General features: G+C 70.4%; 178 protein-coding genes, 2 pseudogenes and 1 riboswitch (1 of these 181 only partly in view). Of the genes and pseudogenes, 118 read left to right on the plus strand and 62 right to left on the minus strand.

Going from position 1 to position 230,686, the window contains the following annotated elements; all coding sequences use genetic code 11:
* The 5 genes from AMK10_RS14705 to AMK10_RS14725 form a co-directional block, all read left to right on the plus strand.
* On the plus strand, positions 1-258 hold the 3' portion of the coding sequence (locus tag AMK10_RS14705) for a flavodoxin family protein (RefSeq protein ID WP_073748228.1). It extends 195 nt beyond the left edge of the window; only the last 258 of its 453 coding nucleotides appear in the window; its start codon lies beyond the left edge, outside the window; it ends in the stop codon at positions 256-258.
* A 119-nt stretch (positions 259-377) separates the two neighbouring features.
* Positions 378-1,025 carry a TetR/AcrR family transcriptional regulator gene (locus AMK10_RS14710; protein ID WP_073748229.1) on the plus strand — a complete coding sequence of 216 codons (648 nt, stop codon included), beginning with the start codon at positions 378-380 and terminating at the stop codon, positions 1,023-1,025.
* Positions 1,026-1,118: 93 nt separating this feature from the next.
* On the plus strand, positions 1,119-2,339 hold the full coding sequence (locus AMK10_RS14715; RefSeq protein ID WP_073748230.1) for an NAD(P)/FAD-dependent oxidoreductase: 1,221 nt from the start codon (positions 1,119-1,121) through the stop codon (positions 2,337-2,339).
* Positions 2,340-2,464: 125 nt separating this feature from the next.
* Positions 2,465-3,688 carry a cytochrome P450 gene (locus tag AMK10_RS14720; RefSeq protein WP_073748231.1) on the plus strand — a complete coding sequence of 408 codons (1,224 nt, stop codon included), beginning with the start codon at positions 2,465-2,467 and terminating at the stop codon, positions 3,686-3,688.
* Between the two features lie 76 nt (positions 3,689-3,764).
* Positions 3,765-3,956, plus strand: a complete 192-nt coding sequence (locus AMK10_RS14725) for a ferredoxin (protein ID WP_073748232.1) — start codon at positions 3,765-3,767, stop codon at positions 3,954-3,956.
* Positions 3,957-3,993: 37 nt separating this feature from the next.
* Here AMK10_RS14725 and AMK10_RS38500 read toward each other — a convergent pair whose 3' ends face one another.
* On the minus strand, positions 3,994-4,119 hold the full coding sequence (locus tag AMK10_RS38500) for a hypothetical protein (RefSeq protein ID WP_274535337.1): 126 nt from the start codon (positions 4,117-4,119) through the stop codon (positions 3,994-3,996).
* 128 nt (positions 4,120-4,247) lie between these two features.
* Between AMK10_RS38500 and AMK10_RS14730 the strand changes: the two genes are divergently transcribed.
* Positions 4,248-4,916, plus strand: a complete 669-nt coding sequence (locus AMK10_RS14730; protein ID WP_073748233.1) for a TetR/AcrR family transcriptional regulator — start codon at positions 4,248-4,250, stop codon at positions 4,914-4,916.
* A gap of 120 nt (positions 4,917-5,036) precedes the next feature.
* Here the strand turns inward: AMK10_RS14730 and AMK10_RS14735 are convergent, their stop codons facing one another.
* Positions 5,037-5,267, minus strand: coding sequence for a hypothetical protein (locus AMK10_RS14735; protein ID WP_073748234.1), 231 nt, complete (start codon positions 5,265-5,267; stop codon positions 5,037-5,039).
* A gap of 358 nt (positions 5,268-5,625) precedes the next feature.
* Positions 5,626-5,813: riboswitch (cyclic di-AMP (ydaO/yuaA leader) on the plus strand.
* 2 nt (positions 5,814-5,815) lie between these two features.
* Between AMK10_RS14735 and AMK10_RS14740 the strand changes: the two genes are divergently transcribed.
* On the plus strand, positions 5,816-6,673 hold the full coding sequence (locus AMK10_RS14740) for a transglycosylase SLT domain-containing protein (RefSeq protein WP_073748235.1): 858 nt from the start codon (positions 5,816-5,818) through the stop codon (positions 6,671-6,673).
* A gap of 270 nt (positions 6,674-6,943) precedes the next feature.
* A complete protein-coding gene (locus AMK10_RS14745; RefSeq protein ID WP_073748236.1) occupies positions 6,944-7,525 on the plus strand; it encodes a hypothetical protein in 582 nt (193 codons plus the stop codon).
* A 66-nt stretch (positions 7,526-7,591) separates the two neighbouring features.
* Here the strand turns inward: AMK10_RS14745 and AMK10_RS14750 are convergent, their stop codons facing one another.
* Entirely contained in the window at positions 7,592-8,485 is an 894-nt protein-coding gene (locus tag AMK10_RS14750) for an SIS domain-containing protein (protein ID WP_073748237.1), read from the minus strand.
* A 405-nt stretch (positions 8,486-8,890) separates the two neighbouring features.
* Between AMK10_RS14750 and AMK10_RS14755 the strand changes: the two genes are divergently transcribed.
* The 17 genes from AMK10_RS14755 to AMK10_RS14835 all read left to right on the plus strand — a co-directional run bounded on the left by AMK10_RS14755 (position 8,891) and on the right by AMK10_RS14835 (position 27,359).
* Complete coding sequence (locus AMK10_RS14755; protein ID WP_073748238.1) at positions 8,891-9,883, plus strand: MBL fold metallo-hydrolase; 993 nt, start codon at positions 8,891-8,893, stop codon at positions 9,881-9,883.
* Between the two features lie 96 nt (positions 9,884-9,979).
* Entirely contained in the window at positions 9,980-11,506 is a 1,527-nt protein-coding gene (locus AMK10_RS14760; RefSeq protein WP_241839541.1) for an ATP-binding protein, read from the plus strand.
* Positions 11,503-11,925 carry a roadblock/LC7 domain-containing protein gene (locus tag AMK10_RS14765; RefSeq protein ID WP_073748240.1) on the plus strand — a complete coding sequence of 141 codons (423 nt, stop codon included), beginning with the start codon at positions 11,503-11,505 and terminating at the stop codon, positions 11,923-11,925. Before AMK10_RS14760 ends, AMK10_RS14765 begins: the two co-directional genes overlap by 4 nt.
* Complete coding sequence (locus AMK10_RS14770; RefSeq protein ID WP_073748241.1) at positions 11,922-12,275, plus strand: DUF742 domain-containing protein; 354 nt, start codon at positions 11,922-11,924, stop codon at positions 12,273-12,275. Before AMK10_RS14765 ends, AMK10_RS14770 begins: the two co-directional genes overlap by 4 nt.
* The gene (locus tag AMK10_RS14775) at positions 12,253-12,867 is read left to right on the plus strand and encodes a GTP-binding protein (protein ID WP_073748242.1); all 615 of its coding nucleotides are present in this window, start codon (positions 12,253-12,255) and stop codon (positions 12,865-12,867) included. Before AMK10_RS14770 ends, AMK10_RS14775 begins: the two co-directional genes overlap by 23 nt.
* Positions 12,864-14,171, plus strand: coding sequence for a cytochrome P450 (locus AMK10_RS14780; RefSeq protein ID WP_241839542.1), 1,308 nt, complete (start codon positions 12,864-12,866; stop codon positions 14,169-14,171). The genes AMK10_RS14775 and AMK10_RS14780 overlap by 4 nt, the downstream gene beginning before the upstream one ends.
* A gap of 75 nt (positions 14,172-14,246) precedes the next feature.
* Entirely contained in the window at positions 14,247-14,654 is a 408-nt protein-coding gene (locus AMK10_RS14785; protein ID WP_073748243.1) for a cell division protein SepF, read from the plus strand.
* A 7-nt stretch (positions 14,655-14,661) separates the two neighbouring features.
* Entirely contained in the window at positions 14,662-15,894 is a 1,233-nt protein-coding gene (locus tag AMK10_RS14790; protein ID WP_073748244.1) for an AAA family ATPase, read from the plus strand.
* Positions 15,891-16,250, plus strand: coding sequence for a nucleotide pyrophosphohydrolase (locus AMK10_RS14795; RefSeq protein WP_073748245.1), 360 nt, complete (start codon positions 15,891-15,893; stop codon positions 16,248-16,250). Before AMK10_RS14790 ends, AMK10_RS14795 begins: the two co-directional genes overlap by 4 nt.
* Before the next feature lie 135 nt (positions 16,251-16,385).
* Positions 16,386-16,910: a DUF6099 family protein gene (locus tag AMK10_RS14800; RefSeq protein WP_073748246.1), complete on the plus strand. Its 525-nt coding sequence runs from the start codon at positions 16,386-16,388 to the stop codon at positions 16,908-16,910.
* A gap of 72 nt (positions 16,911-16,982) precedes the next feature.
* Positions 16,983-17,906 (plus strand): LLM class F420-dependent oxidoreductase, encoded by a 924-nt coding sequence (locus AMK10_RS14805; RefSeq protein ID WP_073748247.1) that lies wholly within the window; start codon positions 16,983-16,985, stop codon positions 17,904-17,906.
* Positions 17,907-18,138: 232 nt separating this feature from the next.
* A complete protein-coding gene (gene mmuM / locus AMK10_RS14810) occupies positions 18,139-19,050 on the plus strand; it encodes a homocysteine S-methyltransferase (RefSeq protein ID WP_382566663.1) in 912 nt (303 codons plus the stop codon).
* Positions 19,051-19,093: 43 nt separating this feature from the next.
* Positions 19,094-20,602 carry a 3' terminal RNA ribose 2'-O-methyltransferase Hen1 gene (locus AMK10_RS14815; RefSeq protein ID WP_073748249.1) on the plus strand — a complete coding sequence of 503 codons (1,509 nt, stop codon included), beginning with the start codon at positions 19,094-19,096 and terminating at the stop codon, positions 20,600-20,602.
* Positions 20,599-23,148: a polynucleotide kinase-phosphatase gene (locus tag AMK10_RS14820; RefSeq protein WP_073748250.1), complete on the plus strand. Its 2,550-nt coding sequence runs from the start codon at positions 20,599-20,601 to the stop codon at positions 23,146-23,148. The genes AMK10_RS14815 and AMK10_RS14820 overlap by 4 nt, the downstream gene beginning before the upstream one ends.
* Before the next feature lie 77 nt (positions 23,149-23,225).
* Complete coding sequence (locus AMK10_RS14825) at positions 23,226-24,458, plus strand: arginine deiminase (RefSeq protein WP_073748251.1); 1,233 nt, start codon at positions 23,226-23,228, stop codon at positions 24,456-24,458.
* 166 nt (positions 24,459-24,624) lie between these two features.
* The gene (gene argF / locus AMK10_RS14830) at positions 24,625-25,641 is read left to right on the plus strand and encodes an ornithine carbamoyltransferase (protein WP_073748252.1); all 1,017 of its coding nucleotides are present in this window, start codon (positions 24,625-24,627) and stop codon (positions 25,639-25,641) included.
* Between the two features lie 230 nt (positions 25,642-25,871).
* Positions 25,872-27,359, plus strand: a complete 1,488-nt coding sequence (locus AMK10_RS14835) for an amino acid permease (RefSeq protein ID WP_073748253.1) — start codon at positions 25,872-25,874, stop codon at positions 27,357-27,359.
* Here the strand turns inward: AMK10_RS14835 and AMK10_RS14840 are convergent.
* A complete protein-coding gene (locus AMK10_RS14840) occupies positions 27,307-27,765 on the minus strand; it encodes an ATP-binding protein (RefSeq protein WP_073748254.1) in 459 nt (152 codons plus the stop codon). The genes AMK10_RS14835 and AMK10_RS14840 overlap by 53 nt on opposite strands.
* Before the next feature lie 296 nt (positions 27,766-28,061).
* Here AMK10_RS14840 and AMK10_RS14845 point away from each other — a divergent pair, with 296 nt between their 5' ends.
* Together AMK10_RS14845 and AMK10_RS14850 are read left to right on the plus strand one after the other, a co-directional pair.
* Positions 28,062-28,889, plus strand: a complete 828-nt coding sequence (locus AMK10_RS14845; protein ID WP_073748255.1) for an enoyl-CoA hydratase family protein — start codon at positions 28,062-28,064, stop codon at positions 28,887-28,889.
* 22 nt (positions 28,890-28,911) lie between these two features.
* Positions 28,912-31,251, plus strand: coding sequence for a bifunctional salicylyl-CoA 5-hydroxylase/oxidoreductase (locus AMK10_RS14850; RefSeq protein WP_079180788.1), 2,340 nt, complete (start codon positions 28,912-28,914; stop codon positions 31,249-31,251).
* On the opposite strand, the gene AMK10_RS14855 is transcribed toward AMK10_RS14850, so the two are convergent.
* The 4 genes from AMK10_RS14855 to AMK10_RS14870 are packed head-to-tail and all read right to left on the minus strand — an operon-like array spanning position 31,238 to position 35,010.
* Positions 31,238-31,696, minus strand: a complete 459-nt coding sequence (locus AMK10_RS14855) for a hypothetical protein (protein ID WP_073748256.1) — start codon at positions 31,694-31,696, stop codon at positions 31,238-31,240. The two genes, AMK10_RS14850 and AMK10_RS14855, sit on opposite strands and share 14 nt — an antisense overlap.
* Positions 31,693-32,514, minus strand: a complete 822-nt coding sequence (locus AMK10_RS14860) for a GNAT family N-acetyltransferase (RefSeq protein WP_073748257.1) — start codon at positions 32,512-32,514, stop codon at positions 31,693-31,695. The genes AMK10_RS14855 and AMK10_RS14860 overlap by 4 nt, the downstream gene beginning before the upstream one ends.
* Positions 32,515-32,567: 53 nt before the next feature.
* Entirely contained in the window at positions 32,568-33,386 is an 819-nt protein-coding gene (locus tag AMK10_RS14865) for a PaaX family transcriptional regulator (protein WP_073748258.1), read from the minus strand.
* 4 nt (positions 33,387-33,390) lie between these two features.
* The gene (locus tag AMK10_RS14870) at positions 33,391-35,010 is read right to left on the minus strand and encodes an AMP-binding protein (RefSeq protein ID WP_073748259.1); all 1,620 of its coding nucleotides are present in this window, start codon (positions 35,008-35,010) and stop codon (positions 33,391-33,393) included.
* Positions 35,011-35,145: 135 nt separating this feature from the next.
* Between AMK10_RS14870 and AMK10_RS14875 the strand changes: the two genes are divergently transcribed.
* On the plus strand, positions 35,146-36,279 hold the full coding sequence (locus tag AMK10_RS14875; RefSeq protein ID WP_073748260.1) for an acyl-CoA dehydrogenase family protein: 1,134 nt from the start codon (positions 35,146-35,148) through the stop codon (positions 36,277-36,279).
* A complete protein-coding gene (locus AMK10_RS14880) occupies positions 36,276-36,677 on the plus strand; it encodes a RidA family protein (protein ID WP_073748261.1) in 402 nt (133 codons plus the stop codon). Before AMK10_RS14875 ends, AMK10_RS14880 begins: the two co-directional genes overlap by 4 nt.
* Positions 36,678-36,795: 118 nt before the next feature.
* Here the strand turns inward: AMK10_RS14880 and AMK10_RS14885 are convergent, their stop codons facing one another.
* From AMK10_RS14885 to AMK10_RS14905, 5 genes are read right to left on the minus strand one after another with little or no spacing between them, the layout of a single operon-like run.
* Positions 36,796-37,929 (minus strand): FAD-dependent monooxygenase, encoded by a 1,134-nt coding sequence (locus AMK10_RS14885; protein WP_073748262.1) that lies wholly within the window; start codon positions 37,927-37,929, stop codon positions 36,796-36,798.
* Between the two features lie 51 nt (positions 37,930-37,980).
* Positions 37,981-38,550, minus strand: coding sequence for a GTP-binding protein (locus AMK10_RS14890; protein WP_073748263.1), 570 nt, complete (start codon positions 38,548-38,550; stop codon positions 37,981-37,983).
* A gap of 6 nt (positions 38,551-38,556) precedes the next feature.
* Positions 38,557-38,913 (minus strand): DUF742 domain-containing protein, encoded by a 357-nt coding sequence (locus tag AMK10_RS14895; protein ID WP_073749269.1) that lies wholly within the window; start codon positions 38,911-38,913, stop codon positions 38,557-38,559.
* A gap of 47 nt (positions 38,914-38,960) precedes the next feature.
* Positions 38,961-39,398: a roadblock/LC7 domain-containing protein gene (locus tag AMK10_RS14900; RefSeq protein WP_073748264.1), complete on the minus strand. Its 438-nt coding sequence runs from the start codon at positions 39,396-39,398 to the stop codon at positions 38,961-38,963.
* Entirely contained in the window at positions 39,395-42,283 is a 2,889-nt protein-coding gene (locus tag AMK10_RS14905) for a sensor histidine kinase (RefSeq protein ID WP_073748265.1), read from the minus strand. The genes AMK10_RS14900 and AMK10_RS14905 overlap by 4 nt, the downstream gene beginning before the upstream one ends.
* 799 nt (positions 42,284-43,082) lie before the next feature.
* On the opposite strand from AMK10_RS14905, the gene AMK10_RS14915 reads away from it, so the two are divergent.
* The 7 genes from AMK10_RS14915 to AMK10_RS14945 all read left to right on the plus strand — a co-directional run bounded on the left by AMK10_RS14915 (position 43,083) and on the right by AMK10_RS14945 (position 50,418).
* Positions 43,083-45,998 carry a Na+/H+ antiporter subunit A gene (locus tag AMK10_RS14915; protein WP_073748267.1) on the plus strand — a complete coding sequence of 972 codons (2,916 nt, stop codon included), beginning with the start codon at positions 43,083-43,085 and terminating at the stop codon, positions 45,996-45,998.
* Positions 45,995-46,591, plus strand: coding sequence for a Na(+)/H(+) antiporter subunit C (locus AMK10_RS14920; protein ID WP_073748268.1), 597 nt, complete (start codon positions 45,995-45,997; stop codon positions 46,589-46,591). The genes AMK10_RS14915 and AMK10_RS14920 overlap by 4 nt, the downstream gene beginning before the upstream one ends.
* Positions 46,588-48,237 carry a Na+/H+ antiporter subunit D gene (locus tag AMK10_RS14925; protein ID WP_073748269.1) on the plus strand — a complete coding sequence of 550 codons (1,650 nt, stop codon included), beginning with the start codon at positions 46,588-46,590 and terminating at the stop codon, positions 48,235-48,237. Before AMK10_RS14920 ends, AMK10_RS14925 begins: the two co-directional genes overlap by 4 nt.
* A complete protein-coding gene (locus AMK10_RS14930) occupies positions 48,234-48,866 on the plus strand; it encodes a Na+/H+ antiporter subunit E (protein WP_073748270.1) in 633 nt (210 codons plus the stop codon). Before AMK10_RS14925 ends, AMK10_RS14930 begins: the two co-directional genes overlap by 4 nt.
* Positions 48,863-49,186: a monovalent cation/H+ antiporter complex subunit F gene (locus AMK10_RS14935; RefSeq protein WP_073748271.1), complete on the plus strand. Its 324-nt coding sequence runs from the start codon at positions 48,863-48,865 to the stop codon at positions 49,184-49,186. Before AMK10_RS14930 ends, AMK10_RS14935 begins: the two co-directional genes overlap by 4 nt.
* Positions 49,183-49,575, plus strand: a complete 393-nt coding sequence (mnhG, locus tag AMK10_RS14940) for a monovalent cation/H(+) antiporter subunit G (protein WP_073748272.1) — start codon at positions 49,183-49,185, stop codon at positions 49,573-49,575. The genes AMK10_RS14935 and mnhG overlap by 4 nt, the downstream gene beginning before the upstream one ends.
* A gap of 111 nt (positions 49,576-49,686) precedes the next feature.
* The gene (locus tag AMK10_RS14945; protein WP_073748273.1) at positions 49,687-50,418 is read left to right on the plus strand and encodes a CDP-alcohol phosphatidyltransferase family protein; all 732 of its coding nucleotides are present in this window, start codon (positions 49,687-49,689) and stop codon (positions 50,416-50,418) included.
* Here the strand turns inward: AMK10_RS14945 and AMK10_RS14950 are convergent.
* The gene (locus AMK10_RS14950; protein ID WP_073748274.1) at positions 50,387-50,836 is read right to left on the minus strand and encodes an adenylyltransferase/cytidyltransferase family protein; all 450 of its coding nucleotides are present in this window, start codon (positions 50,834-50,836) and stop codon (positions 50,387-50,389) included. The genes AMK10_RS14945 and AMK10_RS14950 overlap by 32 nt on opposite strands.
* Positions 50,837-51,002: 166 nt before the next feature.
* Here AMK10_RS14950 and AMK10_RS14955 point away from each other — a divergent pair.
* From AMK10_RS14955 to AMK10_RS14965, 3 genes and pseudogenes are all read left to right on the plus strand, one after another.
* Positions 51,003-52,199: pseudogene (locus AMK10_RS14955) on the plus strand (glycosyltransferase); the annotation flags it as partial.
* 110 nt (positions 52,200-52,309) lie between these two features.
* A complete protein-coding gene (locus tag AMK10_RS14960; protein ID WP_073748275.1) occupies positions 52,310-54,001 on the plus strand; it encodes a lipopolysaccharide biosynthesis protein in 1,692 nt (563 codons plus the stop codon).
* A complete protein-coding gene (locus tag AMK10_RS14965; RefSeq protein WP_073748276.1) occupies positions 53,998-55,242 on the plus strand; it encodes a hypothetical protein in 1,245 nt (414 codons plus the stop codon). Before AMK10_RS14960 ends, AMK10_RS14965 begins: the two co-directional genes overlap by 4 nt.
* Here the strand turns inward: AMK10_RS14965 and AMK10_RS14970 are convergent.
* Positions 55,211-56,725, minus strand: a complete 1,515-nt coding sequence (locus AMK10_RS14970) for a hypothetical protein (RefSeq protein WP_073748277.1) — start codon at positions 56,723-56,725, stop codon at positions 55,211-55,213. The two genes, AMK10_RS14965 and AMK10_RS14970, sit on opposite strands and share 32 nt — an antisense overlap.
* A gap of 133 nt (positions 56,726-56,858) precedes the next feature.
* On the opposite strand from AMK10_RS14970, the gene AMK10_RS14975 reads away from it, so the two are divergent.
* Positions 56,859-58,049: a glycosyltransferase gene (locus AMK10_RS14975; protein WP_073748278.1), complete on the plus strand. Its 1,191-nt coding sequence runs from the start codon at positions 56,859-56,861 to the stop codon at positions 58,047-58,049.
* Here the strand turns inward: AMK10_RS14975 and AMK10_RS14980 are convergent.
* Genes AMK10_RS14980 through gmd form a run of 5 tightly spaced genes read right to left on the minus strand, consistent with a single transcriptional unit; the run spans position 58,021 to position 65,585 of the window.
* Positions 58,021-58,848: a glycosyltransferase family 2 protein gene (locus tag AMK10_RS14980; protein ID WP_073748279.1), complete on the minus strand. Its 828-nt coding sequence runs from the start codon at positions 58,846-58,848 to the stop codon at positions 58,021-58,023. The genes AMK10_RS14975 and AMK10_RS14980 overlap by 29 nt on opposite strands.
* Positions 58,845-59,546 (minus strand): hypothetical protein, encoded by a 702-nt coding sequence (locus tag AMK10_RS14985; protein WP_073748280.1) that lies wholly within the window; start codon positions 59,544-59,546, stop codon positions 58,845-58,847. The genes AMK10_RS14980 and AMK10_RS14985 overlap by 4 nt, the downstream gene beginning before the upstream one ends.
* Positions 59,543-61,798, minus strand: a complete 2,256-nt coding sequence (locus tag AMK10_RS14990) for a LamG domain-containing protein (protein WP_073748281.1) — start codon at positions 61,796-61,798, stop codon at positions 59,543-59,545. The genes AMK10_RS14985 and AMK10_RS14990 overlap by 4 nt, the downstream gene beginning before the upstream one ends.
* On the minus strand, positions 61,795-64,575 hold the full coding sequence (locus AMK10_RS14995) for a LamG-like jellyroll fold domain-containing protein (protein ID WP_079180699.1): 2,781 nt from the start codon (positions 64,573-64,575) through the stop codon (positions 61,795-61,797). Before AMK10_RS14995 ends, AMK10_RS14990 begins: the two co-directional genes overlap by 4 nt.
* The gene (gmd, locus tag AMK10_RS15000) at positions 64,572-65,585 is read right to left on the minus strand and encodes a GDP-mannose 4,6-dehydratase (protein WP_073748283.1); all 1,014 of its coding nucleotides are present in this window, start codon (positions 65,583-65,585) and stop codon (positions 64,572-64,574) included. Before gmd ends, AMK10_RS14995 begins: the two co-directional genes overlap by 4 nt.
* A gap of 114 nt (positions 65,586-65,699) precedes the next feature.
* On the opposite strand from gmd, the gene AMK10_RS15005 reads away from it, so the two are divergent.
* Complete coding sequence (locus tag AMK10_RS15005) at positions 65,700-66,683, plus strand: GDP-L-fucose synthase family protein (RefSeq protein WP_073748284.1); 984 nt, start codon at positions 65,700-65,702, stop codon at positions 66,681-66,683.
* A gap of 60 nt (positions 66,684-66,743) precedes the next feature.
* On the opposite strand, the gene AMK10_RS15010 is transcribed toward AMK10_RS15005, so the two are convergent.
* Entirely contained in the window at positions 66,744-68,288 is a 1,545-nt protein-coding gene (locus AMK10_RS15010; RefSeq protein ID WP_073748285.1) for a sugar transferase, read from the minus strand.
* Positions 68,289-68,490: 202 nt separating this feature from the next.
* Here AMK10_RS15010 and AMK10_RS15015 point away from each other — a divergent pair, with 202 nt between their 5' ends.
* The gene (locus AMK10_RS15015) at positions 68,491-68,868 is read left to right on the plus strand and encodes an ankyrin repeat domain-containing protein (RefSeq protein WP_073748286.1); all 378 of its coding nucleotides are present in this window, start codon (positions 68,491-68,493) and stop codon (positions 68,866-68,868) included.
* A 121-nt stretch (positions 68,869-68,989) separates the two neighbouring features.
* Here AMK10_RS15015 and AMK10_RS15020 read toward each other — a convergent pair whose 3' ends face one another.
* Complete coding sequence (locus AMK10_RS15020) at positions 68,990-70,462, minus strand: catalase (RefSeq protein WP_073748287.1); 1,473 nt, start codon at positions 70,460-70,462, stop codon at positions 68,990-68,992.
* Entirely contained in the window at positions 70,455-70,931 is a 477-nt protein-coding gene (locus tag AMK10_RS15025; protein ID WP_073748288.1) for a Fur family transcriptional regulator, read from the minus strand. Before AMK10_RS15025 ends, AMK10_RS15020 begins: the two co-directional genes overlap by 8 nt.
* Positions 70,932-71,128: 197 nt before the next feature.
* Between AMK10_RS15025 and AMK10_RS15030 the strand changes: the two genes are divergently transcribed.
* From AMK10_RS15030 to AMK10_RS15070, 9 genes are all read left to right on the plus strand, one after another.
* Positions 71,129-72,613, plus strand: a complete 1,485-nt coding sequence (locus AMK10_RS15030) for an AlkA N-terminal domain-containing protein (RefSeq protein ID WP_073748289.1) — start codon at positions 71,129-71,131, stop codon at positions 72,611-72,613.
* 34 nt (positions 72,614-72,647) lie between these two features.
* Positions 72,648-73,157, plus strand: coding sequence for a methylated-DNA--[protein]-cysteine S-methyltransferase (locus tag AMK10_RS15035; RefSeq protein ID WP_073748290.1), 510 nt, complete (start codon positions 72,648-72,650; stop codon positions 73,155-73,157).
* 1 nt (position 73,158) lies between these two features.
* A complete protein-coding gene (locus AMK10_RS15040) occupies positions 73,159-73,815 on the plus strand; it encodes an alpha-ketoglutarate-dependent dioxygenase AlkB family protein (protein ID WP_073748291.1) in 657 nt (218 codons plus the stop codon).
* 130 nt (positions 73,816-73,945) lie between these two features.
* A complete protein-coding gene (locus tag AMK10_RS15045; RefSeq protein WP_073748292.1) occupies positions 73,946-74,449 on the plus strand; it encodes a hypothetical protein in 504 nt (167 codons plus the stop codon).
* A complete protein-coding gene (locus tag AMK10_RS15050; RefSeq protein ID WP_073748293.1) occupies positions 74,449-75,840 on the plus strand; it encodes a hypothetical protein in 1,392 nt (463 codons plus the stop codon). Before AMK10_RS15045 ends, AMK10_RS15050 begins: the two co-directional genes overlap by 1 nt.
* A gap of 59 nt (positions 75,841-75,899) precedes the next feature.
* Positions 75,900-77,267 (plus strand): vWA domain-containing protein, encoded by a 1,368-nt coding sequence (locus AMK10_RS15055; protein ID WP_241839599.1) that lies wholly within the window; start codon positions 75,900-75,902, stop codon positions 77,265-77,267.
* Positions 77,268-77,320: 53 nt separating this feature from the next.
* The gene (locus AMK10_RS15060) at positions 77,321-78,433 is read left to right on the plus strand and encodes an ATP-binding protein (RefSeq protein WP_033302095.1); all 1,113 of its coding nucleotides are present in this window, start codon (positions 77,321-77,323) and stop codon (positions 78,431-78,433) included.
* Complete coding sequence (locus AMK10_RS15065) at positions 78,430-81,225, plus strand: DUF5682 family protein (protein WP_073748295.1); 2,796 nt, start codon at positions 78,430-78,432, stop codon at positions 81,223-81,225. Before AMK10_RS15060 ends, AMK10_RS15065 begins: the two co-directional genes overlap by 4 nt.
* A gap of 276 nt (positions 81,226-81,501) precedes the next feature.
* Positions 81,502-82,122 carry a DUF6058 family natural product biosynthesis protein gene (locus tag AMK10_RS15070; protein WP_073749271.1) on the plus strand — a complete coding sequence of 207 codons (621 nt, stop codon included), beginning with the start codon at positions 81,502-81,504 and terminating at the stop codon, positions 82,120-82,122.
* Here the strand turns inward: AMK10_RS15070 and AMK10_RS15075 are convergent.
* A complete protein-coding gene (locus AMK10_RS15075) occupies positions 82,097-83,473 on the minus strand; it encodes an acetamidase/formamidase family protein (RefSeq protein ID WP_241839545.1) in 1,377 nt (458 codons plus the stop codon). The genes AMK10_RS15070 and AMK10_RS15075 overlap by 26 nt on opposite strands.
* Before the next feature lie 379 nt (positions 83,474-83,852).
* Between AMK10_RS15075 and AMK10_RS15080 the strand changes: the two genes are divergently transcribed.
* From AMK10_RS15080 to AMK10_RS15090, 3 genes are all read left to right on the plus strand, one after another.
* The gene (locus tag AMK10_RS15080; protein WP_073748296.1) at positions 83,853-84,506 is read left to right on the plus strand and encodes a class I SAM-dependent DNA methyltransferase; all 654 of its coding nucleotides are present in this window, start codon (positions 83,853-83,855) and stop codon (positions 84,504-84,506) included.
* Between the two features lie 121 nt (positions 84,507-84,627).
* A complete protein-coding gene (locus AMK10_RS15085) occupies positions 84,628-85,224 on the plus strand; it encodes a hypothetical protein (RefSeq protein WP_073748297.1) in 597 nt (198 codons plus the stop codon).
* A 213-nt stretch (positions 85,225-85,437) separates the two neighbouring features.
* The gene (locus AMK10_RS15090) at positions 85,438-86,040 is read left to right on the plus strand and encodes a DinB family protein (RefSeq protein ID WP_073748298.1); all 603 of its coding nucleotides are present in this window, start codon (positions 85,438-85,440) and stop codon (positions 86,038-86,040) included.
* A gap of 287 nt (positions 86,041-86,327) precedes the next feature.
* Here the strand turns inward: AMK10_RS15090 and AMK10_RS15095 are convergent, their stop codons facing one another.
* Positions 86,328-87,125, minus strand: a complete 798-nt coding sequence (locus tag AMK10_RS15095) for an inositol monophosphatase family protein (RefSeq protein WP_073748299.1) — start codon at positions 87,123-87,125, stop codon at positions 86,328-86,330.
* A 206-nt stretch (positions 87,126-87,331) separates the two neighbouring features.
* Here AMK10_RS15095 and AMK10_RS15100 point away from each other — a divergent pair, with 206 nt between their 5' ends.
* From AMK10_RS15100 to AMK10_RS15140, 7 genes and pseudogenes are all read left to right on the plus strand, one after another.
* Positions 87,332-88,060: a hypothetical protein gene (locus tag AMK10_RS15100; protein WP_338014639.1), complete on the plus strand. Its 729-nt coding sequence runs from the start codon at positions 87,332-87,334 to the stop codon at positions 88,058-88,060.
* A 65-nt stretch (positions 88,061-88,125) separates the two neighbouring features.
* On the plus strand, positions 88,126-89,076 hold the full coding sequence (locus AMK10_RS15105) for an RNA-binding protein (protein ID WP_073748300.1): 951 nt from the start codon (positions 88,126-88,128) through the stop codon (positions 89,074-89,076).
* A gap of 187 nt (positions 89,077-89,263) precedes the next feature.
* Positions 89,264-90,223, plus strand: coding sequence for a hypothetical protein (locus AMK10_RS15110; protein ID WP_241839546.1), 960 nt, complete (start codon positions 89,264-89,266; stop codon positions 90,221-90,223).
* Between the two features lie 12 nt (positions 90,224-90,235).
* Positions 90,236-92,281 carry a hypothetical protein gene (locus tag AMK10_RS15115; RefSeq protein ID WP_073748302.1) on the plus strand — a complete coding sequence of 682 codons (2,046 nt, stop codon included), beginning with the start codon at positions 90,236-90,238 and terminating at the stop codon, positions 92,279-92,281.
* Positions 92,278-93,264, plus strand: coding sequence for an AAA family ATPase (locus AMK10_RS15120; RefSeq protein ID WP_073748303.1), 987 nt, complete (start codon positions 92,278-92,280; stop codon positions 93,262-93,264). The genes AMK10_RS15115 and AMK10_RS15120 overlap by 4 nt, the downstream gene beginning before the upstream one ends.
* Positions 93,257-97,801, plus strand: coding sequence for a TIR-like protein FxsC (locus AMK10_RS15135; protein WP_241839547.1), 4,545 nt, complete (start codon positions 93,257-93,259; stop codon positions 97,799-97,801). Before AMK10_RS15120 ends, AMK10_RS15135 begins: the two co-directional genes overlap by 8 nt.
* A gap of 120 nt (positions 97,802-97,921) precedes the next feature.
* Positions 97,922-98,197: pseudogene (locus tag AMK10_RS15140) on the plus strand (GNAT family N-acetyltransferase); the annotation flags it as partial.
* Positions 98,198-98,225: 28 nt separating this feature from the next.
* On the opposite strand, the gene AMK10_RS15145 reads toward AMK10_RS15140, so the two are convergent.
* Positions 98,226-98,609, minus strand: a complete 384-nt coding sequence (locus tag AMK10_RS15145) for a VOC family protein (RefSeq protein WP_073748307.1) — start codon at positions 98,607-98,609, stop codon at positions 98,226-98,228.
* A gap of 179 nt (positions 98,610-98,788) precedes the next feature.
* Between AMK10_RS15145 and AMK10_RS15150 the strand changes: the two genes are divergently transcribed.
* The 3 genes from AMK10_RS15150 to AMK10_RS15160 all read left to right on the plus strand — a co-directional run bounded on the left by AMK10_RS15150 (position 98,789) and on the right by AMK10_RS15160 (position 101,669).
* Positions 98,789-99,133 (plus strand): SCO0607 family lipoprotein, encoded by a 345-nt coding sequence (locus AMK10_RS15150; RefSeq protein ID WP_382565210.1) that lies wholly within the window; start codon positions 98,789-98,791, stop codon positions 99,131-99,133.
* Between the two features lie 178 nt (positions 99,134-99,311).
* Complete coding sequence (locus AMK10_RS15155; protein WP_073748308.1) at positions 99,312-99,590, plus strand: DUF6959 family protein; 279 nt, start codon at positions 99,312-99,314, stop codon at positions 99,588-99,590.
* Between the two features lie 258 nt (positions 99,591-99,848).
* On the plus strand, positions 99,849-101,669 hold the full coding sequence (locus AMK10_RS15160) for a condensation domain-containing protein (protein WP_073748309.1): 1,821 nt from the start codon (positions 99,849-99,851) through the stop codon (positions 101,667-101,669).
* Positions 101,670-101,802: 133 nt separating this feature from the next.
* Here AMK10_RS15160 and AMK10_RS15165 read toward each other — a convergent pair whose 3' ends face one another.
* Positions 101,803-102,072, minus strand: coding sequence for a phosphopantetheine-binding protein (locus tag AMK10_RS15165; RefSeq protein WP_073748310.1), 270 nt, complete (start codon positions 102,070-102,072; stop codon positions 101,803-101,805).
* Entirely contained in the window at positions 102,069-102,350 is a 282-nt protein-coding gene (locus tag AMK10_RS15170; RefSeq protein WP_073748311.1) for a phosphopantetheine-binding protein, read from the minus strand. The genes AMK10_RS15165 and AMK10_RS15170 overlap by 4 nt, the downstream gene beginning before the upstream one ends.
* 261 nt (positions 102,351-102,611) lie before the next feature.
* Here AMK10_RS15170 and AMK10_RS15175 point away from each other — a divergent pair, with 261 nt between their 5' ends.
* From AMK10_RS15175 to AMK10_RS15185, 3 genes are all read left to right on the plus strand, one after another.
* Complete coding sequence (locus tag AMK10_RS15175) at positions 102,612-105,092, plus strand: type I polyketide synthase (RefSeq protein WP_079180702.1); 2,481 nt, start codon at positions 102,612-102,614, stop codon at positions 105,090-105,092.
* Positions 105,092-109,429 (plus strand): non-ribosomal peptide synthetase, encoded by a 4,338-nt coding sequence (locus AMK10_RS15180; RefSeq protein ID WP_073748313.1) that lies wholly within the window; start codon positions 105,092-105,094, stop codon positions 109,427-109,429. Before AMK10_RS15175 ends, AMK10_RS15180 begins: the two co-directional genes overlap by 1 nt.
* Positions 109,430-109,944: 515 nt before the next feature.
* Positions 109,945-110,658, plus strand: a complete 714-nt coding sequence (locus tag AMK10_RS15185) for an LmbU family transcriptional regulator (RefSeq protein WP_241839548.1) — start codon at positions 109,945-109,947, stop codon at positions 110,656-110,658.
* Between the two features lie 158 nt (positions 110,659-110,816).
* Here the strand turns inward: AMK10_RS15185 and AMK10_RS15190 are convergent, their stop codons facing one another.
* Positions 110,817-111,548, minus strand: coding sequence for a hypothetical protein (locus AMK10_RS15190; protein WP_079180704.1), 732 nt, complete (start codon positions 111,546-111,548; stop codon positions 110,817-110,819).
* A 523-nt stretch (positions 111,549-112,071) separates the two neighbouring features.
* Between AMK10_RS15190 and AMK10_RS15195 the strand changes: the two genes are divergently transcribed.
* From AMK10_RS15195 to AMK10_RS15230, 7 genes are all read left to right on the plus strand, one after another.
* The gene (locus tag AMK10_RS15195; protein WP_073748314.1) at positions 112,072-113,427 is read left to right on the plus strand and encodes a class I adenylate-forming enzyme family protein; all 1,356 of its coding nucleotides are present in this window, start codon (positions 112,072-112,074) and stop codon (positions 113,425-113,427) included.
* Entirely contained in the window at positions 113,424-114,170 is a 747-nt protein-coding gene (locus AMK10_RS15200; RefSeq protein ID WP_241839549.1) for an SDR family NAD(P)-dependent oxidoreductase, read from the plus strand. The genes AMK10_RS15195 and AMK10_RS15200 overlap by 4 nt, the downstream gene beginning before the upstream one ends.
* 49 nt (positions 114,171-114,219) lie before the next feature.
* On the plus strand, positions 114,220-114,495 hold the full coding sequence (locus AMK10_RS15205) for an acyl carrier protein (RefSeq protein ID WP_073748315.1): 276 nt from the start codon (positions 114,220-114,222) through the stop codon (positions 114,493-114,495).
* The gene (locus tag AMK10_RS15210; RefSeq protein ID WP_073748316.1) at positions 114,492-119,849 is read left to right on the plus strand and encodes a type I polyketide synthase; all 5,358 of its coding nucleotides are present in this window, start codon (positions 114,492-114,494) and stop codon (positions 119,847-119,849) included. The genes AMK10_RS15205 and AMK10_RS15210 overlap by 4 nt, the downstream gene beginning before the upstream one ends.
* The gene (locus AMK10_RS15215; RefSeq protein ID WP_158070873.1) at positions 119,846-121,696 is read left to right on the plus strand and encodes a condensation domain-containing protein; all 1,851 of its coding nucleotides are present in this window, start codon (positions 119,846-119,848) and stop codon (positions 121,694-121,696) included. The genes AMK10_RS15210 and AMK10_RS15215 overlap by 4 nt, the downstream gene beginning before the upstream one ends.
* Positions 121,689-125,753, plus strand: a complete 4,065-nt coding sequence (locus AMK10_RS15225) for an SDR family oxidoreductase (protein WP_073748317.1) — start codon at positions 121,689-121,691, stop codon at positions 125,751-125,753. The genes AMK10_RS15215 and AMK10_RS15225 overlap by 8 nt, the downstream gene beginning before the upstream one ends.
* Before the next feature lie 244 nt (positions 125,754-125,997).
* Positions 125,998-129,318: an aminotransferase class III-fold pyridoxal phosphate-dependent enzyme gene (locus tag AMK10_RS15230; RefSeq protein WP_241839550.1), complete on the plus strand. Its 3,321-nt coding sequence runs from the start codon at positions 125,998-126,000 to the stop codon at positions 129,316-129,318.
* A gap of 91 nt (positions 129,319-129,409) precedes the next feature.
* Here AMK10_RS15230 and AMK10_RS15235 read toward each other — a convergent pair whose 3' ends face one another.
* The 3 genes from AMK10_RS15235 to AMK10_RS15245 form a co-directional block, all read right to left on the minus strand.
* A complete protein-coding gene (locus AMK10_RS15235; protein WP_073748318.1) occupies positions 129,410-131,236 on the minus strand; it encodes an ATP-binding cassette domain-containing protein in 1,827 nt (608 codons plus the stop codon).
* On the minus strand, positions 131,233-133,065 hold the full coding sequence (locus tag AMK10_RS15240) for an ABC transporter ATP-binding protein (RefSeq protein WP_107428430.1): 1,833 nt from the start codon (positions 133,063-133,065) through the stop codon (positions 131,233-131,235). Before AMK10_RS15240 ends, AMK10_RS15235 begins: the two co-directional genes overlap by 4 nt.
* Before the next feature lie 537 nt (positions 133,066-133,602).
* The gene (locus tag AMK10_RS15245; protein ID WP_073748320.1) at positions 133,603-134,244 is read right to left on the minus strand and encodes an AAA family ATPase; all 642 of its coding nucleotides are present in this window, start codon (positions 134,242-134,244) and stop codon (positions 133,603-133,605) included.
* Between the two features lie 502 nt (positions 134,245-134,746).
* On the opposite strand from AMK10_RS15245, the gene AMK10_RS15250 reads away from it, so the two are divergent.
* From AMK10_RS15250 to AMK10_RS15290, 7 genes are all read left to right on the plus strand, one after another.
* Positions 134,747-136,306 carry an FG-GAP repeat domain-containing protein gene (locus AMK10_RS15250; protein ID WP_382565222.1) on the plus strand — a complete coding sequence of 520 codons (1,560 nt, stop codon included), beginning with the start codon at positions 134,747-134,749 and terminating at the stop codon, positions 136,304-136,306.
* A 349-nt stretch (positions 136,307-136,655) separates the two neighbouring features.
* The gene (locus AMK10_RS15255; protein WP_241839551.1) at positions 136,656-138,167 is read left to right on the plus strand and encodes a VCBS repeat-containing protein; all 1,512 of its coding nucleotides are present in this window, start codon (positions 136,656-136,658) and stop codon (positions 138,165-138,167) included.
* A gap of 23 nt (positions 138,168-138,190) precedes the next feature.
* On the plus strand, positions 138,191-141,838 hold the full coding sequence (locus tag AMK10_RS15260) for a LamG domain-containing protein (RefSeq protein ID WP_073748321.1): 3,648 nt from the start codon (positions 138,191-138,193) through the stop codon (positions 141,836-141,838).
* Between the two features lie 86 nt (positions 141,839-141,924).
* Entirely contained in the window at positions 141,925-148,881 is a 6,957-nt protein-coding gene (locus AMK10_RS15265) for a polymorphic toxin-type HINT domain-containing protein (RefSeq protein WP_158070874.1), read from the plus strand.
* Positions 148,878-149,180 carry a hypothetical protein gene (locus AMK10_RS15275; protein WP_073748322.1) on the plus strand — a complete coding sequence of 101 codons (303 nt, stop codon included), beginning with the start codon at positions 148,878-148,880 and terminating at the stop codon, positions 149,178-149,180. The genes AMK10_RS15265 and AMK10_RS15275 overlap by 4 nt, the downstream gene beginning before the upstream one ends.
* 299 nt (positions 149,181-149,479) lie before the next feature.
* Positions 149,480-149,890, plus strand: coding sequence for a transposase (locus tag AMK10_RS36570; RefSeq protein ID WP_198959707.1), 411 nt, complete (start codon positions 149,480-149,482; stop codon positions 149,888-149,890).
* An 11-nt stretch (positions 149,891-149,901) separates the two neighbouring features.
* Entirely contained in the window at positions 149,902-150,453 is a 552-nt protein-coding gene (locus AMK10_RS15290; RefSeq protein WP_073748323.1) for a hypothetical protein, read from the plus strand.
* Positions 150,454-150,760: 307 nt separating this feature from the next.
* Here AMK10_RS15290 and AMK10_RS15295 read toward each other — a convergent pair whose 3' ends face one another.
* Positions 150,761-151,975, minus strand: a complete 1,215-nt coding sequence (locus tag AMK10_RS15295) for a pyridoxal phosphate-dependent aminotransferase (protein WP_079180708.1) — start codon at positions 151,973-151,975, stop codon at positions 150,761-150,763.
* A 211-nt stretch (positions 151,976-152,186) separates the two neighbouring features.
* On the opposite strand from AMK10_RS15295, the gene AMK10_RS15300 reads away from it, so the two are divergent.
* The gene (locus tag AMK10_RS15300) at positions 152,187-152,552 is read left to right on the plus strand and encodes an ArsR/SmtB family transcription factor (RefSeq protein ID WP_073748324.1); all 366 of its coding nucleotides are present in this window, start codon (positions 152,187-152,189) and stop codon (positions 152,550-152,552) included.
* 105 nt (positions 152,553-152,657) lie between these two features.
* Here the strand turns inward: AMK10_RS15300 and AMK10_RS15305 are convergent, their stop codons facing one another.
* Complete coding sequence (locus AMK10_RS15305; RefSeq protein ID WP_107428431.1) at positions 152,658-153,734, minus strand: permease; 1,077 nt, start codon at positions 153,732-153,734, stop codon at positions 152,658-152,660.
* Positions 153,735-153,825: 91 nt separating this feature from the next.
* Here AMK10_RS15305 and AMK10_RS15310 point away from each other — a divergent pair, with 91 nt between their 5' ends.
* From AMK10_RS15310 to AMK10_RS15320, 3 genes are all read left to right on the plus strand, one after another.
* Positions 153,826-154,194 (plus strand): ArsR/SmtB family transcription factor, encoded by a 369-nt coding sequence (locus AMK10_RS15310; RefSeq protein ID WP_073748326.1) that lies wholly within the window; start codon positions 153,826-153,828, stop codon positions 154,192-154,194.
* A gap of 250 nt (positions 154,195-154,444) precedes the next feature.
* Entirely contained in the window at positions 154,445-154,771 is a 327-nt protein-coding gene (locus AMK10_RS15315; RefSeq protein ID WP_073748327.1) for a hypothetical protein, read from the plus strand.
* 189 nt (positions 154,772-154,960) lie between these two features.
* On the plus strand, positions 154,961-156,430 hold the full coding sequence (locus AMK10_RS15320; RefSeq protein WP_073748328.1) for a GNAT family N-acetyltransferase: 1,470 nt from the start codon (positions 154,961-154,963) through the stop codon (positions 156,428-156,430).
* Between the two features lie 84 nt (positions 156,431-156,514).
* Here AMK10_RS15320 and AMK10_RS15325 read toward each other — a convergent pair whose 3' ends face one another.
* Positions 156,515-157,309 (minus strand): helix-turn-helix transcriptional regulator, encoded by a 795-nt coding sequence (locus tag AMK10_RS15325; RefSeq protein WP_338014641.1) that lies wholly within the window; start codon positions 157,307-157,309, stop codon positions 156,515-156,517.
* A gap of 744 nt (positions 157,310-158,053) precedes the next feature.
* Here AMK10_RS15325 and AMK10_RS15330 point away from each other — a divergent pair.
* The 5 genes from AMK10_RS15330 to AMK10_RS15350 are packed head-to-tail and all read left to right on the plus strand — an operon-like array spanning position 158,054 to position 162,279.
* Positions 158,054-158,386 (plus strand): hypothetical protein, encoded by a 333-nt coding sequence (locus AMK10_RS15330; RefSeq protein WP_143194955.1) that lies wholly within the window; start codon positions 158,054-158,056, stop codon positions 158,384-158,386.
* Entirely contained in the window at positions 158,383-159,693 is a 1,311-nt protein-coding gene (gene aroA, locus AMK10_RS15335) for a 3-phosphoshikimate 1-carboxyvinyltransferase (protein ID WP_073748331.1), read from the plus strand. Before AMK10_RS15330 ends, aroA begins: the two co-directional genes overlap by 4 nt.
* On the plus strand, positions 159,690-161,201 hold the full coding sequence (gene gpmI, locus AMK10_RS15340) for a 2,3-bisphosphoglycerate-independent phosphoglycerate mutase (protein WP_073748332.1): 1,512 nt from the start codon (positions 159,690-159,692) through the stop codon (positions 161,199-161,201). Before aroA ends, gpmI begins: the two co-directional genes overlap by 4 nt.
* Positions 161,198-161,548, plus strand: coding sequence for a hypothetical protein (locus AMK10_RS15345; RefSeq protein ID WP_073748333.1), 351 nt, complete (start codon positions 161,198-161,200; stop codon positions 161,546-161,548). The genes gpmI and AMK10_RS15345 overlap by 4 nt, the downstream gene beginning before the upstream one ends.
* Positions 161,545-162,279 carry a glutamine amidotransferase-related protein gene (locus tag AMK10_RS15350; protein WP_073748334.1) on the plus strand — a complete coding sequence of 245 codons (735 nt, stop codon included), beginning with the start codon at positions 161,545-161,547 and terminating at the stop codon, positions 162,277-162,279. Before AMK10_RS15345 ends, AMK10_RS15350 begins: the two co-directional genes overlap by 4 nt.
* A gap of 248 nt (positions 162,280-162,527) precedes the next feature.
* Here the strand turns inward: AMK10_RS15350 and AMK10_RS36575 are convergent, their stop codons facing one another.
* The 8 genes from AMK10_RS36575 to AMK10_RS15390 all read right to left on the minus strand — a co-directional run bounded on the left by AMK10_RS36575 (position 162,528) and on the right by AMK10_RS15390 (position 169,722).
* Positions 162,528-163,097, minus strand: coding sequence for a helix-turn-helix transcriptional regulator (locus tag AMK10_RS36575; RefSeq protein ID WP_073748335.1), 570 nt, complete (start codon positions 163,095-163,097; stop codon positions 162,528-162,530).
* Positions 163,098-163,703: 606 nt separating this feature from the next.
* Positions 163,704-164,393 (minus strand): ATP-binding cassette domain-containing protein, encoded by a 690-nt coding sequence (locus AMK10_RS15360; RefSeq protein WP_073748336.1) that lies wholly within the window; start codon positions 164,391-164,393, stop codon positions 163,704-163,706.
* Positions 164,381-166,096 carry a phosphate ABC transporter permease subunit PstC gene (gene pstC / locus AMK10_RS15365; RefSeq protein WP_079180710.1) on the minus strand — a complete coding sequence of 572 codons (1,716 nt, stop codon included), beginning with the start codon at positions 166,094-166,096 and terminating at the stop codon, positions 164,381-164,383. Before pstC ends, AMK10_RS15360 begins: the two co-directional genes overlap by 13 nt.
* A 119-nt stretch (positions 166,097-166,215) precedes the next feature.
* A complete protein-coding gene (locus AMK10_RS15370; RefSeq protein ID WP_073749282.1) occupies positions 166,216-167,118 on the minus strand; it encodes a phosphate ABC transporter substrate-binding protein in 903 nt (300 codons plus the stop codon).
* A gap of 390 nt (positions 167,119-167,508) precedes the next feature.
* Positions 167,509-167,886 (minus strand): ArsR/SmtB family transcription factor, encoded by a 378-nt coding sequence (locus AMK10_RS15375; protein ID WP_198959708.1) that lies wholly within the window; start codon positions 167,884-167,886, stop codon positions 167,509-167,511.
* Positions 167,887-168,011: 125 nt separating this feature from the next.
* A complete protein-coding gene (gene trxA, locus AMK10_RS15380) occupies positions 168,012-168,338 on the minus strand; it encodes a thioredoxin (protein WP_073748338.1) in 327 nt (108 codons plus the stop codon).
* A 14-nt stretch (positions 168,339-168,352) separates the two neighbouring features.
* Positions 168,353-169,312: a thioredoxin-disulfide reductase gene (gene trxB / locus AMK10_RS15385; RefSeq protein ID WP_073748339.1), complete on the minus strand. Its 960-nt coding sequence runs from the start codon at positions 169,310-169,312 to the stop codon at positions 168,353-168,355.
* The gene (locus AMK10_RS15390) at positions 169,309-169,722 is read right to left on the minus strand and encodes an arsenate reductase ArsC (RefSeq protein WP_073748340.1); all 414 of its coding nucleotides are present in this window, start codon (positions 169,720-169,722) and stop codon (positions 169,309-169,311) included. Before AMK10_RS15390 ends, trxB begins: the two co-directional genes overlap by 4 nt.
* Before the next feature lie 90 nt (positions 169,723-169,812).
* Between AMK10_RS15390 and AMK10_RS15395 the strand changes: the two genes are divergently transcribed.
* The 4 genes from AMK10_RS15395 to AMK10_RS15410 all read left to right on the plus strand — a co-directional run bounded on the left by AMK10_RS15395 (position 169,813) and on the right by AMK10_RS15410 (position 174,906).
* A complete protein-coding gene (locus tag AMK10_RS15395; protein ID WP_073748341.1) occupies positions 169,813-170,121 on the plus strand; it encodes an ArsR/SmtB family transcription factor in 309 nt (102 codons plus the stop codon).
* The gene (gene arsB, locus AMK10_RS15400; protein ID WP_073748342.1) at positions 170,118-171,197 is read left to right on the plus strand and encodes an ACR3 family arsenite efflux transporter; all 1,080 of its coding nucleotides are present in this window, start codon (positions 170,118-170,120) and stop codon (positions 171,195-171,197) included. Before AMK10_RS15395 ends, arsB begins: the two co-directional genes overlap by 4 nt.
* Positions 171,194-172,255: an ArsO family NAD(P)H-dependent flavin-containing monooxygenase gene (locus AMK10_RS15405; protein WP_073748343.1), complete on the plus strand. Its 1,062-nt coding sequence runs from the start codon at positions 171,194-171,196 to the stop codon at positions 172,253-172,255. The genes arsB and AMK10_RS15405 overlap by 4 nt, the downstream gene beginning before the upstream one ends.
* Positions 172,256-172,380: 125 nt before the next feature.
* On the plus strand, positions 172,381-174,906 hold the full coding sequence (locus AMK10_RS15410; RefSeq protein ID WP_073748344.1) for a molybdopterin-containing oxidoreductase family protein: 2,526 nt from the start codon (positions 172,381-172,383) through the stop codon (positions 174,904-174,906).
* An 84-nt stretch (positions 174,907-174,990) separates the two neighbouring features.
* Here the strand turns inward: AMK10_RS15410 and AMK10_RS15415 are convergent, their stop codons facing one another.
* Complete coding sequence (locus AMK10_RS15415) at positions 174,991-176,040, minus strand: flavin-containing monooxygenase (RefSeq protein ID WP_073748345.1); 1,050 nt, start codon at positions 176,038-176,040, stop codon at positions 174,991-174,993.
* A gap of 65 nt (positions 176,041-176,105) precedes the next feature.
* Between AMK10_RS15415 and AMK10_RS15420 the strand changes: the two genes are divergently transcribed.
* The gene (locus AMK10_RS15420) at positions 176,106-176,426 is read left to right on the plus strand and encodes an ArsR/SmtB family transcription factor (protein WP_073748346.1); all 321 of its coding nucleotides are present in this window, start codon (positions 176,106-176,108) and stop codon (positions 176,424-176,426) included.
* On the opposite strand, the gene AMK10_RS15425 is transcribed toward AMK10_RS15420, so the two are convergent.
* Complete coding sequence (locus tag AMK10_RS15425) at positions 176,387-176,809, minus strand: ArsR/SmtB family transcription factor (RefSeq protein ID WP_073748347.1); 423 nt, start codon at positions 176,807-176,809, stop codon at positions 176,387-176,389. The two genes, AMK10_RS15420 and AMK10_RS15425, sit on opposite strands and share 40 nt — an antisense overlap.
* A gap of 74 nt (positions 176,810-176,883) precedes the next feature.
* Between AMK10_RS15425 and AMK10_RS37690 the strand changes: the two genes are divergently transcribed.
* Genes AMK10_RS37690 through AMK10_RS15435 form a run of 3 tightly spaced genes read left to right on the plus strand, consistent with a single transcriptional unit; the run spans position 176,884 to position 179,691 of the window.
* On the plus strand, positions 176,884-177,054 hold the full coding sequence (locus AMK10_RS37690; protein ID WP_198959709.1) for a hypothetical protein: 171 nt from the start codon (positions 176,884-176,886) through the stop codon (positions 177,052-177,054).
* A gap of 28 nt (positions 177,055-177,082) precedes the next feature.
* Complete coding sequence (locus tag AMK10_RS15430) at positions 177,083-178,480, plus strand: NAD(P)-binding domain-containing protein (RefSeq protein WP_073748348.1); 1,398 nt, start codon at positions 177,083-177,085, stop codon at positions 178,478-178,480.
* The gene (locus tag AMK10_RS15435) at positions 178,477-179,691 is read left to right on the plus strand and encodes an MFS transporter (protein ID WP_073748349.1); all 1,215 of its coding nucleotides are present in this window, start codon (positions 178,477-178,479) and stop codon (positions 179,689-179,691) included. Before AMK10_RS15430 ends, AMK10_RS15435 begins: the two co-directional genes overlap by 4 nt.
* A gap of 536 nt (positions 179,692-180,227) precedes the next feature.
* Here the strand turns inward: AMK10_RS15435 and AMK10_RS15445 are convergent.
* Both AMK10_RS15445 and AMK10_RS15450 read right to left on the minus strand, forming a co-directional pair.
* Positions 180,228-181,757, minus strand: a complete 1,530-nt coding sequence (locus tag AMK10_RS15445; RefSeq protein WP_073748351.1) for a helix-turn-helix domain-containing protein — start codon at positions 181,755-181,757, stop codon at positions 180,228-180,230.
* A 152-nt stretch (positions 181,758-181,909) separates the two neighbouring features.
* The gene (locus AMK10_RS15450) at positions 181,910-182,107 is read right to left on the minus strand and encodes a DUF4236 domain-containing protein (RefSeq protein ID WP_073748352.1); all 198 of its coding nucleotides are present in this window, start codon (positions 182,105-182,107) and stop codon (positions 181,910-181,912) included.
* Between the two features lie 354 nt (positions 182,108-182,461).
* On the opposite strand from AMK10_RS15450, the gene AMK10_RS15455 reads away from it, so the two are divergent.
* The 3 genes from AMK10_RS15455 (at position 182,462) to acnA (ending at position 190,720) form a co-directional block, all read left to right on the plus strand.
* Positions 182,462-183,433: a helix-turn-helix domain-containing protein gene (locus AMK10_RS15455; RefSeq protein ID WP_073748353.1), complete on the plus strand. Its 972-nt coding sequence runs from the start codon at positions 182,462-182,464 to the stop codon at positions 183,431-183,433.
* 241 nt (positions 183,434-183,674) lie between these two features.
* Positions 183,675-187,544, plus strand: coding sequence for a S8 family serine peptidase (locus AMK10_RS15460; RefSeq protein ID WP_107428432.1), 3,870 nt, complete (start codon positions 183,675-183,677; stop codon positions 187,542-187,544).
* 455 nt (positions 187,545-187,999) lie between these two features.
* Positions 188,000-190,720, plus strand: a complete 2,721-nt coding sequence (gene acnA, locus AMK10_RS15465) for an aconitate hydratase AcnA (RefSeq protein ID WP_073748355.1) — start codon at positions 188,000-188,002, stop codon at positions 190,718-190,720.
* Between the two features lie 85 nt (positions 190,721-190,805).
* Here the strand turns inward: acnA and AMK10_RS15470 are convergent, their stop codons facing one another.
* Positions 190,806-191,732: an RNA polymerase sigma-70 factor gene (locus AMK10_RS15470; protein ID WP_073748356.1), complete on the minus strand. Its 927-nt coding sequence runs from the start codon at positions 191,730-191,732 to the stop codon at positions 190,806-190,808.
* 197 nt (positions 191,733-191,929) lie between these two features.
* On the opposite strand from AMK10_RS15470, the gene AMK10_RS15475 reads away from it, so the two are divergent.
* On the plus strand, positions 191,930-192,415 hold the full coding sequence (locus AMK10_RS15475) for a carboxymuconolactone decarboxylase family protein (protein WP_073749283.1): 486 nt from the start codon (positions 191,930-191,932) through the stop codon (positions 192,413-192,415).
* Positions 192,416-192,514: 99 nt separating this feature from the next.
* A complete protein-coding gene (locus AMK10_RS15480) occupies positions 192,515-193,744 on the plus strand; it encodes an ROK family protein (RefSeq protein WP_073748357.1) in 1,230 nt (409 codons plus the stop codon).
* A gap of 40 nt (positions 193,745-193,784) precedes the next feature.
* On the opposite strand, the gene AMK10_RS15485 is transcribed toward AMK10_RS15480, so the two are convergent.
* The 6 genes from AMK10_RS15485 to xylA form a co-directional block, all read right to left on the minus strand.
* On the minus strand, positions 193,785-194,417 hold the full coding sequence (locus AMK10_RS15485; RefSeq protein ID WP_241839554.1) for a hypothetical protein: 633 nt from the start codon (positions 194,415-194,417) through the stop codon (positions 193,785-193,787).
* Between the two features lie 153 nt (positions 194,418-194,570).
* Positions 194,571-195,950 carry a GH1 family beta-glucosidase gene (locus AMK10_RS15490; protein ID WP_073748358.1) on the minus strand — a complete coding sequence of 460 codons (1,380 nt, stop codon included), beginning with the start codon at positions 195,948-195,950 and terminating at the stop codon, positions 194,571-194,573.
* Between the two features lie 8 nt (positions 195,951-195,958).
* Complete coding sequence (locus AMK10_RS15495) at positions 195,959-196,813, minus strand: carbohydrate ABC transporter permease (protein WP_073749285.1); 855 nt, start codon at positions 196,811-196,813, stop codon at positions 195,959-195,961.
* Positions 196,814-196,818: 5 nt separating this feature from the next.
* A complete protein-coding gene (locus tag AMK10_RS15500; RefSeq protein WP_073748359.1) occupies positions 196,819-197,790 on the minus strand; it encodes a carbohydrate ABC transporter permease in 972 nt (323 codons plus the stop codon).
* 11 nt (positions 197,791-197,801) lie between these two features.
* Positions 197,802-199,064, minus strand: a complete 1,263-nt coding sequence (locus tag AMK10_RS15505) for an ABC transporter substrate-binding protein (RefSeq protein ID WP_073749286.1) — start codon at positions 199,062-199,064, stop codon at positions 197,802-197,804.
* Between the two features lie 153 nt (positions 199,065-199,217).
* The gene (xylA, locus tag AMK10_RS15510; RefSeq protein ID WP_073748360.1) at positions 199,218-200,387 is read right to left on the minus strand and encodes a xylose isomerase; all 1,170 of its coding nucleotides are present in this window, start codon (positions 200,385-200,387) and stop codon (positions 199,218-199,220) included.
* Between the two features lie 326 nt (positions 200,388-200,713).
* Here xylA and yicI point away from each other — a divergent pair, with 326 nt between their 5' ends.
* The 3 genes from yicI to AMK10_RS15525 all read left to right on the plus strand — a co-directional run bounded on the left by yicI (position 200,714) and on the right by AMK10_RS15525 (position 204,592).
* Positions 200,714-202,948: an alpha-xylosidase gene (yicI, locus tag AMK10_RS15515; RefSeq protein ID WP_073748361.1), complete on the plus strand. Its 2,235-nt coding sequence runs from the start codon at positions 200,714-200,716 to the stop codon at positions 202,946-202,948.
* Between the two features lie 216 nt (positions 202,949-203,164).
* Positions 203,165-203,824 carry a DUF4189 domain-containing protein gene (locus AMK10_RS36580; protein WP_079180712.1) on the plus strand — a complete coding sequence of 220 codons (660 nt, stop codon included), beginning with the start codon at positions 203,165-203,167 and terminating at the stop codon, positions 203,822-203,824.
* A gap of 141 nt (positions 203,825-203,965) precedes the next feature.
* A complete protein-coding gene (locus AMK10_RS15525; protein WP_073748362.1) occupies positions 203,966-204,592 on the plus strand; it encodes a histidine phosphatase family protein in 627 nt (208 codons plus the stop codon).
* A gap of 82 nt (positions 204,593-204,674) precedes the next feature.
* On the opposite strand, the gene AMK10_RS15530 is transcribed toward AMK10_RS15525, so the two are convergent.
* Positions 204,675-206,354 carry a protein kinase domain-containing protein gene (locus AMK10_RS15530; RefSeq protein WP_073748363.1) on the minus strand — a complete coding sequence of 560 codons (1,680 nt, stop codon included), beginning with the start codon at positions 206,352-206,354 and terminating at the stop codon, positions 204,675-204,677.
* A 242-nt stretch (positions 206,355-206,596) separates the two neighbouring features.
* On the opposite strand from AMK10_RS15530, the gene AMK10_RS15535 reads away from it, so the two are divergent.
* Positions 206,597-207,532 (plus strand): TetR family transcriptional regulator C-terminal domain-containing protein, encoded by a 936-nt coding sequence (locus AMK10_RS15535; protein ID WP_143194956.1) that lies wholly within the window; start codon positions 206,597-206,599, stop codon positions 207,530-207,532.
* 14 nt (positions 207,533-207,546) lie between these two features.
* Positions 207,547-207,768: a hypothetical protein gene (locus AMK10_RS15540; protein WP_073748365.1), complete on the plus strand. Its 222-nt coding sequence runs from the start codon at positions 207,547-207,549 to the stop codon at positions 207,766-207,768.
* 12 nt (positions 207,769-207,780) lie between these two features.
* Here the strand turns inward: AMK10_RS15540 and AMK10_RS15545 are convergent, their stop codons facing one another.
* Both AMK10_RS15545 and AMK10_RS15550 read right to left on the minus strand, forming a co-directional pair.
* Positions 207,781-207,987 carry a DUF397 domain-containing protein gene (locus AMK10_RS15545; RefSeq protein WP_073748366.1) on the minus strand — a complete coding sequence of 69 codons (207 nt, stop codon included), beginning with the start codon at positions 207,985-207,987 and terminating at the stop codon, positions 207,781-207,783.
* Complete coding sequence (locus AMK10_RS15550) at positions 207,971-208,816, minus strand: helix-turn-helix domain-containing protein (protein WP_073748367.1); 846 nt, start codon at positions 208,814-208,816, stop codon at positions 207,971-207,973. Before AMK10_RS15550 ends, AMK10_RS15545 begins: the two co-directional genes overlap by 17 nt.
* Positions 208,817-209,020: 204 nt before the next feature.
* Here AMK10_RS15550 and AMK10_RS15555 point away from each other — a divergent pair, with 204 nt between their 5' ends.
* A complete protein-coding gene (locus AMK10_RS15555; RefSeq protein ID WP_073748368.1) occupies positions 209,021-210,100 on the plus strand; it encodes a lytic polysaccharide monooxygenase auxiliary activity family 9 protein in 1,080 nt (359 codons plus the stop codon).
* Between the two features lie 82 nt (positions 210,101-210,182).
* Here AMK10_RS15555 and lepB read toward each other — a convergent pair whose 3' ends face one another.
* The 5 genes from lepB to AMK10_RS15580 all read right to left on the minus strand — a co-directional run bounded on the left by lepB (position 210,183) and on the right by AMK10_RS15580 (position 217,995).
* Complete coding sequence (gene lepB / locus AMK10_RS15560) at positions 210,183-210,848, minus strand: signal peptidase I (protein ID WP_073748369.1); 666 nt, start codon at positions 210,846-210,848, stop codon at positions 210,183-210,185.
* Positions 210,849-210,963: 115 nt separating this feature from the next.
* Entirely contained in the window at positions 210,964-211,614 is a 651-nt protein-coding gene (locus tag AMK10_RS15565) for a class F sortase (RefSeq protein ID WP_073748370.1), read from the minus strand.
* 52 nt (positions 211,615-211,666) lie between these two features.
* Positions 211,667-212,371, minus strand: coding sequence for a hypothetical protein (locus AMK10_RS15570; RefSeq protein ID WP_073748371.1), 705 nt, complete (start codon positions 212,369-212,371; stop codon positions 211,667-211,669).
* Between the two features lie 239 nt (positions 212,372-212,610).
* Positions 212,611-214,071 carry a hypothetical protein gene (locus AMK10_RS15575; RefSeq protein ID WP_073749288.1) on the minus strand — a complete coding sequence of 487 codons (1,461 nt, stop codon included), beginning with the start codon at positions 214,069-214,071 and terminating at the stop codon, positions 212,611-212,613.
* A gap of 75 nt (positions 214,072-214,146) precedes the next feature.
* A complete protein-coding gene (locus tag AMK10_RS15580; RefSeq protein WP_073748372.1) occupies positions 214,147-217,995 on the minus strand; it encodes a GH92 family glycosyl hydrolase in 3,849 nt (1,282 codons plus the stop codon).
* A gap of 495 nt (positions 217,996-218,490) precedes the next feature.
* Here AMK10_RS15580 and ngcE point away from each other — a divergent pair, with 495 nt between their 5' ends.
* The 9 genes from ngcE to AMK10_RS15625 all read left to right on the plus strand — a co-directional run bounded on the left by ngcE (position 218,491) and on the right by AMK10_RS15625 (position 230,637).
* A complete protein-coding gene (ngcE, locus tag AMK10_RS15585) occupies positions 218,491-219,939 on the plus strand; it encodes an N-acetylglucosamine/diacetylchitobiose ABC transporter substrate-binding protein (protein ID WP_073748373.1) in 1,449 nt (482 codons plus the stop codon).
* Between the two features lie 50 nt (positions 219,940-219,989).
* Positions 219,990-220,913 carry a carbohydrate ABC transporter permease gene (locus AMK10_RS15590; protein ID WP_073748374.1) on the plus strand — a complete coding sequence of 308 codons (924 nt, stop codon included), beginning with the start codon at positions 219,990-219,992 and terminating at the stop codon, positions 220,911-220,913.
* A gap of 97 nt (positions 220,914-221,010) precedes the next feature.
* Positions 221,011-221,928 (plus strand): carbohydrate ABC transporter permease, encoded by a 918-nt coding sequence (locus AMK10_RS15595; RefSeq protein ID WP_073748375.1) that lies wholly within the window; start codon positions 221,011-221,013, stop codon positions 221,926-221,928.
* A 278-nt stretch (positions 221,929-222,206) separates the two neighbouring features.
* Positions 222,207-223,406, plus strand: coding sequence for an ROK family transcriptional regulator (locus AMK10_RS15600; RefSeq protein WP_073748376.1), 1,200 nt, complete (start codon positions 222,207-222,209; stop codon positions 223,404-223,406).
* A 119-nt stretch (positions 223,407-223,525) separates the two neighbouring features.
* A complete protein-coding gene (locus AMK10_RS15605; RefSeq protein ID WP_073748377.1) occupies positions 223,526-224,635 on the plus strand; it encodes a sugar ABC transporter substrate-binding protein in 1,110 nt (369 codons plus the stop codon).
* Positions 224,636-224,838: 203 nt separating this feature from the next.
* Complete coding sequence (locus AMK10_RS15610) at positions 224,839-225,627, plus strand: ATP-binding cassette domain-containing protein (RefSeq protein ID WP_073748378.1); 789 nt, start codon at positions 224,839-224,841, stop codon at positions 225,625-225,627.
* Positions 225,624-226,901, plus strand: a complete 1,278-nt coding sequence (locus tag AMK10_RS15615) for a sugar ABC transporter permease (protein ID WP_073748379.1) — start codon at positions 225,624-225,626, stop codon at positions 226,899-226,901. The genes AMK10_RS15610 and AMK10_RS15615 overlap by 4 nt, the downstream gene beginning before the upstream one ends.
* A 172-nt stretch (positions 226,902-227,073) precedes the next feature.
* Positions 227,074-228,987: a 1-deoxy-D-xylulose-5-phosphate synthase gene (gene dxs / locus AMK10_RS15620; RefSeq protein ID WP_073748380.1), complete on the plus strand. Its 1,914-nt coding sequence runs from the start codon at positions 227,074-227,076 to the stop codon at positions 228,985-228,987.
* 147 nt (positions 228,988-229,134) lie between these two features.
* Positions 229,135-230,637: an amino acid permease gene (locus AMK10_RS15625; RefSeq protein ID WP_073748381.1), complete on the plus strand. Its 1,503-nt coding sequence runs from the start codon at positions 229,135-229,137 to the stop codon at positions 230,635-230,637.
* Positions 230,638-230,686: the final 49 nt, after the last annotated feature.

Consider the following 230,686-nt stretch of genomic DNA (forward strand, 5'->3'; position numbering starts at 1 on the left):
ATGTCCGGCGCCCTCAAGCACTTCTTCGACCAGGTCTACTACCCGTGCCTGGACGAGACGCGGGGACGGCCGTTCGGCTACTACGTCCACGGCGGCAACGACGTCACCGGCGCCGTACGGGGCATCGAGTCCATCACGACGGGGCTCGGATGGCGCCGTACGGCCGACGCCGTGACCGTCACGGGAGAACCGGCCAAGTCCGACACCGAGGCGTGCTGGGAGCTGGGCGCGACGGTCGCCGCCGGGCTGATGGAGTGACGACGCGCCGTGTGCGGGGCGTGTGACCATTCCGGCCATCTTTAAATCAGTCGATTGACTGAAGCCGTTCCACGGGATTGCCTGGGTGCCCCGGGACGCCCTCGACCCAGGAGACGGCGATGGAACGGACGGCGCGGGCCGACCAGGTCAGCGAGACCAGGGAACGCATCCTGCACGCGGCGGAGAGACTGTTCGCGGAACGCGGTGTCTACGCCGTGTCCAACCGCCGGGTCAGCGAGGCCGCCCAGCAGGGCAACAACACAGCGGTGGGCTACCACTTCGGGACCAAGGCCGACCTCGTGCGGGCGATCGCCCGCAAGCACAGCCACCGGATCGAGGAGGCCCGCGCACGTCTGCTGGCGGAGATCGGCGACAGCACGGACACGGGGGACTGGGTCGCCTGCCTGGTGCGGCCCACCACCGAACACCTGGCCGCCCCAGGCGGTCCCACCTGGTTCGCGCGGTTCTGCGCCCAGGTCATCACCGATCCCGCGCTGCGGGACATCCTGGCCGAGGAGTCGCTGGCGTCCCCGGCCACACGGCGGACCCTCGAAGGGCTGAACCGGTGTCTGCCCGACCTGCCGGCCGACATCCACGCCGAGCGGGGCGCCATGGCGCGCAATCTGATCCTCCACACCTGCGCCGAGCGTGAACGCGACCTGGCGGAGAACATCCCTGCGGCCCGCGCCAGTTGGCACGACACCGCGACCGGACTGATCGACGCGATCGTCGGGCTGTGGACCGCCCCCGTCACCCCACGCAGCTGACCGCACCCGTCCCCACGCAACTGGCCGCACTCCATCCCCCACCCGCGCTCCGGCGGCCCCAACCGGCCGGCCGGGCCGGAGAGCCGAGGCTCCATGTCCCCCCACATCGCCGCCGACCAGGGATCGCGCCACCCCTCCCACGTCCTCGTGGTCGGCGCCTCCGCCGCCGGACTGACCACCGCGGAGACACTGCGCCGCAAGGGATACGCAGGCAGGCTCACGCTGCTGGGAGGCGAGCGGCACCTGCCCTACGACCGCCCGCCCCTGTCCAAGCAGGTGCTCGACGGCACCAGAGCCCCCGACACGGCCCGGCTCCGCGCGCCGGACGCCCTGACGGCCCTGGACGCCGAGATCCTCCTCGGGGATCCCGCGACCGGCCTCGACGCGGAGACCCGTACCGTGCGCACCGCCTCGGGCCGGGAACTGCGCGCCGACGCCGTCATCATCGCCACCGGGGTGCGGCCGAGGACCCTGCCCGTACCTCCAGGCACCGAGGGCGTCCACGGCTTGAGAACCCTCGACGACGCCCTCGCCCTGCGCGCCGGGCTTCTGGCGTCCCGCAGGCTCGTGGTGGCCGGCGAAGGCGTGCTCGGCTCCGAGATCGCCGCCACCGCACGCACCATGGGCCTGGACGTCACCCTGGCCGGACCTCGGCCGGCGCCCATGCTGGCCCAGTTCGGACCGGTGATCGCGGACCGGCTGGCGGCCCTGCACACCGGACACGGGGTGCGCCTGCGGCTCGGCCACGCGGTCACCGGACTCACCGGGGCCCGGGGCCGGGTGACCGGAGTGCGCCTGGACACCGATGAGGTGCTGCCCGCCGATCTGGTCGTGGTCGCCATCGGCGCGGAACCGGCCACCGGCTGGCTGGCCGGCAGCGGGCTGCGCGTCGACAACGGTGTGGTCTGCGACTCCCGTTGCCGGGCGGCGGAGGGGATCTACGCCGTGGGGGACGTCGCACGCTGGCACCACGAACTCCTCGACGCCTCCATGCGCCTGGAGAACCGTACGAACGCCACCGAACAGGCCATGGCCGTCGCGGACACGATCCTCGGCGCCGACCGGCCCTATGTGCCGGTGCCGTACTTCTGGACCGACCAGTTCGACGCCCGGATCCAGACCCACGGAAGCTTCCCGCCGGACGCGCACGTAGCCGTCGTCGACGGCGACCTCGCGAGCGGGCGGTTCGTCGCCCGCTGCGAACAGGGCGGCAGGGTCACCGGCGTCATCGGCTGGAACATGCCCAGACAGGCCCGTCTGCGCCGCCCGGAGATCGGCGGCCCCGCCCCGGCGCTCGCACCCGCCGCCCCCTGACGGCTGCCGCACGACGACGGCCGGGACACCTCAGCCGTCCCCACCCCACGGAAGGAGGTACCTCGGCCGTCCCCGCACCACGGAACGACGCACCTCAGCCATCCGCACGACGAAGTGAGGAAGCGATGACCAGCACCGTACGTCCGGAAGGGGCGCCCGCCCCCGCTCTCCCGGAGTTCCCGATGCCCAGGGCCACGGGCTGCCCGTTCGACCCGCCGCCCGCGCTCAAGGCCGAGCAGGAGCGGGGCCCGCTCAGGAAGGTCCGCCTGTGGGACGGGACGACCCCCTGGCTGGCGACCCGTTACGCCGATCAGCGCGCCCTCCTCTCCGACCCGAGGGTCAGTGCCGACGTCACCCGGCCCGGCTACCCCAGTCCCGCACCGGTGAGGGGGTCGAGCTTCAGCTTCATCCTGATGGACGACCCCGAACACGCCCGGCAGCGGCGCATGGTGACGGCGCCCTTCACGATCAAGCGGGTCGAGGCGATGCGTCCGGCCGTCCAGCGGATCGTGGACGGGCTGATCGACACGATGCTGTCCGGGCCTCCGCGGACCGATCTCGTCCAGTCCTTCGCCCTGCCCGTTCCCTCGCTCGTGATCTGCGAGCTGCTCGGAGTGCCGTACACCGACCACGACTTCTTCCAGGAGAACAGCAGGACCATCATCAGCCGCAGCGCGACACCCGAGGAGCGCGGCGCCGCCCACGCCAAGCTGATCGGCTACCTCGACGAGCTGGTCGGCCACAAGACCACCACTCCCGCAGACGACCTGCTGTCCAAGCTCGGGACGCGGGTCGAGGCGGGCGAGCTGTCCCGGCGGGAGGCGGCCGAGATGGGCGTACTCCTGCTGCTCGCCGGGCACGAGACCACCGCGAACATGATCGCTCTGGGCACCCTCGCCCTGCTCGAACACCCCGGCCAGCTCGCCCTGCTGCGCGACACCGAGGACCCGAGGACGGTCGCGGGCGCGGTGGAGGAACTGCTGCGGTATCTCAACATCACCCACGGGGGCCGCCGCCGTGTCGCGCTGGAGGACATCGAGTGCGCGGGCGAGGTCATCAGGGCGGGCGACGGGATCATCGTGCCCAACGACATCGGCAACCGCGACCCCGAGGTCTTCACCGACCCCGACCGGCTCGACCTCCGGCGTGACGCCCGGCGCCATGTCGCCTTCGGCTTCGGCGTGCACCAGTGCCTCGGCCAGCCCCTGGCCCGTATGGAACTCCAGGTCGTCAACAGCACCCTCTACCGGCGCATCCCCACCCTGCGCCTCGACGCTGACCCGAAGGAGCTGCCGTTCAAGCACGACGGCTCCGTCTACGGGGTCCACGAGCTTCCCGTGGCCTGGTGAGAACCCTGCCGCACCCGCGAACACCCCGCACCACGACACCGACGACACCCGCGACACCCACGACGAAGGAGCGCTCATGAAGGTGACCCTCGACCAGGACAAGTGCGTGGCCTCCGGCCAGTGCGTCGTCGCCGCCGACCACGTGTTCGACCAGGACGACGACGGCATCGCCGTCCTCCTCGACCCGGCGCCCTCTCCCGCCCGGGCCGACGACGTCCACCAGGCCGCCGCGGTCTGCCCGGCCCTCGCGATCCGGATCGAGGACTGACGGGACGGCACCCACCTGGGCCGAGGGCCGAGGGCCGCTACGGGACGAGCAGCAGCTTGCCCGTGGTGGCCCGGGACCAGGGCGTCTCTTCCGGATCGTGCCGGGCTCGCGACGCCCGGCACGCACGCTCGCCGCGTTGTCGTCGGTCGTCGATGCCGCGCATGGACTCCCTCCTCCGCCCGGCGATCGCACGCACCGGACGCCGCTTGTCTCTCCCGGCCCGTGTGGACGGGTCCCACGGTCGCGCGCATAAAATGGACCCGCGAGTCCATATGTGAGGGAGGCTCCGGCATGGCGACCGGGAAGAGCGCGGCACCACGGCTCACGGCCAAGGGGGCGGAGACCCGGCGCCGCATCGTCGAGGGGGCCGCGGCGGAGATCCGCGCCAGGGGCGCCGCCGCCACCACGCTGGACGACATCCGCGCACGCACCTCGACGAGCAAGAGCCAGATCTTCCACTACTTCGCCGGGGGCAAGGAGGAGCTGCTGCTCGCGGTGGCCGCCCGGGAGGCCGAACTCGTCCTGGAGGACCAGGAACCGCACCTCGGGGACCTCGGCACCTGGCAGGCGTGGCAGGACTGGCGCGACGCGGTCGTCCGGCGCTACGAGCAGCAGGGCGTCAACTGCCCGCTGGGTGTCCTGATCACCGAACTGGGCCGCACGACCCCCGCCGCGCAGGCCCTCACCGGCCGGCTGCTCGACCAGTGGCAGGCGGCCCTGCGCGCCGGCGTCCAGCTGATGCAGGAACGGGACGAGATCGACCGCCGCCTGGACGCCGACCGCACGGCTGCCGCGCTCATCGCCGCCGTGCAGGGCGGGGTGACGATCCTGATGTCCACCGGCAGGATCACCCACCTCGAAGCGGCGCTCGACCTCTCGCTGGGCCTGCTGAGGGCTCCGGCGACCCCGGCCTTCCCTGCCGCCCCGGACGCTCCTGCCGCCTCGGAGGGCCGGGCGTAGGAGGCGCGCCCCGGGCGGGCGCCACCCCGCGGGCCCCGGCCGGGGTGGCTGCTCAGGCCCTGCGCGGAGCCGACGTACCGCCCGCGCAAGCCGGCCCGCCCGGGAGATGCGCCGTTCCCGTCAGTGCGGCCGCCAGCTGAGCTTGCCGCCGCCCACCCAGCGCACCGAGGCCGGATCGTCGAGGTCATGGACCGGGATCCCCGCCGCCGAGGCGGCGATCAGCACATCTGTCATGGCGGTCGCCCGGCCGACCACCTCCCCGTCGATCTCGACGATGCGGAAGGGCGGGTCGCCGGGCTGGACGGGCAGGACGGTGATCCGTGGGTACGAGGCGTGAGGGTTCTCGGTCATACGTGGATCGATTCCACGCAGTGTCAGATGGTATGCCCGATGATGACCGCTCTGGGGTATCTGCCCGATTTGGATCGCTTTCTTGGAATTGATCCCGTAATCCATAAAAGGCCATTTCGTGTGACCTGGGGACCTTCAAGGGGGAGCAAAACGCCCTAATCGGACTCCGTGACCAGCGTCACCTGACGAGCCGCGGACGCCCGGGCGGAGCGACCGGTTCCCTTCTGCGCCAACAAGAGTTGTCCGCGCCGTGTGCGATGGATTACATGAATTCCTGTGAATCGATCTTGCCGGTGAATTGTGATCACGAGATCGGGCTTGTTCGTTTCCCTATTTCTCGCCTACGGTCACCATCACTCCGGATGGAACGCCTAATCCTGCCGCCGTCCGGGAACCCGACCACTTCTCGTACGGCAGGAGCGGGGGACCCAAGTAAGCGCCGATCCGGTATCCGGAGCGGCTCGGGGTGAAGTCGCATTCACATGCGGCCGGGCATCTCCAGCCCGAACCCGACAGCTCACTTCGTAGGCGACGGAGAGGAATTCAGCATGCCCGAAAACGGTAAGCACCGTCGTTCCAGGACCAGTTCGCTGACTCGCGGCGTCATCGCCGTGACCACGGGTGGAGCCGCTCTGGCCCTTCCCGTGTTCGGTGCGACCGGTGCCTTCGCCGCCCCGGCCCAGCCGACCGCCGTCGAAAAGGCGGCCACGTCGACTTCCGTGTCCGGCAAGGGAATTGCCGCGAAGAAGTCCGGCTCCACCACCTATTCCGTGATCTTGGGCGACACGCTCGCCAAGATCGCCCGCGAGCATTCCGTGAGCGGTGGCTGGAAGGCCCTGTACGAGGCCAACGAGAAGGCCGTCGGCGGAAATCCCGACCTGATTCACCCCGGTCTGAAGCTGACCGTCGGTGGCAAGGCCGAGAAGAAGTCGGCCGACACGTCGGAGAAGAAGGCCGACAAGGCCGCCGACCGTGCCGAGAGCGCCGACCGCGCCGACCGTTCGGAGCGCGCGAGCACCCCGGTCGCCGCGGAGGGCGCTCCCGCCGCCGCCGAGGCCGCCCCCGCCGCCGAGCCGGCCGCGTACACCAACGACCTGGACGGCTGGATCAAGGAGTCGCTCGCCATCATGGCCGAGCACGGCATCCCCGGCAGCTACGAGGGCATCCACCGCAACATCATGCGTGAGTCCTCCGGCAACCCCCAGGCCATCAACAACTGGGACTCGAACGCCGCCGCCGGCATCCCGTCGAAGGGCCTCCTCCAGGTCATCGACCCGACCTTCCAGGCCTACCACGTGCCCGGTACGTCGACGGACAGCTACGACCCGGTCGCCAACATCACGGCCGCGTGCAACTACGCCGCCGACCGGTACGGCTCGATCGACAACGTCTTCGGGGCCTACTGAGCCTCGAGGACACATGAACCCGCTGACGCGCGAGGCGTGACGGCGGGAACAGAGTGACGGACGGCAGGGACGGGTGGTACGGGTTCGGCGGAACCCGTACCACCCGTCTTTCGTGTGCGCGCACCCCGTCTTTCGTGTGCGCACACCGCGGCCGGGTGCCCGTCGTGCCCGGCCGTTCCGTCCTGCCCGGCCGTTCCCGGGTGCGCGACGACAGGCCGGTCGGGACCCGTTGACTGGTCTCGTACAGGTTCGTCGTCCATACTGCCCGCCGTGGAGCAGCGCATAGATTCGAACACCAAGCCCGAGTTCGCCGCGGGGACAGACCCGGCGTTCATCCCCGGCCTGACGGCCCCTGTCGCCGCGCGAACGGGGGCTGAGGCGGAGGCGGAGAAGGCGGCGCCCGAGGAGGTCCCGGAACCCGAGGACGCGGTCGTGTCCGCCGGACCCGCGATCGAGGACGCCCGGGAGCCGGAGGGGGCCGGGGACGCCGAGGAGCCGGAGGACGACACGGACTCCGGCACCGCCGCGGACGCGGAAGCCGGCGAGGAGCGCGAGGGAGCCGACGGCGAGGACGGACCCGTCTTCGAGGTCAGCGACCGGCGCGGATCCATCCGGGTGGACGCCACGGGCGTCCGCTTCACGCTGGACGACCAGGAGGCGGAGTTCGACTGGGCCGAGATCGGCGCGGTCGAGGTCAAGACCGGCCGCTTCGGACGCCGGTTCACCGTGACCGTCCACCTGTCCAGCCGCCGGTGGTTCAACGCCGAGGTCGAGGCCGAGGCGCGGAGCAGCCTCAAGGAGTGGACGGCGGATCTCGACGCCGCGCTGGACGCCCACTTCGAAGAGGGCTGACCCGCACGGCCGTCGCCGTGTACCGGGCCCCCGCCGGCCCGGTACGCGGCATGCCGTGACACGGGGTCAGGCCCCCGGCGCCCCTTCGAGCACGACCGATCGCGTCAGATGGCGCGGCAGATCCGGATCGAGTCCCCGGGCCGAGGCGCGGGCGACCGCCAGCCGCTGGACGCGCACCAGGTCGGCCAGGGGGTCCAGACCGCTCTCCACCCACCGGGCCCCCGTCGCCAGCACCTGTTCGGCCAGGCCCTTCGGCGCCGCGCCGAACATCCATGTCGCGGTACCGGCCGTGGCGATGCTGATCGGGCCGTGGCGGTACTCCATCGCCGGATAGGACTCCGTCCAGGACAGGGAAGCCTCCTTCATCTTGAGCGCCGCCTCGTTGGCGATCCCGACCGTCCAGCCGCGCCCCAGGAAGCTGAACTGGGTGCACTCCAGCAGCCCGTCGGGCAGCGGCTCCGTGAGGGCCTTCTCCGCGTCCCGTACGACCTCGTCGGTGTGCAGCCCGAGGTGGGCGCGGAACAGGGTCAGGGCCGTGGTCGCGAACCGCGTCTGCACCACGGACCGTTCGTCGGCGAAGTCGAGGACGACCAGCTCGTCCGCCGCGTCCCTCACCGGGGTGTGCGGGTCGGCGGTCACCGCGACGGTCCTTGTGGTGCCCCGCAGCCGGTCCAGCAGGCCGAGGACCTCGGTGGTGGTGCCCGACCGCGTCAGCGCGACGACCCGGTCGTACGCCCTCCCGAAGGGGAACTCCGACGCGGCGAACGCGTCCGACTCGCCCTGCCCCGAGGTCTCGCGGAGCGCGGCGTACGCCTGCGCCATGTAGTACGACGTGCCGCAGCCGACGACGGCGACGCGCTCACCGTCGGCGGGCAGGGCCGCCGCCCGGTCGGCGGCGACATCCACGGCACGGCGCCAGCACTCCGGCTGGCTCGCTGTCTCGGTCTCGACGTAGGACATGTACGCACTCCGCTTTCCGCTGCTGCTCGCACCCGAGGGGCGGGCTGGGTGAAATCGTCGCCGGTTTGCTCAATTCTGCATGTTACATGGGTCAATCGAGCAAGAACAAGCAAACGGTCGCCGGTTCCGCTCGTCGTGGTACGGCTGTTTTCGGCCAAGCTCGGTGGGTAGTCGGCTCATTCGGGTTCCGTCGTTCCCGGGTGGGTATCTGTCGCGAGCCGCGCACGCGCCGGGCGACATCCCGGTCACCGGGTGGAAAATCCTTCGCGCGGCCGATGGGCCGAGATGCCGGACCGTCACCGCCGGGCGGCGGGCGGTGGGAGTCAAGGTCGATTTCGCGTCACCGGGTCTGTGCGTTGGCCGAGTTCGAACGCGCAAACGCATCGTGGTCGGCATAATCGCCCCATGCCGATCACGGGTGGGGACGTCGTCGACCTCGGCGCGGGCTTGTACGCCTGGCTGCCGCCGAAGCGGGGCTGGGGCCTGGCCAACTGCGGCCTCCTGGTCTCGCGGCGCGGCGCGCTGTGGATCGACACCCCGTACGACCCGTTGCTGGCAGGGCAGTTCCTCGTGGAGAGCGAGAAGCGGCTGCCCCCCGGGGTGAGCATCGACCGCGTGATCGTCACCCATGCCAACGGGGACCACTTCTGGGGCGCGGGCGTGCTCCCGGACGCGGAGATCATCGCGACCCGGGAGGCCCGGGAGCACATCCACTACGACCCCACGCCCCGGCAGCAGCACGCGCTGGTGACCGGAAGCGACCCGGCGACCCCCCTCGGCGCCTACCTCGGCCGCCATTTCGGCGGCTTCGACTGGTCGGCCACCGAGGAGGTGCTGCCGACGACCTACTTCACCGGGGAGCTTGAGCTGACCCTGGGGGAGCACACGGTCCAGGTGACGTCCCTTCCGCCCGCGCACACCACGGGCGACCTGATCGTCCATCTGCCCGCCCAGCGCACCGTGTTCAGCGGCGACATCGTCTTCGCCTCCACCGAACGGCAGCCCGGGGACCATCCGGTGCACTGGGCCGGCCCCCTGAGCAACGTGATCGACGCCTGCGAGCAGGTGCTGGCCACCGGGGCCGAGGTGATCGTGCCCGGCCACGGACCGGTGCTCGACCCGGCCGGGGTGCGGGAGCACATCGGCTACCTCGCCCACGTACGCGAACGCGCCCACGCCCTCCACGCCGCCGGTGTGCCCGCCCTGGAGGCGGCCCGCCGGGTGATCCGCGAGGACCGCCATCCGGCGCTCGGCCTGCCGGAGCGCCTGGTGGTGACCATCGGGAGCGAGTACCGCCACCTGGACGGCTCCGAACTGCCCGGTGTCCTCCAGGTCATGGCCGACGTGGCGGCCGTCGCCCACGAGACCGGCACGCTGTGTACCGGCGAGCCGGCGTGACCGCCGGCCGGTACGACGGCACAACGCCCCGCAGCCGCGCGGGACGCCGGCTGTCCCCGACAACAGAGACGCGGTGACGCCGTGGTGGCATGGATCGTGGCACTGACAGCCGTCGTGGTGGCGATCTGGTCGGCCTTCCGCATGGATCAGGCCAGGCGAGAGGCGTACAACGCGGCGGCACGGGCCGAACTGGCCGACCGCCAGAACAAGGCCGCGGAGGCGCGCACCCTCGCCCTCACCGAGGAGATACGCCAGCTCGCCGAGAAACGGATACCCGCCGCGGCCACCGCGCTCTCCCACCGGACGGCACCCGTCCCGGGACTGCGGGAGGCCGCCGGGATCGAGGGCGACGCCGCACGTCTGCTGACCGAGGCCGTGCAGGCGGCGCGCACGGCGGTCCTGGAGGAACGCCGGCGCGTCGACGCGGCGGCACGCTCGGCCATGCGCGGCACCTCCGCGAAGATCCAGTCGCTGCTCAACCAGTCGCAGCACCTGCTCCAGGAACTCCAGCACGAGTACGACGACCCGCGCATCCTCCAGCTCGACTTCCGCAACGAGCTGGCGCTCCGCAGGACCCAGGCCACCGCCGTGCTCTGCGACGCCTGGCCGGGACTCGCCCGGCAGAACTCCTCACTCGTCGAGGTCGTGCTCGGCGCCCAGTCCAGGGTCCCCGGATACGAGCGGATCAAGGTCGCCAACCATCTGCGCCAGGAGCGGCTCGCGCTGGTCGCCAGGGCCGCCGAACCCCTCGCGATCGCGCTCGCCGAACTGCTGGCCAACGCGACCGCGTACTCCCACCCGGACACCGAGGTCCCCGTGACGGTCCAGCAGACGCCGGGGCGCGGCGCTCTGATCCTGGTCGACGACGCCGGTATCGGCATGGACGACGACGCGCTGAAGCGGGCCCGTGCCCTGCTGTCCGGCCCGTCCGAGGTACTGCTGACCGAGCTGGGGGACCCGCCGCGGACCGGCTTCGCCGTGGTCGGAAGGCTGATCGCGCGCTACGGCTTCAGCTGCCACCTCGAGTCGTCCCCGTACGGGGGTATGCGCGCGATGCTGCGCATACCGGCCCATCTGCTGACCGTGATGGACGACGACCGCACCCTGTCCGTGCTCGCCCCCAAGCCGGTGCACGCGCGAGGTGCCGGCGCGGGTGCCGAAGCCCCGGAGCCGGCCGGCCTCCCCGGGCGCACGGGAGCAGTCGAGCCCGGAGCCGCCCGATCCGGAGCCGTCGAAACCGCAGGGAACCCCGAGACCGCGGAACCCGCCGGACGCCCCGTGCCTGCCCGGCCCGCCGGAAGCGCCGTCACCGCTGAACCCGACGCGCCCGCCGCCCCCGTGGAGCCCGCAGTGACCGCCGACGACCGCGAGGAGCGCCCCGTGGGACTGCCCAGCCGACGGCGCAGATCCCGGCGCGCGGCCCCTTCCGACGTGCCGACCGCCCCCCGCGGGGCGGCGGAGGGGGAGTCCGCGCCCCGCACGCCCGAGCGGGCCGGAGCCGCCTGGGCGTCCCTCCAGGAAGGCACGCTCAGCGGCAGGAAGGCCCCGGTGCCCCCGGTGTCCGCACCCGCGGCATCCCCCTCAGCATCCTCATCGGACGATCAAGGAGACGACGAGAAGTGAGCACCACTCCCACCACCGGTGATCTCGCCTGGGTGCTGACCCCGCTGCTGGAACTGCCCGGCGTGCAGCACGCCGTGGTCGCCACCGGCGACGGGCTCGTCGAGGGCGCGTCCCCCGGCCTGGACCGCGCGTCCGCCGAACGCGTCGCCGCGATGACGGCCACCCTGCACGCGGCCGCCCGCGCCTTCACCACCGCCTTCACCGACGCGGAGTCCCCGCGCCTGGCGCAGACGGTGGTGGAGTCCGACCTGGGCTTCGCCATCGTCGTACCCGCCGGCAGGAACACGACCCTGGCCCTGTTCGCGGCCCCCGACGCGCACCTTGGGAACATCGCGTACCAGATGCAGGTGCAGGTCACCGCGCTGACCCGCGCCATGCACGCCCCCACCCGCCGGCCGGACGGCGCCGACCTGCCATGAGCCCCGGCCCAGGGCGCCGCCTGATCCCCGCCTATCTGGTCACCGGTGGCCGTCTCACGCCCACCGGCCCCGCGCTCGACCGGCTCGCCGTGCTCATCCGCACGGACTCGGCCCTGCCGCCGGACACCGGTGCGGAGCAGCGCAGGCTGTGCGAGCTCCTGCAACCGGGAGCCCTCACCGTCGTCGAGTGCGCCGCCCATCTGGAACTGCCGGTCAGCGCGACGGTCTTCCTGGCCACGGACCTCGTGGCCGCAGGACATCTGCACGCTCGACCACCGATCCCCAGCGCCGGTGAGATCGACCGGTCGCTCGTCGAGAGGCTGCTCGTTGGACTCCGTTCCCTCCACTGACCGGGGCGGCATCGGCTATCTGCCGAGTGCCGCCGAGACCCTGATGAAACTCGTCGTCACGGGTCCCTTCGGCGTGGGCAAGACGACACTGATCCGTACGCTGTCGGAGATTCCGACCCTGCACACGGAAGAGGCGATGACGCAGTCCAGTACGGGACTCGACGACACCGCCGGACTTCCGGACAAGACCACGACCACGGTCGCCGTCGACTTCGGGCGGCTGACCGTCCAGGACGACCTGGTGCTCTACATGTTCGGGACCCCGGGCCAGGAGCGGTTCTTTCCGCTCTGGGAGGACATCGCGCGCGGCGCGCTCGGCGCCCTCGTCATGGTCGACACCCGCCGGCTGGAGGACTCCTTCGCCGTCATGGACATGGTGGAGGAGCAGGGACTCCCGTACGCCGTCGCCGTGAACCGCTTCCCGGACGCCCCCGCCCACGCGGACGAGGTGCTGCGCAAGCACCTCGACCTCGACCCCCGCACCCCGCTGGTGCAGTGCGACGCCCGCGAGCGCCGGGGCAGCATCGACGCCCTGATCGCCCTCGCCGAACACGCGCTGACCTGCCTCCCCGCCTCCCAGGAAACGCCATGACCCCGCCCGTGCCCGGTACTTCGCCCGTGGCCGCCGCCCCCCTCCACGGGCGGCTCGCCCTCTACGGACCCGACTTCGCCGCCGACCCGCACGGCCACTACCGCAGGCTGCGCGAGCAGGGGCCGGTGGCCAGGGTGAGCATCGCCCCGGACGTCGACGCGATGCTGGTCACGGACTACCACGCCGCGGTCGATCTGCTGCGCGACACCGACACCTTCACCAAGGACCCGCGCGCCTGGCAGGAGGGCGTACCGGCCGACTCGCCCGTCCTGCCCGTGCTCGGTCACCGGCCCACCGCGCTCTTCACCGACGGCGCCGTCCACGCCCGCTACCGCGACGCCATCAACGACACCCTCGCGCTGATCGAGCCCCACCTGCTGCGCGCGGAGGTCGCCCGGGTCGCCCAGCGGCTCATCACGGCTTTCTCGGCCACCGGCACCGGTGACCTCATCGCCCAGTACGCCCGCCGCCTTCCGATGCATGTCTTCACCGCCTCGTTCGGGGTGGCCCCCGAGGACATCGAGCGGGTGGTCAGGGGCACCGCGGGGATGATGGACTCCGCCGAGGACTCGACCGCCGCGTACGACGACCTCGTCGGCGTCGTCACCGGCCTCGTCACCCGGCGGCGGGCGGTCCCGGGCCGCGACCTCACCTCGTACCTCCTCGCCCATCCGGCGGGCCTCGACGACGACGAGGCCGTGCGCCAGATCACGCTCATCATGAGCAGCGGCCATGAGCCGACGGCCAATCTGATCGGCAACGCGCTGCTGCGGATGCTCGGCGACACCGGCTACGGGGGCTCCCTGCACGGCGGCGCGACGACCGCGCAGGAGGCGGTCAACGACGTGCTCTGGCGCGATCCGCCGATCGCCAACCTGGGCGCGCACTTCCCGCGCCACGACACCGAGTTCCACGGGGTACCGCTGCGCGCCGGGCAGTTGGTGCTGGTCTCCTTCGCCGCCGCCAACACCCAGTCGCTCCCCTCCGCGTCGGACCCCGCGGTGCGCTCGGGCGACAGCGCGCATCTGGCCTGGTCGACGGGGCCGCACCGGTGCCCGGCCAAGCAGCCCGCCCTGCTGATGGCGATGACCGCGATCGAGCAGATCACCAGCCAGCTCTGCGACCTGGAACTGGCCGTCGAACCCGATGAGCTGATCTGGCGTCCGGGCCCCTTCCACCGTGCTCCGGCCCATCTCCCCGTCCGTTTCACCCCCCTCGATCCCTCTCCCGGACCGGACCTTTCCGGCCGTTCCGGCGCTGTCGATCACGTTCCGGCCCGTGTCGGTGGTACGCCGAACGGGTGAGGGGCGAGAGAATTGCCCGATGAACAGCGAGCGCAGCCGGCGCACAGCCAACCGGCATATGGACGGGGTGGTTCTGTGAGCAGGTACGACAGGTACGACAGGTACGACGCAACCGACGAGCAGTGGGAGGGTCTCGCTCAGGTCGTACCCCTGAGGGGCCGCAACGAATGGCCGTCGCGGGTCGACCACAGGGCGGTCCCCGACCAGCGGGAGTCGGCCGAGCAGCGGCGGCTGGTCGTTCTGCGCGTGCAGGTGTTCGCGGACGCGCGCGAGGTCGCCGAGTACCTCGTGGCACAGATCCCGGTGCTGCTCGACCTGACCGGCGCCGAGAGCGATGTGGCCAAGCGGATCCTGGACTTCAGCAGCGGCGTGGTCTTCGGACTCGGCAGCGGGATGCACCGGGTCGACCGCAACGTCTTCCTGCTCGCACCGGTCGGCATGGAGGTCGAGGGGGTCACCGCGGCGGGCGTACCCCAATCGTAGGAAGATCGTGCGGACAAAACGGTTCGCCGTCCGGCGGCGTGCGTACGGTCCGCCCATGACTGTGATCTCCACGAGCCCCACGGGGAGGACGGCTCCCGCGCCGTCCGCGGCGGCCCGCCCCGCCCGCCCCTTCGTCGGTGAGCTCCGGCTCGACGCCTTCGCCGCGCACCGGCGCACCGTCGTCCCGCTCGGTCCGCTCACCCTGCTCACCGGAGGCAGCGGCAGCGGGAAGTCGACGGCCCTGCGCGGGTACGAGGCGCTGGCAAGGCTGGCGGCGGGCGACCCGCTGGAGGACGTCTTCCCCGACCCGGCGGCCTGGGTGCCGGAGGGGGCGGGCGCCGACGCGCAGGGGCGACGCGGATTCAGGCTGGGCTGCACGGTGGAGGGCCCGGCCGGCCCGGTGAGGCTCGACCTCGCCGTGCAGGCCGAGCCCGCGCTCCGCATCGTCGGCGAGCGGCTGACGGGGGAGGGCGGCGAGACCCTGCTGAACACGGCGCTGCTCGATCCGCGCCGCCCCTTCGTGCAGGCCGCCTGGCACACCGCTGGGGCGGTCGCGGTGACGCGCGCCCCCTTCCCCGACGACCGGCTCGGCACCGCGCTGCTGCCGCTGCGGGTCGCGGGCACCACGGACGGGCAGTTGAGGGTGCTGGCGGCGGCCGAGCAGGTGGTCGTGGCGCTGCGGTCCGCGTTCGCCTGCGATCCCGAGCCCCGGCTGATGCGTGGGCCCGTGCCGGTCGGGGAAGGCCGGCTGACCTCGTGCTGCGACAACCTCGCCGAGGTCCTGCACCGCACCCACAGCCAGTGCGAGCGACGGCACGCCCGGCTCGTCGCCAGCGCGGACACGGGGTGCGCGGGGCAGGTGACCGGGCTGACCGTCGAAGAGCTGGGGGACGGGACCGTGCGGGCCAGGACGGAGCGCGGGCCGGGGCGCAGCACCCCGATCGCCCGCCTCGGCGACGGCGAGCTGCGGTATCTCGCCCTCGCGCTCGTGCTGCTGACAGGCCCGCACGTCCTGGTGGTCGAACCGGCGGCGGAGGTCCCCCCGGCCATGCAGGCGCTCACGGTCCTGGCCGACGGCCTCGACCGGAGCCTGGACGCCCGTCAGACGGGGGAGTTGCTGGCCCTGGCCGCCTCCATCTGCGCGGACGGCCACATGCGCCTGCTGGGAACGGTCGGCGAGGCGAACGCCGCCAGGGCCCGTGGGACGGCGGGAGTGACAGTGGTAGACCTGGCACCGTGACGGAACTGGATGTAGCGCAACTGCAGCGGCGGCTCGCCGACTTCGCGGCCACCCGGGACTGGGAGCCGTACCACACCCCCAAGAACCTCTGTGCCGCGCTGAGCGTGGAGGCCTCCGAACTGCTGGAGATCTTCCAGTGGCTGACGCCGGAACAGTCGGCCAGGGTCATGGAGGACCCCGACAAGGCGTTCCGTGTACGGGACGAGGTCGCGGACGTCCTGGCGTATCTGCTGCAGTTCTGCGAGGTCCTGGGCGTCGATCCGCTGGAGGCACTCGCGGCCAAGATCGAGCGGAACGAGGCGCGCTTCCCGGTGGCCGGCGGCGAGGCGCCGACCGATCGTCACTCTTCGGAGTGATCGACTTATCCACAATCGGATTACTGTCCACAGATTTCCGATTTCCTCTGGCTTTCATGTGCCGCGCACCTCACTGTGGGTAATGAAGAGGTGAGCGGGTTTCCGTACGGGCGGTATGGGCGACGGGGGAATCGCATGGAAGCGGAGCGGCTGATCGAGGCGGGGCGCGGCGCGCTGGCGGGGAGCAGGGACGTGCCGGCCGTCATGGCGGAGGTGTGGCAGGCCCAGGCTCTCGCCCGGGCGGTCGGCGGGCGGCTGGCGAGCCGCGGCCCAGCGGAGTTGCGGACGGACGCGCGCGGGCTCAGTGAGATCTGCGCCCTGGGCAGCGCGGTGTTCGACCACCCGATGGTTCCGGCCTCGGGCGTGAGAGCCTCGCAGCTCTCGGAAGTGTCCGATGTGCCGCGGGCGTTGGCCGCGCTCGCGCAACTGCTCGGTGAGGCGGGCATAGCGCTGGTGGGCGTCGCCTGCGGCACGGAGGAGGAATCGCTCTACTGGCAGTGCATCGAGGCGATAGACGCCGTGGACGAGTCGGTGGACAGGGTCCAGGGCATGTTGAGACGGCTCGCGGAGGCGGAGCGCGACCACGAGGGGGAGCAGGGGCGCGACGGCCCGTACGGCGTGATCCGGGGACCGGCGGGTTCCGTCTCCGGCCAGTCATGAGCCGGGGTGTCCGGCGCGGGGAGAGGAGAGGGGAGGCGGGGCGCGGCGGTTTCGAAGGTGCAGGATGGAGGCATGGATCTTCGAATCTTCACCGAGCCCCAGCAAGGGGCGAGCTACGACACGCTGCTCACCGTCGCCAAGGCCACCGAGGACCTCGGCTTCGACGCCTTCTACCGTTCGGACCACTATCTGCGCATGGGCTCCGGCGACGGGCTGCCCGGACCGACCGACGCGTGGATCACTCTGGCCGGTCTGGCTCGCGAGACCAAGCGGATCCGCCTCGGCACCCTGATGACCGCGGGCACCTTCCGTCTGCCCGGAGTGCTGGCCATCCAGGTGGCTCAGGTCGACCAGATGTCGGGCGGCCGGGTCGAGCTCGGCCTGGGCGCGGGCTGGTTCGAGGAGGAGCACAAGGCGTACGGCATCCCGTTCCCCAAGGAGAAGTTCGGCAGGCTGGAGGAGCAGCTGGCGATCATCACGGGTCTGTGGGAGACGGAGACCGGCAAGACCTTCAGCTACGACGGCACGTACTACCAGCTCACCGACTCTCCCGCGCTGCCGAAGCCGGCCCAGGCCAAGGTGCCGGTCCTGATCGGGGGCCACGGCGCGGTCCGCACGCCGCGCCTGGCCGCGCGGTACGCGGACGAGTTCAACATCCCGTTCGCGTCGATCGAGGACAGCGAGAAGCAGTTCGGGAGGGTCAGGGATGCGGCCGTGGCCGCCGGCCGGGCACCGGACGACCTGGTGTACTCCAACGCCCTGGTGGTGTGCGTCGGCAAGGACGACGCCGAGGTCGCCCGGCGCGCGTCCGCCATCGGGCGCGAGGTCGAGGAGATCAAGGCGAACGGACTGGCGGGCTCCCCCGACGAGGTGGTCGACAAGATCGGCCGGTACGCGGCCATCGGCTCGTCCCGTGTCTACCTCCAGGTCCTGGACCTGCACGACCTGGACCACCTGGAACTGATCGCGTCCCAGGTCCAGTCGCAGCTGGGCTGAGGTTCGCCGGGCCGAGCCTCGCCTCGCCGGGCCGAGCCGCGCTGGGGCGAGCCTCGCCGGGCCGAGCCGCGCTGGGGCGAGCCTCGCCGGGTCGAGCCGCGTCGGGGCGAGCCGGGCCCGGCCGGAACAGCCGACCGCGGCGGAGCACGGGTCGCGGGAAGCGGACGGCATGACGCCGAGCTCAGGACACCGACAGCAAGGAGCAGCTGTGCACCCCGCCCGGACTCCGGATGTGCCGCCCGGCCGTACGCTCGGCGAGGCCCTCGCGGAGGGAACCGTCCTGCTGGACGGCGGTCTCTCCAACCAGTTGGAGGCGCAGGGCTGCGATCTGTCCGACGCCCTGTGGTCCGCCCGGCTGCTCGCCGACGCGCCCCAGCAGATCGAAGCGGCCCATACGGCCTATGCGCGGGCTGGGGCGCAGGTGCTCATCACCGCCAGCTACCAGGCGACCTTCCAGGGCTTCGGGCGGCGCGGGATCGGGCGGGCCAGGGCCGCGGCGCTGATGGCCGGCAGCGTGGTGGCGGCCCGCCGGGCGGCCGCGGTGGCCGGGCGGGAGCGCTGGGTCGCGGCATCGGTCGGACCGTACGGGGCGATGCTCGCGGACGGCAGCGAGTACCGAGGCCGGTACGGGCTGACGGTCAGGGAGCTGGAGCGTTTCCACCGGCCACGGGTGGAGGCGCTGGCCTCGGCGGCTCCCGACGTGCTGGCCCTGGAGACGGTGCCCGACATCGACGAGGCCGAGGCGCTGCTGCGGGTGGTCGAGGAGTTCCCGGTGCCCGTCTGGCTCTCGTACAGCGCGGCGGGCGACCGGACCAGGGCGGGGCAGCCGCTGGCCGAGGCCTTCGGGCTCGCGGCGGGCATCGAGCAGGTGATCGCCGTCGGAGTCAACTGCTGCGATCCGGCCGACGCCGACCGCGCGGTGGAGATCGCGGCCGCGGCGACCGGCAAGCCCGTCGTCGTCTATCCGAACAGCGGGGAGGAGTGGGACGCCGAAGGCAGGGCCTGGGCGGGGAGCAGCACCTTCGAGGCTTCCAGGGTGCGGGACTGGCAGCGGGCAGGAGCGCGGCTGGTCGGTGGGTGCTGCCGGGTGGGGCCGTCCGAAATCGCCGCGCTGGCCGGTCGACTCGCACCATCGGGTCGCTGAAAATGCCTGGTGGGAGGCGGGCCCCGGGCCCATACTCGGACGGGTGTTCCTGACTATCGGCACCACCGGCACCCCTGAGCGTCCCGCCACCGATCTGGGCTTTCTGCTGCACAAGCATCCCGACAAGGCGCAGACGTTCTCCACCTCGCACGGGACCGCGCACGTCTTCTATCCCGAGGCGTCCGCGGAGCGCTGCACGGCCGCGCTCCTGCTGGAGGTGGATCCGGTGGCGCTGGTCCGCCGCGGCAAGGGCAAGGGCAGGGGCGGAGCCCCCGACGCGGCGCTCGCGCAGTACGTCAACGACCGGCCGTACGCGGCATCGTCGCTGCTCTCGGTCGCGATGACGACGGTGTTCAAGTCCGCGCTGAACGGCGTCTGCCGGGCGATGCCCGAACGGGCCGAGGAACCTCTGCCCCTGCGCATCGAGGTCCCCGCGCTCCCCGCGCGGGGCGGGGCGGAGCTGGTGCGCAAGCTGTTCGCCCCGCTCGGCTGGACCGCGGTGGACGCCGTGGCCGTGCCGCTGGACGAGCAGTTCCCGCAGTGGGGCGACTCGCGCTACGTACGGCTGGTGCTGGAGGGGGAGCTGAGGCTCGCGGACGCGCTGCGCCAGCTGTATGTGCTGCTGCCGGTGCTCGACGACGCCAAGCACTACTGGGTCGCGCCCGACGAGGTGGACAAGCTGCTGCGGGCGGGCGAGGGCTGGCTGGCCGGACACCCCGAGCAGAAGCTGATCACCAGTCGCTATCTCTCCCGTCGCTGGGGGCTCACCCGGCAGGCGATGGAGCGGCTCGAACTGGTGCGGCTGGCAGAGACGGACGACCTGGAGGTGGAGAGCGTCGACAACGCGGTGGATGAGACCACCGACACCGAGGAGAAGCCGGTGCCGCTCGCCGAACAGCGCCGCGAGGCGATCCTGGAGGCGCTGCGCGAGGCGGGGGCGAGCCGGGTGCTCGACCTGGGCTGCGGCCAGGGCCAGTTGACGCAGGCGCTGCTCAAGGACGTCCGCTACACGGAGATCGTCGGAGTGGACGTGTCGATGCGCGCCCTCACCGTCGCCGCGCGCCGGCTGAAGCTGGACCGCATGGGGGAGAGGCAGGCCGCGCGGATCACCCTCCGCCAGGGCGCGCTCACCTACACCGACAAGCAGCTGAAGGGGTACGACGCGGCGGTGCTCAGCGAGGTGATCGAGCACCTCGACCTGCCGAGGCTCCCCGCCCTGGAGTACGCGGTGTTCGGCTCCGCGCGACCGGGCACCGTGCTCGTGACCACGCCCAACGTGGAGTACAACGTCCGCTGGGAGACGCTCCCCGCAGGACATGTGCGCCACAGCGACCACCGCTTCGAGTGGACCCGGGAGGAATTCCGGGACTGGGCCGGGCGAGTGGCCGAACGCCACGGCTACACCGTGGCGTTCGTGCCCGTGGGACCGGAAGACCCCGAGGTGGGACCGCCCACGCAGATGGCGGTGTTCACGAGGGGCACGGCCGCCGGAACGACGGCCGGCAGCGGCACGACGGACCGGACGACGACGAAGGAGGCGAAGGCCGCATGACCAGTACCCGTACCTCTCGCACGCTGCCGGTGACCGACCTGTCCCTCGTCGTGCTCATCGGCGCCAGCGGATCGGGCAAGTCCACCTTCGCCCGTAAGCACTTCAAGCCCACGGAGGTCATCTCCTCGGACTTCTGCCGGGGCCTCGTCGCGGACGACGAGAACGACCAGAGCGCCAGCCGTGACGCCTTCGACGTGCTGCACTACATCGCGGGCAAGCGTCTCGCCGCGGGCCGGCTCACCGTCGTCGACGCCACCAATGTGCAGCCCGAGAGCCGCAGGCAGCTCGTCCAGCTGGCCCGGCAGTACGACGTGCTGCCCATCGCCATCGTGCTGGACCTGCCGGAGGAGCTCTGCCAGGCGCGCAACGCCGAACGCCCCGACCGTGCGGGCATGCCCCGCCATGTCGTCCAGCGCCACCGCCGCGAGCTGCGCCGCTCGCTGCGCGGCCTGGAGCGCGAAGGCTTCCGCAAGGTGCACATCCTGCGCAGCGAGGAGGAGGCCGACTCCGCCGAAGTCGTCCTGGAGCGCCGCTACAACGACCTCCGGCACCTCACCGGACCCTTCGACATCATCGGCGACATCCATGGCTGCAGCTCCGAGCTCGACACCCTGCTCGGCAGGCTGGGGTACAAGGACGGGGCGCACCCGGAGGGGCGTACCGCCGTGTTCGTCGGCGACCTCGTCGACCGCGGACCCGACAGCCCCGGAGTGCTGCGCCGCGTCATGTCCATGGTGGCGGAGGGCAACGCCCTGTGCGTCCCCGGCAACCACGAGAACAAGCTCGGCCGTTACCTCAAGGGACGCAAGGTCCAGCACACCCACGGTCTCGCCGAGACCATCGAACAGCTGGAGCGGGAGGACGCCCACGACCCCGAGTTCCGCAAGCGCGTCGCGGAGTTCATCGACGGGCTGGTCAGCCACTACGTCCTGGACGACGGCAAGCTGGTCGTCTGCCACGCGGGGCTGCCCGAGAAGTACCACGGGCGCACCTCCGGCCGGGTCCGTTCGCACGCGCTGTACGGGGAGACGACCGGCGAGACCGACGAGTTCGGCCTGCCCGTGCGCTATCCGTGGGCCGAGGACTACCGGGGCAGCGCCGCCGTGGTCTACGGCCACACCCCGGTGCCCACCGCCTCCTGGGTCAACAACACCCTCTGCCTGGACACCGGCGCCGTCTTCGGCGGGAGGATGACGGCCCTGCGCTGGCCGGAGCGGGAGATGGTCGACGTGCCCGCCGAGCAGGTCTGGTACGAGCCGGTGAAGCCGCTGACCACCGAGGCGCCCGGAGGGCGGGAGGGCAGGCCGCTCGACCTCGCCGACGTGCAGGGCCGCCGCATCGTGGAGACCCGGCACATGGGCCGGGTCGCGGTGCGCGAGGAGAACGCCGCGGCGGCGCTCGAAGTCATGAGCCGGTTCGCGGTCGACCCCAGGCTGCTGGCCTACCTCCCGCCGACCATGGCCCCGACGGCCACCTCCCACGAGGAGGGCTTCCTGGAGCACCCGGCCGAGGCCTTCGCGCAGTACCGCGCGGACGGCGTCACCAAGGTCGTCTGCGAGGAGAAGCACATGGGCTCGCGCGCCGTGGCGCTGGTCTGCCGTGACGCGGCCGCCGCCCGCGAGCGGTTCGGGGCCGACGGCCCCACGGGCGTCCTGCACACCCGCACCGGCCGGCCGTTCCTGGACGACCCGGCGCTCACCGAGGTCGTCCTCGGCCGGCTGCGCACGGCCCTCACCGCCGCCGGACTCTGGGACGAGTGGGAGACCGACTGGGTGCTGCTCGACGCCGAGCTGATGCCCTGGTCCCTCAAGGCGGCCGGACTGCTGCGCTCCCAGTACGCCGCGGTGGGCGCCGCCGCCGGGGCCGTCCTGCCGGTGGCCGAGGACGCCCTGTCCGCGGCTGCCGCCCGGGGTGTCGACGTCGGCGCCCTCGCGGGCCGCCAGCGCGAGCGGGCAGCGGACGCCACCGCGTTCACGGAGGCGTACCGCCGCTACTGCTGGAGCACCGAGGGGCTCGACGGGGTCCGGCTCGCGCCGTTCCAGATCCTGGCGGTGCAGGGCCGCTCGCTGGCCGCCGTGCCGCACGACGAGCAGCTGGCATGGCTGGACCGGCTCGTCGAGCACGACCCGACCGGCCTGCTCCAGGTCACCCGCCGGCTCGTGGTCGACACGGGTGACGAGGCCTCCGTGCGCTCCGGCATCGACTGGTGGCTCGAGATGACCGGCCGCGGCGGCGAGGGCATGGTCGTCAAGCCGCTCGCCGCGCTCGTGCGGGACGACAAGGGCAGGCTGGTCCAGCCGGGCATCAAGGTGCGCGGCCGGGAGTATCTGAGGATCATCTACGGCCCCGAGTACACGAGGCCGGAGAACCTCGACCGGCTGCGCTCGCGGTTCCTCGGCCACAAGCGGTCGCTGGCCCTGCGGGAGTACGCCCTCGGCCTGGAAGCCCTGGACCGGCTGGCCGAGGGGGAGCCGCTGTGGCGTGTCCACGAGGCGGTCTTCGCGGTCCTGGCGCTGGAGTCGGAGCCCGTCGACCCGCGCCTCTAGCAAGGCGGGATCGCCCCCGCCGGAATCGGGTGGCGGTTCGCAGGGTGAACGGCGCTCCGCGCGGTGAGGATGGAGACATGGGATTCCATGTCGATTCCGAGGCCGGGCGGCTGCGCCGCGTCATCCTGCACCGCCCCGATCTGGAGCTGAAGCGGCTGACCCCGAGCAACAAGGACGCGCTCCTGTTCGACGACGTGCTCTGGGTGCGCCGCGCCAGGGAGGAGCACGACGGCCTCGCCGACGTGCTGCGCGACCGGGGTGTCGAGGTCCATCTCTTCGGCGACCTGCTCCGTGAGTCCCTGGACATCCCGGTGGCGCGCAGGCTCGTCCTCGACCGTGTCTTCGCGGAGAAGGAGTACGGCCCGCTCGCCACCGAGCATCTGCGCGCGGCCTTCGAGGACCTGCCCGCGGCGGAGCTGACCGAGGCCCTCGTCGGCGGGATGACGAAGCGGGAGTTCCTGGAACGGCACGCCGAACCGACCTCCGTCCGCTTCCATGTGATGGATCTGGACGACTTCCTGCTCAGCCCGCTGCCGAACCACCTCTTCACCCGCGACACCTCCGCCTGGATCTACGACGGCGTGTCCATCAACGCGATGCGCTGGCCCGCCCGGCAGCGCGAGACCGTGCACTTCGAGGCGATCTACCGGCACCACCCCCTGTTCACCGGCCCCGAGGCGGGCGTCTTCCACCACTGGTCGGAGGGCCAGGACGACTACCCGTCGACCATCGAGGGCGGCGACGTCCTCGTCATCGGCCGGGGCGCCGTCCTGATCGGGATGAGCGAGCGCACCACCCCGCAGGCCGTGGAGATGCTGGCCAGAGGCCTCTTCGACGCCGGGTCGGCCCGGACCATCGTGGCGCTCGACATGCCCAAGCGCCGGGCGTTCATGCACCTCGACACGGTGATGACGATGATCGACGGGGACACCTTCACCAAGTACGCGGGGCTCGGCATGCTCCGCTCCTACACGATCGAACCGGGCAGCGGCCCCCGGGAGCTCAAAGTCACCGACCATCCCCCCGAGCACATGCACCGGGCCATCGCCGCCGCGCTCGGCCTCGACTCCATCCGTGTGCTCACCGCCACCCAGGATGTGCACGCGGCCGAGCGGGAGCAGTGGGACGACGGGTGCAACGTGCTTGCCGTGGAGCCCGGGGTCGTCATCGCCTACGAGCGCAACGCCACCACGAACACCTATCTGCGCAAGCAGGGCATGGAGGTCATCGAGATCCGCGGCAGCGAGCTCGGCCGGGGCAGGGGCGGCCCCCGCTGCATGAGCTGCCCGGTGGTGCGCGACCCGGTGTGAGGCGTCGCCCGGTGGTGCGCGACCCGCCGTGAGGGGTTGCCCCGGCGGATCGCGCACCACCGGGCCGGGCGTACGGGCGCCGACATGGCTCTGTATAGCAATACAGGCCGTCGTATAGACTTCCAAGACAAGTCCGTACGCCTCAGCCCGCCCAGGAGCGATCACCATGGCCATAGACCTCGCAGGCCGCCATTTCCTCAAGGAGCTGGACTTCACGGCCGAGGAGTTCCGCGGCCTGGTCGACCTGTCCGCCGAGCTCAAGGCCGCCAAGAAGGCCGGCGAGGAGGTGCAGCGGCTGCGCGGGAAGAACATCGCCCTGATCTTCGAGAAGACCTCGACGCGCACCCGGTGCGCCTTCGAGGTGGCCGCCGCCGACCAGGGTGCCTCCACGACGTACCTCGACCCCTCCGGTTCCCAGATGGGGCACAAGGAGTCGGTCAAGGACACGGCCCGGGTGCTCGGCCGGATGTTCGACGGCATCGAGTACCGGGGAGACAGTCAGCAGGCCGTCGAGGAGCTCGCCGCGTACGGCGGTGTCCCCGTCTTCAACGGGCTCACGGACGACTGGCACCCCACCCAGATGCTCGCCGACGTCCTGACGATGACCGAGCACAGCGAGAAGCCCCTGGAGCGGATCTCCTTCGCCTACCTGGGCGACGCCCGCTTCAACATGGGCAACTCCTACCTGATCACCGGCGCCCTGCTCGGCATGGACGTCCGGATCGTCGCGCCCGCCGCCTACTGGCCGGTCCAGGAGATCGTGGACCGTGCGCACGAGCTCGCGAAGTCCAGCGGTGCGCGCATCACCCTCACCGAGGACGTCACCGAGGGGGTCCGGGGTGCCGACTTCGTCGTCACCGACGTCTGGGTCTCCATGGGTGAGCCCAAGGAGGTCTGGGACGAGCGCATCACCGCCCTCGCGCCCTACGCCGTGACCATGGACGTCCTGCGCGCCACGGGCAACGACGATGTGAAGTTCATGCACTGTCTCCCGGCCTACCACGACCTCGGTACGAAGGTCGCCAGGGAGGTCCACGCACGGCACGGGCTCTCCGAGCTGGAGGTCACCGACGAGGTCTTCGAGTCCGCGCACTCGGTCGTCTTCGACGAGGCCGAGAACCGGATGCACACGATCAAGGCCGTCCTCGTCGCGACGCTGGCGGGTGGCCCGAAGACCGCATGAACATGCACCCGATTGGGTGAACATGCGTGCAAGTGGCTACCATGGGGTCACTTGGTGGGGTTCGGGCTCGCACGTCCGGACCCCTTTTCATGTGCCGGACCCGCCAGAGGTCCGGGGCTTCGTGCGCCGGGCCGTCAAGCGCAGGGGCACACATGGGTACGTCCAGGCCTCCCCACGGGCCCCCGCATCACCAGAGTTCCTGCACCACCAGAGAAGAGACCCGTCCCCCCATGAGTCCCACCACCCCTGCCCCGCGCCGCCCCGCGAGCCCCTCCCGCGGTACCGGGGCGCGCATCAAGAGCCCCGAACTGCTGCTCGCGGAGTCCGGGGGAGACCTGGAAGGGCACGGCCTGCGCCGCAGCATGGGGCTGTTCCAGCTCGTGTGCTTCGGCGTCGGGGCCATCGTCGGCACCGGGATCTTCGTCGGCCTGTCCGACAGCGTCGCCGAGGCCGGTCCCGCCGTGGTGGTCTCCTTCGTCCTCGCCGCCGTCACCTGCATCTTCACCGCCTTCTCGTTCGCCGAGCTCGGCGGCGCCATCCCGGTGTCCGGCAGCTCCTACTCCTTCGCCTACGCCACCCTCGGGGAGCGCGTCGCCTTCCTCGTCGGCTGGTGCCTGCTGCTGGAGTACGGCGTCTCGGTCTCCGCGGTCGCGGTCGGCTGGAGCCAGTACGTCAACGAGCTGCTCGACAGCCTCGTCGGCTGGACCCTCCCCGAGGCGCTCTCCTCCGGACCGGGTGACGGCGGTGTGATCAATCTGCCCGCGGTCGTCGTGGTCATGATGGCCGCCACCCTGCTGGTGCGGGGCATCAGGGAGAGCGCGCGCGCCACGGCGGCGATGGCGGTGCTGAAGATCGGCATCCTCGTCGCGTTCTGCGCGATCGCCTTCACCGCGTTCGAGGACGGCCATCTCTCGCCCTTCGCCTCCCACGGCATGGCCGGGATCACCGCCGGGGCGTCCGTGGCGTTCTTCTCGTACATCGGCTTCGACGCCATCACCACCGCCGGCGAAGAGGTCAAGAACCCCCGGCGCAACATCCCGATTGCGATCCTGATCTGCATCGGCCTGGTCACGCTGCTGTACTGCGCGGTCGCCCTCGGGGCCATCGGAGCCCTGGGCGCGGACGCCGTGGGTGACAAGCCCGCCGCGCTCTCGCTCGTCGTCGACCAGGTCACCGGGTCGAGCGTCGGCGGCGGGATCATCGCCTTCGGCGCGGTCGTCGCGATCGCGTCCGTCGTGCTCGCCGTGATGTACGGGCAGACCCGCATCCTGATGTCCATGTCCCGTGACGGGCTGATCCCCCGGGTCTTCGAGCGGGTCTCGCCGAAGACCCGTACCCCCGTCGCCAACACATGGATCGTGGCGGTCGTCTTCGCGGTCCCTGCCGCGTTCTCGTCGCTGGACGTCGTCGTGAACCTGACGACCATCGGCACGCTCGCCACCATGGCCGTGGTCAACATCGCCGTGATCGCGCTGCGCCGCCGCAACCCGGAGCTGAAGCGCTCCTTCCGGGTGCCGCTCTATCCGGCCAGCCCGGTCCTGGGCGTCGGATTCTGCCTGTACCTGATGTACGGGACGGGCTGGACGACCTGGGTGCAGTTCGCCGTCTTCCTGGCCGTCGGCGCCCTCGTGTACGCGGGATACAGCCGCAGCCGCTCCCGGCTGGTCAGTCCTGGGGAGCCGCGGGACCTGGCGGCACAGGAGCCGAAGGCAGAGTGAACCAGACCGCCTTGCCGTGCTCGGTGGGGCGGTGACCGCAGGCCGAGCTGAGTGCGCGGATCAGCAGCAGTCCGCGGCCGTGCTCCTGCCACGGGTCGGGCGTGCTGCCGGGCAGCAGGCGGGAGAGGTCGCCCGGTGGGCCCGGGTCGTGGTCGTGGACCTCGACCTGGCAGCCGGACGCCATCAGCTCGACCACCAGCTCGATGGGCCCCGAGCCGTCGGTGTGCTCCACCGCGTTGGCGACCAGTTCCGCGGTCAGCAGCTCGGCGGTGTCGCAGTCCGCGGGCGCTTCGAGCTCCGCCAGCGCCGTGCGGACGAGGGCACGGGCGATCGGCACCGCGGCCGTCGAGTGCGGCAGGGCGATGCGCCATGAGGCGGACGGGGGCTCGGGGGCGTATGGCGGCACGGCGGGCGTTTCCGTTCAGGGACGAGGCATCCGGCGGGGGACCGCTGTTCCGGGACTGCTGGGACCGGGAACCGCGTCATCCGCTACCGGAGGGTACGGCGTTCCGTACCGGGACTTCCTGCGCTCAACCATACGAAGTGCCACGGCGGAGACATAGGGTCGGCCGACCAGTACAAAAGGGACCTTCGCCACACCTGCCCCTGTGAGGGCTGTTGCGTCCTCGTGACGGAAGTCACGGATGAGTGATAGCTTCGGGAGGGACCAGCAGCAGCCCGACGGCTGGAGGGGACCCTTCCATGAGCCCGTTCACCGGCTCCGCCCCGCGCACGGAGCGCTGGCGGCATCTGCGCCTGACGACGCACGACGGAGTGGCGACCGTCACACTCGCCCGGCCCGAGAAGCTCAACGCGCTCACCTTCGGCGCGTACGCCGATCTGCGCGACCTCCTCGCCGAGCTCTCCCGCGAACGCTCCGTGCGTGCCCTGGTGCTCGCCGGTGAGGGGCGCGGGTTCTGCTCGGGCGGGGACGTCGACGAGATCATCGGAGCCACGCTCGCGATGGACACCGCGCAGCTGCTGGACTTCAACCGGATGACCGGCCAGGTCGTGCGGGCCCTTCGCGAGTGCCCCTTCCCCGTCATCGCCGCCGTCCACGGGGTGGCGGCCGGCGCGGGAGCCGTCCTCGCCCTGGCCGCCGACTTCCGGATCGCCGCCCCCTCCGCGCGCTTCGCCTTCCTCTTCACGGCCGTCGGTCTCTCCGGCGGAGACATGGGAGCCGCCTACCTCCTGCCGCGCGTCGTCGGCCTCGGCCACGCCACCCGCATCCTGATGCTCGGCGAACCCGTCCGCGCCCCCGAGGCCGAGCGCATCGGGCTGATCAGCGAGCTGACCGGCGAGGGCGAGGCCGACACCCGTGCCGCCGCACTCGCCAGGCGGCTCGCCGACGGGCCCGCGCTCGCCCTGGCCCAGACGAAGGCGCTGCTCACCGCCGAGCTCGACATGCCGCTGGCCGCGTCCGTGGAGATGGACGCCGCCACCCAGGCCCTCCTGATGAACGGCGAGGACTACGCCGAGTTCCACGCCGCCTTCACCGAGAAGCGGCCGCCGAAGTGGCGGGGCAGGTAGCGCCGTGCGCACCCCGGACGCGATGCCCCACCCGGACGCGGCGCCCGCCCCGGAGGTGACGCCTGCCCCGGACACCGGGTCCTCCAGGAGCGCCGGGCGGATCGCGGTCATCGGGGGCGGACCCGGCGGGCTCTACGCCGCCGCCCTCCTCAAGCGGCTGGACCCCGCCCGTGACATCACCGTCTGGGAGCGCAACGCCCCCGACGACACCTTCGGATTCGGCGTGGTCCTCTCCGACGAGACCCTCGGCGGCATCGAGCACGCGGACCCCGTCGTGTACCGGGCGCTCAGCGACGCGTTCGTCCGCTGGGACACCATCGACGTCGTCCACCGGGGCGCCACCCAGACCTCCGGGGGCCACGGCTTCGCCGCACTCGGCCGCCGTACGCTGCTGCGGATCCTGCACGAACGCTGCGCGGATCTCGGCGTGCGGCTCCGCTTCCGCACCGAGGCACCGCCCGCCGCCGAACTCGCCGCCCACCACGATCTGGTCGTCGCCGCCGACGGGGTGCGCAGCGCCACCCGCGCGGCCCACGCCCTCCACTTCCGCCCCACTGTCACCGGCCACCGGAACCGCTACATCTGGCTCGCCGCAGACTTCGCGTTCGACGCCTTCCGCTTCGAGATCGCCGAGACCCCTCACGGCGTGATGCAGCTGCACGCCTACCCGTTCTCGCCCGGCGCCTCCACCGTCATCGTGGAGATGCGCGAGGAGGTCTGGCGGGCGGCGGGGTTCGACCTCCGCGACACCGCCGAGTCGGCCGAACACTGCGCCAAGGTCTTCTCCGAGGCCCTCGGCGGCCGGCCGCTGCGCTCCAACAAGTCCTCCTGGCTCACCTTCGCCACGGTCACCAACGAACGGTGGTCGCACGGCAACACGGTCCTCATCGGCGACGCCGCGCACACCGCCCACTTCTCCATCGGTTCCGGCACCAAGCTGGCCGTCGAGGACGCGCTCGCCCTGGCCGCCTGCGTCGAGGAGCAGCCCGACCTGCCCACCGCCCTCGCCGCGTACGAGGCCGAGCGCCGCCCCGTCGTCCTGTCCACCCAGCGCGCGGCCGAGGCCAGCCTGCGCTGGTTCGAGGAGCTCCCGCAGTACGTGGACCAGCCGCCCCGCCGGTTCGCCTTCAACCTCCTCACCCGCAGCCGCCGCGTCACCCACGACAACCTCCGGCTGCGCGACCCCGGCTTCACGGGCGCCGTCGAGGAGGAGTTCGGCTGCCCGCCCGGCACCCCGCCGATGTTCACCCCGCTGCGGCTGCGCGGCCTCGAACTCCGTAACCGCGTCGTCGTCTCGCCCATGGACATGTACTCCGCCACCGACGGCATGCCCGGCGACTTCCACCTCGTCCACCTCGGCGCCCGTGCGCTCGGCGGCGCCGGGCTCGTCATGACCGAGATGGTCTGCGTGAGCCCCGAGGGCCGCATCACGCCCGGCTGCGCCGGCCTGTGGAGCGACGGGCAGGCCGAGGCATGGACCCGTGTCACACGCTTCGTCCACGAGGCCGCCCCCGGAGCCGCGATCGGCGTCCAGCTGGGCCACTCGGGCCGCAAGGGCTCCACCCGGCTGATGTGGGAGGGCATCGACCAGCCGCTGGACGACGGCAACTGGCCCGTCAGCGCGGCCTCACCCCTCCCGTACGCGCGGGGCGTCAGCCAGATCCCGCGGGTCCTGGACCGGGCCGGGATGGACGCGGTCCGCGACCGCTTCACCGAGGCCGCCCGGCGGGCCGCCCGCTGCGGGTTCGACCTCCTCGAACTGCACTGCGCCCACGGCTATCTGCTCTCCGGCTTCCTCTCGCCGCTCACCAACACGCGCACCGACGCCTACGGCGGGCCGCTGGAGAACCGGCTGCGCTTCCCCCTGGAGGTCTTCGACGCCGTACGCGCCGCATGGCCCGGTGACCGGCCCATGACCGTACGGATCTCCGCGACGGACTGGGCGCCCGGCGGGACGGGTGACGAGGACTCCCTGGAGATCGCCCGTGCCTTCGCCGCCCACGGCGCGGACGCCATCGACGTCTCCACCGGTCAGGTCGTCCCGGACGAACGCCCCGCCCACGGCCGCTCCTACCAGACCCCGTACGCCGACCGGATCCGCAACGCCCTGGACGTGCCCGTCATCGCCGTCGGAGCCATCTCCTCCTGGGACGACGTCAACTCGCTGCTCCTCGCCGGCCGCGCCGACCTCTGCGCCCTGGCCCGCCCCCACCTCTGGGACCCGCACTGGACCCTGCACGCGGCGGCCGAGCAGGGGTACACCGGGCCGGGCGTCTCCTGGCCGCTGCCGTACCGTGCGGGCAGCCGCCCCCCTCCGACCGGCCGCACCGACGCCCCGAAGCCGCGGCTCACACTCGGCTGAGCGTCAGGCACTCGTGGCACCGGCAGGGAACCGGGTGCGCGCTGGACCAGTGGGCCGTGCGGTACTCGGCGGCCAGCCTCTCCAGCCGGACGGCCAGCTCCTCGGCGTCCTCACGGGTCGTCCAGCAGCCGCCCACGTCCGCCTCCTCGCACAGCCGCAGCACGGTCGGGCTGTGGACCGCCACGGCCCTGAACGTGTGCAGATTGCGCGTCGCCATGTCGATGGTGATGTACGTGCCGGTGTGGCGCCCGCGCCCGATCGTGGTCAGCTGCTCGTGCGCCGACCCGGCGTAACTCTGGAGCACGTGCACCTTCGAGCCGCCCCGGTAGGACTTGGTGCCGGGCCGCAGTTCCTGGCCGCCCTCGCCGTAGCGCCGCCACCGCACCACGTTCGCGGCGATCAGCCAGCTCCGCTCCTCCGGGGCCTGCCCTGCCCCGGTGCTCACCCCGGCTCCGCGGTGATCAGCAGGCGGTCGGAGACGGCCTCGTAGCCGATGCGCCGGTAGACGCCGTTGCTCGTCGGGTTCGCGAGATCCGTGAAGAGCAGCACCTCCCGGGCCCCCTCCTCACGCGCCACGCGGCTGACCCACGCCGTCACCGCGCCCGCGTATCCGCGGCCCCGGTGCTCCGGCGGTGTGTAGACGTTCGCCACGCGGACCGTGCCCGCCATCCTGCGGGAGACGCCGGCCAGCGACACGGGCTCCCCTCCGGCCTCCCACAGCGTGAGCCCGCCGTGCGCCGTGCGGTCGTCCACGATCCGCCCGGCCCGGTCTCCCGACTGGCCGGTCTGCTCGCCGAAGGCCCTGATCCAGTCGACGAGCAGCTCCCGGTCCGCGACGGTCGCGGTCCTCGGCCCTCCGGCGGGCGCGGGGGAGGGCGGCACCAACGTCCCCAGGCGGTAGAGCCGTTGTTCCCCGTCGACACGGTGCCGGGGCCAGTGGGCGGCCAGGACCTCAGCCGCCCCGCGCTCCGCGTTGACACCCGTCAGCGGGAGCGCGCCCGGCAGCGCGGCGACCGCGTCGGGGGCCGCCGTGCCCAGGACCGGCGGGAAGGGCGGTGTCCACACCAGCGCCCCGGCCACCTCACCGTCCGCCCCGCGCCACCAGCCCAGCACCGGCATCCCCGGGCCGTAGGCGTGCGGCCCGCCGTCCCTGAGGGTGGCGGTCACGGTCAGCAGCAGCGTGTTCTCGGCGGGCCGGGCGGCCAGGGACGCTCCGGCAGCGTCCAGGAAGACCGCGACATCGGCGGTGAAGGTCCAGGGCATGCCTCATCCTGCCGGGACACCGGGCCCCGGGTCACCCCGATTTCGAGGGCCGGTCAGCCGCCGTGCCCCGCGAACAGGGCGCCCGCGTCCCGCAGCCGGGAGTGCAGCAGCCCGAACACCTCCGCCGCCCGGCCACCCGGCCAGTCCTTCGGCAGCAGCTCGTCGGGGAGCCCCGGATCCGCGTACGGCAGCTGCCGCCAGGAGTCCAGCGCGCGGAGGTAGTCGCGGTAGGCGTCCTCAGGGTCGGGCGCCGCGCCGGACCGCGCGTCCCAGGACCGCAGCACCGGTTCCTGCTGCTCCAGGAAGTCGAGGTACAGCCGGGCGATCGCGTCCAGGTCCCACCACCGCGCCACCGATTCCCCCGTCGCGGTGAAGCCGAGGTGCTCGCCGCGGAACAGCTCGACGTACGGGGCGAGTTCGAGGCGCTCCAGGGTGTGCCGCGTCTCCTCGTACAGTCCGGCGGGCGCGATCCACACACCCGGCGCCGCCGTGCCGAAGCCGAGCCTGCCGAGCCGGGAGCGCAGAAGGTGCCGCTTGCTGCGCTCCGCTTCCGGCACGGAGAAGACGGCGAGCACCCAGCCGTCGTCCGGCCGGCGCGGCGGTCGCCGGTAGATCCGCCGGTCGCCGTCGTCCAGCAGCTGACGGGCGTCCGGCGAGAGCGCGTAGCCGGCCGCACCGTCCGCCGTGCGGGCGGGGACGAGCAGCCCCCGGCGCTTGAGCCGGGAGACGGACGAGCGCACCGACGGCGCGTCGACCCCGACCGCGTGCAGCAGCCGGATCAGTTCGGACACCGCCAGCGGGGCGTCGCCGGGGCGACGGCCGTACGCGCCGTAGAGGGTGACGATCAGGGAACGGGGAGTGTGCTCGGCCACGTGATCACTCTAGAGCGGTCGTGCCGCGCAGCAGGAAGCGCTGGAGCTTTCCGGTGGCCGTCCGGGGGAGCGCGGGGAGGAACTCGATGGCGCGGGGGCACTTGTGCGGCGCGAGCACGGACTTCATGTGCGTCCGCAGTTCGTCGGCCGTCAGCGGCGCGCCCTCGCGCGGCACGACGTACGCCGCCACGATCTGGCCCCGCAGTTCGTCCGGACGGCCCACCACCGCGGCCTCGGCCACGTCGGGATGGCGCAGCAGCGCCTCCTCGACCTCGGGTCCCGCGATGTTGTGACCGGCGGAGATGATCATGTCGTCGGCCCGGGCGACGTAGCGGAAGTAGCCGTCGGGCTCGCGGACGTAGGTGTCGCCCGTGATGTTCCAGCCGTGGCGCACATAGACCCGCTGGCGGTCGTCGGCGAGATAGCGGCAGCCCACCGGGCCGCGCACCGCCAGCAGCCCTGGCTCGCCGTCGGGCAGTTCCGTGCCGTGCCCGTCCACCACGCGCGCCTGCCAGCCGGGCACGGGAAGGCCGGTGGTGCCGGGCCGGATGTCCCCGTCGGCGGCGGAGATGAAGATGTGCAGCAGCTCGGTGGCCCCGATGCCGTTGATGATGCGCAGCCCCGTCCGCTCGTACCAGGACCGCCAGGTGGCGGCGGGGAGGTTCTCCCCGGCCGAGACGCACCGGCGCAGCGCGGAGAGGTCGTGGCCGTCGAGCGCGTCGAGCATCAGGCGGTACGCGGTCGGCGCGGTGAACAGGACCGAGACCCGGTGCGCGGCGAGCGCGGGCAGCAGCTGCTTGGGGCCCGACTGTTCGAGCAGCAGGGCGGATGCGCCGGCCCGCAGCGGGAAGACCACCAGCCCGCCGAGCCCGAAGGTGAAGCCGAGCGGCGGGCTGCCCGTGAACACATCCTCGGGCACCGGCCGCAGGATGTGACGGGCGAAGGTGTCGGCGACGGCCAGCACATCGCGGTGGGTGTGCATGCAGCCTTTGGGCCGTCCGGTGGTGCCCGAGGTGAAGGCGATCAGCGCGATGTCGTCGGCGGCGGTGTCCACCGCCCGGCAGGGCCCCTGTCGGGCCGCCGCGAGCCGCGTCAGGTCGTCGGGCGACTCGCCCCCGTACGTCGTGACACGCAGCCCGGGCACCCCGGCCGCGGCCAGGTCGTCGACGGACCTGATGTCGCAGAGCGCGTGACCGACCCTGGCGAGCGAGCAGATGGTGGCGAGCTCGGAGGCGCGCTGCTGCGCCAGCACCGTCACGGCGACCGCCCCGGCCTTCATCACGGCGAGCCAGCAGGCGGCGAGCCAGGGCGTGGTGGGGCCGCGCAGCAGCACGCGGTTGCCGGGCACGACGCCCAGATCACGCGTCAGCACCTGGGCGATCCGGTCCACCCGGTCCCGCAGCTCCCCGTAGCTCCAGACGCCGCCGTCGGGGGTGCGGAAGGCGGGGCGCCCGGGTCCGAAGCGTTCGACGGTGCGGTCGAGCAGCTCGTATCCGCAGTTCAGCCGGTCGGGATAGGCCAGTTCGGGGAGATCGAAGACCAGCTCCGGCCGGTCCTCGACGGGTGGGAGATGGTCGCGCGCGAAGGTGTCGGTGTGCGCGCTCGCGGTACCTGACGGCTTCATGAAGCATCGCCTCCCAGGACCTCTCGTCCGGATCCGGCCTGACCCGAACGACAGCCCCTTGTCGCCCTTGGAGCGTATCGTTTGAGTGACGGTAGTCAACGGTCCGCGATAAGTCGTGACAAGAGAGGCGCCGGTATGACGGCATTCTCCCTCGATCCCGGTCAAACCGCCTGGTGCGAGGAGCTGTACGCCCTCGCCCGCGACGAGCTGCGGCCCCTCGCCGAGAAGGGCGAACCCGGCCGGGTGAACCGCCCGCTCGTCGCCGCCCTCGGCGGACTGGGCCTGCTGGACAGACTCCTCGGCTCCGGCGCGCTCGACCTCTGCCTGCTGCGCGAATCACTCGCGCGGGGCTGCACCGAGGCGGAGACCGCACTCGCGCTCCAGGGGCTCGGCGCGGGACCGGTCCGGCAGGCGGGCACCGAGGCCCAGCGCGCACGCTGGCTCCCCGAGGTGCGCGCGGGCCGCGCCGTCGCGGCCTTCGCCCTCAGCGAGCCGGGCGCCGGGTCCGACGCGGCGGCCCTCGCCCTGGCGGCCCGGCCAGGCCCCGGCGGTGACGGCTGGCGGCTCACCGGCGAGAAGTGCTGGATCTCCAACGCCCCGGAGGCCGACTTCTACACGGTGTTCGCGCGGACGGGCGAGGGCCCCGGAGCCCGAGGCGTCACCGCGTTCCTGGTCCCCGCCGACCGTCCCGGACTCACCGGCACGGCCCTGGACATGCTGTCCCCGCACCCCATCGGGGCGCTGGACCTCGACGGCGTACCCGTGACGGCCGACGACGTCCTCGGGGAGCCGGGCCGGGGCTTCCGGGTCGCCATGGACACCCTGAACCTCTTCCGGCCCAGCGTCGGGGCGTTCGCCGTCGGCATGGCGCGGGCCGCGCTCGACGCCACCCTGGAGCACACCGCGCGGCGCACCGCCTTCGGCGGCCCGCTCAAGGAACTCCAGGCCGTCTCCCACCAGGTCGCCGAGATGGCCACCCGCACCGAGGCCGCCCGTCTCCTGGTGTACGCCGCCGCCGCGGCCCACGACGCGGGGGAGCCCGGAGTGCCCGGGCGCGCCGCGATGGCCAAGCTGTACGCCACCGAGACCGCGCAGTACGTCGTCGACGCGGCCGTCCAGCTGCACGGCGCCCGCGCCCTGCGCCGGGGCCATCTGCTCGAACATCTCTACCGGGAGGTCCGCGCGCCCCGGATCTACGAGGGCGCGACCGAGGTGCAGCGCACGATCATCGCCAAGGAGCTGTACGCGACCCAGGAGACGCCCGCATGAACCCGCTCACCCGGATCAACCCCACCGAACTCGCCCCGCCCACGGGCTTCTCGCACGCCGTCACGGCGACCGGCGGCCGGCTGGCCTTCCTCGCCGGCCAGACCGCGCTCGACGGGGACGGGAAGGTCGTCGGCGCCACGCTCCCCGAGCAGTTCGAGACCGCGCTGGGCAATCTCCTGACCGCCCTGCGAGCGGCGGGCGGCGCCCCGTCCTCCCTGGCCCGGATCACCGTCTACGCCACCGACATCGCGGACTACCGCGCCCACGCCCCCGAACTGGGCGAGATCTGGCGCCGGCTGGCGGGGCGCGAGTACCCGGCCATGGCCGTCATCGGGGCGACCAGGCTCTGGGACGAACAGGCGATGGTCGAGCTCGACGGCATCGCCGTACTGGACTGAGCGGGAACGCGGGAGGGGCGGCGCGGCACACGCCGCACCGCCCCTCCCGCGTGACGCGGACCGAGCCGATTCTTTCGGATCAGGCGTCGCGAGCCCGGCAAGATCCGGAAGAGACGGACTAGTACGGCTTGACCAGCACGTGTGCGGCGCCCGGCATGCCGACCTTCAGGAGCTCGTCCTCCTCGGGCGTCGTCGCACTGCCCGTCTCCTCCTTGAGGATCGCGCGCGAGAGGTTCTGCACGAACATCGCGCGGGGGCGGCGGCGCTCCTCCCAGGCGGCGAGCGCCGCGGGCACGTCCGCCCCGGCGTCCAGCGACTCGGCGAGCACCAGCGCGTCCTCCACCGCCATCGCCGCGCCCTGCGCGAGGTTCGGGGTGCTCGCGTGCGCGGCGTCACCGGCGATGACGATCCGACCGACGTGCCAGGGCTCGTCCACCGTGACCTGCGAGATGCGCGAGTACACGACGCCGTCCGCCGACGTCACCTCGGCCAGGGCCTCGGCGACGGGCCCGCCGAACGCGGCCAGGCGCTCCGCGAGCTCCTCGTGCGCCCGCGCGGGGTCCGGGCGGAAGTCCGGCTCCTCGGCGGTCACGGCCGCCAGATACATCAGCTCGTCCGTGATCGGGGTGAGCAGCGCCTTGGTGGACGACCGGCCCGTGCTCACGACGACACCCTGGACCTCGGGCAGCCGGTCCACGGTGACCCGCCAGTTGGCGAAGCCCGTGTACTCGGGCGCGAAGCGGTCGCCGTACAGCCGGGTCCGCAGCGGGGAACCGATGCCGTCGAAGCCGACGACCAGGTCCCAGCGGGCGGAGGTGCCGTCGGACAGGGTGACGTCGACCCCCGAGCCGTCGTCCGCCAGTTCGGCGATCGTCGTACCGAAGCGGATCGGTACCCCGGCCGCCTCGGTGGCGGCGCCCAGCACCTCGGCCAGGGCGGGGCGCGGGATGCCGTTGCTGGCGGGGGCGCCGTCCATCCGGGGCTGCGGGATCTTGGCGAGCGTGGCGCCGGCCGGGTCGCAGATGGTCAGCACCTCCCACTCGAAGCCGGCCGCCACACAGGCGTCGAGGACGCCGATCTCACGCATGACGTGCAGAGCGTTGGACGGCTGGATGATGCCGACGCCGAGTGCGTCCAGCTCGTCGCGGAGTTCGACGACCTCGACGGTGTGACCGCGCCGGGCCAGCGCGACGGCGAGCGTCAGCCCGCCTATGCCGCCGCCGTGTACCAGTACACGCAGGGGTGTTGCCATCTCAGATTTCTCCAGGCGGGAAAGGAATTGAAGGGAAGAGGGAGGGGCGGCTCAGCCGACCGCCGCCGGCAGGCTCATCAGGTGGTCGACGAGTGCGAGCAGCACATCGCGGCCGAAGTGCCGCTCCCGGACGTCGCCGATCAGCAGCGGAACATGCGGATCCAGGTCCAGAGCGGCCCGGATCTCGTCGTTCGTACGGGTGTTGTGCCCGTGGAAGCAGTTGATGGCCACCACGAAGGGGATGTCCCGGCTCTCGAAGAAGTCGATCGAGGCGAAACTCGTCTCCAGGCGCCGGGTGTCGGCGATCACGACCCCGCCGAGCGCCCCGTTGACCAGGTCGTTCCACATGAACCAGAAACGTTCCTGGCCGGGGGTGCCGAAGAGGTAGACCACCAGCTCGGGACTGACCGTGATGCGGCCGAAGTCCAGCGCCACGGTGGTGGTGTTCTTCTCGCCGACACCGGCGAGGCTGTCGACGCCGATGCTCGCCTGGGTGAGGTATTCCTCGGTGCGCAGGGGGGCGACCTCGCTGACGGCGCCCACCAGGGTGGTCTTTCCGACGCCGAAGCCACCGGCTATGAGGATCTTGACGGCGGAAGGCGCCGTCTGACTGGTTGTCATCTTGGGTCAGAGTCTCCGGAGTCCGTCACGTACGGCGGCCAGCAGGCCCATGTCGGCCCCGCCGGACGCCCGGGCCACCATCAGGGGAGCGCGGGCCAGCAGCAGGCCCTGGCCGACCAGGTCGGCCAGCAGGATCTTGGTCACCGAGACCGGCAGGTCGAGGCCCGCCGCGACCTCGGCGACCGCCGCGGGCCGGCGGCAGCGGTCCAGGATCATGCGGTGCTCCGGCTGGAGCCGGCCACCGCGCAGCGGGGTGCCGTGCTCGTCCACCGCCTCGTCGGCGGTGGTGAGCACGGTGATGAGGCTGAAGTCGTCCCGCTCGGGTGCGGTCCGGCCACGGGTGATCGTGTACGGGCGCACCATCGTGCCCGCGCCGTCCTCCTCGGCCTCGTCCTCGTCCCAGTAGGACCTCACGCCCGCTGCCCGTCCCCGGTACCGAAGGCGTCGAAGTCACCGCGCGCGGGGGCGGTGAGCTTCTGGCCGACCTGCTGGACGAGGTTGTGCATCGCCAGCGACATCACCTCGGCGTCGACCTCCTGGGAGGCGACGACGGCGAGGTGGGTGCCCTGGCCGGCCGCGATGATGAAGAGCCACAGATCGGCCAGCTCGACGATCACCTGGTGCACCGAACCGCCGTCGAAGAGCTGGCCGACCCCACGGGCGAGGCTCTGCTGGCCGGTGCATATCGCGGCGAGCCGCTCGGCGTCGGCACGTTCGATGGTGCGCGAGTGGCTCACCACCAGTCCGTCGTCGGACAGCAGCACGGCGTTCAGTGTCTCGGCCACCGAGTCCACCAGACCGTCGAGCAGCCAGTCCAGGTCCTGGAGGGTGGCGGTTGTGCGTGTCATGACCGTTCTTCTCTCGTAGGGGAGGGTGCGGTGGGGGCGGGGCCCGACGGCTCCTCGGCCGCACGTGCCGCGCGCGAGCGCCGCTGGAATGCCCCGATCGCGGCACCGGCCCGCCGGGGGACGGGGCGCAGCAGCGGGTTCTCGTCCCAGGCCGGGGGCTTGGGCGGGGCTGTCCGGGAGGCCGGGTCCACCCGGAGCTCGTCCACCAGGCTGGCCTGGCGTACGCGGCGGGGGAGCGGGGGCTCCCCTCCCGCCGCCGGAAGTGCGGGGAGCGGGGCCGGAGCCGCGGGCGGGGTCTCGGGACCGGCCGCACCGTAGGCGTGCGCGGCGGTCTCGTCCGGGGCCGGGTAGGACCGCGGGTAGGACGGCTCGGGGGCCGGGTACTCCTCGGCCGGCTCCGCGTACGCGTGCCCGGGGACGGGGTACTGGCCCGCGGCCGTCATGTACGGCTGCTCCTGACCGGCGTACGGCTGCCCGGCCCCGGGGTAGGGGCCCTCGGCGTACGGCTGTTCCGGCGCCGGGTAGGCGGGGACGGCCGTGGTGTACGTCTGGTCCGCGTCGGCCGTCGCGTACGGCCGGCCGGCCTCGGCGTACGGCTGTTCCGGCGCCGGGTAGGCGGAGCCGGCCGCGGTGTAGGTCCGGTCCGCCTCACCCGTCGCGTACGGCTGGTCCGCCTCGGCGTACGGGGCCGCGTCCGGGGTGTAGGACGGCCCGTCCGGGGTGTAGGGCTGTGCGTCCGGCGGGAAGGGCTGTCCGGGTACCGGGAACGGGTCGCCGGAGCCGCCGTACGGCTGCTCGGGGACCGGCTGTTCCTGCTCCGGGGGCCGCGTCCTGGCGGCGTGGTCGGCCAAGGCGGTGACCCCGGCCATCGCGCGTCCCTGCACCCGGGTCGGCAGTGCGCCGGGGGCCGCGGGCGCGGCCATCGGCGGCTGTTCGTCCACGGGGGACGTGGCCGCCGAGGGGACGGCGGCGGGGCGGGAGCCCGGCTCGGGCACCGTCAGCGCGTCGGGGACGAGGACGACCACGCGGGTCCCGCCGAAGGCGGAGGGCCGGAACTCGACCCGCAGGCCGTACTGGTCGGCGAGGCGCGAGATCACGTAGAGGCCGAGCCTGATGTCCTCCGAGTGGGCCAGCACGTCCATCCGGGGCGGACGGCTCATCAGCTCGTTGGCCTCGGCGAGCTGTTCCTCCTCCATGCCCAGGCCGCGGTCCTCGACCTCGATGGCCAGGCCCCGGCTCACCTTCGCCGCCCGGACCTCGACCGGGCTCGGCGGACGGGAGAAGCTCAGCGCGTTCTCGATCAGCTCGGCCAGGACGTGGGAGACCGGGCCGACGGCCCGCTCGGCGAGCCACGGGGCGCCGTCGAGGTCCAGCACCACGCGGCGGTAGTCCTGCACCTCGCCCTGCGCGGACCGCATGACGTCCAGCAGCGGGACGGGCTTGCGCCAGCGCCGGTGCGGCGAACCGCCGGCGAGGATCACGAGGTTCTCCTCGTAACGCCGCAGACGCGCCGTCAGGTGGTCCAGGTCGAAGAGGCCGTCGAGCACCTCCGGGTCCTCGTGCTTGCGCTCCAGCTCGTCCAGCTTCTTGAGCTGCTGTCCGATCAGCTGCTGGGTACGGCGCGCGATGCGCTGAAGGAGCCGCTCGAAGCCGCGGTGCTGGTCGGCCTGCCTGACCGCGGCCTGGAGGGCGCTGGTGCGGGCCTGGTTGAGCGCGCCGCCGAGCCGGGTGAGCTCGTCGCCGCCCTCGCCCGGGGTCTCGATCGCGCGGGCCTCGGCCTCGACGTCGATCTTCTCGCCCTGGGCCAGCCGGTCGACGACGTCCGGCAGTGCCTTCTCCAGCTCCTCGGCCCGCTCCTGGAGTCCGGAGATGCGCCGGCGGAGGTTACGGGTGAGGCGCCAGGTGGTCCAGACGACCGCGACGACGGCGAGCAGACCGACGACCGAGGTGATGATCATCTTGGTGAGCAGGGACATGACGGTGCCCTTGCCGGTCACCATGACCGCGTCGGTGCGCTGTTCCAGCAGATCGACCAGCTGCGGGGTGACACCGTCCATGGCCTTGCGCCAGGCCTTCTCGTCGGCGTCGAGCGCGACGAATCCGGACCGGTCGGCCTCGGCCGGGCGGAGCACCTGCTCCTCGATCTCGGTCTTGGCGGCCCAGGCGGAGCTCTCCGTCAGCTTCTGCCACTGGTCCCGCTCGTCCTCGGGAAGGTAGGGGACGACCTTGGTCCCGGCCTGGAACGCCTGGCCGGAGACCTCCTTGCGTACCTCCTGGAGGTCCTCCGTGCTGAGCTTGCCCTTGGGCCAGCCGCGCGCCAGGATCGCGTCCGAGCGGGAGATCATCTCCTTCGCCCAGAAGAGGTCCACCAGCGGCTGTCCGAGCGTGGTCACCTCGCCGTTGTCCACATGGCTGAGGGCCGCGAACAGCTTGAGGTCCACGGCGATCAGGTCGGTGTAGTAGCCGTAGACCACCGCCTGCTGGTCCCCGTCGCCCTCGTCGACCAGGGAGCGCTGGGCGGGCAGCTGGGTGATGGCCTCCCGGGCCTTGCCGACGGCCTCGCGCACCTCTTCGGGCGCGTCGTCCGCGGTCACATCCGAAAGCGACTGAAAGGTTTTGATCGCCTCATCGGTGAGTGTGCGCTGCTGCTTCAGCGCCGTGGTGGAGTCATCGGGACGAGCCAGCGCTTCCGCGCTGAGCCGGCGCTCCTCCTGCAGGTTGTAGTACACGATGTTGGACGGTTGGCCCGCTTGTTCGGCCAAGAGTCCCTGGGCTGCCTGGCGTTGAAAGTCCAGGAGTGTCTGACCACTGGTGACGGCCCACAGGGCTGCCAGTGCTACTCCGGGGACGATGGCCAGTACGAGGAGGGCTGTCCGCAACGACATGGGTGCCGAGTCGGTCCGCCGTGACGCGCGCGTGCGCAGGGGAGGCTCCTTGACGATGATGCCAGCCGGTGACTGGTCAAATACGTTGAGAACTTGGACGCGTTGATATTAGTCACAGTGCAAAAAAGAAGAGAAAGTGGCCTCACATGTGCAACACGGCGCGCTCACAACCTGCTTACGAAGCTCCGCCGAAGTGTCGGTGATGCCTGCCATGCCCGGTAGCGGCACGCACGCTCCGGAGTGAGGCTGGTGGTGCAGGTATACGTTTCGGCCGGGGAGGCGAACCGCGGTGACCGATGGACCGCCTCCGCGCGCCGCGACCGTTCCGCGCACCACGTCCACTCCGCGCGCCGCGACCGTTCCGCGCGCCGCGACCACTCCGCATGACGTAGCCGTTCCGCATGCCGCGACCGCCCCGCACGCCGCGATCAGGTCGGCCGACGGTGCCGGGATCACGGTGCGCGACGAGGCGCGCTGCCGGTTGCGCGCCACCGGGCCCGCCCGCGGGCTGTCCGGCGAGATGCCCGACGAACCGTCGCATCTGTCCCTGACCGCGGACCGGGTGCTCCGGCCGCGGGAGGGCGGCGCCGGGGCGGACGTGCCGGAAGAGTCCCATGTCATGCCGTGTGACCGCGCGCTATCGGGGCAGGCGGCGCTTCATGACCGCAGCGGGACACGGGAGGACGCTCACCGGGGCTGACCGGAACCAGCGGGCCGGACGCCGCGCGGCGCGCCGTACGGGTGAACAGGGCTGGGGGATATATCTGTATTCGGTGCCCTTTGTTCCGGATCCCCCGTCGTGATCGCCCTCATCCTCAGCCATTTCGTCCTGGCGGCGTGCGCGGCGCCGCTCGTACGGCGGCTCGGCAGGTATGCCTTCGCCGTGCTCGCGCTGCCCCCGGCGGCCACCACCGTGTGGGCGGTGTCCGAGTGGGACGTCACCGAGTCGGGCCGTGCGGTCACCTGGTCCTGGGAGTGGATCGGCACGTACGACGTGTCGGTCGCCCTGCGCCTCGACGCACTCGCCGAGCTGATGGTGCTGCTCGCGGCCGGGGTGGGCATGCTCGTGCTGCTGTACTGCGTGTCCTACTTCGGCGACGACGCACCCCAACTGGCCTCCTTCGCCGGGAATCTGCTGGCCTTCGCCGGCGCCATGCTCGCCCTCGTCCTCGCCGACGACCTCATCACCCTCTACGTGTTCTGGGAACTGACCACCGTCTTCTCCTATCTGCTGATCGGCTACAGCAGCGAACACAAGAAGAACCGCCGCTCCGCACTCCAGGCACTCACGGTCACCACGCTCGGCGGCCTCGCCATGCTGGTCGGCTTCCTCATCGTCGGAGAGGCGGCGGGCACCTACCGGATCTCCGAGATCCTCGCCGACCCGCCGGAGACGACCCTCGCCCTGTCCGTGGCCGTCGTCCTCGTGCTCTGCGGAGCGCTGTCCAAGTCGGCGATCTGGCCCTTCAGCCTCTGGCTGCCGAACGCCATGGCCGCGCCCACCCCCGTCAGCGCCTATCTGCACGCCGCGGCCATGGTCAAGGCCGGTGTCTACCTCGTCGCGCGGCTGGCCCCCGCCTTCGCCGACGTACCCGTCTGGCGGCCGGTCGTCCTCGTGCTCGGCACCGCGACGATGATCCTCGGGGGCTGGCGTGCCCTGCGCCTCCACGACCTGAAACTCGTGCTCGCCTACGGCACCGTCAGCCAGCTCGGCTTCCTCACCGTCCTCGCCGGGGCCGGGAACCGGGACGCGGCACTGGCCGCCGCCGCGATGATCCTGGGGCACGCCCTCTTCAAGGCCGCGCTGTTCCTCGTCGTCGGCATCGTGGACCACTCCGCAGGCACGCGGGACCTGAGGAAACTCTCCGGCCTCGCCCGCAGCACGCCGTACGTCTGCGCGGTGGCCGTGCTCGCGGCGGCGTCCATGGCCGCCCTGCCACCCATGCTCGGATTCGCCGCCAAGGAGGCCGCTTTCCACGCGCTGCTCCACGGCGACGTCGTCGACCGCTGGGTGCTGGCCGGAACCGTCGTCGGCTCGGTGCTGACCGTCGCCTACACCCTGCGCTTCGTCTGGGGCGCGTTCGCCCGCAAGCCCGGCGTGGCCGACACCCCCGTCCACCCCGTCGGCGCCGCCATCCTGGGCCCGCCCGCCGTGCTCGCCGTCGCGGGGCTGGTCCTCGGCCCCGGCGTCGGATGGACCGACCACCTCTTCGCCGCGTACGCCGATGTCTTCCCCGCCCCCGCGCACCCCTTCCACCTCGCGCTCTGGCACGGCTTCGGGACCGCCCTGCTGCTCTCCGCCGTCACCTGGGCCGGAGGCGCGCTGCTCTTCGCGGGGCGCGCGGCGGTCACCCGGATCTCCCGGCGCGTGGCCTGGCCGACGGCGGACAGCGTCTTCGGGCACCTGCTGCTCGGCCTGGAACGCCTCGCCCTCCAGCTCACCGGATTCGTCCAGCGCGGCTCGCTCTCCGGCTACCTGGCCATCACCCTGACGGCGATGCTGGCCGGCCAGCTGGCGGTCCTGGTCACGGACCGCCCCTGGGAGGGAGGGGTCGCCCCCCGGGTGTGGGACGTCCCGCTCCAGGGCGCGGTGGCCGCGCTGACCTGCGCCGCCGCCCTCTCCTGTCTGACCGTCAGCCGCCGGATGAAGGCCGTCGTCCTGGCGGGCCTGACCGGATACGGGGCCGCGCTCCTCTTCGTCGTACAGGGCGCGCCCGACCTGGCGCTCACCCAGTTCTGCGTGGAGACCGTGTCGATGATCGTGTTCGTGCTGGTCCTGCGCCGGATGCCGGTGCGCTTCGAGGAGTCGATCGGCACCTGGCGCCGGTCCCTGCGCATCCCGGTGGCGCTGGGCGCGGCGGCGACGATCGGTGTGTCCGTGTGGGCGGCGGGTGCCGCACGCGTCGCCGAGCCCGCGGGCACGGCGATGGTCGAGGAGGTCGCCCACCACGGCCTCAAGGACGTGGTGGCCACCATCCTGGTCGATCTGCGCGCCTGGGACACGATGGGGGAGTCCGCCGTCCTCGCCGCGGCGGCGATCGGGGTCACCAGCCTCATCTATCTGCACCGCCGCAGCGAGACGTCCTTCAGCAGGGAGGAGCTGCGGGGGGAGACCGCCTGGGCGATGTCGGCCCACCCGCTCTCCGGCCTGCCGCAGGGCGACGACACCGCGCCCGAACGCAGCTGGCTGGCCGCCGGTGCCACGCTCGCGCCCGAACACCGCTCCGTCGTCTTCGAGGTGGTGGGCCGGCTGCTCTTCCACCCCATCCTGGTGCTCTCCCTGTATCTGCTGTTCTGCGCGGAGAACATGCCGGGCGGCGGCTTCGTCGCGGGTCTCGTGGCCGGACTCGGACTCATCACCCGCTATCTGGCGGGCGGAAGGTTCGAGCTGGCGGAGGCCGCGCCGCTCCAGCCCGGACTCTTCACCGGGCTCGGACTGTTCGTGTCCACCGCGGTCGCCCTCGGGGGTCTCGCCGAGGGGACGGTGCTGCACGCCTGGACCTACCACGGGAGGCTGCCCGTCTTCGGCGACTACCACCTGAGCACATCGGTCCTCTTCGACTTCGGCGTCTATCTGCTGGTGCTCGGCGTGGTCCTGGACATCGTGCGGGCGCTCGGCGCCAAGATCGACCGGCAGATCGAACGGGAGGCGGGCGCACTGGCCCCCGCGACGGGCCCGGGTACCGGCACGGGAACGGGGGAGCCGAACCGATGACCATGAGCGTCTCGCTCCTCGCCACCGCCGTCGTGCTCTGCGCGGTCGGCGGCATCCTCATGCTCACCCGCCCGCTCACCCGCATCCTGCTCGGCGCGGTGATCGCGGGCAACGGCATCAATCTGCTGGTCCTCTCGTCGACCGGCTCGGCAGGCGCCGCCCCCCTCCTCTACGGAGTGCCGCTTGCCCGGGTCACCGACCCGCTGCCCCAGGCCATCGCCCTCACCGCCATCGTCATCACCCTGGCCACCACGGCCTTCCTGCTCGCCATGGCCTACCGCAGCTACCAGCTGACCGGCACGGACGAGGTGCACGACGACCTGGAGGACCGGCGCATCTTCCTGCGCGCCGAGGTACTGGGCAGACGCGCCGAACTCCGGGAGGAGTACCGGGCGGAGTCCGGCCGTACGCGCTCGGACCGCGCGCGCTATCGGGCTGAACACCGCCGGCTGGCGGCCCGGCTGCGCGCCGACCGCGCACTCCAGGCCCGGGGGCGGGACGCCAGTGGCGACCTCTGGCACGACGTGCTGGGCGCCGACCCCGAGGACTACGTGAACGACGACACCAACGACGACCGAGGAGCCGCCGGATGAACGCACTCGTGCCGCTGCCGGTCCTGCTGCCCCTCTGCGCCACCGGGCTGAGCCTCGCCTTCGGGACCCGGCTCGCGCGCTTCCAGCGCTTCATCAGTGTCGCCGTCCTCACCGCCGTGCTGGGGCTCTCGGTGGCGTTGATGATCGCCGCCGACCGGCAGGGCCCCCTCTCCGTCCACCTCGGCGACTTCGCACCGCCGCTCGGCATCACGCTCGTCGCGGACCGGCTCTCCGGGCTGATGCTCACGGTGTCCTCCGCGGTCACCCTCTGCGTCCTGGTGTACTCGCTCGGCCAGGGCATGGCGGACCGGGACAAGGAGACTCCCGTCGCCGTCTTCCACCCCGCCTATCTCATCCTGGTCGCCGGGGTCTCCCTCACCTTCATCGCGGGCGACCTCGTCAACCTGTACGTCGGCTTCGAGATCATGCTGGTCGCCAGCTTCGTCCTGCTCACGCTCGGCGGTACCGGCCCCCGGATCAGGGCGGGCTCGACGTACGTGATCATCTCGCTGTTCTCCTCGATGCTGTTCCTGACGGCGATCGCCATGACCTACGCCGCCGCGGGCACCGCCAACTTCGCCCAGCTGGCCGTCCGGCTGCCCGATCTGCCCCTGGGTGTGCAGACCCTGGTGCAGGCCATGCTGCTGACCGTCTTCGCCATCAAGGCGGCCGTCTTCCCGCTGGCCGCCTGGCTCCCCGACTCCTACCCGACCGCGCCCGCGCCCGTCACCGCCGTCTTCGCGGGCCTGCTGACCAAGGTCGGCATCTACTGCATGCTGCGCACCGAAACCCTGCTCTTCCCCGGCAACCGGCTCGGCGACCTGCTCATGGCCGTCGCCCTCGCCTCGATGATCGTGGGCATCCTCGGGGCGGTGGCCCAGACCGACCTGAAGCGGCTGTTCTCCTTCACCCTCATCAGCCACATCGGCTACATGGTCTTCGGCATCGGCCTCGCCACCCGTGAGGCGTACGGCGGCGCGATCTTCTACGTCGCCCACCACATCACCGTGCAGACCACGCTCTTCCTCGTCGCGGGGCTCATCGAACGCCGCGGCGGCACCAACGAGCTGACCCGGCTCGGCGGACTGGCCAGGGCGACCCCTCTGCTCGCGGTCCTCTTCTTCCTGCCCGCGATGAACTTCGCGGGCATCCCCCCGCTCTCCGGCTTCATCGGGAAGCTCGGGCTCATGCGGGCCGGTGTCGCCGACGGCAGCGCCTGGGCCTGGGTCCTCGTCGCGGGCGCGACCGTGACGAGCCTGCTCACCCTGTACGTGATGGCCAAGATCTGGAACCTCGCCTTCTGGCGCACCGAGCCGCCCGGCCAGGCCGCCTACGGCACCGTCCTGGAGACCGCCGACGAGACGGAGGACGACGACCCCGACACCGGTCCGGACCGCATTCCCGGCACGGGCGACGAGGGCGTGGGTCTGACCCCGGCCGGACAGACCGTCACCGCCACCCTGCACGGGCAGGCCGTCACCACCACGATCCACCCGCCCCGGCTCATGATCGCCGCCACCGCCGGCGCCGTCGCGCTCGGACTGGCCTTCACCGTCCTGGCCGGTCCGCTGACGGCCTTCACCGACCGTTCGGCAGCCGAGCTGATCGCGCGCCGGCCCTATGTGGAGGAGGTGCTCGGCCCGTGAGGCGCCTGATCACCCTGTCGTACCGCAATCCCCATCTGCCCCCGTACAGCGTCGAGTTCGCCGGTCGCAGGCGCCGCGTGCTCGATCTCCCGCTGATCGCCTGGCTCACCTTCATCTGGGTCCTGCTCTGGTCCACATTGACCTGGGCCAACGTCGTCACCGGCGCGGTGGTCGCCATCGTCGTCTGCCTGGCGTTCCCGCTGCCCCAGGTCGATCTGGGGCTGCGCCTGCACCCCTGGGGCATCCTGCTGCTCGCCGGTTATCTGCTGTACGACATGTACACCTCGGGGGTGAAGGTCACCCGGCAGATCTTCTCCGACCGGCCGCACCGGCCCGCCGTCATCGGCGTACCGCTGCGCTGCCGCACCGATCTGATGCTCGCCGCGACCGCCGTGACCGTGTCCAACGTGCCGGGCGGCTCGGTCGTCGAGGTGCGCAGGGCAACGGCCACGCTCTTCCTGCACGTCCTCGACGCGGACCGGCCGGCCGAGCTGGAGGCCGCCAGACGCTCGGTCTGGAAGCTGGAGAAACTGACCGTGCGGGCGTTCGGCACCCCGGAGGAGATCGCGCGGGTGGACGAGCCGCCGCCGCCGGTCCCCGGCTCCGACCACGCGGGGGAGGACGCATGAGCGGCCCCGAGACCGTCGACCGGGTGCTGATCACCGCCGCCGTCGTCCTTGTCGTCGTGGCGGGCGCACTGCTCTTCGTCCGGATCAGCCGCGGTCCCTCGATGCTCGACCGGGCCATCGGCCTCGATGTCTTCGCCGCCGTGATCATCGCGGGGCTCGGCGCCAAGTCCGCCTTCGCCCGGGACCCGTTCTACTTCCCGATCATGCTGGTGCTCGCGTTCCTCGGGTTCACGGGGTCGGTGGGCATCGCCCGCTTCATCGCCGTACGCGACAAGCCCCGGCCGCGCCGCAAGCCCCTGGGCAGGGAGGGACGGAAATGAGCGTCTGGCTCCAGATCACGGACACGGCCGGGGCGGTTCTCGTGTTCCTCGGCGCGGCGATCTGCCTGCTCGGGGTGGTCGGCATGCTGAAGCTGCCGGACGTCCTCTCGCGCAGCCACGCCGCGACCAAGCCGCAGACCCTCGGGCTGCTGCTGGTGCTGGCCGGGGTCGCGCTGCGACTGCGCAGCGGCATGGACCTGGCGACGCTGGCACTCATCGGGTTCTTCCAGCTGATGACGGGCCCGGTCGCCGCACATCTGGTGGCGCGCTCGGCGTACCGGACGGGCCAGATCGAGCGCGGCGAGCTGCTCTTCGACGACCTGGACGCACAGCTCACCGAACCGGGGCCGGAGCCCGGCACGGAGCGGGGGCCGGGCGAGCGCCCCTGAGACTTCCGGCCTGCCACCGCCCCCTTTCCGCCCGCGTCCTGCGCATTTTCCCGCCGGTTCGCACCCTTTCTGCGATGATGCGGCGGGGTACCAACGGGCGCTGGGGGGCGTATGTCGAGTACGGGTACGGTGCTGCGCGAACTGCGCGGGGCACAGAAGTCGTCCAAGGGTGTCTCGCTCTACTCGCGGTACGTGAACCGCCCGGCCGGGCGGCTGCTCGCGGCGGGCGCGTACCGTGCGGGACTGACACCCAATCAAGTGACGCTGATCAGTGCGGTGTTCACTCTTGCCTCGATCGCCGCGGTGGCACTCGCGGAGCCGTCCTGGTGGCTCGGCGCCGCCGTCTGGGCGGGCCTGGCCGTCGGCTTCGCCTTCGACTCGGCCGACGGGCAGCTCGCGCGGCTGACCGGGCGGGGCGGGCCGGACGGCGAGTGGCTCGACCATGTGGTGGACTGCGCGAAGATGATCCTCGTCCACGCGGCCGTGCTGATCTGCTTCTACCGATTCGCCGAACTGCCCTCAGAGGGCTGGCTGTTGCTCCCGCTCGGCTTTCTCTTCACCGCTGTGCTCACCTTCTGCGCCGGGCTCCTGCGCGAGCAGCTCGGAAAGGCGGCGGCCCGCACCGCTCCGGCCGCACCCGGCCCCGCGGCTCCGGTGTCCCGGCTGCGGGCCGTGGCCCTGCTGCCCGCGGACTACGGGATCTTCTGCCTGGTCTTCCTGCTGCTCGGCGCACCCGGTGCCTTCCGCGCCGGGTACGCCGTGCTCGCGGTCGTGCACGCCGTGTTCCTCGTGGCGTTCCTGGCCAAGTGGTTCAGGGAGCTGAAAGTGCTCCGGGCCGGCTGACGAGCACGTCCAGTGCCCTGCGCAGCTGGGTGCTGGACGTGTGCACGGTGTACGGGAAGTAGACGACCTCCACCCCTACTTCGGCGAAGTCCCGCTCCAGGCGCAGGCCCTTCTCGGTGCCCCGCCAGTCGTCCCCCTTGAAGATGACGTCGAAGCGGACCTGCTGCCAGGTCTCCACCTTGTCCGGAACGGTCTCGACGAAGGCGGCGTCCACATGACGCACACTGCGCACGATCTCCAGCCGCTCGGGCAGCGGGATCACCGGCTTGTGGCCCTTGGCCAGGGCGGCCATCTCGTCGGAGACGACCCCGGCCACCAGGTAGTCGCACTGGCTGCGTGCGTGCCGCAGGATGTTCAGGTGTCCGACATGGAACAAGTCGTACACCCCCGGCGCGTATCCGACTCTGTGCTGCACCATCCGTTCTCTCCCCCCACGGTGGAACTGGTGCAACGACCTTACTGTGAAGAACACTTGTGCATCCCGTGAACGGATAAGCTCGAAGAAGAGGCTGTTCCGGGGGGAAGGCGATCATCCGTTGTCCGCTGATGAGCATCAGAGACTGTTCGAGAACCGCAGACTTCTTGTGGTCTCCACGAACTACGCCCCCGAGGTGACGGGCATCGGCCCGTACGCCACGCAGCTCGCCGAGCACTTCGCGGCGGCGGGGGCCAGGACCGAGGTCCTGACCGGTATGCCGCACTACCCGGCCTGGCGCGTGGACGAGCGGTACCGGGGGGTGTGGCGCAGTCAGGAGAGCCGCGAAGGCGTGCGCGTGCACCGGCGGCGCCACTATGTGCCGCCCCGTCAGACCGCCCTGCGCAGAGGGGCGTTCGAGGCGACGGTGCTCCTCCACGGCGTCCTCGCCCCGCCACCGGGGCGGCCCGACGCGGTGATCTCCCAGATGCCGAGCCTCGCGGGCGGTGTCATAGGCGCCCGGCTCGCACGCCGCCACAGCGTCCCTCATATACCCGTCGTCCAGGACCTGATGGGCGCGGCGGCCGCGCAGAGCGGAATCCGCGGCGGGGGCAGGGCGGCGGTCGTCGCCGCGAAGGCGGAGCGCTACGCACTGCGTGACGCGGCCCTGGTCGGTGTGATCCACGAGAGCTTCGTGGAGGGCGTCACCGCTCTCGGCGTGGACCCCGGACGCATCCGCGTCGTCCCGAACTGGACCCATGTGGAAGGCCCTTCCGCCGATCGTGCCGCCACCCGCGCCCGCCTCGGATGGCGCGAGGGCACCCCGGTGGTGCTGCACTCCGGCAACATGGGCCTCAAGCAGGGCCTCGACGTCCTCGTCGGCCTCGCGCGGCTGGCCCCGGACATCCGGGTCGTCCTGATGGGCGACGGCAACCAGCGCGACGGACTGCGCGAGCTCGCCGGAGGGCTGCCCAACCTCGACTTCCTGCCGCCCGCGGGCGCGGACGAGTTCACCGACGTGCTCGCCGCGGCCGATGTGCTCGCGGTGACCCAGCGGGCCTCCGTGCTCGACATGAGCGTGCCGTCCAAGCTCACCTCGTACTTCGTCTCCGGACGCCCCGTCGTCGCCTCCGTGGCCGACGAGGGCGGCACGGCCGACGAGGTGCGCCGCTCGGGGGCCGGGGTCCTCGTGGCCCCCGAGGACCCGGCCGCGCTCCTCGCCGCCGTGAGAGAGCTGGCCGCCGATCCGGTGGCGGCGGGCACCCTGGGCGCCCAGGGGCCGCGCTATGTCGCGGACCATCTGAGCCGGGAGGCGGGCCTCGCCCGCTTCGACGCCCTGCTCACCGAGGCGCTCGGCGACGTGCGGGCCGGGGTCACACCGGCCGGGAACGCGCGGGCCGGGGACGACACGCAGGCCGGGGCCACGCGGGCCGGGGACGACACGCAGGCCGGGGACGCACAAGGGAGAACACGCCGATGACGCATCCGATCCGGCCCCTCGACGACCAGGACGAACCCGCGCTGCTGCGCGACCAGTTCCGTCAGCTCCTGCGCTATCGCGCCCTCCTCGCCGGAGGCGTCGTCGTAGGGCTGCTCGGCGGCGGGTTCCTCGCCCTGAGCGGCGACGACACCTACACCGCCACCGGTGAGGTGCAGGTGCGCTCCGCGACCGCCGACCCCTTCGCCACCGGTGCCTCCGCAGACAAGGGCATCAACATCGGTTCGGAGCGGCAGACCGCGGTCAGCGACACCGTGGGCGACCTGGCCGCCGGCACCCTGCTCAAGGAAGGCGACGACGTCACCGCCAGAAAGCTGCTGGCCGGACTCCAGGTCACCAACCCGCCCAACACGCTCACCCTGCGCTTCTCCTACACCGGAGCCTCCCCGGAGCAGGCCCGCTCCCGCGCCGAAGCCCTGGCCAATGCCTACCTCGCGCACCGCAAGGCGCGCACCCAGGAAAGCATCGACAACATGGCGAACGGCTACCGCGCCCAGCTCGAACCGCTGGAGGAGAAGCGCGACCTGCTGGAGGAGCGGACCGGCGTCGACGCGGCGGACGACGTCAGCAGCGCCCGCGCCAACATCATCGTCTCCATCTCCGAACTCAGCCGGAAGATCTCCGAACTCAAGGCGCTGGACACCACGCCCGGTTACCTCAACAAGAAGCCCGTGGCCCCCACCGAGCCCACCGGCGCCGGACTGCCCCTCCTCCTCGGGCTCGGAGCCGTCGTCGGGCTCGCGCTCGGGCTGCTGCTCTCCTGGGTGCGCCTCGTCTTCGACCCCGCCGTGCGCTCCCCGCGCGAGCTGGTCCGCTCCCTCGGCGGGCCCCTGCTCGGCACCCTGCCGAGGGAACGCGCGGCCGTGGGCACCCTGCTCGCCATCGGCCGCAGCGGTTCCCGGCTCGCCGAGGAGTACCGGGCGGTGGCCTTCCGGCTCGCCTACGACCCCTCGTTCGCCGAGCGCCGCCGGCTGCTGGTCACCGCGCCGCGCGGCGACAACTCCGCGGCGGCGGCCGCCGCGGTCAACCTGGCCGCCGCGTTCGCCGAGATGGGGCGCGACGTCCTGCTCGTCGAGGCCGATCTGCGCACCCCGTCGCTCGCCCGTGACCTGGGTTCCTCCGCCCACGAGGTACGCCCCCCGCGCTGGGCCGCGGGCGAGGACGGCGACGGCAGCTGGCCCACCGGTGCCCGCCACAACGTCGACGTGCCCGGCTCCGGAGCCTTCGCCCTGGTGGCCGGGGCCACCGCGGACAACGTGCCGCGCGCCCTGACCTCCGCCCCCGTCGCCCGCATCGTCGCCGAGGCCGACCGCCCCGGCGCCGTGGTCATCGTGCTCGCCCCGCCGGTGCTCTCCTACGCCGACGCGGTCGCGCTCGTCGACCGGGTCGAGGGCGTCATGATCGTCTGCGACCCCCGCGAGGTGCACCGCAGCGACCTGGAACGCATCCGCGAGATCATCAGCGCCTCGGGCGGCTCGGTGCTCGGCGCCCTGCTCCATCCAGGCCGGGGCAGGCTGCGCCGCGCGGACCGCCGCCACAAGTCCGCCCGGCGCCGCACCGGCGGCGGGTCCGGCACCCCGTCCGTCGAACCCGACGCGCCGGAGACCACCGGGGACCCCGCCGAGACCATGGGGCTGCGCTCCTTCACCCTCCCGGGAGCGCGCCGGTGAGAGCCCATACCGCGATCCTCTGTTCGGTCGCGGACCAGGGCGTGGCCGCGCTCACCAACATCCTCGTGCTCGTGGCCGCCGCCCGGCTCTCCACCGTGGCCGACTTCGCCCGCTTCTCCGCGGTCTACCTCGTCTTCACCGTGCTCCTGGGTGTCTCCGGCGCGTACACGGGGCAGCCGCTGGTCCTGCGGCGCGGCGGCGGCGAGGCCACCCGGGGGGCCTGCCGCTCGGCCGTCGTGTTCACCGTGGGGGCGTCGGCCGCGCTCGGCGCGCTCATGGCCGCCGTCTGCCTGCTCGTCCCCGGGGACACCGCCCGCGCCCTGATGATGCTCGGCCTCGTCCTGCCCGTGGTGCTGGGGCAGGACGCTCTGCGCTACGCCTTCTCCACCCTCCAGCGGCCCCATCTGGCCCTGGGCTCCGACCTGGTGCGGCTGCTGTGCGTCCTCGGCGCCCTGTCCGTCCAGGTGTACGGGGCCGAGCCCGCCCGGCTGATCCTGGTCTGGGGGCTGTCCGCCCTGCCGGCCCTCCTGCTCTCCGCCGTCCTGCTGCACCGCGCCACCGCGGGGGCCCCGACGGCACTGCGCCCGATGCTGCGGCGCGGTCACCTCGGGCAGCGCTTCGTCGTCGAGTTCGGAGTGGGCAACGCGACCAGCCAGCTCTCCGTGCTCGGCCTCGGCGCCGTGGGCAACCCGCTCCTGGTCGGTGCCCTGCGCGGGGCGACCACCCTGTTCGGGCCGCTCAACGTGCTGTTCACCTCCGCCACCTCCTTCGGCCCGCCCCTGCTCGGCCGGATCGCCGACGAACGGCGGCGGGTGCGGGCGACCGCGGGCCTCTCCGCCGTCCTCGCGGCCACCGCCGCCCTCTGGGCGACCGCGCTGGCCCTGCTGCCCGACCGGGCGGGACGCGAACTCCTCGGCGACACCTGGCCCACGGCGGCGGCGCTGCTCCCCGCGACCGGCAGTCAGTACGCCGCGATGGCCGTCGGGACCTGCGGACTGCTCGCCCTGCGCATGCTCGACCCGCGCACCACCCTGAGCATCCAGGTGGTGTTCTCGCTCACCGCCGTCGCCCTCATGGCCGGGGGCTACGCGCTCGGCGGGGTCCCCGGGGCCGCCTGGGGCCTGTGCCTCGGCTCGCTCTGCAAGGCCGCCGCCACCTGGACCAGGGTCGCCCGGCTGCGCCGGCGGAACCCTGACGCGAAGGAGTCCCTCAGCGCCGGCGCGCTGCCTTCTGCTCCCTGAACGTGGTGATCAGCAGCAGGCACAGCGCGGCGATCGCCAGCTTCCCCGCCGCCTGGAGCAGCGGACCGCGCAGCAGGATGAAGGTGTACCCCGCGATCAGGGGGGCCGCGATCGCCAGCACACTGCCCGGTCCGGGACCCGCCCGGGTGACGGCCAGCGCGTATCTGCGGTCCGTACGGGCCGCCGCGTAACCGATCAGCGCCAGCCCGCCGATCATGCCGGCCGCGCCGAAGTCGACCCAGAACTCGGTCCACAGCGGGGCCGAGAGGTTGGTCATGTTCATCCCCATCCACTGGCCGACCCGGACCCCGGTGTCCTCCGGCTTCCCGCTCCACACCGCCCTGGGCACGAAGAAGAGCGCGGAGCCCGCCAGTTGACGGCCGTACGTGTGGCCCCGGGTGTCCACCCAGGAGATGGTGTTGGCGAACATCACCGTCTGGTCGTAGTCCTTGGTGGCCAGCGGCTCGAAGACGGAGGCCGACTGCACCGGCCGGTAGCCCTCGTCGTCGTAACGGAAGCGGTCTGCGTACGGGAACAGCACCAGGGCGCCCACCACCCCCATGGTCAGCACCGAGCGGTACATCGCGGCGCTGCTGGGGAACGCGGTGAAGAGCAGCGAGACCAGCACCGTCAGGAACCAGTAACGGGCGTTGGAGATCGGGTTGTTGACGACCAGGTTCACCGCCGCGAGCACCACCCACACCAGGGCCGTCGACGGCGAGCGCCGCGCACGGCGCGAGGTCACCAGGCGCCGGGTGTAGAAGAGGAACGCGAGCAGCGCGGGGACCGTGCCGAAGCCCTTCAGGAACGCCGAGCCGACGTTCGACTCCTCCGAGACCACCCCGCTCTGCGCGACCGTGGCGCTGATCTCCTGGCGGCTGGAGAAGAAGACGGCGGGCCCGCCGAGCTTGACGACGTAGTACCCGCTCGCCAGCAGCGCGATCACCACCAGCAGCCGCAGCTTGATCCGGTGCGCCACGGCGGGCCCGGCCGAGCTGCGCGAGGCCGTACGCCGCCGCAGCGGGCGCCGCGAGGCCAGCAGTGCCCCCAGGTCGAAGGCCGCGCAGCCCACCAGGATCATCGCGATCGCGGTCACCAGGTCCGAGCGCGGCCCCACCATCGGCGTCGGCGTCTGCCCGATCACCAGCTGCGCGAACGGCGCGACCCCCATGGCGATGTACACGAACATCCAGAAGACGCCCTGGAGCAGCCGCCGCCGGGTGGAGAGGATCATCGTGGCGAGCCGGGCCCCGGCGTAGCAGGTCAGCACCAGCTGCAGCCAGTACGCGGTGTCCCGGACCCCGGACCCCGGCTGCGCCGCGATCACGGCGGGGAGGAAGCAGACCAGCCCCAGGATGAGCGGCACGGACACGGCCCGAGAGAGCATCGCCCAGGTCAGGGGGCGCGGGGCGGGCTCCACCGGCGGACGCGGGACGTCGTTGCGGGCGGGTGCGGTCCCCACCGTCTCGTGCACGGACGTCATGACCCCCCGATCACCGGCCCGAGGGCCCCGTTCGCCTGGCCATCCGGCCCGTGAACACTCTAACGAATCAGCCCACTTGAGGGGATGCGATGGCTAGTCTGTGAACAGTCGGCCGAGGTTGAGGGGAACCCTGGTGAAGATCCTGCACATCGTCACGCTGCACACTCCGGACCACGCCTTCGGCGGTCCGACCCGGGTCGCGCTCAACCTCTCCAAGGTCCAGCGGGCCCACGGCGACGACGCCCGCATCATGGCGCTCGGCGACGGCTTCGGCGGCGCTCTGCCGGGCGAGGTCGAAGGAGTGCCCGTGCACCTCTTCCAGGCCCGCCACCTGCTCCCGATGTTCGAGGTCAGCGGCATCACCTCCGGCGCCCTGCTGAACACGGCGCGGCGCATGATGCGCGGCGCCGACCTCGTCCACGTCCACCTGATGCGCGACCTGGTGACCCTGCCCGCCGCACTGCTCGCGCTGGCCACCCGCACCCCGCTCGTCGTCCAGACCCACGGCATGGTCGACCCGACCGAGAAGCGCGTCGCCCAGCTCACCGACCTGCTGGGCGTCCGCACGGTGCTGCGCCGCGCCGACGCCGTGCTCCACCTCACCGAGGCGGAGCGCCTCGACGTGAACGCGGTCGCCGCGCCGGTCGCCCTCACCAACACCGTCCGGCTCGTCAACGGCGTACGCCCCCAGGAGCGCAAGCCCGCACGCGACCCGGAACGCCCGCCGACCGTGCTCTTCCTCGCCCGCGTCCAGGAGCGCAAGCGCCCCGAGGACTTCGTCGCCGCGATGCCCGCCGTCCTGGCCCGGCACCCCGAAGCCCGCTTCGTCCTCGCGGGTCCGGACACCGGCGCCCTGCCCGGCACGCTCGCGCTCGCCCGGAGGCTCGGCGTCCTGGATTCGCTGGACCATGTGGGACCGCTGGGCCACGAAGAGGTGCTCGCCGCCGGGCGGGAGGCCGACGTCTACGTCCTGCCGTCGATCGAGGAGCCCCTCGGCGTCTCGGTCCTGGAGGCCATGTCCGTCGGCACGCCCGCCGTCATCACCCGCACCTGCGGCCTCGGGCCGGACGTCGCGGAGGCGGGTGCCGGGCGGGTCGTCGACAGCCGCGTCGGCGAGGACGCGGAGAACGCCCGCAAGGTCGCCGACGCCGTCCTGGAGCTCCTGGAACCCGAGGCCAACGACCGTGCGGGGAAGGCCGCGTGGAATCTGGTCAACGAGCACTTCACCATCGAAGCCGTGACCCGGACCCTCCGGGGGACCTACGAGGACGTGGTCCGCCGGAGGGAGCGCGGGGTCAACCGGTCTTTCCCTCGCGCGACTTGAGCGCGATCTGCCAGCGGTAGAAGCTCATCGCCAGGGCGAAGTCCAGCCCCGCCCGCCCGTCGAGGAAGCCCCGCCGGTAGACGTACATGTAGGCGAACGACACCAGCGGCTTGAACGGCGCCTTGTGGAAGAGCTGCCCCTGGCGGGACTTCACCTTCCGCACCTGCTCCTTCACCTCCGGGTGGTGCTCCAGCCACGCCTCCCAGTCCGAGTAGCGGTTGTGCCGCTCGAACCACGCGGTGACCGGGTCCAGGTCCTGGTGCTCGATCGGGTTGCTCAGCGCCTGGGCGGTGGTGGCGACGGGCTGGTAGTGGCCCTCGACCTCTCCGATCCCCGGCGCGGCGAGGTCACCGACCTCCGGGTAGTAGCACTTGGTCCGGTCGGTCAGTGAACGCTTGCGGATCGTGTAGCCGTGCCGGAGCCGCTTCCCCGAGAACCAGTAGCCCAGCGGGATGTCGTACGCCGCCGGCTTCGGGCTCTCCGGGTCGGCGAACGTCCGCCGCAGCTCCGCGAGCAGCCCCGGGCTGAGCCGCTCGTCGCCGTCGAGCAGCAGGATCCAGTCCAGGTCCGTGCGGACGTTCTCCAGGCACCACTGCTTCTTGCGCGGATGCCCTCCGTCCCAGGTGTACGTGACCACCTCGGCACCGCACTCCTCGGCGATCTTCGCCGTGTCGTCGGTGCTGTGGGAGTCCACCACGACGACCGCCTCGAAGTGGCCCAGGACCGACTTCACCGCCTCGGCGATGTTCAGGCCCTCGTTCTTCGTGGGGATCGCCACGGCGATGGGCAGCTTGCTCATCCGTTGTCTCCTTGCGGCAGCCAGGCATAGCAGCCTGTGGAGGTGAAGGTGCGGGCGGAGTCGGCGATGGTGATCTCCACCTGCTTGCCGGTGCCGGAGGAGCCCGCCTCCAGTTCCTTGCCCTTGGCCCCCGCCACCTGCCAGCTGCAGGCCTTGGTGGGGGAGGGCGCCCGGTAGCGTCCGGGCCGGAGGGCGGCGCCCTTGTGCGTGCCGTCGGCGTAACCGAGGGCGGCCTCGTCGATCACGTCCTGGTGCTGCGGGCACAGGTGCGCCACCGCGGGTCCGGCGTCCGTGACCTCATCGGAGACGACCGCGGCGACGGCGATGTCCCGGTCGGCCTTGACCAGATAGCGCAGCCGGTCGCAGGTCTCCTGCCCGGTCTGGAGCACCGCGGCCGGGTCCATCCCCTTGGGCACGCGGTCGGTCAGATACTCCTTCTGCTTCTTGGTGAAGGACCCGGTGGCCGGGGTGACGTCCCCGGCGGGGGCCTTCGGCGTACTGCTGGGCTTCGCGGCCTGCGAGCCGGACGGGGAGGCCGTGGGCCCGGCGACGGAGGGCGCGGCGGAGGCCGCCGCGGGCGGCGTGCCACCCGCGGCGGCCTTCCCGCCTCCGTCGCCGGACCCGCCGGACGAACCGCAGGCGGCCAGCACCGCCGTCGCGAGAGCGACGGCGGCGCCGGCCAGGAACGGATACCTCATCCACCCGTCCTCAGGGCGTAGTGCGCGCTGACCGTGGAAGCGCTCAGCGCGGTCGGATAGACGGCGGTCTCGTCGATCTGACCGGCGAAGAAGTTGCTCGTCGGACGGTTCGGCCAGCTGGCCAGGTTGTCGCCGCCGACCCGCCAGTACCCGGGGTAGTTCTCGTTGGAGGTGTAGAGGAAGTTCGACGCGCGCAGCTGCCCGTCGACGTACAGCGCCATACCTCCCGAGCCCTGGCTGGCGACGACATGGTGCCACTCGCCGTCGTTGAAGGCCCCGGTCGTGGTGACCGTCCGGTATCCGCCGCTGTAGACGCCGAAGACCAGCCGTCCGTTGTTGGCCATGTACACCTGCTTGTCGTAGCGGGTGCTGTTCTGCATCGTCAGGTTGCCGAACCCGATGATCTTGCCGCCCCGGGTCGTCGTGGTCTTGATCCAGGTCTCCACGGTGAAGCGGGTGGGCTGGGCATGGCGCTTGTTGCTGTAGGCGTACTCGCTCGTCCCGTCGAAGCCGATCGCGGTCGAGTCGCCCGCGATCGCCGCAGGGGTCTGCTGGTAGGCGGGCGCGTTGCGCAGGAAGCCGTTGTTCAGCCCGCCCGTGGTGTCGGCCGCGAAGGTCGAAGTCCCCTCGTCGTAACGCCAGTAGAGCGAGGCGCCGTCGGACAGCACCCGGGCCGGATAGCCCTGCGTCGACGCGGCCACGGTCGCGGACTGGGCCGGGGACTTGGCGCTGGTGTTGGTGCCGTCGCTCGCGGTGATGCGGTACGAGTGCGTCTCGCCCACCGCCACATCGGTGTCCGTCCACTTCAGCTGCGGACGGTCCCAGAACAGCGAGTACCCGGTGGTGGTGTGGACGGGTGTGCTCGCGCCGTCCTTGTAGATCCGGTAGGTCAGCTCACCGTCGTCCGTGTCGAAGCTGGTCTGCCACTGGACGTCGATCTGCCCCGGGGTGACCGTGGAGAGGCTGACGTTGGGCACCCAGGGCGCTCCGGTGTCCGGGCCGTCGGCGAACCGGGTGAGACCCTGCTGCCCCGCGCCGTTGACGGTGGTGAACTCCCCGCCGACCCACAGGTAGTGGCGTCCGCCCTTGTCGGTCTGGGCCATCACCCGGGGCCCGACGGGCTCACCGATGCCGTCGTTGGTGTCCGGGAACCAGGGCAGCAGCGTCGGATCGTCGACCGACTGGGCCAGAAGGTGCTTGCGCGGCTGGTCCGGGAACCCGCCCATGCTGGCGCAGTCATGGGCGTGGCTTCCGCTGTACAGCACGCCCGAATGGACCAGGACGGCCTGGGTGGCGCCCAGGCAGGTGTCGCGCCAGCGCTGCTGGTAGTCGTCGAGGTCGATCGCGATCCGGCCGTCGAACACCCCGCCGCCTGTTCCCTCGTTGGCGGTGTAGAGCCCGGTGGCGTCCGTCGTGAGGTCCTGCACCGTCGAGGTGTTGGGGATGAAGCCCGGGTAGCTCGTGGTGAGCGCGCCCGTGGTGGCGTCCACCACCGCGAGGGCGTGCGAGGTGGTGCCGTTGACGGTGAAGAAGTCACCGCCGAGCGCCACGTGCTGCCCGTCCGGGGTCACCTGGACGGCCCGCGCCACCTCGTCGGCGTTTGCGGTCCACGGCAGAAGGTCGGCGCCGGTGGTGACGGCGGCGAACTTGTTCCTCGTCTCGCCGCCCACGCTGTTGAAGTCACCGGCCAGGTAGACGGTGTCCGCGGTGACGTCCAGGGCGCGCACCGTCGCGGAGACGGAGATCTTGAAGTCCTGGCGCGGGGTGCACGTCGCGGTGTCGACGGCCGCGATGTTGCTGACGCCCACCCCGTTCACCGCGCCGAACTGCCCGCCCGCGTACAGCGTCTCCCCGTCGGGTGAGAGCGCGAGGGCCCGTACGGTCGCCGTGCCCGAGGACAGGGTGAACGACAGGCTGCAGCCCGTCGGCGCGCCCGTCGCCGCGTCGAACGCGGCGAAGTTCACCGCCGGCTGCTCCGATGTGCCCGCCGCCGCGTCCGGAGGGCGGATGGTGGAGAAGGTGCCGCCGGCGTAGACGGTGACCTCCGTCGCGGCCATCGACCACACGATGCCGTTGGTCTGCCAGGTGGTGAGGTCGTCCGCGGTGAGGGCCACCGGCGGTGTCAGCGCCGCCGCCGGGGAGGCCCCGGCCGCTGTCGCGGTCAGGGCTCCGGCGAACAGGCAGAGCGCGGCGGACGCGGCCCGCACACGGCCCCGTCCCCTCTGTCTCCGCCCCGTACTTCCGTTCATCATTCATCTCCGAAGGTGAGGACGAGCTGCGGCCGGTAGGCCGCCGTTGCCTCGCTCGACCAGATGCGGAGACTGTCCGTCCCGCTGCTGGTCAGGGCGAGTGAGGTGGCGGAGCCGAGGGCCCCGCCGAGTGCGGACGCGTTCAGTTCCGCCGAATAGTCGGTGGAGACGGAAGCAGCGCCGGTAATGGTCCCCAGCACGGTCGTGGAGAGCGACGGCCGGGTGTTGTAGGTGACCGCCGATTCGGTCCACGCGCCGGTGACCGGCACGATGCTGTGGCTCTCGGCCGAACCCGCCGTCGAGTCCGACGACGTCCGGAAGGCGAGCCGCGCGCTCTTGAGCACCTGGCCGGCCGGGGCGGACGGCAGGGTGAAGCGCAGATAGCCGACATAGGCCGTGGTGCCCCGGGAGGCGAGCTGGCTGTCGTTGTAGTTCGTGTTCGCCGCCACGCTGTTGACGTAGGCGTCCTCGTCCGGGGTGACGGCGACCGTGCTGTCGCCCGGACCCGGCGGGGTGCCAGCCAGCTCGTGGTGCTCCGCCACCTGTGCGGCGGTCAGCGCCGAGGGGTAGACCGCGGTCTCGTCGACCTGCCCGGCGAAGTAGTCGCTCGTGGGCCGGTTCGGCCAGGCGTTGTTCATGGCGTCACCGCCCACCCGCCAGAACCCGTTGTACGAGCGGTTGCCGCTCGCCGGGTCGCTGCCGACCGCCTCCCCGTCGACGTACAGCACCATCCCAGACGGGCCCTGCGTGGCCACCGCGTGGTGCCAGGCGCCGTCGTTGTAGGAGCCGGCCGACGTGATGGTGGGACGGGTGTTGCCGCTCTGGACCCCGAAGGCGAGCCGGCCGTCGTTCGTCAGGTACACGAGCTTGTCGCTGATGCTGCTCGTGTGCCCGCGCTCCGTACCGATGTTGTTGCCGTACCCGACGATGCGCCCGCCGGTCGTCGACGTGGTGCGGAACCATGTCTCGACGGAGTACGGCGTGGGCGAGGTGTAGTGGTGCAGCCGGTCGCTGTAGACGTACTCGTCCGTGCCGTTGAGGGAGAGCGCGGCCGACCCGGCGACGGCGGACGGCGTGGCGCGGTAGGACGGCGCGTTCACGTACACACCGCCGTTGTCGCTCGTCGAGGCGTCCGCGGCGAAGGCGCCGCCCGCCTCGTCGTAGCGCCAGTACAGGTCGGCCCCGTCGGCGAGCACCTTCTCCTGATAGGGCGAGGCGGAGGACGCGGCCGTCACCGAGGCGGCGGCGGACAGCCCACCTGTGTTGGTGCCGTCGCTCGCCGTGATCCGGTAGCTGTACGTCCGGCCCGCCACCACGTCCCGGTCGGTGAAGGTCAGCTGCGGCCTGCTGAAGAACAGCGAGGAGCCCGTCGTCGTGTACACCGGAGCCGAGCCGCCGTCCCGGTAGACCCGGTACGTCAGCAGGCTGTCGTCCAGGTCCAGGCTGCTGCGCCAGCTGACCTTGACCTCACCGGCCCTCGGCGCGGACACGCTCACCGCGGGAGCGGCGGGTGCCCCGGTGTCCGGGGTGTTCGCGAACCGGGTCAGCGCCTGCTGCCCGACCCCGTTGACCGTGGTGAACTCGCCGCCCACCCAGAGGAAGTCCCGGCCGCCGCGCGAGGACACCGTCAGCGCGCGGGGCCCGACCGGCTCACCGATGCCGTCGTTGGTGTCCGGCAGCCAGCCCAGCAGATCCGGGTCGTCGACGGACTGCGCCGTCAGGTGCTTGCGGACCTGGTTGGGGAAGCCGCCCATGGTCGAGCAGTCGTGCACATGGCTGCCCGCGTACAGCACGCCCTTGTAGACCCGGACCGCCTGGGTCGCACCCTGGCAGGTGTCCCGCCAGCGCTGCCCGAAGCCGTCGAGCTCCATGGCGAGCCTGCCGTCGAAGGAGGCGCCGCCCGCGCCCTCGCCCGCCGCGTACCAGCCGTCGGACTCCGCGTCGGTGACGATGTCCTTGATGACGGCGGAGGACGGGATGAACGTGGCGCCGTAGGCACGGGTGACGGCGCCGGTGGAGCGGCTGGTGACCGCGAGCGCGTGCGAGGCGGTCCCGCCCACGGTGAAGAAGTCGCCGCCGATCAGGACGCTCTCCCCGTCCGGCGTGACCTTCAGGGTGCGGCCGGGTTCGTCGGCGTCCGGATTCCAGCCGGTCAGCGCGCCGGACGCGGTGACCGCGCCGAAGAAGCGCCTGGCCGTGCCGTTGACCGTCTGGAAGTCGCCGCCCGCGTAGACCGTGCCGTCCGCCGCGACGTCGAGGGCGCGCACCGTCGCACCGAACTGCGGGGCGAAGCCCGGACGGGGCTGACAGGTCGCCGTGTTGATCGCGGTCAGGCCGTTGGCGGCCTGGCCGTTCACCGCGTTGAAGTAACCCCCCACGTAGAGCGTGGACTTGTCGGGGGAGACCGCGAGCGCCCGGACCGTGGCGGTGCCGCTGCTCCGGGTGAAGGAGAGCGAACAGCCGGTGGGCGCACCGGTGGACGCGTCGAAGGCGGCGAAGTTCACGGCGGGCGTGGTGTTGCTCCCGGAGGGCGAGCCGGCCGGCCGGACGGTGGAGAAGGTGCCGCCCGCGTAGACGACACCGTCGGCCTCGGCGAGCGCCCACACGATGCCGTTGGTCTGGTACGTGGACAGGGCGTCGGCGGTGAAGCCGACCGGTGGGGTGAGCGCGGCGGCCGGGGGAGCGGTGACCGACGAGGTCCCGAGCGCGCCCGCCGTGAGCGCCATGATCGAGGCGAGGACACCGCCCCGGGTGCGTCTGAGACGTCTCGGCCCTCTCATCGGTCCACCCTGACCGAGGACCCCGTGAGCTGGTCGCTCAGCAGCCGGATGTCCGCGTCCACCATGATCCGGGCCAGCTCGCGCGACTTCACCTCCGGCTTCCAGCCGAGGAGTTCCTCCGCCTTGGAGGCGTCCCCGATCAGCGCGTCGACCTCGCTGGGACGCTCGTACTTGGGGTCGTAGCGGACGTGCTCCGCCCAGTCGAGGCCCGCGTGCTCGAAGGCGTACTCCAGGAACTGCCGGACGCTGACCCCTTCGCCCGTGGCCACGACGTAGTCGTCCGGGGTGTCGCACTGGAGCATCCGCCACATCGCCTCCACGTACTCCGGGGCGTAACCCCAGTCGCGTACGGCGTCGAGGTTGCCCAGATGCAGCCGGTCCTGGAGGCCCGCCTTGATCCTCGCCACCCCACGGGTGATCTTGCGGGTCACGAAGGTCTCGCCGCGCCGCGGGGACTCGTGGTTGAACAGGATGCCGTTGGTGGCGAACATCCCGTACGCCTCACGGTAGTTGACCGTCGCCCAGTACGAGTAGACCTTGGCCACGCTGTACGGGCTGCGCGGGTGGAACGGGGTCTTCTCGTTCTGCGGGGGCGGGCTCGCGCCGAACATCTCGGACGACGACGCCTGGTAGACCCGGGTGTCGATGCCGCTCGCGCGGACCGCCTCCAGCAGCCGCACGGTGCCGAGCCCGGTGACGTCACCGGTGTAGAGCGGGGCGTCGAAGGACACCCGGACATGGGACTGTGCGCCCAGGTTGTAGACCTCGTCGGGCTGGATGTCGCGCAGCAGGTTCACCAGTGCGACACCGTCGGAGAGGTCGGCGTGATGGAGCACGAAGGAACGATTCGCTTCCTCGGGCCCCTGGTAGATGTGATCGATCCGCTCGGTGTTGAAGCTCGACGAACGGCGTATCAGTCCGTGGACCGTGTACCCCTTCTCGAGCAGCAGCTCCGACAGATACGAGCCGTCCTGTCCGGTCACACCCGTGATGAGTGCGGTCTTCGCCATGACTCCCCCCTCTGTGATCGCCCCAAGGGCGTTCTTGTTCACCGAAATATCTGGTTCTGAGCGGAATGCGGCAAAGGGTCACCCGGGCGCCGTGCTGCTGGCACAATCCGAGCCATGACGACTGAAATCCCGGGCAAACCCCAGGAATCCGCCCTCCCCCTGCTGTCTCCCGGTGCCCGCATATTCGTCGCGGGCCACCGCGGACTCGTCGGTTCGGCGCTGGTCCGCCGCCTCGCCGCCGACGGCCACGAGGTGATCACCCGCGGCCGGGACGAGCTCGATCTGCGGGACGCCGGCCCGACCGAGGCCTTTCTCCGTGACACCCGTCCGGACGCCGTCGTGCTGGCCGCCGCCAAGGTGGGCGGGATCATGGCCAACAGCACCAGTCCGGTGCAGTTCCTGGAGGACAACCTCCGCATCCAGCTCGCCGTGATCGCGGGCGCGCACGCCGCCGGTGTCCGGCGGCTGCTCTTCCTCGGCTCGTCGTGCATCTATCCCAAGCACGCCCCGCAGCCCATCCCCGAGGACGCGCTGCTGACCGGCCCCCTCGAACCGACCAACGAGGCCTACGCGCTGGCCAAGATCGCCGGGATCGTGCAGATCCAGTCCTACCGCCGGCAGTACGGCGCCTCGTACATCAGCGCCATGCCCACCAATCTCTACGGCCCGGGCGACAACTTCGACCTGGAGACCTCGCACGTGCTGCCGGCCCTGATCCGCCGCTTCCACGAGGCGAAGAGGGACGGGGCCGCCGAGGTCACCCTCTGGGGATCCGGCAGCCCCCGCCGCGAGTTCCTCCATGTCGACGATCTCGCCGCCGCCTGTGTGCGGCTGCTGGAGTCCTACGACGGCGACGAACCCGTCAACGTCGGCTGCGGCGAGGACCTCGCCATCCGTGAACTCGCGGCCACAGTGCAAGATGTGACGGGTTATCAGGGCACGGTCGTCTGGGACACGTCGAAGCCCGACGGCACCCCGCGCAAGCTCCTCGACGTGTCCCGGCTCTCCTCCCTCGGCTTCAAGCCGCAGATCCCCCTGCGGGACGGCATCGCCCGCACCTACGCCTGGTGGCTCGGCAGCCAGGCCCCCCGGCACTGACCTTCCGGCCCGGCCGCCGCGGTACGTCCTGAACCCGTGCACCCGTTCCCCCGCCACGGCTCAGTACGCCCCGCGGCCGTCGGTGACGGCACGCACCGTACGGGCGAGCAGCCCCATGTCCGTGGCCATCGACCAGTTGTCGACGTACCAGAGGTCCAGCGACACCGTCTCCTGCCAGGACAGGTCGGAGCGCCCGCTGACCTGCCACAGGCCGGTCAGCCCCGGCCGGACCGCCAGCCGCCTCAGCTCGCGCTCGTCGTAGCGCGACACCTCCTCCGGCAGCGGAGGACGTGGGCCTACCAGGGACATGTCACCCCGGAGCACGTTGAGGAGCTGCGGGAGCTCGTCGACGGACGTTCTGCGCAGCGCGTGGCCGATCCGGGTCACCCGGGGGTCGCGGCGCATCTTGAACATCGGGCCCTCGCTCTCGTTCACCGCCGCGAGGTGCTCCCTGCGGGACTCCGCGTCCGCCACCATCGTGCGGAACTTCCACATGGTGAACGGCCGGTTGTGCAGCCCCTGGCGGGTCTGACGGTGGAAGACGGGCCCCGGCGACGAGAGCCGCACGGCCACCGCCACCGCGAAGAACACCGGGGCGAGCGCCAGCAGGCCGAGCGCCGCGCCGGCACGGTCCACCACGGTCTTGAGCAGGGCCTGCGCTCCGCGCCGCAGCGGTGGTGCCACATGCAGCAGCGTCAGCCCCGCGGCGGCGGCGGGCCGCACCCGGGCGGCGGCGACCCCGGACAGCTCCGAGAGCACGCAGAGGGCGAGACCGCCGTCGTGCAGGCCCCACGCGAGGCGGCGCAGCCGGTCCTCGTCCAGCTGCGGCCCCGGGGTGACGAGCACCAGATCCGCGTCGTGGGCGAATGCGCTGCCGAGCACCGTCGACACGTCGTCCTCGGCGAACTCCGGGGCGATCCGCCCCGGCACCGGCGTCCCGCAGTCGGGTGCCGCCGGACCCACCGGCACCACCGCCACGGCCCTGTACGGGTGATCCGTACGCGAGTTGAGCAGTCCGACGGCCCGGTCCAGGCCCTCGGCCTCACCGACCACCAGGACCCGCCGCCCACGCCGCGCGGCCGGCCGCCAGCGGCCCGCGGCCCCGGCGAGGACGGCGACGGCCAGGCCGGGCACGAGCGCCACGACCCCGGTCGCCGGGTCGAGCCCCCCGCCCGTCAGGGCCACCAGCACGGCCAGCACCCCGATGAGCGCCAGCCAGTCACCGAGCGAGCCGTGCGGCGCCCCGGCGGATTCCCCCGGCAGCCCGCGTGTGTACCGGCCGCGCGCCGCGCGTACGCCGGTCCAGACGAGGGCGGCCGACGCCGCGGCGGTGAGCGGGCCCGGCTGGTCCCCGGCCCTCAGGACGAGCCAGGCGGGAACTCCCAGGCCCAGCAGATCGGTCAGTGCGAGGAGCGGTACACGCGGATCGGGCCTCTTTCTCGCCCGCGGTCGCTCCGCGTGGTCGCGCTCCGCTGTCTTCGGGGCTCTCCACACTTTCTCCGGAGCCACCGAGCGGTTCCGTGGCCCACCGGTACGCGGACGTGGTGCCTCCGCGAGCCCGGCAGGCCCGGATATATCCGTTTCGGGTATTTCGACATGCCCCATGAACCCCCCAGCCACAGTTGCATCCCCACAAACGGGGCGCATCCGCCGATCCCATGGACTGACGGATGCGCCCTCGCTCGGTGCACGATATCCACACACGTGCCATTTCGCTGGAGTTCTCGTGAAGTTCAGACAGCTCGGACGAAGTGATCTGTGTCGCGCCCCCCGAGGGGTTTGGGAGGGCCCCGCCTAGAGTGAAGGTATGCAACCGCTTTCCGAGGAACAGACAGGCAGACTCGTCGCGATCGTGATGGATCTGGCCAGAGAAGGCCGGTCGGAGGAGCTCCTGGAGTTCTTCGATCACGGACTTCCGGTCGATGTCCAGGACCCCGACGGAAACACGGCGCTCATGCTCGCCGCGTACCACGGGCGGGCGGATACGGTGCGCGCGCTCATCGGGCGCGGCGCCGATGTCGACCTGCGGAACGGCCGGGACCAGTCCCCGGTGGCGGGTGCGCTGTTCAAGGGCGAGGACACGGTTGTGAAGGCCCTGGTCGCAGCCGGTGCGGACCTCGACGCGGGGACCCCCAGCGCGCGGGCCGCGGCCGAGATGTTCGGCAGGACGGCGCTGCTTCCCTGACGCTCACGGCGGTTTCCGGACGGAATGGGGCCCGGGCGACTGCGCGTCGCCCGGACCCCATTCGTATACGGCCTCGGCCGACCGCGGTCGGTCCGGGACCTCTTCGCGTACTGCCGTGGCCTCAGGCCTGCTTGGAGGCCTTGAGGGCCTCGATGGCCTTGCGCACACCCTCGCCGTAGGCCGGGTCGGCCTGCGTGCAGTGGCTGATGTGGCGCTCGACGGTGGCCTGCGAGGCGCCGTCGATGGCCCGGGCGGTGTTGCCGAACAGGGCGTCCTGCTCGTCCGGGCTCATCGCCCGGAACAGGTTGCCCGGCTGCTCGAAGTAGTTGTCGTCGTCCTCGCGGTAGTCGAACCGGTCGGCGGCGGCCCCGTCGAGCGCCAGGCCCGGCTCGGCGAACTGCGGCTGCTCGGCCCAGCGGCCGTAGCTGTTCGGCGTGTAGCCGGGAACGGCGCCCTGGTTGCCGTCCACCCGCAACTGCCCGTCGCGGTGGTAGGTGTTGACGTTCGTCGCGCCGCGCGGCTGATTGACCGGAATCTGGTGGTGGTTGACCCCGACGCGGTAGCGGGCGGCGTCACCGTACGAGAACAGCCGGCCCTGGAGCATGCGGTCGGGCGAAGCACCCACACCGGGAACGAGGTTGGCCGGGGTGAAGGCGGCCTGCTCCACGTCCGCGAAGTAGTTCTCCGGGTTGCGGTTGAGCTCGAACTCGCCGACCTCGATCAGCGGGTAGTCCTTCTTGGACCACACCTTGGTGAGGTCGAAGGGGTGGTAGCGGTACGTCGCCGCGTCCGCCTCCGGCATGACCTGGATGAAGAAGGTCCACTTGGGGTGGTCGCCGCGCTCGATCGCGTCGAACAGGTCCGCCTGCGAGGACTCGCGGTCGGCCGCGACGACGGCGGCGGCCTCCTCGTCCGTGAGGTTCTTGATGCCCTGCTGCGTGCGGAAGTGGAACTTCACCCAGAAGCGCTCGTTGCTCTCGTTGATGAACGAGTACGTGTGGGAGCCGAAGCCGTGCATGTGGCGGTAGCCGTCGGGGATGCCGCGGTCCGACATCACGATGGTGACCTGGTGCAGCGCCTCGGGGAGGTTCGTCCAGAAGTCCCAGTTGTTCTCGGCCGAGCGCAGATTGGTGCGCGGGTCGCGCTTGACGGCGCGGTTGAGGTCGGGGAAGTGGTGGGGGTCGCGGTGGAAGAAGACCGGCGTGTTGTTGCCGACGACGTCCCAGTTGCCCTCCTCCGTGTAGAAGCGGAGGGCGAAACCGCGGATGTCGCGCTCCGCGTCGGCCGCACCGCGCTCACCGGCGACGGTGGAGAACCGGGCGAAGAGCTCCGTCTGCTTGCCGACCTCGGAGAAGAGCGCGGCCCGGGAGTAGCGGGTGATGTCCTGCGTCACGGTGAAGGTGCCGAAGGCCCCGGAGCCCTTGGCGTGCATGCGCCGCTCCGGGATGACCTCACGGCTGAAGTGGGCCAGTTTCTCCAGGAACCAGACGTCCTGGAGCAGCATCGGGCCGCGCGGACCGGCGGTGACGGCGTTCTCGTTGTTCGCGACCGGTGCGCCGGCGGCAGTGGTCAGCGGCTTCGTGTTGTCAGAAATTGTCCTGCTCCTCCGTGTGGGAACTTCGGTGCGACTCCGGATTCCGCTGACCGCGCTCGGGCTGACATGCCGGGCACAGACCCCAGTACGTCACCTCCACGTGGTCGATGACGAACCCGTGATTCCGTGGCGTGTCCAGCCGCGGAGCGACCCGGGGGGCATCGACGTCGGCGATCGTGCCGCAGGAGCGGCAGACCGCGTGCTGATGGTCGTCCCAGGTCTGTCCCTCGTACCGTGCCGGGGAATTCGGCAGGTCGATCCGCCGCGCCAGTCCGGCGTCGACGAGCGTCCTGAGCACGTCGTAGACCGCTTGGGTCGAGACCGTGCCGATGCGTGTCCGTACCAGGGTGAGGAGGGTACTGACATCGGCGTGCGGGGCCTCGTGGACCGCCGAGAGCACGGCGACCCTGGGACGGGTCACTCGCAACGACGCTCCGCGCAGGAGAGTCCTGGCCTCGGCTTCGATCATCTTCGCAGTGAATCACTTCTCTGGAATGATTCCAATCAACGTGGCGTAAAGACGAGCCGTGTGTTCCCGCCCACCGGGCCGTGGAGCTCTTCCGGGAACCGGTTCCCACCGCTCGCGGGCCCGTCGCCCGGCGCCACGAGTGCCGTGTCCGATTCCCGCCAGCACCGCGGCGCGCGATGGCGCACCCTGGAAGCGTGATGAGCGACGACAGCAGGTACGAGGCGGTGAGCAGCCGTGACGCCCGGTTCGACGGCGAGTTCTTCTTCGCCGTGTCCACGACCGGGATCTACTGCCGCCCGAGCTGTCCGGCCTCCACCCCCAAGCGGCAGAACGTGACCTTCCACCCCACCGCTGCCGCCGCCCAGGGCGCCGGGTACCGCGCCTGCCGGCGCTGCCGCCCGGACGCGGTGCCCGGCTCCGCGGACTGGAACGCCCGCGCCGACCTCGTGGGCCGGGCGATGCGGCTGATCGGCGACGGAGTCGTCGACCGCGAGGGAGTCGCCGGACTCGCCGCGCACCTCGGCTACAGCGCCCGCCAGGTGCAGCGCCAGCTGAACGCCGAGGTCGGCGCCGGGCCCATCGCGCTCGCCCGGGCCCAGCGGGCGCACACCGCGCGGGTCCTCATGCAGACCACCGGCCTACGGGCCGCGGAGGTGGCGTTCGCCGCGGGTTTCGCCAGTGTCAGGCAGTTCAACGACACGGTCAGGCAGATCTACGCCCTCACCCCCGGCGAGCTGCGCGCCGCACGCCCCGGCCGCTCCTCCCGCTTCGGCTCCGTCGGCGCCGCCGACGGGGCCGGGGGAGTGCCGCTGCGGCTCGCCCACCGGGGGCCGTACGCGGCGGCGGAGATCTTCGACCACCTCGCCGCACGCGCCCTCGCGGGCGTCGAGGAGATGGCGGGAGACCGGGGCGACCGCCTCTACCGCCGCACCCTGCGTCTGCCCCACGGCACCGGCATCGCGGAGGTCGGCGAGAGGCTGGGCGACGGTTGGCTGGAATGCAGGCTGCACCTGTCCGATCTGCGCGATCTGACGACAGCCACCCAGCGGATACGCCGCCTCTTCGACCTGGACGCCGACCCCCACGCCGTCGCCGAGCGCCTCGGCGCCGACCCCGCGCTCGCCCCGCTCGTCGCCCTCCGGCCGGGACTGCGCGCCCCGGGGGCTGTGGACGCCCAGGAACTGACCATCCGCGCCGTGCTCGGCCAGCAGGTGTCCGTCGCTGCGGGGCGCACGCTCGGCAGCGCCCTGGTCGCCGCCCGCGGCACACCGCTCCGGACACCCAGCGGCGCCCTCACCCACACGTTCCCCGAGCCCTCCGCCATGGCCGGCGAGGACCTGCGGGAGCTCGGGATGCCCGAGGCGCGGCGGGCCGCCCTGCGCGGCGTCGCCGAGGCCCTCGCCGACGGCAGGATCGGCCTCGACCCGGGCGCCGACCGGGACCGGGCCGAGAAGGAGCTGCTCGGCCTGCGGGGCGTCGGGCCCCGGACGGCCGGCTACGTCCGCATGCGGGCGCTCGGCGACCCGGACGTGCTGCTCACCGGCGACGTGTCCGTCCTCGCGGGGATGCGGCACACGGGGGCCGACGCGGTGGACGCCGAGACGTGGCGGCCCTGGCGCACCTACGCCACCCACCACTTCTGGAACGCGGCGGCCGACCGGCGCCGCACCACCTCGGCGTGACGACATGAACGACACTTTCGGAAGGACCCGCAGGATGACGCTCTGGACCACGATGGACAGCCCGCTCGGTGAACTGCTGCTGGTGGGCGAGGAGTCGGCCACGGCGCCGGGCGGCACCGCGCTCGCCTCGCTCTCCGTACCGGGCCAGAAGGGCGGCGCGACGGTCCAGAACGGCTGGACCGAGGACGCGCAGGCGTTCACCGCGATCACCGCCGAACTGCGCGCCTATTTCGAGGGCAGCCGCACGACCTTCGGCATCGAGTACGCCGTCGGCCGTGGCACCGACTTCCAGCGGCGTGTCTGGGCGGCCCTGGAGGCCATCCCGTACGGCACGACGCTCAGCTACGGCGAGATCGCCGCCCGGATCGGCGCGTCGCGTGCCGCCGTGCGCTCGGTGGGCACCGCGATCGGCGCCAACCCGGTGCTGGTCGTACGCCCCTGCCACCGCGTGATCGGCGCGAGCGGCGCGCTGACCGGCTACTCCGGCGGCCTCGACCGCAAACGACAGCTCCTGGACCTGGAGAACCGCCACCGGGTGGCCTGAGATGGACGCCCTGATCCCCCGCCCCGCCATGGAAGTCGCCCCCGGCGCCTGGCACGTGCCCGGCTGGCTGACCCCCGCGCGCCGGCGTGAGCTGGTGACGGCCTGCCGGGCCTGGGCGACCGGGCCCGTGCCCATCCGGCACACACGGCTGCCGCGCGGCGGCGTGATGTCCGTACAAACCGTGTGCGTCGGCTGGCACTGGCAGCCGTACCGGTACACCCGCACGGCGGAGGACGTGAACGGCCGGCGGGTCGCCGAATTCCCGAACTGGATGGTGCGGTTGGGGCGCGAAGCCCATCTGGCGGCGTACGGCGACGAGGTGGCGGCGCGGGACTACACCCCGGACACGGCGCTGATCAACTTCTACGAAGGGCAGGCCAGGATGGGCATGCACCAGGACAAGGACGAGCGGTCCTCGGCCCCGGTCGTCTCCCTGTCCATCGGCGACACCTGCGTCTTCCGCGTCGGAAACACCGAGACCCGCACCAAGCCGTACACCGACATCGAGCTGGCCTCGGGCGACCTGTTCGTCTTCGGCGGCCCCTCGCGATTCATCCACCACGCGGTCCCCAAGGTCCATGAGGGCACCGGCGATCCGGCCACCGGCCTGCGCTCGGGACGGCTCAACATCACGATGCGGGTCACCGGACTCTCGTAGGGCCTTCCAGGACCTCGGGGGTGCACGGAACCCTTGTGGCAGCGGCGTTGTCAGTGGGTGCACGTAGGTTCAGTCGTGTTCCGCCGATCCGGCGAGAACGACCCCTTAGTTGTGCATTGGAGATGGCGCGTTGTCCGATTGGGAGAGGTCGAGCACGGCACGGGTGATTCCGCCCGCACGGCCGCGCAAGCTCGCCAAGGTCCCGTTCGTCGAGCTGGCCGACGGACGTCTGCAGGGTGTGGTGTCCAGCGGCTCGGACATCGGGCGTGTCTACGTCTCGTCGGTCGCGGCCGGGACCCTCGCGTTCGCGTGCAGCACCAACAACAACCGCCCCTGCGGCGGGGCGCGTGGCTCGTTCTGCAATCACATCGTCGCCCTGATCAACGAGTCGGTCCTGCAGTACGGCGCCGAGCGCGTGGTCCGGTATCTGAAGGCCGAGGTCCCGGCGGGGGACGTGGACGGGCCCGCCTTCGTGGCGGCCATGCGGAGCACCCGGCCGCAGGCGGACGCGACCAAGGCCGCGGCCTCCGTGTTCAGCCGGTTCCTGCGGCACCTCGCGTATCTCGAACACGGCCCGGTGACAGCTCCGTTGCCCGAGATGCACTTCTTCCCGCCGACCAGGGCGGTGGCCTGATGCGTGCGGATCTGCTGGCGGAGCCCGTCGAAGGGCTCGACGAGGCACTGGACACCGTCGACGCCTTCGACCGCGCTCTCGTCGACGGCCTGCTCCGGCCCCGGTCCGGCGGTACCGACGGACCGGCCGCGCTCGCCCTGGCCGTGGCGGGGACCCCGCTGGCCGGCCGGGTCGCCGAAGCGGCCGGGAAGGCCGCAGCGGGAGCGGCCGGTGAGGACCACTTCGTGGCCCTGGCCGCCGCCCGCACGGCGCTGCTCGGCTCCGTCCACGACGCCCTGCTGAGCCGCGTCGAGGAGGCGGCGGGGCGCTCGCGCGACGAGCTCGCCGCACCGGCGCCCGGCGAGGCGCGGACGGCGAACCTCCTGGCCGCTGCCCGCGCCTGGCTCTCCGACCTGGCCCGCTGCGGATGGCAGGGCCTCGACCACGAGGTCGTCTCCGGAGCGGCGGAGGTCGTCTCCGCGATGCTTCCCGACCCCTCCCTCCGCCGCCTCGCGACCCTCGTCGACGGCTTCGCGGCCGAGCTCGCCGCGTCCTGCCCCGGCGTGTCCGCGGAGCGCTTCCCGATACGCCGCTGGGCCGACCTCTGGTCACGCGGAATGCTGCTGACGGTTCCCGGCGCCGCCGGTGAGCCGCCGGTCTCCACCGCGGACGGGCGGCTGCTGCCCCTCGGCATCGACGTACAGGAGCACGCGACCGCCGCGCAGGCGCAGGTGCACGCCGTGTTCGAGCCCGCCGACGGTTCGCCGGCCCGGCTCGTGCGGGCCAGCGTGTCCGTGCCGAAGCCCGACACGGTCGTCGGGGCCGGGATCTGGCAGCTGATGCGCCCGCACATGTCCCTGCTCGCGGCGGCGGGTGAGGGCCGCTCCATGGAGCTCACGGCGATGCCGGTCACGGCCGAGGGCGACCTCGTCTGGAGCGACGCGCACGCGCACCCCGGTGAGCCGGCCGAGGCGTTCGCCACGGCCCGCGTGGCACTGCCCACCGCGACCGCCCCGGCCACGGCACCCCTGGACCGGCACCCGGCGCGGATCGCCGTGCCCGTCTTTCTGGAGGGCTACACCGCCCGTACGGACGACGACGGCGTACTGACCTTCACGGTCGCCGGGCTCGAACTGCCCGTCCACACCGACCGGATCCCGGCCGCGGGCCCGCTCACCCCCGAGACCGTCGCCAAGTCGAGCGCGTGCATCGCGCTGATCCGCTGGGACGCAGGGGCGTTCGGTGTCCAGCCGCTCGCCGTCGAGACCACGGTGCGGAAGAAGGTGACCGCTGTGCACGCGGGCGCGTGGGCCGGAGGCACGGCCGACAAGACGGGGCTCAGGGCGGAGAAGGCCGCCACCGACGCGGCGAAGGTGCTGAGCGAGCGCGCGGGAAGGCTGCTGCGGAAGTGACCGGACAGCAGAGTCCCGAGGTGACCGGAGACACCTCGAACGACAACCGCCGCCAGGTCATGTACTGGCGCCTCCTCGCCCGGCTCTTCGACCCCGAGGAGCAGGCGGCCCTGGAGTCCGCGAGCCTCGCCGTGGTGGAGGACATCGGCCTGCCCGCCAAGCTGCTCGACCCGCAGGCGTCCATCGACTCCGTGGTGCAGCGCCACCCCGAGCTGGCCGCCGAGTTCGACGGCCTGATGGTGCCCGAGGAGACGGACGAGGGCGGCGAGGACAGCGAAAGCAGCGGCGGACGCGACCGTGCCGCCGAGGTGCGGCGCGCCGCGCTCGTGTCCAAGGTGCTGCTCAACGTCTTCCACTCCCCGCCGGGCACGGTCACCGCCGACCAGCTGTCCAGGTGGCAGTCCGACGCCGGCTGGCTGGAGCGCGCGCTCGGCTGCACGCCCGGCGAGCTGCGCGGCGGACGCGCCGGAGGCAGGGGCGCCGCTCCGACCGGCACGGGTGGCGGCGGCAGAACCCCCGACCTCAGCCGGCTGATCCCGGAGATCGGCCCGGAACTCGGCTCCATCGAGGCCGGACTCGTCAAGCGGATGCGGCTGCGCGAGGTGCTCGCCGACCCCGCGCTCGCCGCCCGGCTCACCCCGAGCATGTCCCTGATCGAACAGCTGCTGCGCGACAAGGACAACCTCTCCGGCGTCGCCCTGGCCAACGCCAAGGCGCTGATCCGCCGCTTCGTCGACGAGGTCGCCGAGGTGCTGCGCACCCAGGTGGAGAAGTCGACCGTCGGCGCCCTCGACCGCTCGGTCCCGCCCAAGAGGGTCTTCCGCAACCTCGACCTCGACCGCACGATCTGGAAGAACCTCACCAACTGGAGCCCGGAGGAGGAGCGGCTCTACGTCGACCGCCTCTTCTACCGGCACACGGCGCGCAAGACGACGCCCCAGCGACTGATCGTCGTCGTGGACCAGTCGGGCTCCATGGTCGATTCGATGGTCAACTGCACCATCCTCGCCTCGATCTTCGCGGGACTGCCCAAGGTGGACGTCCACCTCATCGCGTACGACACACAGGCACTCGACCTCACCCCCTGGGTGCACGACCCCTTCGAGACACTGCTGCGGACCAACCTCGGAGGCGGCACCGACGGCACGGTCGCGATGGCGCTGGCCCAGCCGAAGATCGCCGAACCGCGCAACACCGTCGTGGTGTGGATATCCGACTTCTACGAATGGCGGGCCGAGCCGCTGTTCGAGAGCATGGCCGCCATCCACCGCTCCGGAGCCAAGTTCATCCCGGTCGGCTCGGTGACCAGCTCCGGCCGCGCCAGCGTCAACCCGTGGTTCCGGGAGCGCTTCAAGGACCAGGGGACGCCGGTGCTCTCCGGCCACATCCGCAAGCTCGTCCACGAGCTGAAGACATTCCTCACCTGAGGCATCCCGCCCAGGTGCAGTCGAACTCCCCCCTCGTGAAAGGCACAGAAGACATGTCCGACCTGTTGCGCGCCCCCGCCGAGATCAAGTACGCCGAGGAGCTGGACTGGCTGGAGTCGGTCGACGACGGCCCCAAGCCCTTTTCCTGGCGGCTCTCGCCCAAGATGGTCCGGCTGTTCATCCTGGGATCCGAGCGCTCCGACGGCCTCGACCGCGAGATCTCCCAGAAGTGGTACGGCGACCGCAGCTTCGTCGAGCGCTCCATCGTCACCCTGGCATCGGACCGCGGTCTGCTGCTGATCGGCGACCCCGGCACGGGCAAGAGCTGGCTGGCCGAGCTGCTGTCCGCCGCCATATCCCGTAACTCCACCCTCGTGGTGCAGGGCACGGCCGGCACCACCGAGGACCACATCAAGTACTCCTGGAACGTCTCCATGGTGATCTCCAAGGGACAGTCCCGCGAGTCGATGATCCCCTCACCGATCATGACGGCGATGGAGACCGGCGCCATCGGCCGCTTCGAGGAGCTCACCCGCTCCACCAGCGACGTCCAGGACGCGCTGATCTCGATCCTCTCCGAGAAGTACATCTCGGTCCCGGAGATGGACAGCGACAACATCGTCTTCGCCAAGCCGGGCTTCTCCGTCATCGCCACGGCCAACAGCCGGGACCGCGGAGTCAACGACCTGTCCTCCGCGCTCAAGCGCCGCTTCAACTTCGTCCGCATCCCGGTGGTGACGAACAAGAAGAGCGAGGCGGAGATCGTCCGCTTCCGCACCGAGGAACTGCTGCGCCGCCATCAGATCGAGCTGGACGTCCCGCCGACGCTCCTCGACGTACTGCTCCAGAGCTTCGCCGATCTGCGGGCATCCGCGGCGGCGGCCGGCAGCGACGACGAGAAGCTGGAGTCCGCCCTGTCGAGCGCCGAGCAGATCGGCGTACTCGAGGACGCCATCCTGCACAGCAACTTCTTCGGCGAACGCGCCCTGACCGCCCGCACCCTGGCCTCGTCGCTCGTGGGATCGCTGGCCCGGCGCGAGCCCGAGGACCTCGCCATCCTCAACAAGTACCTGCACGGTGTCGTCGAGCCGCGCAGCAAGGAGGAGGGCGGCTCCTGGCCGGAGTTCCTGGAGGGCGGCCGCGACGCGATCGCGACCCTGTCATGAGCGCCGTGACCGAGGAGAGCGCGTTCGAGGCGCTCCGCGGCCAGCTGCAGGACGCGGCGACCGAGTTCGCGGACGGCCCAGACGCGCTTCAGGGCATCCTGCTCGGCATCGTCGACGACGTCGACCGGGCCGTGCGCGAACCGCTGGAGATCTTCCCCGTGTGCCACCACTCGCCCGCCTCGGCGGTCGCGATGGCGCGGCGGCTGCGGGAGAAGCAGCCCAAGGTGGTGTATCTGGAGCTGTGCGAGGACATGGCTCCGCTCCTGCCGGAGCTCAGGAACTGCCGCCTCCCGGTGGCCGTCCAGGCGTTCGCGAGCGAGGTCGAGGGCTTCCCCGCGGAGTGGGCGCCGCTGTCGGTCGTCGCCCCGATCACCGAGGCCTCCGCCGAGTACCAGGCCATCGCCTACGCCCTGGACACCCCGGGCGTGGAGCTGGTCCTCGTCGACCGCTCGTCGGACCACGTCTTCCAGTGGCAGGCAGGCGGCACGGAGCTCACGGGACCCGACGCACCGCCCGCCGACGAGGAGGCGGCGCTGCACGGCGACGCCGTCGGCGTGGAGATCGGCGACCTGCGGCCCCGCTTCGCCGAACTGGAGGAGCACCTCCTGCACCACGGCCGAGTGCGGCACTGGTCGGAGTGGTGGCACCAGTACGTCGAACTGCCCCTCGGGGACAGCGACCACGACACCTACCGCCAGGTCATGCTGCTGATCGGCAGCCTGTTCCGCCGTCTCGCCCCCGGTGACGCCGACCGGGTCCGCGTCGACGAGGACCGTGAGCGCTACATGTGGACCCGGATGCGCGAGCACCTCGCCGCCACCGGCACCGACCCCGGGGACTGCCTCTACGTCTGCGGAGCGTTCCACGCGTCCAGCCGCGTCGAGGAGTTCGGCGTCCACGGCAGCGACGGCTTCGAGATCAGCCCGCCGAGCGCGAGCACCTGGCAGCACGGTCTGATCCCGTCCAGCCACTCGGCGATCGAGGCGCAGTTCGGCCTCGCCGCCGGGTCCGTCTCGATCGCGGCCACCCAGTGGGCGAAGAACCTCAAGCGCACCCGGGTGCAGCCGTACCGGCTTGTGGGACAGGCAGGCGCCAAGAAGACGGCGAAGCCGCGGAAGTCCGCCGCGGCCGCCGCCCCCGTGGCGCCGGAGGCTCCCTCGGACAAGCTCTCCGGCTTCCTCCAGAGCCCACCGGCCCTGGACCGGCTCGACGAGGCCGAACTGCTCGGCTGGTCGGTGGAGATCGTGCGTTCCGCCCGGCGCAACGGCTACCTCGCCTCCACCGCCGACGCCATCGCCGTGTTCGAGACGTCGATCCTGCTGGCGGGCATGCGGGACCGGGCCAGGCCGACCCCGTACGACTTCCAGGACGCGGCGGTCACCTGCATCGAGAAGGACACCGTGCCGGGCCGGCGCGACGTGCGCCGCCTCGTGGAGATCCTGATGGGCGGCGACCGGGTCGGCCAGGTCGGCTACGACGCGCTGCCGCCCCTGGCCCGCGATGTGCACGACAGGCTCGCCCCGCTGAACCTCAAGCTCCAGCAGCGCGGAGTGCAGCGGGCCCTGCTGGACATCGCCGCCCAGCAGGAACTGCGCCAGTGCTCCGACGTGCTGTGGATGCTGCGCCATCTGATGCCACCCGGCGCCGCACGTCCCATCATGGGCGAGCGGGAGCTCGGCAAGCAGTCGGTCCAGGAGTCCTGGGACCTCGCGCTCGGCACCCACCAGCGGGCGCTGATCGAGCTCGGCTACGAGGGCGTCAGCATCGAGCAGGTGCTGGAGCAGAGGCTGCGGCGCGGGGCGTACGCCCCCGACGCCACCACCGCGCAGGTCCTGGAGGCCGTCGAGGTCGCCCTGCTCCATCTGCGCGGCAGCCGCCTCGCGGACGAGCTGGGCACCCGTGCCCTGGAGGTGCTGGCCACCGAGCGCAGTGTCGACGGCGCGCCGGAGGTGCTGCGCCGGGTGCGCCGGCTCCTGGCGTACTACCGGATCAGCCGTCCCGAACTCCCCTCCTGGATCGAGTCCTTCGCCAAGACGGGGTACGCGCACTACTGCACCCTCCTGCCGACGGCCTTCACCGACGAGGACGCGACCGTCCGCCAGGTCGCCGCCATGCTGGGCTTCCTCTTCAGCATGGAGAGCCTCGCCCTGTCGCTCGGCTGCGACCGGACCCAGCTGGACCTGGCCTTCGCGCAGTCCCACCCGCAGGAGCCGTCCAGGGTGGCGCTGCTGTGGGCGGCGCAGGTGCACCTCGGCCAGCTCTCCCGCGCCGGACTGCGGGAGCGGTGCGACGCGCTGCTGGCCGACCCGCTGGTGGTGCCCGCCTATCCGCGCTACCTCAGCGGCTTCCTGCACGCCCTGGAGCCGGTGCCGCAGCTGGCCGACTTCGTCGTGGAGGCGGTGTCGAACGCGTTCGCGCGGCTTCCGGACCCGGTGCTGCTGCCGTGGCTGCCGAAGCTGATCACCACGCTGCGTTCCGAGGGTGCCGACCTGGCCCCGCTGCTGATCCGCGAGGCCGGGCGGGTCTTCCCCGGCCGCCTCGCGGCACTGGACGCCTGGGTCCCGCCGTGGCGCGCCGCCCCGGAGACGCCGGCCGCCGCCCCCGCGGCGACCGGCGGCGGCGCGGCGGGACGGTCCGTCCTGCTCGCCGCGCACCCGGAGACGTGCGACAGCCTCGCGGAGCTGCTGGGCTGCGAGGGCGCCTGGGAGACGGAGGCACCTTCGGGCGCTCTGCTCGTCGGCCGCCACCCGGAGACGGCGCAGGCACTGGAGGCGCTGCTGGCGGGGGTCTGACGGCCGGGGGAGTCCGGAGTCCGGCACGGCGCACGGCGAGAGGCCCGCTGCGCCGTGTCGCCGCGCCCTATGCGCGGTCGTGCGGTCGTGTCCGTCGTGCTGCCGTGCGCGCCGTTCCGTCGTGCGCGGACAGTTCGGCGGGCGCCGAACGACCGGACGGATAGCGTGCTGAGCGCGCCACGGGAGAGGCCCGTGGCCGACGCTGAGGAGCGGTCCATGGCGGAGCTGTCCACGACGGAGCGGTCCATCGCGGAGCTGTCCACGACGGAGCTGTCCGTGGGGGAGCGGGACCTGAAGCAGGAGGTCGCCGAGCGGTTCCGTGAGGCCAACGGCGACCATCCGATGACCGAGGCGGACGACGCCTATGCCACCGCGCAGTTCACCGTCCTGGAGCACCTCTGCGCCGTACGGGGCCGCGATGCCGACGAGGTCCGCCGGCTGATGCTGGCGGGGCGCCTTCCGCTGCCGGGATATCTGCGCTCCGACGGCGCCGAGATGGTGCCCGGCGACCTGTTCGCCCTCGCCGAGGAGGCGGGCGGCACGGACCGGCTCCAGGAGTGGTTCACCGCCCACTGGGCCGACCCGGCCGCCGGGGCGGCGGAGTGGGACGCGTACGTCGGCGGACAGTACGTCTGCCTGCACTCGGTGACCCCGGCCGGTATCCGGCGCAAGGACGAGCTGACGGCCGCGATCACCGCCGCGCCGGAGGAACCCGACGCAGGCTCGGCGCCCTGGTCGGCGCGCCTGCACCTTCTGATCGACGAGCTCGACGCACTGGAGCCCGAGTTCACCGCATACGACCGCCTGCGCTTCGACGGGCCCACCTCCCGCGACATGTGCATCGCCGGGATGCGGGCCCGTTTCCCCCGCGTCAGCCCCGGAAGTGGGACTTGCTGATCATGCCGTGCACGCCCGTGGTGCGGTCCACGACCTGCGAGACCTCGAAGTCCGCCGCCGCCGACAGATAGGCGTACGCCGTCGCACGGTCCATGCCCAGGTCGTCCTGGAGGAAGTCGAGGGCGTTCACCACGGCCCGGCGCATGGCCACGTCCAGGTCGCCCAGACTGCCGGAGGCCGAGCCGTCGGGGTCCGAGAGGCCGACCGGGATCCAGGTGTCCTTCGTCTCGCCGAACGGATAGCGGTAGGCGACCGAGGGCGCGTCGCCGCTGCCCGGCTTGCACACGGTCAGCCGGAAGGTGGCACGGAGCGAACCCTCCAGCGCGGTGAGCGCGGCCTCGCCGTTGCCCATCGCGAAGTGCGGGTCGCCCATGTAGAAGAGGGCGCCCTCAGCGAAGACCGGGAGGTAGAACGCCGAGTCCTCACCCAGATGCCGAATGTCGATGTTGCCGCCGCCCAGGGTGGGCGGGATCGAGTTCAGCAGGGGGTCGGTGGGCGAGCCCGCGTCGGCGAAGGCGACACCCATCATGCCCATGTGCGGGGCCAGCGGGAAGCGCACCTTGGCCTTGCGGCCGAGCGGCAGCACCGCCTGCGCGCCCCGCGAACCCCGCTCGACCGGTGTGAACACGGAGACGTTGCCGTACTTCTCCGGATCGCCCGAGGCCCGGCCGTCGTTCGCCACCGGAGGCATGACCTCCGCGGCCGTGATGCCGTCCGGGGCGCTCCCGTCCGTGCGACGGGCGAGCGCGCCCTTGCCGTGCCGGCTGGAGATCACTCCGTACGGCACGCGGGGGAGCAGCGACAGCGGCTCCACCTTCAGGACGTCACCGGGCTCGGCGCCCTCGACCGCGACGGGCCCGATCACCACGTGCGGGCCGTCCACATCGAAGTTCCGCGCGGTGCGGTCGTAGTCGCGGGCCACCGACACCGCGTCCTTGAGGACCCGGTCGGCGGGCACGCCCTGGGAGCGGAAGTAGGCGAGCGGATCGCGACCCTGGTCCTCCAGCAGGCCCTCGTGCGAGAGCGTGTCCACGGTGAGGGTCTCCCCGGAGCGCATCCGCAGCACCGGATCACTGCCGAGGGCCGGCACATAACCCCAGCGCACCTCGTCCGCGTCGGCCCGCAGATAGTGGCGGCCGTGCACCGGGCCCTTGCCCGGCTGGAGTATCTGCCCCGGGTAGGAGACATGCGGCCCGGACGAGGGTGCCGCGGATGCCTGCCCCTGCCCCGCGAGCGAGGCCGCTGCCGTCAGTGCCCCCACCCCCGCCGCGGCCCGCAACAGGCCACGCCGGCCAAGGCGATCCTTCAACTGCTCGTGCAGACCGGCCAGTTCGCCGTTCTCGACAGCCACGCGCAACAACCTCCCGAACGCTGGACCGCTCCGGCTCCGGATCCGCCGGAACGATGTTCTGCCTGGTCTACGGGGCGGGTGTTACGAACGAAGATCCACTCGGATTTCCGCGCCGTAACGAGACACCCGCCGGCCGGAGCCGCGAAGGCCGGTCCCGGCACCGCCGCGAGGCAACACCGTGCGACGGCTCCCTTCCGGACCCGGGCACGCACCCGGGGCTGCGCGACTCCCGCGTATACGTCCGGCAGCCCGGCAGCCCTGCTGTTTGCCGTCCGCCAGCCAGCCAGCCAGCCCGCCCGTCCGTCCGCCCGACCGCTCGTCCGAGCCGGACCGGGACCCCGTGCCCCGCACGCGCGGGCTGCGGCTACCGTGTCGCAGCATGAACGCGGACGAATGGCTGGCGGACACCCGGAGTTCCTACGACACGGTCGCGGACAGCTATGCCGCCCAGCTGCGCGAGGCCCTGGCGGGGGAGCCGTACCTCCGGGCGGCGCTGGCGCTCTTCGCCGAACTGGTCCACACCGCCGGCGGCGGTCCCGTGGCGGACGTGGGATGCGGCCCGGGGCACGTCACCGCCCACCTGCACGGGCTGGGCGTCGACGCGTTCGGTATCGATCTCTCACCCGGGATGATCGACGTGGCCCGACGCGACCACCCCCACCTGCGCTTCGAGGTCGGCTCGATGACCGAACTGGCGCAGGCAGACGGTTCGGTCGGAGCCCTGCTCGCCTTCTGGTCGCTGATCCACATCCCCGACGACTCGGTTCCCACGGTCCTCGCCGAGTTCCGGCGCGTGCTGCGCCCCGGCGCACCGCTGCTGCTCGGCTTCCACATGGGCGACGAGTCACGACTGAAGACGCAGGGCTACGGCGGCCACCCGATGAAGGTCCACGTCCACCGCCGCCTGCCCGACCGGGTGACCGCCTGGCTGCGCGACGCCGGATTCACCGTCCAGGCGCAGATGCTGCTCGACCTGGACGAGAGCCTGCCGGGAGCCGTCCTGTTCGCCCGCCGGGAGGTCCCGGCGCAGTGACCCGGCGCGCGGACTACCCGGTCCGGGTCGCCGCCGCCGGGCAGGCCCAGGCTCTTGTCGGACCCCGCTGTTACGTTGGCACGAGGATCTTGCTTCGGTCTTCCATCTCTGGAGAGGGCGCATGTACGACGAACGGCTCGCCGGGTTCTCCCGCGAGCGCCTGGACGGGCGTCCCGTGCCCGACGATCTGCGCCTGCTGCTGGTGGCGCAGTGGGAGGGGCGGACCGAATTCGCCCACCTCCTGAACCTCGAATTCTTCGAGGCGGGGGAGGTCCACCCGCTCCTGGACACCAGCTATCTGAGCGAGGAGGAACGCGCGGACCCGGAGATGCAGGCCGTCAACGCCGGAGCCGCGGAGATGGCCCGGCACGTCAAGCTCGTCGCGAAGGGCGGAAAGGGGTGGGTCGGCTACTGGCTGCACCCCGACGAACCCGCGGACCGTGCCTGGCACCTCATAGAGCTGGACACCGAGTTCACCTTCTGGAGCATGGCGGGCCTCACGCTGACCGAGGGCACCGCCGCCGAGCGGGCGGGCTATCAGGACGAGCCCGATGAGCGCATCGCGTTCACCCGGCTGGCCACCGAACTCGCCGCGCTCGGACTGCCGCTGAGCACCGAGGACTTCGACGCCCTCGACGACACCGAATACACGGTGGACCCGGAGAAGCTCATGGAGGGACTGATCGAAGCCGAACGGGAGAAGCGCGGGCTCCGCTGACCGGAGAGTCGCCGACGCGGGTGTCGAGTGGCGATCGAGGGCCTGCGCCGGGCTCCTGGTAGAACCGGGGGAAGGTCCGGACGAGATCGAGATGATCGCGCTGGAGCAGTAGGGCTCGGGCACCTCACGGGGCGGGTCACGGTGCCGCCAGTCGTTGCGGGACCGCGTACGGGATCTTGAGGCCACGAGCGGCGCATGGCAGTCTCATGCCGCATGATCGACGGATTCGCGAAGGACAACCTGCACGGGAGACTGCGGCGGGACCGCGAGGCGCTCCTCTGGAAACTCGACGGCTTGTCCGAGTACGACACCCGCCGGCCTCTGACGGCGACCGGGACCAACCTCCTCGGCCTGGTCAAACACGTGGCCACTGTCGAGGCCAGGTACTTCGGCGAGGTGTTCGACCGGCCTTCCCCGGAAGCGCTGCCCCCATGGCAGGACTCCGACGGCAGCGACCTGTGGGCGACCGAGGACGAGACCCGCGAGCAGATCATCGGGTTCTACCGGCGCACGTGGGGACACTCGGACGCGACGATCGACGAGCTTCCCCTTGACGCCCCCGGCCATGTGCCGTGGTGGCCGGAGCCTCATGCCGACACGAATCTGTTCGCCGTCATGGTCCATGTCCTGGGCGAGTCCATCCGGCATGCCGGGCACGCCGACATCCTGCGCGAGGGCCTCGACGGCCGGACCGGGTTGCGAGCCGAACACGAGAAGCAGATCGATGCGGAAGCCCGTGCGGCCTACTGCGCGAAGATCGAGCATGCCGCCAGGCCGGCCGCACCGGTCAACGCTCGGTCGTCTCACGTGACGTGATGCACGTGCGGCACGATCCCGGATGCGGGCGCTCATCCGTCGAGGCATCCGGTCCGGACGCGGAGACCCCTGGCGACCCGCGCCCGGCGCAACCGGAACGCATGGCACCCCGGCGTCCTGGCCTCCCGATGACGCGAACGCGTCGGCGTCCGAGGGGAGAAGGGAGTCAGGTGGGGCGGGCCCTCGCAGCCGGCGGCCCGGCCAACCCGGCGCACCCACGAGGTGACGGCTCCAGGCCGTCTCTTCCGGATCCTGCCGGGCTCGCGGCCTGACCCGAAGGAAACGGCCTAACGCAGGCTGCGGATCATCGAGATCAGCAGTCCGTGGGTCTCGGCGTCGGCCGCCGCCACGAGCCCCCGGCCTGCCTGACCGACCGGAGCGCCGTCGATTCCGGTGACCACGCAGCCGGCAGCCCGGCACACGGCGATACCGGCGGCGAAGTGCACGCTCCCGGACAGGTCACCGCCGTCGGTGACGTAGGCGGCCCGCTTGCCGGCCGCGACCCAGGCCAACGCCAGCGTCGTGGATACGACACGCGGCCCGAACCACTCGACGAAGTCGGGGTGAGCCAGCAGGTCAACGGCCCTGAATTCCGGGGCACTCGGGAACGGCGGATCCAGATTGACGTCCACCAGCCGCGTGGCACCGGTGGGTACCAACGGGGCGTCCACCTCGTCCTGCCGCACCCAGGCGGTCTTCCCGTCGGTGAAGAAGACCTCGCCGCTGAACGGATCGGCCACAGCCGCCGCCCCGTCGCGCAGCGCCACGTTGACAGCCACCAGCATGGTGCCGGCGGCGTAGTTCAGCGTGCCGCACAGGGGATCCACCAGCCACCGACGCGCGGAGTCGGCGGCGCCGTGCTCCCCGCCTTCCTCACCGAGCACCGCGTCATCGGGCCGAGCGGCACGGATGACACCGAGGATCGCCTTCTCGGCCTCCACGTCGGCGGCGGTGGCGAAGTCGCCGGCGCCCTTGTCGATGCGGGCAAGCCGCTGACCATACATGGCGCGCACCAGGTCCGCGCCGGTACGTGCTCCGGCTATCGCGACCTCGGCATCGTCGGAACTCGCGCATGAGTTGATCACGCGCCCAGAGTAACGAGGCGCAGCCGGCCTGTGCCGCATCAGCGGACAACGCGCGCAGACGCGACGAACCGCTCCGCAGTCGCCCGACGTACGCGGAATCGTGCCCACCGGTTGCAACCATCTCGGCTCCACAGGTGTCACACACTTTGTTCACATGCCGTCGTGACTCCCTCGTTCGGCAACCGTCCACGACAGGCAGGCAGCCCGTGTCCCACCCGTACCCGCACCACCCGAACCAGCAGCCCCAGGACCCCTACCAGGGTCAGCCTCCGCACCAGGGTCAGGCCCCGCACCAGGGTCAGCCCCTGTACCAGGGCCAGGCCCCCTACCAGGGCCCGCCGCCGTACGTCGGTGCTCCCGGCGGATACCCGGGCGCCCCCGTTCCCCCGCAGCGGAAGTCCTGGAACGGGCGGCACACGGCCCTGGCCATCATCGGCGGCCTCTTCGGCGTCTTCTTCGTTCTCGTCGTCGTCATCGGGATCGTCGCGGGCGGAGACACCGACCCCGGCAGCACCGCATCCGACACCGCGGCGACCAGCCCCAGCGACGCGGCTGACGCGAAGCCCGGCGAGGAGGAGGCCGGCACCGAGCCGGCCGTACCCGCGAAGGAGGCGGCCGAGGAACCCGCCCCGAAGCCCGCACCGGAGAAGGAGCTGACGCAGGCCGACGAGTTCAAGGCGTTCATCGCCAAGAACGGCACTCCGGCGGAGAAGGCCGCGGCCGAGCACATCGTCAAGGTGCAGGGCGCCGACAGCGACAACGGCATCCTTGACGCAGCGGATGTCTACACCGACTACGCGGGCGGACTCATGGGCCCGCACCAGGGTGACGGCAAGCTGCTCGCTTCCGCGTTCGCCGATTGGAAGGACTCGGACAACGGGCTCGTCACGATCTATGACAAGGACGGAGAGCTCCTCTCCAACGGCAACTACTGACCCCGTCCGCCCGGCGATCGTCCATAACCACGCCGGCATCCCCTTGCCGGCCCCGAGGGAGCAGCATGCCGCCGTCCTTCGCGTACCGGATAACCAAGTACGACCCCGCCGACAGGGACGAGCACGGCGGCTACAACGGTGCCGAGGACTCGGTGAGCGATCACGGGGCGGTCGAAGCGGCCTACCTCGAGGCCGTCGCCGCCTTCGCGCGCGACTCCGGGGTCGACCGGCTGGAGATCCGCGAGCCCGAGGTCGCCGGCCCGGTCAACTTCGGTCTGGAGGCGCCGGTCGAAGGACACGGCCTCGCAGGGCTGTTCCCGCCCGACCTCGCCGGCTACCACGACGGGGCCGAGGTCTCCGTGCCCACCGCACTGGAGCTGGTCCGTGCCATGCTCCGGGACAACGGTGCCTGGTGCAGGCTGGAGTGCGGGGACACGTTCACCGTGCACGTCGGGTGGGACCAGTACGTGTACGTCGGCAGCGACCGGCCCTGCGAAGTCGCCGTCGCCCGGACCGGTGAGATCGGCTTGTTCGCAGAGCCGATCACGGCCTCGCCGTACGCCGGGCACCTCGAGCAACCAGAGGTGACCGAGGCCGCGGACGAGGACTTCTGGGGACGGGTGCGGGCGGCCCTGGCCACATCGCAGGCCTTGCTCCTGGAGGAGACACACGTCCGCAACGCCTCCCGCTGGCACCGACTCACCGAGGCCGGCCTCGACACCCTGCGCCTGACTCTGGGCCCGCGCGCGCTTCTGACCGTCTGGCCCGACCTCACCCCTGATGTCGACGCGGTCCTGGCCTCGCTGCCCGAGGACGAATGGGTGGAGTTCGTCTGGGAGGCGCCTGACGCGACGATCCGTCATCTCGTCGTCGACGAGACGGGCCACCAGCAACTCGCCGTCCTGGCGGCCGGTGCGCGGGCCGCCTGCCTGCTGCCCCGCTCCCCCGACGAACATCCCCCGCTCTTCCGCGCCGCTCTCCCCGACAGCGACGGAGTGCTGCGCGCCCGATGGTGACCCGCGTCCTCCGGTTCCCGAGCAGACCGACGGAGACCGCTCCACCGGTGCCGATCCTCGGGGCTCCGTCTGCTGATCAAGGAGGAATCGGCAGGTTCGGCCTCCTGGCCATGCCGAATACGTAGAATGTGTCCCCTCGGAAACGCGGCTGATCATCGGGGGCGGGACATTGGCCGGAAAACCGCAGTTGCTCTTCATACACGGCATCGGCTCGGCGCGGACCTCGGACATGGAACTACGGGAGTGGTCCACGTTCCTCGCGAACGGTGTCCGGGCGGCCGGCCACGCGGACCTGGTGTCGGGCATCACCCAGGCGTGGGCCGCGGAGACCCGCTTCGCCAACTACAGCGACCTCTTCTACAGGGCGGGTGCCCAGGGCGCCGCCGACGGCATCTCCGAGGAGGAGCTGCCCCTGCTGCTCGCCCTCCTGGAAGAGATGATCCAAGAGCTGGACCACCAGGCCGAGTCGGCCGGTGACCGCAGGTCGGTGGAGATCATCCGGAGCGCCCGCGCGGAGTTCCGGGCCGCCGTCGAACCCGAGACGGTACAGGGCCAGGGTCTGCTCGAGGTCGTCCGGCGGGCGGGCAACGCGGCGACGTTCCTCCTCCAGCTCCCCGGCCTGCGGCAGGCGGCGCAGTGGACCAGTGGGGTCCAGTTGCTTCCGGTCCTCTCCCAGGTGGGCCGGTACCTGGCCCGGAAGGAGCCGGACGCCACGGGGCGGGGTCTCGACGAGCGGATCCGTGAGCGCGTCCTCTCCGGCCTCGACCCGTCCCGGCCGCTCGTCGTGATCTCGCACTCGCTCGGCACGGTCGTCGCCTACGAAGCACTGCACATGTACACCGGCCGTGTGCCGCTGTGGATCACGCTGGGCTCGCCCCTGGCCATGGGGGCTCTGGTGCTCCAGCGGCTGGCGCCCCGGCCGCCGCGTACGCCGGCCGGTGTGGAGCGCTGGCTCAACTTCTGGGACCGCGACGACATCGTGGTCGCCCGGCCGCGCCTGGAACGCTGGATGGAGGCCAACGCCCTGGGCGTCGGACCGGTGACCGCACGCGCGGACACACACGGACTCTGGACCCATACGGCGACGAAGTACCTCGCGCACAAGGATGTCGCGGGGCCTGTGGCCGAGACGCTGAAGAACCTCTGACAGGCGGCCGCGGTGGTCCGTCATGTGATCGTGGTCGCCTCCCAGTGCTCCACGATGCCCGAACTCGGCGCGCTGGAGGCAGCCGCCGGAGACCTGCACGCCGTCCTGACCGATCCGCATCTGGGCGGTGCCGAGCCGACCGAGGACTCGTTCCTGCTGAACCCGCGGACGGCCGAGGACGTGACCGCGGCCGTCCACGCCGCCGCCACCCGTGCGCGGCAGGACGGCGCAGTCCTGATCGTGGCCCTGCTCGGTCACGGGTTCACCACCCCCGCGCTGCGCTTCATGGTCCGGGACTCCCGGGTGACCTCAGCGGGTTCAGCCGTGGACGTACCGGGGCTCCTCGGGGAGGTCGCCAACGAGGCCGAGGGAGTGATCGCCCTCATCGACACCTGTCATGCCGGCGCTGCCCCGCCTCCCCCCGACGTCCTGGCCAACGGAGTGAGGGCTGGACAGGTCCAGTTCGCCGTCATCATGGCCGCGGCCGCCGGCCAGGAGGCGTACGGCATGAACCTCTCCCGCGCTCTGGCCTCCGTGCTCCGGCGAGGGCTGGAGGACCGTGGCCAGCACCTGCTGGTCGACGACGAGCTGATGAGCAGCGTCCGGGCCGAGGTGCGGAAGCTGGACAGCGGCCAGAGTATCGGCCGCTCGGTCTTCGACCAGTACGACTTCGCCGTGGGCCCGCTCTGGCTGGCCCACAACGCACGTGCCTCGTACGGGGCCGGCTCCGAGATCGGACCGGTCGCCGCCCGGCTGCTGGACGAGGCGAGCGAGGGATGGCCGGACAGGCCCACCCGCTGGACCCACGCCTCCCTGGCCGCCCTCCTCACCTCCTCCGCCGCCGACCAGCACCCGGCCCAGAAGATGTGGGTCGAGGAGATCAAGGCCGGACTGCAGGAGTGCAGGAAGACCGTCCACGTGCTCAAGGAACACCTCCCGGACGCCATGCGCACGAACGTGCTGCGCACGGCCGCGAGCCGGGCCGGCTTCCCCACGTCCCTGGTGAGCGATCCTCTTCTGCGTGACCTCGTCGAACACGCGGTCCTTGTGGGCGACCGGTTCGAGCGAACCGGGCGATCGAGGCACGCCTCGCCCGGTCGGCTGGTCGCCGCGCTCCTGGTCGGGGCGGGCATCACGCCCCCGGCGGAGCTGATCGAGTGGATCGAGGGCCACAGGGATGTCGTGTCCTTCAAGGACGCATACAAGGAATTCCAGCAGTGGGATCAGTCCGCCCGAACCCGTCTCGTACTCGGGATCCCCTCCTTCGCGGGCAGACGCCGCAGCAGCGGTGACAGCGCGCTCGAATGGCCGAGGCGGTTGCACGCATGGGTGATCCAAGGGGGCGAGACCCTGGGGTCGAACGAGTTCGAGGCCCCCACCCGCGACGAGGCCGGGCTGACCGCTGTCATCAAGGTGGCGATCAGGTGGGCCCGCAGCCGTCTGCCCGCGGACGAGCGCCTGGAACACATCGACATCGCCGCCTGCGGCCGGGCTCTGGCACAGTGGCACCCGGAAGAGGCCCGGACCGGGCTCCAAAAACTCGGTATCGCGCATCGGGTCACGCTGCGGTGGAACAACTCGATCGTGCGGGACGACGGGGCGGAGTGGGATGCCGCCGACCTGAACTACCTCGCCGAGGACGTTCTCGAAGCCCTCGAGGCGGGCGACACGGAGCTCTCCTGGCTGGGACTCGCGGACATGGCGGACCTGGAGGACCTCAAGGAACGCCTTGCCTCCGAGACAGGGCGCCCCTGGGCGCTGGAGCAGCGCCCCGCCGGATGCGACGAGGCACTGAGCGCCCTCGCCGCGTACACCCCCATTCTGATCTGGCCCGAGAACGCCACCGCCGCACCCGGGCAGTTCCGCACGACCGTGGACAGGCTGTGGAACCAGATCAGGAACGAGCAGGACTGGCACGCCGGCCGTGCACTCAAGCCCGGGGACGGCACACCGAACGGCCTGCGGCAGGTGCGACGGGTGTGGCACGACCGGCAATGGCTCGATTTCTGCAAACAGTTCGAGCCACCCCTGAACAGCCCCGAAGAGGAGACCTCATGACCTGGAGTCCTTACTACCGGGGCGACGGCGTCGCACGCGAGCCCGACCTCCCGCTGCCTCCCCCGTGGCGCATGCCGGGGAACGACGCCCCCGAAGGCGTGCCTTACCAGCCAGATCCCGGCCTCGTCGACGCCGTCAACGCGGCGCTCCTGCTGCACCGACCGCTCCTGCTCACCGGGCCCGCCGGCTCCGGGAAGTCCACCCTGATCAAGCATGTGGCCCACGAGGTCGGCCTCGGACGCGAACTCCACTGGCACATCACCTCACGCAGCACCCTGACCGAGGCCCTGTACCGCTACGACGCCCTCGGCCGCATCCACGCCCAGAACCTGCGCAACGCGGCGGGCCCGGCGCGCTCCCGGCTCGCGGGGCGGGGCCGGAAACAACGCGGCGACGACATCGCCCCCTTCCTCAGGCTCGGTCCCCTGGGCACCGCCTTCGCCGCGGTGGACCGGCCGCGTGCCCTGCTGATCGACGAGATCGACAAGAGCGACCTCGACCTGCCCAGCGACCTCCTGGACATCCTGGAGCGCGGCCGGTTCGAGATTCCCGAACTGTCCCGCCATCACCGGAAGCGGGTGCCGGTACGGCTGCACGACGACACCGAGACCGTCGACGTCGTGGACGGCATCGTCCCGTGCACGCTCTTCCCTCTGATCGTCATGACCAGCAACGGCGAACGCGACTTCCCGCCACCCTTCCGGCGACGGTGCATCCGGTACTCGATGCCCGTACTCACGGAGGAGAGTCTCACCGGGATCGTCGCCGCTCATCTCAGGCCCCCGGGCGAGGACGAGGACGCGGAACAGCTGACCACCGGCGTTCAGGAGCTGATCGCGGGCTTCGCCGGGAGGCTTGCCAACGGCGAGCACCTGGCCGTCGACCAACTGCTCAACGCCGTCCACCTCATCAGGCAGCCCCTCCAAGGCCAGCAGAGGAAGGACCTGACCGACCTTCTGCTCCAGGGCCTGGGCCGTGACTGAACCGCCGGAGCCGTTCGGCCGCCTCGGCGCACTCGCCGCCCAGCTCGGACTGACGGCCGAGGAGCTGGCGGATGCCGTGCTGCTCGCGGCGTCCGGCTACCAGGGAGACGCGGCGGCGCCCGGCACACCGGTGGACGACACGAGCTCCGGCGTCGTGGTCCCGCGGTCCCCGGAACAGCAGCCCTCGCCGACGACGGACCCATCGCGCGAACGGCCAGCCGCAGGCGGGCACGGGATCTCCGCCTACGGCGCGGCCGACGGGGAGACCCGGCCAGGCGTTCGGCTGACGCTGGGCCAGGCCGCGGCGCTCCCTCAGGCCCTCGCCATCGGACGGGCGCTGCGCCCGCTACGGCGGCGCTGGCGGCACGGGCACCGGACGGAACTGCACGTCGACGCGACCGTCGAGGACTACGCGCGCACCGGTCTGCTCGTACCCCACCTCGTGCCGATGCCGGAACGGTGGCTGGACGTCACCGTCGTCCTGGACCGCAGCAGCAGCATGGGCGTGTGGGACCCGGCAGCGGACGGACTGAACAGGATCCTGCGTTCCCTCGGCGCGCTCCGCACGCTGAACACCTGGCACCTCACCTGGAGCGGCGCCGAGCCCGTTCTCCACGACCAACGCGGCGCGCTCGTCCCGGCCGGCCAAGCCGGCCGCCGCGAAGGCCAGCCGGGCCGACGGCTCATGCTCGTCCTCAGCGACTGCGCGGCACCGGGCTGGCGCAGCGAGACACTCTGGCGAAACCTCCACGTCTGGAGCAGGACGACGAGTCTCGCCCTCTTCAACCCCCTCCCGCCCAGGCTCTGGCACCGGACAGCACTGGACCTGCCGCTCACCGTCACGACCGCGCCGGAGCCGGTGGCCCCCAGCGGAAGCTGGCTCTACGAACCCAAGGAACCGCGTCGCTGGCGGCGGGAGAGCAGCATCCGCTCCTGGCGGGCCGTCCCCGTGCTCGGCACGGACCCGGAAGACCTCCGGCGATGGGCCCAGACACTGATGCGCGGAGATCCGGAAGGCTGCACGGCCGTTCTGATCCCCGACACCGGCCGCCCGCCCCGGCGAGCACCTCGCAGACTCCCGGCCCGCCCGGCCGCTCCGGCACTCAAGCCGGGCGCCAGGGCGGAGGCCTTTCTACGGACCGCCCGTACGCCGGCCACCCAGCTCGCCGTACACGCCGCCGCCCTCGACACCTTCACCCTTCCCATCCTCCACGCACTGCGCGAACAGGCCGTACCCGAAGCTCGCCTGGACGACTTGGCCGAACTGCTCACCGCCGGCCTGTGCACCGTTCTGCGCAACCCGGAGGCGGATGACCTGTACACCTTCCGCCCCGAAGCACTGGCCCGCCTCCGCCAGGAGCTGACCCGGCAGACCGCGTGGCGTACCCACCAGGCCCTGACCCGGCACATCGCAAGCCGCCCCTGGACCCCGGAGGGTCTCACCGCTGTCCTGCACACCGCCACGGGTGCCTCCCTGCCCACGGCCCTGGTCCCTTTCGCGGAGGCGGCCGACTCGGTGCTCCGGCAGCTGGGCGTCACCATCCCGACGGCCCCTGATCCTGCCCCGGCCCCAGCACCCGCCCCTGCCCCAGCACCCGCCCCTGCCCCTGCCCCGACCCCGGTGACCGACGCGTCGACACGTCCCGTTCCGCCCGAACCCACCTCGCACCTCGTAGGTGCCCTGAGGGAACGTCTTCAGCAGGCGCTGGATGTGCCCCCGCAGGAATGGCTCGACAAGATCCGGCTCCTGGAGTCGCTCACCGCGGACTATGGGCGGCTCCTGGGAGAGCGTCATCCCGACGCTCTTACTGCGCGCGCGAATCTCGCCTCTTGCTACTACGAAGCGGGTCGGATTGATGAGGCCATTGTTATCGAGATGAGGGTGTTGGCTGACTGTGAGGAGATTCTTGGAGGGCGTCATCCCGATACCCTCACCGCGCGTGCAAACCTTGCTTCCTCCTATAACCGGGCCGGTCGGATCGATGAGGCCATCGACATCCAGCTGCGAGTGGTGGCCGACAGTGAGGAGGTTCTTGGGGAGCGTCATCCCGACGCTCTTACTGCGCGCGCGAATCTCGCCTCTTGCTACTACGAAGCGGGTCGGATTGATGAGGCCATTGTTATCGAGGCGAGGGTGTTGGCTGACCGTGTGGAGATTCTCGGGGAGCGTCATCCCGATACCCTTTCCGCGCGCGCGAATCTTGCTGCTTCCTATAATCGGGCGGGTCGAATCAATGAGGCCACGGCTATCCGCGAGCGAGTGCTGGCCGACAGTGAGGAGGTTCTTGGCGAGCGTCATCCCGATACCCTTTCCGCGCGCGCGAATCTCGCTGCTTCCCACTACGAAGCGGGTCGGATTGATGAGGCCATTGTTATCGAGATGAGGGTGTTGGCTGACCGTGAGGAGATTCTCGGGGAGCGTCATCCCGATACCGTTTCCGCGCGTGCCAACCTTGCCGCGTCCTACCTGGACGCGGGTCGGATTGATGAGGCCACAGCTATCCGTGAGCGGGTGTTGGCTGACCGTGAGGAGATTCTCGGGGAGCGTCATCCTGATACCCTTTCGGCGCGTGCCAACCTTGCTACTTCTTACAACCGGGCAGGTCGTGCCGAAGAGGCCACGGCTATCCGTGAGCGGGTGTTGGCTGACCGTGAGGAGATTCTCGGGGAGCGCCATCCTGATACCCTTTCCGCGCGTGCCAACCTTGCTTCTTCATATAGTCGGGCGGGTCGGATTGATGAGGCCACGGCTATCCGTGAGCGGGTGGCGGCTGGCCGTGAGGAGATTCTCGGGGAGCGTCATCCCGATACCGTTTCCGCGCGTGCCAACCTTGCCGCGTCCTACCTGGACGCGGGTCGGATTGATGAGGCCACGGCAATCTATGAGCGGGTGTTGGCTGACCGCGAGGAGATCCTCGGGGAGCGTCATCCCGCCACTCTCACCGCGCGTTCGAACCTCGCCTCTTCCTACAACCGGGCAGGTCGTGCCGAAGAGGCCACTGTGCTTCGCGAGCGGGTGTTGGCTGACCGTGAGGAGATTCTCGGGGAGCGTCATCCCGATACCCTTTCCGCGCGTGCCAACCTTGCCGCGTCCTACCTGGACGCGGGTCGGATTGATGAAGCCACAGCCATCCGTGAGCGGGTGCTGGCCGACAACGGGGAGGTCCTCAGAGACGGCGACCCCAGTACCCCGGTCGCCGCCGTAGCGACCGATGGCCTGCCGGCTACAGACACTGCTGAGACTCCGGCAGAGCCGGTACCCGATCCCGGCCGCCCTGGGACGGACATGGATTCTGGCGAACTCGGCCCTGCCGTCCCCGTTCCGCCCAGAGGGAGGACCCGCCGCAGGGCGTCCCCGTACTTCTTCCTGAGCTACGCGCACACGCCGCATCATGGCGGTGCAACGTCCACGGACATGTGGGTCGAGCGATTCTTCCAGGATCTGTGCGGCCATGTGATGGCCATGACCGATCTGCCCGCAGGTGTCCCCGTCGGATTCATGGACCGGGAGATGCATCCCGGCGAGAGCTGGTCGGAGCGGCTGAGCGAGGTGCTTGCCGAATGCCGGGTCTTCGTCCCGCTGTTCTCACCGCGCTACTTCACCAGCGAGATGTGTGGGAAGGAGTGGTACGCCTTCGAGCAGCGAGCCATCCAGCACCGTGCACGGTCGAGTCAGCATGCGGAGACGAATATCGTCCCCGTGCTCTGGGTACCGGTGGCTCCTGGTCACATGCCCTCCGCTGCCGAGCGCTTGCAGTTCAACCACCGATACTTCGGGGAACGCTACGTCAGCGACGGGCTCTACGGACTCATCAAGCTCAGGGGGTATGCCGAAGAGTACGAACGCGCGGTGTACGAACTTGCGAAACGCATCGTCACCGTCGGAGACACCGTGGGGCTGGCCCCCGGTGCGCCGGCCGATCTCCGCCACGTTCCCAATGCTTTCGCACCGCCACTCACTGAGCCGGAAGTCAGCAGGCCCATCCAGATCACCGTCGTCGCGCCGACTCGTCGTCGTCTGCCGGAGGGGCGCGATCCGGCGTACTACGGCGGAAGCGCGCAGGACTGGAATCCCTACCACCCGGTGTCTGCCGTCCCCCTGGCTCATGTCGCCGAAGATCTGGTGCGTTCCCTCAACCATCAGGCTGTCATCACGTCGTTCGACGTGGAGTCCGGACGCCAGGGAGGCAGGCGGCCGCCCGACGGCCCGGAGATTCTGCTGATGGACCGCTGGGCCCTCCAGGACGAGGACCGCCGACGCAGGCTCGCCGCCCTCGACGCGGAGAACGAGCCCTGGACGGCGGTGATCGTGCCCTGGAACAGGGACGACGGCCAGAGCCGGGCGGCTGAGGTGGAACTGACCGACCAGCTCGAACAGACCATGCCCGTCACGATGCGCCGTGCCCATCGCCTTGCCGGCGGGGCGGCCAGGGGCGTGTTCAGCTTGGAAGCGTTCGGACAGATCCTTCCCCAGGTGGTCGAGGCGGCCGTCGGGCAGCACCGGCGATACACGACGAGCTATGGGCCGACGGACTGACAGCCGCTGGACCAGGCGGAGCCGGCGTGCCGGGGCATCTGTGGCTGCGCGCGACAACCCGACGCCACCCCGTCGGTCGGGTCCGTCGCTGACAGGCGCTGTCCACGGAACTCGGTCCTTCCCTACTGCGGGCTCATCATCAGCCGCTCCACCCTGGAGGAGCCCGAGATCGCGTACGAGCTGTTCCAGCGTGCACACGGGCGCGGTTACGCCACCGAGGCAGCCCGGGCGGTGCTCGACGCCGCCGTCGAGACCGGCCGGGAGCGACTCTGGGCGACCGTCGGCGCGTGGAACACACCGTCGTTGCGCGTCCTCGAGAAGCTCGCGTTCGAGCGGGACCGCGTTTCCACCGAGGAAAGCGGCGAAGTGGTCTGGCTCACGCGTACGTTGCCGTGAGGCCGCTCGCCCGTTCCCGTCGAGCCCTTCACGAAGTCGTGGCTGCCCGGTCGGAGTCGCTGCGCAGCACACAGAATTCGTTGCCCTCGGGATCGGCGAGGACCGCCCAGCCGGAGCCGTCGGAATTCCTGTGATCGCCGACGAAGGTCGCACCCAGGGCGAGCAGCCGGTCCACCTCGTCATCGCGTGAGGTCTCCGGACGCAGGCACAGATGGATACGGTTCTTGACCGTCTTGGCCTCGGGCACCTGGTTGAAGTACAGCACCGGGCCCTCCGCCAGCAGCACCTGGGTCTCATGGGCACCCGGCCGGTCCTCCGGATCCACCGGGCTACCGGTCACACTGCTCCAGAACCGCGCAAGCTCGTAGGCATCCGCACAGTCGATCGCCACGTTCTGCACTACCGAGACCATGAGTGCGAGTCTTCCTGATCTCGGCCCGGAACGCGAACGGGGTGTGCTCGCTCCGCCCTCGGCACGATCTGCGGCCGCTTGGGTATCCACGCGTGCGATTCCAAGTACCTGTACTCAGGGCGCCGCGCTCCCGGGCGGCGAGAGTGAGGGCAGAACGAACGACGCGACTGGAGACGAGCATGAACCTGCCCCGCAGAACGAACCGAGCCGCCACCGCCTCCCGGCCCGGACGGGCACGCAGCATCGCTGCCGCTCTCGCGAGCGCGGCAGCAGTCGTGGCACTCGGCGGATGCGCCGGCATCGAGTACAAGGAAGACATCTGCAGCAAGGGCGAGTATCCCGTCCTGTCCGTGGGAGGTACCGGCTCCGCCTGCGTCCCGGACAAGGAGGAGCCCTCGGCCGGATACGCGCGGTACCCGGAGGGCAAGGTGCCGCAGCAGGTCGACGACGAGTGGGACGTGTACTGGGACACCCACACGCTCGACAAGGACGGCGACATCATCGACGCCCCCGACGCGAACTGAACTTCATGGCGGGGCATGTGGTTCGGCCACGCCGGTCACCGAACCGCTCACCCGGTACGGCGGTGCGCTCCTCCGCCGGTGAATCTCGGATGCCGAGAGGACCGAACGCCCCTGTCCAATTCACCGGACCGCTCGACACGACAAAGCCGCACATAACCTTCTGTCCTCAGGAAGAGTGATGACCGAAAGGGACGTCTCGGCCGCAGTCCTGGCTGTTGCGGGAAACTACGCTGTGGTCCAGCTGGAAGGGCGTCGGCATCCCGCACTGGCCGTGCAGGGAGACTTCCTCGGTATCCTCCACGGGGTCATCGAAGAGCTGGCCGAGAGTTTGGAGTCGGGAAACCTGGACGAGGCTGGTTTCTCCCTCAGGGAAATCAGATCGACGGTCTCCTCGATGGTGTCAGCTTATGAAGTAGCCTCGGCCGAGATCGGGTTCGATCTCCCGTACGTCCGATAGGCCGGGACCTGTTCGAGACGGAGGCCTCGCCGGAGTAATTCTGGCGAGGCCTCCTTGGTGTTCGGTCGATCTGCCCGGCCACGACGGGGATGGCGGCATGAAGTTCCACCTTGACAGGCCTTGAACCCCGGTGTGAATCTTGCACGGATTCACTGTCGAAGCGCTTGCGCGGTAAGGGGAGCGGGACCGTTGGACGGTGGGAATTCGACGGCTCGCAGGGGCCCTCTCGGTGGTGCGCAGGAGTTCGAATGGTGGAAGATGCAGGACACCCGCCTGCGCGCGGGGTCGAACGCCCACGTCTGGCTGGTGCCCGAGTACCCCCTCGACCTCGGCCAGGCCCGCCGGGTCGTCGACCTCCTGGTCCAGCGCCACGAGGCCTTCCGCACGCTGATCGTCCGAGGCCCCGACGGCCTGCCCGAGCAGCGGACCGATGCGCCCGCGCTGGACGGACTCCTTCTCCTGGAGGAAACGCCCGAGGGCCGCAGGAGCCACGAACTCGCCATCGGTGAGACCGAGTTCGACCTGTCCCGGGAAGGGCCGCTGAGGGTCGGGGCGGTGTGCGCGGGAGAGCGGGTGACCGAACTCCTCTTCGTGATCTCCCACTGCGTCTTCGACGGGCACAGCATCCCGCTGCTCCAGGCGGAGTTCGCGCTCGCCGTCCGCGAGGTCGCGCTGGGCGCGGAGCCCGCGCCGCCCCGGCAGCGGCACCAGCCGCTCGACTCCGTCTTCGCCGAGCAGAGCGGCCCGCTCGCGCAGCATCGAGCGGCCTCGACCGCCCATTGGGCGAGGGCTGTGCGTGAGATCCCGAACCGTATGTTCGTCCCGGCCCAGGACGACGTGATGCACAATCACACGGCGATGTACCGCACGGAACGCCTGGCACCGCTGCTGGCGCTTGCCGCGAAGCGGCATCGGACCACCCCCGCCGTCGTCCACGCCGCCCTCGTGCACGCGCTGCTCGCCGCGCTCTCCGCCGCTCCACGCAGTGTCGTACGCAACCACTTCCTCGGCCGGACGGATGCCGAGGCAGAGACCATCGGTTGCTATCACTGCATCCTGCCCGTGGTCGTAAAGACCTCCGACCGGCCCGGTTTCGGCGAGCTCGTCGGGCGCGTGGCCATGCAGACGCTGCGCGCCCAGAGCCGTTACCGGATCAGCAATCTGACCCTTCGGGGGCTCGTATCGGCGGAGGAACGCCGACGAGGGGTCGCCATCGCGGACGGCACCATCGTCAACTTCTCCTTCGACGAAGGCTTCGCGTCCCTGCTGGGCGAGTCCGAGGAGGAGCTGCTGACGGCGGCCGGCGCCGCCGTTGAACTCGAACTGCTCATGGGACGCAACGAGACCGTGCCCGAGCACCGGGGGCTGGACTGCTATTTCATGACCCGGATCGAGGACGGCGTCGCGGTCACGTACGCCACCTTCAACGGCGCGGTGTTCACCACGCCCCAGATGCGGGCCATGCTGATCGGACCGGAACAACTGCTCGCCGCACACCTGCAAGAAGACCTCGACTGGGACGGCATCTGCCGGATCGCCCATGGAGGCGATCCCTTTGCGCCGGCGCGGCCCGCCGTCCCGGTGGCTGGGGTCGATCTGGTGCTGCCCGAGCGGGTCGACGAGGCGCTCGTCTCACACCCCGCCGTGCGGACCTCCTCCACCACCGTGACCCCGGGCGCCGACGGCACGGTGCGGATCGAGTGCCGGGTGACGCGCGAACCTGGAGCCGAAGAGACCATCACCGAGGAGGAGTTGAGGGAGTACCTGCTCTGCCGGGTGCGGCCCGGGGCGGCGACGGTGGTCCCTCATCGCTTCCTGATCGAGGACGAGGTGAAGGAGGGAGCCGGCCCGGCCGAACCCCCGGTCCTCGCCCTGCTCACCGCGGTCCTGGAGGTCAACGGGATGTCCACGGCCGACGAAAGCCAGGGTTACACGGAGTGCGGCGCCGCACTGGGTGCCGTCCCCGCGGTCGTCGACCACCTCGCCGCACAGGGCTACAGCGGCCTGGGGCCGCACGACTTCACCCTGCCGATGTCCATGCGCAGTCTGGGCCGACGGCTGCGCCGCAGCGAGGAGTGACGGGCCTGTCGGGCGAAGAGCTGCCGATGCCGACCACGGAGGGTGCCTGGCGGGGCTCGACGAATGCTTGCTCGCCCGCGGCGGGGCACGTCGGCCGTGTCCGGTACCCGGTACCGGGCGACCCGGCTCCGTGTCACGCGGAGGCGCCACCATGGGCGTGGAGATCCCGGTACCGGGACGTGCATTCGTCGACGATCGCGGGCAATGCCTTTTTGCGGAACAGCAGTTCCAGAGGAAACTCGATCTCCAGGCGCGATTCCACACGGGTCATGAATTCGACTGCGGAGAGCGAGGTGCCACCGAGCGCGAAGAAGTTTCCCTCGCCGCCGGCGGCCTGGTCTCCGAGTACGGCGTACCACGCCTCCTCGACGGTGCCACGGACGTTGCTGTCGGTGTCGGTCACGATGTCTCCCTGCCGGGCGATTCCGCCCGTGCGGCCGCCTGCCCGCCCAGAGCCTCGCTGAGGTCTCTGAGCACTGGATTCCTGAAGACCACACGGACGTCGCGGCCCGTGCCGAGTTCCTCGCTCAGGGTGCGCGCGAGCCGGATGGCGACGATGGAGTTGCCGCCCACGTCGAAGAAGTTGTCATCGAGGCCGATGCCGGGGTTGCCCGTCAGGGTCCGCACGCTGCCGACCACCAATGCGTCCATGGGATTGCGGAACTCGCTGTCGTCGGCCATGTTCCCGAGACCTTTCTGTGCGGCTCATCGCCCAGCACCCTGAGGGGTACGCCATGGCTCCCCGGAAGCATTCCATGACCTCGGCGACGCAATGGCGGGAAAGCGTCGAAACGGGGCACGGGTGTGACTGTCGCGACCCACGCTCCTCGTCGGGATGATTATTGCGTTTGTCTCGCTGGCGAGACAAGCTCGCTCACAAGCCGGACGGGCAGTTGTCCGTACAGCCAATCAGGTCGATGCTAGGTTCGGGGTGGCAGTTCAATGTCTGATCGTGTTGCCGTGGTCGGGATGTCGATTCGCGCGGCGAAGGTACAGAGCGCGGCGGACTTCTGGCGTCTCCTGATCGCAGGGCGTTCCGGGCGGCGTGAAATCGACCTCACGGAATTGAAGCGGCGACGTGTTCCGAGTCGTACATACGAAGACCCGGCTCATGTGCCGGTCGTCTACTCCATGGAAGACGGCCTGGGTTTCGATCCCCATGCATTCGGACTCGGCCCTTCCGAGGCGGAGTTGACGGACCCGCAGCACCGCGCGATGCTCGAAGCCTGTTACCGGGCGGTGGAGAGCTCAGGAAGTTTCATCGGTTCGCTGTCTGACCGCGTCGGGGTATTCGTCGGGTCGCGGAAGAGTCGCTACGGTACACAGATCGAATACCTTTCGGCCTCGTCCGGCGGAAATGTGGATCTCGCCGGCATTGCTTTGGGGAACGATCCCGACCACCTGTCCAGCAGAATTTCCTATACGTACGGTCTCACCGGTCCGTCGATGACCGTCCTGACCGCCTGTTCGTCCTCGGGAGTGGCAGTCCATCTTGCTTCCCAGGCAATCCTTGCAGGTGAGTGCGATTCGGCGCTGGCGGGCGGCGTCGCTCTCGACGGGACGGACACGGGATATACGTACACCGCGGGCGGAATCTACTCGCCACGAGGCCGGTGCGAGCCGTACACGACATCGGCCGACGGCACCGTGGAGGGCAATGGCGTCGCCGTCCTCTTCCTGAGACGGCTGGATGTGGCGTTGGCCGAGGGAAACCCGATTCTGGGCGTCATCGCCGGTACCGCGGTGAACAATGACGGCCGGGAGCGCGCGGGCTTTACGGCCCCCGGAGTCGCCGGCCAGTGCGAACTGATCGAAGAGGCTCTCGACGTAGCCGAGTTGAGGGCCTCCAGCATCGGGCTGCTCGAGGGCCACGGTGCGGGCACGAGCATCGGGGACGCACTGGAGATCGAGGCCGCGACGCAGGCATTCCGCTCCACAGGAGCCGGTGCCGGCACGTGCCGTCTCCACTCCGCCAAGGCGAACATCGGGAATCTGACCGCTGCCGCCGGCGCGGCAGGCATCATCGGCTGTCTCCTGGCCCTGCGGCATGGGCGGATTCCCCCCAACGCCCCCCTGGTGGGCGGAGTCCCGCCGACCGATCTGGCGGGCACGCCGTTCACGCTGGCGGATGCCCCGATCGCCTGGCAGCCTTCGGACCAGGGCAGGTATGCGGCGGTCAGTTCGTTCGGGCTGGGCGGAACGAACGCGCATGTCATCGTGGGCGATGCCGAAAAGGAGATACGGCTCGCCTCACGCAAGGGGCGGTCCTGGCAGCTGCTTCCCCTGTCGGCGGACGACCCGGAACGCCTCTCCGGGACCGTCGATGCCGTGCGTGCGGCAGCGGAAGGAACCTCGGCCGACGTTCGTCAGGACATCGGCCACACGCTGCGCACCGGCCGCCCGGAGCTCACCACGCGCGCCGCCGCGCTGATCCGGGCCGACGCCGGGCCGGACGGCCGTACGTGGCCCGCGCCGGAGCACTTCCGTACGGTTCCCGAAGCACCGCCGACACTCGTCTACGTACTCCCCGGCGAAGCCGCCGGAGCCGCCGGAGCGCCGGACGTGGCGCGCGCCCTCTACCGGGCGGAGCCGGCTTTCCGGTCGGCCGTGGACGAGGGACTCGACACCATGCGGCAGATGCTGGCGCCCGACCTGTTCGCGTCGGTGCGCGATGCCTTCCTGGACGGCAGGCCTCCGCCCGCCACGCATGCGCTTCAGCCGGTGCTGCACCTGCTCGGCCTCGGGCAGCACGCTTTTCTCAGCGAGCTGGACGTCGGGCCGGACCTGCTCATGGGGCACGGCGTCGGCGAGCTGACCGCCGCGCAGCTCAGTGGTGTCCTCTCGGCCGAGGACGCGGCGCGCGCGGTCTGCTGGCGGAGCCAGGCCATGGCGGACCCCTCGGAACGCGCCGAAGCCGTGGTCCGCTTCACCCGCCGGATGCGCGACGTACGGCTGAACCCCCCTACCGTGCCGACGCTTTCGGGCGTCTCCGGGGCATGGCTGACCAGCGAGGAGGCGCGCGATCCCGGTTACTGGGGAGCGCAACTGGGTGCGCGGTGCCCCTTCGACGAGATCCTGCAGTGCGTGGTGTCCGAGCACCCCGCAGCGGTGTATCTGCAGCTGAACAGCGGGACGCAGCTGCTTCGGGCCGTTCGTCGTCTGGGCCTGGCCGAAGAAGCCGCCGTGGCCCTGGCATCCGGGGGAGAGGCATCGGACAGCGGGCGCTCGCTGCTCCAGGCGGTCGGAACTCTCTGGGAACGGGGTGTACGGATCGACTGGGGGGCCTACGCCGAGCGCGATCACGCGCTCCGGGCCGACGTGGCGCCACGGGTCTTCGGGCGGATTCCGTATGTGCACCCTTCACTGCTGGAGCATTGCCCCGGGATCGACCCGGCGGAGCTTTCGGGAAAGCGGGTCAGCTGATGACGTTCCAGGCAAGGGCGGAACCGGCCTCCCTGTCGCAGCAGCGGATCTGGTTCACCGAACAGTTGCTGCCCGGGACCTCCAGGAACAACCTGTCCGCGCAGTTCGTCGTGCACGGAGAGCTGGACGTGCCGACGCTCGAAGGCGCGGTCAACGAGGTCATCGCTCGGCACGAGGTCCTGAGAACCGGATTCGGAATGCGTGACGACGCCCTCGTTCAGGAGGTGCTGGACGAGGCCCGGGTCACCGTGCGCACCCTTGACGCAGCCGATGAGGAGTCCGTCCTCGCCACAGCCGCCGAGCTCGCCCGGGAGCCGTTCGACCTGAGCAGCGCCCCCCTGGTGCGGGCGGGCCTGGTGCGGGGCAGCAGCGGCACCAGGATTCTGGTGTTCGCGCTTCACCTCGTCGTGGCTGACGCCCGGTCCCTGGACATCTTCCTGCGCGAGGTCATGGAGTTCTACCGGAAGAAGGAAGCAAACGGCGTCCCCGACCTGCCCGATCTGCCGGCAACGCGCTATGTCGACTTCGCGACATCGCAGCGTGAGTGGGTGAAGACCCCGCAGGCCGTCGAGCGGCGGGCGGCGCAGGTACGCGAACTCTCCGCATTTCCCGCCGTGGTCGACCTTCCGGCCGACCGCCCCCGGCCGGCCGTGCAGACGTTCGCAGTGGCGTCCTCGCACGGGCGCACCTCGTCCTCGCTGACGAGCAGGCTCGATGAGGTGGCGCGAGAGCACGGAGCGACGCTCCGGACGGTGGTGCTGGCTTCGTTCTCGGCAGTGCTGGGCCTCTGGTCGCGGCAGACCCGGCTGCTGGTGGCGACCCCGGCGGCCAACCGCTCGTCGCCAGGGACCGAAGGGCTGATCGGGCCCTTCGAGAACACCCTCGTGATCCCGGCCGACATGGGCGGCGACCTCTCCTTCGCCGTACACCTCGAGCGCGTCCATGATGTGCACCGGAGGGTGGCGTCGGAGAACGTCCCGTTCGAGGAGGTCATCGACGGCGTCGCGCCCGAGCGCAGCCTGTCCTCCAACCCGCTGGTCCAGGTGATGGCGGCCTTCGAGGAAGCCCCCGCGGCTCCTGCCGGACGTCCAGAGGCCGGACTGGAACCGATCAGCCGGCCGACGGCAAGCACCCAGTTCGACCTGGTGCTCGACGTCACCCGGGGCGACGGCGGCCTGGACTGCCGGCTCCAATACGCGACCGACCTGTTCGACCAGGACACGGCGGAGCGGTTCCTCAGGCATCTGCGGCGACTGTGGGAGGTCGTCGCCGCCCGACCGGATGCCGGTGTCGGGTCCATCGACCTGGCGGACGTGGAGGAGCGGGCCGCGCTCCTGGCACTGGGCACCGGCCCCACGCGCCCGGTCGATCCCCGCGCGCTCCCGGCCAGGCTCTCCGAGGCCGCGCACAGCCGGCCGGACGCCGTCGCGGTGCAGGCCCCCGACGGCACCTACACCTACGCGCAGCTCATCGAGCGGGCGGAGGCGATCGCCGCGGCGCTCACGGCCCGTGGACTGCGGCCGGGCGATCCGGTCGGCGTAGCGCTTCCACGCGGCCGCGACCTGCCCGCGGGTCTGCTCGGCGTCTGGGCCGCGGGAGGCTCCTACGTCCCGCTCGACCCCGCGTACCCCGCGGCCCGGCTGGAGCACATGACGCAGGACGCGGGCATCAAGGTCCTGCTGAGCACGCGCGACCTCGCGGACCACATCCCTGTGCCCGCCGACACCGAAGTGCTGGTGCTGGACGATCCCGCTGTCCCGCTGCCGGCCGGGAGACCGGCCCCCGCGACACGCGGCGACGACGTGGCCTACGTGATCTACACGTCCGGCTCGACCGGCCGCCCCAAGGGAGTGATGGTCAGCCATCAAAGCCTCGGGAACCTTCTGGACGACTTCATGTCCGAGTCCGGGTTCGGTACGCGCGACCGGCTGCTCGCGCTGACCTCCCTGTCCTTCGACATCGCTGGGCTGGAACTCTGGCTCCCGCTGCTCGCCGGAGGAACACTGGTGATCGGGCCGCCGGGTGTCGGCGGCGACCCGGAGCGGCTGCACCGGCTCCTCTCCGACGAGGAGATCACCGTGGTGCAGGCCACCCCGGCGACCTGGAAGCTCTACGCCGCGTACCACCGCGCCGCGCCGCCCGCGCTCCGGCAGATATGGAGTGGTGGTGAGCACCTGCCGCACTCGCTCGCCCAGGCGCTGACCGCGATGGGGCCCGAGGTGCACAACCTCTACGGGCCTACGGAGACGACCATTTGGTCGACGCGGGCGGTGCTCCGGCAGGGCGACAGCGTGACCGGAATAGGGCGGCCCCTCTCCAACACGCGCCTGTTCGTCGTCAACGCCGACGGCCGCCAGGCCCCCATGGGGATACCCGGGGAGCTGTGCATCGGCGGCGCTGGGCTGGCGCTGGGCTACCTCGGCCGGCCCGATCTGACCGCACAGCGGTTCGTCGAGGTCGAAGGGCTGCCCGTCTACCGCACCGGAGACCTGGCCAGGTGGCGGTCCGACGGGAACCTGGAGTACCTCGGGCGTCTGGACGACCAGGTGAAGATCCGGGGTCACCGGGTGGAGCCCGGGGAGGTCGATGCCGTGGCCCGGGCCTGCCCCGGCGTCCAGGACGCCTGCACGCTGGCTGTCACGACCTCCGCGGGCGAGGAGCAGATGGTCACCTTCGTGACGCCGGGGGAGAGCCCGGATCGAGCCGGCGACACCACGGGGGACTGGCGCGCCATCTGGGAGAACGCCTACGCCGAAGGCGAGCCCGCCGAAGAGGACGACCTGAATCTGAAGGGCTGGAGGAGCAGCTACTCCAAACAGCCGCTGCCGGAGGCGGAGATGCGGGACTGGGTGACGCAGACCGTCGACAGAATCGCCGCGACGGGCGCGCGCACCTTCGCGGAGATCGGCTGCGGCACCGGATTGCTGCTGCTGCGCCTGGCTCCTTCGGCCGACCGCTACCTGGGTATCGACTTCTCCGCGGAAGCCACGGGGCACGTGAAGAGGGCGGTCGACCGGCGGGGTCTCACCGGCCAGGTGCTGCTCGCCACGGCAGCTGCCCCGGAGATCGGCGACGTCGCCGGCGGAGAACTCTTCGACTGCGTGGTGATCAACTCGGTCGCCCAGTACTTTCCTGGCCGGGAGTACCTCACGGAGGTTCTGACCGAAGCGACCAGGATCGTCGCCCCCGGCGGACACATCTTCGTCGGCGACCTGCGGAGCCTGAAACTGGCAGCGGCGTTCCACAGCGGTGTGCTGGAGACGGATGACCTGCTGGGAGCCGAGGAGCTGCGCGCCCTCGCCGCACGGCACGCGCTGGAGGACGACGAACTCCTCATCGATCCGGGGTACTTCGCGGAGCTCCAGGACGCGCTACCGGCGGTGACCGGGATTCAGACGTCGCTCAAGGGCTCCGGATACGACAACGAGATGACGCGCTTCCGCTACGACGTCCTGCTGAGGATCGGTGGGGAGGAACCGGACCGGCCGCAGTCCTGTGAGTACGCCGACTGGGAGGAGGTCTCCGGTTTCGAAGGCCTGGACGGACTGCTCGGAGCGTCGAGCTCCGCCGCGGTCGTCGTCGACGGCATCCCGAATGCCCGTGTCGCACGCTTCGCCCAGCTCGCGTCGGGTGAGGAGATGCCCGGCCTCGTGTGTTCGCCGGAGGAACTGGACGACGTGGCGGCTCGGCACGGCTGGGACAGCCGACATGCCTGGTCCTCCCGCCTCCCGCACCAAGGACGCATGCGGACGGTCTTCACCCACCGCGACCGGTGGAGCGGACACTTCGTCCACGAGCGGCCGGCGGTCGACGGGCCGACGACCAACGACCCCGGGCAGGGAGCTCGGCTGCAGGTGCTGAAACACGGTGCGCGAGCCTTCCTGCGGCAGAATCTGCCCGAGTACATGGTGCCGAACCGGGTGCTGACCCTGCCGGAGCTTCCCCTGACCCCCAACGGGAAGACCGACAGAATCGCCTTGAGGGCCCTCGCCCGGCAGCAGGTTTCCAGTACGGATCACGTGGTTCCGAGTGGACCGGTTCAAAATCTTCTGCACGAGATCTGGTGCGAAGTGCTGAACGTCTCCCGAGTCAGTGTCGTGGAGAACATCTTCGACGCCGGCACCACATCCCTGCTGGTGGTGCGGATACGCCAGGAACTGCGCGACCGGCACGGGATCGACGTCCCGCTGACGTCCTTCTTCACCCATCCGACGATCTCGGCGCTGGCCCGGACTCTCGACCCGGAAACGGAACGGCACTCCTCTGACGACCGGCCCGCAAGCCCGCGTGCCCACAACGTCACGGCGGCGCGCCGTCGCCGGCGCCGCAGGCAGTGACGGCGGAGGAGTCCGCCGGCGGGGCCCGGGATCCGGGGCGGGGCATGGCCGGCCGTCGAAGCGCGGCGGACACCACGAGCCTGGCCCCGCCCGGTCGGCCGGGGCTGCCCGAGTCGCACGATCGCACGACAGCATCACGGACATCAACCCTCGTGCAGCCCTTCAACGGCACATTCTTCTGCCGCAGTTCAAGCGCTTCGACTCTCATCGGGAGTTGAGAGTCGATACGTTCAACTGACTAGGCGATACAGGGTAGTTAGGCCCGCAATGCACCCTTGACAAGCCCGAACTCCGGTGTGAATCTTGCTCCGATTCAGCAGGGGAAGCGCTTGCGGGCCAAGGAGAACGAGGCCGTTGGAGGGCTGATGTCGAAGGCTCGCGGCGGCCTGCTCGGTGGCGCCCAGGAGTTCGAGTGGCTGACGGCGCGGGGGGCCTGCGTGTACGCGAGGTCGAGTGCCCCGCTCCGGATGACGCCCGAAGATCGGACGATGCACGCAGAGAGCTCGGGAGTATCCATGCGTAAAACAGTCAGCTTGGCGGGCCAGACCGTGCGACATAGGGCAGCGGGGGCCGCGCGGCCGCCGCGGGGCTCAGGCGTTCAGCTGCACAAGGCTGGCTTACTCTTCACGGCCAAGCAGAGCTTCAGCACCTGGGAGGAGCTCGGCACCGAGCTGTTCTCCTTCGCCGACTCCTCCACCTGGTGGATCGCCGATTGGCTGGTGTACGGGGAGTCCGTGTTCCATGACCGCTACGAGGAAGCCATCAAGCGCACCTCGCTCAGCTATCAGACGCTGCGCAACTACAGCTGGGTCGCGCGCGCGTTTCCGCTGTCCCGCAGACGCCCGGGGCTGAGCTTCAGCCATCACCTCGAAGTCGTGGCACTGGACGAACCGGAGCAGGACTACTGGCTGCGCAAGGCGAAAGAGCTGGACTGGAGCAGGAACAAGCTGCGCCGGGAGATCCGCGAAAGTCTGCTCATACGGCAGGGCGAACTGACACCGTCCGGCACAGGACATGACGAGAAGTCACGTGTTGCCACCCGCACGGCAGTCGGGTCAGGGTCGACGCTGCTCCTGCGCGAGGCCACTTCCACGGCCGAGGCCCGCTCGCTGATCCTTCAGTTCTCAGCCGACGAACTGGCGGGCATGGGGAGGGCCGCCCGACGGGACAGCGAGTCGGTCGAGGCATGGGTGGCGAAGATCGTACGGCGCGCCATCGACTGTTCCTGAACGGGTCGGGGACGCTGAGCCGGGACGCCGTCGGGGCGTGCCGGCCGTGACGTCGGGGAGGGGCGAGTGCCCTGTTCGTCGACAGGGCGCTTCAGCCGGCCGGCACCGGGGGCATCTCCCGGTCCGCTCCACAGGCGGACCGGGCCGGATGAACGGGCTCAGGTCGCGGAGCCGGATCCGGCGGTGTCCGCGCCGGCGGCGTGGACCGTGAAGAGACGCGCGTCGAAGTAGTCGTCGTCCGGTGACTTCACCACGGGGCCGTAGGGCACCCACGGCGCTCGCCCTTCGACGACGGGGACGAGAGCCCGCCCCACCAGGCAGATGACGGCCGCCCGCGGGACGCGCCGGAGGGAGCGCTCGATGTTCTCCAGCACCCGTTCCGTCACAGCCGCACTGAAGGGCTCGTAGAAGTAGAACACCCCCGCGTCGTCCGGGATCTCGAATTCCTCGGCGCTCTGGTGGCGTATGTCGAAGTCGTCGCACCGCTTCGAAGGGGAGTCGTATCGCATCACATTGTGTGTGGCGATGTCGCAGAGATGCCCGGAGAGCTCGACCCCTATGATCCTCTTGAACGGGAATTCGGAAGCCACGAGCAGTACGCGGCCCTTCCCCGAGCCGAAGTCGATGAACGCCACCTCCTCGTAGTCGACGGGAACCTGCGACATCACCGCTCTGAGGATTCCCGTGGGTGAGGGGGAGTACCGATAGTTGTTGAGCAGGTCGAAATTGTCGGCCTCGCCGGCGTCCCAGCTTTCGAAGGGGGTGCTCGTGTCCACGCCGAAAGAAGTGTCGAACTTTTCGACCTGGTCGATCTCGGCGACCTTGGCGTCGAATGCCTCCTGGACTTTCAGGTACTCGAGGAAGTCCCGCCGCTCACCCTTGTCGGTCACTGCACTCTCCTGGGAGGTCTAGGAATTCCCGGCTCGACGAGTCACCGTCCGCGTACGTCGGAGTGTTTCGCAGCGGGTCGGGCGAAGCAAGACATGGGTTATGGCAACCGGTTCGGCCCGGCTTGACAAGAGGTATTGGTGCGGCGCGATTCTTTGCACGGCCCCTCATCGCTTGTCTCGCCGGCGGGACAAGCGCGGCGCGCCGCTCCGTCCGTTCCCGCGTCACATGCCGGCTGCGCTTGAGTTTCCCGCCCGATGTCAAGAGGAAGCGTCCTCGTCGAAACGACCGCGGGCGCGCAGTTCGATTTGCCCAGGTCTGAAGTGATCGGGTCTGCCGTTGCTTCGTGCGGTCCCCGCAGACGGTTCGCCGGACAGTGCGATGACTTCTGGGCCTACAAGCGAAAGCCGTGCAAAGTTGTGGCCAGGGTTTCCGGTTTTCGCAGACGAGTCCTTCATTCCCAACTCGCCGTGCCGAGACCGGGCTCCGGAGCCGGCAGCAGAACATGACAATGGGGGAGGCGCGATGGACTGGCTTTTGTCGCAACTTCGGGCCCGATCCGACGCCGAGGCCATGGCCGGGTACGGCGGAAGGGTCACGTACGCCGAACTCGCGCAGCGGACCACCGGCTGGCTGGGCGAGCTGACCCGGCTCGGAGTAGCGGCGGGCGAGAGCGTGGCAGTCGTCGGGAACGCCTCACCGAACACGGTCGCGCTCTTCGTGGCACTCGCCGTCCGAGGCGCTGTCGTGGTTCCCCTGGCCCCCGCCGATCCACCGAGGGAGGAGCGGGAGCGCCGGATCGCGGCGGCGCACGCGACCCGTGTCGTCGAGTTCAGCGGTCCCGATGAGTGGACCGTCCGGACCGTGGCGGCTCCGGACGCCCCGACGCCACCCCTCCTGGCCCAGCTCGCCGGCAGCGGAGAGGCCGGACTGCTGCTGTTCTCCTCGGGCTCGACCGGCGTGAGCAAGGCCGTCCTGCTCTCGCTCCCGCGACTGCTCGACGGCTTCCGCGCGTCCTCGCGCCCTCGGCGAACGCTGCAGTTCATGGCCCTCGACCACATCGGCGGGGTCAATACGCTGTTCCGCGCGCTCGTCGGCGGCGGCACGGTGGTCACCGAACCGCGACGCACGCCGCAGCGCGCGTGCGAGGCCATGGAGCGTCATGGCGTCCAGGTACTGCCGACCACGCCGACCTTCCTCAACATGCTGCTGCTCTCCGGCGCCCATCGGAACCACGACCTGTCCTCGCTCGAGCTGATCACCTACGGCACCGAGCCCATGCGCGAGATCACCCTCGCGCACGCGGCCAGGGTGTTCCCGCAGGTGCAGTTCAAGCAGACCTACGGCCTCACCGAGACCGGCATCCTGCCCACACGGTCGATCTCGTCCGGCTCGTTGCGGATGGACGTCGGCGGCCGGGGCTTCCGCACGGAGGTGCGCGACGGAGTGCTCTGGATCAACTCACCGAGCGCCATGCTCGGGTATCTCGACGCCCCCAGCCCGTTCGACGAGGAGGGGTGGCTCAACACCGGAGACGCGGTCGACGTCGCCGAGGACGGGACGCTCCGTGTCCTCGGACGGCTGTCGACACTGATCAACGTGGGGGGAGAGAAGGTGTCCCCTGCCGAGGTCGAGAACGTGCTGCTCCGGGCGGGCAACGTCCAGGACGTCATCGTGACCGGACGGTCGAACGCCGTCACCGGGCAGATCGTCACGGCCACGGTCGAGCTGGTCGAGCCGGAGGAGAAGAGGGCACTGAACAGCCGGCTGCGCCGGTTCTGCACCGAACACCTTCCGCCCCACAAGGTCCCGGCCGTCATCACCGTCGCGGACGCCTCGCTGCACGGCGAGCGCTTCAAGCGCATGGGAGGTGCCCTGTGAACGACACCGTGCACCAGCGCCCGGTGGCGGTCGTCAGCGGAGGCAGCCGAGGTCTGGGACTGGCTCTGGTGACCGACTTCCTGGAGCGCGGCTACCGGGTGGAGACCTTCAGCCGGAGCGAGTCCGCCGAGCTCTCCGCGCTGCGCGCGTCGACCGCTCCGGACGCGCTGTTCTGGTCCCCGGTCGACGGGACGAACACCGAGGCGGTCGAGGAGTTCGCCCGCGCCGCCGTGCGCCGCCACCGGCGCATCGACGTACTGGTGAACAACGCGGCGATCGGGCTCGAAGGCCTGCTGACCCTGACCGCCCCGTCGGCCGTCGACACGGCGCTGCGGACCAACGTGACCCTGCCCGTTCTGCTCACCCGGGCCTGCCTCAAGCCCATGCTCGCCCGCCGGACCGGCGTGGTGATCAATCTGTCCTCCATCAACGCACTGCGCGGACAGACCGGCGTCGCCGTGTACGGGGCGGCGAAAGCGGCACTCGACGGGCTCACCAGAGGACTTGCCCGTGAAGTCGGCCCTGCCGGGGTCCGGGTGGTCAGTGTCGCCCCGGGATATTTCGACAGCGAGATGACCGCGGGCATCAGCGAGGCCCAACGTCGTCGCATCGTGCGCCGGACGCCGTTGGGCCGGCTCGGGTCGGTGGAGGACGTGCTCGGCGTCATCAGGTTCCTCACCTCGCCCGGGGCCGGTTTCATCACCGGTCAGACCATCACCGTCGACGGCGGCTACACCTGCTGAACCCCTGCCGCGGGGGCCGGGCCGTGAACACGAACGGAGTGTGATTTCGATGAACAAGCGGGACACGGTCAAGGCCGCACTGCTCGAGATCGTGAACGAGGTGGCCGGCCCGGTCGAGCACCTGGACGAGGACCAGCTCCTCGTCGATCAGCTCGGTCTCGAATCCCTGCACCTCGCGCGGCTCGTCGCCGTACTGGAGATGGAGCTGGACACCGACCCGTTCTCCGACACCGTGCCCATCACCGGTGTGCGCACGGTCGGTGACCTGCTCGAGGCGTACGACCCCGTCGTCCTGCCCCGCCTCGGTGCCGGCGAGCCGTCATGACGCCGAGCGGACCGGACGGGCAGCCGATCGCCATCGTGGGCATGGCCGCCCGTTTCCCCGGAGCCAGCGACGTGGACCGGTTCTGGGACGTCGTCCTGGCCGGACGCGAGACGATTCGCGACCTCGGCGACGAGGAGTTGCTCCGCGGCGGTGTGAACCCGGAGTGGCTGAAGAACCCCGCGTACGTGAAGGCGACCGCCTCGATGGACGACGTCGACCTCTTCGACGCGGCCTTCTTCGACATCTCAGGCCGCGAGGCCGCCGTCATGGACCCTCAGCAGCGGATCTTCCTGGAGACCTGCTGGCATGCTCTCGAGCACGCGGGTCTGCGCACCTCGGCCGGGACCGGGACGTCGGTCGGTGTCTTCGCCGGCAGCGGCGGTGTCCTCACCAGTTACCTTCCCGAGGTCCTGCGGAGCGCCGGGCCGCTGGAGGATCCCACCGCCTCCCTCGAACAGCTCGGGACCGACAAGGACTTCCTCGCCACCCGGGTGTCGTACAAGCTCAATCTGACCGGGCCCAGCCTGACGGTGCAGACGGCCTGCTCCACCTCGCTGGTCGCGGTGCACCTGGCCGTCCAGAGCCTGCTGCGCGGCGAGTGCGACGCGGCACTGGCCGGCGGCGTGAACATCAGGCTTCCCCGGGCCGCCGGGTACTGGCACCGCCCGGGCGGCATCCTGTCGCCGGACGGCCGGTGCCGCCCCTTCGACGTCGGGGCGCAGGGAACGATCTTCGGCAGTGGTGTCGGCGCCGTCGTCCTCAGACCCCTGGCCGACGCGCTGCGCGACGGTGACACCGTCTACGCCACCATCCTCGGAACGGCCGTCAACAACGACGGTGGCGGCAAGTCGAGTTACGGCGCCGCGAGCCTGCCCGGCCAGCTGACCGCGATGCGCCGTGCGCTCCAGGTGTCCGGGGTCGATCCCGCCACGATCGGCTACATCGAGGCGCACGGAACCGGGGTACCGCTCGGTGATCCCACCGAGATCGGCGCGCTCAGGCAACTCTTCGGGCAGGCCGATCCCTGCGCCATCGGGTCGGTGAAGGCGTTGATCGGGCACATGGAGGCGGCGTCGGGCATAGCGGGTCTGATCAAGGCCGCTCTGTCCCTGCACCGGGGGCAGATCCCGCCCAGCCCGTACTTCACGGCGCCGAGTCCTCGGCTGAAGCTGGACGGCACGGGCCTGTTCGTCAATACGGAGCCGCTGCCCCTGTCCGGCTCCCCCCGCCGGGCCGCCGTCAACTCCCTCGGCATCGGGGGCACCAATGCCTTCGCCGTGCTGGAACAGGCACCGCAACCCACGCGGACCGGCCGGCGTCCGGGGCACGAGCTCGTCACGATCAGTGCCAGGAGCGCGGACGCGTTGCGCGAACTGGCGGAGCGGTGGGCGAGCCGCCTGCGCGAGCCGGACGCGTCCCTGCGGGACCTGGCCTTCACCAGCCAGGCCGGTCGCCGCGCGATGCGACACCGGCTCAGTGTCGTCGCCGACACCGGGAGCGCCGCGGCCGAGCGGTTCGAGACGTGGCTGAGGGAGGGGACCGGGGCAGCGGACGAGGGGGAAGCCGCGCGGGCCAGGCCGAGGGTCGGGTTCCTCTTCCCCGGTCAGAGCTCCGAGTACGCCGGTATGGCCGTCGAGCTCCACCGTGAGCATCCACTGTTCCGCGCCGCACTGGACCGGCACGCGGAAACCTTCCGCCGCCTCACCGGAGTCGGTCCTCTGGACGTGTTCGCCGACCCCGCGGCGCAGGCGCGGGCGGAACTGCTCCAGCCGGCGGTCTTCCTGCTCCAGGTCACGCTGGCGGAGTTCTGGGCCGCGTGCGGGGTGCGGCCGGACGCCGTGGTCGGTCACAGCCTCGGCGAGTACGCGGCCGCCTGCGTGGCCGGCGTGTTCGGCGTCGAGGAGGGACTGGAGCTGGTCTGCGCGCGCGGCCGTTCCTTCGCGGCCGTTCCTGGCAGCGGCCGGATGCTGGCCGTCAACTGCCCCGACGGGGCCGAGCTGGAACGGCTGGTCGGGGCGACGGGTGGTTCGGCGGCCATCGCCGCGTACAACGCGCCGCAACGGTTCACGGTCTCCGGGGCGGACACCGAGATGGACGCGCTGGAGGGCGAGTTCCGGCGACGGCGCTGGGTCACCGTACGCCTGGAGACGACGCACGCCTTCCACTCGCCGCTGGTCGCTCCGGCTGTCCCCGCACTCGTCCGGGCCGCGAGCCGGATCACCCACCGTCAGCCCGCCGTGCCGATGGCACTGAACCTCACCGGCACCTGGGCGGGCCGTGCGGAGATCGGCGCGGAGTACTGGGGACGCCAGCTCACCTCACCGGTCAGGTACACGGACGGCATCCGCGAACTCCTCGGCGGGGGATGCACGGTCCTCCTCGAAATCGGGCCGGGCCGGACGCTCACCACCGCCGGCCGTGCACAGTCCGGGGGCGAGGCCGTCTGGCTGCCCGGGCTCGGGACCAGGACCCCGGACCCCGTCACGGTGCTCGCCCATCTGGCGCGCCTGGACAGGGCGGGAGTGCCGGTCGACTGGGAGCAGTACTACGCACCGTTGCACGCGGGCAGGGTCTCCGCTCCGCTCCATCCCTTCGCGCGTTCCCGGCACTGGACCGCACCGGCGCCTTCCGGCGCGCAGCCGTCCACGGAACCGGCCGGAGACCTGCCCGGGCTGAGCCGGCTCGCGCTGCCGCAGTCCGCACAGCGGCGTTACGAGACCACCGTGGCCCCGAGCGCTCCGCGTGCGCTCGCCGATCACGAGATCTCCGGCCGCCTCGTCGTGCCCGGTGCCTACCACACGGCCTGTCTGGTGGAGGCCGTGGCCGCCGGCTCCGCCGCGGTGGTCGAGGACCTCGTCTTCCCGCGCGCGCTGGAGATCGACGAGGCGCGTCACCGGCTCCAGCTCGTGCTCACCCCCGCCGGGGACCAGAGGTTCGTCGCGCAGTCGCTCAGTCTGGCGAACGCGGACGACCCACTGGCCGACGAGTCCTGGCACGTGCACGCGGAGGGACGGATCCAGCGGACCGACGCCGTCGCAGAGCCGGTGGACGCGTCCGCCCACCGTGCGGGCAGGCCGGTCTCCCCGGCCGACCTCTATCCGATGTTCGAGGCGGCGGGCTTCCGGTTCGGCCCCGCGTTCCGGTGGATCGAGGAGCTGCGGCTGGACGGTGAGGACAGCTCCGGCGATCTCGGACTCGCGGCGGACTCGCCCCGGGAGCGCACCATGGCCCTGCTCGACTCCTGCGTCCAGCTGGCCATCGCGGCACGGATCGTCCGTGCCGCCCCCGAGGACGGCGTACTGCTGCCGTTCCGGATCGAGCGGGCCGTGTTCCACCCGCCTCGTACCACCGTGGATTCGGGAGTCGCGCGCATCCGGCACCGCGAGGCCGACGCCTCCGGCGCACTGGCCGACGTCTCCCTGACCGACCACGCGGGCAACCCGCTGCTCGACCTGTTCGGCCTCCAGCTCAGAGCGGTCTCCTTCCGCCCGCCCGAGGCCGAGATCTACGCGGACGAGTGGGAGGTCGCCGAGGCGGCCGGTGACACATCGCCCACCACCGGGACGTGGATCGTGCTCGCCGACCGTCAGGGGCACTGGCGACCGGCGGTCACCGCACTGGAGGCGAGCGGCAGCCGGTGCGTGATCGCGGAGGTGGGCGCGGCCTTCACCCGTCTCGACGACCACCGGTACGTGCTGGATCCCGCCGACGCGGACCACCTGGCGCACCTGTTCACCGAGACCGGGCCGGCGAGCGTACTGCACTGCCTCGGCCTGGACGCGCAGAGCACCCGGACCGCGTGCGGCAGCGTGCCCGCGCTCGTGCAGGCCGCCGGGCGCGTGGACTGGACGCCCGGGGCCGTCGTACTGCTGACCCGCGGAGCGGTGGCCGTGCACGGGCCCGGGGAGGTCGAAGACCCCTACGGGGCGATGCTGTGGGGCCTCGGCCGGAGCGCCGCGATGGAAGCACCCCGGCTGAACCTGCGCCTGCTCGACGTGGACCCGTGCGACCCCACCGTCACGCCGGGTCTCCCGCCCCGATGGACCGGAGCCGAAGCCGCGATCCGCGACGGACGGCTCCACCGGCCCGCGCTGCACCGCGCGTCCGCGCTGCCGGCACGCCCCGCCCGGCTCGGCACCGACGGGTGCTACCTGATCACCGGGGGGACCGGAGCGCTCGGTCTGCGCACCGCGGCGTGGCTGGCCGGGCACGGGGTGCGTCACCTCGTGCTCGCATCGCGGCATGCCCCAAAGGCACGGACCGACGAACGGATCCGCGCGCTGGAACGGGCGGGGGCGAAGGTCACGCTGGCCGCCCTGGACGTCACGGACGAGGCGGCGGTCCGTCAGCTCGTCGAGCGGGTGCACCGGGAGCCGGGCGGCCTCAGGGGGGTCGTCCACGCGGCCGGTGTGCTCGACGACGCCGTGCTGTCGCAGCTGAGCTGGGACCGCTTCGGGGCCGTCCTGGACCCGAAGGTCGCCGGCGGCCTGCATCTGCACCGCGCCACTCAAGACCTCGGCCTCGAACAGTTCATCCTCTTCTCCTCCACGGCCGCGCTGCTGGGGGCACCCGGGCAGGCCCACTACGCGGCTGCCAACGCCTTCCTCGACGGACTCGCCCACCACCGGCGCGGGTCCGGACTTCCCGCGCTCAGTGTCGGCTGGGGTCCGTGGGAGGCGGGAATGGCGGCGCGACTGAGCGAGCGCCTGCAGAACCGGCTCGTGGACGGCGGGTTCACCCCGCTGGAAGCCGATCCGGCATTCGCCGCACTCGACCGGCTCCTGGCCGGCCCGGGTGGGCACTACGGTGTCTTCTCCGTGGACTGGTCCCGCTACCTGGACCGGTTCCCCACGGGGCGAGCCGTCGTCATGGTCGGGACGCCCGCCGGGGCCGGGGACGGGGCGGAGGCCGGCAGACGGCTGCGGCGGGACTGGCCCGGCGCCACCCCGGAACGCCGCCGGGAGCTGGTGCTCGCCTATCTGTGCTCCATGCTGGCCACCCGGCTCGGCATGGCCGAGGCCGCCGTCGACGAGGACCTCCTGCTCCACGAGGCCGGGCTCGACTCACTGGTGGCCGTGGAAGTACGCGGCCAGATCTTCCGCGACCTGGACGTAGACCTGCCGCTCACCGGCCTCCTCCAGGGCAAGGCCCTGCGCCTGCTCGTCGACGAGCTGGCGGAACGCCTGATGCTCGACGCCCCGGCCCGAACGGCCGTGGCCACGGTGGAGCCGGCCGCCGTGGAGCCCTTCTCACCGGAGGAGGCGGAACGCCTCCTGGCCAACCTCGACTCGCTGACCGAGGACCAGATACAGGCACTGCTGCCCTGGCTGGCCGATCAGGACGGACCCTCATGACCGACGACATCCACACCTGGGACATACGGAAGAGGCTGGAGGCGACCCTCCGGTCGCGCGCCGGCCAGGCGCGGACCGGACATCCCCTCTCGTACGCCCAGCGCCCGCTCGTGCTGCTGCACCGCATGAATCCGGACAGCGCCTCCTACAACGTCGGGTTCACCGCCCGCTTCACCGGGGGATTCGACCCGGCCGCGTTCGCCGGCGCGGTCGCGTCGCTGGTCGGGCGGCACGCGGCCCTGCGCACCACCTTCAGCGGCACCGACGGCCAGACCGTGCACGGGTGGCTCGAACCCGATGTCGCCGAACTGGACGCCCGGGAGTGGGACCAGCGGCAGATCGAGGACGCGGTACGCCACGCCCATCTCGCCCCGTTCGACCTGTCGGCCGGACCACCGGTCCGGGTGCGGACGTACTCGGTGTCGCCGGGAGAGGCCGTGGTGCTGCTGGCCGTGCACCATGTGGTGTGCGACTTCTGGTCGCTCGGTGTCATGGTGGCGGAGCTGGAGGAGCTCTACCTGGCGGAGACGGAACGCAGGCCGTCCCGGCTGTCCGGCGGCAATGTCCCGTACAGCGATTTCGTCGCCCTTCAACAGGAGCTGATCCAGGGGGAGAAGGGCGACAGAGCACGTGCCTATTGGCACGCTCAGCTCTCCGGCCCGCTCGAACCGGTCGACTGGCCCCCCTGCGAGCCCGGCCCGGACACCGTGGGGGGCGGATCGATCGTGTTCCCCATCGCCCCGGAGCTCGCCGACGGTGTGTTCGCGCTGGCCAGGAAGGAAGGCGCCACCCCGTACGGAGTCCTGCTGACCGTCTTCCAGGTCCTCGTCGGCCGCTACACCGGACGGCACGACGTCCTGGTGGGCTCTCCCTTCGCCGGCCGGACCGCTCCGGCGATGGCGGAGTGCGTCGGCAACTTCGTCAATCCCGTCGTGCTGCGTGCCGATCTGAGCGACGCGGTGGCGTTCCGGGAGCAGCTGGACCGCACGCGCCGTCGTGTCATCGACGCGCTCGAACACCAGGACTATCCCTTCGAGTTGCTGGTCGGCGAGCTGGCACCGCGCCGGGTGGACGACCGCAACCCGGTCTTCCAGGCGATGTTCAGCTACCAGAAGCCCAGCCGCTATCCGGCACTGGCCGGTCTCTACGTCGCCGACGACGGCGCGGCGCCCGTCGGCTGGGCGGGGCTGACCGCGGTGCCGTTCCGGCTGGACCAGCAGGACGACCAGCTCGAACTCGTCCTGGAGGTCGTGCACGACGGCGACCGGCTCGTCGGGCTGCTCAAGTACCGTACGTCCGTCTTCTCGGCCCGGGCGGCTCGTCAGGTGGCCGAGAACTTTTCGGCACTGCTCCGGGCCGCGCTCGCGGACCCCGGCCGCGGTGTGGCGGACCTGCCGATGGCGCACGACGTCACCCCCGGCACCCCTCGGCGCACGCCCGAGGTCCGTGAGCCCGCCGGCGCGGCCCCTCCGAGCGGCACCGCCCTGCGGGGCATCGAGCAGCGGATCACGGCCGTATGGCGGCAGGCGCTCGGGCGCGAGGGCATCGGGCGGGACGACAACTTCTTCGACCTCGGTGGCAACTCCATGCTGCTGGTGCAGGTGCACGAGATGCTGGCCGACGAGAGCGCGGGCACCCCGCTGAAGATCAACGAGCTGTTCCGTCACCCGACCGTGGCCAGTCTGGCCCGACGGATCGGCCGGACCGCCGACGACGCCGGCCCGGCCCCCGACCGGAGCCGGGCGTCGAGCAGACGGGCACAGATGGCGGGCGGAACCGCCCGCAGCGCACGCCTGCGCGCACGGGAACGCCGTCAGCCGGACACCGACAGGGGCAACGATGACTGACGGGAGCACGGCCGCCGCGACGGCCCGGCCGAACGATGTCGCCGTGATCGGCATGTGCGGCCGGTTCCCCGGCGCGGGGAGTGTGGACCGGTTCTGGCAGCGGCTGCGTGCCGGGGACGACATGCTGACCACGTTCACGGACGCCGAACTCGTGGCAGCCGGGGTGCCGGAGCACGTGCTGCGCGATCCCGGCTACGTGGGGCGGGCCGCGTCCCTGCCGGACGCGTTCGACTTCGACCACGAGTTCTTCGGCTTCACCAGGCGCGAGGCGAAGCTGCTCGATCCGCAGCAGCGCATCCTGCTCGAGGTCGCGTGGGAGCTGCTCGAAACCATCGGCTACTCCGGAGAAGCGGACGCTCCAGGCATTGGTGTGTTCGCGGGTGCGTCGATGAACACGTATCTGACGAACGCCGTGGCGCGTTCCTGCGACCCCCTGGGCTACGACGGAACCGAGCTCATGATCGCCAACGACAAGGACTACCTGACCACCAGGATCTCGTACAAACTGGGCCTCAACGGACCGAGCGTCAATGTGCAGACCGCCTGTTCCACGTCCTTGGTCGCGGTGCACATGGCCATGCAGAGCCTTCTCGCGGGCGAATGCGACATCGCCCTGGCCGGCGGAGTGTCGGTCATCGCCAACGACTATCCGGGCTACGTCTTCAGCGAAGGAATGATCCTCTCCCCGGACGGGCGGTGCCGCCCGTTCGATGCCGAGGGAGCGGGGACGACCTTCGGTGACGGGGTGGGCCTCGTCGCTCTGAAGCGGCTGGCCGAGGCGATCGAGGACGGCGACCGGATCCTCGCGGTGGTGAAGGGGTCGGCGATCAACAACGACGGCTCCGACAAGATCGGATACACCGCCCCCAGCATCGGCGGGCAACGGGCCGTGATCGCTGAGGCGCAGGCGGTGGCCGAGGTGGACGCCGGCACCATCACGTACGTCGAGGCCCACGGCACCGCCACGGCTCTGGGCGACCCCATCGAGTTCGCCGCGCTGAGCGAGGCCTTCACCGACGGAGGCGCACGCCCGGGGCGGTGCGCCCTGGGTTCGGTCAAGGCGAACATCGGGCACGTCGCCGCCGCGGCGGGGGTCGCCGGTTTCATCAAGGCGGTACTGGCGCTGTGGCACCGGGAGATCCCCGGACACCCGGGATTCACCCGGCCCAACCCTCAGATCGACCTGGCGGGCAGCCCCTTCCACATCAACACCCTGCCCATCGCCTGGCCGGAGGGGGAGACCCCCCGCCGGGCCGGGGTGAGTTCGTTCGGCATCGGTGGCACGAACGCGCATGTCGTCCTCGAAGAGGCTCCACCCCCCTCCGGCCGGCCGGCGAGGACCGGCGGCCCGCAGACACTCGCCGTGAGCGCCCACAGCGACGCGGCGCTGCGCGAGCTGGCCCGTCGGCTGGCCGACGCACTGGAGGAGCCGGACGCGCCCGACCTCCTGGACGCGGCCTTCACGCTGCGGCAGGGCAGGCGCGGCTCCTCGCACCGTTACGCCGTCACCGCTGCGGACCGCGCCGGCGCCGCCGCCGGACTGCGTGCGCTCACCGACGGCAGGAGCACCGGCGGACGGGTGGCGGAGACCGCCCCGGCCGTGTCGTTCCTGTTCGGCGACGTCTCGGCCGAGGAATTCGGTGTGCTGTCGGCACGGCTGTCCGCGGTCGCCCGCATCGAGGAGCGGTCCACCGGGGGCGCCGTCCCGGGCGCGGACGACCCGTCGGCGGCCCTGCTGACCGCGAGCCGGGTGCTCGCGACGCTGTGGACGGAGTCCGGTGTACACCCGGCGGCCGTCGGGGGAGCCGGCGTGGGCGAACTCCTCGCAGCGTGCTTCGCCGGTGCCCTCGGACCGTCCGACGCGCTGGCCTTGCTGTCCTGGCGGGCGGGAAAGGCCGCGCACGCCCCCGGGATACGCCCGAGAGTTCCGGACATCCCCATCCTGTCGGCCGTCGTGGGCGGCGAACTGCCGCGGTCCCGGGCGCTCGACCCGCTGCACTGGACCCGGGACATATGGGAGGGCGACCGGCTGGCCGAGGCGTTCACCGGACGGGCAGCGGAGGGCGCGGCCGTGCTGGCCGTAGGAAACCCCCCGGTGCTCCCGGCCGGCTGCGGCCTCGACGGCGAACAGGCCCTGCCCCCCTTGGACCGGCTGCTGACCGCCGCGGGACGGCTGTGGACCGCCGGCGTGCCGGTGGACTGGTCCGCCTGGTACGGAGGGCATCCGAACCGCGTCCCGCTGCCCGTGCACCCGCTGGAGCGCACCTTCCTCCGGATCGAACCGCCCTCCGCCTCCGTCCAGGAGGAGCAGAGCCGTCGGCAGGACCCCTCCGAGTGGCTGTACACACCGTCATGGCAGCGCCTCGGCCCAGCGACGGACGGGCACAACCGGAGCGCCCCGCCCATCGGCCCATGGCTGCTGTTCGCGGACTCCGGCGGGGTCGGCGACGCGCTGACCGACTCCTTGCGCGGACAGGGCGCCGAGGTGGTGGTCGTCCGTCAGGGCGGTGCTTTCGCCCGAGCCGAGGCCACGTCCTTCACCGTCGACCCCATGGACTCCGGCGACCACCAGAAGCTGTTCGACGCGCTGGCCGCGGACGGGCTGACTCCTGAGCGGGTCGTGCACCTGTGGTCCCTCGACATCGCTCCGGGGCACCTCGCCGGCGACAGCCTGGATCACGCCTGCGCCCTCGGGCTGTTCTCCGTCCTCGACGTCGCCGGGCAGCTCGGCGGCGGTCCGGGCCGCGGAGGCGCACACCTCGCGGTCGTGGCCCGTGACGTGCACGACATCACCGGCGGTGAAGTCCTCGCGCCCGCCGCCGCGATGACCGGCGCCGCACTGCACCTCGTCTCCCAGGACTTCGCCGGACTCCGCTGCCGGAGCATCGACATCGGCGGTGGCGCCCTCGCACCGGAAGCCCTCCTCGCGGAGCTCGTCGCCCCGGCCACGGCACCGATCGCGCTCCGCAACGGGCGCCGTTGGACGCAGCGGTACGTCCCCGTGGTGGCCGCCCCCGGCCCGTCGGTCCCGGCCGGCCGGCTGCGGCCCGGCGGCGTGTACCTCGTCACCGGCGGTCTCGGAGAGACGGGACTGACGGTCGCCGGCCACCTGGCCGGTGCCGCCGGGGCCACGCTGGTCCTCACCGGCGACTCCCCGCTTCCGCCCGCCGCCGAGTTCGACCGATGGATCTCCACGTACGGAACGGCCCACCCGGTCAGCCGGGACATCGAGGCCGTCCGCGGCCTCGAACGTCTCGGCGGCACCGTCATGGCGGCATGCGCCGACGTCACCGACGCGGAAGCGATGCGGGAACTGGTCGCCACCGCCCGTCGGCGGTTCGGCCGGATCGACGGATGGTTCCACTGCGCCGACGCACCACCCGGCCAGGCCCCCCGCCGGGCCGGCCGCACCGACCGGGCCCACTGGCGGCAGGCCCTGGCCCCCCAGGTCCGAGGGGCGCTGGTGCTGGCCGAGATCTTCGGCGGCACCCCCGTCGATCTCGGCGTCACGATGTGCTCACTCACCTCGGTGCCGGGCGAAGCAGACCTGTGCCGTTCGGCGGCCGAAGGCTTCCTCCACGCCCAGGCGTCGGGCGTGGACGGACTGATCACCGTCACCTGGGACGAGTCCCTGTCACCGGAGCAGCGCGCCGATGTCCTCGGCCTCGTCCTGCGCTCCGACATGCCGTCCCCGCTCTCGGTGTCCCTCACCCACCCGGAACGCCGCCTCCAGGAGCAGCGGGCCCTCCCGGACCCGGTGCGTCCCGCCCCCGCCTCCCCGAGGCAGCAGCTCGACGGGAACGGGCTCGAGGCCGCTCTGGCGAAACTCTGGTCCGAAGTGCTCCGGAAGGAGATCGACCGTCACGACGTGAGCATCTTCGACATGGGCGGCGACGAGATGCTCGTGGTCAGGCTCGCCCGGCGCATCGAGGAAGAGCTCGGTGTGCCGCTGTCGGCCGTCCAGCTCCTCGCGAACCCGACCATCGAGCACCTGGCGGCAAGCCTGGGCCCCGTCCCGGTCGTTCACGGTGGCGGCCCGCGGAGTGCCGTCCCGTGACGCGCGTCGACCGCCGTGCCGGTGGCGCCGCGTGGAGCCGCCGCACACGCGCCGCGTCACACATCGGCGGGACGGCGTCGGACGGGCGGGGAGATCCTCGCCGTGTGCGCCCCGACCGTCACCGCCCGCACCACGCCGGCGACCACGAAAGGGCCGAGAACGCATGACCGTCCACAGCAGCCCGGGGGGTCCGCTTGAGCCGGATGCCGGGACGACCCGACTGTTCGACCACGAGGAGAGCGCCGTGGAACCCCTGCTCCAGGAAATCGCCGGAATCGTCGGTGACTACTTCGACGTCGAGCCTGAACGGCTGTACCACGACGCCGTGTTCGCGGACCTCGGGGACTCGATGTCGCTGCTCGGCATGGCACAGCGTCTGGAGGACCGCTACGGCTGCAAGGTGCCGCTTCGGCAGCTCTTCACCGACGTCCGGACCGTGCCCGAGCTGGCCGCATATCTCCTCGCGCACGCACCGGCGGAGAAGCTGCCGCGAGAAGAGGCCGTACCGCCCTCCGCCGCTGCCCCGGCCACCGATGCCGTAGCCGTCCCGGCGCCGGCCCCGGTCCTGCCGAGGCCGGCCGACAGCCGGGCGACGGTCCCGGCGGCGCCGGCAGCCGGGGTGCCGGTGGGCGGTGGCGCCCCGCCGGGCGCCTCGACGGCCGTGCAGGAGCTGATCAAGGAACAGCTCGCGGTCATGCAGCGTCAGCTCCAGCTGCTGGCGGGCGGCGAGCCGGTCCCCGCGGACGGCGCGGCCATCGGGCCCGGAGCCGGCGGGCCGCCGCCGGTGACCCTCGCCCCGGCACGGCCGGCTGCGGCGAGCGGGGTGGTGCCCCTCGCGCCCGGCGCCCGGAGCGGCGTGATCAGCCCCGTGGAGACGGCGGAGCGCGCCCGCTATCTGAAGGAACTCGCCGACCGCGTCGGTGCCCGGACCAAGGGCTCGAAGGAGTTCGCCCAGCGGTTCCGGACGATGGTCGCGGACAGCCGGTCCACCGTCGGCTTCCGCCCCTCGATCAAGGAGATGCTGTACCCGATCGTCGCCGAGCGCGGTCAGGGCTCACGGCTGTGGGACATCGACGGGAACGAGTACGTCGACCTCACCCTGGGATACGGCGTCCACCTCCTCGGCCACAATCCACCGGCGGTCATGTCGGCCGTGCGCGAGCGGCTGGACGTCGGTTTCAGTCTCGGACCGCGCACCCAGCTGGTCGAGGACGTCGCCGCCGGGATCATCGAGCTCACCGGCATGGAGCGCGTGGCCTTCCTGAACAGCGGCACGGAAGCGGTCATGACCGCGGTCCGGCTCGCCCGGGCAGCGACCGGCCGCGACAAGATCGTGGTCTTCTCCACCGCGTACCACGGTCACTTCGACAGCGTGCTCGCCGTGCCGGCCCGCGAGAACGGTGTATTCGGCACCCGTCCGCTCGCTCCCGGCATCTCCCCGCACGCGGTGGAGAACGTGTACGTACTCGAATTCGGCACGGACGAGGCACTCGACTTCATCAACAAGCACGGCGCGGACCTCGCAGCGGTTCTGACCGAGCCGGTGACCCTGCGCACCCCCGGTGTGCAGCGGCCCGACTTCCTGCGCGCGGTCCGGGAGATCACACGGTCCCACGGCACGAAACTCATCTTCGACGAGATGGTGACCGGCTTCCGGTGCCATCCGGCAGGCGTTCAGGGGCTGTACGGCATCGAGGCCGACCTCGCCACCTACGGCAAGATCGTGGGAGGCGGCATGCCGATCGGCGTGATCGCCGGACGCGGCGGCGTCATGGACTCCATCGACGGCGGCGTCTGGAACTTCGGTGACGACACCGGCCCGCGGGTGGAATCCACCTTCTTCGGCGGCACGTTCAACCAGCATCCGCTCACCATGGCGACGGCCAAGGCGGTCCTCGACCACCTCCGTGCCCAGGGACCCGATCTGCAACGGAACCTCGACCGCAGAACCGCGCTGTTCACCGACCAGCTGAACGCCGACTTCCGCGAGCTCGACGTGCCCATCGAAGCCCACACGTTCTCCTCGGTCTTCAAGTTCGAGCACCAGGCGAACATGGATCCGTTCTATTTCAATCTGCTCGACCGCGGCGTGTTCGTCTGGGAGTTGCGGAACTTCTTCCTCTCCACCGCGCACGAGCAGGCCGATCTCGACCACATCCGTACCGCGGTGCGTGAGTCGGTCGAGGAATTGCGCGAGCACGGCATGCTCGGCGGCAGCCGTACGGCACCAGTGGCTCCGCGGCCCCGGGAGGCGGCGCCCCGCAGCACCCACGCGCAGCGGCAGCTACGGGCCCTCGACCAGGGCGGCGTGCCGGCCTTCGAGATGTCCCTCGGGTTCTGGCTGGACGGCTCGCTCGACCGCGCCGCGCTGCGCGCCGCCGTGCAGGACCTCGTCGCCCGCCACGAGACCCTGAGGACCACCTTCGCCCCGGACGGGGACACGCTGGTCGTCCGTCCCGTGCGGGAGGCACCTCCGGGCGACGTCCTGACCGAGCACACCTGTGGGGACGAGGACGACCTCGGCCGCTTCCTGCGGAGCTGGGCCGAGAAGCCGCTCGACCCGGTCGACGGGGAGGTGTTCCGCGCCGCCGTGGTGGAGGCCGCCCCGGAGCGGCACCTGCTGTTGGTGACGGTGCATCACGCCGCCGTGGACGGCTGGTCCTACAGCGTCCTGCTCGACGACCTCGTCGCGCTGTACAACGCCAGGTGCCGCGGCACGAGCCCCGAACTGCCCCCGGCCGTGCAGTTCCGGGACTATCTCGCCTGGCACGAGCGGGTCGTCGCCGGTCCCACCGCAGCCAGGCACCGTGACTTCTGGCATGCGCTCCTGAAGGGTGTTCCCGCGCCCGAACTGCCGTTGTCGGGACAGCCGGCCCCCTTCCCCTACCGCGCGGTACGCCACCGCGTCCTCCTCGACCCCGAGTTCTGCGGGCAGATGCGCGAGGCCGCCCGCAACGAGGGGGTCACGGTCTTCGCCTATCTGGTGGCGGCCTGGGGTGCCCTGTTGCAGCGGCTGACGGGGCAGGACGACATCCTGGTACCGGTCGCGTCGGCCCGGCGCCCGCAGGAACTGGACCGGACCGTCGGGTACTGCTCGAACCTGGTGCCGCTGGTCGTCCGCCGGCCCGCGGACACCCTGGTCGGGGACTACGTGGGCGACGTGCTGATGCAACTGGTCACCGGGCTCGAACGCCAGGACTACCCCTTCGCGGATCTGCTCACGGATCTCGCGCCGGAGGGGGAGGGACTGCGCGGCAAGCTGTTCACGACGGGGATGTCGTTCTACCGCCAGGTCGTGGTACCCCCCATGGAAGGGCTCACGGTCTCGGAAGCCGACTCGCTGCCGCTCACCCACACCGGGAATCCGCTGGCACTGAACATCGTGGACAGCGAGGACGGGTTCCGGTGCGAATTCGATGCCGCGGCCGACCTCGTCGACCCCGGCCTGGTCGAGCGCCTTCCCGGGTACTACCGCAGCCTGCTGGGCGCCATGGTCGCCAACGGCGAGCGCCCGCTGGGGGAGCTGGACCACGAAGGCGAGGACGGCCCGGACGGGGGCCACTGACCTTCACGGCGGGGCGGCGGCAGCTCCGACGGCCGCCGCCCCCGCGCATGCCGGTCGCACCGGGCACGCGTGGGGGCGGTGGGCCGGCCGGTCAGGCGGAGTAGGCATCGGCCTGGATGCCGTAGAGATCGGCGTACCGGCCTCCCTCGATGCCGACCAGTTCGTCATGCGTGCCCGCCTCGATCAGCCGGCCCTTGTCCAGGGTGAGGATGAGGTCGGCCCCGGTGGCGGTCGAGAACCGGTGGGTGACGATCAGCGTGATGGCACCCGTCCGCTCGGCGACCTCCCGGGCATGGGCGATGTAGCGCTCGAAGATCTGCTGCTCGCTCGGGGCGTCGAGCGACGCCGTGGGTTCGTCCAGCATCAGCAGCAGGGGACCGGGGCGCATGGACGCCCGGGCGAGGGCGACCTTCTGCCACTGTCCCTCGGACAGGTCGACGCCCCCGAAGTCCCGGCTGAGCTCCGTCTCCAGTCCGTCGGGGAGCGCCTCGACCAGCTTCCCGGCGTCGGCCGCCGCCACGGCCCGGCCGACCTTCCCGGCATCCCGGGCGTGCGGCAGGTCGCCCAGGCCGACGCTCTGCCCGAAGGTCGTACGGAACCGGCCGAAGTCCTGGAACGCCGCACTCGACCGCGCTCGCCAGCCCTCCGTGTCCAGGGTGGCGAGGTCCACGCCGTCGACGAGCACCCTGCCGCTGCTGGGCTTGTAGAACTTGCAGAAGAGCTTGACCAGGGTCGTCTTGCCCGATCCGTACTCGCCGACCAGCGCGACCACCGAGCCCGCCGGCAGATGGACACTGACGTCGTCCAGGGCGGGGCGCCGGGAGCCGGGGTACCGGTAGGTGACGTTCTCGAAGGTGATTCCCTCGCGCAGGACCTCCGGCGAGGGTTCCGTACCGCTCGCCTCGGCCCGGGCGGCAGCGGTGTAGTCGCGCATCCACAGGTAGGGCTCGATGAGCCGTCCCGCCCGGGCGACGTTCGCCGTGTAGTTGACGCCGTTGAACACCGACTGGCGCAGGCTGCTCGCCACGGTGATCGCCAGCACCAAGTCTCCGGCCGAGCTGTGCCCACGCAGCACCTGGACGACGATCAGGGCCAGCCCGCCGCCGAAGCCGAGCGTGAAGACGGTCCAGCCGCCGAGCTTCCAGGCCGCGGCGACCAGTCGCGCCCGGTAGCGGCCCGCCATGGCCGCCTCCCACGCGGCGGCCTGCCTGCGGGCCAGTTCGGAGCCCGCCCCCGCCACGCGGATCTCCTTGCCCGCGGCTCCGTCCGTACCGAGGTCGAAGAGCCGGCGCTGGAGACGGAAGGCCTCGGCCACGTCGGTCTCCGCCCGGATGATGGCGTTGCTGCCCTTCTGGTCGAACCAGAGCGGCAGTGCCGCGCACAGGAGCAGCAACAGCAGCCAGGGGTTGATCGTGCCCAGCAGGAAGAGGGTGACGACCAGTTCGACAAGGATGAAGAGAACACCGGTCGCCTGCCACAGGCTGAGCACGATCTCCCAGGCGGAGTTGCGTACCACGGTCAGCCGGTCGAGGTAGTCCGTGCGCTCCAGGTGCTCCAGGCCCTCCAGCGTCGCGATGTCGTTGTAGATGCCGGGGTTCACATCGAGGACCGCGACCTTGCCGATGAGGATGCCGGCGGTGTTGAGGTCGAGCGCCCCCAGCACCATCAGCATGGTGCCGGCGAGACCCGCCCCGGCCGCGCAGGCCACGGCGGGCCAGACCTCTCCGCGCAGCGTCGCGTCCACCGCGCCGCGCAGGGCCAGGGCGTTGCCCAGGACGGAGGCGACCATCAGGGCGGGGAGGACGAACTGCAGGGACGTCAGCAGCGGCATACGGCGCCAGGACAGCCGCAGCAGCTCGTACCAGAGGGAGAAGTACCGCCGACGGCGGATGGGTTGCTCACTGGCCACGTCGGTCATAGGCACGGGTCCTCCTCCAGCCGGTCCTCGAAGCCACGCTTGAAGCGCGCGGCCTGGATCGTGAACATGTCCGCGTACCGGCCGTCGGCCGCCATGAGCTCGTCGTGCGTCCCCGACTCCGTGATGCGGCCGTCCTCCAACAGGACGATCCGGTCGGCCTGCCGCACGGTGGACAGCCGGTGCGAGATCAGGACGACGCTCGCACCAGACCTGCGCTCGCTGAGCCGCGCGAAGACGTCGAACTCCGTCCGTACGTCGAGATGGGCGGTGGGTTCGTCGAGAACCATGACCCGCGCCCCCCGGCGCACCGCGTAGAGGACGCGGGCCAGGACGACCTGCTGCCACTGCCCGCCCGAGAGGTCGACACCCCCCTTCGCGGCGCGGGTCAGCGGGGTCTCCCAGCCGTCCGGCAGACCGTCCAGCACCGCTTCCAGCCCCGCCTCCCGGGAGGCGGCCTCGGCGTCCGCCCGCTCCGAGGGCCCGCCCGCCCTGCCGATGACCACGTTGTCGTGGACGGACAGGGGATAGCGCACGAAGTCCTGGAAGGCCACCGCGATCCGGCGGCGCCAGGCGCCCGGGGCGAACGTGGTGATGTCCCGCCCGTCCGCGGTGACGGCCCCGCCCGTCGGCAGGTAGAGCCCGCAGAGCAGTTTGATCAGGGTCGACTTGCCCGCTCCGTTGAGTCCGACGACGGCCAGCAGTTCGCCCGGCCGAATCTCCAGGTCCAGACGGTCCAGAACCTGGCGTTCCGTGTGCGGATAGGCGAAGGAGACCTGCTCGAACCGGATGAGCGGTGGACGATCGAGGTCCTCCGGTTCCCCCGCCTCCCGGTCGTCGGGGCGGGCCGCCACCGCCGCTCCCTGCGGGGCGAGCAGCTCGCGCAGCTCCCGCGTGGCGCGCAGGCACTCGGCGGAAGCGGTCGCGCTCCTGAGCTCCTCGCTCCAGCCGAGCGCCTGGAACACCGTCCAGCCGGTGACGAGTACCGCCGTCTCCACCGCGATGCTCGTCTCGCCGCGCACCGCGCTGTACGCCACCAGGGCGTACACGGCGCACAGCGGGATACCGACGAGCAGGAGCTGGCTCCACTCGGCGCGCAGCATCCGCCCGATCGCCGTCCAGATGGGCTTCTCCATGGCCAGGCTGTGCCGCTGGATCTGCCCGACCGACCACCCGCCCAGTCCGAAGACGCGGATGTCCTTGCCCTCGGACGGGGAGATCGCCGAGTCCTGCCACATCTGCGCCTTCGCGCCCTCCACCGTGCCGGAGCGCCACGTCCGGACGTACCGCAGCGCCTGTCCCTGCCGCAGCGTCCAGTTGATCAGCGCGGGCACGAGCACCGCGGGGACGAGCCACCAGGCGTACCCCGCGAGGACCACACAGGATCCGGCGACGCCGAGGAGGCCCGTGAGGATGCGGAGGAGGGCCACGGCGCCGTCACCCGGGGTGTGTTCGGTCCAGTTGTCCGGATCCGCCTTGGCCGCGCGGATCAGGGTGCGCGCCTGCGGGGTCTCCAGCTGTTCGATCGTCGGGGTGGACGAGACCAGCTCGCTGATCGACGCCCGGTGCACGCCGTCGATGGTGGCCTGGACGAGGTAGCCCAGTGGCTCCACAACGGTGTCCATGACGTGCCCGAGCAGAAGGACGGCGACGAACACCGCCAGCGGGGCCAGGGCCGTGGCCAGGGGTGGCAGCGTCGTACCCGCCGCCTCGAAGCGCCGTACCAGTTCCGCCAGCATGACGGCTGTCGCCGCCGGGAGCAGGCTGTTCAGCCCCATCAGCACGGCCAGGAGCCAGCTGTGGGACCGCTTGGCACAGCGGAGAGTCCGCAATAAGCGGAGCCCGTCGGCAAGGGTGGTCACGTGGTCCTCTCTGTCGCACACCCCGGCGGTGCGACTCCAGGGCCGCGCCGTTCCCTGTCCGGCCCCGGTTCGGCAAGGGAGCGGGGAACGCAGTTCTCGAGAACCGCTGCCGCGGTGGGGGGTGAGAGACGGCGTCGGGGTGCGGATTTCGGCTGCTCTGTCGAATCGCTTCGACTTCAACGATCGATGAAGCTAACACCAAAGCGGTTCCTCGACAAGGCACATATGCGGCACAACGGAGCCTCTGGAAACAGGAGTTGAGCGCCCCGCCGTGGGTGCGCGACGAGGTGCTGGACTCGTGGCGGGACCCGGGTGAGAGTCTCGGTGTTCCCCTGCTCTTTCGAAGCGCTTCAACGCACGGCCGACCGGTGCGTCCGCATGGCGGCGGTCCGGCCCGGCAGGCGGTCGGGGGCGGGCGCGAGGACGCTGTTCCCGGTCGGCTTGCGGCCCGGCGGGGGAGGGTTCGCCTCGTCCGGCGGCGGCTCCTGAGTCCCCGACGCGCCGGTGTCAGGAGTCGTGGATCGGGTCGTCCGCGTCGGTGACGCCGTCGCTGGGGCCGGCGTCGGCGACGCTGCCGCTGGGGCCGAGGAGGTAGAGGCCCCTCGCGACGCCTTGGAGGACGCTGTCGGCGGTCGCCTCGGCGGTCAGATCGGTGGAGTCCAGGACGTGGGACTCGTAGACGCCCAGGTCGCTGAACTGGCTGTGCAGTGAGCGGATCGGGTCGGGGTCGGTCAGGGCGTCGCCGGTGCGGCCGGCCGCACGCTCCAGCGTGGTGCGCTGGTTCGGCCGGAGGACGACGTAGCTCAGCGGCACGGCCTGTTCCCCGGCCGTGGCGCGGAAGAGGTCGATGAACCAGGGGCCGACGATGCCGTCGCAGATCACCTGGTAGCCGCCCTCGGCGTAGCCGAACGCCGCGGAGACCAGCACCCGCAGGACCACTTGGTTCTGCTGGTGCGCTTCGGGCAGGTAGGGAGCGATCCGGCCCCGTTTGATGTAGTGCCAGAAGTCGTCGCTGTGCAGGTGGACGCCGGGCGTCAGGCGATCGGCCAGCAGCCGCGCCACGGTGCTCTTGCCGGCCCCGGGCGGCCCGGTCAGGACGATCACCTGGCCGCGACGGGGGGACGTCTGATCGATGGTCGGCGGTGTCATGCCGCCACCGTGCCACGTTCGCCCGGCACACCGCCCTCGACTTTTGCCTCCACGCGGATCGCCAGGCACCACTTGGGCCCCGAGATCCCCCCTCGCGCAGGGCTTCGGTGCGGGGTGGCCCCGCCCGCGACACGCGTTGCTGATCCGCCTTCTCGGCCAAGCCCTGAGCGGGATCGACCGCACGGTGTCGTGCCGATCCAGGCGGTGTCGCGAGTGTGGCGAAGCCGTGACCCTCGGGTGAATCGGCTGTGACGGAGTCGTGATTGTTGCCGATGAGTTGATGTCGGACATGTGTTCTTGTGCATTTCCTGTGACGCGTGGCAGAGTCCCGTGAACCTTCGTTGATCATGTGAACTGCCCCACCGGTCCCAAGGACTTCGTGACGTGCGGGACCTTGTCGCGGTGTGCAGCGCAGCAGGCCGGGCGGAGGTATCAGTCGGGAAAGCCGCGGACGTTCGACGAGCGCCGTGGCAGGGGGCCGGGGGGCTTGATGATGGTGCGCGTGGGCAGACGGAGCGGCCGCGTCGTGGCCGGTATGACACTGGTGGCAGCCTTCACGCTGCTCGGTCCAGGAGGTCTGCCGGTTCCGCACGCGGTGGCCGCCGCGGGCTGCGCCGGAGCCCAGCACGACTTCAACGGGGACGGGATCCGCGACACCGTCGTCGCCGACCCCGAGGCCACGGTCTCGGGCAAGGAGCGCGCCGGACGGATCCACATCGTCTACGGGGGCGGCAAGGGCACGTTCCTGCTGTCGCAGGACTCCCCGAACGTCTCGGACGGCGCGGAGACCGGCGACCGGTTCGGCTTCTCCTACGCCGTGTACGACGCCAACCTCGACGGCTGCAGCGACATCGCCGTGGGCATCCCGTTCGAGGACATCAACGTGGCGGAGGGCCCGGTCAAGGACGCGGGGCTCGTCCACCTCATCTACGGTTCGCCCACGGGCATCGCGTCCGGAGGACTCGGCACCATCGGCTTCCGGCAGGGAGCCGACGGCAAACTGGGCGGCGGCTACGAGGCCGAGGACTGGGTCGGATACGCCGTCGCCGCGGGCACGTCCGCCAGCGGCATCCCCTTCCTCGTCATCGGAGCGCCCGGCGAGGACGGAGCCGAGGGCAAGGACATGGGGATGTTCCATCATGTCTACGGCACCGGGTACGACGTGGCCCACGTCGCGCAGGACTCGGCGGGCGTCTGGGAGGACCCCGAGCCCAACGACCGCTTCGGCGCGTCGATCGCCGCCACGGACCGCCACTTCGTCGTCGGCGCGCCCGGTGAGTCCATCGCCACGACGTCCCAGAAGGTCGAGTTCGCCGGGGCCGTCCTCGCTTTCCGGCCCTCGATCAACACGGACGGCATCCCGGCCCCGCTCTTCGGCATGGGCCAGGGCCGCAGCGGCAGCGGTGACACCACCGCGCAGGCCGGAGACCAGTACGGCCTCTCGCTGGCGATGGCCCCCTACCGTCCCGCCGGGGCGACCGCGAACAACGACTCGCTCCTCGCGGTCGGCGTTCCCGGTGAGGACCTGGCCGCCACGGTCGACGCCGGAGCCGTCCACACGTACCACATCAAGGCGGACGGAACCCTCCAGCCCCTGAAGTGGATCGACCAGAACCAGCCCGACGTCGAAGGATCCGCCGAGGCGGGCGACTTCTTCGGACAGCGCCTCGCCGCGGCCAACACCGCCCCGGCCACCCCGGGCACCACGGCGACGATGCGCCTAGCCGTGGCAGCGCCCGGTGAGGAGCAGACCGAGGAGTACCCGGACGAGGGCGGCGTCCACATCATCCCGCTGCTCGGTGAGCCCGGGTCCGGTGACAGCTGGATCTCACCCGGCGACGGCGTCCCCGCTGTTCGCGCGCCCCGCATGCTCACCGGCACGGGCCTCGGTTCGAGCCCGGCGTCGCTGTACGTCGGCGTCCCCTACGGTCCCGCCGAGAACAGGGCCGTCCACGCGTTTCCCTGGAACACCCCGAACGGCGGCGCACCCACGCAGAGCTGGCGCCCCGGTGAAGGCGGCATCCCCGCCGACGCAGTTGCCTTCGGTGTCCAGCTGAGCTGATCCCGGGCGCGGGTGGGGTGCACGGCACAGGTGGTCGTGCACCCGCGCGACAGCGACCCCGGAATCGGCGCGGCGGTGAACTCCGCACGGCCGTGTGCCGCCCGCCCCGCCTTCCGCCGGCGCGTGTTCTCGCGCTGCTCGCACCCGCCACGCCCGCCACACCCATGAGCGCCGTCCGACGCCGAGACGCGAGACGGCTGTCATCACCATGCCCGAAGCCGTTTCGGGGACCTCCGGCCGACGACGAGCCGGAACGATCAGGGGAGGAACCATTTCCGTGACCAGTCCGACGCGCCCGCCGCGGCGCACGGCCAGAGCGAGAACAGCGCTCGCCGCAAGTACCGTGATCATGACCGCGTTCGCCCTGGGCTTCGGGCCGGGGGCACCCTTCACGGCACCCGCCACCGCCCTGGCCGCCGGCTGCTCGGGCGTGGATTCCGACTTCAACGGCGACGGCATCAGGGACACGGTGATCGCCGACCCCGAAGCGACGGTCAACAACCACCCGAGGGCCGGTCTGATCCACATCGTCTACGGCGGCGACAAGGGCAGCATGCAGCTCTCCCAGGAGACCGCGAACATTCCCGGGGGTGCCGAGCCCGACGACCAGTTCGGCTTCTCGTTCGCCGTCTACGACGCGGACGCCGACGGCTGCAGCGACATCGCCGTCGGCATCCCGTACGAGGACCTCGCCGCGGACGACCTCACGATCCGCGACGCGGGTCTGGTCCAGATCGTGTACGGCTCGGCGGCCGGACCCGGCGGTGGGAAGGCTGTCAAGGAGCACTCCCAGGGCCCGACCGCGACGCTCGGCGGAGGCAGGGAGACGGGCGACTGGCTCGGCTACGCCCTGGCCGGCGGAAAGACCGCGGCGGGAACCTCGTACCTGCTGATCGGCGCCCCCGGCGAAGCGCTGGGGACGGTCGAGGACGCCGGCGTCTTCTACTACCTCTCCGCCGACCCGGCGACAGCCGTCGGCGTCAACCAGGACACCACCACTGCCGGGCCTGTGCCGGGAGAGATGGAACTGGACGACCGGTTCGGCTCCTCGTTCGCAGCCACCCCGACCCACTTCGCCGTGGGAACGCCCGGGGAGGCGATAGGCACCGTGCCGTTCGCCGGAGGCGTCGCGGTCTTCAGCCACACCCTCGTCTCCGGCCTCCCCAAGCCCCTGGTGGGCCTGGCGCAGGACCAGGACGTCATCCAGGGTGCCGAGGAGGCGGGCGACGCCTTCGGCACCGCGCTCGCCATGGTCCCGTACCGGCCCTCGGGTGCCACCTCGACGACCGAGGTCCTCCTCGCCGTCGGCGTCCCGGGCGAGGACCTGTCCACCACGGTCGACGCGGGCGCCGTCCAGGTCTTCCGCATCACGGCCACCGGGACCTTCACACAGGTCTACTGGCTCGACCAGAACACGGCGGACGCCGAGGAGCAGACCGAGGCCGGGGACTTCTTCGGACAGCGGCTCGCCGCGGTCAACACCGCCCCCAACAGCACCGCTTCGGCCACCACCGTCCGGCTCGCGGTCGGTGTGCCGGGCGAGGAGTCCTCCGAGGAACACATGGAGAAGGGCGGAGTGCAGATCTTCCCGCTCGTCGGCGCGGCCGGCGCCTCCGACACCTGGATCGACCCGGGCTGGGGCATCCCGGGAGAGCCCGCCCCCCGCCAGCTCGCCGGAATGAGCCTGGGCGCCACCCCGTCCGCCCTGTACGTGGGCATGCCCTACGGGCCCGCCGCGGGCCACGCCGTCCACTCCTTCAGCTGGAACGTGGCGTCGGGCGGCGCACCCACCCACACCTTCAAGCCCGGTGAGGGCGGCATCCCCACGGGCGACGTCGCGTTCGGAGCCGTGGCCCGTTGACGAACGACCTGGAGAACAGACGCATGTCCAGACGCATACGACGCGGCCCGGTGCTGCGCGGCGCGCTCGCCGCCGTGGTGGCGGGTGCGGTGATGACCGGCGTCCTCAGCGCCCAGTCGGAGGGCACCGCCCCCGGCGAAGCCCCCGAGCCGTCGATGGCCGCCGCCGGCAAGCCGGTGCAGACCGAGGCCGAAGCGATGACCGTCGCGAAGAAGAGCGGCCAGAAGGTCGAGATCCTCGGCATGCGCACGTCGCGCCGGGAGATCTACGCCGAGCCGAACGGCACCTTCACGGCCCGCGAGTACACCGACCCCGTCCGGACCTTCCAGGAAGGTACGTGGGTCGACATCGACCGGACCCTCGTACGGCACGCCGACGGAACGGTCACGCCGAAGGCAGCGGCGGTCGCCCTGTCCTTCTCCGACGGCACGGCCGGCAAGCCGTTCGTCACCATGAACCAGGCGGGCCGCGAGATGGCCCTGACCTGGCCGTACGGGAAGCTTCCCGCACCCGCGCTCGACGGGGACACGGCCACGTACAAGGACGCCCTGCCCGGCGTCGACCTCACGGTGCGCGCCGAGGCGGACGGCTTCGGCCACCTCCTGGTGGTCAAGACCCCCGAGGCCGCGGCCGACCCGAGGCTGGCCCGGCTCGACCTGGGCCTGAAGACCGACGGCCTCAAGGTCACGGAGGACGCGTCCGGCGCCATCAAGGCCGAGGACGCGGCCGTCGGCGGAACCGTCTTCGAAGCGGGCAAGCCCGTGATGTGGGACTCGGCCGCGGTGAAGGAGGCGGCAGCCAGGACCCAGGGCCCCAAGGCCGTGTCGAAGGCGCTCGCAGCCGCGGCCGCCGATGCCGCACCCGCCCCGGCGGTCGTACCTCAGGCGGCCCTCGCCGGCCCCGGCGGCGGTGGCCGGACCTCGCCGCTGGGCGTCGAGGTGGGCAAGGGCAAGCTGTCCCTCGTCCCCGACCAGAAGCTGCTCCAGGGCGACGACACCGTCTTCCCGGTCGTCATCGACCCGATCCAGCGCACCACTTCGCGCAGCGCGTGGACCGGCGTGATGTCCGGCATGCCGGGCGAGCAGGACTGGAAGTACTCCGGCAGCGCGGGCGTCGGCAAGTGCCCCACCGACTACAGCCCGGTGTCCTGCAACGGTGTGGGGGTGCGCCGGACCCTGTTCACGATGCCCCTGTCGTTCTACAAGGGCAAGCAGATCCTCGGCGCGACGTTCTCCGCACGCGTCGAGCACATCTACAGCGCCTCGCCGACCGCCGAGCCGATCCGGCTCTACCGCATCGGCGGCAAGAACTACAGCATCACCTCCTCGTCCAGCTGGTCCAACACCTCGGACGACTGGACGGACCACATCGGCACCGTCGACAAGGCCATCTCGCCCACGAGCTGTTCCAGCCAGGCCAACCTGCACTTCGAGTCGGGCGCCACCGGCGAGCTGACCAGCGAGATCAAGACCGCGGCGGCCGAGGGCTGGTCGTCCATGACGCTGGGCCTGCGGGCCGCCGACGAGTCCCGCCTCCCGGAGTGGAAGCGGGTCTGCGGCAACGCCTACCTGTCGATCAGCTACAACAACCTGCCGCGCAAGATCACGACGCTCTCGCAGAACCCGGGCGGCATCTGCACCAGCGGCGCCGGCCGTCCGTACTCCGAGGTGCCGCCGCAGCTGCAGGCCGTGGCGAGCGACCCCGACCACGGGAACGGCCTGACCGACAAGGTCAAGGTCGAGTTCAAGGTGGACTGGACGGACCCGGTCACCAAGGAGGCCAAGACCTACTCCTACCTCACCCCGTCCTGGCTGGCACCCACGTCCGGCACCAAGTTCACCCACACGGTGAAGTCGACCATCCCGCAGAACACCGTCATCTACTGGAGCGCGCGCGCCTACGACGGTGACGGATACGGCCCCTGGAGCTACGACGGGGACACCGTGCGCTGCGAGTTCATGTACGACAAGACGCTGCCGGGCAAGCCGAACGTGCTGTCCAAGGAGTACCCGTCGGACACCGTGTACCACGACGGCGTCGGCACCTACGGCTCCTTCACCTTCGCACCCAACCCCAATGACTCGGTGCCCGACACCGACGTCGTGAAGTACCGGTACGCGTTCGACGGCACCGCCACTCCGGCCACCACGGTCAACGCCGCCGCACCCGGCGGATCCGCCACTGTGAACTGGATGCCCACCCGCTCCGGACGCCACTGGGTCGACGTCATCGCAGTCGACAAGGCGGAGAACCCGAGCACCAAGGCGCACTACGAGTTCCTGGTGACCGAGGGCACCCCCGTCGCCGCCCAGTGGAACCTCGCCGACGAACCGTCGAGCTCGGAAGCCCACGACGAGACCGGGACGTTCTCCGCCACCACGGGCACCGGCGTCACCTTCGGCGTGGAGGGCCCCGGCGGCAAGGCCGACTCGGCCGCCCGCTTCGACGGCACCGGCGCCGCGTACGCCGACGTCAACGAAACGGTGCTGGACTCCTCGGAGAGCTTCAGCGTCAGCGCCTGGGTCCGCCCGAACGGCACCCCCACGCGCGACATGGCGGTCGTCAGCCAGGACGGCACCGGCGAGCCCGGATTCACCCTCGGCTACGACCATGTGGCGGGCACCTGGGCGTTCTCCGTCCCGGTGACCGACGTCGACACCCTCGGCGAGTGGAAGGCCGTCGCCACCGGCGTCAGCGTGGTCCCCGACCAGTGGGTGCTGCTGACCGGCGTCTACGACGCGGCCAAGTCCGAGCTGCGCCTCTACATCAACAAGGACAGCAAGGGCACCGCATCCCGCCGCTCGCTGTGGAAGTCGTACGGGCCGCTGCAGATCGGCCGGTCCACGGCCAAGAGCGGCTACCGGGACAACTTCTCCGGTGACCTCGCCGAGGTCCGTGTCTTCGACCGCGTCCTGCCCGCCGCCCAGGTGGCGGAGATGATGACGGTCAAGCCGACCCGCATGAACTACTGGCAGCTCGACGCGGCGACCGCGGGCGCCTCCGCGGACACGGGCACCGGTCAGAAGCTGACCCTCGCGGGCAACGCCTCGATCTACAACGCGCCTACGGACGACCCGTACTTCGAGGGCCCGTTCCCGATGGTCGGCGCGGGTCACCTGGTGCTCGACGGTGACGGGGACTACGCGTCCACGGCCACCGCGCCCGTCACCGGCGCAGCCAGCTTCACCGCGACGGCCCGCGTACAGCTCACCTCCCTCGACGCGACCGAGCCGCAGACTGTGCTGTCCCTGCCGGGCCAGGCCGCCAACCGCCTCGCGGTCCGCTACCGGCCCGCCGCCGACGCGGAATCATTCTCGACGTGGGAACTGGCGGTCGCGGAGTCCGACTCGGCGACGGCACCGGTGAAGACCTTCACCGACGACCAGACGCTCCCGGACGTCGACATGGCCGGGCAGCACCTCGCCGTGGTCTACGACGCGTTCGCCAACGAGATCCGGCTGTACGTGGCCGGACAGCTGGCCGACATCGCGCACGGCACCGACGACACCCTCTGGGGCGCCACCGGCGCTCTGCAGGTGGGCCGGTCGGCCCTCGGCGGCGGCAGCGAGTACTTCGCGGGCGCCATCGACGAGGTGCGCGTCTACAGCGGGGCCGCGGACATGACCGCGATCCGGCAGATGGCCAACGGGACACCGCTCCCGAACATGTGATCCCCCGGGCGGGTGTGCCGGTTCCCAGCGGAACCGGCACACCCGCCCGTTTCAGTCCCATCCCTCACTACGTGCGGAGACACGTGATGGCATTCAGAGGCCGGTTGATGAACCGGCGCCTGCCCGGGCGGTTGCTTACGGCGACCGTCCTGGGCATCACCCTCGCCCTGACCGGCAGCGCAGTCCAGGCCGCGTCGCCGGCGCCGGGGCAGGAGGGGCGCGGCAGACCCGGTGTCCAGGACTTCGGCGACCCCGCGGAGGGCAAGAACGCACAGGCGAAGAAGCGCCCGGCGGACGAGGCGCGGAAGGCCGCCGTCAAGCGACTGGACAAGGCTGTCTGGCCTGCGGGCGGCAGCGCGAAGGTCGCCGTAGCCACCACGAGCCCCGTCGAGGAGAACGTCGGCGGGCTGCCCGTCGCCGTCACCGCGGTCACGCCCGAGGCGACGAAGACGTCCAAGGGAGCGAAGGCGTCGAAGATTCCGGCCCCGTCGGCCGGTCCGGCTGAGGTCGAGGTCGCCGTCCTGCCCGCGAAGCGGGCGGCTGCCATCGGCGCCGGCGCGCTGATGCGCGTCGAGCGCACGGACGCGGCGGCGAAGGGCGCGAAGGTCCGCCTCTCCGTGGACTACTCGAAGTTCGCCGACGCCTACGGCGGCGACTACGCGGCCCGCCTGCAGCTCGTCCAGCTCCCCGCCTGTGCGGCCGTCGCGACCCCCGGCAGCAAGGCGTGCCCGGAGCAGGCCAAGCCCCTCGCCACGGTGAACAGTGCCGAGGACCGCACCGTCTCGGCCGACGTCCAGGCCGCCGCGGCACCCGCCGCCATGACGGCGAAGGCCACTGCGAGCGCGGCACCGCTCGTCGCCCTCGCCGCGGGCCCGTCCTCCGCCCAGGGCAGCTACAAGGCGACCGCGCTCGCCCCGTCCGCGAGCTGGAGCGTCGCCAACTCGTCCGGCGGCTTCAGCTGGAGCTATCCGCTGCGTACGGTCCCCACACCGGGCGGGCAGACGCCCAGCATCGGTCTCGGCTACTCCTCGCAGTCCGCCGACGGCCGCACCTCGGTGACCAACAACCAGGGCTCCTGGGTCGGCGAGGGCTTCTCGTACGACCCCGGTTACATCGAGCGCCGCTACAAGCCGTGCTCCGACGACGGGCACTCCACCTCCGGTGAGCAGTGCTGGGCCTTCGACAACGCCACGATCATGCTCAACGGCAGCTCGTCCGAGCTCATCAAGGACGACACGACCGGCGACTGGAAGTTCTCGTCCGACGACGGCGCCAAGGTCGAGAGGCTGACCGGTGCCACGAACGGCGACAACGACGGCGAGCACTGGAAGGTCACCACTGCCGACGGCACGGAGTACTGGTTCGGGCTGAACCGTCTGCCGGGCTGGACCGACGGCAAGGAGACCACGGACTCCACCTGGACCGTGCCCGTCTTCGGCGACGACTCCGGCGAGCCCTGCTACAACGCCACGTTCACCAGCGCCCACTGCAAGCAGGCCTGGCGCTGGAGCCTGGACCACGTCAAGGACACCCACGGCAACGTGATGTCCTACTTCTACGCACCCGAGACGAACTACTACGCCCTCAACGGCAAGACGGACGTCAACGGCACCGCGTACCACCGCGGCGGATACCTGAAGCGGGTCGACTACGGTCAGCGCGACGGCCAGGTCTACGCGGCCAAGGCACCCGCCCGCGTCGTGTTCGACGTGGCCGAACGCTGTCTGCCCACAGCGGACTTCGACTGCGCGGAGTCCAAGCGGACCAAGGCCAACGCCGCTCACTGGCCGGACACCCCGGTCGACCAGGAGTGCAAGGCGGCCACCAAGTGCACCGTGGGCCAGACGTTCTGGACCACGAAGCGCTTGACCGGTATCACCACCCAGATGCGCAAGAGCGCCACCGAGTACCAGGACGTGGACGCGTGGACCTTCACCCACCTGTTCACCGACAACGGTGACGACTCCAAGACCCTCTGGCTGTCGAAGATCGACCACGAGGGCCGGGTCGGCACGGCGGCGAAGCTGCCGACGCTCGAACTCTACGGCGAGCAGCTCGTCAACCGAGTCGATGCCATCGGCGACAACATCGCCCCCTTCCACCGCTTCCGCCTCGCCGCAGTCCTGAGCGAGACGGGCGCCCAGCTGGACGTCAACTACGCAGCGACGGACTGCACCAAGGCGTCTCTGCCCAAGCCGGGTGAGTCGACCAAGCGCTGCTACCCGGTGAAGTGGGCCCCGCCCGGCACCGTCGAACCGATCACGGACTGGTTCCACAAGTACGTCGTCGCCGAGATCGTCGAGACCGACCGCACGGGCGGCGGCGACAGCCTCGTCACCCGCTACGACTACCAGGGCGACGCGGCCTGGCGTAAGGCGGAGCCCGACGGCATCACGGAGGACAAGTACCTCACGTGGGGCGGCTGGCAGGGCTACGCCAAGGTCAAGGTCACCAGCGGCAGCGCCGACAAGCAGACCTCGCGGATCGACTACACGTATCTGCAGGGCATGGACGGAGACAAGGACCCGGACGGCGGAACCCGTTCGGTGAAGGTCAAGGACTCCACGGGTGTCGAGTACACCTCCTCGAAGGAGTTCACCGGCCACCAGCTGGAGGCACACACCTACGACGGGACGAAGCTCGTCTCCAAGGTGATCAGCGAGCCGTGGAAGCACTACACGGCGACCCAGACCCGCGACTGGGGCACCTCGCACTCCGTGCTCGTCCGGTCCGACACGGAACGCGGCTACAGCCTGCTGTCCGACGGAACCTGGCGCGCGACGAAGAGCTCGATCAAGTACGACACGAGCAACGGCACGGGCCGGGTCATCGAGGTCGAGGACCAGGGTGACGTCTCCACCGCGGTCGACGACACCTGCACCCGCACCTGGTACACCGACAACACGGCCGCCAACCTCCTCAATCTGCCCTCGCGCAGCGAGGCCGTGGGTGTGAAGTGCTCCGTCACCCCGGACCGCAGGACCCAGGTCCACGCGGACGAGCGCACGTCCTACGACAACAAGGCCTTCGGCGCGGCACCCACCAAGGGCGACGCGACGACGACCGAGCGTCTGACCTCGCACAACGGCACCACCGGTACGTATCAGGTCACCGGCACGACGACGTATGACGCCTTCGGCCGCCCGCTGTCCCAGAAGGACGCGAGCCTGGCGGAGACGAAGACCGCGTACACGGACGTCAACGGCCTCATCTCGCAGACCAAGAGCACCAACGCGCTGAACCACGTCACGACCACCGACTACGCGCCCGCCTGGGGCATGTCGGCCGGTCAGACCGACCCGAACGGCAAGCGCACCGACCTGGCCTACGACGGCCTGGGCCGCCTGACCTCGGTCTGGCTCCCGGACCGGGTGAAGACCCAGACCCCGAGCATCAAGTACTCGTACAACGTCCGCCGCGACAAGGTCGTCGCGATCAAGACGGAGAAGATCGAGAACGACGGCTCGTATGGCGCGGAGTACCAGCTCTACGACGGACTGCTGAGACCGCGGCAGTTGCAGACCGAGGGCCCCGGCGGCACACGCATGGTCGCCGACTCCTTCTACGACGGCACCGGCAAGGTGAAGAAGACCAACGCCACGTACAACGCCGCCGGCGCCGCGTCGGACGAGCTGCTGATCGTCCACAACGGCGAGGTCGGCCAGCAGAGCGTGATGGAGTACGACGGTCTGGGCCGTGCCACCGCGCAGATCATGGCGGTCTCCGGCGTCGAGCAGTGGCGCACCACGAACACGTACGACGGTGAGCGCACGACGGTCGACCCGCCCAAGGGCGGCGTACCCACGACGACCATCACGGACTTCGCGGGCAACACGAAGGAGATCTGGCACTACCGCGGCGACTCCCCGAACCCGCTGTCCGGCTACGACGTCACCAAGTACACGTACACCCCGAAGAACGAGCTCCAGACGGTCACCGACGCCAAGAACAACGTGTGGCGTTACGAGTACGACCAGTTGGGCCGGAAGACGAAGAGTGTGGACCCCGACGCGGGGACGACGACCACCACGTACGACCCGCTCGACCACGTCGTGTCGTCCACCGACGACCGGAACAAGACGGTGTCCACCGTCTACGACAAGCTCGGACGTACGCTCACCACGTGGCAGGGCGAACCCACCACGGGTGTCCGGCTCACGGAGAGCCGGTACGACAAGGCGGGTCTCCTGGGTCAGGAATGGGCCAGGATCAGCTACATCTCGCCCACGGAGTCCTTCGGCACCGTCGTCCAGACCATGGACGACTTCTACCGTCCGCTGAAGACCAACTACGTGGTGCCGGCTTCGCAGGGAGCGCTCGCCGGAACGTACAGTTTCACGTCGGCGTACAACCGTGACGGCACCCTGCAGTCCACCGGTGTACCCGCTGCGGGCGACCTCGCCGAGGAGGTGCTGGTCAGCGGCTACGACGAACTTCAGCGCCCGACGACACTCACGGGTTCCACGTCGTACGTCACCGACACCGTCTACTCCGAACTCGGCCACGTCCAGCAACTGGAGCTGTCCACCGGCAGTGGCAAGAAGGTCTGGCAGACCTTCGACTACGAGACGGGCACGGACCGTCTCACGCGGTCGGTGGTCGACGTCAACGGGGCGACCGCTCCCGCCAAGGAGTCGAACTACTCCTACGACCAGGCCGGCAACGTCCTGTCCATCTCGGACACCGCGAACTCGGCCAAGCCTGATGTGCAGTGCTTCGCCTACGACGCGCGAAAGCGTCTGGCCGACGCATGGAGCCCGGCGTCCACCGCGGCTGACGCCGGGGGCAACGGAACCACCGGATCGGTGGCACCGGTCGAGGGCTCGGGGCCGAAGGCATGCCAGGCCGCTCCGGGTGCCAGTCCTCTGGGGGGCCCGTCTCCGTACTGGAAGTCGTACGTCACGGACGCCATCGGCAACCGGACGTCCGACACGGTGCACGACACAGCGCTGGACACGACCAAGAACATCACCCGTAGCTATACCTACGGAGAAGCCGGAGCCCTCGGCGACGGCCCGCACCAGGTCACCAAGGTGGTCGAGAAGACCCCGACCGGTGATCGTCAGTCGTCCTACGAGTACGACGCCATCGGTAACACCACCAAGCGCACCATAGGCGGCGACGCCCAGGTCCTGCAGTGGACCGACACCGGGCAGCTCGCCAAGGCGAAGGAGGCCGACGGCTCCGAAACGACCTACCTGTACGACAGTGCGGGAAACCGGGTCCAGCGCAAGGCTCCGTCGGGCACGACGGTGTACCTGCCGGGAATGGAGCTTCAGCTCTCCGCTGACGGGACCAAGACGGAAGCCACCCGCTACTACTCCCAGGCCGGTCAGACGGTCGCGGTGCGCACCAACGACAACAAGGTGTCGTTCCTCGCATCCGATCACCACGGCACGGGTGAACTCGCCGTCGACGCGGCGAGCGGTGCGGTCTCACAACGCCGGTTCGACCCCTTCGGCGTCGAGCGCGGCGAAGCAACAGGCACATGGCCCGGCGAGAAGGGTTTCGTCGGAGGCACGATCGATGCCTCGACCGGCCTGACCCACTTGGGCGCGCGTGAGTACGACGCCTCGATAGGCAAGTTCATCTCCGTCGACCCGGTCATCGATTACACCCAGCCACAGCAGATCAACGGGTATGCCTACGCCAACAACACTCCGGTCACCCACGCCGACCCGAGCGGCATGGCCATTCCCGAGTGCCTGCAAGGACTGATCGAGTGCCAGGGCGGCCTGCCCGTCAGTAAGCCGGGCTCCACGTTCAACGAGGAAAAGGCCGTCGACCAGGCCTCCAGCGCACTCGCCGGTGCTCAGGGGCAGCAGTCCGCGGCAAAACAGCGCATCAAGTCCTCGGCCAAGGCCCTGGTCAAGATCGCCCGGGACATCCTCGGGGTCGACGCGGCACTCGACTGCGTCTCCAGCGGAGACATGGGCGCTTGCGGGGAGACCCTGCTCAACATCGCGGGCAGCTTCGCCGGCGGACTCGCAGGCAAGATCGTCGCCAAGTACGGCGCACCGTGGAACTGGGCCAAGGGCGCGAAGCTCGCCAAGCGCGTGGTCGGTCTCGTGGGTGACCTCGTCGGCGGGGTCAAGGACCTCTGGAAGAGCAGCAAAGCCGTCGGCAAGGCGCAGGACGGGCTGGCCAAGGCGAAGGATGCCTTGGCGGCTGCCAAGAAGAAGGCCGCTTCCCGGAAGAAAACCGAGGGCGACAGCTGTCTGACGGAGGAGAACCACAGCTTCCTGCCAGGCACGAAGGTGCTGCTCGCCGACGGCACCAGCAAGGCGATAGAGGCCGTCGAGCTCGGTGACGCGATTACCGTGACCGACCCCGAGACCGGGGAGACGACCGTCCGTCAGGTCGTCGGCACGATCGTGACAGAGGACGACAAGCACTTCGTCGATCTCACGATCCTGGGCGGTACGGGCTCCCCGGAGTCGTTGGTCTCGACCACGACCCACCCGTTCTGGGTGGTCTCCGAGAGCAAGTGGGTCGACGCGGGCGAGCTGCGCCCGGGTATGACGCTGCGTACGGCGGACGGCAGCACCGTCACGCTCCAGGCGACCCGCTCGTTCGAGGAGCGTCAGCGGACGCACGACCTGACGGTCGAAGGAATCCACACCTACTACGTGCTGGCTGACACCACGTCGCTCCTCGTACACAACTGCAACACCGTGTACCGGAACCTTCGGCCGGACGAGGATCCTTCGAAGGGCCTCGTCGCGAAGAACCCCGACGCGACCTATACGCCGGCGGGCCACGTCATTCACGGCAGCAAGCCGAACTGGAGGTCGCAGTTCATCTCGACGACGCGCAGTCGCGAGGTTGCGACGGAGTCCCAGTGGGCCGGACCGCGAACGGTGGCGATCGACCTCAGTAAACTCGACAGCAGCCAGATCTTCGACATCTCCGATGATGCCGGTCGGGCACTGCACAACATCAGGGGCTTCACCGCCATCAACAGGACCAAGTCCTCAAGAGAAGTCCTCATCACCGGAGTCATACCTCCGGAAGCAATCACCTGGGTCAAGGGAGGTCCATGATGACGGCTGATTCGCTGGCCGGAATGGCTGAGGCGTGGACGGCGTTCGACGAGGCTCTGAGGGACGGGCGAGGAGTCGATCAGAACGCCTACGCCGCCCTGAAGGAGACCCTTCGTCTCTGCGCACAGGAGTGGGAGGCTCTGGACGCGATCCCGCGACTGGCCGCCAACATCCTGGTCGACATCTTCGCAGCCACCGAGGCCAACGCGGCCCTCTACCAGGGGGCGGAAGCCGATCAGGCGATGGAGGCCGCGTACGAGCTCCACGATCTCGCCGGTGCGTGCGTAGCGCTCCGGTGACAGGCCCCTCGGCCGCGTGGTGACGCCGGACGGCCGCGTGCCGAGCACACCCTGCAAGGAGGCAGCCGAGTTCCCGCCCCCCGGCGGGGGAAGGCCGTTCTCGTTCTCGAGTCGCTCGGCTCTGTCGGATCCGTTGGTGGTCGAGGCGTAGCAGAGATGCCGCCGCACCCCTTGTCCGAACCGCTCGTGAGCGGGTCGGACAAGGGGCGGCGGCATCGTCGTATCAGATGTCCCGGAACTCATGCAAAGGGCTTCTGACCTGGGCAAATGACCCATCTTCTTGGTTTGATCGTTAGTGTTTGGGTGTGACGATCGTGGAGCTTCTAGTCCCTGACGGGTTGTGGGAGCTGTTTGAGCGGGCCGTGCCAGCGGCGCCGGTACGACCCCAAGGTGGCGGTAGGCGACGGTGCGGCGACCGGAACGTGCTGGCCGCGATCTTGTTCGTGGCGACCTCCGGCTGTACGTGGAGGCAGACGCCGGAAGCATTCGGACCATGTATCGCGCCTCGCATGGCGCGCAAGGGCGTCGACTTCCCTGCCAGGCCCGGCCGACACCGCTGGACCGTCGAACGGACGGTGAGCCGGCTCGGCGGCATCCGCAGACTCCACCGCCGCTACGAACGCAAGGCCGACCACTTCCTGGCCTTCGCGGGCATCGCGGCAATCCGCATCTGCTGCGGCCGCCTGACCAGGGAGCGCGTTGCTCGCTAGCATCGGCCCTCATGATCGCAGTGGTCGTCACCATCGGGCTGGCGTTCGTCGGCTATGTCGTCACCTACCTCAACGGCATGCGTCTGTCGCAGCGTCAAGAACGCCTCGCTCGCGTAAATCGCCAGCTCAGCGACTTCTACGGGCCCCTGTTCGCCCTCACGGAAGCCAACAGTCGCACGTTCAGCGCGTTCGTGGAACGGCACGCTCGCCCGGGCGGAAGGTCGCCGTTCGCTCATGAGACCCCACCCACTCCTGAAGAGCTCACCGAGTGGCGGTTGTGGGTCACTACCGTCTTTCTTCCGAACATCCAGGCCATGCGCGACCTGGTCATCAAACACGCGGACCTGCTGAAAGAACCAGAGATGCCGCCGCTTCTGCTCCTGCTGTGCGCGCATGTGTCGGGCTATGAGATCACAGCCGCCCGGTGGGCCCAGGGAAACCACGACCAGCATCTCTCGGTGGTGTCGTTCCCCAGCGAGGAGCTCGCCGTCTACGCGCGACAGGGATTCTCCGCGCTGAAGAAGGAACAGGCCCGCCTGTTGGGGCGCCGGCAGGCAACCTGACCAATTACAACGACGTCTTGGTACGGTGCTGCAGGATGCGCGGAGGCCAGGCCCTGCGACCACCAGACGTGCTGTGCCGACGGGTCGGCACAGGGGCACCGCCTCTCCGGAGCCTGAAAGATGCCAGGCATTCCGGAACCCGTCCGCTGGCTCCCTGACCACATCTGTCATCACACGCTGCGCTACCACAGCCGGCCCGCCCTCGGTCGCATTCACACCGTTGCTTGCAAGTGCGCGCCGGGATGAAGGCACTGGGCACTTCCGCCCGCGCCATAGTGGGAGGCCATTCTCTTCAGATACATGCTCGTCACGTCGTAAGGCTGGCGACAAAGGTGCTGATGCGGCGGAGTCCGTCGGCGAGCCGATCGGGCGGAACGGTGTAGGAGATGCGTACGTGGTCGGGGGCGGCGAAGTCGGCGCCGGGCACGACGGCCACCTGTGCTTCGGAGAGGAGGAGTCCGGCGAACTCCGCGGCTGAGGAGATGGTGTGAGTGCTGGAACGGAGACCGTAGGTCTTGGACACGTCTACGAAGACGAAGAAGGCGCCCTGCGCCTCGCCGTCCACCTGCACGCCCGGCACGTCACTCAGAGCTTTGAGGACCGTCTTGCGGCGCTCGTCGAGGGCGGTTCTGCGGCTGTTCAGCTCCTGTGCCAGGTCTGCGGTGAGCGCTCCGTGGGCAGCGCGCTGGGAGACCGATGAGGGTGCGGACGCGGTGTGGCTCTGGACGGCGGCCACGGCTCGGGAGACGCCCGCGGGTGCGGCGACCCATCCAATGCGCCACCCCGTCATGGCGAATGTCTTGGACATGCCACCGACAGTGAGCGTGCGGGCTGCGATGTCCGGTCCGAGAGCTGCCACGCTCGTGAACGTCGTTTCGTAGACCCAGTGGTCACAGATTTCGTCGCTGATGATGATCAGGTCGCGTTCTGCGGCGACGGTGGCGAGAGCGGTGAGTTCCTCGCGCGTGTAGACCACTCCCGAGGGATTGGCGGGGCTGTTGAGGAGCAGAACGCGGGTCTGCGGGGTGATGGCCCGGCGCACTTGCTCGGGCGTGATCTTCAGGGAGCCGCCGGGTGCGGGGCGCACCTCAACCGGTACGCCGCCGGCGAGCGTGACCATGTGGGGGTAGCTGACCCAGTACGGGGCCGGGATCAGTACTTCGTCGCCGGTCTCAAGCAGGACCGTGAACGCGTAGTGCAGTGCTTGCTTGGCGCCGGCGGTGATCACCACGTGATCTGCCGTGTACGTGGTGCCGTGGCGGTTCAGGTAGGTGGCGACCGAAGAGCGCAACTGGGGGATTCCCGCGGCCGGTGTGTAGCGGGTGAAGTCCTCGCCAATGGCCGCGATGGCGGCGAGAGCGGCAGGCTCCACAGTCGCGAAGGCGGGCTCGCCGCTGGTGAGGTTGATGACATCCACACCGTCGGCGATGAGTTGCTTGGCGCGTGCGTCCAGTGCGGCGGTCGCGGATGCCGGCAGATGGGCTGCTCGAGCGGCCAGGCGGATCGGCTCTGCGGATGTCATGGTTGCTCCTCGGAGGGCTGTCTTGTGGGTGATGCGGTGAATGCGGTGAACGCGAGAAGCGAGCTCGGGCGGACGGTGGCGCAACCGGGAATCCCATAGGTGAGCGTCGATAGATCAAGTGTGCCGCAACTCATTGATGGACGTCAATGGATGATGTCGGGTGGAGGATGCCGCTGGACGTGCGGGGCCCTGAGCCGTCAGATTGATATGCATGATCGAGGAGCAGCCATCCGAGCCGGTGTGCAGTCCGGACTCTTGTAGACCAGTCATGACCCCTGAGAAGGCCCTGGATCTCGCAGGGATGTTCAAGGCGCTGGCGGACCCCGTGCGGCTGCGTATTGCCAGCATCGTCGCGTGTTGCCCGGCGGGGGAGATCTGTATGGGGGACATCGCGGCGGAGTTCAACGTGAGCGGTCCGACGGTCAGCCACCATCTCAGGAAGCTGCGTGAGGCCGGCCTGCTGGTGAGCGAACGGCGCGCCACGGAGGTGTACTACCGACTCACCCCCGAGCGTCTTGGTGCTGCTTTCGGGGAGTTGACCTTGCTGGGTATCGCCAAGGGGGACGGTCGGTCCTGACGGGTGGTCCCGCGCATGGCTGCGGCCCGCCCCTGGAGAGGGGTGGGCCGTTGCCGTCAGTGCGTTGTTGATCTCATCCCGGGCGAGCCTGGATGGTGCTGGGAGTCAGAGCCAGAGCGGGGAGAGCCAGCCCAGGGCGAGGGCGCCTGCGAAGAGGTAGCCGACGACGAGGAAGACGACCTTCTTGCGGGCGATGATGAACATTCCGCTGATGGCGCCGATGCTGGTGCCGGCGCCGGTCACGAGGAAGGCGAGTGCGGCGCCCGGGCCCATGCCGCCGTGCATGAGGGTGGCGACGAGGGGCAGTGAGCCATCGGAGTTCAGGTAGACGGGGATGCCGATCAGGGCGGCCAGCGGGACGGCCCAGACTGAGCCCTCTCCGAGGTAGTCGGTGAGGAAGCTGGTCGGAATCGTCTCGATGAGCAGGTAGCCGAGACCCGCGAAGGCGAAGAAGAACAGGGCCAGGCGACGCGCGTTCTTCCACAGGGTTTCGCCGAGTTCCTGCAGCTTCAGCTTGCTGACCAGGCTCACCTCGGGCTCCGGTGCGACAGGCTTGCTGTCGACGCGCTCCAGAAGGGCGGCCCGGGCCAGGCCGCCGCCACCCGCAGGGACTGCGACTCCGCCGCCGCTGGTGCCGGGCGCTTCGTCCGTGCCGCAGCAGCTGTCGGTCTCGGGGGCGCTCTTGTTCTCCGCGGGCCCGCAGCAGGAGACCTCGTCCTCGTCCACGATCCGTGCCTGGCCCTCCAGCCAGCCGGTCTTCTCGATCACGTGCGTGATCCAGCCGGCGGCCAGACCCAGCACGATCGAGGCCATGAAGAACGTGGTGGCGAAGTTGAACCCGAACAAGCCCGTCGAGAGGACGTACTCCTCCGGGCTGGTCAGGGGTGAAGACACCATGAAAGCGACGACCGGCGCCCACGGGACGCGGGAGACGAGTGCTCCCAGGACCACGGCGGTCGTGCCGCAGGAACAGAACGGGGTGACCACCGAGAGGGTGACGGCGCCGAGGATGGCGACCCAGGCCCGCCGCCTCAGCCATGAGGACAGCCGATCCGCTCCTACATACGTGGTGATCAGGGAGGCGACCACCACGCTGATCAGCAGGAAGGGCCAGTTGTGCGCGAACGTGGTCCACACGTCCACCGCGACGCGTCCGAGGACGTCGACGACGGAGTCGATCATGGGAGTTCTCCAACTCATTGACGGCTGTCGATGTGTTGGAGCATGACCGAATCAATCGATGAGTGTCAATACGTTCGGGAACAATCCATCGATGGCCATCGTTACGTTGTCCATGAGCACCCCAGTCATCCAGCTGTGCTGTCCGCCCGTACTGACGGGTCCGCTGTCACAGGCCGACGCGGAGCAGCTGGCCGCCGCGCTGAAGGTCATCGCCGATCCGGCGCGCCTGCGTCTCCTCGGTCTCATCAAGAGCAAGCCCAATGGGGAGGCGTGCACGTGCGACCTCGTGGAGCCGCTCGGGTTGTCCCAGCCGACCGTCTCCCATCACATGAAGGTGCTCTTCGATGCCGGCTTCCTGAACCGGGAGAAGCGCGGTCGCCAGACCTGGTACCGCCTAGCGCCCGAGAGCCTTGGCATCCTGCGCGACGCGCTCGACCCCAACGTCCCGCAGCGCGCGTAACCGCTTCTCCGTCATCTCCCGGCCACCCTCGGGGCCCGTGCACCATGCGGGCTGCGGGGGTGGCCGCTTCATGCCGCCAGGCATGTGGGTGCCGCGCGCAGTTGATGCCACCCGAATCCTCTTCCCCGGCTACCTGCTCCCGAGCAAACTCATTTTCACCAGGACGGCACACGCCGCCGGGAAAACCGGAAAAAGCATTCTTCCGGCCCTGAATTGCTCGCCGCCACGATGTTCCGACCGGGAGACAACTATGTCTGCTTCGCGCCGTATCGCTTCTGTCGCCGCCGCCTTCGCCTTCGGAATTGCGGCAATCGCCACCGCTGACGCCGTGACTGCGAACGGCCTCGCCCAGAGCGTTCAGAGCGACGGCAGTGATGGTGCGGGCTGGGACACGGTGCAGGCCGGTGCGGGCTGGGACACCGCACCGGCCGGTGCGGGCTGGGACAGCGTGCTCGCCGGTGCTGGTTGGGACAGTGCTCCGGCCGACAGCGGGCACGGGGCCGGCTGGGACACCGCTCCCGCCACGCAGGACGGGGCCGGCTGGGACTCCACCGGCACCGCGCCCCTGGGTGCCTGACTCGCGAACCGTAGTTGCGGAACTTCAGGCGCTGCACCTGGTGTCGGCACGCACACGATAAACGCCTGACTTCCGTAATCCCTCGAGCGCACCCCCCACGGCGTAGCGGCGAAAACGCCTGCCTCACACGAAGGGTCACTATCAAAGGCCCGAATTCCCACCATCTCAAATTCTCGCCGAGGAGCGGAAATGGCAACCCAAGCTCAGGCGTGCTGCGGCACTCCGCCGGAACCCCTTCAGATCGACAGCCCGCCGGCAGTCGGCACCGAGTCCAGCTGCTGCGGCGACGTGCAGGAGACCCCCGCAACGACCGCGGAGTCCAGCTGCTGCGGCGACATCCCGGCCGTCGGTGCCCCGGCCACCGACACTGCGTCCGACACCTGCTGCGGCCCGGACGTGCAGACCGGCCTCGACTTCACGACCGCGGCCAAGCAATTCGGCGCGACCGAGAGCACCTGGCCCTACCTGCACCCCGCGTGGCTGCGCGCGACGGAAACCGCCCTGCCGGAAGCGAAGGCATGGCACTCCGTCGCCCGCAGAGGCGATGACGCGGTCCTGCTGCCCGGCTTCGTCTTCGACGCCCCCTCGATCGTCGACACCGACCCCCGCACCTACCTCGGCTGGCAGCCGGCCACCGGCGAGACCGCCTGCTGCTCCGTCACCTCGTGCTGCAACGCCACCACCGACGTCGAGGCGATCGGCGAGGACAAGTTCTTCCCCTCGCTCGTCCTCGGCTCGCCGATCGGTTACCGCAGCGAGACTGTCGCCACTACCGACGACCCTCTGCTGCTCGCCGATCTGCTCGACGAGACCGTTCCGGCTGCCCGAGCCGCGGGAATTCGCAGCATCGTCGCCCCCTGGATCGCCGACATCCCCGCCAACGAGAGCCTTCTCGTCGCTCTCCAGGCCTACGGCGCCACCATCTCGTTCTGGGGGGAGGAGAACGTCCTCACGCTCGAGCACGAAAGTTTCGACGCACACTTCGCCGCTCTCAAGACCCGCAAGCGCCGCAAGCTCAAGGAAGACCACGCCAAGGCACTCGCCAGCGGCGTCGAGGTCATCCGCAAGGACGGCACCGACCTGCTGCCTTACGCCGACCGGATAGCCGAACTGACCGGGCTGAACCGCCAGAAGTACGACGGCAGCGAAGGGCCCGAGCAGATCAAGACGCTCCTGCTCTCGATGATCGAGGGCGGGGCGGACGTCCGCGCCTACCTCGGCCTCAAGGACGGCGCCGTGGTGGCCTCCATGGTCACCTTCCGCCAGAACAACCGGCTGTTCATCAAGTGGGCGGGCTTCGACTACGACGCGATCGGCGAGCGCAGCGGCCTCTACTTCGAGCTCACCTTCGATCGCCCCCTGCGGGACGCCTATGAGGAGAAGCTCGAGGCGCTGGAGTCCGGGCCCGGCGCGGACCAGGCCAAGCGCCTGCGTGGATGCCTGCCCCGCGCCGTCCACACCGCACTGATCATCACCGACTCCAAGCTCGCGCCCAAGGCCGCCGAACTGCAGAGGGCATTCGGTGAGGCGCGGCGCGAGGCACTGGGTGCGGAGGTCGCCGACACCTCGGTCGCGGGCCGACTCCGCTCCGCGTTCCGCGGCGGCCCCCAGCTGGAGCCGATCAAGCCGGTCCAGCCGGAAGGATCCTGCTGCGGCTGACCACCGTCAAGAAACGTGCCCGTGGGGCGTGAAGAGCATCGACAGTGCTCTTCACGCCCCACGGGCACGTTCTGAGGAAAGTCGTCAGTCCAGCCAGCCGCGTTGAGCCGCTCGCGCGCCCGCCTCGAAGCGGCTGCGGGCCTCCAAGCGGCTCATCAGGTCCGACATGGTGCGTCGTACCGTGCGCAGGCCGATGCCCAGCTTGCGGGCCGCGATCTCGTCGGTGTTCCCCTGGAAGAGCAGTCGCAGCAGCTCCGCTTCCTGAGGTGTGAGCCCCGCCTCGTTCCTCTCCTTGTCGTGGTCCGTGCCGAACAAGCCGGCCGATTCCCAGATCTGCTCGAAGAGCGCCGCGAGCGCTGTGATGACGCCGGGCCCGCGCAGCAGAGCGGCGCCCTTCTTGGTGTTCTCGGGATCCACTGGCAGCAGAACGACCTCACGGTCGAACATCACCATGCGGATGGGAAGTGTCGGTGACGTGCGCACCTCACCGCCGCGTTCGGTGAGCCACTGGGCGTAGTTGAGCGTCGCCTGGTCGTTGCGGACGCTGTCCATGTACAGCGTGAGGACCTTCACTCCGCGGCCCATCAGGTCCTGGTCGAGCGGCTTGCTCGCTTCCAGGCTGGCCGCCGACTGGGCTCCGCCGGGCATGAAGGACAGGCACTCCCGCTCACAGCGGTGCGCGAGTTCCTCCATCCGCCCCTGAATGGAATCGATGCCGAGCAGGTACTCGACATCGTGTCGTTCGCGGTGGGCTCCGCCGGCGTACTCCTCCATCATGCGCATGACAGCCGCTTGTCCTTCGGCGAGCTGCTGCTGCTGGCGCAGCAGGTTGCTCTCCCGGTCCTGGAGGAGGAGGCGCAGACCTACCTCGGGACTCACGGCCCGCACGTTTCCCGGATCCTGCAGTGAGTCCCGCAGCAGGCGGAGCTGGGCCAGCCGGTCGAGCGACTCCCTGACTTCACACTCCGAGAACTGCAGCTCGGAGGCTATCCTTGCCGCCCCCCAGTCATGCTGACGGAGCATCAGTCGGTAGACCGATTCTGTTCTTTCGTCGATCCCCAGCACCTCGAGCACAAGGCCCCCCTTGTCTCACAATTCGAGATTCTTGGATCTCGCATGAGTAGTGCTCGATATTTGCAGCTCAGAGGGCCGCTGGGCAAGAGATTCCCACCAGGCGGACCGTTGGCAGCTTGATGCCGACCCGTATGCCCTGGTGGCAGCTAGATGCCCGGCTGAGATGTCCCGACTCACCCCTGGCAGCCAGGACCCGCAACCTCTCGCCAGGCAGGTTGCTGCCTGTCTGGGGAATGCCAGGCAGGCTCCTGCCACGCGCAGGTCATGCCAGCTGCTACCTCTTCCCCCGCCGAACCGGGCTCCGGAAACTGGTGAGTGAGCCGGGCGGGACCGGCGCCACTGCCAAGCCCATCGTTCTCCCGCCGATTCCGACACCGATCCGAACCGGGGTACAGCCATGCCCGCTGCACTTCAGCGTGCCGCCTGCGTCGATGCCGTCGCCATGCGTCGTTCCCTGCTGACGCCCTCGCCGAGACAGCATCGCCTTCTGAGCATGACTACTCCTGCACCGGCACACCGCCTCTGCGCCTGGGCCCCCTTCCCTTCACCATGTCCTGGCCGCAGTCGATGCACATGATCCACGCGACGCTCGTCGCCTCCGCAGGCCCTTCGCAGGTGGCCGAAGCGGCGGTTGTCACCGACCTGATCTGGATTTCCGCTCGCCCCGGGGATCTCCTCGAGCACGTCTTCTCGGACCTGAGAGACGAGCGCTGGGAAATCACCCTCTTCATACGCACCAAGACTTCAGCCGCCGCGCAGCGCGCGGCAGCCGCCATCTGCCGGCGCGCGATTCTCGAAGTTCCCGCGCTCCACGGCTGGCAACTGATCGACGCCGCACCGACGGACGTCACGAACCCGCCTTCCAGGAGGACCCGCCCATGACTGCCTTCCAGGACCCCAGGCTCGCCGCCGAGCAGCTCAGCGTCGAAAAGCTCGCCACCGTGGACGCCGACGTCGCCGTCCTTGGGTCGAAGAGCTACACCAACCGCGCCATCGCCATCGCGTCCCTCGCCGACGAGCCGACCGAGATCCGCGGCGCCCTGATCTCCGACGACACCATCTACTTCGCCGACGCCGTGGCACAGTTCGGCCACGTCACCACGGAGATCGACCACACCGCACGCACCATTCGCGTCACCCCCACCGGTGCCCCGATGCGCGCGCCGTCCGAGGAGATCTACGTCGGCGCCGCCGGTACCCCGCTGCGCTTCCTGATCTCCCTCGCCGGCCTTGCCGAGGGCACCACCACCATCACGGGCACTGCCCGCATGCAGGAGCGCCCGATGGGCGACCTGCTCACCGCCCTCGGCCCGCTCGGCGTCCAGGCCGTCGCCGTCAGGGGCAACGGCTCGCCCCCCATCCAGGTCACCGGCGGTACCTTCCGCGGGGGCGCCACCGAGATCAGCGGCGCCGTCAGCAGCCAGTTCACCTCCAGCCTCCTGATCAGCTCGGTGAAGGCCGACCAGGACACCGAGATCAACATCGTCGACGACCTGGTCTCCAAGCCCTATGTCGAGATGACCCTCGCCGCGCTTGCCGCAGCGGGCATCCGCGTCGAGCGTGAGGGGTACACACGCTTCACCGTTCCCGCCGGCCAGTCCTTCAGCTCCGGACAGGTCATCGTGGAGCCCGACGCATCGGGCATGTCCTACGTTCTGGCCGCCGCGGCGATCCTCGGCGGCCGCGTCACCATCCCCGGTATCGGCAAGGGCTCCCACCAGGGAGACGTCGGCCTCGTCGACGTACTGGTCCGCATGGGCGCCGCCGCTGAGGTCAGCGAGGACTCCATCACGCTCAAGGGGGGCCCGCTGCACGGCATCGACGTCGACATGGAGGCCATGCCCGACGTGGTCCCCACCCTCGCCATCGTCGCCGCCTTCGCCGAAGGGCCGACCCGGATCACCAACATCGCCAGCCTTCGCGTCAAGGAGTGCGACCGCATCGCCGCAGTCACCACGGAGCTGCGCAAGATGGGCGTCCAGGTCGACGAGTACGACGACGCGATGACCGTCCACGGCGGCACCCCGCACGGCGCCACCATCGACACCTACGACGACCACCGCATCGCCATGTGCTTCGCCATCGCCGGCCTGCGGACGGGAGACGTCGTCATCAACGACCCGGGCTGCGTCGCCAAGTCGTTCCCCACCTTCTGGCAGGTCCTCGACTCGCTGCGGGAGACCCGGTGACCATCGCTCCGGCTCCCGGCGTACTGCTCGTGCTGGACGGCTGGGGCTATGCCCCGGCCGGCCCGGCCAACGCCATCACCCGTGCTCACACCCCTGAACTCGATTCCCTGGTCGCCAAATACCCGACGGCCTACGCCCACGCATCAGGCGAAGCGGTCGGACTGCTCCCCGGCACGGTGGGCAACTCCGAGATCGGCCACATGGTCATCGGGTCCGGCCGCCCCCTCGCCTACGACAGCCTCCTGGTCCAGCACGCCATCGAGGACGGGTCCCTGCGCCAGCACTCCACCCTCTCGGACACCTTGACGCGCCTGGCCCGCGACGACCGGGCCCTGCACCTGATCGGCCTGGCCTCGGACGGCCAGATCCACGCCCACGTCGAACACCTGCAAGAACTGCTCACCATCGCCGCCTCGCACAGCGTCCCCCGCGTCTGGATCCACGCGATCACCGACGGCCGGGACGTCGCCGACGGAACCGCACCCACCTACCTGCGGCGTATCGAACAGATCGCGGCACAGGCCGGAACCGGTCGTGTGGCCACCGTCTCCGGCCGGGGCTACGCCCTCGACAAGAGCGGTGACCTCGGCCTGACCTGGCCGGTGACCGAAGCCATCGCCGACGGCGCAGGCCGCCGGGCAGAGAACGCCGTTGCCGCAGCAGCCGCACCACGGGGCGACGTGTGGGTCGAACCCGCCGTCCTCGCCGACGCAGCCGTTGTTGACGGCGACGGCATCTTGTTCACCAACTTCCGCAGCGACCGGATCCAGCAGCTGGCCGACCACCTGCTCGACCACCTGGCCAGCACCGGTCGCAGCGTCACGCCGCTGAGCCTCGCGGTCTACGACACCCGCACCGACATTCCGGCTCTCGTCCAGAGGGCCGACGCCTCCGGCGGTCTGGCCGACGAACTCGAACAGCACGGCCTGCGATCCGTACGCATCGCGGAGAAGGAGAAGTTCGAGCACGTCACCTACTACGTCAACGGCCGCGACGACAGAAAGCGATCCACAGAAGAACACCTCCAGATCACCGGCGACGTTCCCGCGGACTACATCGCCCGGCCCGAGATGAACCTCGACCTGGTGACCGACGCCGTCGTAGCGGCGGCCGGCCGGGACGAAGTCGCCCTGGTCGTCGCCAACCTCGCCAACATCGATGTCGTCGGGCACACCGGTGACGCCGAGGCGACCGTCCAAGCGACGCAAGTCACCGACGCCGCCGTCGAACGCATCCGTGCCGCAGCCCAAGCAGCCGGCCGCTGGCTGCTGCTGGTCGGCGACCACGGCAACGCCGAAGTGATGGCCAAGCCCGGCCCCGACGGCATGCCCCGCCCCTACGGGGGCCACACCACCAACCCAGTCCCCGTCATCATCGTCCCCGCTCCTGGCGCAGTGCTGCCCGAGGCACTGCCCGGCGGCGCGACCCTTGCCGATATCGCCCCCACCGTCCTGACGTTGCTGGGCCGGCCGTCCGGTTCGGCCATGACCGGAAAGTCCCTGGTATGAGCACAGCACCGCTGCCCGCCACCCTGCCCAGGCTCCCGGACCACGACGACCGCTTCGCCGACTCCCTCGCCCCCGAGGCCCGCATCCGCGAACTCGACCTCGGCCCCGGTCTTTGGGCCGTCGAACGCACCGGCCCTGACACCCAGGTGCTCTACGTCCACAACCCCACCAACGAGCTCCAGGCCTTCTACCCGGCCACGGTCTTCGGTGGCGACGTGACGCCGGTGTTCCTGTCCGGAGACATCACCACCGCGGGTGAGGAGGGAGCCGGGCTGATCGTCCGCCTCGCTCCCAAGGGAGACGTCTGGCTCGCCCGAACCGCCACCACCGATGAGGAGACCCCATGACCACCCGCACCGACCAGCCCCGCCCGCGGGTCGCCCTGGTCGGCAACCGCAACGACCACTCACCGGCTCACCCCAGGCTGGAGACCTTCGGGCCACACCTGTCTGTCGAGCTTGAGTGGATCGCCAGCCAGAACGTGACCAGCGCGGACGACCTCGCCTCGTACGACGGCATCTGGGTCATCCCCGGCTCGCCCTACGTCTCCAAGGACGGCGTCCTGACAGCGATCAGGCACGCCCGCGAAACCGGCGTCCCCTACCTCGGAACGTGCGGAGGCTTCCAGCACGCGCTCATCGAGTACATGCGCACCGTGCTTGGCGTCGCCGGCGCCGACGACGTGCAGTACGACCCCGACACCCCCACTCCGGTGATCATTCCGCTGGTCTGCTGTCTCAAGGGTCAGCAGGCTTCGCTCCACCTCGGGGACGGGACCCGGCTTTCCGGCGTCTACGCCGGCGCCGAAGCCACCACGGAGACGTTCCACTGCCAGTACGGCCTGAACCCGGACTTCGCCGAGACCATCGAGCGCAGCGACCTGGTCATCAGCGGCTGGGACTCCGAGGGCGCCCCGCGGGCCATCGAGCTCGCCGACCACCCCTTCTTCATCGCCACGCTCTTCCAGCCTGAGCTGTCCTCGGAACCCGGGGCGATCCACCCGCTCATCGAGGCGTACACCGACGCCGTACACAAGCACGCAGAAGCCCGGCCACGCGCACTCGCCGGAACCTCCTGAAACAGCCACGCCTACAGCTTCCGGGCACGACCGATCTGCGGTCGTGCCCGGACGCATATCCCGTGAGACTCCGCCAGGTGAAGGCAACGGACAAGGCGTGGGCCCCCGGCAGCCCCCGCGGTGGGACCGCCCCGGGTGGTGGACGGCGTCCCTGACATCTCATGGCTTCAAGGATCGGACCGGCTTGGCTCTGCGCGTGCAGATCATGGTGCAGTGTGCGCCAAGGTTCGGCTGGTCCTTGACGAACCTCAGCGAACTTCGCCGGCGGCTCGTCGCCGCAGCTCGAGCACATCGTCGATGTTGAGGTTGAGGGCTTTGCTGAGGGCGGCGACCGTAGACGCGGACGGTACTGGGCTGCCGGGGGCGAGAGCTTGATGCACGGTGGTTCGTCCCAAGCCGGCCCGCGCTGCCAGCGCTGTCATGGTCAGTCTTGCGCGGGCTCGGGCATTGGCCAACAAGATCCGTAGCTCTGCCAGTGCCTCCTCGTCGGGCGGCGCAACAGGCTCAGCCGATGGCAGGGCCACCACCTCGGCAGCCTGCTCGAGCGGCCCACCTCGCAGGGTGATCAGCTGTTCTTCGACGTCACGCCGCAACTTCAGCCACTCCGGAATGCCCTTCTCGCCGAGGGGGTGCCAAGCGGACACCGCTGCGCACAGTGTGTTCACCGACGGCAGCCGGGTCCCGCTCAGCGCCGAGTAGATCGCTGTCCTGCTCGTCGCCCACCTGCCCGTCGCGACTCTGTCGATACTGATCTCCCGTGCACCCTGGCTCCCTTCCGCTCGTGCGATGGCCCCCTCCTGCAATTCGCGCAGCTGCACAGCCAGCTTCCCCAACGGGTGCGAGTGGTCAATAGCGCGACGTCGATTGGGCACGATCCCCCTGGCAAGCTTCAAGTCACTCCCGGATGGTGCCGCGAAGTCCCATGTGATTCCGCCTGGTTCCACTTGGTTCCGAACAATGAAGGACTTGCTGCACCGCGTGCTGACATTGAAGCGGCCCGACGGCAGGCGTCCAACCAACACCGACGGGCCACTCAAGGATCCAGCCTTCGAAAGGGGACCCAGATGGCCAACGGTACGCGCCCACCGATCGGCGAGCCCAGGACGAGCACGGCCCTGCATCTCGTCGGGCAAGCCGTCCGAGGCGTGTTTGCCGGCGCAGCTCGCGCCGTTGCTGAACGGCTGATCAAGCTGGTCTCGCAGTAGCTCAGCAGCCTTCTCTCCCGGGGCGACAGTGCACAGCCGGGGCGGTGGCCGGCCCACTGCTCTCAAGGCCGATGGCCGGACTGTGCGCCGTGGTTGCCGCCCCATCGGGCCTGTCCGGAGATGTCGCCGCGGCCACGCATGAAGCCGGGCCCGGTCCGTCGTGATTGCGCCACGACGGGCCGGGCCCGGTCTCGTTCATCCTGCTCTGTACGTTTACGCTCAGGCGGCGGTAGATGTGCGAGCCATGGTTTCTGGGTGCTCAAGCCGAACTGTCCGGCAGCAGAGCCGCTCCACCTGCGCGGGATCGTGCGAGACGAGAAGAACGGTGCGGCTGCCGCGAAGGGCGGCCACCGATTCCTCCACCGTGTCCCGGCTTCGCTCATCCAGGGCGCTGGTGGGTTCGTCCAGCAGGAGCGCCGCAGGTTCCAGGGCCAGGGCGCGGGCCAGGCACAGTCGCTGGCGCTGCCCCGCGGAGAGCGACTGCGCGGGAGTGTCCAGGCGGTTGTGGACCTCCTTCCAGAGTCCTGCCTCCTTCAGGGCCTGTTCCACGCGGCCGCGCAGGTCCTCCCGGGACGCGCGCACGAGGTGGCGGAGGCCGAAGACGGCGTTGTCCAGGATGCTTCCGCCGAAGACGACGGGCGTCTGGGGTACCAGGACGACCTTGCTGCGCAGGCTGGAGTCACCCTTGCCGTAACGGACGGGGCGACCCTGGACCTCCAAGTGGCCATCGCGGGTGAGGCCGTGGGGGAGCAGGTCGACGAGGGCGCGCAGTACGGTGGACTTGCCGGCTCCTGAAGGGCCGCAGAGTCCGGTGGTTGTGCCTGGGGCCAGTTCGAAGGTGACCGGGCCGACCAAGGTCTTCTTGCCGTCGAGAACCCGCAGGTCGCGGACGGATATCACGTTGTCCATCGTGCTCCTTCGAAGCGGTTGCGCACGGCAACGGCCAGGCTGAGAAGTGCCGCGGTGATCAGGACCAGGACCAGGGCGCTGCCCCACGCCTGGGCGATCGCCTCGGGTGCTCCCGAGTCCTGGGACAGGGTGAAGATGTGTGTGGGCAGGGCTTGCACGGGTGAGTTGACGATTCCGCTCGGCAGCCCGGGTGCGCCGAAGAACACCGTGGCGGTGAAGATCAGGGGAGCTGTCTCGCCTGCTGCCCGGGCCAGGCCGAGCAGCAGGCCGGTCAGCGTGGCGGGCCAGGTGTAAGGGATGACGACGGATCGGATGTACTGCGTGCGGGACAGGCCGAGGGCAAGGGCGCTTTCGGTGAGCTCTGCGGGCATTCCCTTGATGCGGCCCGCCGTGGTGAGGGCGATGACCGGCACGATGACGGGGACGAGCACGATCGCTCCGGCGAGCCAGGATCGGCCCCATCCCATGGCGGAGGAGAAGAGAACGTAGCCGGCCAGGCCCAGCAGGATGGTCGGGGTTCCGCCGACGGCGACCGTGACTGTTTCCAGTACGCGTGCTGCCTTCTCGGATGCCTGGGTTCCGATGAGGACGCCCGCGCCGTAGCCGAGGGGAAGGGCGATCACGGCGGCGGTGGCCAGGAGGAGGAGGGTGCCGAGGATCTGGTCGCGCACTCCTCCGCCGGCCGCGCCGACGGAGGGCGAGATCCAGAAGGCCGGGTTGAAGGCGGAGCTGCCTCGCGTGGCGAGGACGGTGAGCATCCCGAGGAGTAGCGCGCCGGGCAGAAGCAGGGCGCCCATGCGCAGCAGCGTCGCCAGCCGGTCGCGCGGAATACGCATCCAGGCGGAGGCCCGGTGGGTGCGCAGGACACGCTTCGCGGGTCGGTTTGACGTCTTGCGGGTACCCCACACCGTGGCTGCGGCCACGAGGAGGAGCAGCAGGATGCCCAGACCGCACAACGCCGCGAAATAGGGGCCGGAGGTTCCGGCCAGCATCGGTTCGGGGCCTGCCAGTTTGGTGGTCAGCGTCTGGCCTGGGTGCACCAGGGAGGAGAAGAAGTCGCCGAACGACTTGGGCATTCTGCCGTCGGCACGTCCTACGACGAGGAAGACCGCGATGGCTTCGCCGAGTCCACGGGCCAGACCGAGCAGAACACCTGCCCGCATACCGGCGCGAGCTTGGGGTAGCACAGCCGATCGCACTACCTCGCGACGGGTCAGGCCCAGGGAGTAGCCGGCCTCCCGGTAGCGGTCGGGCACGGCGGCCAGGGCGTCCACGCTGACCGCGACGATCGTCGGCATGATCATCACCGCGAGGACGATGCCGGCGGCGAGCAGGCTGTCGCCGCCCGGAACGTCTCCCAGCGCCGCGACGAACGGACGGATGACGATGACGCCGATGAGGCCGTAGACGATGGAGGGGACCGCCGCCAGGAGTTCGATGCTCAGCCGCAGGGGCTTCGCGAAGCGGGGTGGCAGGTATTCCGACAGTGCGATGGCCGCGGACCAGCCGACAGGCACGGCCAGCACGAGTGCGAGCACGCAGACGACTGCAGACCCGTAGATCATGGACAGAGCGCCGAAGGTGCTGGTCTGCGGGCTCCATGTGCGGTCGCTGACCAGGGTGAGCCAGTCGATGTCCCCGCCGGCTATGCCGGTGGCGAGATATCCGATGAGCACGGCCAGGGCGAGAAACACCGAGAGCATCCCGGTGTAGACCCAGCCCCAGACCCATCTTGCCCGCTGCGGCCGGCCGCCCGGAACGGGCGGCAGCGGCGCAGAGGGCCCGGGCGCCTCGGGAGGGCGCTCCAGAGTGAGACTCACAGTCACATCCCCATCTGCTTGCGGGACAGGTATCCGTGCTGGGGCAGCAGCTTCTGGCCGGTCGGCGAGAGGATGTAGTCGATGTACTGCTTGGCGGCGCCCTTGGGCTTGCCGTTGGTGATCATGAACAGGGGGCGGGTCATGGGGTAGGTGCTGGACTCCACGTTCTCCGCGGTCGGAGCGATTCCCTCGAGGCTGACGGCGACCAGGTCGTCATGGCCCTCGATGAATCCCGTCGACAGGGGAGCGATGGAACCCGGGGTGGACTCCAGCTTGTTGCGGGTCTCGGTGTTGCCGCCGACGACGGCGTAGTTGTCGGACTCCGGGGGAGCGGGGGGCTTCCCCTCGCCGTACACGAACTTGTCGAGCACTTCCCGGGTGCCGCGGCCCGGCTCCTTGTCGTAGACGAAGACTTCCATGTCCGGCCCGCCGACCTCGGACCAGTTGGTGATCTTGCCTTCGAACAGGCCCTTCAGCTGCGCCTTCGTGAGGTTCTTGACCCCGGCGTCCGCAACCTTCTTCGTGATGATGATGCCGACCGCGTCGGCACCGATCTGGGTTGTGACGAAGTCTGCGTCGGGGTAGGCCTTGCGGTCCTCGTCTGCCAGGGGCTTGGAGCTGAGGGCGATGTCGATCTGCCCGGATCCGAGCTGGGAGATGCCTCCGGCCGAACCGCCCTGGGTGGCCACCGTGATGTCCAGGTTCTTCGCCTTCAGGGCTTCGGCGGCGTCCGAGGCGACCGGGGCGACCGTGGTCGATCCGCTTGCCTGCAGGGCGGAGGAGTTGGCGCTGGCGGACCCGGCGCAACCCGTCAGGGCGGTGGCCAGGAGGAGGGCGGCAGTGGCGGCGTACCCACTCCGCTTCTTCCTGCCGGCGCACAGGGACGAGAGGAATGAGTTGCTCATGACAGGCATGGAGGAGCCTTCGCTGGTGGACGGAAAGTTGACGGATGGTGAAGAGCGGGTGAACCCGCCCTGACGCATCGACAGTCTGCTCACCGCTTGTTCCGCAGAGAAGGGAATCCAGTTGGCAGCAACTGCGCTCGGCACTCACCTGCCTGAGGATCGTGGCAGGAAGGTGCCATCCCTGCCTCACCCCGGCTCCGAGGGTGCGGGCCCGGTGCGGGGTGTGGCTTGAAGCGGGTCGGCAGGAAGGGCGAGGCCTCAGGGCCGAAGCGCAGCGTGCCGTCGCGTGTCGGCCGGCTGGGGCATGGGCGTATCCAGGTGTGGAAACGAGCCGGCCCCCGGCCCGCCGAGTCGCAATCACGGCGGGCCGGGGGCCGGGGTCTGTGCGGATCAGGCCCGCTCGAGCACGAGCAGGTTGAGCAGGGCCTCGTGGTCGGGGTGCACCGAATACCAGATCCAGGTACCGCGCTTCTGCTTCGTCACCAGCCCCGCGTCCGCGAGTACCTTCAAGTGATAGCTGATTGTCGGCTGCTGCTGCGCGAGTGGAGCGGTCAGATCGCAGACACACGCCTCACCGTCCGGCGCCGCGAGCAGCATGCTCAGCATCTGCAGCCGTGTCGGATCTGCGACTGCTTTGAGTGCCCGGGCCAGCATCTCGGCCTTGTCCCGCGGCATCGGGTCAACGCCCAGCGGCGGCCCGCAGTCCAAGTCCTGTCGAGAAAAGACAGGGAAGGCCGGCCGGGTGCCTGGAACGGGTACGGAAGACATACGCATCACCCTATGAACATCCCGCTCCTCTTGAGCAGTGGCTATGCCTCAAAGGTCCCTCGTGAGCGACTTGTTTGTCCTGCGTTCAGGTTCTGTTCAGCTGAAGCGGACTGCCAGGCTTCGGATCAGTCGGTGAAAAAGGCTTCCAGCTCGGCGATGATTCCGGCCTTCGGCTTTGCGCCGACGATCGTCTTGGCGACCTCACCGCCCTGGTAGACGTTGAGCGTCGGGATGGACATCACCGCGTACTTGGCGGCGGTGGCAGGGTTCTCGTCGATATTGAGCTTGACCACGTCGATCCTGTCACCGTGCTCGGCGGCGATGGCTTCCAGTGACGGTGCGATCTGGCGGCATGGTCCGCACCATGCGGCCCAGAAGTCCACCAGTACGGGTTTGGTGCTCTTGAGGACGTCCTCCTCGAAAGAGTCATCCGTTACGTTCTTCAGGGCCACGGCAGATTCTCCTTCTAGCGGGGTGTGCTGTCGGCGAGGGCGGCGAGGTAGCGCTCGGCGTCCAGGGCCGCCGCACAGCCGCTGCCTGCCGCTGTGATCGCCTGGCGGTAGGTGTGGTCGACGACGTCGCCCGCGCCGAAGACGCCGGCGACGTTCGTACGGGTGGAGGGGGCGGCGACCTTCAGGTAGCCCTCGTCGTCCAGGTCCAGCTGGCCCTTGACCAGGTCGGTGCGCGGATCGTGGCCGACGGCCACGAAAAGGCCGGTGGCGGGGAGTTCCGTGGTGTCGCCGGTGGTGGTGTCGCGAAGGGTGAGGCCGGCGAGCTTGCCGCCCTGCTCACGGATGGCGGCGACCTCGCTGTTCCACGCGAAGGAGATCTTCGGGTCTGCGAAGGCGCGCTCCTGCATGGCCTTGGAGGCGCGAAGCGTGTCGCGGCGGTGCACGATGGTCACCGACTTGGCGAACCGGGAGAGGAAGGTGGCCTCCTCCATGGCGGTGTCGCCACCGCCGACGACGACGATGTCCTGCTCGCGGAAGAAGAAACCGTCGCATGTAGCGCAGTACGAGACGCCGCGGCCGGAGAGATCGTCCTCGTGCTCCAGCCCGAGCTTGCGGTGCTGGGAGCCGGTGGTCACGATGACGGCCTTGGCGCGGTGAACGGTGCCGGCGCTGTCGGTGACAGTCTTGATGGCCTCGCTGAAGTCGACGGCGATGACGTCGTCCGGAATCAGCTGGGCGCCGAACCGCTCCGCCTGCGCCCGCATGTTGTCCATCAGGTCCGGGCCCATGATGCCGTCGCGGAAGCCCGGGTAGTTCTCGACCTCGGTGGTCTGGATCAGCGCGCCTCCGGCGGTCACCGAACCTTCGAAGACCAGCGGGTTCAGTGACGCGCGCGCCGTGTAGAGGGCGGCGGTGTAGCCGGCGGGGCCCGAGCCGATGACTATGACGTTGCGGATCTCGTGCTCAGCGCTCACTTCGTAGCCTCCGGGGCAATCTCTTCGATGAGTCCTTCGACGAGCTTCTTGATCTCGTCGCGGATGGGGCGCACGGCTTCGACACCCTGGCCGGCCGGATCGTCCAGCTTCCAGTCCAGGTAGCGCTTGCCGGGGAAGACAGGGCAGGCGTCGCCGCAGCCCATCGTGATGCAGACGTCCGAGGCTCGCACCGAGTCAACGGTCAGGATCTTGGGAGTCGCGGCCGACATGTCGATGCCGACCTCGCGCATCGCCTCGACCGCCGCAGGGTTCACGGAGCCAGCGGGGGCTGATCCGGCGGATCGGACCTCGATACGGTCCCCGGCCAGGTGCTCAAGCCACGCGGCTGCCATCTGGGATCGGCCGGCGTTGTGGACACAGACGAACAGCACGGAGGGCTTGTCGGACATCGACGTCTCGCTTGTTTGGTCTCGGGATCGGAACCGACTTGCATCAGTATCCGGTGGTGTCAGCGACCACTGATGTGAGAGTATCAGTACATGATGACGTCAGTCGACACTGAACTGATCCGAGTTCTGGGCGACCCCCTGCGGCTCCAGATCGTGACCCTCCTTGCCCGCGAGACGCTGTGCACCACCCACCTCGTCGAGGAGACCGGTGCCAAGCAGACCAACCTCTCCAACCATCTGAGAGTGCTGCGCGAGGCCGGGATCGTGGAGACCGAGCCGTGCGGGCGCTTCACCTACTACAAGCTGCGGCCCGACGTCATCGCGCAGCTCGCAGACCAGTTCGCCGCGCTGGCCGCCACCGCGCGCACCGCCGTAGAGAACAAGAGGGCCTGTCCGTGACCCGCACCGAACCAGCCGCCACCACTGAGGGATCCTCGGTCGTCGCCAAGTTGTCGACACTCGACCGCTTCCTCGCGGTATGGATTCTGATCGCCATGGGCCTCGGCCTCGGGCTCGGCCGGCTGATTCCCGGCCTCAACGACGCACTGGCCAAGGTCGAGATCGGCGGTATCTCGCTACCGATCGCGGTCGGTCTGCTGATCATGATGTATCCGGTACTCGCGAAGGTCCGTTACGACCGGCTGGACGCCGTCACGGGTGATCGGCGGCTGATGATCTCTTCGCTGGTCATCAACTGGGTCGTCGGCCCGGCCGTGATGTTCGCCCTCGCGTGGATCTTCCTCGCGGACCTGCCCGAATACCGCACCGGCCTGATCATCGTCGGACTGGCCCGCTGCATCGCCATGGTCATCATCTGGAACGACCTTGCCTGCGGCGACCGTGAGGCGGCAGCCGTCCTGGTGGCTCTGAACTCCGTCTTCCAGGTCATCGCCTTCGGTGTTCTGGGCTGGTTCTACCTCGACCTGCTGCCCGGCTGGCTCGGTCTCGGCGACGGCCAGTCGCTGGACATCTCCATGTGGAAGATCGCACTGAACGTCGTCTTCTTCCTCGGCGTCCCCCTGCTTGCCGGCTTCCTGACCCGCCGCATCGGCGAGAAGAAGCTCGGTCGCGATTCCTACGAGAACGCCTTCCTTCCCAAGATCGGTCCCTGGGCGCTCTACGGGCTGCTGTTCACGATCGTCGTCCTGTTCGCGCTGCAGGGGAAGACCATCACCTCGCAGCCCCTGGACGTCGTCCGTATCGCGCTGCCGCTGCTCGTCTACTTCGCGATCATGTGGTTCGGGACCTTCCTGCTCGGCAAGGCGATCGGCCTGTCCTACGAACGCACCACCACCCTCGCGTTCACCGCGGCCGGCAACAACTTCGAACTGGCCATCGCCGTAGCCATCGCCACCTTCGGCGTGACCTCCGGACAGGCGCTCTCCGGGGTGGTGGGCCCGCTCGTCGAGGTCCCGGTCCTCGTCGCCCTCGTCTACGTCTCGCTCGCCTGGCGGCGAAAGTTCGCAGCGGCGTGACACCCGACACCGACATAGTGGTGATCGGCGGCGGCCAGTCCGGACTCGCCGCCGGTTACCACCTGCGCCGTCTTGGCCTGGACTTCGTCATCCTGGACGCGCAGCCCACACCCGGGGGAGCCTGGCAGCACGCCTGGGACTCCCTGCACCTGTTCTCCCCGGCCGCGTACTCGTCCCTGCCCGGAAGGCTCATGCCGGCGCAGCCAGGCCAGACGTACCCCGACGCAGCGCACGTCGTCACCTACCTCACGGACTACGAGCAGCGCTACGAACTGCCGATCCGGCGGCCCGTCCGCGTCCAGGGCGTCCACGAGCACGGGCAACTGCTGCGAGTGGCCACCGACGAGGGACCGTGGCTTGCCCGGGCCGTCATCAGCGCCACCGGCACCTGGTCGCGACCGTTCCTGCCGGCAGTGCCCGGACGGGACCGCTTCACCGGCGCGCAGCTGCACACCGCGGAGTACCGCAGCCCCAAGGACTTCGCCGGGCAGCGCGTCGTCGTGGTCGGCGGCGGCAATTCCGGCGCGCAGATCGCCGCCGACCTTGCCTACGACACCGATCTGACCTGGGTCACCCAGCGCGAGCCCATGTTCCTGTCCGATGACATCGACGGGCGTGCCCTGTTCGATGCCGCTACCGCGCGCCGCCGCGCTCTGGATGAGGGGCGTACGGACACCGGTGGCGTCGCCTCCCTCGGGGACATCGTCGCCGTCCCACCCGTGCGCGAAGCCCGCGACGCCGGGTTGCTGAAGGCATCTCCGATGTTCTCCCGCTTCACCGAGACGGGCGTCGAGTGGGCCGACGGTCAGGAGGCGGACGTGGACGCGGTCATCTGGTGCACCGGCTTCCGGCCCGTACTCAGCCACCTTTCGCCACTAGGTCTGCGCGGATCCCGTGGTCACATCCCCACCGCAGGGACCCGGGCCGATGCCGACCCACGCCTCCACCTGCTCGGATACGGCGACTGGACCGGCCCGGCTTCGGCCACGCTCATAGGCGTCGGGCGCCCGGCCCGGGAAGCCGCCCGCGACATCGCCGCGCTACTGCAGAGGCCGTAGGCACGGGCAGGACGGTGCCACGCACAGTTCGTGCCTCCCAGCTGCCCTTTCGCCCTGCCGTCGGCGCTGGCCAGAATCCTTGCAGCGCCGAGCGCACGTGCTGGCAGAGACAGGGGAGATCTCAGGTGAGCAGGGTCGAACGAGCGGTTTCCCGACGTGGCTTCGTCCACACAGCCGTAATCGGCGGTGTGGGCGCGGGCCTTCCCGCCCTGGGAGCAGTCCCGGCCCACGCCAGTTCGATTGAGACCGCACCCAGCAACAGCGCACCCGCTTCCTCTGCGGAGCGTGACTTCACGAAGCAGTCGGCGGCGCTCACCCCGGACCGGACCGTCCACACGGCCTGCCAGTTCTGCAACTCCAACTGCAGACTCAAAGTCGACCTCAAGGCTGACAAGGTCATCGGCGTCCGCGGCGAGAACGCAGACCCCGTCCAGGCCGGCGGTCTGTGCGTCAAAGCGGAGATGATGCCGGAACTGGTCTACAACGACCAGCGCCTGACCACCCCGCTCCGACGCGTCTCCGGCAAAAAGGGGGACCCCAAATCCCGCTTCGAGCCGATCACCTGGGACGAGGCCTTCGAGACGATCGCGCGTAAGTTCCTCGAACTGCGTGACGCGGGCCAGGCCCACACCATCGCCAACCGCACCACCGGCCGCATGCTGCGGGGAACCGGATCACTGGTCGGCCGTCTCTTCGCCATGCTGGGCAGCCCCAACAACACCGACGTCGGCCCCGTGTGCAACGACGCCGGAGCCAACGCTCTCTCTGCGACGTTCGGCCTCGGCAACTTCACCAACGGCTACGGAACCGACGAAGCCACAGGCCAGGAGGACCTCGGCTCCGCCAAGTACCTGCTCTTCCTGGGCACCAACCAGGCCGAGACTCACCCGGTCACCTACGAGTACCTCCTGCGCGAGCGTGAAAAGACCGGCGCCAAGCTCACCGTCGTCGACCCACGCCTCACCCCCACCGGGGCACAGGCCGACCGATGGGTGGCCCCCAAGCCGCACACCGACTACGCGCTCGTCCTGGGCATGCTCCACCACATCATCACCACGAACCGCCACGACCAGGACTTCGTCGACCGCTGGGTCCTCGGCTTCGACGAACTGCGCGACCACCTGATCCGCCACCGCTACACCGCGGCGTGGGCCGCGAAGGTGACAGGTGTCCCGGCGAAGACGATCACCGCGATCGCGGAGGAGTACGCCGCCGCGAAGCCCGCCGCCATCTACTGCAACGCGGGCATCTCCCACCAGCTGGGCGCCTTCGACACCTACCGCGCGCTGACGTTCCTCGCCGCGGTGACCGGGAACATCGGAATCCCGGGCGGCGGCTGCAACTTCATGCACAACACCTGGCCGGGCGACCTGCACCTCCCACCCCTGCAGGTCGCGGTACCCGACCGCCGCCAGGCACTCCCGGTCGGCCCGGACTACTTCGCCGAGTCGATACTCACCGGCCGGCCGTACCGGCTGCGGGCCATCGTCAGCCAGGGCAATCCGCTGGTGTCCTCGGCCAACACCACGCGTGTACGGGAGGCATTCCGAGAACTGGAGTTCTTCGTCTACACGGGCCTCTTCATGGAGGAACCCGCCTACTACGCCGACATCATCCTTCCGGTATGCAGCGGACTGGAGATGGAAGGCGTCTACATGCGCCGCGACGACCGCGCTATCCGCTGGCAGGACCAGGTCGTACCCCGTGTGGGTGAGTCACGCACAGACCCGGAGATCTGGATCGGGCTGGCGCACGCACTGGCTCTTCTGGACACCAGGCGGCCGGCCGCCGACTGGCGCGAGGCGTTCCCGAAAGAGTGGCTGGACTACCGGGCGCTCTGGGAGCAGTTCGTCCAGCACACGCCGGCCATGGCCGGGATGACCGAGCAGCGGATGCGCCGACGGCCCGAGCCCTTGCGCTGGCCCTGCCCCAGCACCGATCACCCCGGCGTCAGCACCCTCTACCTGGACCACCCCTCCTGGTACGCGGCCGCCGAGGCCCTGGACGCGGACAACAAGGGGAAGCGATTCCTCACACCGTCCGGCAAAGTCGAGATCTTCACCCAGGAGCTGCAGGACAAGCTGACGCCCACGGGCCACAGCGCTCTGCCGGTCTTCTACACCCACCCGGAGGTCACGGGAGATCATCCGACCGTGCGCTACGCCTCGGGCTTCGTCACCAGCCCGATCAACCCGCAGGCGGTCACCCATCCCGTGTCCATCGGGCCCCGTCAGGGGCGGGCTGCGCACGCGGCCTACCCGCTGATGGGCATGACCGGCCGACCGAGCGTCGTCCACTTCGCCGAGGTCACGCACTGGACTCGTACCGGCAAGCAGCTCAACGGTGTCCGGCTGATACAGATTCACCCGAGAGCCGCCCGGGCGAGCGGCATCGCGGACGGCGACGCCGTGCGCGTGGAGAGCCTGCGCGGCTCCGTCACCGGAACCGCGCTGTTGTGGGACGGGATCCGGGAGGACACCGTTTTCGTGCCGAACACCTTTGGCCCTGCCCAGCAGGTGGGAGACCTCTTCGGCGCACCCCGCTACGAGCCGGCGAACGTCCTTCCCGACGACGGCTACTACGACAACCTGTCGGGGCAGCAGGCGTTCAAGTGCTTCGCGTGCCGCGTCGTGAAGGACACTCGCAGCTGAGCGGATCCCTTCACGATCCCCCTCTCGCACGCGTGGTGCGGGCCCGAACCACCAGGCTGTCGCCGTTCCCGGCATCGACTTGCGTCAGCGGTGCCCCTTGCTCAGGCCAGACAAGACGTAGCCGGCATCCCGTCCGACGCCTCGCAGCGTTTTGGAGGAGAAGCTGCGCTGAAACTCCATGCCGACGAACCCCAGCCCTGGCACCGTGGTGGTGATGCCGCCGCGGTGCCGGGGCTGGGCCCTGTCGTCCAAGGCACCGCTGCCGGCCAGGTAGGGGAAGGTGAGCCGGTAGCCGGTGGCCCAGATGACCGTGTCGACCGGCTCCTTCGTGCCGTCTGCCCAGACCACTCCCTCGTCGGTGAGCCGGGTGAACATGGCGCGACTGTCAACGCCGTTGTCGCCCAGGGCAGTGCGGTAGCGCCCGTCGTCGAGGACGGCCACCGGCATTCTCAGCAGCAGCCTGCGCATCGGTGCGACGTCGAGGCTGGTGCGTTGCAGCCACCAATGCAGGTCTCGTCCCAGCGGCCTCTGTTGTATCCAGCCGATGGGACGCCGGGTCGCGATGCTGGTGCGTGCGACCGCACCGAGGTCGGCAGCGATCTGAACGGCCGAGTTGCCTCCGCCCACCACGATGACCCGCTGTCCGGCGAACGGTTCGGGGCTGCGGTAGGAGGCGGAATGCAGGGACCGGCCGCCGAATGCCCCTTCGCCCGCCATCACCGGCACCGTCGGGTCGGCGTAGTTGCCGGTCGCGGCGACAAGCGCGGGCGCCGTGAACTGCCGGCCGCCTTCGGTGGTCAGCAGCCAGGTATCGCCGTGACGGATCGCAGAAGTGACCGTGGTGGAGGTGCGGATGTCGGCGTTGATATGGCTGGCGTACTCCCTGAGGTAGCTCACTACCTCGTCACGTGTGGGGTACCGGTCCGGGTCCCCGGGAAAGCGCAGGCCGGGGAGGCCCGAATACCGGGCGGGTGAAAAGAGAGTGAGGCTGTCGTAGTACTGCGGCCACGACCCACCAGGTGCGGCGGCCGAGTCCAGCACCAGCGTGCGGGTGAAGCCATGACGGCGGGCGAGGGCGGCAGTTGCCAGGCCGGCCTGGCCTGCGCCGATCACGATGAGGTCGGCATGGTCCATGAGATCCTGAACTCCACATAGTTCGTTGTTTCGGAAAATGACGAAATGATGGCCAGGGGGGATCAATGGCTGCAAGTGGTGCGCCACGGGTCGATCAAGCCACCGCTGACTTCCTCAAGGCGCTCGCGAGCGAAACCCGGCAACGCGTCCTGATGCAGTTCACGGGCGGACAAGAGCTGGCTGTGGGAGAGATCGCGGAGCGATGCGGACTGAAGCCCTCGACGGCCTCCGAACATCTCAGCCTGCTACGACGGGGCGGCCTGGTGCTCTCCCGCAAGGAGGGCAAGCAAGTCTTCTACCGCGCGGACGGAGCCGGAGCGGCATGCCGCCTGGATGATCTCAAGGACTACCTGCTGCGCTGCTGCCCGCCCGACCGCACCGGCTGACGAGCAGCGCGCACCGGTTGGGCGCTCAGATCGAGCATGCCGGACATGCCGGCCACGACGGATGGCGCGACCTGGTAGTAGACCCACGTCCCACGCTTCTGCGACGTCAGCAGACCGGCCTCCCTCAGCTTCTTCAGGTGATGGGAGACGGTCGGCTGCGAGACGCCGACGTCTGCGATGTCGCAGACGCACGCCTCGCCGGCCGGGTGCGAGGCGATTCGTGAGAAGAGCCGCAGCCGCACGGGGTCCGACAGCGCCTTGAACATGGCGGCCATCTTCTCCGCGTCGGCCTGCGACAGCTCGCCCGCCGCTATCGGCGGGCAGCACGGCACCACGCTTTCCTCCTGGAGGACCGGGAGTCCCACAACCTCTGAATTCGACATACGTCTATGTTGACACTCGTCGAAGCAAGTGGCAAGCTTTTCGTATCGACAAACATCGAATCAAAGGAGCCGTCGTGGCGACCTCAATCAGGACCGCGCTCAGCGCGGCCCGAGCCCGCCGCATCGCCCGCCACCTCCGCGGCGTCAACTTCTGCGACAGCTGCGCCCAGGTCAGCGACAGTGCCGCCCAGGCGACGGAAAGCAGGCGGGATGCCCGGCTGACCGCTTTCGCCTTCGCGCGCTGACCCTTCGCCCCCCGAGGAGACGAGCACCATGAGCACCCCGCAGCTTCCCGTCATCGTCATCGGAGCCGGTCCCACCGGACTGGCTGCCGCCGCCAACCTCGTCGAGCGCGGCATCGAGCCCCTCGTCCTGGAAACAGGCAATACCGCCGGCTCGGCTGTCCGAGGGTGGAGCCATGTGCGCCTGTTCTCGACCTGGAGCGAGCTCACCGACCCGGCCGCCGAAAAGCTCCTCGCGCCGACCGGCTGGACCAAGCCCGAAGCGGGCACTTATCCATCCGGCGGCGACTGGGCAGAGCAGTACCTGCAGCCCCTCGCCGACATTCTCGGCGACCGCGTCCGGTACAACGCCACGGTCACCGGCGTATCCCGCAGCGGCCGTGACCGCATCGTCGACGCAGAACGTGAAACCCAGCCCTTCGTCGTCCACTTCACCACCCCCACCGGCGAGGAGCGCGTCTTCGCCCGCGCCGTCATCGACGCCTCCGGCACCTGGTCCACCCCGAGCCCCGCAGGCGCCTCCGGCCTGCCCGCCCTGGGCGAAATCGCAGCGGCCCACCGCATCACCTACCGCGTGCCCGACCTCAAGGATCCGGCCGTCCGAGCCCGCTACGCCGGCAAGCGAACCGCGGTCATCGGCTCCGGCGCCTCCGCCTTCACCGCCCTCGCCGGCCTCGCCGACGTCGCGAAGGACGAGCCAGGGACCCACGCGGTCTGGATCCTGCGACGCGGCATCAGCGGATCCACCTTCGGAGGCGGCAGCGCCGACCAGCTCCCCGCGCGCGGTGCCCTCGGCCTGGCCGCAAAGGCCGCTGTCGACGAAGGCCACGCCGACGCGGTCACGGGCTTCCGTACCGAGGCCGTCGAGCGCGACGGCACCGGTCGCCTCATCCTGGTCGGCGAGGACGGTCGCAAGCTCGACCCGGTGGACGAGGTCGTCGTACTGACCGGGCTGCGTCCTGATCTGTCGTTCCTCTCCGAGATCCGCCTCGGCCTCGACGAACGCCTCCAGGCTCCGACGGAGCTGGCACCGCTGATCGACCCCAATCAGCACTCCTGTGGCACCGTCTACCCGCACGGCCACCGCGAGCTCTCCCACCCTGAACCCGATGTCTACCTGGTCGGCATGAAGTCCTACGGGCGCGCCCCGACGTTCCTGGCCATGACCGGCTACGAGCAGGTCCGCTCCGTCGCTGCCGCCATCGCAGGCGACACCGAAGCGGCCGACCGCGTCGAACTCACCCTCCCCGAGACCGGGGTCTGCGGCGGCGCCGGTCTGTTCGACGATCCCGCCGCAGCCCTGAGCGAGGGCGCGGGGTGCTGTGCCGCACCGGCACCCGCCCTGGTGCAGCTCGGCGTGGGCGCCCCCGTCACTACAGTTGCCGCGGCCACCGAGGAAGCACCGGCCGGCGGCTGCTGCGGCTCGTGACCGAGCTGAGTACTCCCGCCAGCGGGGCCCCGACCGGAGCAGGACACCGGTCGCGGCCCCGCGCCGCTTTGCCGGCGCTGTGCGTCACACAGATCACCAGCTGGGGCATCGTCTACTACGCCTTCCCCGTCCTGAATCCACAGATCACGGCCGCAACCGGCTGGCCGATCGGGGCGACGACAGGGGCGTTCTCAGCGGCCCTGCTCGTCTCCGCTCTCGCCGGAATCCGGGTGGGCCGGATGATCGACCACCGTGGGCCCCGAACAGTCATGACAGCCGGATCAGTACTCGGCGCCTTGAGCATTCTCATCGTGGCCCTCGCACCCAACCTGGTTGTCTTCACCATCGGCTGGCTACTTGCCGGCCTTGCAATGGCAGCCACCTTCTATCAACCCGCTTTCGCCGCCTTGACCCGGTGGTGGGCACCCGACCACGTTCGCGCACTGACCGTCGTCACGCTTGCGGGCGGCCTCGCTTCCACCGTCTTCGCCCCCGCGACCGCAGTTCTCGCCGACCACATGTCCTGGCGCGCGACGTACGCCGCCCTTGCCCTCGTCCTCGCCGCCGTGACCATCCCCGCGCACGCATTCGCGCTGAAGGCACCGTGGTCAGAGCCCTCTGCACCCCCTGCCCACGGCACCGGCGGAGCTGACACCGTGGCCCACAGTCGGCCGTTCTGGATGTTGGCCCTCTCCCTGACTCTTTCGGCGTTCACCGTCTCCGCCGCTGTGGTCGCACTCGTCCCGCTCCTGATCGAACGCGGCTTCACCACCACCGAAGCAGCCTGGGCCCTGGGGCTGGGCGGCGCTGGCCAGACACTGGGCCGCACCCTTTACGCCACGCTCGCCCGCCACACATCACCCACCACTCGAACAGCCGCGCTCATCGCGCTCGCAGGCTTCACCACCGCAGCACTCGCATTGACGCCAGGCCCCTACGCCTTGCTGGTAGCCCTCTCCATCACAGCCGGAATGGTCCGTGGCAACCTCACCTTGCTGCAGGCCACCGCCATCACGGACAGGTGGGGGGCGACCCACTACGGCCGCCTTTCCGGACTCCTCGCAGCTCCCACGACCACCGCCTCAGCACTCGCCCCCTTCGTCGGCGCCGCTCTCGCCCTACCTCTCGGCGGATACCCCAACCTCTTCCTGGTGCTGGCCTTGGCCTCCGCAGTCGCGTGCCTCACCGCACTGAGATCAGCCTCCGCATGACCCACTGGGGACAGCGATGCCCCGCGCGCGTACTGCTCATGGGGGCGAGTTGGCGTCGAGCTCCCGATGTATCGGCTCACGGCGGGCACTGGCCCGCCACCTCGGCCGCCGCGAGCACATGGACGACACCGTCCAATCCATCGCCGGCCTGCTGTCCCAGCAACAGACCGCAGACCGGATCCTGGCTTGGCGGACGTGAGCGCCGACGGCCCCGGCCCTTCGACGTCCCACCGCTAACCGTGCATGAGCTCGATAGGCAGATGGCGGGCCCCTCGTCGATCAGAGGTGGTCGTTTTGACGCGACCGGCATCGGACGGCGCGAGGGCGCTACGGCGACAACTCTGCGCAAAGAGTGATGGCCTATCAGGTGATTCTGACGCACCGTCATGCAATCAAGATCACCTTGCATGTGCGTTGCACAAGGTGCTGAAAAGCAGCAGTGATCAGTGAAGGGCCGTGAAGGTGAGTATTCGCAGGTCGGATGGCACGTTGCGGTGTCGTGCCCCCTGGGCCCAAGGGGCACGACACCCCGCCCGTCAGATGTCCCGGAAGATCTCGATCTGCGCCCCCACCGAGTTCAGCCGCTCCGCCAGCTCCTCGTACCCCCGGTTGATCACGTACACGTTGCGCAGCACCGACGTCCCCTCCGCCGCCATCATCGCCAGCAGCACCACCACCGCCGGCCGCAGTGCGGGCGGGCACATCATCTCGGCGGCGCGCCAGCGGGTCGGGCCCTCGACCAGGACGCGGTGGGGATCCAGGAGCTGGAGCCTGCCGCCGAGGCGGTTGAGGTCGGTGAGGTAGATCGCGCGGTTGTCGTAGACCCAGTCGTGGATCAACGTCTGGCCGTGCGCGGAGGCCGCGATCGCCGCGAAGAACGGCACGTTGTCGATGTTCAGGCCCGGGAAGGGCATCGGGTGGATCTTGTCGATGGGCGCCTCCAGTTTGGAGGGCCGGACCGTCAGGTCCACCAGCCTGGTGCGGCCGTTGTCGGCGGCGTACTCCGCGGTGCGGTCGCAGTCGACGCCCATCTCCTCCAGGACCGCGAGCTCGATCTCCAGGAACTCGATCGGGACGCGGCGGATCGTCAGCTCGGACTCCGTCACCACGGCGGCGGCCAGCAGGCTCATCGCCTCGACCGGGTCCTCGGAGGGGGAGTAGTCGACGTCCACGTCGATCTCCGGCACGCCGTGCACCGTCAGGGTCGTCGTGCCGACGCCGTCGACGCGTACGCCGAGCGCCTCCAGGAAGAAGCACAGGTCCTGGACCATGTAGTTGGAGGACGCGTTGCGGATGACCGTCTCGCCGTCGTGGCGTGCCGCGGCCAGCAGGGCGTTCTCGGTCACCGTGTCGCCGCGCTCGGTCAGGACGATGGGGCGGCCCGGGCGGACCTCGTGGTCGACCTGGGCGTGGTAGAGCCCGTCGGTCGCCGCGATCTCCAGGCCGAAGCGGCGCAGCGCGATCATGTGCGGCTCGATCGTGCGGGTGCCGAGGTCGCAGCCGCCGGCGTACGGCAGGGTGAAGCGGTCAGTGCGGTGCAGCAGCGGGCCGAGGAACATGATGATGGAGCGGGTGCGGCGCGCGGCGTCCGCGTCGATGGCCTCCAGGTCGAGCTGGGCGGGCGGCAGGATCTCGAGGTCGACGCCGTCGTTGATCCAGCGCGTGCGTACGCCGATGGAGTTGAGGACCTCCAGGAGCCGGAAGACCTCCTCGATGCGGGCCACCCGGCGCAGCACGGTGCGGCCCTTGTTGAGCAGGGAGCCGCAGAGCAGCGCGACGCAGGCGTTCTTGCTCGTCTTCACGTCGATGGAGCCGGAGAGCCGGCGACCGCCGACGACCCGCAGGTGCATGGGCCCGGCGTAGCCGAGTGACACGATCTCGCTCTCGAGGGCCTCGCCGATGCGGGCGATCATCTCAAGGCTGATGTTCTGGTTGCCGCGCTCGATGCGATTGACGGCGCTCTGGCTCGTGGCGAGCGCCTCGGCGAGCTGGGTCTGCGTCCAGCCGCGGTGCTGGCGTGCGTCACGGATGAGCTTGCCGATGCGTGCGAGGTAGTCGTCTTCCATACCCGCACGCTATCTCAGATATGAGATGACGATCGTGCCGGGGGTGTGGGGTTCGGGTGACGGTCGGGTGCCGGGCCGTGGGCGGGCGCCTACTGGAAGGGTCGGGCGTGCCCGACGGCCCGGCGTGCGGTGCTCGTCCGAACGGGTGACGGTCAGCCGCGACGGCGACGCGTCGTCCTGCGCCAGCCGAACGGGCCCGGCAGGTCCATGGACGTGGTGCGCCTGCCGGTGCTGCTGTGGGTGCGCTTGGGGCCGTGGCGTCCGCCCGTGGTGACGGACCATGAGCGGCGGTTGATGTTCAGCCGGACGCCCGGGAGGATCTGGAAGCTCTTGCGGAAGGTGAGCGGCATCTGTGCCTCCTCTGTCAGGGGTACGCCTGTCCCGAAGTCGCCCACTCATGCGTGGAACGCCCCGGGCGTCGTGTCAGGAGGCGGTGCGGCGACGGACCGCGTGGGCGATGTTCCGCCGCCGTGTTCGTCGCGCCGGTACCGGACCCGGCCGCACGCCCCGCGACGCGCCCCCTCTCCCGTACGGACCTCACCGCGGGCCCGCTCGGACGTCCCGGTGATCCGTGCGGGCCTTGAGCCGGTGCGGGCCGATGTGCCGTGTGGCCAGGACGAACGCTCCTTGATCCACTCTTGCCTGATCGCCCGTTACGTTTCAGGATTCCCTGTGACGGGGGTGGGGCGGGGAGAGGAGATCCTGTGCTGGAAGCCCTTGGGTTGACCGAGGACGAAGACCTGGCCTATCGGGACCTGGTGCGTGAAGGGCCGTGCGGGCCGGAGCGGTTGGCCGTGCGCACCGGGCTGCCGCCGCGGCGGATCGAGGCGGCCCTCGACGGGCTGATGGCCCGGGGCCTGACGATACGCGAGCCGGGTGCCGGGGGGCCGCTGGCGGCCCAGCCGCCGGACAGCGCGGGCGAGTTGCTGCTGGCGCACCGGATGCAGGAGCTGCTGGAGGCGCGAGCCGCGATGATGCGCCTGGCCCAGGAGTACCACGTGGACAACCGCAGAGCGGCCGGCCCGGTGGCGATCGAGCATGTCCCGAAGGAGGCGCTCGCCGCCCGCGTCGAGCAGATCGTGCGCCGGGCCCGCTCCGAGGTCCTGTACTTCGACACCCCGCCGTACTTCTCCGTGGACAACAGCGTCCAGGTGCAGAAGATGTCCGAGGGCGTCGTCTACCGCACGCTCTACTGCCGTGACGCGGTCGAGTACCCGGGCGCCATGGAGCGCATAGACCAGTGTGTCCGCGCCGGTGAACAGGCCCGGGTGACGGCGCGGCTGCCGATGAAGATGATGATCGTCGACCGCGAGGTGGCGGTGCTGCCCGCGCTGAGCGAGTCGGGCACCCGGCCGGGCGCCACCGGCATCATCAGCCCGAGCCCGCTGCTCACCGGGCTGCTCGAACTCTTCGAGCGGGTCTGGGACGACAGCGTCCCGCTCACCCCCGGCGAGGGCGAGGCGCCCGATGCGCTGGATCCGGAGGACACCCGGCTCCTCACCCTGCTGCTCAGCGGCCTCACCGACGAGGCAGTCGCCCGGCATCTGGGGATAGCCCGCCGCACCGTGCTGCGCCGGGCCCGGGGGCTGATGGACCGGGCGGGCGTGGCCACCCGAATGCAACTGGGCTGGTACGCGGCCCGGCGCGGCTGGATCGGCGCGGCGGAGCCGAGCTGACCGCTCCCTCCCCGCACAGGGCCGACCCGCGACCCGCCGCGCCGTCCGGGTGATCCCCGCAGCGGGCTGGCTCTTTCGTGCCGTTGTCGCAAGTGCGCCGCCGTCTCCCCTTCTTTGCTCCCCCGTCCCACGGATAGCTTTCGGCTCGCCCCCCTCGGTGATCAGACGGGACGTCCCACCCCGGTCGTTCCGTGCTGCTCGCTGATCTCTGGTGTGACGATCCGTTCAGCTAGGAGAGAAGATGCCGAATCCGGCAAGCGGAAGATCCCGAAGACGACTGCTCGGCACCTCTGTGGCCGTCGTGCTCGGGACGATGCTCGCGGGCCTGCCGGCCGCGGGCGCCGTCCAGGCGGCGACCGGCACGCCGACAGGCGGCGCGTCCCTGCCCGCCGGCGCCACCGGGCAGCAGGAGCCCCGGTCCGTGACGCTCATCACCGGCGACAAGGTGACGCTCACTCCGGGACCGGACGGCAAGCGCGCTGTCACGGTGACCCCCGCCCCGGGCGCCGCCAAGACCTTCCGCACCCTCACCACTCCCGACGGCGATCTGTACGTCTACCCGTCGGACTCCGTGGCCGGTATTGCCGACCAGACGCTCGACCGGAACCTGTTCAACGTCACCCGGCTGCTGGCCGACGGCCAGGCGGACGGCTCCGCCGACGGGGTTCCGGTCATCGTCGAGTACGCCGACAAGGCCTCGCGCGCCACCCTCACCCGCCGCGCGAAGGAGCTGCCGTCCGGCAAGCCGGGCGCGGTCCTCGACCGGCTCGACATGGCGGCGGTCCGGGTCGAGAAGAAGGGCGCCGCGAGTTTCTGGCGCACTGTCACGCCCGCACTGGCCACGAAGAAGTCCGCCGCGCGCTCCTCGTCCGAAAGCGCCACCGGCCCGGTCGCGAAGATCTGGTACGACGCGAAGGCAAAGGTCTCCCTCGATGTGAGCGTGCCGCAGATCGGGGCACCCGCGGCCTGGGCGGCGGGACTCGACGGCAAGGGCATCAAGGTCGCCATCCTGGACACCGGCGTCGACACCACGCACCCCGACGTCCAGAACAGGATCACCGCGACCAAGAGCTTCATGAGCGGAGTCGACTCCGTCACCGACGGCCACGGTCACGGCACCCATGTCGCGTCGACCGTCGCGGGCACCGGTGCGGCGTCCGACGGCCGTCTCAAGGGTGTCGCCCCCGGGGCGGATCTGCTGATCGGCAAGGTCCTCGACGACGGGGGCAGCGGCCCCACCTCCGGGATCATCGCCGGGATGGAGTGGGCCGTCGACCAGGGCGCCGACATCGTCAGCATGAGTCTGGGCTCACCGGCCTCCGCCGGCGGGGACCCGACCGAGGAGGCCGTCGACCGGCTCAGCGCCTCCAGCGACACCCTCTTCGTGATCGCCGCGGGCAACAGCGGCCCCGGCAAGTCGACCATCGGCTCCCCGGGCACCGCCGACTCCGCCCTCACCGTGGGAGCGGTCGACAAGTCGGACCGGATCGCGGAGTTCTCCAGCCGCGGCCCCCGGGTCGGCGACCACGGCCTCAAGCCCGATCTGACCGCCCCCGGTGTCGGCATCGTCGCCGCGCGTGCCAAGGGCACCGCCATGGGCACGGTCGTCGACGAGTACTACACCTCGGCCAACGGCACCTCGATGGCCACACCGCACGTGGCGGGCGCGGCTGCGCTGCTCAAGGAGCGCTATCCGGACTGGACCGGCGAGCAGCTCAAGGCCGCGCTCGTCTCCCACACCGAGCAGGCCGACACCACCGTCTACGACCAGGGCAGTGGCCGCACCGCGGTGGACGCCGGCCTGGACGCGACCGTGGACATCGAGGGCAACGTCGACTTCGGCTTCCTCGACTTCGAAGCCAAGGCCCCGGAACCGCGCACGCTGACCCTGTACAACCGCTCCGACAAGGCCGTGACGGTCTCCCTGGCCGCGCAGGCCAGGAGCGTCGGGTCCGAGGAGGCGCTGGCCGGGGGCGCGCTGACGTTCGCCGAGCCCGAGGTCACCGTCGCCGCGCACGGCACCGCCCAGGTGAAGGCCGTCCTCGACCCGGCCAAGGCCGTACCGGGTGTCTACTCCGGCACGGTGACCGCCACGGCCGACGGCGCCGCCGTGGCGCACACGGCCGTGGGCTTCACCCGTGACAGCGAGCGGTTCGACCTGACCGTGAATCTGAAGGACCGGCACAGCGGGATCGCGGCCTCGGCCGACCTCATCGTCATGGGGCTCGACAACGACACCTTCGTGACGCGTACGGTCGAGGGGGTCACCAGCCAGACCCTCCGGGTGCCGAGCGGCCGCTACGCCGTCCTCGGCTCCGTCTCCACCGGCGCGAACGACTACCCCAGCGGCTACGAGTTCTACGGGACGCACGAGGCGACGGACCTCTTCAACCTCGACGACGTCACCGTGGCCGGAGCGGCCACCAGCGTGAGCGTGGACGCTTCCGAGGCCGTCGACGTCAAGGTGAGGATCAAGGACGAGAAGCGGCCCCTGGAGCGGTCCGCCCTCGACTACGAGGTCACCCGGATCAACGAGGAGCGCCTCGGCACGACCTACGGCGTGATGGCCTACCCCTCCTCCTCGGACGAGGTGTTCGGCGCGATCCCCGCCGCCGCACCCCGCACCGGCACCTCGGCCCTCTCGGTCTACGAGCGCAGCACCCAGCCCGTCCTGACGGCCGCCGTCAAGGGAGCCGGAGGTTTCCCGCTGACCGTGAAGACCCCGCCCGATCTGACCCGGTTCAGCGGCACGAAGAACCTCGCCGTGGTCGACGCGGGGTCGGCTTCCCCCGAGGACCTCGCCAAGGCGGACGTCAAGGGGAAGGCCGCTCTGGTCCGCCACGACGACCCCCGGCACATCTCGCTCCGGCTCACGGACCTGAAGAACGCGGGTGCCGCAGCCGTCGTCCTGCTGCCTGTACCCGGTGTTCCGTACAACGTGTACGCGGCGAATTCCTCGCTCCCGGTCTTCGCCACCGGCGCCTCCGACGGTGAAGTGCTCGCCAAGCGCGTCGCACTGGGCGCGACCACCATCGCCCTGCACGGCCTGGAGGACTCCTCGTACGCGTACTCGGGGCAGTGGACCTTCGAGAAGGGAATCCCGGCAGATCTCTCGTTCACCGCGAACAAGCGGGACTTCGCGACGCTGCGCCAGAGCGTGTACGGCGACGGCGGCCGGTCGAAGGCCTGGTACTCCCTGAGTTCCTGGAGCCCGCTGTTCCCCCTCTCGATCCGTCCGTGGCAGCAGGTGCGGCGCGGTGCGGAGCGTGACGAGTACGTGTACGCCGCCGACTCCGGCCAGCAGTTCCTGCAGACGATGTCGCCGGGCGAGGACCCTTCGCTGTACGAGCTGGAGACGCCGAAGACCTACCGGCCCGGTCAGGTCGTGAACGAAACCTGGTTCGCCGGGCCGCTGACGCCCGCCCCACTGGCGTCCCGCACCCCGTGCGTGTTCTGCCGCGTCGGCACCACCTTCATGCTGTACACGGCTCCGCACGACTCCGAGCCGGACCACGTGCTGTCGACCGCCGTCCTGAACATGACCTGGGAGGCGTACCGCGACGGCGAGCCCATGGACGTCAGCTTCGGAATAGCCGACGGCGTGCCGGAGGAGGCGGACTACCGGTTCGTGTCGAAGTTCGCCTACGACGGTACGGACGCGGGTGACGGCATCCGGCACAGCACCGGCATCACGACCGACTACCGCTTCACGTCACAGGCCGCGAAGGACCAGGCCGGCGACTGCGGTGTCACCGGCCTGGAGTACTGCGCCTACGACGGGGTGATCAACCCCGGGTACGACCTGCGGGTCGACCTCTTCAACCGGGCCAGGGCCAACCAGCCGTACTCCTTCACCCTCGACGCGGACCGCGCGGAGGGCTGGAAGGGCTCCACGGCGGCCTCCGGGGCCAAGGCGTCCGTCAGCTACGACGGCGGGACCACGTGGCAGCGGGCCGATGTGAAGCGGCTGGACCGGGACTCGTTCCGGGTCTCCTACCGTCACCCGAAGCTCGCGTCCACCGACGGCTACGTCGCGGTCAGGACCGAGCTCTGGGACGACCACGGCAGCCGTACCGTGCAGAGTATCGAGAAGGCCTACGCGCTGCGCTGAGCGCGGGGCTGATGAGGCGCACGGCACGAACACGGGCCGGGCACGGGTGGAGACACCCGGGCCCGGCCCCTGCGCGTCACCGGGCCGGCGGGAGTCGCGTGGCGCAGCCCCCGCGCCGAACCCGGAACGGGGTCGCGGCACACGCGTACCGGTTCCCCCACGCCGGCCGTGAAGGATCACTCGGCATCCGGTGGGAAACCTTGCGGTCAACGGCGTCGGCGACGACGCCCGATCCTCGCCGCAGGAGAATCGGGGGCGCCCGGACATGACCCTTCCCCGGCGATGTACTAGAGTTATCTCGACATCGAGATATCTGCCGAGGCGCACCGCAGCCGCCGCTCGGTAAGGGTTACCTAACTAATCCTTACCTTAGCGGATGGTGGGGGCCGCAGGCGGCGCCGGCCGCACATGAGGCGCGGCGCGGTTGAACGCGCACATTGAAGAAGGAGACTGTCGTGTCGGCGAACAGCTTCGACGCCCGCAGCACGCTGCGCGTGGGCGACGAGTCGTACGAGATCTTCAAGCTGGACAAGGTCGAGGGCTCCGCGCGCCTCCCTTACAGCCTGAAGGTGCTGCTGGAGAACCTGCTCCGTACCGAGGACGGCGCGAACATCACCGCCGATCACATCCGGGCGCTGGGCGGATGGGACTCGCAGGCCCAGCCCAGCCAGGAGATCCAGTTCACGCCGGCCCGCGTGATCATGCAGGACTTCACCGGTGTTCCGTGTGTCGTGGACCTCGCCACCATGCGTGAGGCCGTGAAGGAGCTCGGCGGCGACCCGGCGAAGATCAACCCGCTGGCCCCGGCCGAGCTGGTCATCGACCACTCCGTCATCGCCGACAAGTTCGGCACCAACGACGCGTTCGCGCAGAACGTCGAGCTGGAGTACGGCCGCAACAAGGAGCGCTACCAGTTCCTGCGCTGGGGCCAGACCGCCTTCGACGAGTTCAAGGTCGTCCCCCCGGGCACCGGCATCGTCCACCAGGTCAACATCGAGCACCTGGCCCGTACGGTCATGGTCCGCAACGGCCAGGCGTACCCCGACACCCTCGTCGGCACCGACTCGCACACCACCATGGTCAACGGCCTCGGCGTGCTGGGCTGGGGCGTCGGCGGCATCGAGGCCGAGGCCGCGATGCTCGGCCAGCCGGTCTCCATGCTCATCCCGCGCGTCGTCGGCTTCAAGCTGACGGGCGAGCTCCCGGCCGGCACCACCGCCACCGACCTCGTGCTGACCATCACCGAGATGCTCCGCAAGCACGGCGTCGTCGGCAAGTTCGTCGAGTTCTACGGTGAGGGCGTCGCCGCCACCTCCCTCGCGAACCGCGCCACCATCGGCAACATGTCGCCCGAGTTCGGTTCCACCGCCGCGATCTTCCCGATCGACGACGAGACGCTGAAGTACCTCCGTCTGACCGGCCGTGACGCCCAGCAGGTCGCGCTCGTCGAGGCATACGCCAAGGAGCAGGGCCTCTGGCTCGACCCGGCCGCCGAGCCCGACTTCTCCGAGAAGCTGGAGCTCGACCTCTCCACGGTCGTCCCCTCCATCGCCGGCCCGAAGCGCCCGCAGGACCGCATCGTCCTCGCGAACGCCAAGGCGCAGTTCGCCCAGGACGTGCGCAACTACGTCGCGGACGACGAGGAGGCGGGCAAGGAGTCCTTCCCGGCCTCCGACGCCCCGGCCGCCTCGAACGGCGTCCCGTCGAACCCGGTCACCGTCACCGCCCCCGACGGCACGACGTACGAGATCGACCACGGCGCCGTCACCGTCGCCGCGATCACCTCCTGCACCAACACCTCGAACCCCTACGTCATGGTCGCCGCCGCGCTCGTGGCGAAGAAGGCCGTCGAGAAGGGCCTGACCCGCAAGCCGTGGGTCAAGACCACCCTCGCGCCGGGCTCGAAGGTCGTCACCGACTACTTCGACAAGGCGGGCCTGACCCCGTACCTCGACAAGGTCGGCTTCAACCTCGTCGGCTACGGCTGCACCACCTGCATCGGCAACTCCGGCCCGCTGCCGGACGAGGTCTCCAAGGCCGTCAACGACCACGACCTGGCCGTCACCTCGGTGCTCTCCGGCAACCGCAACTTCGAGGGCCGGATCAACCCCGACGTCAAGATGAACTACCTGGCGTCCCCGCCGCTGGTCGTCGCGTACGCCATCGCCGGTTCGATGAAGGTCGACATCACCAAGGACGCCCTCGGCGTCGACCAGGACGGCAAGCCGGTCTTCCTCGAGGACATCTGGCCCTCCGAGGCCGAGGTCAACGACGTCGTGGCGAACGCCATCGGCGAGGACATGTTCAACAAGTCCTACCAGGACGTCTTCGCGGGCGACGCCCAGTGGCAGGCGCTGCCGATCCCGACCGGCAACACCTTCGAGTGGGACTCCGAGTCCACCTACGTGCGCAAGCCCCCGTACTTCGAGGGCATGACGATGGAGACGACCCCGGTCGAGGACATCGCGGGCGCCCGGGTGCTCGCCAAGCTGGGCGACTCGGTCACCACCGACCACATCTCCCCGGCCGGCGCCATCAAGGCCGACACCCCGGCCGGCAAGTACCTCACGGAGCACGGCATCGAGCGCCGTGACTTCAACTCCTACGGCTCGCGCCGTGGCAACCACGAGGTCATGATCCGCGGCACGTTCGCCAACATCCGCCTGCGCAACCAGATCGCGCCGGGCACCGAGGGCGGCTTCACCCGCGACTTCACCCGGTCCGATGAAGGCGCCCCGGTGTCGTTCATCTACGACGCCTCGCAGAACTACCAGGCCGCGGGCACCCCGCTCGTCATCCTGGCGGGCAAGGAGTACGGCTCCGGCTCGTCCCGTGACTGGGCGGCCAAGGGCACCGCGCTCCTGGGCGTCAAGGCCGTCATCGCCGAGTCCTACGAGCGCATCCACCGCTCGAACCTCATCGGCATGGGCGTCCTCCCGCTCCAGTTCCCGGAGGGCCACACCGCCGAGTCCCTCGGCCTCACCGGCGAGGAGACCTTCTCCTTCACCGGCGTGACCGAGCTGAACAACGGCACCACGCCGCGCACCGTCAAGGTCACCACCGACACCGGTGTGGAGTTCGACGGCGTCGTCCGCATCGACACCCCCGGTGAGGCGGACTACTACCGCAACGGCGGCATCCTGCAGTTCGTGCTCCGCAGCCTGATCCGCAAGTAGGTCCGGCAGTACGGAGAGGAGGGCCGCATCCCCGCGACGGGGGTGTGGCCCTCCTGCCGTACGTGGCCCCAGGCGCGCTTCGGGCTCAGCGGCTCACCGTGGTCTCCCGCTCGATGCGGGACAGCTTCTCCGGGTTGCGCACCGCGTAGAGCCCGGTGACGAGTCCGTCGTCGACCCGCATCGCCAGGACGGTGTCGGTCCCGCCGTCCAGCCGGACGATCAGTGCCGGGTGCCCGTTGACCTGCACCGGGTGCAGCGACGCCGCCGCCGAGATCCTGCGCAGCACCTCGATCACCCTGTCCGCCCCCACGACGGGCTCCAGCGCCGCGCGCACGGCTCCGCCGCCGTCGGTCAGCAGGACCACGTCCGGAGCGATCACGTCCAGCAGCCCCTGGAGATCGCCCGTCTCCACCGCCCGCCGGAACGCCTCCAGCGCGCCCTGGGCCCCGTCCGGGGAAACGGCCCCGCGCGGGCGGCGCGCGGCGACATGGGCCCGCGCCCGGTGGGCGATCTGGCGGACCGCGGCCGGGGTCCTGTCCACGGCCGCCGCGATCTCGCCGTACTCCAGACCGAACACCTCGCGCAGCACGAAGACCGCGCGTTCGGTCGGTGCGAGCGTCTCCAGCACCAGCAGCATCGCCATCGAGACGCTGTCCGCCAGCTCGACGTCCTCGGCCACGTCGGGCGAGGTGAGCAGCGGCTCCGGGAGCCAGGGGCCGACGTAGGTCTCCTTGCGCCGGCGCAGTGTGCGCAGCCTGGTCAGCGCCTGGCGCGTGGTCATCCGCACCAGGAACGCGCGCCGCTCCCGCACCGTGCCGAGGTCGACCCCCGTCCAGCGCAGCCAGACCTCCTGGAGGACGTCCTCCGCGTCGGCGGCCGAGCCGAGCATCTCGTAGGCGACGGTGAACAGCAGATTGCGGTGGGCGAGGAACACCTCGGTGGCGACGTCCGTACGGTCGCCGCCCGCGGCCGGACCGCGTTCCTCGCGTGTCCGTCCCTTGCTCTCGTCCATCAGCCGGCTCCCGCCTGTCCGCTCTCGACCGTGTCACGCACAGGACGCCGGCCGGAGCCGGTCCGTGACAGCCGGGGCGTGTGAACCAGGTCACACCGATGTGCCGTCACAAAGTCCGGGTGCCCGGCATCTCCATGCCGTCACGACGCCGCGCGGACGATCCGCGCGGGGCCATCGCACCTGTGGAGGACGAGGACATGGAACCCCGGATCAACCTGATGACCAACAGCATCGGCGCCAAGGTCGCCAAGCGGATCTACAACGTCAATCTGGCGATCCAGGAGTCGTCGCTGCCCAAGACCCTCATGGAACTGGTCCAGCTGCGCGTCAGCCAGATCAACGGCTGCGGCTGGTGCGTCGACGTCCACACCAAGGAGGCCGCTGCCGTGGGCGAGACCCCGGTCCGGATCAACCTCGTCGCCGCCTGGCGCGAGTCCGCCGTGTTCACCGAGGCGGAGCGGGCGGCCCTGGCGCTGGCCGAGGAAGGCACCCGGACCGCCGACGCCGGCCAGGGCGTTTCGGACGAGACCTGGGAGCGGCTGACCAAGCACTACGACGAGGACGGGGTCACCGCACTGGTCTCTCTCGTCGCGATGATCAACGCGGCCAACCGGCTCGGCGTGATCGCGCGTATGCCGGGCGGTTCCTACAGCCCCGGCGCGTTCGCCGCCATGGAGGACTGACCGCCGGGCCCGCCCGGGCCCCGGCCGCGATCACACGGTCCCGGCCGGGCCCGCGCGGGGCCCTGGGGCGCCCGGACGGGCGTTAGGCTCGAAGGTCTGATGAAGAACAACCTCGCCTCGCCGGCGGCCAAGGCCGGTCACGAGTCCGTACGGCGTCACAACCTGAGCCTGGTCCTGCGGACCGTCCGTGACGAGGGCGAGGTCACCCGTGCCCGGGTGGCGAGCCTCGTGGGGCTCACCAGGGCGGCCGTCTCCTCGCTCGTCGAGGAGCTCCTGGCACTGGACTGCGTCAGCGAGTCCGGCAAGACCTCCAGCGGCTCGGCCGGGCGCCCCGGCACCGTGCTGAAGCTCTCCAGGACCGGACCCGCCGGCCTCGGCGTGGAGATCAACATCGACTACGTCTCGGTGTGCGCCGTCGACCTCACCGGCACCGACAGGGTCCGGGTCACCGAGCACACGGACCACCGGGGCGTCCCGCCCGCCGAGGTGCTCGCCCATGCCGCCCGGCTCACGAACCGGGTCATCGCCTCCACCCGGGAACAGGAACTGCGCGTCGTCGGCGTCGAGCTGGCACTGCCCGGCCTCGTCTCCGGCGGCGTCGTCCGCCAGGCCCCGAACCTCGGCTGGAGCAGGGTCGCGGCCGAGGGGATCTTCGGACAGGCCCTCAGCACCCTGCGCCCGGCCGGGCGGGCGCTCGCCGTCGGCTCCGACAACGAGGCCAACCTCGCGGCCCTCGCCGAGCTCTGGTTCGGCGGGCTCGGCGGCGTACGCACCTTCCTCTATCTCACCGGTGAGATCGGCGTGGGCGGCGCGCTCGTGGTCAACGGCGAGATGCTGCGCGGCGCACACGGCTTCGCCGGCGAGATCGGGCACGTCGTCGTCGACCCGCAGGGCCCCCTCTGCCGGTGCGGGGCGCACGGCTGCCTGGAGCAGTACGCGGGCCGGGCGGCGCTCCTGCGGGCGGCCGGGATCGACCCCGCCCTGGGCGTACGCGGAATCGCCGAGCTGGAGCAGCGCGCCGCGGCGGGACAGGAGCGGGCCGTCACGGCGCTGCGCGAGGCGGGGGACCGGCTGGGTGTGGTGCTGGCCGGCGCGGTGAACCTGTTCGACCCGGAGGCGGTCGTCCTCGGCGGGATCTACCGCAACCTGATGCCCTGGCTCGAGGAGTCCGCGGACGCCCAGCTCACCGCGCGGGTGGTGTCGGGCCGCTGGCACGAGAGCGGCAGCCGGCTGCGCGCCTCCTCCGTATCGGGAGACGCGGCGCGGGGCGCGGCGGCCCGGGTGGTGCACGAGGTCCTGGAGAACCCGGGGGCGTTCGCTGTGCGTTGACGGGCCGTCCGGTGGGCCGGTGCCTCAGGGCGCGCCGTGTTCACAGGTCCAGAGCGCGCGCGAGGGCCGCGTTGACCTGGGCGGAACGGGTGGGAAGGTTCTCGGAGACCCAGGACATCGCCAGGGCCAGGAAGTCCGCCAGGTCACGCCCGGCGCCTTCGACCAGGTGGCGGTAGTCCGTCACGGACAGCTCGATCACCTCGCTGTCGCTCCGCTCGGCGTCGACGACCAGCCGCACCACGTCGCCGACGCGCTCGGCCAGCGGATCGGGGTCGTGGCCGAACGACGGCGAGCCGCTGCCGTCGACGACACCTGCCCACGCGCGCCACTCCTCCAGCCCGCTGCAGCAGCCGGGCAGGAATTCGACACCGTTGACGGTGTCCACGACCCGCAGACCTCCGGCGACGAAGAGGTCCTCGAAGGTCAGCAGTCCGTGGAGAAACGAATCCAGGGGGTCGGTGGGGCGGGGCGGCCGGCCGTCGTGCTCGGGATCCAGATCGTTGCAGGCGGCGATGCCCATCACGGCCGTTGCCACCTCGGTGGCGCTGAGCTCACCGCTGAGCGGCAGGTGGTGGAACGGACGGACCCCGGCGACGGGCCAGAGGGCGAAGCCGTCAGAAGGGCTGATCTCCAGGACGGGGCGCATCACGATCACCCGGGAAGTCTCGCGCACTCCCGCAGGCAACGCCTTCCGTTTTCCTGGCCGGGCAGAGCCGGGCAGAGCTGGGCAGAGCCGGTCGGGGCAACGGGGGGCCGGCCGGCCCGGCGACACGAAGCGGGGGCGTACGCGTCGTGCACGCGTACGCCCCCGCTTCCGAGGAATCGATCAGGCCTTGTGGGCCGCGATCAGCTGCTGATACCAGCGGTAGCTGTCCTTCGGGGTGCGCTCCAGGGTGTCGTAGTCGACCCGGATGATCCCGAACCGCTTCGCGTAGCCCAGGGCCCACTCGAAGTTGTCCAGCAGCGACCACACGTAGTAGCCGCGCACGTCGACACCCGCGTCCATGGCCGTACGCAGCGCGGTCAGGTGCGTCCGCAGGTACTCCACCCGGTCCGCGTCGTGGATGGAGCCGTCGGCCTCGACGCTGTCGAACTCCGCCGAGCCGTTCTCCGTGATGTGCACCGGCGGCAGGGCGTCGCCGTACGTCTGCTTGAGCACGGTCAGCAGGTCGGTGAAGGACTCCGGGACGACCGGCCAGCCCATGGCCGTCTTGCGGACATCCGGGTAGTTCCCCTCCGAATACCGGTTGTCCGTGGCGACGCGCAGCGCCGGGTCCGCCTCGCGGTGCGGGGCGGCGGCGACCACGATCGGGCGGTAGTAGTTGATGCCGAGGAAGTCCATCGGCTGGGAGATCAGCTCCAGGTCGCCCTCGCGGCGGAAGTCCTGGCCGGTGATCAGCTCGCCCCAGGTCTCCTCCTCGGTGGCCGGGTAGCGGCCCGCGAGGAGCGGCTCGGTCCACACCAGGTTGTGCTGGGTGTCCGCGCGGACGACGGCGGCGAGGTCGGCGTCCGACTCGGTGGCCGGGACGTTGCGGTCCAGGTTGAGGGTGATGCCCGCCTCGCGGACGCCGGCGGCGCGCAGCGCGTTCATCGCGTGGCCGTGACCGACCAGCAGGTGGTGCGCGGCGGCCAGGGCCCCGCGGCCCTCCTGGGCGCCCGGCGCGTGCCGGCCGACGGAGTAGCCGAGGAAGGCGCTGCACCACGGCTCGTTCAGGGTGATCCAGCGCGGCACCCGGTCGCCCAGGTGCTCGGCGACGATCGCCGTGTACTCGCCGAAGCGCTCGGCGGTCTCGCGTACCCGCCAGCCGCCCTTGTCCTCCAGGGCCTGCGGCAGGTCCCAGTGGTAGAGGGTGGCGGCCGGCTCGATGCCCGCCTCCAGCAGCGAGTCGACGAGCCGGGAGTAGAAGTCCAGCCCCTTGGGGTTGACCGCCCCGCTGCCCGTCGGCTGGATGCGGGACCAGGCGATCGAGAAGCGGTACGACTCCACGCCCAGGTCGCGCAGCAGTGCCACGTCCTCCGGGTAGCGGTGGTAGTGGTCGCACGCGACGTCGCCCGTGTCGCCGCCGTCCGTCCTGCCGGGCGTGTGGCTGTAGGTGTCCCAGATGGACGGGCCGCGGCCGTCTTCCTCCACGGCGCCCTCGATCTGGTACGAGGCCGTGGCCGCGCCGAAGACGAATCCGGGCGGGAAGACCGGGAAGTCACTCATGGAAACCCTTACTTGACCGAGCCACCGGTGATGCCGGCGGCGATGTACTTCTGGGACAGGACGAGGAGGACCGCCGCGGGCACGGCGGAGAGCACCGAGGCGGCCATGACCGAACCCCAGTCGCCGACGTGCGCGCCGATGTACTGGTAGATGCCCAGCGTGATCGGCTTGACGTCGTCGGTCGTGTTCAGCGTGAGCGCGAACATGAAGTCGCTCCACGCGTACAGGAACGAGAACAGCCCGGCGGTGATCAGCGAGTTGCGGCTCATCGGCAGGACGACCTGGATGAACGTGCGGATACGGCCCGCGCCGTCCACCTCGGCGGCCTCGATGACCTCACGCGGGATCGACACCATGAACGAGCGCATCAGCACGATCGCGAAGGGGATGCCGAGAGAGGCGTCCGCCAGCATCAGGCCGAAGTAGGAGTTGACCAGGCCGAGGTCCACGTACGCGCTGTACAGGGCGTTGGCGATGACGATGCCCGGCACCATCTGGGTGATGAGCGTGCCGAAGACGATCGTCTTGCCGCCGCGCAGGTTGAACTGCGCCAGCCCGTAGGCCGCCGGAGCGGAGATGGCCAGACAGATGGCCACGGCGCCGAGCGCCACGGCCAGCGAGGTGAGCAGGTTGCCGCCCTGCTCGGTGATCGCCGAGGTGAAGCCGGAGAAGTCCACGCCCGTCGGGACGGGGCCGACGTCGACCAGGCTCGCGTCCGGCTGCAGCGCGGTGTTGATCATCCAGTACAGCGGGAAGAGCATGACCGCGAGGATGAGGAGGCCGAAGACGGTCGCACCCCAGCGGCGCTTGGGCCGGTTGACGGCGGGTGCCGGGGCGGCGGGGTTCTGGATGGTGGTCGCCATGCCGGTCACTTCCCCTCGTTGCGGTTGACCCGCAGGTAGAACACCGCGAAGACGGCGGAGATCAGGATCAGGATGTTGCCGACCACGGCACCGGCCCCGAAGTCCATCTGGACGAAGGAGTTCTGGTACGTGAGCGTGCCGAGCGTCTGGGTGGAGTCGGCGGGACCGCCGTCGGTGAGGGCGAGGACCAGGTCGAGGATCTTGACCGTGGACATGAAGCCGAGCACCAGCACCACGGTGATGACGGGCTTGAGCATGGGCAGGGTGACCGAGCGGAACGTACGCCAGGCGGACGCGCCGTCGAGCGCGGCGGCCTCGTTCAGCTCCTTGGGGACCTCCTGGAGGCCGCCGTAGAGGATCACCATGTTGAACGGGATGCCGATCCAGATGTTCACCAGGATCACCGAGATCAGCGCCATGCTGGTGCTCGTCAGCCAGGGCGTGTCACCGGGGAGTCCGATGGTGCCGAGGAAGGAGTTGAGCACACCCGTGTCCTGGTCGAAGATGCGCCGCCAGACGATGCCGGAGACGACCATGGGGACCAGCCACGGCAGCAGGATGAGCGAGCGCAGGATCCCGTTCAGCGGGAAGCGGCGGGTGAAGAAGACGGCGAGCGCCAGACCGATGCAGAACTGGCCGAGCAGCGATCCGACGGTGAAGAGGATCGTCTGCCACAGGGCCTTGCCGAACAGCCCGTCGCTGAAGACGTTGTTCCAGTTGTCCAGGCCGTTGAACGGCGCCTCGCCGGTGAAGAAGGTGGACGGCGAGTAGTCCTCGAAGCTCATCACGATGTTGCGGACGAGCGGGTAGCCGAAGAACAGCGCCATGAAGATCACGGCGGGGGCGATGAAGCCCCACTGCGCGAGCGTCCTGCGGCGCTTGGCGCTCCGCGGGTTCACGGGCTTCTTGACCGCTCCGGCGTCGGCGGCCTTGGCGTCGGCCGGCAGCGCGGCGGCTGAGGCTGTGGTGGATGACATGGTTCGTTACCTCAGTTCCCGCTCGTGACCTGCTGCTGGGCACGCTTCAGAGCGGCCTCGCTGGACTCGCCGGTGAGAGCGGACTGGAAGGCGCTCTGGAGGGCGAGCGAAACGGACGACCACTGCGCGCCGACCTTGGCGGTACGGGAACGGGCGGTGGCGACCTGGTCGGCCAGCGCCGCCAGCTCGGGGGTCTTCTTCCGCCAGATGTCGGCCGCCTTGGTGTTGGCCGGGACCATCCAGCTGTTGATGGCGTAGGAGATCTCCTCCTGCTCGCCCGACATACAGCCGATGATCTTGGCGGCCATCTTCTCGCGCTCGGTGTCACCGGTGTTGGGCACGGTCAGCACGCCACCGCCCAGCGGTCCGACCGAGTCGTCCCCGGCCTCGGGGACGGGGATCTCGGCGATGCCCCAGTTGAGCCCCTTCTTGGAGTTCAGGGTCTCGACCTGCCACGGGCCGTTGATCATCATGGCGGCGTTGCCGGCCATGAACTGGTCGTTCACATCGGCCTGGGTCCAGTTGACCGTGGACTTGGAGAGCGAGCCGTCCTTCAGCAGGGCCTTCCAGTAGTCCAGCGCCTCCGCGACCTCGGGGCTGTCGAGCTTGGTCTCGTCACCGCCGTTGGACCACATGAAGGGGGTGAACTGGAAGACGCCGTCCTCCGCGCCGCCCGCGCTGAGCGCCAGGCCGTACCGCTTGCCCTGGGTCAGCTTCTTCGCGGTCGACTGCATCTCGGCCCAGGTGGTGGGAACCTCCAGGCCGGCCTTGTCGAGGGTGTCCTTGTTGTAGAACAGCGCCAGGGTGTTCACCGTGCGCGCGGCCCCGTAGTACTCCCCGTCGAACGAACCGAAGTCGACGATCCCCTCGGGGATGTCCGTCGTGGTCAGCCCGAGGTCCTTCAGCGGGATCAGGCCGCCGGCCTCGGCGAACGTCGGCATCTCGGAGGCGTCCAGCTGCAGGACGTCCGGCAGCGACTTCGAGGACGCCATGCGCAGCGCCTTCGTCATCAGCTGCGCGGCCGGCACGCTCTGCTGCTCGATGGTGACCCCGAGCTCCTTGCTGCAGCGCTTCAGGGTGTCGCCGTCCCAGCGGTGGTACGACTCGTCAGTCGAGGAGTTCATGACGGTGTAGACGTCCTCGTCCCGCTGCTGGCCGCACCCCGAGAGAACGGTGCCTGCGACGATCGCGGAGACGACGGTGAGGGGGACGACGATCCGCCTGGTACGGCGGCTGCGGCGTCGGATCCGTCCGTCCGGGGAGGGTTCTGTCACGGTGGTGCCCTTGCGTGAGAGGGGGTTGCCGGGCCGGGCCCATGGGAACGCTCCCACGGGCTGGGAGTCAAGCCCCTTCGCGAATCCGGCGGTCTCGCGACGGGGGAGATCCGGGGTGGCCGGCCATGTGCTGCCGCCCACCCCGGGGGTGGGTCAGCGGACGCCGAGGAGGTGTTCCATGGCGAGCTGGTCGAGGGCTTCGAAGGCCATGGAGCGTTCGGCGGCGGTGGTGGCGTCGAAGTCCTCGTAGGCGGACCTGTCGGCGAGGAGGCCCTTGAGGCCGTCCTCGGCCGTGGGCCGGGCGAGGTCGTCGAGGCGGGAGGCGGTCAGGGCCTCCTGGACGGCGGGGTCGGCCCGGAAGGCCAGGGCGCGCTCCTTGAGGATGAGGTAGTTGCGCATGCAGTTCTTCGCGGACTCCCAGACCCCGTCGATGCCGTCGGTGCGCACCGGCTTGAAGTCGAAGTGGAGGCTGCCGGTGTAGTCGGAGGACTCCAGGAGGTCGACGAGCCAGAACGCCTGGCGCAGGTCGCCGGCGCCGAAGCGGAAGTCCTGGTCGTACTTGATGCCGGACTGGCCGTTGAGGTCGATGTGGAAGAGCTTGCCCGCCCACAGGGCCTGGGCGATGCCGTGGGGGAAGTTCAGCCCGGCCATCTGCTCGTGGCCGGTCTCCGGGTTCACCCCGACCAGCTCGGGGCGCTCCAGGCGCTCGATGAACGCCAGCGCGTGCCCGATCGTCGGCAGGAGGATGTCGCCGCGGGGCTCGTTGGGCTTGGGCTCGATCGCGAAGCGCAGGTCGTAGCCCTGCTCGGTGACGTAGTCGCCCAGCAGGTCGAAGGCCTCCTTCATCCGGTCCAGCGCGACGCGGACGTCCTTCGCGCCACCGGACTCCGCGCCCTCGCGCCCGCCCCAGGCGACGTAGGTGGTGGCGCCGAGCTCCGCGGCCAGGTCGATGTTGCGCATCACCTTGCGCAGCGCGAAACGCCGCACGTCGCGGTCGTTCGCGGTGAACCCGCCGTCCTTGAACACCGGGTGCGTGAACAGGTTCGTCGTGGCCATCGGGACCTTCATCCCGGTCCGCCCCAGCGCGTCCTTGAACCGGCCGATCAGCCGCTCCCGCTCCGCCTCCGACGACCCGAACGGGATCAGATCGTCGTCGTGGAACGTCACACCGTGCGCCCCCAGCTCCGCGAGCCGCTCCACCGACTCGACCGGGTCCAGCGCGGGACGCGTCGCGTCACCGAACGGGTCATTGCCACGCCAGCCCACGGTCCACAGACCGAAGGTGAACCTGTCCGAAGGAGTGGGATTGAAGCGGTCCGACATTGCACAGCCTCTTGTCGACGTCAGGCCCGGATGACAGCTCTGCCGGACCGGCCAATTTGTTTGCTTGCAGTACTAATACTCCATCCGGTCGAGGGTTTCTAGACCGTTTCCGTCACGTGTCGGTTACGTGGCGCCAACATGGCAGATCGGAGGCGCTGTGCCATGGTTCGGTTTCTCGGGCAATCCGGTAATTCCTGTTACCTACCTCCCTTCTCGGGCACATTTGTTTTGTGTACGATCAAAATCAAGAGGACCCGCAGCCGCGCTCGCCGCAGGCGCCCTGATGTTCCGCCCCAGCACCTCCTGATCGGCTAAGGACCACCCCCATGAAGTTCACCGACGGCTTCTGGCAGATGCGCAGTGGTGTGCACGCCTCCTACGCCACCGAAGTCCGCGACATCCGCCTCGAGGACGACCGCCTCGCCGCCTACGCCGCCGTCAAGCGCGTCGAGCGCCGCGGCGACACGCTGAACGCTCCGCTGATCACCGTGGAGGCGCACGCCCCGGCCGAGGGCGTCATCGCCGTACGCCTCACCCATCACGCGGGCAAGCGCCGCAAGGGCCCCGACTTCGAGATGCCGGGGGCCGTCGCGGGGTCCGCCGCCACCACCCGCACCGAGGGCACCACCGCCGAACTGACCAGCGGCCCGCTCACCCTGCGGCTCCCCACCGAGGGCGCCTTCGGCCTGGAGTTCCTCGACGGGGACGGCCGGGTCCTGACCTCGGCCGGCCGCAAGGGCAGCGCCTTCGCCACCGTCGACGGCAGCCACCACATGTTCGCCCAGCTCGCCATCGGCGTGGGCGAGACGGTCCACGGCCTCGGTGAGCGCTTCACGCCGTACGTGAAGAACGGACAGGTCGTCGACATGTGGCAGGCGGACGGCGGCACCAGCAGCGAACAGGCGTACAAGAACGTCCCGTTCTACCTCTCCTCGCGCGGCTACGGCGTCTTCGTCAACCACCCCGGCAAGGTCTCCTTCGAGGTGGGCTCCGAGGCCGTCGGCCAGGTGCAGTTCAGCGTCGAGGACCAGACCCTGGAGTACTTCGTCGTCGCGGGCCCCACGCCCAAGGAGGTCCTGTCCCGCTACGCCTCCCTCACCGGCCTCCCGGCGCTCCCCCCGGCCTGGTCGTTCGGCCTCTGGCTGACCACGTCCTTCACCACCTCGTACGACGAGACGACGGTCAACTCCTTCGTCGACGGCATGGCCGAGCGCGGCATCCCGCTCAGCGTCTTCCACTTCGACTGCTTCTGGATGCGCGAGTACCAGTGGTGCGACTTCGAGTGGGACCCGGCCGTCTTCCCCGACCCCGAGGGCATGATCGCCCGGCTCAAGGCCAAGGGTCTGAAGATCTGCGTCTGGATCAACCCGTACATCGGGCAGAAGAGCGCCCTGTACGAAGAGGGCGCCGAGAAGGGGTACTTCGTCCGGACGGCGGACGGTGACATCTGGCAGTGGGACAAGTGGCAGGCCGGCATGGCGCTGGTCGACTTCACCAACCCCGAGGCCACCGCCTGGTACCAGGGCAAGCTCAAGGTGCTCCTGGACCAGGGCGTCGACGGCTTCAAGACCGACTTCGGCGAGCGCATCCCCACCGACGTCGTCTGGCACGACGGCTCCGACACGGAGCGCATGCACAACTACTACACGCACCTCTACAACAAGGCCGTCTTCGAGGTCCTGGAGACGGAGCGCGGCGCGGGCGAGGCCGTCCTCTTCGCCCGCTCGGCCACCGCGGGCGGCCAGCAGTACCCGGTCCACTGGGGCGGCGACTGCTGGTCCTCCTTCGAGGCCATGGCGGAGTCCCTGCGCGGCGGCCTCTCGCTCTCCCTGTCCGGCTTCGGTTTCTGGAGCCATGACATCGGCGGCTTCGAGGGCACCCCCGACCCGGCGGTCTTCAAGCGCTGGCTCGCCTTCGGCCTGCTCTCCTCGCACAGCCGGCTGCACGGCTCGTCGTCGTACCGCGTGCCGTGGGAGTTCGGCGACGAGGCGGTCGACGTGGCCCGGCAGTTCACCCGGCTCAAGCACCGCCTCATGCCGTACATCTACGGCGCCGCCGTCGAGGCCCACCGCACCGGTGTCCCCACGATGCGCCCGCTGCTGCTGGAGTTCCCCCAGGACCCGACCGCCCGCACGGTCGACCGCGAGTACCTGCTCGGCCCGGACCTCCTCGTCGCGCCCGTCTTCACCGAGGACGGCCAGGTCGAGTACTACGTGCCCGAGGGCACCTGGACCCACCTGCTGACGGGCGAGACGGTGACCGGACCGGCCTGGCGCCAGGAGACGCACGGCTTCGACAGCCTGCCCCTGCTGGTCCGCCAGGGCGCGGTGCTCGCCCTGGGCGCGGACGAGTCCCGTCCCGACGGCGAGTGGCTCGACAACCTCGAACTCCGCGTGTTCGCCCCGGCGGGCACGGGCGACTTCACCCGCACGGTGACCGTCCCCGACCACACGGGCGCGGTGGCCGCGACGTACGAGGTGGTCCGCGAGGGCGGCGAGATCCGTGTCACGACGGACACCGACCGCCCGTACACGGTCACGGTCGTGGGCGAGTCCGCCTGACGGCAGCCGACCGCCGATCCTCCCGGCCCGGCATCCGGAACCGCCCTTCGCGGCGGCCCGGATGCCGGGCCGTTCGTCTTCCCGTCACCCTCGGTTCCCGCTCCGGGAGTGAGGATGTGGTGTACACGACCGAATCGCTTCCGCCCGTGCGGGCCCTGCGGAACAATCGGGGCAGCACCGGGCCGTAGTGCGCCCGGCGAATTCGGGGGAGTTCGCGTGGCTGACACGCAGCATGTTGTACGGCCTGACGGTGAATCACGGCCGACGGGGGCGAAGCCCGCGACAGGAGCGAGAGGACCGGGCGGGCGTGCCGCCCGTGCCGCCGCGGGGGTCGCGGCACTGGTCGTCGTCGCGGTGGTGCTGAGCGGGTGCGGACGGTCCGGCCACCGCTCGCCGTTCCGGCCGGGCATCCCGGACAGCGGGTCGGCGGCCGACGGCTGGACGGCCTCCGCCGAGACCACGGACCCCGCCGACCCGTACACCGACGAACCGGACGCGCCGGGTGACGGCGGCGATCTGGAAACGCCGGTCACGCGGGAACCGGAGATCGAGCCCGAGCCGGCCCCGCCGCCCCGGCCGCCGGACCGCTACGGCGCCATAGCCGTCGGCCGGGACGGCAGCAACGGCGAATCCTGGGACTACAACACCCGGGCCGCCGCCGAACAGGGCGCGCTGCGACGGTGCCCCGGCTCCGGCTGCAAGATCCTCACGTCCTTCAGCAACAGCTGCGGCGCCGTCGTGTACAACTCCTCGGCCAACCGCTACTGGGGCGGCAACGGCGCCACCCGGGCCAAGGCGGAGGCGGACGCGCGGTCGCGGGCGGGCGGAGGGCGCGTGATCGCCTGGGCCTGCACCACGCGGTACGACACCGACTGAGGGTCACCGGGGCGCTCCGCCGTACGGAGTCCACCCCGGGGCGAGCCGCTCCGCGCCGGGCCGGCGGAATGCGATCGTGGGCCGTCGGGTTGGCACCAGCGGCACATATGTACGAGCACGGCGCAGAGAGCGGAAGCACCCATGGGCGAGTTGATCCTGATCCGGCACGGCGAGACCGAGTGGTCCCGGTCCGGGCAGCACACGAGCTGGACCGACCTGCCGCTGACCGAGCTCGGTGAGCGGCAGGCCCGCGCCCTCGTGCCGCTGCTCGCGGAGCGCGAGATCGGGCTCACCCTGGTCAGCCCCTATCTCCGCGCCCGCCGCACCGCCGAGCTCGCGGGCCTGACCGCGCCCCGCGAGACACCGGACCTCCGGGAGTGGGACTACGGGGCGTACGAGGGCGTGACCACGGTCGACATCCGCCGCACCCGCCCCGACTGGAACCTCTGGACCGACGGCGTCGCCCCCGGCCCCGAGGAGCACCCGGGGGAGAGCCCGGAGGAGGTGGGTGCCCGCGCGGACCGGATTCTGCTGGAGGTCCGGGCGGCGTCGTCCCGGCTCGGCGACGCCGACATCGCCCTCGTGGCGCACTCGCACTTCCTGCGCGTGCTCACCGCGCGCTACCTCCGGCTGACCCCCGCGAGCGGCGAGCTCTTCCAGCTCGCCACGGGCGCCGTCTCACGCCTCGGCACGGAACACGGGAAGCCGGTCGTGACGGCCCTGAATCTGGCGATCCCGAAGGGGCTCTTCGACGCGGTCGGCTGCTGAGGCCGGTACGTGACCTAGGCGCGTCCCGCACTCGGACGGGCACAGTCCGACGGCCAGGCTCGCGGCCGGCGCCTAGGCTTCCTCAGCCGCGCAGTCTGGCCGACTGCATCGCCGTCAGGCGGCGGACGAAGAGGAAGGTGATGACGACAGCGGGCAGGGCCAGCGCATGGGCGGTGAAGGCGGACCAGTAGAGCACGCCGAAGTCGTAGTCCAGCTCTGTCACGTACTTGAGTGTGCCTCCGCTGTCCTCGTACGTGCGGTGCTCGGTCGAGCCGTGGACCAGGCCCCACCAGGGAGTCCAGACGAGGGGCCAGGTCAGCAGGGTGACCAGCCACGTCACCCACCAGGTGTGCAGCAGACCGCCCGGGGCCGGAGTCCTGCCGTTGCCGGACGGGCTTGAGGCATGCCAGATGTCGTCGGCGATCTGCTTGGGCAGGAAGAGGTTGCCGATGGGGATGAACCAGCTGGTGACGGCGGTCGGGGGGCGGTGGCGCAGGCGTCCCGGCGCGAATCTGTCGGCGAAGGCGCGCACGCGGGCGAACCAGAGTACCCAGCTCGTCACCAGCCCCACACCGAAGATCAGTTGGGCGGCGAACAACCCGATGAAGATGTCCTCGTGGTCGCCGTATTTGGGGTCATACAGATATGGATAGCCATCGGGCGACGAGTCGTAATCTCCGTACAGGTCGTCCGAGGCGACGCCCATCGAGATGGCGGTAGCCGCGCAGACCAGGGCGAACAGCGCGAGGAAGCAGTAGACGGCGATGCGGTACCTGTCAGCCGGGCGCTCGTGTTCACGAATGCGCCGACGCTCCTCGGCGAGGAGGGTCGGTGGCCCGGACCGCCTGTCGTCGATCGCCGTGGGGGCGTCGGGCACCCGCGCGGTGGGCACCGTGGATGGCGGCACTGTGCTCGCGGCCGGAGCGACAGTCGTCGCTGCCGCTGCCGCGCGGAGCATGGACAGCGTGCTGTCGACGCCGGGGCGGCCTTCGGGGTCCTTGGTCAGCAGAGCCGTGATCACCGCAGCCAGTACGGGGTCGGCGCGCCGCATCGGCGGAGGGTCGTGCAGGACCACGGCGGCCATGGTGGCGGTGGGAGTGTCGCGGCGGAAGGGAGAGACGCCCTCGACCGCCTCGTACAGGGTGACCCCCAGCGAGAACAGATCGCCTATGGCCTGGTCCTGACTGCCGTTGAGACGCTCGGGAGCCATGTACTCGGCGGAGCCGATGACGCCCCCGGTGGCGGTGAGACGGGTGTCGGTCTCGTGCACCGCGATACCGAAGTCGGTGAGGAGCACCTGGCCCTCGTCGGTGAGCATCACGTTGGCGGGTTTGAGGTCGCGGTGCACGATACCGGCGGCCTGGGCCGCCTTGAGCGCCTTGAGCAGTGCGGTCGCGGTCTCGGTCACGAGCGGTACGGGCAGCGGCCCGTCCGCGCGCAGACGCTCCTCCAGTGAACGGCCGTCGACCAGCCGCATCACGATCCAGGGGGTGCCATCCTCGACCACCACGTCGTGGACCGCGACGATGTGCGGATGGTCACGCAGGCGGGCCGCGTTACGGGCCTCCCGAGCCGCGCGGACCACACGGCCCTGCCGCTCCTCCTCCGAGCCGGACTGCTGCGGCAGTCGCACTTCCTTGACCGCGACATGGACGCCGAGCGCTTCGTCGTGCGCCTTCCACACCCGGCCGAACCCGCCCTCACCCAGATGCCCGACGAGCCGGTACCGCCCACCGACAATCCGCTCTGCTCCGTCCGCCACTCCCAACGCCCCCATTGCTTCATTCACTTGATGACCAATCACGATCCGCAGAGAGCGTACGGAGCGCCCCACCCATGCGCAACGCAGGCATCCGGCCCTGCACACACACGCTTCAGGTTCGAGCAGACGTCCACCCGAACGGGGCGGTACGTGTCGTCGCGCGGTCCGGTACGGCGGAGTCGCGGAACTTCGCGCAGGTGCGCACCTGGCGCCGGACCGGGGCGTGACTCCAGCATCGAGTGGTGGACACTTCCAACGAGCCGCACCTCGCGCACAAGAGCCATCTGCCCCACCCCTACGACCAGGACGTCTCCCACGTCCTGCGGCACGTCAGCCGGATCACGGCCACCGGCCGGAAGAAGCTCGCGAACAGCCTGAGCACCGCCGGCTATCTGGCCGCGGGCATGCGCCTGATCCAGCAGCACCTGGGGCCCGGGGCGGTGCGGAGCGCCGCCGGCACCGGGAACAGGCACTCCCTCGAACGCCCCCTGCTGGGATTCCTCTCCCAGCGGGCGGTCGCGGCAGCGGTGGCCGAGAACCCGCCCCCGTTCCCCCGCCGGGGCGGTGTACCGAGGCTGCGGACCACATGGCGGTCGCAGTCGGACTTCGTCGCCGACCTGATCAACTTCGCCATGTGGCCTGCGAACTACCACCCCGGATACGTGGAACAGAGGGCGGCCACCACCAGGAGACTCGTCGCCGGTGAGGACTTCGTCCAGGCCGTCCACGCAACGGCCTACCAGCACACCGCCGAGAGCGCCCGCATGCCGTCCGTCCGGCTCAGCCTCGCCCTGATGGCGCTCGCCGACGGCGACGACACGGTCCAGCGGGCCCTCACGGAGACGTACCGGGGCTACCTCTCCTCCTGGAAACAGGTCTATGCCGAGGTCCTCCGGGCACGGGGCCTGCGGTTACGGGCGGGACTCGGCCTCGACGATCTCGCGAACGCCCTGTCCGCCGCCACGGACGGCATGATCCTGCGCTCCATCGGCGACCCGCACGCCGGGGTCGTCGACCCGGAACGGGAGCGCTCACTGATGGGCACGGTCGCCCTCGCGGTGATCCACGGCTTCCTGGAGCCGTCGGAGGACTCGGACGGACTCACGCTGGAGGAGGCCGTCCACGCGAGACTCGGGCGGCCCCTGCCCTCCGGGGAGACCGGGGGCGACGCGCGATGAGGAGGGAGGAACCCATGCCATCCACCGACCGCACTCCGGAGGAGCCCGGAACCGGCACGCGTGGTCAGGGACGGCTCGCGGCCGTCACCGGCCTGGTGTCCGTCATCGGAGCCGTCGTCCTGGGGTTCACGGGCCACCCCGAAGCCGCTGCGGCGGTGGGAGTCGCCGGGGGTGCCGTCGCCGGTGGCATCCACGTGACCGTGAACATCGACCGGCGCCCTCCCGGCCGGGAGTGACGAGCGGACCCGTCAGAGGTACCCGTCCCTGAAGGCGCCGACGAAAGCGGCCCAGTGCACAGCGCCGAAGACGAGCGCGGGGCCGTCGGGAACCTTGCTGTCGCGTACGGGTACGAGGCCGGGGAGGCCGTCGGCGACCTCGACGCAGTTCCCGCCGTCCCCGTTGCTGTGGGACGACTTGTGCCACGTCACTGAGCACAGGTCACGAGAGGTGAGCATCTGTCGCATGGTCCTTCGCAGCCGACTTGATGAGGGACAGGGATGCTTCCGGTGACAGCGCGGAAGCCCTGGCCAGATCGTATGCGGAAGAGATGTGCTCCACCAGCTCGCTTTCCTCGACGAGTTGACCGCTGTAGGCCGTCTCCGTGTAGGCGGCAGGAGGTGCGTCGGAGAAGTGCATCAGCGTAACGGCCGAGTCCAGCAGAGGGGTGGCTCCCGCCGAGAACGGCAGCACCTGGACGACCACACGTGGGCGGGTGCTCGCCTGTGAGTGGAGATGATCGAGCTGCTCGGACATGGTGGCCGCCCCGCCCACCGGAATGCGGAGTGCCGCCTCGTGAATGATGACCCAGAGGAGCGGCGGAGCAGGGGAGTCGAGCAGGCGCCCCCGCTCCATTCGGGTACGCACGTGCGTGTCCACGATGTCGTCTGAGGAGTAGGGGTGAGCGGCCCGCGTCAGCGCTCGGGCGTACGACTCGGTCTGCAGCAGGCCCGGGACGACCATGGACGAGTGCTCCGCGATGGAGACGGCCCGCAGCTGGAGTTCCGCCGCATCCGCGAAGTACCCCGCCACCTTCGACGTCCGTGCCAGCCGGCACAGCCGCTGGAGGTGCTCGCCGCTGCCCAGCAACTCGTCCAGCGCACGCGAGATGTCCACCTGAGGCCGCCGCTCGGCCGCCTCGAACAGGCCGATGTACGTGCCCGAGCAGAACGCCCGCTCGCCCAGTTCGTTCTGTGAGAGACCCGCCGCCTCGCGCAGCCGGCGCAGCTCCGCACCGTAGAAGGCGCGGGGGTTCGCGTACGGGTCCAAGTCCTTCGGAAGTGGCATGGGCCCGAACGTATCGGTTACCCCGCCCCCGTATCCGGCGATTGCGTGCACATCACCCGCACGGGGCCGCGAAAGCCGTTCTGCGCAAGGCGTTTACAGGATTCGGGGTCACCGCTAGCCTCCGAAATGGGAGCGCTCCCAAGCTTGCACCGCATTCCGGCCCCACCCGGCCCCACTCGGCGCCGCAGCGAAGGGACGTACATCGTGATCCGACCGACGAGACATCGATTACTGGCGGGCACCCGCCGAAGAGCCATCCTCCTCACCCTGCTCGCCCTCCTCACGACCGTCCCCGCCCTGGGGCTGGTCGTCACCACCGGCGAGAAGGCGGAAGCGCACGGCACACCCATGAAGCCCGCCAGCCGCACGTTCCTCTGCTGGCAGGACGGGCTGACCGACACCGGTGAGATCAAGCCGGTGAACCCCGCGTGCAAGGCGGCAGCCCAGCAGAGCGGGACCACCCCCTTCTACAACTGGTTCTCCGTGCTGCGCTCCGACGGCGCCGGCCGCACCCGCGGCTTCGTGCCCGACGGTGAGCTGTGCAGCGGCGGGAACACCAACTTCACCGGCTTCAACAAGCCCAGCACGGACTGGCCGGTGACGCATCTGACCGAAGGCTCGACCATCGACTTCTCGTACAACGCCTGGGCCGCGCACCCGGGTTGGTTCTACGTCTACATCACCAAGGACGGCTACGACCCGACGCAGCCGCTCACCTGGGCCGGCATGGAGGAGAGTCCCTTCATCTCCGTCGACCACCCGCCGCTCAACGGCAGCCCCGGCACCGTCGAGGCCGACTACAAGTGGACGGGCGCGCTGCCCGACAACAAGGAGGGCCGCCACGTCATCTATGTGGTCTGGCAGCGCTCGGACAGCCAGGAGACCTTCTACTCCTGCTCCGACGTGGTCTTCGACGGCGGCAACGGAGAGGTGACCGGGGTCAAGGACGGCTCCACCACCACGCCGACCGAGCCCCCGCCGGGCACCTGCACCGCCACGCGGAGCACCACCGGGACTTGGGGCGGCGGCTACCAGTCGCAGGTGACCGTCACCAACTCCGGTGACGTGCCGATGCTCGGCTGGATGGTGGAGTGGACGCAGCCCACGGGGCAGAGCGTCGCCAGTCTCTGGAACGGCACGATGACCACGCAGGGGCAGGAGGTGATGGTCCACAACGCGGGCTGGAACGGCTCGTTGGACCCCGGTGAATCCACGACCTTCGGTTACGTCACCGAAGGCGGCACCCCCGATCCCGCGCTCGCGCTCGGCTGCAGGGTGGGCTGAGCCCACGGCACGGCGCGGCCGGCACCACCGCCCCGGGCGGGGTGCCGGCCGCGACCCGGCCCGGAGTGCCAGGGATCGCGCGTCAGGCGTGCCAGGCGGCCGGGGTCGGAGGCGCGTACGCCGTGCGGGAGCGGTGCCGTGCGCCCCGGGCGGCGATCCCCGACACGAGCGCGGTGACGCCCAGCAGCAGGCCGAGCAGCATCGCCACGCCCAGTCCCACGAGGCCCGTACGGTCATGGGGGATCCGGGCCAGGACGGTGGCCGCCGGGACGGTGCCCGACCGGTCGTCCAGGAAGGAGCGTGAGTCCCTGGCGTTGGCGCGGTGGTCGCCGAGCACGAAGAGCCTGCCCTCCGGGACCTCGACGTCGTACCGGACGGGCATGCCCGAGGGGTCGCCGTCCTTGACGTACGTCTCGGTCAGCGGCTTGCCGTTCACCGTCACGGGTGCGCCGGGCTCCTGCGCGACACGGTCGCCGCCGACGCCGATCACCCGGCTGAGGACGGCCAGACCCTGATAGCGCTCCGGCTCCCGGTAGAGCACGACGTCTCCACGCCGGACGTCGTCCGCGCCGGCCCGCTCCAGGAGCACGCGCTCGCCGATCGAGTACGTCGGTTCCATGGCGCTGCCGCCCACCTGCGCCGTCGTGTATCCGCTCCCGAACAGTGCCACGGGCCCCACCAGCAGCACTGCTCCCACCGCTCCGGATGTCCAGGCGGTGATCCGCAGCCCTCTTCCTGCCCGTCCCACATGTCCTCCCCGAACGTACGTGCGGTGAGGTTACAGGGTTGCCGACGTCGCGAACGGCGGACGGCCGGCACCTCGCCCCCGAGGTGCCGGCCGTTCCGTGCGACGCGCCGTGGGATCAGGCCGCCTTCTTCTTGAGTGAGGTGAGGTGGGCGAAGACCACGACGTTGGCCGCGTAGCCGCCCTTCTTGTCGAAGCGTCCCCCGCAGGTCAGGAGCCGGAGCTCCGGGCGGCCGGTGGCCCCGTACACCTCGTCGTCCGGGAACTTCTCCTTCGTGTACGTCTTCACCCGGTCGACGGTGAAGACCGCCGTCCGTCTGTCCGCCCGGGTGACCTTCACGGTGTCACCCCGGCGCAGAACGTTGAGATTGAGGAAGATCGCCGGCCCCGTCGCGGTGTCACGGTGGCCGACGAGCAGGGACGTGCCCGACTCCCCGGGTGACGGGCCCTTCTGGAACCAGCCCACCAGCTTCGGCTTGTTCAGCGGCGGGGCGCCGAGCCGCCCCTTCTTGTCCAGGTCGAGGCCCATGACCGGGGCTTCGATGAAGATCGCGGGAATGGCGACCTTCAGCGGACGGGAGTGCACCAGCGGTGCGTGCGAGGCGGGCACCTTCTTCTGCGGCTCATGCGGTGCCCTCCGGAACGGCGGCGCCCCGCCGCCCGCAGCGTCGCTGCCGCGGGCGGCGGTGACCGACGAGGTGTCCTCGGGCGAGTCCGAGCTCGCCCACACGACGCCGGTCACCAGTGAGGAGGTCACGCACAGGGTCATCGTGAGCCGGCATGCACGGCTCGGCCCCCGGCGTCGCCGTCGGCCGCGCGTGTCATGCCTCGTTGCGGGCACGACGGGCTGCGGATCGACGGACCATGATCAGCCCTGCGATCCCGGCGGCGCCGGCGACCAGCGCGGCCGAGGTCCCGATGTTCGAGTCGCTCTCGGAGCTGACGTTCTCCAGGTCCGGGACGCCGCCGCCGCCGGCGGGCACGGCGCCGGACGGCTTGTCGTAGATCTCGGCGGCGGCCTTCTCGCTGTCGTTCGCCGTGCTCTTGTCCGCCTGGGCGCCGGACTCGGACGAACCCCGGCCCTCGCCGCCCCCGGGGCTGCCGCCCTGGCCGCGCCGGGAGCAGTCGACCTCGAAGCTCTTGGTCTTCAGGGGGAGCGCCCCGACCGGCCATGAGAGCTGGTACGTGCCCTCGGGAAGGAGGTACTCCTGGCTGCGGCCCTTGCCGTCGATGAGGGGGAGGGTGTTCGTCAGCGTGTTGCCCGGGGGCCGCTCGGTGATCGTCCACACGAGTTCGGGGAGCGCCCCGAAGTTGTTCGCCACGAGAACGAACTGGCAGACCTCGACGCCGTTGCGCTCACCGCGCGAGTGCCAGCTGACGGAGCGGATGTCGATGTCACCGCTCTCGCCGATGGCGGACGCGGCAGGGGCTCCGGCCAGGGTGACGACGCCGGCGGCGGCGACCGCAGCGGCCACCGTGGTGCCCGTGCGGATGCTGCGGGAGCGGAGGGAAGCGGAATTGCGCATGCTGGGCTCCTTCAAGCCGAGATGATTGTCGTACTGATCACCTGATCGCCTAAGGGATGACATGGATCTTCAAAAGACGGCGTCGGGACACCGTAAAAATGCGCAAAAATACCCTGACTAGCCGATAGGCGACATAACTCCGCCTGAGGCTGGTGCCTTCGGAGGGCCGGAAACAGCGGAAGGGGCCGCCCCGGAGTGCGGGACGGCCCGGCGTGTCGCGGGTCGGGTGTGCCGGGAGCTCAGCTCGATGCCCGCCGGCGGCGCAGATACACGGCCGCCGCCGTCACGGCCGCGACGGCACCCACGGCGATCGCGGCCCAGACCGCGGGGCCGGTGGAGGACGGCAGGGCCGGCGAGGCCTCGACCGGGATGACGGCGGTGTCGTTGCCCGGGGTGCGGTCGTACGGGTTGTACGTCCGGACGGTGCCATGCGCGCCCGGGACCTGCCGGTCGATCCGGATGTGGAAGTCGATCGTGGTCGTGCCGTCCTGGCCGAGCCCGAAGAACGCCTCGTCCGCGACCTCGCACACGAACGCCCCGCCGGGCCGCTCCGGCTGCGCGCACCCCCACTGCCGGTTCGAGTCCTCGAAGGAGTACGGAATCGAGGTGACCGTGGTGCCCTCCGGCGGCACGACCTCGAAGCGGCCCTTCACCTCGTCGTCCAGCAGCACCCCGGGACCGAGGTCCCGCACCCCGAGCCGCACCTTCACCGTGTCGCCGACCCGGCCCCGCACGGTCCCCGTGACCGGCCGGTAGTCGGCCTGGACGGTGGTGTCCACCGTGACGGTGGCGTTGACGGCGTCGAAGCGGCCGTCCGCCGTGGGGACCAGGGTGAAGGGCGCGCCCGTACCGCGCATGGTGTGGTCGTCGGGCCGCTCGGGCGCCGAGGACCAGCTGTACGAGAGCGTGCCCGACAGCTCCTTCTCGGCGGCCACGTAGGAGAGCGGTGCGCTCGTGCGGTACGCGGTGTCCGGCGCCGCCTTCGTCGGGAACACGCACCACGCCGACGTGACCGGGGTGCCCGCGTAGAAGCAGTTGCTGTGCCGGGTCCTGAGGCTGAGACCGCCGTCCGTGCGGAGGTGCAGGGCGACACCACGGTCTGCGGCGAAGCGGGTGTGGTTCGCGAACTCCGGTGTCAGGGCGGCTGGTCCGCCCGGCTCGACGCCGCTCACGCCCAGCTCCTCGTCGGGCGCGCCCAGCGTGGGACCGCCCACGACCATGCGGGTGGCGCCTGTGACGGGCGCGGCGTTGTCGGCGGTCGCCGTGTAGGTGACCGTTCCGCTGTCGCCCGGCTCCACGCCGTCCAGCCCGACGATGTCGAAGGGGGCGTTGCTCTCGCCGTCGTTCTGGAGGGTGCCGTACTCGCAGGTGTACACCCAGCCGCTGCCGGTGCAGTTCCCGTAACCGCCCTTCACCACCCGGGCGATGCCCTCCAGGCCCGAGGCGTCCACCACGACCCTGATGTTGCGCGCCGGTTCCTCGTTGCCGGGGACGACGGCGACGGGCACCTCGAAGTCCCCCTTCACCGCGTCGGCGCCCTCGTCCGCGTTGTAGACGACGATGCTGCGCGGGACGTCCTTCAGACTCAGCGCGACCTTGTCCGCCGCGGTGGCGGCGGGCGCGAGTGCCGTGGCGAGGACGGTGGCCAGACCGGTGACGAACGCCGCCGCGGCTGTGCCGGTCCGTATCCGTGAGGGCATGCGGAGCACTATGCCACCGGGGGCGGCCACCCCTGCGTGCGGGTGGCCGCCCCCGGCCCGGTCACTGACGGTCGGTCAGGAGATCAGCTCGATCTCCGCCAGCGTCGCCGCGGTCGTGCTGACCAGCCGGTACTTCGCGTACGCCTCCGGCGCCCGCACCGAGAACACCCGGGTCTGCTTGTCCCAGGCGAACGTCTGGCCGGACCGCTTGTCGAGGTCCTTCCAGGAGGTGCCGTCCGCCGATCCCTGCAGCACCCAGCCCGTGGGGGCCTTCGCCGCCGTGGCGGAGGTCAGCGTGTACTGGACCGCCTTCGTGCCCTCGGCGGCGGGCAGCTCCACCGACTCGACCTCGGCCGAGGTGGCGGAAGTGTTGTCGTACAGCGCGCCGTCACCCTTGAGTACGTCGCCCCGGGGAGCCGGCACCTTGTCGTCCTGGGTGATGGAGACCGGGGCCGCGTCCTTGCCCGTGCCCCATGCCGAGGGCTCGGCGCCCATGTCGAACTCCAGCACCCCGCCCTTGGCCAGCAGGTCGTGCGGCAACGACGTGGACGTCCACTTCTTGCCGTTGACCTTCAGACCCTGGACGTAGATGTTCGTGGAGCTGTTCTTCGGGGCCTTGACGACGAGGTCGCGGCCGTTCTCCAGGTGCACGGTCGTCTTCGTGAAGAGCGGCGAGCCGATGGCGTACTCCCCGCTGCCCATGACCAGCGGGTAGAAGCCGAGCGAGGAGAAGAGGAACCAGGCCGACTGCTCGCCGTTGTCCTCGTCGCCGTGGTAGCCCTGGCCGATCTCGCTGCCGGTGTACAGCCGGCCGAGGACCTCGCGGACCTTCTCCTGGGTCTTCCAGGGCTGCGCGGCGGCGTCGTACATGTAGGTGGCATGGTGTGCCACCTGGTTGCTGTGGCCGTACTGGCCCATCCGCACGTCACGCGCCTCGGTCATCTCGTGGATGACACCACCGTACGAGCCGACGAACTCGGGCCCGGCCGTCTCCGGCGTGGAGAAGTAGGTGTCCAGCTTCTTCGCCAGTCCGTCCCGCCCGCCGTAGAGGTTGGCGAGGCCCCGGCTGTCCTGCGGGGCGGTGAAGGCGTAACCCCAGCCGTTGGTCTCCGTGTAGTCGTAGCCCCAGACACGGGGGTCGTACTGGTCGGAGGGCAGGCGCCAGTCGCCGTTCGCCTTCCTGCCCTGGAAGAAGCCGGCCTTGTCGTCGAAGAGCTTGACGTAGTTCTGCGCCCGGTTGAGGAAGTACTCCGACTCCTCCTTGTAGCGCTGCTTCTTCGTCTTCTTGTAGAGAGCCTGGCCCATCTCAGCGATGCCGTAGTCGTTGAGGTAGCCCTCCAGCGACCAGGAAAGCCCTTCGTGGGTCGCGGTGTTGGCGTATCCGGTGAAGACCGAGGTGTCCATGCCCTTGCGCCCCACGCCCGAGGACGGCGGGGTCACCGTCGCGTTCTTGACCGCCGCGTCGTACGCCGCCTCCGCGTCGAAGTCGACGCCCTTGACGTACGCGTCGGCGAAGGCCACGTCGGAGCTGGTGCCGGTCATCAGGTCGGAGTAGCCGGGGGAGGACCAGCGCGAGATCCAGCCACCGTCCTTGTACTGCTGGACGAAGCCGTCGACCATCTTCCCGGCCTGCTTCGGGCTGAGGAAGGAGTACGCCGGCCAGGTCGTCCGGTAGGTGTCCCAGAAGCCGTTGTTGACGTAGACCTCGCCCTTGACGATCTTGGCGCCGGTGTGGGTCGGGGTGTCCGTGCCCGTCTGCGGTGAGAAGGGGCTCGCGTAGGTGCTCTTCCCATCGACCTGCTCGAAGCCGGAGTTCGGGTAGAGGTAGAGCCGGTACAGGCTGGAGTAGAGCGTGGTCAGCTGGTCGGCGTTCGCACCCTCGACCTCGACCTTGCCGAGGATCTTGTCCCAGGCCTTCTGCGCGCTCCTCTTCACCGTGTCGAAGGAGGTCTTCTCCGGCAGCTCCATGGCCAGGTTCTTCTTCGCCTGGTCGACGCTGATGAGCGAGGTGGCCAGCCGGAGGTTCACCGTGCGGTCCTTGCCCGCGTCGAAGCGGAAGAAGCCGGTCACGTCGTCACCGCCGCCGCCCTTCAGCTTCCCGCTGTCCGTGACCGGCGCGTCGAAGACGCCGTATACGAAGAGCCGGGTCGCACCCGTGGAGCCGCCGCTCTTCACGTCGGAGTACCCGGTGAAGGAGCCGGACTTCGCGTCCAGGGTGAGACCGCCGTCGTTGGAGACGTTGTCGAAGACCAGGCTCGCGTCGTCACCGGGATAGGTGAACCGCATCCGCGCCGCGTGGTCGGTCGGCGTCATCTCCGTCTTCAGGCCGTTCTCGAACGTCACCCCGTAGTAGTGCGGGGTCGCCGTCTCGTTCTCGTGGCGGAACGGCAGCGCGCGGGCCGTACGGGAGGCGTCCGGAGTGCCGGAGGCCGCCGACGGCATCATCTGGAAGGTCTGGCGGTCGCCCATCCAGGGGCTCGGCTCATGGCTCGCGCTGAACGCCTGGAGGGTGGGCAGGTTGTCCTCGTTGTTGCCGCGCGCGTAGTCGTACAGCCAGCTCGTGGTGCCCGCGTTGGTGACCGGCGTCCAGAAGTTGAAGCCATGCGGTACAGCGGTCGCGGGGAAGGTGTTGCCGCGCGAGAAGCCGCCGCTGGAGTTCGTGCCGCGCACGGTCGACGCGTAGTCCGAGAGGTGCGCCTTGCGCTTCTCCGGCGCCTTCGGGGCGATCGAGATGTCGTCGATCCAGCCCTGGAACTTCGAAGGGCCCTTGGGGGAGTCGTACGCCACCAGGATCCGGTCGACGGTCTTGCCGGCCGCGACCGTGCCGATCCGTGAGGCGACCTTGTTCCACTGGTTCACGTACAGCCGCTTGGCGTCGGCCTGGCCCTGCGGGGTGAGCAGCCCGCCGTGGCTGTCCGTGGCCTTCAGCTCGCTGAGGTACGTGCCGTCGGTGAACGCGAGGTCCACCGCCACGTGCGTCGCGGGGTAGTCCAGGTCCGTCCCGGTCATCTGCGGATAGACCAGGTAGGACAGCTGGGTGTCCTTCGTGACGGCGGTGTCGACGTCGAAGACCTTGTTGTACGAGTAGGCGTGGCCGTCCGGCTTGTGCGTGCCCGCGTAGCGCAGCGCCTTCTTCCCCGTGAACCCCGCGCCCTGCTTGGCGGTGGGAGAGCCCGAGGGGCCCCGGTCGGGCTGGGTGCGCATGTCGTCGGGAGCCGGGGTGGAGGTGTCGCCGTCCGAGAACTGCACATCGGCGAGCTGGATCGCGTCGGACGCCCCGTTGTTCTTCGTGAACTCCAGCCGGAAGTGCTGGTAGGCCGTGTCCGTCGTGAAGTCGTACGACTTGGTCTGGAGGCGCTCGGAGAAGGTCTGGCCGGTGCGGGTGTCCAGGTCCGTCCAGGTCTTGCCGTCGGCCGAGCCCTTCAGGACCCAGTCCTTGGGGTCGCGCTCGTCGTGGTCGTTGGCCGAGGTCAGGGCGTAGGTGACGACCTTGACGGGTGCCGTGAGGTCGAACTCGACCCAGCCGGAGGGCTCGAAGGCCAGCCACTTGGTGCCGGGCTCCACGTCGACCAGGTTCTCCTTGACCTCGCCGCCGCCGGTGTTCTCGCCGCTGGCGCGCAGATCCGTGACCTGATCGGTGACATTGCCCGGTATTCCGGCGGAGAATCCGCCGTCGACACCCGATGACCGCTTCTTCCCGTCACTGCCCTCTTCGACGGTGTTGCGCCAGTCCGGCTGCTTCTCGTCGGTCTCGAAGGAGGAGCTGAACGACGTGTCACCGGAAGGCTTCCGGTCGGTGGCGAACGGCTGGGCGACGGCCGTGGCGGGGGCGGCCAAGGCCAGCACGAGAGAGGCGGCGAGCACCGCTGCCGACCGGCTGTGTCTGTGGCGTGGGCCTTGCTGAGGACCGCGTAGGGGCTGCATACGGAGCCATTCCTCCCGGGGGGCGAGCTGAGGACAACGTTGTCATCGTGGGATGCGGGTTCCAGTAGGGAGCCAAGTGGCTGTATGTGTCAAGGGTGTTGCGAGCGCCGGTCCTGGCGATTCGACCGTATTGCGGAAAGCGGTGTTTCCGTGCGAAGGCACGCGGTGCCGAGGTGTCCGTGAGGTCTCAACTCGGGAAAGACTGCCGCTCAACCCTGCATTCGATCTTGCTCAGTTGGCGGCAAGTGGACTATACCTGTCGGCGTCTGCACAGCCGTTTCACAACAGCACGCGGACACGGGGGAGGGGGCATGTCCGCGGCCGCAGGAAGCGGTCCGTCGTACGGTCCCCGAAACTCCTCCACTGCATCTGGAAATCCGGCAATCTGCACGACCCAAGCGCAACTGACCGCGGTGGCGGGGCCCTTCGCCTAGGCGAATTCATCACGGGTGACCGGTACACCGCCTGAGTCCTGGAGAAGGCGAGGACTTGAGCATGGGATCCACCTCCGGCCGCACGAATGATGGCCTCGGCCGTCGCGATGTGATCAAGCGTTCTGCCGCACTCGGCCTGATCGCCGTGCCGACGATGAGCTTCCTGTCGGCGTGCGCGAGCAGCGACAGCGGAAGCGACGAGAAGGTCGAGAAGGGCACCAAGAGCGCGAAGAACCCGCTCGGTGTCAACGAGACCGCCGCACTCGAAGTCGTCATCTTCAACGGTGGCTTCGGTGAGCAGTACGCCATCGACGCGGAGAAGAAGTACAACGAGGCCTTCCCGAAGGCTCCGAAGGTCAAGCACTCCGCGACGGAGAAGATCCAGTCGACGCTGCAGCCGCGCTTCAACGGTGGCACCCCGCCGGACCTGATCGACAACTCCGGTGCCGAGCAGATGGACATGGGTGTCCTGGTCGGCAAGAAGCAGCTGCTCGACCTGACGCCGCTGATGGACGCCCCGTCCTACGACGACCCGGCGAAGAAGGTCCGCGACACGCTGCGCCCCGGTGTCCTGGAGATGGGCCAGTTCGACGGCGACCCGGTCTGGATCATGTACTACGCGTACACGGTCTACGGCGTCTGGTACTCGCAGACCAACCTGGAGAAGCTCGACGCCGCGTACCCGGAGACCTGGGACGACATGCTCGCGCTGTGCGAGAAGGCGAAGAAGAAGGGCATCGCCGGCTGGACCTACCCCGGCAAGTACCCGTACTACCTGCCGTTCTCGCTCTACCCCTTCATCGGCAAGATCGGTGGCCGTGAGGTCCTCGACAAGATCGACAACCTGGAGCCGAACGCCTGGAAGGACCCGGCCGTCAAGGCCGCGTTCGAGGCGTACTACGAGCTCTTCAAGAAGGGCTACATCCTCAAGGGCACGCCCGGCCTGACGCACATCCAGTCGCAGACCGAGTGGACCAAGGGCAAGGCGCTCTTCATCCCGAACGGTTCGTGGGTGGAGAACGAGGCCGCGCCCACGACGCCGGACGACTTCAAGATGATGGTCGGCGCGCCGTCCAGCCTCGACTCCTCCGACAAGCTGCCCTACGGCACGATCTGGGCCTCCGGCGGTGAGCCGTTCGTCGTCCCGGCGAAGGCGAAGAACCCCGAGGGCGGCATGGAGCAGCTGCGCATCATGCTCAGCGAGGAGTCCTCGAAGAACTTCACCAAGTCCGTGAAGTCCCTCAGCGCCTTCAACGGCGGCACCGACGGCCTCACCCTGTCGACCGCCATGCAGTCCGGCGTCGACGTCCTGAAGCAGGCCGGCGACAACGTCGTGAACCCGCGCATGCAGGACTGGTACGTCAAGCTCCAGAAGGAGCAGATCGGTATCGCCGGCATCGGCGAGATGATGGCCGGCCGCGCGACCCCGGCGGAGACCATCAAGAAGATCCAGGCCTTCGCGGACGCGGCGGCCAGGGACCAGTCCATCAAGCACTACAAGCACCAGTGAGCCACCGTCACCAGCGGCGGCACCCGCTCAGAAATCGGGGTCGGTAAACGATGCAGCACGGCAAGTACCGGTTCATCGTGGGGTTTCTCGTGGCCCCACTGGCGTTGTACGCCATCTTCGTCATCTGGCCCTTCGCCCAGTCCATCTACTACTCGTTCACGGACTGGACCGGACTGAGCCCGGACTTCCAGATGGTCGGCTTCGACAACTACAGCCGGATGCTCGACGACGACATCTTCTGGAAGTCGCTGCAGCACAGTGTGCTGCTGGCACTGCTGCTGCCGCTGGTGACGCTGGGCCTGGCACTCTTTTTCGCCTTCATGCTCAATGTCGGCGGCCGTCGGCGGAAGAACGCCGCGGTCGCCGGTGTGCGCGGCTCCTCGTTCTACAAAATCGCCTATTTCTTCCCGCAGGTCCTCTCCATCGTGATCGTGGCCCTGCTCTTCCAGTTCGCGTTCAACCCGACATCCGGAATGCTGAACGCCACTTTGAAGGCCGTCGGCCTCAAGAGCCTCCAGCCGGACTGGCTCGGCGATCCGGATCTGGCGCTCTACTGCGTGATGGTGGTGCTGATCTGGTCGACGGTCGGATTCTTCGTCGTCCTCTTCTCCGCGGGGATGGCGTCGATTCCCAAGGACTTCTACGAGGCCGCGCTGCTCGACGGGGCCAACCGCATCACGACGTTCTTCAAGATCACGCTGCCGCTGCTCTGGGACACCGTCCAGTCCGGCTGGGTCTACATGGGCATCCTGGCACTCGGTGTGGAGGCCTTCACCGCCGTACAGGTCATGACGGTCGGCCCCGGCGGCCCCGACTACTCCACCACCGTCCTGCCGCTGTACGTCTACCAGACGGCGTTCCGCGACGCCCAGGCCGGCTACGCGACCACGATCGGCGTCGGGCTGCTCATCGTCACCATGCTCTTCGCCGCCATCGTGATGCGGCTGGGCCGGCGCGAGCGGCTGGAGTTCTGATGCCGCTCTCCCCATGGTCCGGCCACCGGAGGACCGGTTCCAGGCAGAACAGTTCGGTCCCGGTGACCGGCCAGACAGTTGTACGAGGTGAGCACCGATGAAGGTCACTGAGACTCCGCCCGCCGTGCCGGCCCCGCGCTCGCCGGTGACGAAGACCGACGCCCCGGCCGCCGAGGTTGCGAAGAGCAGCGAGGGCAAGGTCCTCAACGTCTTCTCGCACGGGGTGCTGGTCATCTGGGCGGTGCTCGTCGTCATGCCGCTGCTCTGGGCGGTCATGTCGTCGTTCAAGACGGACGACTCGATCCTCTCGGAGCCCTGGTCCCTGCCGGACAAGCTGCACTTCGAGAACTGGTCGCGTGCCTGGAACCAGGCGCACATGAGCGACTACTTCCTCAACACCATCCTGGTGGTGGGCGGTTCGCTCATAGGTACGCTGCTCCTCGGCTCGATGGCGGCGTACGTGCTGGCGCGGTTCGACTTCCCGGGAAACCGCTTCATCTACTTCCTCTTCATCGGAGGGATGAGCTTCCCGATCATCCTGGCGCTGGTCCCGCTGTTCTTCGTCATGAACAACATGGGCCTGCTGAACTCGGTGCACGGGCTGATCCTGGTCTACATCGCCTACTCGCTGCCGTTCACCGTCTTCTTCCTCACCTCCTTCTTCCGCACCCTGCCCACCTCGATCGCGGAGGCGGCCATGCTCGACGGCGCCTCGCACACCCGGACGTTCTTCCAGGTGATGCTGCCGATGGCGAAGCCCGGGCTGATCAGTGTCGGCATCTTCAACTTCCTCGGCCAGTGGAACCAGTACATGCTGCCGACGGTGCTGAACACGGACGCGGACGGCAAGGTGCTCTCACAGGGACTCGTCGAACTGGCCACCAGCCAGGGGTACAAGGGGGACTGGTCCGGTCTCTTCGCCGGCCTGGTGATGGCGATGCTGCCCGTGCTCGGTGCCTACATCGTCTTCCAGCGCCAGGTCGTCGCGGGGCTCACCGCGGGGGCGCTCAAGTAGCGGGCGCCGCTCCCCGGAGCGGGTTCACGCCTCAGGTCTTGTCGTCATCGCCGTAACAACAGTCACCAGAAACGAACAGCCCTCCGGGCATGGAACCGCCCCCCGGTCGCAGGCCGGGGGGCGGTTCCATGCTGTTTGTGACGCTATGGACACTGTCTGGTTGTGGAGGCTCGATGCTCATCCGACGCTGCGGCTGCTCAAGGTCTTGACGGGGGGCACCCCAAAACGCTCAGCTTAGAGTTCACATGTTAGAGAAAACGGCAGGAGTGAGAGAGTCGATGGAGACTCCGGGGTCGCAGACATCTCTGCATCGGGCCAACCTTGAGCGGGTCGTACGTGCCGTAAGGATGGCGGGGTCCCTGACCCAGGCGGAGATCGCCAGGAGCACCGGCCTCTCCGCAGCCACTGTCTCCAACATCGTTCGTGAGCTCAAGGACGGCGGAACGGTCGAGGTGACCCCCACCTCTGCGGGCGGGCGCCGGGCCAGGAGCGTCTCCCTGAGCGGGGACGCGGGCATTGTCATAGGGGTGGATTTCGGACATACGCACCTCCGGGTGGCCATCGGCAACCTGGCTCACCAGGTGCTGGCCGAGGAATCCGAGCCGCTGGACGTGGACGCCTCCTCCGCGGAGGGCTTCGGGCGGGCGGAACACCTGGTCAACCGGCTGATCGAGACCACGGGCATCAGTCCCGCGAAGGTGATCGGCGTCGGCCTCGGTGTACCGGGCCCGATCGACGTCGAGTCCGGCACGCTCGGCTCCACCTCGATCCTGCCGGGCTGGACGGGCATCAATCCCAGCCAGGAGCTCGCGGGCCGCCTCGGGGTGCCGGTGTACGTGGACAACGATGCCAACCTGGGCGCCCTCGGCGAGCTCGTCTGGGGCAGCGGCCGGGGGGTGAGGGACCTCGCCTACATCAAGGTCGCCAGCGGCGTCGGAGCCGGTCTGGTGATCGACGGGCACATCTATCGCGGCCCCGGTGGCACGGCCGGCGAGATCGGCCACATCACCCTCGACGAGGCGGGCCCTGTCTGCCGCTGCGGCAACCGCGGCTGCCTGGAGACCTTCACCGCCGCCCGGTACGTCCTGCCCCTGCTCATGCCCAGCCACGGGCCCGATCTCACGATGGAGCGGGTGGTGCAGCTGGCCCGCGAGGGCGATCCGGGCTGCCGCAGGGTCATCGGGGACGTCGGCCGGCACATCGGCAGCGGGGTGGCCAACCTGTGCAACCTGCTCAACCCGAGCCGGGTCGTGCTCGGCGGATCCCTCGCGGAGGCGGGCGAGTTGGTGCTCGGACCCATCCGTGACTCGGTCTCGCGCTATGCCATTCCGAGCGCCGCGCGACAGCTCTCCGTGCTGCCGGGAGCGCTCGGCGGACGGGCCGAGGTGCTGGGGGCGCTGGCCCTCGTACTCAGCGAGATGGGGGATTCAACCCTTTTGGAGAGCACCCTCCCCGCCGCGACGCCTGCCTTCACTTAGATAACGAATGGCACCGTTGTCATCTCGTTAAGGATTTACTCCTTGACGCTGACGTCGCGGCCGAGTTGACTTCCAGCCACCTCGGCCGCAACGTCGCGGCCTCGTCAGGGAGGTTCGAAATGAACACGCGTATGCGTCGTGCCGCCGTTGCCGTTGCCGCCACCACCATGGCCGTCTCGCTCGCTGCTTGCGGGAGTGCCAAGGAGTCCGGCGACAAGGCCACCACCGACTCGGGCAAGAAGGGCGACGATCTCAAGATCGGTCTGCTCCTCCCCGAGAACGTCACCGCCCGCTACGAGAAGTTCGACAAGCCGATCATCGAGAAGAAGGTCAGCGAGCTGACCGGTGGCAAGGCGGAGGTCGTCTACGCCAACGCCAAGCAGGACGCCACGCTGCAGTCGCAGCAGGTCGACACGATGATCACCAACAAGGTCGACGCACTGATCATCGACGCCGTGGACGCCAAGGCGATCGAGAACAGCGTGAAGAAGGCCAAGGACGAGGGCATCCCCGTCGTCGCCTTCGACCGCCTCGCCGAAGGCCCGATCGACGCCTACACCTCCTTCGACAACGAAGAGGTCGGCCGCGTGCAGGGCACGGCCCTGCTGGAGGCCCTGGGCGACGCCGCCAAGCCCACCATCGTGATGATGAACGGCTCGATCACCGACCCGAACGCCGCGCTCTTCAAGAAGGGCGCCAAGTCGGTCCTCGACGGCAAGGTGACCTACGGCAAGGAGTACGACACCAAGGAGTGGAAGCCGGAGAACGCCAACGCCAACATGGAGGGCGCGATCACCGCCCTGGGCAAGGACAAGATCGCCGGCGTCTACTCCGCCAACGACGGCATGGCCGGCGGCATCATCCAGGCCCTCAAGTCCGCGGGCATCTCCAAGCTCCCGCCGGTCACCGGCCAGGACGCCGAACTCGCGGGCGTGCAGCGCATCGTCACCGGTGAGCAGTTCATGAGCGTCTACAAGCCCTACCCGCAGGAGGGCATCGTCGCCGCGGAGATGGCCGTCGCGCTCGCCAAGGGCGAGAAGCTCGACACCATCGCCACGTCCAAGGTCGACAACGCCGGCACGAAGGGCATCGCCACCGTCCTCGTCCCGGTCGTCTCGCTGACCAAGGAGAACATCAAGGACACCGTCATCAAGGACGGCATCTACACGCTCGACGAGATCTGCACGGCCAAGTACAAGGCGGCTTGCGACGCCGCCGGCCTGAAGTAGGCCCCGGCGCGGCACCGCCTGCCACAGGCGGCCCGCGCGGCCTGTCCGAAGCCTGTCCGGCGCCCCGCCCACCAACTGTCCCGCTACCGGGCGGGGCGCCGGACGGAACGCTTCGGATGATCGTTCCGAGTCTCAATTCTTCTGCTCAACCACCGCGCCTTCCCCCAGGCGCGGCATCCCCGCCGGGTCAGGCGGCGAAGGAGATGGTTCACGTGTCCGCTACGCCCGTGTTGGCGTTGCGAGGGGTCTCCAAGCGATTCGGTGCCGTCCAGGCGCTCACCGACGTAGAGCTTGAGGTCCACGCCGGTGAGGTCGTCGCCCTGGTGGGTGACAACGGCGCCGGTAAATCAACGCTGGTCAAGACGATCGCCGGAGTCCACCCCATCGATGACGGTGTCATCGAGTGGGACGGCAAGGCCGTCCAGATCAACAAGCCGCACGATGCCCAGAACCTGGGGATCGCGACCGTCTACCAGGACCTCGCGCTCTGCGACAACATCGACGTCGTCGGCAACCTCTACCTCGGCCGGGAGCTCCGCAAGTTCGGAATCCTCGACGAGGTCGAGATGGAGCGGCGCTCCCGCGAGCTCCTCAGCACGCTGTCGATCCGCATCCCCAGCGTCCGCATCCCGATCGCCTCGCTCTCCGGCGGTCAGCGCCAGACCGTCGCGATCGCCCGCTCCATGCTGGGCGAGCCCAAGCTCGTCATCCTCGACGAGCCCACCGCCGCGCTCGGCGTCGAGCAGACCGCGCAGGTCCTCGACCTCGTCGAGCGGCTGCGCGAGCGGGGCCACGCGGTCATCCTCATCAGCCACAACATGGCCGATGTGAAGGCCGTCGCCGACAAGGTGGCCGTGCTCCGGCTCGGCCGGAACAACGGGGTCTTCGACGTGAAGACCACCTCGCAGGAAGAGATCATCTCCGCCATCACGGGTGCCACGGAGAACGCCGTGACCCGTCGTGCGGCGCGCAACGCGGAGGCCCAGAAGTGACAACCGACAAGACGTCCACCGCAGTGGTCAACCCGGAGGCGGCCAAGGGCGCCGACACCGTGGTCGACCCCCGGCTCCTCGTGCGCGAGCAGGGCCTCGCCGGCTACCTCACCGAGTTCAAGCGCAAGATGCGCGGCGGTGACCTCGGCTCGATCCCCGTGATCATCGGCCTGATCATCATCTGCGTGGTCTTCCAGAGCCTGAACTCCGAGTTCCTCTCGGCGAAGAACGTCAGCGACATCGCCGTGACCATGGTGGCCACCGGCATGATGGCCGTGGGCATCATCTTCGTGCTGCTGCTCGGCGAGATCGACCTCTCGGTCGGCTCGGTCAGCGGTGTCTCGGGCGCCGTCGTCGCCGTGCTCAGCGTCACGCACGGTATGAACGAGTGGCTCGCCGTCCTCGTCGCGATCCTCAGCGGCGCGGTCATCGGCGCCATCCACGGCTTCTTCTTCGCCCGGATCGGTGCTCCCGCCTTCGCCGTCACCCTCGCCGGCCTGCTGTTCTGGCTGGGCTTCATGCTCCAGCTGCTCGGTGACACGGGCACGATCAACCTGGACAGCGACGGTGTGGTCGGCAAGCTGACCACGTACTACTTCTCGGACGTCGCCGCCGCCTACGGCCTCGCGGCCGTCGCGGTGATCGGCTACTTCCTCTCCGCGTTCCTCGACACCCGCCGCCGTGAGGCCGCCGGCATCCCGTCGCGGCCGGTCGTCGACATCGTGATCCGCACCGTCGTCCTCGCGGTGTTCGCCTTCGGCGCGGCGTTCATGTTCAACCAGTACCGGGGTCTCCCGCTGGCCTTGGTCCTCTTCCTCGTCGTCCTGGTCGGCACGGACTTCGTCCTGCGCCGCACCTCCTACGGCCGGAAGATCTTCGCGCTCGGCGGCAGCGTCGAGGCGTCCCGCCGCGCGGGCATCAACGTCACGGCGGTCCGTGTCTCGGTCTTCGCCATAGCCGGCACCTTCGCGGCGATCGGCGGCCTCTTCTGGGCCTCCAAGATCGCGGCGGCCAACCAGGGCTCCGGTGGCGGCGACCTCCTGATGAACGTCATCGCCGCGGCCGTCATCGGCGGCACCAGCCTCTTCGGTGGCCGGGGCCGCACCTGGAACGCGCTGCTCGGTGTCATGGTGATCGTCTCGATCCAGTACGGCCTGGCGCTGGAAGGCATCGCCACCCCGATCAACTACATGATCACCGGTGCTGTTCTTCTCATCACGGTCGTCATCGACTCCATCACCCGCAAGACGCAGAAGACCGCAGGCCGCGCCTGACCGTCGTACCTGCGAACCTGTGCCCGGCATCCCCGTGATGCCGGGCACAGGCGCGTGTGCCGGGGCGCGGCGCGGCGTGGAGTAATACACCGCCCGATGACCGCGTCCGTCGGCGGAACATTAGACTCATCGGATCGACACGCTCGACCAGCTCACAAGCAAGGAGGCACGGGTGGACCTGCTGACCCGCATCAAGGGACCGCGTGACCTGGACCGGCTCGGCCTCGAGCAGCTCGACCAGCTCGCCGGGGAGATCCGTACCTTCCTCGTCGAGGAGGTGTCCAAGACCGGCGGCCACCTCGGCCCGAACCTCGGTGTGGTCGAGCTGACCATCGCCCTGCACCGCGTCTTCGAGTCCCCGCAGGACAAGGTCCTCTTCGACACCGGCCACCAGAGCTACGTGCACAAGCTGCTCACCGGCCGGCAGGACTTCTCGAAGCTCAAGAGCAAGGGCGGCCTCTCCGGATACCCGTCCCGCGCCGAGTCCGAGCACGACGTCATCGAGAACTCGCACGCCTCGACCGTGCTCGGCTGGGCCGACGGCCTCGCCAAGGCCAACGAGGTGCTCAAGAAGGACGACCACGTCGTCGCGGTCATCGGTGACGGCGCGCTCACCGGCGGTATGGCCTGGGAGGCGCTGAACAACATCGCCGCCGCCAAGGACCGCCCGCTCGTCATCGTCGTCAACGACAACGAGCGCTCGTACGCCCCGACCATCGGCGGCCTCGCCAACCACCTCGCCACCCTGCGCACCACCGACGGGTACGAGCGGTTCCTGGCCCGCGGCAAGGACCTCCTGGAGCGCACCCCCGTCGTGGGCAAGCCGCTCTACGAGACCCTGCACGGTGCCAAGAAGGGCCTCAAGGACTTCATCGCCCCGCAGGGCATGTTCGAGGACCTCGGACTCAAGTACGTCGGCCCCATCGACGGCCACGACATCGAGGCGCTGGAATCCGCGCTCCAGCGCGCCAAGCGCTTCGGCGGACCCGTCATCGTCCACTGCCTCACCGAGAAGGGCCGCGGCTACACCCCGGCGCTCGAGGACGAGGCGGACCGCTTCCACGCGGTCGGCAAGATCCACCCCGACACGGGCCTGCCCATCTCCACCTCCGGTCTCGACTGGACCTCGGTCTTCGGCGAGGAGATGGTCAAGCTCGGCCACGAGCGCGAGGACGTCGTCGCCATCACGGCGGCCATGCTCCAGCCGGTCGGCCTCGGCAAGTTCGAGGCGGCCTTCCCGGACCGGATCTACGACGTCGGGATCGCCGAGCAGCACGGCGCGGTCTCCGCGGCGGGCCTGGCGACCGGCGGGCTGCACCCTGTCTTCGCCGTCTACGCGACCTTCCTGAACCGTGCCTTCGACCAGGTCCTGATGGACGTCGCCCTGCACAAGTGCGGTGTGACCTTCGTCCTGGACCGGGCCGGCGTCACCGGCACGGACGGCGCCTCGCACAACGGCATGTGGGACATGTCGATCCTCCAGTGCGTGCCGAGCCTGCGCATCGCGGCCCCGCGCGACGCCGACCAGGTCCGCGCGCAGCTGCGCGAGGCCGTCGACGTCGACGACGCGCCCACCGTCGTCCGCTTCTCCAAGGGCGCGGTCGGCCCGGCGGTCAAGGCCGTCGGTACGGCGGGCGGCATGGACATCCTGCGCACGGCGGGTACGGACAGCCCGGACGTCCTCCTGGTCTCCATCGGCGCGCTCGCCCCGATGTGCCTGGAGATCGCCGCACTGCTGGACGCCCAGGGCATCTCCACCACGGTCGTCGACCCGCGCTGGGTCAAGCCCGTGGACGAGGCGCTCGCCCCGCTCGCGGCCGAGCACCGGGTCGTCGTCACCGTCGAGGACAACAGCAGGGCCGGCGGCGTCGGCTCCGCCATCGCCCAGGCGCTGCGTGACGCGGACGTGGACGTGCCCCTGCGCGACTTCGGCATCCCGCCGGTCTTCCTCGACCACGCCTCGCGGGGTGAGGTCATGGCCGAGATCGGGCTGACCGCGCCGGACATCGCCCGCCAGGTCACCGGCCTGGTCGCCAAGCTCGACGGACGGTACGAGAGCCGGGCCGCCGAGCCCGTCCGCGACTGATCCGCACCAGCGGGCCCGATGGGCCGGTCGCCACCCCGCACGGGTGGTCCGACCGGCCCATTCGCGTGAAATCGGGGCGCCCGGAGCGTGGCGCGGGCAGCCTGTTACGAATCATGGCGTGCACGACGAGCGCGTGGAGGTACGCCGGTGAGCACGCAGCAGGACACGCCCCCCAACGGAGACGGACTGTTCCGGACCAAGACGGTCGAACAGTCCATCCGTGACACCGAGGAACCGGAGCACGCCCTCAGGAAATCCCTCTCGGCGCTGGACCTCACGGTCTTCGGGGTGGGTGTCATCATCGGCACCGGGATCTTCGTCCTCACGGGCAAGGTCGCCAAGGAGACGGCCGGCCCCGCCACGGCGCTCGCCTTCGTCGCCGCCGGCATCGTCTGCGCCCTCGCGGCCCTCTGCTACGCCGAATTCGCCTCCACCGTCCCGGTGGCCGGATCGGCGTACACCTTCTCGTACGCCTCCCTGGGCGAGCTCGTCGCCTGGATCATCGGCTGGGACCTGGTGCTGGAATTCGCGCTGGGCACCGCGGTGGTGGCGGTCGGCTGGTCCGGCTACGTGCGCTCGCTCATGGACAACATCGGCTGGACGATGCCCGAGGCGCTCTCCGGCCCGGACGTGGCGAGTGGATTCGGCTTCGACATCCTCGCGTTCGCCCTGGTGCTGATCCTGACCGTCATCCTGGTCCTCGGGATGAAGCTCTCCGCCCGGGTCACCACGGTCGTCGTGGCCATCAAGATCGCGGTCGTGCTGATCGTGATCATCGCCGGGCTGTTCTTCATCGACGCCTCCAACTACTCGCCGTTCATCCCGGAGGCCGAGAGCCAGACCTCGGGCTCGGGCCTGGACGCACCGCTGGTCCAGCTGATCTTCGGCTACGAACCGACGAACTTCGGCGTCATGGGCATCTTCACCGCGGCCTCCATCGTCTTCTTCGCCTTCATCGGCTTCGACGTCGTGGCGACGGCCGCCGAGGAGACCAAGCTCCCTCAGCGCGACATGCCGCGCGGCATCCTCGCCTCGCTCGTCATCTGCACCCTGCTCTACGTCGCCGTGTCGATCGTCGTCACCGGCATGCAGAACTACTCCGAACTCTCCGTCAGTGCCCCGCTCGCCGACGCCTTCAAGGCCGTCGGGCACCCCTTCTACGCCGGTGTCATCAGCTTCGGAGCGGCCGTCGGCCTCACCACCGTCTGCATGATCCTGCTGCTCGGCCAGACCCGGGTGTTCTTCGCGATGAGCCGTGACGGGCTGCTCCCGAGGTTCTTCTCGGTGACGCACCCGCGCTTCGGCACGCCGTACCGTCCGACGATCCTGCTCGGCGTGATCATCGCGATCGTGGCGGGCTTCACGAGCATCAACGAGCTGGCGACGCTGGTGAACATCGGTACGCTCTTCGCGTTCGTGGTCGTCGCCCTCGGCGTCATCGTCCTGCGCCGCACCCGCCCCGAGCTCCACCGGGCCTTCCGCACCCCGTGGGTCCCGGTCCTCCCGATCGTGTCGGTGGCGGCCTCGGTCTGGCTGATGCTGAACCTGCCGGCCGAGACCTGGCTCCGCTTCGGGATCTGGATGGCGCTCGGCGTGATCATCTACTTCGTGTACGGCCGTAAGAACAGCCGTATGGCGAAGGTCCGTTGACCCGCCACTGAGTCATACCGCGGAACCGGCAGCGGCCGTACGCACGGTA

Source organism: Streptomyces sp. CB02058, assembly GCF_001905505.1.
Classification (GTDB): Bacteria; Actinomycetota; Actinomycetes; order Streptomycetales; family Streptomycetaceae; genus Streptomyces.

Excerpts from the sequence above, each read along its gene's own strand:
- AMK10_RS14710 (WP_073748229.1), top strand. The coding sequence starts at position 378 with ATGGAACGGACGGCGCGGGCCGACCAGGTCAGCGAGACCAGGGAACGC.
- AMK10_RS14715 (WP_073748230.1), top strand. The coding sequence starts at position 1,119 with ATGTCCCCCCACATCGCCGCCGACCAGGGATCGCGCCACCCCTCCCAC.
- AMK10_RS14720 (WP_073748231.1), top strand. The coding sequence starts at position 2,465 with ATGACCAGCACCGTACGTCCGGAAGGGGCGCCCGCCCCCGCTCTCCCG.
- AMK10_RS14725 (WP_073748232.1), top strand. The coding sequence starts at position 3,765 with ATGAAGGTGACCCTCGACCAGGACAAGTGCGTGGCCTCCGGCCAGTGC.
- AMK10_RS38500 (WP_274535337.1), bottom strand. The coding sequence starts at position 4,119 with ATGCGCGGCATCGACGACCGACGACAACGCGGCGAGCGTGCGTGCCGG.
- AMK10_RS14730 (WP_073748233.1), top strand. The coding sequence starts at position 4,248 with ATGGCGACCGGGAAGAGCGCGGCACCACGGCTCACGGCCAAGGGGGCG.
- AMK10_RS14735 (WP_073748234.1), bottom strand. The coding sequence starts at position 5,267 with ATGACCGAGAACCCTCACGCCTCGTACCCACGGATCACCGTCCTGCCC.
- AMK10_RS14740 (WP_073748235.1), top strand. The coding sequence starts at position 5,816 with ATGCCCGAAAACGGTAAGCACCGTCGTTCCAGGACCAGTTCGCTGACT.
- AMK10_RS14750 (WP_073748237.1), bottom strand. The coding sequence starts at position 8,485 with ATGTCCTACGTCGAGACCGAGACAGCGAGCCAGCCGGAGTGCTGGCGC.
- AMK10_RS14755 (WP_073748238.1), top strand. The coding sequence starts at position 8,891 with ATGCCGATCACGGGTGGGGACGTCGTCGACCTCGGCGCGGGCTTGTAC.
- AMK10_RS14770 (WP_073748241.1), top strand. The coding sequence starts at position 11,922 with ATGAGCCCCGGCCCAGGGCGCCGCCTGATCCCCGCCTATCTGGTCACC.
- AMK10_RS14780 (WP_241839542.1), top strand. The coding sequence starts at position 12,864 with ATGACCCCGCCCGTGCCCGGTACTTCGCCCGTGGCCGCCGCCCCCCTC.
- AMK10_RS14800 (WP_073748246.1), top strand. The coding sequence starts at position 16,386 with ATGGAAGCGGAGCGGCTGATCGAGGCGGGGCGCGGCGCGCTGGCGGGG.
- AMK10_RS14805 (WP_073748247.1), top strand. The coding sequence starts at position 16,983 with ATGGATCTTCGAATCTTCACCGAGCCCCAGCAAGGGGCGAGCTACGAC.
- AMK10_RS14820 (WP_073748250.1), top strand. The coding sequence starts at position 20,599 with ATGACCAGTACCCGTACCTCTCGCACGCTGCCGGTGACCGACCTGTCC.
- AMK10_RS14825 (WP_073748251.1), top strand. The coding sequence starts at position 23,226 with ATGGGATTCCATGTCGATTCCGAGGCCGGGCGGCTGCGCCGCGTCATC.
- argF (WP_073748252.1), top strand. The coding sequence starts at position 24,625 with ATGGCCATAGACCTCGCAGGCCGCCATTTCCTCAAGGAGCTGGACTTC.
- AMK10_RS14835 (WP_073748253.1), top strand. The coding sequence starts at position 25,872 with ATGAGTCCCACCACCCCTGCCCCGCGCCGCCCCGCGAGCCCCTCCCGC.
- AMK10_RS14845 (WP_073748255.1), top strand. The coding sequence starts at position 28,062 with ATGAGCCCGTTCACCGGCTCCGCCCCGCGCACGGAGCGCTGGCGGCAT.
- AMK10_RS14850 (WP_079180788.1), top strand. The coding sequence starts at position 28,912 with ATGCCCCACCCGGACGCGGCGCCCGCCCCGGAGGTGACGCCTGCCCCG.
- AMK10_RS14860 (WP_073748257.1), bottom strand. The coding sequence starts at position 32,514 with ATGCCCTGGACCTTCACCGCCGATGTCGCGGTCTTCCTGGACGCTGCC.
- AMK10_RS14870 (WP_073748259.1), bottom strand. The coding sequence starts at position 35,010 with ATGAAGCCGTCAGGTACCGCGAGCGCGCACACCGACACCTTCGCGCGC.
- AMK10_RS14875 (WP_073748260.1), top strand. The coding sequence starts at position 35,146 with ATGACGGCATTCTCCCTCGATCCCGGTCAAACCGCCTGGTGCGAGGAG.
- AMK10_RS14880 (WP_073748261.1), top strand. The coding sequence starts at position 36,276 with ATGAACCCGCTCACCCGGATCAACCCCACCGAACTCGCCCCGCCCACG.
- AMK10_RS14885 (WP_073748262.1), bottom strand. The coding sequence starts at position 37,929 with ATGGCAACACCCCTGCGTGTACTGGTACACGGCGGCGGCATAGGCGGG.
- AMK10_RS14890 (WP_073748263.1), bottom strand. The coding sequence starts at position 38,550 with ATGACAACCAGTCAGACGGCGCCTTCCGCCGTCAAGATCCTCATAGCC.
- AMK10_RS14895 (WP_073749269.1), bottom strand. The coding sequence starts at position 38,913 with ATGGTGCGCCCGTACACGATCACCCGTGGCCGGACCGCACCCGAGCGG.
- AMK10_RS14900 (WP_073748264.1), bottom strand. The coding sequence starts at position 39,398 with ATGACACGCACAACCGCCACCCTCCAGGACCTGGACTGGCTGCTCGAC.
- AMK10_RS14905 (WP_073748265.1), bottom strand. The coding sequence starts at position 42,283 with ATGTCGTTGCGGACAGCCCTCCTCGTACTGGCCATCGTCCCCGGAGTA.
- AMK10_RS14920 (WP_073748268.1), top strand. The coding sequence starts at position 45,995 with ATGACCATGAGCGTCTCGCTCCTCGCCACCGCCGTCGTGCTCTGCGCG.
- AMK10_RS14925 (WP_073748269.1), top strand. The coding sequence starts at position 46,588 with ATGAACGCACTCGTGCCGCTGCCGGTCCTGCTGCCCCTCTGCGCCACC.
- AMK10_RS14935 (WP_073748271.1), top strand. The coding sequence starts at position 48,863 with ATGAGCGGCCCCGAGACCGTCGACCGGGTGCTGATCACCGCCGCCGTC.
- mnhG (WP_073748272.1), top strand. The coding sequence starts at position 49,183 with ATGAGCGTCTGGCTCCAGATCACGGACACGGCCGGGGCGGTTCTCGTG.
- AMK10_RS14945 (WP_073748273.1), top strand. The coding sequence starts at position 49,687 with ATGTCGAGTACGGGTACGGTGCTGCGCGAACTGCGCGGGGCACAGAAG.
- AMK10_RS14950 (WP_073748274.1), bottom strand. The coding sequence starts at position 50,836 with ATGGTGCAGCACAGAGTCGGATACGCGCCGGGGGTGTACGACTTGTTC.
- AMK10_RS14960 (WP_073748275.1), top strand. The coding sequence starts at position 52,310 with ATGACGCATCCGATCCGGCCCCTCGACGACCAGGACGAACCCGCGCTG.
- AMK10_RS14970 (WP_073748277.1), bottom strand. The coding sequence starts at position 56,725 with ATGACGTCCGTGCACGAGACGGTGGGGACCGCACCCGCCCGCAACGAC.
- AMK10_RS14980 (WP_073748279.1), bottom strand. The coding sequence starts at position 58,848 with ATGAGCAAGCTGCCCATCGCCGTGGCGATCCCCACGAAGAACGAGGGC.
- AMK10_RS14985 (WP_073748280.1), bottom strand. The coding sequence starts at position 59,546 with ATGAGGTATCCGTTCCTGGCCGGCGCCGCCGTCGCTCTCGCGACGGCG.
- AMK10_RS14990 (WP_073748281.1), bottom strand. The coding sequence starts at position 61,798 with ATGATGAACGGAAGTACGGGGCGGAGACAGAGGGGACGGGGCCGTGTG.
- AMK10_RS14995 (WP_079180699.1), bottom strand. The coding sequence starts at position 64,575 with ATGAGAGGGCCGAGACGTCTCAGACGCACCCGGGGCGGTGTCCTCGCC.
- gmd (WP_073748283.1), bottom strand. The coding sequence starts at position 65,585 with ATGGCGAAGACCGCACTCATCACGGGTGTGACCGGACAGGACGGCTCG.
- AMK10_RS15005 (WP_073748284.1), top strand. The coding sequence starts at position 65,700 with ATGACGACTGAAATCCCGGGCAAACCCCAGGAATCCGCCCTCCCCCTG.
- AMK10_RS15010 (WP_073748285.1), bottom strand. The coding sequence starts at position 68,288 with ATGGGGCATGTCGAAATACCCGAAACGGATATATCCGGGCCTGCCGGG.
- AMK10_RS15015 (WP_073748286.1), top strand. The coding sequence starts at position 68,491 with ATGCAACCGCTTTCCGAGGAACAGACAGGCAGACTCGTCGCGATCGTG.
- AMK10_RS15025 (WP_073748288.1), bottom strand. The coding sequence starts at position 70,931 with ATGATCGAAGCCGAGGCCAGGACTCTCCTGCGCGGAGCGTCGTTGCGA.
- AMK10_RS15030 (WP_073748289.1), top strand. The coding sequence starts at position 71,129 with ATGAGCGACGACAGCAGGTACGAGGCGGTGAGCAGCCGTGACGCCCGG.
- AMK10_RS15035 (WP_073748290.1), top strand. The coding sequence starts at position 72,648 with ATGACGCTCTGGACCACGATGGACAGCCCGCTCGGTGAACTGCTGCTG.
- AMK10_RS15040 (WP_073748291.1), top strand. The coding sequence starts at position 73,159 with ATGGACGCCCTGATCCCCCGCCCCGCCATGGAAGTCGCCCCCGGCGCC.
- AMK10_RS15050 (WP_073748293.1), top strand. The coding sequence starts at position 74,449 with ATGCGTGCGGATCTGCTGGCGGAGCCCGTCGAAGGGCTCGACGAGGCA.
- AMK10_RS15055 (WP_241839599.1), top strand. The coding sequence starts at position 75,900 with ATGTACTGGCGCCTCCTCGCCCGGCTCTTCGACCCCGAGGAGCAGGCG.
- AMK10_RS15060 (WP_033302095.1), top strand. The coding sequence starts at position 77,321 with ATGTCCGACCTGTTGCGCGCCCCCGCCGAGATCAAGTACGCCGAGGAG.
- AMK10_RS15065 (WP_073748295.1), top strand. The coding sequence starts at position 78,430 with ATGAGCGCCGTGACCGAGGAGAGCGCGTTCGAGGCGCTCCGCGGCCAG.
- AMK10_RS15080 (WP_073748296.1), top strand. The coding sequence starts at position 83,853 with ATGAACGCGGACGAATGGCTGGCGGACACCCGGAGTTCCTACGACACG.
- AMK10_RS15085 (WP_073748297.1), top strand. The coding sequence starts at position 84,628 with ATGTACGACGAACGGCTCGCCGGGTTCTCCCGCGAGCGCCTGGACGGG.
- AMK10_RS15090 (WP_073748298.1), top strand. The coding sequence starts at position 85,438 with ATGATCGACGGATTCGCGAAGGACAACCTGCACGGGAGACTGCGGCGG.
- AMK10_RS15105 (WP_073748300.1), top strand. The coding sequence starts at position 88,126 with ATGCCGCCGTCCTTCGCGTACCGGATAACCAAGTACGACCCCGCCGAC.
- AMK10_RS15120 (WP_073748303.1), top strand. The coding sequence starts at position 92,278 with ATGACCTGGAGTCCTTACTACCGGGGCGACGGCGTCGCACGCGAGCCC.
- AMK10_RS15145 (WP_073748307.1), bottom strand. The coding sequence starts at position 98,609 with ATGGTCTCGGTAGTGCAGAACGTGGCGATCGACTGTGCGGATGCCTAC.
- AMK10_RS15150 (WP_382565210.1), top strand. The coding sequence starts at position 98,789 with ATGAACCTGCCCCGCAGAACGAACCGAGCCGCCACCGCCTCCCGGCCC.
- AMK10_RS15155 (WP_073748308.1), top strand. The coding sequence starts at position 99,312 with ATGACCGAAAGGGACGTCTCGGCCGCAGTCCTGGCTGTTGCGGGAAAC.
- AMK10_RS15160 (WP_073748309.1), top strand. The coding sequence starts at position 99,849 with ATGCAGGACACCCGCCTGCGCGCGGGGTCGAACGCCCACGTCTGGCTG.
- AMK10_RS15170 (WP_073748311.1), bottom strand. The coding sequence starts at position 102,350 with ATGGCCGACGACAGCGAGTTCCGCAATCCCATGGACGCATTGGTGGTC.
- AMK10_RS15175 (WP_079180702.1), top strand. The coding sequence starts at position 102,612 with ATGTCTGATCGTGTTGCCGTGGTCGGGATGTCGATTCGCGCGGCGAAG.
- AMK10_RS15180 (WP_073748313.1), top strand. The coding sequence starts at position 105,092 with ATGACGTTCCAGGCAAGGGCGGAACCGGCCTCCCTGTCGCAGCAGCGG.
- AMK10_RS15185 (WP_241839548.1), top strand. The coding sequence starts at position 109,945 with ATGCGTAAAACAGTCAGCTTGGCGGGCCAGACCGTGCGACATAGGGCA.
- AMK10_RS15195 (WP_073748314.1), top strand. The coding sequence starts at position 112,072 with ATGGACTGGCTTTTGTCGCAACTTCGGGCCCGATCCGACGCCGAGGCC.
- AMK10_RS15205 (WP_073748315.1), top strand. The coding sequence starts at position 114,220 with ATGAACAAGCGGGACACGGTCAAGGCCGCACTGCTCGAGATCGTGAAC.
- AMK10_RS15210 (WP_073748316.1), top strand. The coding sequence starts at position 114,492 with ATGACGCCGAGCGGACCGGACGGGCAGCCGATCGCCATCGTGGGCATG.
- AMK10_RS15215 (WP_158070873.1), top strand. The coding sequence starts at position 119,846 with ATGACCGACGACATCCACACCTGGGACATACGGAAGAGGCTGGAGGCG.
- AMK10_RS15225 (WP_073748317.1), top strand. The coding sequence starts at position 121,689 with ATGACTGACGGGAGCACGGCCGCCGCGACGGCCCGGCCGAACGATGTC.
- AMK10_RS15235 (WP_073748318.1), bottom strand. The coding sequence starts at position 131,236 with ATGACCGACGTGGCCAGTGAGCAACCCATCCGCCGTCGGCGGTACTTC.
- AMK10_RS15245 (WP_073748320.1), bottom strand. The coding sequence starts at position 134,244 with ATGACACCGCCGACCATCGATCAGACGTCCCCCCGTCGCGGCCAGGTG.
- AMK10_RS15255 (WP_241839551.1), top strand. The coding sequence starts at position 136,656 with ATGACCGCGTTCGCCCTGGGCTTCGGGCCGGGGGCACCCTTCACGGCA.
- AMK10_RS15260 (WP_073748321.1), top strand. The coding sequence starts at position 138,191 with ATGTCCAGACGCATACGACGCGGCCCGGTGCTGCGCGGCGCGCTCGCC.
- AMK10_RS15265 (WP_158070874.1), top strand. The coding sequence starts at position 141,925 with ATGGCATTCAGAGGCCGGTTGATGAACCGGCGCCTGCCCGGGCGGTTG.
- AMK10_RS15275 (WP_073748322.1), top strand. The coding sequence starts at position 148,878 with ATGATGACGGCTGATTCGCTGGCCGGAATGGCTGAGGCGTGGACGGCG.
- AMK10_RS15290 (WP_073748323.1), top strand. The coding sequence starts at position 149,902 with ATGATCGCAGTGGTCGTCACCATCGGGCTGGCGTTCGTCGGCTATGTC.
- AMK10_RS15295 (WP_079180708.1), bottom strand. The coding sequence starts at position 151,975 with ATGACATCCGCAGAGCCGATCCGCCTGGCCGCTCGAGCAGCCCATCTG.
- AMK10_RS15300 (WP_073748324.1), top strand. The coding sequence starts at position 152,187 with ATGATCGAGGAGCAGCCATCCGAGCCGGTGTGCAGTCCGGACTCTTGT.
- AMK10_RS15305 (WP_107428431.1), bottom strand. The coding sequence starts at position 153,734 with ATGATCGACTCCGTCGTCGACGTCCTCGGACGCGTCGCGGTGGACGTG.
- AMK10_RS15310 (WP_073748326.1), top strand. The coding sequence starts at position 153,826 with ATGGCCATCGTTACGTTGTCCATGAGCACCCCAGTCATCCAGCTGTGC.
- AMK10_RS15315 (WP_073748327.1), top strand. The coding sequence starts at position 154,445 with ATGTCTGCTTCGCGCCGTATCGCTTCTGTCGCCGCCGCCTTCGCCTTC.
- AMK10_RS15320 (WP_073748328.1), top strand. The coding sequence starts at position 154,961 with ATGGCAACCCAAGCTCAGGCGTGCTGCGGCACTCCGCCGGAACCCCTT.
- AMK10_RS15330 (WP_143194955.1), top strand. The coding sequence starts at position 158,054 with ATGTCCTGGCCGCAGTCGATGCACATGATCCACGCGACGCTCGTCGCC.
- aroA (WP_073748331.1), top strand. The coding sequence starts at position 158,383 with ATGACTGCCTTCCAGGACCCCAGGCTCGCCGCCGAGCAGCTCAGCGTC.
- AMK10_RS15345 (WP_073748333.1), top strand. The coding sequence starts at position 161,198 with ATGAGCACAGCACCGCTGCCCGCCACCCTGCCCAGGCTCCCGGACCAC.
- AMK10_RS15350 (WP_073748334.1), top strand. The coding sequence starts at position 161,545 with ATGACCACCCGCACCGACCAGCCCCGCCCGCGGGTCGCCCTGGTCGGC.
- AMK10_RS15360 (WP_073748336.1), bottom strand. The coding sequence starts at position 164,393 with ATGGACAACGTGATATCCGTCCGCGACCTGCGGGTTCTCGACGGCAAG.
- pstC (WP_079180710.1), bottom strand. The coding sequence starts at position 166,096 with ATGCTCTCGGTGTTTCTCGCCCTGGCCGTGCTCATCGGATATCTCGCC.
- AMK10_RS15370 (WP_073749282.1), bottom strand. The coding sequence starts at position 167,118 with ATGAGCAACTCATTCCTCTCGTCCCTGTGCGCCGGCAGGAAGAAGCGG.
- AMK10_RS15375 (WP_198959708.1), bottom strand. The coding sequence starts at position 167,886 with ATGTCTTCCGTACCCGTTCCAGGCACCCGGCCGGCCTTCCCTGTCTTT.
- AMK10_RS15390 (WP_073748340.1), bottom strand. The coding sequence starts at position 169,722 with ATGTCCGACAAGCCCTCCGTGCTGTTCGTCTGTGTCCACAACGCCGGC.
- AMK10_RS15395 (WP_073748341.1), top strand. The coding sequence starts at position 169,813 with ATGATGACGTCAGTCGACACTGAACTGATCCGAGTTCTGGGCGACCCC.
- AMK10_RS15415 (WP_073748345.1), bottom strand. The coding sequence starts at position 176,040 with ATGGACCATGCCGACCTCATCGTGATCGGCGCAGGCCAGGCCGGCCTG.
- AMK10_RS15420 (WP_073748346.1), top strand. The coding sequence starts at position 176,106 with ATGGCTGCAAGTGGTGCGCCACGGGTCGATCAAGCCACCGCTGACTTC.
- AMK10_RS15425 (WP_073748347.1), bottom strand. The coding sequence starts at position 176,809 with ATGTCGAATTCAGAGGTTGTGGGACTCCCGGTCCTCCAGGAGGAAAGC.
- AMK10_RS15430 (WP_073748348.1), top strand. The coding sequence starts at position 177,083 with ATGAGCACCCCGCAGCTTCCCGTCATCGTCATCGGAGCCGGTCCCACC.
- AMK10_RS15445 (WP_073748351.1), bottom strand. The coding sequence starts at position 181,757 with ATGGAAGACGACTACCTCGCACGCATCGGCAAGCTCATCCGTGACGCA.
- AMK10_RS15450 (WP_073748352.1), bottom strand. The coding sequence starts at position 182,107 with ATGCCGCTCACCTTCCGCAAGAGCTTCCAGATCCTCCCGGGCGTCCGG.
- AMK10_RS15460 (WP_107428432.1), top strand. The coding sequence starts at position 183,675 with ATGCCGAATCCGGCAAGCGGAAGATCCCGAAGACGACTGCTCGGCACC.
- AMK10_RS15470 (WP_073748356.1), bottom strand. The coding sequence starts at position 191,732 with ATGGACGAGAGCAAGGGACGGACACGCGAGGAACGCGGTCCGGCCGCG.
- AMK10_RS15475 (WP_073749283.1), top strand. The coding sequence starts at position 191,930 with ATGGAACCCCGGATCAACCTGATGACCAACAGCATCGGCGCCAAGGTC.
- AMK10_RS15480 (WP_073748357.1), top strand. The coding sequence starts at position 192,515 with ATGAAGAACAACCTCGCCTCGCCGGCGGCCAAGGCCGGTCACGAGTCC.
- AMK10_RS15490 (WP_073748358.1), bottom strand. The coding sequence starts at position 195,950 with ATGAGTGACTTCCCGGTCTTCCCGCCCGGATTCGTCTTCGGCGCGGCC.
- AMK10_RS15495 (WP_073749285.1), bottom strand. The coding sequence starts at position 196,813 with ATGGCGACCACCATCCAGAACCCCGCCGCCCCGGCACCCGCCGTCAAC.
- AMK10_RS15500 (WP_073748359.1), bottom strand. The coding sequence starts at position 197,790 with ATGTCATCCACCACAGCCTCAGCCGCCGCGCTGCCGGCCGACGCCAAG.
- xylA (WP_073748360.1), bottom strand. The coding sequence starts at position 200,387 with ATGTCGGACCGCTTCAATCCCACTCCTTCGGACAGGTTCACCTTCGGT.
- yicI (WP_073748361.1), top strand. The coding sequence starts at position 200,714 with ATGAAGTTCACCGACGGCTTCTGGCAGATGCGCAGTGGTGTGCACGCC.
- AMK10_RS15525 (WP_073748362.1), top strand. The coding sequence starts at position 203,966 with ATGGGCGAGTTGATCCTGATCCGGCACGGCGAGACCGAGTGGTCCCGG.
- AMK10_RS15540 (WP_073748365.1), top strand. The coding sequence starts at position 207,547 with ATGCCATCCACCGACCGCACTCCGGAGGAGCCCGGAACCGGCACGCGT.
- AMK10_RS15545 (WP_073748366.1), bottom strand. The coding sequence starts at position 207,987 with ATGCTCACCTCTCGTGACCTGTGCTCAGTGACGTGGCACAAGTCGTCC.
- AMK10_RS15550 (WP_073748367.1), bottom strand. The coding sequence starts at position 208,816 with ATGCCACTTCCGAAGGACTTGGACCCGTACGCGAACCCCCGCGCCTTC.
- AMK10_RS15565 (WP_073748370.1), bottom strand. The coding sequence starts at position 211,614 with ATGACCCTGTGCGTGACCTCCTCACTGGTGACCGGCGTCGTGTGGGCG.
- AMK10_RS15570 (WP_073748371.1), bottom strand. The coding sequence starts at position 212,371 with ATGCGCAATTCCGCTTCCCTCCGCTCCCGCAGCATCCGCACGGGCACC.
- AMK10_RS15575 (WP_073749288.1), bottom strand. The coding sequence starts at position 214,071 with ATGCCCTCACGGATACGGACCGGCACAGCCGCGGCGGCGTTCGTCACC.
- AMK10_RS15580 (WP_073748372.1), bottom strand. The coding sequence starts at position 217,995 with ATGCAGCCCCTACGCGGTCCTCAGCAAGGCCCACGCCACAGACACAGC.
- ngcE (WP_073748373.1), top strand. The coding sequence starts at position 218,491 with ATGGGATCCACCTCCGGCCGCACGAATGATGGCCTCGGCCGTCGCGAT.
- AMK10_RS15590 (WP_073748374.1), top strand. The coding sequence starts at position 219,990 with ATGCAGCACGGCAAGTACCGGTTCATCGTGGGGTTTCTCGTGGCCCCA.
- AMK10_RS15595 (WP_073748375.1), top strand. The coding sequence starts at position 221,011 with ATGAAGGTCACTGAGACTCCGCCCGCCGTGCCGGCCCCGCGCTCGCCG.
- AMK10_RS15600 (WP_073748376.1), top strand. The coding sequence starts at position 222,207 with ATGGAGACTCCGGGGTCGCAGACATCTCTGCATCGGGCCAACCTTGAG.
- AMK10_RS15605 (WP_073748377.1), top strand. The coding sequence starts at position 223,526 with ATGAACACGCGTATGCGTCGTGCCGCCGTTGCCGTTGCCGCCACCACC.
- AMK10_RS15610 (WP_073748378.1), top strand. The coding sequence starts at position 224,839 with ATGGTTCACGTGTCCGCTACGCCCGTGTTGGCGTTGCGAGGGGTCTCC.